This window comes from Massilia sp. IC2-476 (assembly GCF_020707295.1).
In the GTDB taxonomy this organism is placed as follows: domain Bacteria; phylum Pseudomonadota; class Gammaproteobacteria; order Burkholderiales; family Burkholderiaceae_D; genus Telluria.
Genome location: NZ_JAJFER010000002.1, coordinates 509,769 through 737,421 on the forward strand (window position 1 = coordinate 509,769; position 227,653 = coordinate 737,421).

202 protein-coding genes and 2 tRNA genes (2 of these 204 only partly in view) are annotated in these 227,653 nt (G+C 65.6%); 101 read left to right on the plus strand and 103 right to left on the minus strand.

All coding sequences use genetic code 11. The annotated features are described in order from the left end of the window. Positions 1–1,051, plus strand: the final stretch of a protein-coding gene (locus tag LK539_RS07160) for a TonB-dependent receptor domain-containing protein (RefSeq protein WP_227800216.1). It extends 1,853 nt beyond the left edge of the window; only the last 1,051 of its 2,904 coding nucleotides appear in the window; its start codon lies beyond the left edge, outside the window; it ends in the stop codon at positions 1,049–1,051. Positions 1,052–1,137: 86 nt separating this feature from the next. Here LK539_RS07160 and map read toward each other — a convergent pair whose 3' ends face one another. The 4 genes from map to glnE all read right to left on the minus strand — a co-directional run bounded on the left by map (position 1,138) and on the right by glnE (position 11,170). Next, positions 1,138–1,902 carry a type I methionyl aminopeptidase gene (gene map, locus LK539_RS07165; RefSeq protein WP_227800217.1) on the minus strand — a complete coding sequence of 255 codons (765 nt, stop codon included), beginning with the start codon at positions 1,900–1,902 and terminating at the stop codon, positions 1,138–1,140. Between the two features lie 131 nt (positions 1,903–2,033). Then, the gene (locus LK539_RS07170; RefSeq protein WP_227800218.1) at positions 2,034–4,880 is read right to left on the minus strand and encodes a TonB-dependent siderophore receptor; all 2,847 of its coding nucleotides are present in this window, start codon (positions 4,878–4,880) and stop codon (positions 2,034–2,036) included. Between the two features lie 335 nt (positions 4,881–5,215). Further along, a complete protein-coding gene (locus LK539_RS07175; protein ID WP_227800219.1) occupies positions 5,216–8,113 on the minus strand; it encodes a TonB-dependent receptor domain-containing protein in 2,898 nt (965 codons plus the stop codon). 306 nt (positions 8,114–8,419) lie between these two features. Then, positions 8,420–11,170 carry a bifunctional [glutamate--ammonia ligase]-adenylyl-L-tyrosine phosphorylase/[glutamate--ammonia-ligase] adenylyltransferase gene (gene glnE / locus LK539_RS07180; RefSeq protein WP_227800220.1) on the minus strand — a complete coding sequence of 917 codons (2,751 nt, stop codon included), beginning with the start codon at positions 11,168–11,170 and terminating at the stop codon, positions 8,420–8,422. Positions 11,171–11,333: 163 nt separating this feature from the next. Between glnE and LK539_RS07185 the strand changes: the two genes are divergently transcribed. Both LK539_RS07185 and LK539_RS07190 read left to right on the plus strand, forming a co-directional pair. Continuing rightward, the gene (locus tag LK539_RS07185) at positions 11,334–15,521 is read left to right on the plus strand and encodes a YhdP family protein (protein WP_227800221.1); all 4,188 of its coding nucleotides are present in this window, start codon (positions 11,334–11,336) and stop codon (positions 15,519–15,521) included. 1 nt (position 15,522) lies between these two features. Further along, positions 15,523–16,320 (plus strand): carbon-nitrogen hydrolase family protein, encoded by a 798-nt coding sequence (locus tag LK539_RS07190; RefSeq protein WP_227800222.1) that lies wholly within the window; start codon positions 15,523–15,525, stop codon positions 16,318–16,320. 15 nt (positions 16,321–16,335) lie between these two features. Here LK539_RS07190 and LK539_RS07195 read toward each other — a convergent pair whose 3' ends face one another. Next, positions 16,336–16,752 (minus strand): hypothetical protein, encoded by a 417-nt coding sequence (locus LK539_RS07195; protein ID WP_227800223.1) that lies wholly within the window; start codon positions 16,750–16,752, stop codon positions 16,336–16,338. Between the two features lie 225 nt (positions 16,753–16,977). Between LK539_RS07195 and tldD the strand changes: the two genes are divergently transcribed. Further along, positions 16,978–18,438, plus strand: a complete 1,461-nt coding sequence (gene tldD / locus LK539_RS07200; RefSeq protein ID WP_227800224.1) for a metalloprotease TldD — start codon at positions 16,978–16,980, stop codon at positions 18,436–18,438. A gap of 92 nt (positions 18,439–18,530) precedes the next feature. On the opposite strand, the gene LK539_RS07205 is transcribed toward tldD, so the two are convergent. The 4 genes from LK539_RS07205 to LK539_RS07220 all read right to left on the minus strand — a co-directional run bounded on the left by LK539_RS07205 (position 18,531) and on the right by LK539_RS07220 (position 25,596). After that, the gene (locus tag LK539_RS07205) at positions 18,531–19,274 is read right to left on the minus strand and encodes a hypothetical protein (RefSeq protein ID WP_227800225.1); all 744 of its coding nucleotides are present in this window, start codon (positions 19,272–19,274) and stop codon (positions 18,531–18,533) included. 137 nt (positions 19,275–19,411) lie between these two features. Further along, on the minus strand, positions 19,412–22,081 hold the full coding sequence (locus tag LK539_RS07210; protein WP_227800226.1) for a TonB-dependent receptor: 2,670 nt from the start codon (positions 22,079–22,081) through the stop codon (positions 19,412–19,414). A gap of 106 nt (positions 22,082–22,187) precedes the next feature. Next, positions 22,188–25,064, minus strand: a complete 2,877-nt coding sequence (locus tag LK539_RS07215; RefSeq protein WP_227800227.1) for a TonB-dependent receptor — start codon at positions 25,062–25,064, stop codon at positions 22,188–22,190. Positions 25,065–25,410: 346 nt separating this feature from the next. Beyond that, positions 25,411–25,596 carry a hypothetical protein gene (locus tag LK539_RS07220; RefSeq protein ID WP_227800228.1) on the minus strand — a complete coding sequence of 62 codons (186 nt, stop codon included), beginning with the start codon at positions 25,594–25,596 and terminating at the stop codon, positions 25,411–25,413. Here LK539_RS07220 and aroG point away from each other — a divergent pair. Further along, the gene (gene aroG / locus LK539_RS07225) at positions 25,595–26,653 is read left to right on the plus strand and encodes a 3-deoxy-7-phosphoheptulonate synthase AroG (protein WP_227800229.1); all 1,059 of its coding nucleotides are present in this window, start codon (positions 25,595–25,597) and stop codon (positions 26,651–26,653) included. The two genes, LK539_RS07220 and aroG, sit on opposite strands and share 2 nt — an antisense overlap. A gap of 74 nt (positions 26,654–26,727) precedes the next feature. Here the strand turns inward: aroG and LK539_RS07230 are convergent, their stop codons facing one another. Next, positions 26,728–29,595, minus strand: coding sequence for a TonB-dependent receptor domain-containing protein (locus LK539_RS07230; protein WP_227800230.1), 2,868 nt, complete (start codon positions 29,593–29,595; stop codon positions 26,728–26,730). Positions 29,596–29,977: 382 nt separating this feature from the next. Between LK539_RS07230 and LK539_RS07235 the strand changes: the two genes are divergently transcribed. The 14 genes from LK539_RS07235 to LK539_RS07300 all read left to right on the plus strand — a co-directional run bounded on the left by LK539_RS07235 (position 29,978) and on the right by LK539_RS07300 (position 48,713). After that, positions 29,978–30,916 (plus strand): ABC transporter permease, encoded by a 939-nt coding sequence (locus tag LK539_RS07235; RefSeq protein ID WP_227800231.1) that lies wholly within the window; start codon positions 29,978–29,980, stop codon positions 30,914–30,916. After that, entirely contained in the window at positions 30,913–31,932 is a 1,020-nt protein-coding gene (locus tag LK539_RS07240; protein WP_227800232.1) for an ABC transporter permease, read from the plus strand. The genes LK539_RS07235 and LK539_RS07240 overlap by 4 nt, the downstream gene beginning before the upstream one ends. Then, positions 31,932–33,620 (plus strand): ABC transporter ATP-binding protein, encoded by a 1,689-nt coding sequence (locus tag LK539_RS07245; RefSeq protein WP_227800565.1) that lies wholly within the window; start codon positions 31,932–31,934, stop codon positions 33,618–33,620. The genes LK539_RS07240 and LK539_RS07245 overlap by 1 nt, the downstream gene beginning before the upstream one ends. 162 nt (positions 33,621–33,782) lie before the next feature. Next, the gene (locus LK539_RS07250; protein ID WP_227800233.1) at positions 33,783–34,727 is read left to right on the plus strand and encodes a VTT domain-containing protein; all 945 of its coding nucleotides are present in this window, start codon (positions 33,783–33,785) and stop codon (positions 34,725–34,727) included. A 144-nt stretch (positions 34,728–34,871) separates the two neighbouring features. After that, positions 34,872–35,885, plus strand: coding sequence for a glucokinase (locus LK539_RS07255; protein WP_227800234.1), 1,014 nt, complete (start codon positions 34,872–34,874; stop codon positions 35,883–35,885). Positions 35,886–36,234: 349 nt separating this feature from the next. Continuing rightward, positions 36,235–36,993 (plus strand): SMC-Scp complex subunit ScpB, encoded by a 759-nt coding sequence (gene scpB / locus LK539_RS07260; protein WP_227800235.1) that lies wholly within the window; start codon positions 36,235–36,237, stop codon positions 36,991–36,993. Beyond that, positions 36,980–38,848, plus strand: a complete 1,869-nt coding sequence (gene rluB, locus LK539_RS07265; protein WP_227800236.1) for a 23S rRNA pseudouridine(2605) synthase RluB — start codon at positions 36,980–36,982, stop codon at positions 38,846–38,848. Before scpB ends, rluB begins: the two co-directional genes overlap by 14 nt. A gap of 341 nt (positions 38,849–39,189) precedes the next feature. Next, complete coding sequence (rimP, locus tag LK539_RS07270) at positions 39,190–39,678, plus strand: ribosome maturation factor RimP (RefSeq protein ID WP_227800237.1); 489 nt, start codon at positions 39,190–39,192, stop codon at positions 39,676–39,678. After that, positions 39,675–41,240, plus strand: a complete 1,566-nt coding sequence (gene nusA / locus LK539_RS07275) for a transcription termination factor NusA (RefSeq protein ID WP_227800238.1) — start codon at positions 39,675–39,677, stop codon at positions 41,238–41,240. Before rimP ends, nusA begins: the two co-directional genes overlap by 4 nt. Positions 41,241–41,286: 46 nt before the next feature. Next, the gene (infB, locus tag LK539_RS07280; protein WP_227800239.1) at positions 41,287–44,142 is read left to right on the plus strand and encodes a translation initiation factor IF-2; all 2,856 of its coding nucleotides are present in this window, start codon (positions 41,287–41,289) and stop codon (positions 44,140–44,142) included. Positions 44,143–44,463: 321 nt separating this feature from the next. Next, on the plus strand, positions 44,464–44,901 hold the full coding sequence (rbfA, locus tag LK539_RS07285; RefSeq protein WP_227800240.1) for a 30S ribosome-binding factor RbfA: 438 nt from the start codon (positions 44,464–44,466) through the stop codon (positions 44,899–44,901). Beyond that, on the plus strand, positions 44,898–45,818 hold the full coding sequence (gene truB, locus LK539_RS07290) for a tRNA pseudouridine(55) synthase TruB (protein WP_227800241.1): 921 nt from the start codon (positions 44,898–44,900) through the stop codon (positions 45,816–45,818). Before rbfA ends, truB begins: the two co-directional genes overlap by 4 nt. 302 nt (positions 45,819–46,120) lie before the next feature. Beyond that, the gene (gene typA / locus LK539_RS07295) at positions 46,121–47,959 is read left to right on the plus strand and encodes a translational GTPase TypA (RefSeq protein ID WP_227800242.1); all 1,839 of its coding nucleotides are present in this window, start codon (positions 46,121–46,123) and stop codon (positions 47,957–47,959) included. A gap of 226 nt (positions 47,960–48,185) precedes the next feature. Further along, positions 48,186–48,713, plus strand: a complete 528-nt coding sequence (locus tag LK539_RS07300; protein WP_227800243.1) for a porin family protein — start codon at positions 48,186–48,188, stop codon at positions 48,711–48,713. Positions 48,714–48,786: 73 nt separating this feature from the next. Here the strand turns inward: LK539_RS07300 and LK539_RS07305 are convergent, their stop codons facing one another. The 12 genes from LK539_RS07305 to flgB form a co-directional block, all read right to left on the minus strand. Further along, a complete protein-coding gene (locus LK539_RS07305) occupies positions 48,787–49,809 on the minus strand; it encodes a hypothetical protein (RefSeq protein WP_227800244.1) in 1,023 nt (340 codons plus the stop codon). A gap of 17 nt (positions 49,810–49,826) precedes the next feature. After that, a complete protein-coding gene (gene flgL, locus LK539_RS07310; RefSeq protein WP_227800245.1) occupies positions 49,827–50,738 on the minus strand; it encodes a flagellar hook-associated protein FlgL in 912 nt (303 codons plus the stop codon). Between the two features lie 10 nt (positions 50,739–50,748). Beyond that, a complete protein-coding gene (gene flgK, locus LK539_RS07315; protein ID WP_227800246.1) occupies positions 50,749–52,140 on the minus strand; it encodes a flagellar hook-associated protein FlgK in 1,392 nt (463 codons plus the stop codon). 99 nt (positions 52,141–52,239) lie between these two features. Further along, the gene (locus LK539_RS07320; RefSeq protein WP_227800247.1) at positions 52,240–52,596 is read right to left on the minus strand and encodes a rod-binding protein; all 357 of its coding nucleotides are present in this window, start codon (positions 52,594–52,596) and stop codon (positions 52,240–52,242) included. Continuing rightward, positions 52,596–53,720, minus strand: a complete 1,125-nt coding sequence (locus LK539_RS07325; RefSeq protein ID WP_373889519.1) for a flagellar basal body P-ring protein FlgI — start codon at positions 53,718–53,720, stop codon at positions 52,596–52,598. The genes LK539_RS07320 and LK539_RS07325 overlap by 1 nt, the downstream gene beginning before the upstream one ends. A gap of 7 nt (positions 53,721–53,727) precedes the next feature. Next, positions 53,728–54,378: a flagellar basal body L-ring protein FlgH gene (gene flgH, locus LK539_RS07330; RefSeq protein WP_227800248.1), complete on the minus strand. Its 651-nt coding sequence runs from the start codon at positions 54,376–54,378 to the stop codon at positions 53,728–53,730. 4 nt (positions 54,379–54,382) lie between these two features. Further along, on the minus strand, positions 54,383–55,168 hold the full coding sequence (gene flgG, locus LK539_RS07335; protein ID WP_227800249.1) for a flagellar basal-body rod protein FlgG: 786 nt from the start codon (positions 55,166–55,168) through the stop codon (positions 54,383–54,385). 25 nt (positions 55,169–55,193) lie between these two features. Then, on the minus strand, positions 55,194–55,922 hold the full coding sequence (locus tag LK539_RS07340) for a flagellar basal body rod protein FlgF (RefSeq protein ID WP_227800250.1): 729 nt from the start codon (positions 55,920–55,922) through the stop codon (positions 55,194–55,196). Positions 55,923–55,937: 15 nt separating this feature from the next. Next, on the minus strand, positions 55,938–57,128 hold the full coding sequence (locus LK539_RS07345; protein WP_227800251.1) for a flagellar hook-basal body complex protein: 1,191 nt from the start codon (positions 57,126–57,128) through the stop codon (positions 55,938–55,940). Positions 57,129–57,139: 11 nt separating this feature from the next. Next, on the minus strand, positions 57,140–57,823 hold the full coding sequence (locus LK539_RS07350) for a flagellar hook capping FlgD N-terminal domain-containing protein (protein ID WP_227800252.1): 684 nt from the start codon (positions 57,821–57,823) through the stop codon (positions 57,140–57,142). Positions 57,824–57,827: 4 nt separating this feature from the next. Then, positions 57,828–58,232: a flagellar basal body rod protein FlgC gene (gene flgC, locus LK539_RS07355; protein ID WP_227800253.1), complete on the minus strand. Its 405-nt coding sequence runs from the start codon at positions 58,230–58,232 to the stop codon at positions 57,828–57,830. Between the two features lie 14 nt (positions 58,233–58,246). After that, positions 58,247–58,606 carry a flagellar basal body rod protein FlgB gene (gene flgB, locus LK539_RS07360; RefSeq protein WP_227800254.1) on the minus strand — a complete coding sequence of 120 codons (360 nt, stop codon included), beginning with the start codon at positions 58,604–58,606 and terminating at the stop codon, positions 58,247–58,249. A gap of 216 nt (positions 58,607–58,822) precedes the next feature. On the opposite strand from flgB, the gene flgA reads away from it, so the two are divergent. Beyond that, entirely contained in the window at positions 58,823–59,401 is a 579-nt protein-coding gene (flgA, locus tag LK539_RS07365) for a flagellar basal body P-ring formation chaperone FlgA (RefSeq protein WP_227800255.1), read from the plus strand. A 38-nt stretch (positions 59,402–59,439) separates the two neighbouring features. Here the strand turns inward: flgA and LK539_RS07370 are convergent, their stop codons facing one another. Genes LK539_RS07370 through LK539_RS07450 form a run of 17 tightly spaced genes read right to left on the minus strand, consistent with a single transcriptional unit; the run spans position 59,440 to position 72,987 of the window. Then, entirely contained in the window at positions 59,440–60,198 is a 759-nt protein-coding gene (locus tag LK539_RS07370) for a glycoside hydrolase family 73 protein (protein WP_227800256.1), read from the minus strand. Then, positions 60,185–60,625 (minus strand): flagellar export chaperone FlgN, encoded by a 441-nt coding sequence (flgN, locus tag LK539_RS07375; RefSeq protein ID WP_227800257.1) that lies wholly within the window; start codon positions 60,623–60,625, stop codon positions 60,185–60,187. The genes LK539_RS07370 and flgN overlap by 14 nt, the downstream gene beginning before the upstream one ends. Next, entirely contained in the window at positions 60,622–60,894 is a 273-nt protein-coding gene (gene flgM / locus LK539_RS07380) for a flagellar biosynthesis anti-sigma factor FlgM (RefSeq protein WP_227800258.1), read from the minus strand. Before flgM ends, flgN begins: the two co-directional genes overlap by 4 nt. A gap of 43 nt (positions 60,895–60,937) precedes the next feature. Beyond that, the gene (locus LK539_RS07385; protein ID WP_227800259.1) at positions 60,938–61,873 is read right to left on the minus strand and encodes a flagellar motor protein MotB; all 936 of its coding nucleotides are present in this window, start codon (positions 61,871–61,873) and stop codon (positions 60,938–60,940) included. A 2-nt stretch (positions 61,874–61,875) separates the two neighbouring features. Continuing rightward, a complete protein-coding gene (motA, locus tag LK539_RS07390; RefSeq protein ID WP_227800260.1) occupies positions 61,876–62,787 on the minus strand; it encodes a flagellar motor stator protein MotA in 912 nt (303 codons plus the stop codon). 44 nt (positions 62,788–62,831) lie between these two features. Then, positions 62,832–63,572 carry a FliA/WhiG family RNA polymerase sigma factor gene (locus LK539_RS07395; RefSeq protein WP_373889525.1) on the minus strand — a complete coding sequence of 247 codons (741 nt, stop codon included), beginning with the start codon at positions 63,570–63,572 and terminating at the stop codon, positions 62,832–62,834. Positions 63,573–63,593: 21 nt separating this feature from the next. Further along, positions 63,594–64,061 (minus strand): flagellar basal body-associated protein FliL, encoded by a 468-nt coding sequence (gene fliL / locus LK539_RS07400; RefSeq protein ID WP_227800261.1) that lies wholly within the window; start codon positions 64,059–64,061, stop codon positions 63,594–63,596. Between the two features lie 20 nt (positions 64,062–64,081). Then, complete coding sequence (locus tag LK539_RS07405; RefSeq protein ID WP_227800262.1) at positions 64,082–65,278, minus strand: flagellar hook-length control protein FliK; 1,197 nt, start codon at positions 65,276–65,278, stop codon at positions 64,082–64,084. Positions 65,279–65,286: 8 nt separating this feature from the next. After that, the gene (locus tag LK539_RS07410; protein ID WP_227800263.1) at positions 65,287–65,604 is read right to left on the minus strand and encodes a hypothetical protein; all 318 of its coding nucleotides are present in this window, start codon (positions 65,602–65,604) and stop codon (positions 65,287–65,289) included. Then, on the minus strand, positions 65,597–65,986 hold the full coding sequence (fliS, locus tag LK539_RS07415; RefSeq protein ID WP_227800264.1) for a flagellar export chaperone FliS: 390 nt from the start codon (positions 65,984–65,986) through the stop codon (positions 65,597–65,599). Before fliS ends, LK539_RS07410 begins: the two co-directional genes overlap by 8 nt. A gap of 26 nt (positions 65,987–66,012) precedes the next feature. Next, positions 66,013–67,407: a flagellar filament capping protein FliD gene (gene fliD / locus LK539_RS07420; protein ID WP_227800265.1), complete on the minus strand. Its 1,395-nt coding sequence runs from the start codon at positions 67,405–67,407 to the stop codon at positions 66,013–66,015. Positions 67,408–67,426: 19 nt separating this feature from the next. Beyond that, a complete protein-coding gene (locus LK539_RS07425) occupies positions 67,427–67,876 on the minus strand; it encodes a flagellar FliJ family protein (protein WP_307729093.1) in 450 nt (149 codons plus the stop codon). Continuing rightward, on the minus strand, positions 67,873–69,189 hold the full coding sequence (fliI, locus tag LK539_RS07430) for a flagellar protein export ATPase FliI (protein WP_227800266.1): 1,317 nt from the start codon (positions 69,187–69,189) through the stop codon (positions 67,873–67,875). The genes LK539_RS07425 and fliI overlap by 4 nt, the downstream gene beginning before the upstream one ends. After that, positions 69,186–69,869 carry a flagellar assembly protein FliH gene (gene fliH, locus LK539_RS07435; protein ID WP_227800267.1) on the minus strand — a complete coding sequence of 228 codons (684 nt, stop codon included), beginning with the start codon at positions 69,867–69,869 and terminating at the stop codon, positions 69,186–69,188. Before fliH ends, fliI begins: the two co-directional genes overlap by 4 nt. Next, a complete protein-coding gene (locus LK539_RS07440) occupies positions 69,866–70,888 on the minus strand; it encodes a FliG C-terminal domain-containing protein (RefSeq protein ID WP_227800268.1) in 1,023 nt (340 codons plus the stop codon). Before LK539_RS07440 ends, fliH begins: the two co-directional genes overlap by 4 nt. Continuing rightward, positions 70,872–72,602 (minus strand): flagellar basal-body MS-ring/collar protein FliF, encoded by a 1,731-nt coding sequence (gene fliF, locus LK539_RS07445; RefSeq protein WP_373889520.1) that lies wholly within the window; start codon positions 72,600–72,602, stop codon positions 70,872–70,874. Before fliF ends, LK539_RS07440 begins: the two co-directional genes overlap by 17 nt. Positions 72,603–72,639: 37 nt before the next feature. Then, the gene (locus tag LK539_RS07450) at positions 72,640–72,987 is read right to left on the minus strand and encodes a flagellar hook-basal body complex protein FliE (RefSeq protein WP_227800269.1); all 348 of its coding nucleotides are present in this window, start codon (positions 72,985–72,987) and stop codon (positions 72,640–72,642) included. 350 nt (positions 72,988–73,337) lie between these two features. Between LK539_RS07450 and LK539_RS07455 the strand changes: the two genes are divergently transcribed. The 8 genes from LK539_RS07455 to LK539_RS07490 are packed head-to-tail and all read left to right on the plus strand — an operon-like array spanning position 73,338 to position 80,863. Then, the gene (locus tag LK539_RS07455; RefSeq protein ID WP_227800270.1) at positions 73,338–74,249 is read left to right on the plus strand and encodes a FliM/FliN family flagellar motor switch protein; all 912 of its coding nucleotides are present in this window, start codon (positions 73,338–73,340) and stop codon (positions 74,247–74,249) included. Between the two features lie 7 nt (positions 74,250–74,256). Beyond that, positions 74,257–74,619, plus strand: coding sequence for a FliM/FliN family flagellar motor switch protein (locus LK539_RS07460; protein WP_373889521.1), 363 nt, complete (start codon positions 74,257–74,259; stop codon positions 74,617–74,619). After that, a complete protein-coding gene (gene fliP, locus LK539_RS07465; RefSeq protein WP_227800272.1) occupies positions 74,616–75,413 on the plus strand; it encodes a flagellar type III secretion system pore protein FliP in 798 nt (265 codons plus the stop codon). Before LK539_RS07460 ends, fliP begins: the two co-directional genes overlap by 4 nt. Positions 75,414–75,446: 33 nt before the next feature. Continuing rightward, positions 75,447–75,716, plus strand: coding sequence for a flagellar biosynthesis protein FliQ (gene fliQ / locus LK539_RS07470; RefSeq protein ID WP_227800273.1), 270 nt, complete (start codon positions 75,447–75,449; stop codon positions 75,714–75,716). Positions 75,717–75,733: 17 nt separating this feature from the next. Then, positions 75,734–76,513, plus strand: a complete 780-nt coding sequence (gene fliR / locus LK539_RS07475) for a flagellar biosynthetic protein FliR (RefSeq protein ID WP_227800274.1) — start codon at positions 75,734–75,736, stop codon at positions 76,511–76,513. Continuing rightward, positions 76,503–77,642, plus strand: a complete 1,140-nt coding sequence (gene flhB, locus LK539_RS07480; RefSeq protein WP_227800275.1) for a flagellar type III secretion system protein FlhB — start codon at positions 76,503–76,505, stop codon at positions 77,640–77,642. The genes fliR and flhB overlap by 11 nt, the downstream gene beginning before the upstream one ends. Continuing rightward, positions 77,639–79,732 carry a flagellar biosynthesis protein FlhA gene (locus LK539_RS07485; RefSeq protein ID WP_227800276.1) on the plus strand — a complete coding sequence of 698 codons (2,094 nt, stop codon included), beginning with the start codon at positions 77,639–77,641 and terminating at the stop codon, positions 79,730–79,732. Before flhB ends, LK539_RS07485 begins: the two co-directional genes overlap by 4 nt. A 21-nt stretch (positions 79,733–79,753) precedes the next feature. After that, positions 79,754–80,863, plus strand: coding sequence for a DegT/DnrJ/EryC1/StrS aminotransferase family protein (locus tag LK539_RS07490; RefSeq protein ID WP_227800277.1), 1,110 nt, complete (start codon positions 79,754–79,756; stop codon positions 80,861–80,863). Between the two features lie 3 nt (positions 80,864–80,866). Here the strand turns inward: LK539_RS07490 and LK539_RS07495 are convergent, their stop codons facing one another. From LK539_RS07495 to LK539_RS07505, 3 genes are all read right to left on the minus strand, one after another. Then, positions 80,867–81,721: a hypothetical protein gene (locus LK539_RS07495; protein ID WP_227800278.1), complete on the minus strand. Its 855-nt coding sequence runs from the start codon at positions 81,719–81,721 to the stop codon at positions 80,867–80,869. Positions 81,722–81,804: 83 nt separating this feature from the next. Continuing rightward, positions 81,805–82,659: a flagellin gene (locus tag LK539_RS07500; RefSeq protein ID WP_227800279.1), complete on the minus strand. Its 855-nt coding sequence runs from the start codon at positions 82,657–82,659 to the stop codon at positions 81,805–81,807. 161 nt (positions 82,660–82,820) lie between these two features. After that, entirely contained in the window at positions 82,821–84,992 is a 2,172-nt protein-coding gene (locus tag LK539_RS07505) for a glycosyltransferase family 41 protein (protein ID WP_227800280.1), read from the minus strand. 215 nt (positions 84,993–85,207) lie between these two features. Between LK539_RS07505 and LK539_RS07510 the strand changes: the two genes are divergently transcribed. From LK539_RS07510 to LK539_RS07530, 5 genes are all read left to right on the plus strand, one after another. Beyond that, the gene (locus tag LK539_RS07510) at positions 85,208–85,939 is read left to right on the plus strand and encodes a VPLPA-CTERM sorting domain-containing protein (RefSeq protein WP_227800281.1); all 732 of its coding nucleotides are present in this window, start codon (positions 85,208–85,210) and stop codon (positions 85,937–85,939) included. Positions 85,940–86,044: 105 nt separating this feature from the next. Beyond that, positions 86,045–87,001, plus strand: coding sequence for a tRNA dihydrouridine(20/20a) synthase DusA (gene dusA, locus LK539_RS07515; protein WP_229520641.1), 957 nt, complete (start codon positions 86,045–86,047; stop codon positions 86,999–87,001). Between the two features lie 352 nt (positions 87,002–87,353). Further along, positions 87,354–89,144, plus strand: a complete 1,791-nt coding sequence (locus tag LK539_RS07520; protein WP_227800283.1) for a methyl-accepting chemotaxis protein — start codon at positions 87,354–87,356, stop codon at positions 89,142–89,144. Positions 89,145–89,223: 79 nt separating this feature from the next. Then, entirely contained in the window at positions 89,224–89,568 is a 345-nt protein-coding gene (locus LK539_RS07525) for an energy transducer TonB (protein ID WP_159696123.1), read from the plus strand. A gap of 169 nt (positions 89,569–89,737) precedes the next feature. Further along, complete coding sequence (locus LK539_RS07530; protein ID WP_227800284.1) at positions 89,738–90,139, plus strand: YXWGXW repeat-containing protein; 402 nt, start codon at positions 89,738–89,740, stop codon at positions 90,137–90,139. Between the two features lie 31 nt (positions 90,140–90,170). Here LK539_RS07530 and LK539_RS07535 read toward each other — a convergent pair whose 3' ends face one another. Next, entirely contained in the window at positions 90,171–91,766 is a 1,596-nt protein-coding gene (locus tag LK539_RS07535) for a GGDEF domain-containing protein (RefSeq protein WP_227800285.1), read from the minus strand. Positions 91,767–91,951: 185 nt separating this feature from the next. Between LK539_RS07535 and LK539_RS07540 the strand changes: the two genes are divergently transcribed. Beyond that, positions 91,952–92,923: an alginate lyase family protein gene (locus tag LK539_RS07540; RefSeq protein ID WP_227800286.1), complete on the plus strand. Its 972-nt coding sequence runs from the start codon at positions 91,952–91,954 to the stop codon at positions 92,921–92,923. Between the two features lie 84 nt (positions 92,924–93,007). On the opposite strand, the gene LK539_RS07545 is transcribed toward LK539_RS07540, so the two are convergent. Beyond that, positions 93,008–94,837, minus strand: a complete 1,830-nt coding sequence (locus LK539_RS07545) for a hypothetical protein (RefSeq protein ID WP_227800287.1) — start codon at positions 94,835–94,837, stop codon at positions 93,008–93,010. Positions 94,838–94,924: 87 nt separating this feature from the next. Beyond that, positions 94,925–95,920 (minus strand): LacI family DNA-binding transcriptional regulator, encoded by a 996-nt coding sequence (locus LK539_RS07550; protein ID WP_227800288.1) that lies wholly within the window; start codon positions 95,918–95,920, stop codon positions 94,925–94,927. 176 nt (positions 95,921–96,096) lie between these two features. Here LK539_RS07550 and LK539_RS07555 point away from each other — a divergent pair, with 176 nt between their 5' ends. After that, positions 96,097–96,921, plus strand: coding sequence for an NAD(P)-dependent oxidoreductase (locus LK539_RS07555; RefSeq protein WP_227800289.1), 825 nt, complete (start codon positions 96,097–96,099; stop codon positions 96,919–96,921). 229 nt (positions 96,922–97,150) lie between these two features. Here the strand turns inward: LK539_RS07555 and LK539_RS07560 are convergent, their stop codons facing one another. Both LK539_RS07560 and LK539_RS07565 read right to left on the minus strand, forming a co-directional pair. Further along, positions 97,151–99,676 (minus strand): TonB-dependent receptor, encoded by a 2,526-nt coding sequence (locus tag LK539_RS07560; protein ID WP_227800290.1) that lies wholly within the window; start codon positions 99,674–99,676, stop codon positions 97,151–97,153. A gap of 27 nt (positions 99,677–99,703) precedes the next feature. Beyond that, positions 99,704–100,924, minus strand: coding sequence for a glycoside hydrolase family 88 protein (locus LK539_RS07565; RefSeq protein ID WP_227800291.1), 1,221 nt, complete (start codon positions 100,922–100,924; stop codon positions 99,704–99,706). 626 nt (positions 100,925–101,550) lie between these two features. Between LK539_RS07565 and LK539_RS07570 the strand changes: the two genes are divergently transcribed. The 3 genes from LK539_RS07570 (at position 101,551) to LK539_RS07580 (ending at position 102,880) form a co-directional block, all read left to right on the plus strand. After that, on the plus strand, positions 101,551–102,126 hold the full coding sequence (locus LK539_RS07570; protein WP_227800292.1) for a PEP-CTERM sorting domain-containing protein: 576 nt from the start codon (positions 101,551–101,553) through the stop codon (positions 102,124–102,126). A gap of 147 nt (positions 102,127–102,273) precedes the next feature. Beyond that, positions 102,274–102,498, plus strand: a complete 225-nt coding sequence (locus tag LK539_RS07575) for a hypothetical protein (RefSeq protein ID WP_227800293.1) — start codon at positions 102,274–102,276, stop codon at positions 102,496–102,498. A 142-nt stretch (positions 102,499–102,640) separates the two neighbouring features. Further along, a complete protein-coding gene (locus tag LK539_RS07580) occupies positions 102,641–102,880 on the plus strand; it encodes a DNA methyltransferase (RefSeq protein WP_227800294.1) in 240 nt (79 codons plus the stop codon). Positions 102,881–102,978: 98 nt separating this feature from the next. Here the strand turns inward: LK539_RS07580 and LK539_RS07585 are convergent, their stop codons facing one another. The 7 genes from LK539_RS07585 to LK539_RS07615 all read right to left on the minus strand — a co-directional run bounded on the left by LK539_RS07585 (position 102,979) and on the right by LK539_RS07615 (position 108,324). Then, positions 102,979–103,731, minus strand: a complete 753-nt coding sequence (locus LK539_RS07585; RefSeq protein WP_227800295.1) for a hypothetical protein — start codon at positions 103,729–103,731, stop codon at positions 102,979–102,981. A gap of 104 nt (positions 103,732–103,835) precedes the next feature. Beyond that, positions 103,836–104,222, minus strand: coding sequence for a hypothetical protein (locus tag LK539_RS07590; protein ID WP_227800296.1), 387 nt, complete (start codon positions 104,220–104,222; stop codon positions 103,836–103,838). A gap of 41 nt (positions 104,223–104,263) precedes the next feature. Beyond that, positions 104,264–105,031: a hypothetical protein gene (locus tag LK539_RS07595; RefSeq protein WP_227800297.1), complete on the minus strand. Its 768-nt coding sequence runs from the start codon at positions 105,029–105,031 to the stop codon at positions 104,264–104,266. A gap of 66 nt (positions 105,032–105,097) precedes the next feature. Then, a tRNA-His gene (locus LK539_RS07600) sits at positions 105,098–105,173 on the minus strand. A gap of 73 nt (positions 105,174–105,246) precedes the next feature. Beyond that, positions 105,247–106,113 (minus strand): glutamate racemase, encoded by an 867-nt coding sequence (gene murI / locus LK539_RS07605; RefSeq protein ID WP_227800298.1) that lies wholly within the window; start codon positions 106,111–106,113, stop codon positions 105,247–105,249. 51 nt (positions 106,114–106,164) lie between these two features. Then, positions 106,165–107,700 (minus strand): fumarate hydratase, encoded by a 1,536-nt coding sequence (locus tag LK539_RS07610; protein ID WP_227800299.1) that lies wholly within the window; start codon positions 107,698–107,700, stop codon positions 106,165–106,167. Between the two features lie 21 nt (positions 107,701–107,721). Further along, positions 107,722–108,324 carry a TIGR00645 family protein gene (locus tag LK539_RS07615; RefSeq protein ID WP_227800300.1) on the minus strand — a complete coding sequence of 201 codons (603 nt, stop codon included), beginning with the start codon at positions 108,322–108,324 and terminating at the stop codon, positions 107,722–107,724. A 224-nt stretch (positions 108,325–108,548) separates the two neighbouring features. Here LK539_RS07615 and acs point away from each other — a divergent pair, with 224 nt between their 5' ends. Then, positions 108,549–110,543, plus strand: a complete 1,995-nt coding sequence (gene acs / locus LK539_RS07620) for an acetate--CoA ligase (RefSeq protein ID WP_227800301.1) — start codon at positions 108,549–108,551, stop codon at positions 110,541–110,543. A 62-nt stretch (positions 110,544–110,605) separates the two neighbouring features. Here the strand turns inward: acs and LK539_RS07625 are convergent, their stop codons facing one another. The 3 genes from LK539_RS07625 to LK539_RS07635 all read right to left on the minus strand — a co-directional run bounded on the left by LK539_RS07625 (position 110,606) and on the right by LK539_RS07635 (position 114,127). Beyond that, positions 110,606–110,902 (minus strand): KTSC domain-containing protein, encoded by a 297-nt coding sequence (locus LK539_RS07625; RefSeq protein ID WP_227800302.1) that lies wholly within the window; start codon positions 110,900–110,902, stop codon positions 110,606–110,608. A gap of 30 nt (positions 110,903–110,932) precedes the next feature. Then, positions 110,933–113,617, minus strand: coding sequence for a polysaccharide deacetylase family protein (locus LK539_RS07630; RefSeq protein ID WP_227800303.1), 2,685 nt, complete (start codon positions 113,615–113,617; stop codon positions 110,933–110,935). Positions 113,618–113,761: 144 nt separating this feature from the next. Beyond that, complete coding sequence (locus tag LK539_RS07635) at positions 113,762–114,127, minus strand: VOC family protein (protein ID WP_227800304.1); 366 nt, start codon at positions 114,125–114,127, stop codon at positions 113,762–113,764. A 56-nt stretch (positions 114,128–114,183) separates the two neighbouring features. Here LK539_RS07635 and LK539_RS07640 point away from each other — a divergent pair, with 56 nt between their 5' ends. From LK539_RS07640 to LK539_RS07655, 4 genes are all read left to right on the plus strand, one after another. Beyond that, entirely contained in the window at positions 114,184–114,534 is a 351-nt protein-coding gene (locus LK539_RS07640; RefSeq protein ID WP_227800305.1) for a helix-turn-helix domain-containing protein, read from the plus strand. A 77-nt stretch (positions 114,535–114,611) separates the two neighbouring features. Next, a tRNA-Ser gene (locus LK539_RS07645) sits at positions 114,612–114,702 on the plus strand. 574 nt (positions 114,703–115,276) lie between these two features. Continuing rightward, the gene (locus LK539_RS07650) at positions 115,277–115,780 is read left to right on the plus strand and encodes a TM2 domain-containing protein (protein ID WP_227800306.1); all 504 of its coding nucleotides are present in this window, start codon (positions 115,277–115,279) and stop codon (positions 115,778–115,780) included. Between the two features lie 380 nt (positions 115,781–116,160). Continuing rightward, positions 116,161–117,510: a S1 family peptidase gene (locus tag LK539_RS07655; protein ID WP_227800307.1), complete on the plus strand. Its 1,350-nt coding sequence runs from the start codon at positions 116,161–116,163 to the stop codon at positions 117,508–117,510. A 7-nt stretch (positions 117,511–117,517) separates the two neighbouring features. Here the strand turns inward: LK539_RS07655 and LK539_RS07660 are convergent, their stop codons facing one another. Beyond that, the gene (locus LK539_RS07660) at positions 117,518–119,779 is read right to left on the minus strand and encodes a TonB-dependent receptor (RefSeq protein ID WP_227800308.1); all 2,262 of its coding nucleotides are present in this window, start codon (positions 119,777–119,779) and stop codon (positions 117,518–117,520) included. Positions 119,780–119,867: 88 nt separating this feature from the next. Then, positions 119,868–120,251, minus strand: coding sequence for a DUF2946 domain-containing protein (locus LK539_RS07665; protein ID WP_227800309.1), 384 nt, complete (start codon positions 120,249–120,251; stop codon positions 119,868–119,870). Between the two features lie 185 nt (positions 120,252–120,436). Here LK539_RS07665 and LK539_RS07670 point away from each other — a divergent pair, with 185 nt between their 5' ends. The 12 genes from LK539_RS07670 (at position 120,437) to LK539_RS07725 (ending at position 134,349) form a co-directional block, all read left to right on the plus strand. After that, positions 120,437–122,050 (plus strand): ABC-F family ATP-binding cassette domain-containing protein, encoded by a 1,614-nt coding sequence (locus LK539_RS07670; RefSeq protein ID WP_227800310.1) that lies wholly within the window; start codon positions 120,437–120,439, stop codon positions 122,048–122,050. Between the two features lie 31 nt (positions 122,051–122,081). Then, positions 122,082–123,101 (plus strand): lipopolysaccharide heptosyltransferase II, encoded by a 1,020-nt coding sequence (gene waaF, locus LK539_RS07675; protein ID WP_227800311.1) that lies wholly within the window; start codon positions 122,082–122,084, stop codon positions 123,099–123,101. 24 nt (positions 123,102–123,125) lie between these two features. Then, the gene (gene rfaD / locus LK539_RS07680) at positions 123,126–124,133 is read left to right on the plus strand and encodes an ADP-glyceromanno-heptose 6-epimerase (protein ID WP_227800312.1); all 1,008 of its coding nucleotides are present in this window, start codon (positions 123,126–123,128) and stop codon (positions 124,131–124,133) included. Positions 124,134–124,280: 147 nt separating this feature from the next. Next, complete coding sequence (locus tag LK539_RS07685) at positions 124,281–125,006, plus strand: TorF family putative porin (protein ID WP_227800313.1); 726 nt, start codon at positions 124,281–124,283, stop codon at positions 125,004–125,006. 110 nt (positions 125,007–125,116) lie between these two features. Then, positions 125,117–125,209, plus strand: coding sequence for a potassium ABC transporter ATPase (locus LK539_RS07690; protein ID WP_227800314.1), 93 nt, complete (start codon positions 125,117–125,119; stop codon positions 125,207–125,209). Beyond that, positions 125,206–125,295, plus strand: coding sequence for a K(+)-transporting ATPase subunit F (gene kdpF / locus LK539_RS07695; protein WP_227800315.1), 90 nt, complete (start codon positions 125,206–125,208; stop codon positions 125,293–125,295). The genes LK539_RS07690 and kdpF overlap by 4 nt, the downstream gene beginning before the upstream one ends. Before the next feature lie 2 nt (positions 125,296–125,297). Then, a complete protein-coding gene (gene kdpA / locus LK539_RS07700) occupies positions 125,298–126,998 on the plus strand; it encodes a potassium-transporting ATPase subunit KdpA (protein WP_227800570.1) in 1,701 nt (566 codons plus the stop codon). A gap of 2 nt (positions 126,999–127,000) precedes the next feature. Beyond that, entirely contained in the window at positions 127,001–129,109 is a 2,109-nt protein-coding gene (kdpB, locus tag LK539_RS07705; RefSeq protein ID WP_227800316.1) for a potassium-transporting ATPase subunit KdpB, read from the plus strand. A gap of 10 nt (positions 129,110–129,119) precedes the next feature. Then, complete coding sequence (gene kdpC / locus LK539_RS07710) at positions 129,120–129,704, plus strand: potassium-transporting ATPase subunit KdpC (protein WP_227800317.1); 585 nt, start codon at positions 129,120–129,122, stop codon at positions 129,702–129,704. Positions 129,705–129,707: 3 nt separating this feature from the next. Further along, on the plus strand, positions 129,708–132,422 hold the full coding sequence (locus tag LK539_RS07715) for a DUF4118 domain-containing protein (RefSeq protein WP_227800318.1): 2,715 nt from the start codon (positions 129,708–129,710) through the stop codon (positions 132,420–132,422). Continuing rightward, positions 132,415–133,107, plus strand: a complete 693-nt coding sequence (kdpE, locus tag LK539_RS07720) for a two-component system response regulator KdpE (protein ID WP_227800319.1) — start codon at positions 132,415–132,417, stop codon at positions 133,105–133,107. The genes LK539_RS07715 and kdpE overlap by 8 nt, the downstream gene beginning before the upstream one ends. Before the next feature lie 96 nt (positions 133,108–133,203). Continuing rightward, complete coding sequence (locus LK539_RS07725; protein ID WP_227800320.1) at positions 133,204–134,349, plus strand: sensor histidine kinase KdpD; 1,146 nt, start codon at positions 133,204–133,206, stop codon at positions 134,347–134,349. 3 nt (positions 134,350–134,352) lie between these two features. Here LK539_RS07725 and LK539_RS07730 read toward each other — a convergent pair whose 3' ends face one another. Further along, positions 134,353–134,760: a putative quinol monooxygenase gene (locus LK539_RS07730; RefSeq protein WP_227800321.1), complete on the minus strand. Its 408-nt coding sequence runs from the start codon at positions 134,758–134,760 to the stop codon at positions 134,353–134,355. Positions 134,761–134,860: 100 nt separating this feature from the next. Here LK539_RS07730 and LK539_RS07735 point away from each other — a divergent pair, with 100 nt between their 5' ends. Then, the gene (locus LK539_RS07735) at positions 134,861–136,495 is read left to right on the plus strand and encodes a M28 family peptidase (RefSeq protein ID WP_227800322.1); all 1,635 of its coding nucleotides are present in this window, start codon (positions 134,861–134,863) and stop codon (positions 136,493–136,495) included. Here the strand turns inward: LK539_RS07735 and LK539_RS07740 are convergent. Both LK539_RS07740 and LK539_RS07745 read right to left on the minus strand, forming a co-directional pair. After that, positions 136,485–139,052 carry an ATP-binding protein gene (locus LK539_RS07740; protein WP_227800323.1) on the minus strand — a complete coding sequence of 856 codons (2,568 nt, stop codon included), beginning with the start codon at positions 139,050–139,052 and terminating at the stop codon, positions 136,485–136,487. The genes LK539_RS07735 and LK539_RS07740 overlap by 11 nt on opposite strands. Before the next feature lie 85 nt (positions 139,053–139,137). Next, positions 139,138–139,668: a GNAT family N-acetyltransferase gene (locus LK539_RS07745; RefSeq protein ID WP_227800324.1), complete on the minus strand. Its 531-nt coding sequence runs from the start codon at positions 139,666–139,668 to the stop codon at positions 139,138–139,140. A gap of 271 nt (positions 139,669–139,939) precedes the next feature. Between LK539_RS07745 and LK539_RS07750 the strand changes: the two genes are divergently transcribed. After that, entirely contained in the window at positions 139,940–140,416 is a 477-nt protein-coding gene (locus LK539_RS07750; protein WP_227800325.1) for a chemotaxis protein CheW, read from the plus strand. A gap of 50 nt (positions 140,417–140,466) precedes the next feature. Then, positions 140,467–142,089, plus strand: a complete 1,623-nt coding sequence (locus LK539_RS07755; protein ID WP_227800326.1) for a methyl-accepting chemotaxis protein — start codon at positions 140,467–140,469, stop codon at positions 142,087–142,089. A 174-nt stretch (positions 142,090–142,263) separates the two neighbouring features. Here LK539_RS07755 and LK539_RS07760 read toward each other — a convergent pair whose 3' ends face one another. Continuing rightward, entirely contained in the window at positions 142,264–143,286 is a 1,023-nt protein-coding gene (locus LK539_RS07760) for a porin (protein WP_227800327.1), read from the minus strand. A gap of 346 nt (positions 143,287–143,632) precedes the next feature. On the opposite strand from LK539_RS07760, the gene LK539_RS07765 reads away from it, so the two are divergent. Both LK539_RS07765 and LK539_RS07770 read left to right on the plus strand, forming a co-directional pair. Beyond that, on the plus strand, positions 143,633–144,688 hold the full coding sequence (locus LK539_RS07765) for a galactose-1-epimerase (protein ID WP_227800328.1): 1,056 nt from the start codon (positions 143,633–143,635) through the stop codon (positions 144,686–144,688). Between the two features lie 53 nt (positions 144,689–144,741). Next, positions 144,742–145,431: a fumarylacetoacetate hydrolase family protein gene (locus LK539_RS07770; protein WP_227800329.1), complete on the plus strand. Its 690-nt coding sequence runs from the start codon at positions 144,742–144,744 to the stop codon at positions 145,429–145,431. A gap of 100 nt (positions 145,432–145,531) precedes the next feature. On the opposite strand, the gene LK539_RS07775 is transcribed toward LK539_RS07770, so the two are convergent. Further along, positions 145,532–146,353 carry a hypothetical protein gene (locus LK539_RS07775; protein ID WP_227800330.1) on the minus strand — a complete coding sequence of 274 codons (822 nt, stop codon included), beginning with the start codon at positions 146,351–146,353 and terminating at the stop codon, positions 145,532–145,534. 148 nt (positions 146,354–146,501) lie between these two features. Between LK539_RS07775 and LK539_RS07780 the strand changes: the two genes are divergently transcribed. After that, positions 146,502–147,359, plus strand: coding sequence for a hypothetical protein (locus tag LK539_RS07780; protein ID WP_227800331.1), 858 nt, complete (start codon positions 146,502–146,504; stop codon positions 147,357–147,359). Positions 147,360–147,365: 6 nt separating this feature from the next. On the opposite strand, the gene LK539_RS07785 is transcribed toward LK539_RS07780, so the two are convergent. Both LK539_RS07785 and LK539_RS07790 read right to left on the minus strand, forming a co-directional pair. Continuing rightward, positions 147,366–148,418 (minus strand): SDR family oxidoreductase, encoded by a 1,053-nt coding sequence (locus tag LK539_RS07785; RefSeq protein ID WP_227800332.1) that lies wholly within the window; start codon positions 148,416–148,418, stop codon positions 147,366–147,368. A gap of 61 nt (positions 148,419–148,479) precedes the next feature. Continuing rightward, positions 148,480–149,517 carry an asparaginase gene (locus tag LK539_RS07790; RefSeq protein ID WP_227800333.1) on the minus strand — a complete coding sequence of 346 codons (1,038 nt, stop codon included), beginning with the start codon at positions 149,515–149,517 and terminating at the stop codon, positions 148,480–148,482. A gap of 377 nt (positions 149,518–149,894) precedes the next feature. Between LK539_RS07790 and LK539_RS07795 the strand changes: the two genes are divergently transcribed. Continuing rightward, positions 149,895–150,293 carry a hypothetical protein gene (locus LK539_RS07795; RefSeq protein ID WP_227800334.1) on the plus strand — a complete coding sequence of 133 codons (399 nt, stop codon included), beginning with the start codon at positions 149,895–149,897 and terminating at the stop codon, positions 150,291–150,293. Here the strand turns inward: LK539_RS07795 and LK539_RS07800 are convergent. After that, complete coding sequence (locus LK539_RS07800; RefSeq protein WP_227800335.1) at positions 150,279–151,145, minus strand: pirin family protein; 867 nt, start codon at positions 151,143–151,145, stop codon at positions 150,279–150,281. The two genes, LK539_RS07795 and LK539_RS07800, sit on opposite strands and share 15 nt — an antisense overlap. A gap of 122 nt (positions 151,146–151,267) precedes the next feature. Here LK539_RS07800 and LK539_RS07805 point away from each other — a divergent pair, with 122 nt between their 5' ends. The 5 genes from LK539_RS07805 (at position 151,268) to LK539_RS07825 (ending at position 158,324) form a co-directional block, all read left to right on the plus strand. Beyond that, entirely contained in the window at positions 151,268–152,791 is a 1,524-nt protein-coding gene (locus LK539_RS07805; RefSeq protein WP_227800336.1) for a dipeptidase, read from the plus strand. Positions 152,792–153,197: 406 nt separating this feature from the next. Next, entirely contained in the window at positions 153,198–154,313 is a 1,116-nt protein-coding gene (gene galT / locus LK539_RS07810) for a galactose-1-phosphate uridylyltransferase (protein ID WP_227800337.1), read from the plus strand. Next, positions 154,310–155,413 (plus strand): Xaa-Pro peptidase family protein, encoded by a 1,104-nt coding sequence (locus tag LK539_RS07815; RefSeq protein WP_227800338.1) that lies wholly within the window; start codon positions 154,310–154,312, stop codon positions 155,411–155,413. Before galT ends, LK539_RS07815 begins: the two co-directional genes overlap by 4 nt. Next, a complete protein-coding gene (galK, locus tag LK539_RS07820; RefSeq protein WP_227800339.1) occupies positions 155,410–156,501 on the plus strand; it encodes a galactokinase in 1,092 nt (363 codons plus the stop codon). The genes LK539_RS07815 and galK overlap by 4 nt, the downstream gene beginning before the upstream one ends. Continuing rightward, a complete protein-coding gene (locus LK539_RS07825; RefSeq protein ID WP_227800340.1) occupies positions 156,498–158,324 on the plus strand; it encodes a glycoside hydrolase family 2 protein in 1,827 nt (608 codons plus the stop codon). The genes galK and LK539_RS07825 overlap by 4 nt, the downstream gene beginning before the upstream one ends. Positions 158,325–158,405: 81 nt before the next feature. Here LK539_RS07825 and LK539_RS07830 read toward each other — a convergent pair whose 3' ends face one another. The 9 genes from LK539_RS07830 to LK539_RS07870 form a co-directional block, all read right to left on the minus strand. Then, entirely contained in the window at positions 158,406–159,086 is a 681-nt protein-coding gene (locus tag LK539_RS07830; RefSeq protein ID WP_227800341.1) for a hypothetical protein, read from the minus strand. A 175-nt stretch (positions 159,087–159,261) separates the two neighbouring features. Continuing rightward, positions 159,262–159,699: a VanZ family protein gene (locus LK539_RS07835; RefSeq protein WP_227800342.1), complete on the minus strand. Its 438-nt coding sequence runs from the start codon at positions 159,697–159,699 to the stop codon at positions 159,262–159,264. A gap of 51 nt (positions 159,700–159,750) precedes the next feature. After that, complete coding sequence (locus tag LK539_RS07840) at positions 159,751–160,065, minus strand: hypothetical protein (protein ID WP_227800343.1); 315 nt, start codon at positions 160,063–160,065, stop codon at positions 159,751–159,753. A 580-nt stretch (positions 160,066–160,645) separates the two neighbouring features. Then, positions 160,646–161,410 carry an SDR family NAD(P)-dependent oxidoreductase gene (locus tag LK539_RS07845; protein ID WP_227800344.1) on the minus strand — a complete coding sequence of 255 codons (765 nt, stop codon included), beginning with the start codon at positions 161,408–161,410 and terminating at the stop codon, positions 160,646–160,648. A gap of 67 nt (positions 161,411–161,477) precedes the next feature. Then, a complete protein-coding gene (locus LK539_RS07850; RefSeq protein ID WP_227800345.1) occupies positions 161,478–162,770 on the minus strand; it encodes an amidohydrolase family protein in 1,293 nt (430 codons plus the stop codon). Positions 162,771–162,802: 32 nt separating this feature from the next. Then, the gene (locus LK539_RS07855; RefSeq protein WP_227800346.1) at positions 162,803–163,363 is read right to left on the minus strand and encodes a type II CAAX prenyl endopeptidase Rce1 family protein; all 561 of its coding nucleotides are present in this window, start codon (positions 163,361–163,363) and stop codon (positions 162,803–162,805) included. A gap of 95 nt (positions 163,364–163,458) precedes the next feature. Continuing rightward, complete coding sequence (locus LK539_RS07860; RefSeq protein ID WP_227800347.1) at positions 163,459–163,968, minus strand: TPM domain-containing protein; 510 nt, start codon at positions 163,966–163,968, stop codon at positions 163,459–163,461. Next, positions 163,968–164,825, minus strand: coding sequence for a YgcG family protein (locus LK539_RS07865; protein ID WP_227800348.1), 858 nt, complete (start codon positions 164,823–164,825; stop codon positions 163,968–163,970). The genes LK539_RS07860 and LK539_RS07865 overlap by 1 nt, the downstream gene beginning before the upstream one ends. Before the next feature lie 13 nt (positions 164,826–164,838). Further along, positions 164,839–165,450 (minus strand): LemA family protein, encoded by a 612-nt coding sequence (locus tag LK539_RS07870; protein ID WP_227800349.1) that lies wholly within the window; start codon positions 165,448–165,450, stop codon positions 164,839–164,841. Positions 165,451–165,587: 137 nt separating this feature from the next. Between LK539_RS07870 and pyrF the strand changes: the two genes are divergently transcribed. Then, positions 165,588–166,409 carry an orotidine-5'-phosphate decarboxylase gene (gene pyrF / locus LK539_RS07875; RefSeq protein WP_227800350.1) on the plus strand — a complete coding sequence of 274 codons (822 nt, stop codon included), beginning with the start codon at positions 165,588–165,590 and terminating at the stop codon, positions 166,407–166,409. 160 nt (positions 166,410–166,569) lie between these two features. On the opposite strand, the gene sbcB is transcribed toward pyrF, so the two are convergent. Beyond that, entirely contained in the window at positions 166,570–168,018 is a 1,449-nt protein-coding gene (gene sbcB, locus LK539_RS07880; protein ID WP_227800351.1) for an exodeoxyribonuclease I, read from the minus strand. Positions 168,019–168,103: 85 nt separating this feature from the next. After that, entirely contained in the window at positions 168,104–169,069 is a 966-nt protein-coding gene (locus LK539_RS07885) for a GGDEF domain-containing protein (protein ID WP_227800352.1), read from the minus strand. A 104-nt stretch (positions 169,070–169,173) separates the two neighbouring features. Between LK539_RS07885 and LK539_RS07890 the strand changes: the two genes are divergently transcribed. Then, positions 169,174–169,980, plus strand: coding sequence for a helical backbone metal receptor (locus LK539_RS07890; RefSeq protein WP_227800353.1), 807 nt, complete (start codon positions 169,174–169,176; stop codon positions 169,978–169,980). 37 nt (positions 169,981–170,017) lie between these two features. Here LK539_RS07890 and LK539_RS07895 read toward each other — a convergent pair whose 3' ends face one another. From LK539_RS07895 to LK539_RS07920, 6 genes are all read right to left on the minus strand, one after another. After that, entirely contained in the window at positions 170,018–170,392 is a 375-nt protein-coding gene (locus tag LK539_RS07895) for an HPF/RaiA family ribosome-associated protein (protein ID WP_227800354.1), read from the minus strand. Positions 170,393–170,513: 121 nt separating this feature from the next. Beyond that, positions 170,514–171,389 carry a PHB depolymerase family esterase gene (locus tag LK539_RS07900; RefSeq protein WP_227800355.1) on the minus strand — a complete coding sequence of 292 codons (876 nt, stop codon included), beginning with the start codon at positions 171,387–171,389 and terminating at the stop codon, positions 170,514–170,516. A gap of 74 nt (positions 171,390–171,463) precedes the next feature. Next, on the minus strand, positions 171,464–172,678 hold the full coding sequence (locus LK539_RS07905) for a HAMP domain-containing sensor histidine kinase (RefSeq protein WP_227800356.1): 1,215 nt from the start codon (positions 172,676–172,678) through the stop codon (positions 171,464–171,466). Then, positions 172,671–173,372, minus strand: a complete 702-nt coding sequence (locus LK539_RS07910; protein ID WP_227800357.1) for a response regulator transcription factor — start codon at positions 173,370–173,372, stop codon at positions 172,671–172,673. The genes LK539_RS07905 and LK539_RS07910 overlap by 8 nt, the downstream gene beginning before the upstream one ends. Further along, positions 173,369–174,625 carry an MFS transporter gene (locus tag LK539_RS07915; protein WP_227800358.1) on the minus strand — a complete coding sequence of 419 codons (1,257 nt, stop codon included), beginning with the start codon at positions 174,623–174,625 and terminating at the stop codon, positions 173,369–173,371. The genes LK539_RS07910 and LK539_RS07915 overlap by 4 nt, the downstream gene beginning before the upstream one ends. A 190-nt stretch (positions 174,626–174,815) precedes the next feature. Continuing rightward, positions 174,816–175,838, minus strand: coding sequence for a CDP-6-deoxy-delta-3,4-glucoseen reductase (locus LK539_RS07920; protein ID WP_227800359.1), 1,023 nt, complete (start codon positions 175,836–175,838; stop codon positions 174,816–174,818). Positions 175,839–175,967: 129 nt separating this feature from the next. Here LK539_RS07920 and LK539_RS07925 point away from each other — a divergent pair, with 129 nt between their 5' ends. From LK539_RS07925 to LK539_RS07940, 4 genes are all read left to right on the plus strand, one after another. Further along, positions 175,968–176,651, plus strand: coding sequence for a hypothetical protein (locus LK539_RS07925; protein ID WP_227800360.1), 684 nt, complete (start codon positions 175,968–175,970; stop codon positions 176,649–176,651). 4 nt (positions 176,652–176,655) lie between these two features. Beyond that, positions 176,656–177,552: an SDR family oxidoreductase gene (locus tag LK539_RS07930; protein ID WP_227800361.1), complete on the plus strand. Its 897-nt coding sequence runs from the start codon at positions 176,656–176,658 to the stop codon at positions 177,550–177,552. Positions 177,553–177,563: 11 nt separating this feature from the next. Next, positions 177,564–177,782, plus strand: coding sequence for a hypothetical protein (locus LK539_RS07935; RefSeq protein WP_227800362.1), 219 nt, complete (start codon positions 177,564–177,566; stop codon positions 177,780–177,782). A 250-nt stretch (positions 177,783–178,032) separates the two neighbouring features. After that, positions 178,033–178,302 carry a hypothetical protein gene (locus tag LK539_RS07940; RefSeq protein ID WP_227800363.1) on the plus strand — a complete coding sequence of 90 codons (270 nt, stop codon included), beginning with the start codon at positions 178,033–178,035 and terminating at the stop codon, positions 178,300–178,302. Between the two features lie 15 nt (positions 178,303–178,317). Here LK539_RS07940 and LK539_RS07945 read toward each other — a convergent pair whose 3' ends face one another. The 4 genes from LK539_RS07945 to LK539_RS07960 all read right to left on the minus strand — a co-directional run bounded on the left by LK539_RS07945 (position 178,318) and on the right by LK539_RS07960 (position 184,472). Beyond that, positions 178,318–179,280: an IS1595 family transposase gene (locus LK539_RS07945; protein ID WP_307729094.1), complete on the minus strand. Its 963-nt coding sequence runs from the start codon at positions 179,278–179,280 to the stop codon at positions 178,318–178,320. Between the two features lie 135 nt (positions 179,281–179,415). Then, the gene (locus LK539_RS07950; protein ID WP_227800364.1) at positions 179,416–180,300 is read right to left on the minus strand and encodes a glycine-rich domain-containing protein-like; all 885 of its coding nucleotides are present in this window, start codon (positions 180,298–180,300) and stop codon (positions 179,416–179,418) included. A 242-nt stretch (positions 180,301–180,542) separates the two neighbouring features. Continuing rightward, entirely contained in the window at positions 180,543–182,354 is a 1,812-nt protein-coding gene (locus LK539_RS07955; RefSeq protein WP_227800365.1) for a CHASE domain-containing protein, read from the minus strand. A gap of 360 nt (positions 182,355–182,714) precedes the next feature. Beyond that, positions 182,715–184,472 carry a glutamine--tRNA ligase/YqeY domain fusion protein gene (locus tag LK539_RS07960; protein ID WP_227800366.1) on the minus strand — a complete coding sequence of 586 codons (1,758 nt, stop codon included), beginning with the start codon at positions 184,470–184,472 and terminating at the stop codon, positions 182,715–182,717. Between the two features lie 142 nt (positions 184,473–184,614). Here LK539_RS07960 and LK539_RS07965 point away from each other — a divergent pair, with 142 nt between their 5' ends. The 6 genes from LK539_RS07965 (at position 184,615) to LK539_RS07990 (ending at position 188,620) form a co-directional block, all read left to right on the plus strand. Next, positions 184,615–184,758, plus strand: a complete 144-nt coding sequence (locus tag LK539_RS07965; protein ID WP_227800367.1) for a hypothetical protein — start codon at positions 184,615–184,617, stop codon at positions 184,756–184,758. A 95-nt stretch (positions 184,759–184,853) separates the two neighbouring features. Beyond that, positions 184,854–185,144 (plus strand): DnaJ domain-containing protein, encoded by a 291-nt coding sequence (locus LK539_RS07970; protein ID WP_227800368.1) that lies wholly within the window; start codon positions 184,854–184,856, stop codon positions 185,142–185,144. A gap of 43 nt (positions 185,145–185,187) precedes the next feature. Further along, a complete protein-coding gene (locus tag LK539_RS07975; protein WP_227800369.1) occupies positions 185,188–185,703 on the plus strand; it encodes a hypothetical protein in 516 nt (171 codons plus the stop codon). After that, positions 185,700–186,485 carry a hypothetical protein gene (locus tag LK539_RS07980; protein WP_227800370.1) on the plus strand — a complete coding sequence of 262 codons (786 nt, stop codon included), beginning with the start codon at positions 185,700–185,702 and terminating at the stop codon, positions 186,483–186,485. Before LK539_RS07975 ends, LK539_RS07980 begins: the two co-directional genes overlap by 4 nt. 17 nt (positions 186,486–186,502) lie before the next feature. Beyond that, positions 186,503–187,375, plus strand: a complete 873-nt coding sequence (locus LK539_RS07985) for a hypothetical protein (protein ID WP_227800371.1) — start codon at positions 186,503–186,505, stop codon at positions 187,373–187,375. A 6-nt stretch (positions 187,376–187,381) separates the two neighbouring features. Further along, positions 187,382–188,620 (plus strand): MFS transporter, encoded by a 1,239-nt coding sequence (locus tag LK539_RS07990; protein ID WP_227800372.1) that lies wholly within the window; start codon positions 187,382–187,384, stop codon positions 188,618–188,620. A 4-nt stretch (positions 188,621–188,624) separates the two neighbouring features. Here the strand turns inward: LK539_RS07990 and LK539_RS07995 are convergent, their stop codons facing one another. Both LK539_RS07995 and LK539_RS08000 read right to left on the minus strand, forming a co-directional pair. Next, on the minus strand, positions 188,625–189,620 hold the full coding sequence (locus LK539_RS07995; protein WP_227800373.1) for a lysozyme inhibitor LprI family protein: 996 nt from the start codon (positions 189,618–189,620) through the stop codon (positions 188,625–188,627). Between the two features lie 107 nt (positions 189,621–189,727). Continuing rightward, positions 189,728–190,000 carry a hypothetical protein gene (locus LK539_RS08000; protein WP_227800374.1) on the minus strand — a complete coding sequence of 91 codons (273 nt, stop codon included), beginning with the start codon at positions 189,998–190,000 and terminating at the stop codon, positions 189,728–189,730. 365 nt (positions 190,001–190,365) lie between these two features. On the opposite strand from LK539_RS08000, the gene LK539_RS08005 reads away from it, so the two are divergent. Beyond that, entirely contained in the window at positions 190,366–192,552 is a 2,187-nt protein-coding gene (locus LK539_RS08005; RefSeq protein WP_227800375.1) for a TonB-dependent siderophore receptor, read from the plus strand. Here the strand turns inward: LK539_RS08005 and LK539_RS08010 are convergent. After that, complete coding sequence (locus LK539_RS08010) at positions 192,546–194,768, minus strand: ATP-binding protein (protein ID WP_227800376.1); 2,223 nt, start codon at positions 194,766–194,768, stop codon at positions 192,546–192,548. The two genes, LK539_RS08005 and LK539_RS08010, sit on opposite strands and share 7 nt — an antisense overlap. A gap of 131 nt (positions 194,769–194,899) precedes the next feature. Here LK539_RS08010 and LK539_RS08015 point away from each other — a divergent pair, with 131 nt between their 5' ends. Beyond that, the gene (locus LK539_RS08015) at positions 194,900–195,274 is read left to right on the plus strand and encodes a GFA family protein (RefSeq protein ID WP_227800377.1); all 375 of its coding nucleotides are present in this window, start codon (positions 194,900–194,902) and stop codon (positions 195,272–195,274) included. Positions 195,275–195,406: 132 nt separating this feature from the next. Beyond that, positions 195,407–195,730, plus strand: a complete 324-nt coding sequence (locus LK539_RS08020; protein WP_227800378.1) for a hypothetical protein — start codon at positions 195,407–195,409, stop codon at positions 195,728–195,730. 122 nt (positions 195,731–195,852) lie between these two features. On the opposite strand, the gene LK539_RS08025 is transcribed toward LK539_RS08020, so the two are convergent. Genes LK539_RS08025 through LK539_RS08050 form a run of 6 tightly spaced genes read right to left on the minus strand, consistent with a single transcriptional unit; the run spans position 195,853 to position 200,564 of the window. Then, positions 195,853–197,106, minus strand: coding sequence for a CaiB/BaiF CoA-transferase family protein (locus tag LK539_RS08025; protein ID WP_227800379.1), 1,254 nt, complete (start codon positions 197,104–197,106; stop codon positions 195,853–195,855). 38 nt (positions 197,107–197,144) lie between these two features. After that, positions 197,145–197,504 carry an adenosylmethionine decarboxylase gene (gene speD, locus LK539_RS08030; RefSeq protein WP_227800380.1) on the minus strand — a complete coding sequence of 120 codons (360 nt, stop codon included), beginning with the start codon at positions 197,502–197,504 and terminating at the stop codon, positions 197,145–197,147. After that, a complete protein-coding gene (locus LK539_RS08035; protein WP_227800381.1) occupies positions 197,501–197,665 on the minus strand; it encodes a hypothetical protein in 165 nt (54 codons plus the stop codon). The genes speD and LK539_RS08035 overlap by 4 nt, the downstream gene beginning before the upstream one ends. A 10-nt stretch (positions 197,666–197,675) precedes the next feature. Beyond that, complete coding sequence (locus LK539_RS08040; protein ID WP_227800382.1) at positions 197,676–199,118, minus strand: DUF4178 domain-containing protein; 1,443 nt, start codon at positions 199,116–199,118, stop codon at positions 197,676–197,678. Next, positions 199,118–200,143 (minus strand): SPFH domain-containing protein, encoded by a 1,026-nt coding sequence (locus LK539_RS08045; RefSeq protein WP_227800383.1) that lies wholly within the window; start codon positions 200,141–200,143, stop codon positions 199,118–199,120. Before LK539_RS08045 ends, LK539_RS08040 begins: the two co-directional genes overlap by 1 nt. A 34-nt stretch (positions 200,144–200,177) precedes the next feature. Further along, positions 200,178–200,564, minus strand: coding sequence for a DUF350 domain-containing protein (locus LK539_RS08050; protein WP_227800384.1), 387 nt, complete (start codon positions 200,562–200,564; stop codon positions 200,178–200,180). A gap of 60 nt (positions 200,565–200,624) precedes the next feature. On the opposite strand from LK539_RS08050, the gene LK539_RS08055 reads away from it, so the two are divergent. Both LK539_RS08055 and LK539_RS08060 read left to right on the plus strand, forming a co-directional pair. Then, positions 200,625–202,136: a polyamine aminopropyltransferase gene (locus LK539_RS08055; RefSeq protein ID WP_227800385.1), complete on the plus strand. Its 1,512-nt coding sequence runs from the start codon at positions 200,625–200,627 to the stop codon at positions 202,134–202,136. Continuing rightward, a complete protein-coding gene (locus LK539_RS08060; RefSeq protein ID WP_227800386.1) occupies positions 202,136–203,746 on the plus strand; it encodes an FAD/NAD(P)-binding protein in 1,611 nt (536 codons plus the stop codon). The genes LK539_RS08055 and LK539_RS08060 overlap by 1 nt, the downstream gene beginning before the upstream one ends. Positions 203,747–203,779: 33 nt before the next feature. Here the strand turns inward: LK539_RS08060 and LK539_RS08065 are convergent, their stop codons facing one another. Both LK539_RS08065 and LK539_RS08070 read right to left on the minus strand, forming a co-directional pair. Continuing rightward, positions 203,780–205,534, minus strand: a complete 1,755-nt coding sequence (locus tag LK539_RS08065; RefSeq protein WP_227800387.1) for a cation:proton antiporter — start codon at positions 205,532–205,534, stop codon at positions 203,780–203,782. 205 nt (positions 205,535–205,739) lie between these two features. Then, positions 205,740–208,058, minus strand: a complete 2,319-nt coding sequence (locus LK539_RS08070; protein WP_227800388.1) for a family 1 glycosylhydrolase — start codon at positions 208,056–208,058, stop codon at positions 205,740–205,742. Between the two features lie 305 nt (positions 208,059–208,363). On the opposite strand from LK539_RS08070, the gene trpS reads away from it, so the two are divergent. Further along, positions 208,364–209,392: a tryptophan--tRNA ligase gene (gene trpS, locus LK539_RS08075; RefSeq protein WP_227800389.1), complete on the plus strand. Its 1,029-nt coding sequence runs from the start codon at positions 208,364–208,366 to the stop codon at positions 209,390–209,392. A 114-nt stretch (positions 209,393–209,506) separates the two neighbouring features. Then, positions 209,507–210,556 carry a zinc ribbon domain-containing protein gene (locus tag LK539_RS08080; RefSeq protein WP_227800390.1) on the plus strand — a complete coding sequence of 350 codons (1,050 nt, stop codon included), beginning with the start codon at positions 209,507–209,509 and terminating at the stop codon, positions 210,554–210,556. Between the two features lie 6 nt (positions 210,557–210,562). Here LK539_RS08080 and LK539_RS08085 read toward each other — a convergent pair whose 3' ends face one another. Beyond that, positions 210,563–211,006, minus strand: a complete 444-nt coding sequence (locus tag LK539_RS08085; RefSeq protein ID WP_227800391.1) for a DUF3597 domain-containing protein — start codon at positions 211,004–211,006, stop codon at positions 210,563–210,565. A 26-nt stretch (positions 211,007–211,032) separates the two neighbouring features. Beyond that, positions 211,033–211,548 carry a hypothetical protein gene (locus tag LK539_RS08090; RefSeq protein ID WP_227800392.1) on the minus strand — a complete coding sequence of 172 codons (516 nt, stop codon included), beginning with the start codon at positions 211,546–211,548 and terminating at the stop codon, positions 211,033–211,035. A 145-nt stretch (positions 211,549–211,693) separates the two neighbouring features. Between LK539_RS08090 and LK539_RS08095 the strand changes: the two genes are divergently transcribed. The 4 genes from LK539_RS08095 to alaS all read left to right on the plus strand — a co-directional run bounded on the left by LK539_RS08095 (position 211,694) and on the right by alaS (position 217,449). Beyond that, entirely contained in the window at positions 211,694–212,044 is a 351-nt protein-coding gene (locus LK539_RS08095; protein ID WP_227800393.1) for a DUF1294 domain-containing protein, read from the plus strand. Between the two features lie 18 nt (positions 212,045–212,062). Beyond that, positions 212,063–212,815, plus strand: a complete 753-nt coding sequence (gene ugpQ / locus LK539_RS08100) for a glycerophosphodiester phosphodiesterase (RefSeq protein WP_227800394.1) — start codon at positions 212,063–212,065, stop codon at positions 212,813–212,815. A gap of 89 nt (positions 212,816–212,904) precedes the next feature. Continuing rightward, complete coding sequence (locus LK539_RS08105) at positions 212,905–214,560, plus strand: flagellinolysin (protein ID WP_227800395.1); 1,656 nt, start codon at positions 212,905–212,907, stop codon at positions 214,558–214,560. Between the two features lie 279 nt (positions 214,561–214,839). Further along, on the plus strand, positions 214,840–217,449 hold the full coding sequence (gene alaS, locus LK539_RS08110; protein WP_227800396.1) for an alanine--tRNA ligase: 2,610 nt from the start codon (positions 214,840–214,842) through the stop codon (positions 217,447–217,449). A gap of 210 nt (positions 217,450–217,659) precedes the next feature. Here the strand turns inward: alaS and LK539_RS08115 are convergent, their stop codons facing one another. Beyond that, positions 217,660–218,280 (minus strand): PEP-CTERM sorting domain-containing protein, encoded by a 621-nt coding sequence (locus LK539_RS08115; protein WP_227800397.1) that lies wholly within the window; start codon positions 218,278–218,280, stop codon positions 217,660–217,662. Positions 218,281–218,674: 394 nt separating this feature from the next. Between LK539_RS08115 and LK539_RS08120 the strand changes: the two genes are divergently transcribed. The 5 genes from LK539_RS08120 to LK539_RS08140 all read left to right on the plus strand — a co-directional run bounded on the left by LK539_RS08120 (position 218,675) and on the right by LK539_RS08140 (position 223,356). Next, positions 218,675–218,902 carry a sulfurtransferase TusA family protein gene (locus tag LK539_RS08120; RefSeq protein WP_036216507.1) on the plus strand — a complete coding sequence of 76 codons (228 nt, stop codon included), beginning with the start codon at positions 218,675–218,677 and terminating at the stop codon, positions 218,900–218,902. Positions 218,903–219,104: 202 nt separating this feature from the next. Continuing rightward, positions 219,105–219,854 carry an electron transfer flavoprotein subunit beta/FixA family protein gene (locus LK539_RS08125; RefSeq protein ID WP_227800398.1) on the plus strand — a complete coding sequence of 250 codons (750 nt, stop codon included), beginning with the start codon at positions 219,105–219,107 and terminating at the stop codon, positions 219,852–219,854. A gap of 30 nt (positions 219,855–219,884) precedes the next feature. Continuing rightward, positions 219,885–220,814 carry an electron transfer flavoprotein subunit alpha/FixB family protein gene (locus tag LK539_RS08130; RefSeq protein WP_227800399.1) on the plus strand — a complete coding sequence of 310 codons (930 nt, stop codon included), beginning with the start codon at positions 219,885–219,887 and terminating at the stop codon, positions 220,812–220,814. Between the two features lie 81 nt (positions 220,815–220,895). Then, positions 220,896–222,686 carry an acyl-CoA dehydrogenase C-terminal domain-containing protein gene (locus LK539_RS08135; protein WP_227800400.1) on the plus strand — a complete coding sequence of 597 codons (1,791 nt, stop codon included), beginning with the start codon at positions 220,896–220,898 and terminating at the stop codon, positions 222,684–222,686. A gap of 265 nt (positions 222,687–222,951) precedes the next feature. Next, positions 222,952–223,356 (plus strand): hypothetical protein, encoded by a 405-nt coding sequence (locus LK539_RS08140; RefSeq protein ID WP_227800401.1) that lies wholly within the window; start codon positions 222,952–222,954, stop codon positions 223,354–223,356. Between the two features lie 91 nt (positions 223,357–223,447). On the opposite strand, the gene LK539_RS08145 is transcribed toward LK539_RS08140, so the two are convergent. Next, on the minus strand, positions 223,448–223,861 hold the full coding sequence (locus LK539_RS08145) for an NINE protein (RefSeq protein ID WP_227800402.1): 414 nt from the start codon (positions 223,859–223,861) through the stop codon (positions 223,448–223,450). Between the two features lie 98 nt (positions 223,862–223,959). Here LK539_RS08145 and LK539_RS08150 point away from each other — a divergent pair, with 98 nt between their 5' ends. The 6 genes from LK539_RS08150 to LK539_RS08175 all read left to right on the plus strand — a co-directional run. Beyond that, positions 223,960–224,712 carry an AAA family ATPase gene (locus LK539_RS08150; RefSeq protein WP_227800403.1) on the plus strand — a complete coding sequence of 251 codons (753 nt, stop codon included), beginning with the start codon at positions 223,960–223,962 and terminating at the stop codon, positions 224,710–224,712. Positions 224,713–224,879: 167 nt separating this feature from the next. Next, on the plus strand, positions 224,880–225,128 hold the full coding sequence (gene rpsP, locus LK539_RS08155; RefSeq protein ID WP_227800571.1) for a 30S ribosomal protein S16: 249 nt from the start codon (positions 224,880–224,882) through the stop codon (positions 225,126–225,128). Positions 225,129–225,148: 20 nt separating this feature from the next. Further along, a complete protein-coding gene (gene rimM, locus LK539_RS08160; protein WP_227800404.1) occupies positions 225,149–225,709 on the plus strand; it encodes a ribosome maturation factor RimM in 561 nt (186 codons plus the stop codon). Positions 225,710–225,735: 26 nt separating this feature from the next. Further along, complete coding sequence (gene trmD, locus LK539_RS08165) at positions 225,736–226,497, plus strand: tRNA (guanosine(37)-N1)-methyltransferase TrmD (protein ID WP_227800405.1); 762 nt, start codon at positions 225,736–225,738, stop codon at positions 226,495–226,497. A gap of 110 nt (positions 226,498–226,607) precedes the next feature. Continuing rightward, complete coding sequence (gene rplS, locus LK539_RS08170) at positions 226,608–226,994, plus strand: 50S ribosomal protein L19 (protein ID WP_227800406.1); 387 nt, start codon at positions 226,608–226,610, stop codon at positions 226,992–226,994. Between the two features lie 98 nt (positions 226,995–227,092). Further along, positions 227,093–227,653, plus strand: partial view of a CoA pyrophosphatase gene (locus tag LK539_RS08175; RefSeq protein WP_227800572.1) — the 5' portion only. The gene runs 78 nt beyond the window's last position; only the first 561 of its 639 coding nucleotides appear in the window; the start codon lies at positions 227,093–227,095; the stop codon falls past the right edge of the window.

Below are 227,653 nucleotides of genomic sequence, written 5' to 3' on the forward strand. Positions count from 1 at the left end.
GGGCGGCGCCCAGTTCTTCCTGTCGAACCTGTACGATCCGCGTCGTTGCGAAGCCGACGAGCGCACTCCGAAGCCAGGCGCGACCGAAGTCGACTGCCGCAAGTCAGCATCGGGCACCGGTGGCGCCAACCCGGACCTGCGTCCGGAAACCTCGAAGTCCTACTCGTTCGGCATCCTGTTCTCGCCGACCACGAACTGGGACTTCGGCCTGGACTTCTTCAAGATCCGCAAGGAAGACGAAGTGGCCCTGGGCTCGGCCTTCGACGCGCTGCGTAACGAAGACAACAACCCTGGCCTGGTCATCCGCGATACCAATCCGGCCAACCTGCTGCGCGATGCCGCCGGCAACCCGATCCCGGGTACCGGTCCGCTGCTGGCCGTGCGCGAGCCTTGGCTGAACCAGGGTGCGACGGACGTGCGCGGCGTCGATATCGACGTGGCCTTCCGCAAGAACCTGGGTTCGATCGGTAGCTTCAGCGCCAAGCTGACCTCGACCTACATGCACGGTTACTACCTGGCGCAAGAGAAGGGCGATCCGGAGCACAACATCGCCGGCTACAACGCTGGCCTGGTGGACTGGAACCTGTCGAGCGGTATCGACGTTCCGCGCTGGAAGACCAACATCTCGGCCTCGCTGACCCGTGGCGCGCACGCATTCAGCGCCAACCTGAACTACACCGGTCAGGTCTCGCTGCGTCGCAAGTACGACAAGGACGTCACCTACGCGATGCCGTTCTGCCACTACGCCCCGGCTGTCAACAACAACACCGCGGTGAACTTCCCGAGCGCTTCCGGCCTGATCCCGGGCTACCTGGCAGCGTTCCCGGATTGCGCAGTGCGTGAATGGGTCCGTGTCGGCGTGGGCTACACCTACACCGGCATCAAGAACCTGGCGCTGACCCTGAACATCCAGAACCTGTTCGACGAAGCCGCTCCGTTCGATCCGCGTTACGGCACCAACAGCACCGGTGGCAACCTGGCCGGTTACAACGCTGGCCTGCACAACCCGTACGGCCGCTACTTCACCATCTCGGCGAAGTACAACTTCTAAGCGCCCCGCGCCCAGTAAAAAACCCGGCTTTCGAGCCGGGTTTTTTTTCGCCTGCGCGCGGGAGGCTGGAAGGAGAGGGGAGGGCCTCAGGCGTCCGGCCAGGGTGTCAGGATCTCGACGCCATTCTTCGTCACCGCCACCATGTGCTCCCACTGGGCCGACAGCGAGCCGTCGGCCGTCACCACGGTCCAGCCGTCGTCCAGCTGGTCGACGTCGGCGCCGCCCAGGTTGATCATCGGTTCCACCGTGAAGGTCATGCCTTCCTTGAGCAGCAGGCCGGTATCGGGACGCCCGTAGTGCAGCACCTGCGGGTCTTCGTGGTAGACGCGGCCGATGCCGTGGCCGCAGTATTCGCGCACCACCGAGTAGCCGGCGCCTTCGGCCAGTTTCTGGATCGCGTGGCCGACGTCGCCCAGGCGCGCGCCCGGGCGCACCTTGTGGATGCCGGCCATCATGGCCTGGTAGGTGATGTCGACCAGCTTGCGCGCTTCGGGTTTCGGCGCACCGACGAAGTACATGCGGCTGGTGTCGCCGTGCCAGCCGTCCTTGATCACGGTGACGTCGATGTTGACGATGTCGCCTTCCTTGAGCACTTCCTGTTCGCTCGGGATGCCATGGCAGACCACGCCGTTCACCGAGGTGCACAGGGTTTTCGGGAAGCCGTGGTAGCCGACGTTGGCCGGCGTCGCCTTCTGCACCTTGCGGATGTATTCGTTGCAGCGGCGGTCGAGTTCTTCCGTGGAGACGCCCGGCACCACGTGTTCCTTGATCATCGCCAGCACCTCGGCCGCGAGGCGGCCGGAGACGCGCATCTTCGCGATGTCCTTGTCGGTCTTGAGTTTGATTGCCATGTCTGTACTTTGGTGAAGCGGCCGGGCCGCGCAATCCGCCATGATACCTGTGCCCAATGAAAAATGCCCGCCAGGCGAACCTGGCGGGCATCCGGAGTCATCCTTTGCTCAAGCCCCGCAGGGCTTGAAGCTTAGAACGACTGGTTGTAGCGCACGTAGAAGAAGCGGTCGATCGGGTAATCCGCATCCACGCGCGACGACGAGGCGGCGGTGGTGGTGATCAGGCGCGGCGACTTGTCGAACAGGTTGTTGACGCCGACCATGATCTGGCCGTTCCAGTTGGTCTTGTAGCCGACGCTCAGGTCGGTGTACGAGGTGCTGCCCAGCTTGTTGTAGTTCTTGCCCCAGCTGGCTTCGCCGCCGATGTTCGAGCATTCCTCGGCATTCACCTTGTAGCAACGGTCTTTCACGCCGCTGTAGTAGCGGGTGGTCCAGGTGGCGTTCCAGTTACCCAGGCTCCAGTCCAGCGACAGGTTCGACTTGACGCGGTTGTAGAAGTACTGGCCTGCGTAGTCGGTCCACTCGGCGCCGGTGGTTGCCTGGTCGCGCAGCTTGTCGACGTACGAGGTTTCCGAACGGACCGCGAACTGGCCGTACTGGGTGCGCGGCAGGCGGTAGTTGATCGACAGGTCGAGACCTTCGGTCATCAGCGCGCCCTTGTTGGCGTTGCCGCGGTTCAGCGAGATGATCTGGCCGGTGGCCGGATCGCGCTTCAGGGCCGCGCAGTACGGAGCCAGGTTGTCGACGTAGCAGTATTCCGCCACTTCGGTTGCCGTGATCGCCGTGATCTGGTTAGTGATCTTGACGTTGAACCAGTCCAGTGCCACGGTCAGGCCCGGCACGTAGGACGGGCTGTAGACGAAGCCGGCGGTCTTGGTGATCGCGGTCTCCGGCGTCAGGGCGCTGTTGCCGGCGCCTGCCACGAACGGGTAGGGGCTCTGGTCACCCGCGCCGCTGGTGATCGGTCCGGTCTGGGCCAACTGGCGGAAGCCCGCGCCGGCGCCTGCCGCCGCGCAGCGTGCGGCCACGGCCGCGTCGCCGGTCGCGCCGTACAGCGAATCGCAAGGATCGACGTAGGTGTCGAAGGTCTGCTGGCCGCCGCCGAAGGTGTCGCCCACTGCCGGAGCACGGAAGCCCTCGGCCCAGGTGCCGCGCACCAGCAGGTCCTTCATCGGCTTCCACATGAAGCTGGCCTTGCTGTTGTTGGTTACGCCGAAGTTGCTGTAGTCGGAATGGCGAGTGGCCAGGTTAACGCTCAGCAGTTCAGCCATGGTCACGCCCTTCAGCAGCGGGACGTTCAGCTCGAGGTAGGCTTCCTTGACGGTGTAGCGGCCGCGGGTCGGGTTGCCGGCCAGGTCGGTCGAGTAGCCAGACTGCTCGAACTGGCCCGGCAGGTCATACCCCTTCACTTCGCGGTGCTCGACGCCGCCCGCGAGGCCGATCGCGCCCGCCGGCAGGGTATAGATCTCGCCGCCGATGTTGGCGGTGGCGCTGTTGATGGTGCTGCCATAGCTTGCCTGGCCGGTTGCCATCACGTAGCGCATGATGTCCGGGTTCGAGGCCGATGGGCCGCCGATGATGTTCCACGGCAGGCATTCCGCCAGCGCGATCGGAGCCGCTGCGGTGCCGCACTGGACCACGCCCGAGGCGTTCAGGAAGGACGGGCCGAGGGCCTTCTTCAGGTTCAGCAGGTTGACGTTGCCGGTGCCCAGCAGCGAGCCTTTGACAGCGCTGTGGTTGTAGCCGACGTCCCAGTTCCATGGCAGCGAACGGAATTCGAAGTCGCCCGACAGGGTGGCGTCGACGTGCAGGGTGTTGTTGCGGTTCTCGGTCACGCGCGGCACTTCGATGGTGCGGCGGTAGAAGTACAGGTCCTGGGCCGCGGCGGCGCCCACCACCGAGCTGCCGTACGGATTGTAGTAGCTGTTCTTGTCGATGTAGACCGGGAAGGCCGGCTGCGATTCGCTGTTCAGCGGGTAGCCGGCCACTTGGGCGGTCGACTTGCGCTGCGAATACATTGCCGTCGTCTGGAAGCGCATGCCGTACGGCAGTTCGACGGTGCCCTTGGTGAAGATCGTGTCGAGCTTGGTCGGCATCGCGAACATCATCTGCGAGGCGCTGTTGAAGTTGTCCAGCGGGCCGCCGTCCCAATCATGGTAGTTGGCCGGATTGCGCGAATCTTGGCCGACGCCGTCGCCTAGAGGGCCGCCGGTGTGGTTCAGCACCTTGTCGAAGGAGAAGTCGAGCGGGAGGATTTCGCCCCATGGGCCCACGCCCAGGCCTTCGGTCGGGTATTTCGGACCGCGCGGGAAGCCGGTGACCGGACGGGTTTTCGCCCACACCACGCCCTGCTCGGTGTGCGAGAGGCCGAACATCAGCGAGGTCTTTTCGCCGTTCGCACCGAAGCTCAGCGAGAAGTCCTTGCTCTTGCCGTCGGATTTTTCGTTCTGGCCGAGATAGACGCTCAGGTTGCCGCCTTCCAGGCGTTTTTTCAGGATGATGTTGACCACGCCCGCGATCGCGTCCGAGCCGTAGATCGAGGACGCGCCGTCTTTCAGCACTTCGATGCGTTCGATCATCGAGGCCGGCACGGTCGACATGTCGGTGTAGCCGTCCACGGTCTGGGTCCAGCGCTTGCCGTCCACCAGCACCAGCAGGCGGTTCGAGCCCAGGTTGCGCAGGTTGATGTACTGGCCGCCGTTTTCACGGTTCGAGGTCAGCGAACCGCCCTTGCTGAAGTCCGGCGAACCGGCCGAGGACAGCTGGTTCAGGACGTCGCCGACCGTGATCAGGCCGGTCTTCTGGATCTGTTCCGAAGTCATGACCTGGACCGGCTGGGCCGTTTCCAGATCGACCTGGCGGATACGCGAACCGGTCACTTCGACGCGCTGCAGCGGCTGTGCTGCGTCCTGGGCGAATGCCGCGCCCATGCTGAGGGTCATGCCGCCCAGGCAAATCGCGCGGATCGACCGGGACAAGATTGTTTCCATCATGTTGCCAAACTCCTTGGGTGAAAACGCCAGCCATGCTTGTGGCAGGCCATCGGGAAGGGTCGTAATGACCATCTGAAAGTAGTCAATGTCTCAACTCAATTACTTTCAAGTCAGCAATAAGAGCACCCGTTGTATAGGTGTGTCAAACTAAACAAACATAGTAAATACACAATTGTTGCAATTTTGTGTATTTACTGAGCGGATACAATTTAACCATTGACGAATACAGATATCAGAAACAAAAGAAAAAGCCCGCCGGGCTTGCGCCGGGCGGGCTTGCAGCGCAATTAAATTGCGCTGAATTGCTTATCGGTGAGCTATCAGAAGTTCTGGTTGTAGCGCACGTAGATGAAGCGGTCGATCGGCAGGTCGGCATCGACATAGGTCGACGATGCGGCGCCGAGAACGGTGAAGCGTGGCTTCTTGTCGAAGGCGTTGTTCACGCCGGCGCGCACGTTCGCGTTCCATGGCAGCTTGTAGCCGACGCTGATGTCATGGAACACCAGCGAGGACAGACGGTTCGCGCCAGCCGAGGTCGCACCCGGACGGGTCGTGGTCAGGTCGTTGCACTGCCAGCGATTCGGGATGCTCAGGCACTGGTCGGTGACCGAGCTCAGGTAGCGAACGCCCCAGGTAGCGCTGAGGTTGCCCAGCGACCAGTCGGCGGTGAAGTTCGACTTCCAGCGGTGGAAGTCGTAGTCACCCGAGTAGTCGATCCACTGCGCGGTGGCGCCGCTCTTGGTCGAGTACTCGTCCAGGTAGGTGGTCTCGCTGCGCAGGTTGACCTGGCCCCACGAGAAGCGCGGCAGGCGGTAGCGCAGTTCGACGTCCACGCCTTCGGTCTTGATCTGGCCGAAGTTCACGTTGCCGCGGCGGATATCGTTGATGGAACCGGTCGCATCACGGAACACCAGTGCGCAGAAGTTGGTCTGGCCCTTGTTGTAGCACTCGTCCAGGATGGTGTTCGAGCTCACGCTCAGGATGCGGTTGTCAATCTGGATGCTGTACCAGTCGACCGCTGCCGAGAAGCCCGGCACGAAGCTCGGGTTGAACACCGCGCCGAGGGTACGGGTGACCGCGGTCTCCGGCTGCAGGAAGGCATTGCCGGCGCCGACGTTGAACGGCACCGCGCTCTGCACGCTCGAGCTCGAGGTGATGTTGGCGCCGGTCTGGGTCTTCTGGCGGAAGCTTGCCGGGGTGCCGCGGATGCCGCCGAAGCCGGTGTTGCAGCGGCCCAGGACGGTCGTGTTGCGCGCCGCGTCGCCGTAGACGGTGTCGCAAGGGTCGAGGTAGGAGTCGAAGGACTGCTGGCCGCCGCCGAAGGAGTCGCCCACGGTCGGTGCGCGGAAGCCTTCTGCCCAGGTGCCACGGAACAGCAGGTCCTTGGTCGGACGGTAGGTCAGGCTGGCCTTGCTGTTGTTGGTCGAGCCGAAGTTGCTGTAGTCCGAATAACGGGTCGCCAGGTTGGCCGACAGCGATTCGATGAAGGGCAGGCTCTTCAGGATCGGGATGTTCAGCTCGGCATAGGCCTCGCGCACGGTGTAGCGGCCGCTGGTCGGGTTGCCGGCCAGGTCGGTCGAGAAGCCCGAACGCTGGAATTCGCCCGGCAGGTCCCAGCCTTCCACGGTACGGTGCTCGATACCGGCTGCGACGCCGAGGGCGCCGGCCGGCAGCTGGAACAGTTCGCCACTGAGGTCGGCGGTAGCGCTGTCGACCTTGCTGCCGTAGGTGTAGCCACCGATCGACATGATGTAGTTCAGCGCTGCCGGGGTCGAGGCCGACGGGCCGCCCAGGATGTCGAACGGGGTGCATTCAGCCAGCGCGATCGGCGCGGCTGCGGTACCGCACTGGATCACGCCAGCTGCGTTGCGGAAGGATGGGCCCAGTGCCTTCTTCAGGTTCAGCAGGTTGATGTTGCCGGTGGCCATGGTGTTGCCATCAACCTTGCTGTGGTTGTAGCCCACGCTCCAGTTCCACGGCAGCGAGCGCAGTTCGAAGTCGCCCGACAGGGTGGCGTCGATGTGCAGGGTACGGTTGGTGTTCTCGGTCACGCGCGGCACTTCGATGGTGCGGCGGTAGAAGTACAGGTCCTGGCCCAGGCCGGCGCCGGCCACCTGGTTGCCGAACGGATTGTAGTAGCTGTCCTTGTCGATGTAGACCGGGTACTTGCTCTGCGCCTGCGAGTTCAGCGGGTAGCCGGCGGTGGTCGACACGCCCTTGCGCGACGCATACATCGCGGTGGTCACGAAACGCATGTCGTAAGGCAGTTGCAGCTCGCCCTTGGTGAAGATGGTGTCCAGCTTCGACGGCATTGCGAACACCATCTGGCGGGTGGTGTTGAAGTTGTCGGCCGCGATCGGGCCGGCGGCCGGGACGGTGTGGTAGCTGTTCGGGTTGCGCGAATCCTGGCCCTGGCCTTCGCCGAGCTGGTCGCCGGTGTGGTTCAGGATACGGTCGAAGCCGGTCGGACCGCCGTTGGCGGCGACCTGGCGGATACGGCCCCATGGACCGCCACCCAGGCCTTCGAGCGGGAATTCGCTGGTGCGCGAATAGCTGGTGAACTCGCGGTCGCGCGACCAGACGGCGCCCGCTTCGGTGTGCGACAGGCCGAACATCAGCGAGGCTTTTTCATTGCCGGCGCCGTAGGTCAGCGAAAAGTCCTTGTTCTTGCCGTCGGCGACGGATTCGTTCTGGCCGGTGTACAGGCTCAGCTGGCCACCTTCCATCGATTTTTTCAGGATGATGTTGATCACGCCCGCGATAGCGTCGGAACCGTAGATCGACGAGGCGCCATCCTTCAGGATCTCCAGGCGCTCGATCATCGACGACGGAATGGTCGACATGTCGGTCAGGCCGGCCACGGTCTGGGTCCAGCGCTTGCCGTTGACCAGCACCAGCAGGCGCTGGGTACCGAGGTTGCGCAGGTTGGCGTACTGGCCGCCGTTCTCGCGGTTCGAGGTCAGCGAGCCGCCCTTGCTGAATGCCGGCGAACCTGCCGAGGACATGTTCGCAATGATGTCGCCCACCGTGACAAGGCCCGTCTTCTGGATCTGCTCCTGGGTCATCACCTGGACCGGTTGCGCAGTTTCCAGGTCAACTTGGCGAATGCGCGAGCCAGTGACTTCGACGCGTTGCATGGCCTCTTGAGCCTGCGCCACGGAAATCATGGACTGGAGGGCGATGGCGACGGCCAGCGCGATCTTGGTTCGTTGTTGCATGTGTTCTCCATCTTGCGCCCGGGGAGGCGCGGTTCTAAGTTTTCAAAAGTTGCAACTTGTGCGGACCGGCACACCACGGGTAGCGGCGATGCTGTAGTGCATACACGATCTGTATCAAACCATCCTGTGTTGATGCCCGTCAATATATAAGCCGGCCAGAACTGTACGAAAAACAACACTTATGTTGAGGAAATCTCTGACTCGAAAGTCAATAGAAAATCTATGCGCAACACATGTGCGCCGATAGGAGAAAACGCATGGGAAGAGGGCGCATGCACCAGGCCGGTGCATGCGAGTTGGGTCGGTTCAGGCCCCGAAACAGGCCTGCCACAGGCGCCGCACCCGGTCCGGATGCTCGCCCAGCAGCTGCGGATCGACGCGGGCTTTTTCCTGACCCTGCAGGCGCACCTGGTGCTGCAGGCGCCGCATCACGCGGTAGGCGTCGGCAGCGCCGGCGGCCAGGGTGGCATCGACCAGGCCGAGCTCGCCGCACAGGCGCAGCAGCGCGATATTGCCGGCATTTGCCGTCAACTGCGGGTAACTGGCGGCATGGCGCAGCACCAGGTACTGGACGATGAACTCGATGTCGATCATCCCGCCCTCGTCCTGCTTGAGGTCGAACAGGCTGCCGGGGTTGACGTTGGTCTCGCGCATGCGGCGCCGCATCGCGCAGACCTCACTCTTGAGCTGCTGCTCCTGGCCGCTCCTGTCCTTGCGCAGCACCTGTTCGCGGATCGCTTCGAAACGCGCGCCGATGGCGGCGTCGCCGGCGCAGAAGCGGGCCCGGGTCAGGGCTTGGTGTTCCCAGATCCAGGCGCTGGCGTTCTGGTAGCGCTCGAAGGCGGCGACCGTGGACACCAGCATACCGCTGGCGCCGTCCGGGCGCAGTGCGGTGTCGATGTCGAACAGGATGCCGGCCGCCGTGTGCGCCGTGTTCCAGGTGATGAAGCGCTGCGCCAGCCTGGCGTAATTGGAGGGCGCCATCTCGTCTTCGTCGTCGTACAGGAAGATCACGTCGAGGTCGGACACGTAGCCGAGTTCCTTGCCGCCCAGCTTGCCATAGGCGATGACGGCGAAGCGCGGTTCCTCGCGGTGGCGGCTGGCGACCGTGCGCCAGGCATGGCGGATGGTGGCGCCGACGATGGTGTCGGCAAGCAGCGACAGGTGGTCGGCCAGGCGCTCGACCGACAGTTCGCCGGCCAGGTCCAGCGCCAGCAGCCGGAACAGCTGCGCGTGGTGGGCTTCGCGCAGGATGTCGAGCTGGCGCTCGGTGTCGCCGGCCGCTTCGCCCAGTTGGGTGTCCAGCTCGCTTGCCAGCTGGTCGACGTCGGCCGCGCCTTCGTTGCGGTCGTCCAGCAGCTCGTCCAGCAGGATCGGGTGCTGGGTCAGGAAGGTGGCGGCCCAGCCGCTGGCATTGATCATGCGGATCACGCGCTCGAGCGTGTGCGGGTATTCGGTCAGCAGCGACAGGTAAGCCGAGCGGCGCGCGATCGCCTCGAACAAGTCGAGCAGGCGCCCGAGGGTGGCGGCGTGGCTGCCGATGCCGGCTTCCCGCACCACGCTGGCGATCCTGCCGAGGGCGGCGTCGCTCAGCGCCAGCAGGCGGGCGCGGCTGGCCTCTGGCAGGCTGGCCAGGCGCGGTCCCTGCAGGGTGGCGACCAGGCGCGCGGCCGCACTAGGCGGGTCGTCGTAGCCGAGCTCCGCCAGGCGGGTGGCGATCGCTTCGCGGTTCTCCGGGTCGTCGGCCAGGGTGACGCCTTCCGCTTCCGTGCCTTCGCTCTTGTCGGCAAAGATCGCGTCGAACTGGGCGGCGACAAAGCTGCGCTGCTGTTCCAGCCGGTCCAGCAGGGTGGCGACATCCGGCAGTCCCATCATCTGCGCCACGGCCAGGCGGTCTTCCTCGCTGGCGGGCAGGGTGTGGGTCTGGGCGTCGTCCAGGTATTGCAGCCGGTGTTCCAGGTTGCGCAGGAAGGTGTAGGCCTCGAGCAGGCGCGCCACCGTGTCCTGCGTCAGCAGCTCGCGCTCGGCCAGCAGGCGCAGGGTGGCCCGGGTCGAGCGCTCGCGCAGGGCCGGGTCGCGCCCGCCGCGGATCAGCTGGAACACCTGGGCCAGGAATTCGATCTCGCGGATGCCGCCGCGGCCCAGTTTGACATTGTGGCTGCGCTCCGGGTGCAGGCGTTCCTGGCGCTTGACCTCGGCGCGGATCTGGGCGTGCATGTTGCGGATCGCGTCGATCACCCCGAAGTCGAGGTAGCGCCGGAACACGAAGGGCCGCACGATGGCGTCGAGCGCCGCGATGTCTTCAAGCGTGCCGGTGACCGCGCGCGCCTTGACCCAGGCATAACGCTCCCATTCCCGGCCCTGCACAATGAGGTATTCCTCGACCATGGCGAGGCTGGCCGCCAGCGGGCCGGAATTGCCGTTCGGGCGCAGCGCCATGTCCACGCGGAAGGTGAAGCCGTCCTCGATGACTTCCGACAGGGCGGCGTTCAGGCGGCGGCCGAGGCGAACGAAGAATTCATGGTTGGACAGCTGGCGCTGCCCGGGGCCGGCGGCGGTCTCGCCATCCTCGGGGTAGACGAAGATCAGGTCGATGTCGGAAGAGACGTTCAATTCGCCACCGCCGCCCTTGCCCATGGAGAGCACCATGAGCTCTTGCGGACGGCCGGATTCCTCGCCCGTCGGCATGCCGTGGGCCGCCACCAGTTCCTCGGCGAGGGCGGCGGTGTGGGTCTGGATGGCGAAGTCGGCAAAGCGGGTCATGGCGGTGACCACCTCGTCCAGGCCGGCCTGGCCTTCGAGGTCGCGCCGGATGATGGCGCAGACCAGCAGGTTGCGCAGGCGGCGCATGGCGCGCGGCAGGGGCAGCGGCTGGGACTGGCCGGCGTCGCGCTGGCGCGCCAACGCAGCGCCAAGGTCGACGTCGGCCAGCGATAATCCGGACAGCTCGTCGAGCTGGGCCTGGCGCGCGGGATCGGCTCCCAGCCAGCGCTGCAGGAAGCGCGAACGCGCGGCGGGAGAGGCGGGAAGCGGGGAGGACGGCGCAGCAGGGTTCATGGTGTCGTAAGGGCTCGTGTTTTTGCCGTCCGGCAGGCATTCGTGCGGTAGAATTGCCCGCCGTGCCGCCTGGGGTGAGCACGATGGTAAGGTAGACGCCGCAACCCTTGCAAGCGATCTGTTATTAGAGAATCAATTTACGGCGAGCCTTTTGAGCACCTTGATGGACAACCAGGAACCGCAGGCGGCCCATACCCACCTGCCGCTGGCAGCGCGATGGCGCAGGCTCCGTGCCGCCTATCGCTATGCGAACCTGGCCTCGTACCATTTTCTCGGCTTTGCCATCAAGCTGGTGCTGCTCTTGTATTTCGGCCTGGCGCTGCTGTTCCTGCTGCTGCGCTACGCCATCCTGCCCAACATCGATCTATATAAGAGCGACATCGAAGCGGCCGCCGGACGCGCGCTCGGCAACCGCGTCACCATCGGCCAGCTGGCCACGTCCTGGCAGGGCATCCATCCGGTATTGACGCTGGGTGAGGTACGTCTGATCGACCGCGCCGGGCGCCAGGTGCTGGCCCTGCCAAGGGTCGAGGCGGCGCTGTCCTGGTGGAGCCTGGCTGCTTTCGAGCCGCGCCTGCATGCGCTCGAGCTCACCGGGCCGCAGCTGGACGTGCGGCGCGGCGCGGACGGCGTGCTCAGCGTGGCCGGGGTGCGCCTCGACCCCAACAAGAAGGACGATGGACGCGGCGCCGACTGGCTGCTGCGCCAGCGCGAGATCGTGATCCGCGAAGGCCGCGTCGCCTGGACCGACGAGCTGCGCGGCCGCCCGACCCTGGTCCTCACCGACGTCACCATGGCCCTGCTCAACCGCTTCGGCGGCGGCCACCGTTTTGCGCTGCGCGCCACCCCGCCGCGCGCTCTGGGCCAGCCGCTCGACGTGCGCGCGCGCTTTCGCCACCGCTTCGGCGCCAGGCCCTCGGACCTGGCGCGCTGGAAGGGCGAGCTGTACGCCGACCTGCGCGACGCCGACCTGGTGGCCTGGAAGCAGCAGGTCGACCTGCCTTTCCAGATGGCGAGCGGACGCGGATCGGTGCGCGCCTGGCTCAACTTCGACCAGGCGCGGGTGGCCGGCTTCACCGCCGACCTGGCCTTGGCCGACGTCAACGCCCGCCTCGGCGCCACCCTGGCGCCGCTGCAGCTGGCCCGGGTCCGGGGCCGCCTGGCCGCGAGCGAAGAGATGCTGCCTGGGAAGGACGAGGGCAAGCCGACCTTCGGCGCCCACGGCCACACGGTCAGCCTCACCGATTTTTCGGTGACTACGCGTGACGGCCGCGCGCTGCCGCCGGCCACGCTGGAGCAGCGCTGGCTGCCGGAAAGCAATGGCAAACCCGAGCGGGGCGAGCTGAACGCGCGCCAGCTCGATATCGGTGCGCTGGCGGCGCTGGCCGGCTACCTGCCGCTGCCGCCCCAGCAGCGCCAGATGCTGCTCGACTATGCGCCGTGCGGACGCCTGCTCGACGTGGCCGCCGAGTGGGAAGGCCGCTATCCCGCCCTGCGCGGCTTCCGCCTGCGCGGCGACGTCGCCGGCCTGGCCCTCAACGCCCAGCCGGCGCGCCCGGCCCAGCCGGCCCGAGATGGCCAGCCGGCGCTGCCCGCGCGCCCGGCCACGCCGGGCTTCCAGAACCTGAGCGGCAGCATCGACGCCAGCCAGAACGGCGGCAGCGTGACGGTCGACTCGAAAGACCTGGTGCTGCACATGCCGGCCTGGTTCGCCGAGCCGGCCATGGCGCTCGACCGCCTCGACCTCAAGGCGCGCTGGAACATCGATCCGGGCCGGCAACTGCTGGTCGAGGTCGAGAAGCTGCAGCTGGCGCAGGGAAGCCTGAGCGCTTCGCTGTCCGGACGCCATACCTTGCCGCTGCAGCCGGGACACGGCCCCGGCACGGCCGATTTCGAAGGCAGGCTGGACGGCTTCGCGATCGGCAGCATCGGGCGCTACCTGCCGCTGGCCACCCCCGAACACCTGGCCCACTGGCTCACTGGCGCGCTGCAGGGCGGTACCCTGCGTGACGCCAGCCTCCGCCTGCGCGGCGACCTGGCCGAGTTCCCGTTCCGCGCCAACAACATGCTCGAGCGCGTGCGCGGCGAATTCAAGGTCGCCGGCCGCCTCGAAAATGCGCGCCTCGAATACGCCCCTGGCCACCGGCACCCGGACGGCACGCCGCTCTGGCCCCTGGCCGAGAACATCCAGGGCCGCATCGAATTCGACCGGGCCCGCATGGAAATCCGTGGCGATCGCCTGAATACGCTGGGCGTGGCGCTGTCGAACGTGAAGGCGGTGATCCCCGACCTGGGCGCGCACGAGCTCATGATGCTGGAGATCGACGGCAATGCCGCCGGGCCGCTGCAGGAATTCCTGCGCTACGTGGCGGCCAGCCCGGTGCCCGAGTGGATCGGCCACTTTACCGACGAAACCCGGGCCGGCGGCAACGCGCGCCTGGGCCTCAGGCTGCGCATGCCGCTGGCGCACCTGCCCGACACCAAGGTGCAGGGCAGCCTGCAGCTGCTGGGCAACGATGTCAGCCTGTTCCCGGAACTGCCGCAATTGGCAGGCGCGCAAGGCCGCATCGATTTCTGGGAGCGCGGCGTGGCCCTGAACGGACTCGGCGCCAGCTTCCTGGGCGGTCCCCTGGGCCTGTCCGGCGGCACCCAGAAAGACGGCAGCATCGCAATCCGGCTGGGCGGCACCCTGTCGGCCGATGGCATGCGCCGCACCGCGCCAGCGCCGGCGCTGGGCCGCCTGGCCGAGCGCCTGTCGGGCAGCACGCCCTACACGGGCAGCGTGCTGGTGCGCGAGGGGCGGCGCACGGTGACGCTCGACTCGAACCTGGCCGGCCTCGGCCTCGAACTGCCGGCCCCGCTCAACAAGCCGCAGGCCGACGCACTGCCCTTGCGCTTCGTGCTGGCGGGCGAGCCGACCGTGAACGGCGTGGCGCGCGACGAGATCCGGGTGGCGCTGGGCGAGAATCTGGCGGCGCGTTACCTGCGTGAAAAGCAGGGCCGCGGCCCCTGGACCGTGCTGCGCGGCGGGATCGGCGCCAATGTGCCGGCGCCGGAACCGGACGGCGGCATGATGATCAACGTGAACATGCGCGCCCTCAACGCCGACGCCTGGATCGCGGCGGGCAAGGCGATCGCGGGCGAAGAGGGCGAGGGCGCCGGCGCCGGGGCAGGCGTGGGCTTCGCCCAGTACGTGATGCCGACCCTGATCGGCGGCCGCGTGGGCGAACTGACCATCGGCGAGCGCCGCCTGGCCGACGTGGTGCTGGGCGCGACCCACCTGAAAGAGACCTGGCAGGCCAACCTGCATTCGCGCCATGCAAGCGGCTACGTGACCTGGATCGAGTCCGGCAGCGGACAAGGCATGGGCAAGGTCACGGCGCGCCTGGCGTCGCTGGTGATCCCGCAGTCCGACGAGGCCGAGGTCAAGAGCCTGCTCGAATCGAACCGCGGCGCCAGCGCCACCATTCCCTCGCTCGACATCGTGGCCGAGCAGTTCCAGCTGGCCGACAAGCGCCTCGGGCGCCTCGAGCTGCAGGCCAACAACGTGCAGGCGCTGGCGGGACGCGAATGGCGCATCAACCGCTTGACCCTCGACAATCCGGACGGCCAGCTGAAGGCGAACGGGCGTTGGCTGACCAAGGACGGGCGCAGCAACACCAGCCTGAACTTCGTGCTCGACATCGATGACGCCGGCAAGCTGCTGGACCGCCTCGGCTTCCCCGAGACCCTGCGCCGCGGCAAGGGCAAGATGTCGGGCGACATTGCCTGGAGCGGGCTGCCCTATGACCTGGACATCCCGAGCCTGTCGGGCCAGATCGAAATGAATGTCGAGTCCGGCCAGTTCCTGAAGCAGGACCCGGGCGCCGCCAAGCTGCTGGGCGTGCTGAGCCTGCAGGCGCTGCCGCGCCTGTTGAAACTCGACTTTCACGACGTGTTCTCGGAAGGCCTGGCCTTCGACGGCATCAGCGCCAACGCCCTGATCCAGCGCGGCGTGCTGCGCACCGACAACCTCAAGATGCATGGGGTGGCGGCCACCATCCTGATGGACGGCACTGCCGACATCGCCAACGAGACGACCAACCTGCGCGTAGTGGTGATCCCCGAATTCAACCTCGGTACCGGGCCGCTGGTGTATGGCCTGGCGGTGAATCCGATCATCGGCATCGGCAGCTACCTGGCGCAGCTGTTCCTGCGCGCGCCGGTGATGAAGGCGCTGACCTACCAGATGCGGATCTCGGGACCGTGGAAGTCGCCGACCATCGTCAAGATCGACAACCCGCCACCGCCGCCGCCCGAGGCCAGGGCCAAGGCGCCCGCAAGCGCGCGGCCCAACCCGAAAAAGGACTGACATGACAATCGTAGCCGCAGTGCAGATGGTGTCCACCCCGCAGGTGCTTGACAACCTGGCGACCGTGCGCCGCCTGGTGGCGCAGGCCGTGCGCGAAAGCGCGGAACTGGTGGCGCTGCCGGAGTACTGGCCGATCATGGGCATGAGCGATGTTGACAAGGTGGCCCAGGCCGAGCCGGAAGGCAGCGGCCCGATCCAGGACTGCATGGCCGAACTCGCGCGCGAGCACGGCATCTGGCTGGTAGGCGGCACCCTGCCGCTGGTCTCGCCGGTGGACGGCAAGGTGCTCAACACCACTCTCGTATATGACCCGCAGGGCCAGGCGGTGGGCCGCTACGACAAGATCCACCTGTTCGGCTTCAACAAGGGCAGCGAATCCTACGACGAAGCGCGCACCATCGTGCCGGGTGAATCAGTGGGCAGCTTCGAGGCACCGTTCGGGCGCGTCGGCCTGTCGGTGTGCTACGACCTGCGTTTCCCGGAACTGTTCCGCGCGATGGGCGAGTGCGCGCTGATCATCGTGCCGGCCGCGTTTACCCACACCACCGGCCTGGCGCACTGGGAAGTACTGCTGCGCGCCCGCGCCATCGAGAACCAGTGCTACGTGCTGGCCTCGGCCCAGGGCGGCCTGCACGCAAACGGCCGCCGCACCTTCGGGCACAGCATGCTGGTGGATCCGTGGGGCGAAGTGAAGGCAGTGCTGCGCGAAGGCGAGGGGGTCATCACCGGGAAGCTGGACGACGACTTCCTGGCCAGCGTGCGTGAAAGCCTGCCGGCGCTGAAGCACCGCAAGCTGTAAGACCGGGCGTCCGCCTCAGCGCGGGGTGGCGCCGCAGTCCCTGCGATCAAAGAACAGCCCGTCACCACGCGGGCTGTCAAGCCGCACCGAACTCGACAGGAAGTTCATCCCGCTGCGATCGACAGCCTGGGTCACGCTGGCGGCGTCATCTTCCGACGCTCCTCCCTTGTAATGGATTTCGAGGGCAACGCGGCCGTGGCCGGTGTTGCTGTTGAGTGTGTCCACACCGGGCAAGCGCAGCAGCAGTTTCTCGAGTGGCGTCGTCAGCGCTGCCTCGACGCGCTCGGGCGACTGCTCCAACACGCATAGTTCGACCACCACCACCCTTGCCGCCGGCGCCGGGCTTTGCGCCGCTGCGCTGCCAGACTGCAGGAGAGAAAAGGCCAGCACGCTGTGCAGCCCAGCCCTTCCGAGAAGAGATATCAGTTTCATCCCACCATCTTGCCACATCATCAAGCACACGTGGGCGTGGTTGATTATTCGCCAAGAACTCGTAATCACTGACTATGAACCATGCTTCGTTGCATCGAACGGTGACCTACAATCTTGCGCAATCATTTGACCCTGACCCTCATCCTGGTGGGGTGGTGCGTGTCGGGTATGAAGCGGCGGGATATGGCACAATGCATTCTCCCAATGAGAACGACCGAACGCACAATGAAACCATTCGAACCGAACCTTTCCTCCCTGGCTGTCGCACGCGATGTGCTGCTGACGCCATTCGGCCTCGACGAGGGCAAGCTGCTCAATGCGCTGGGCTCGATGTTCACGCACAAGGTCGATTACGCCGACCTGTATTTCCAGTTCACTAAGAGCGAAGGCTGGAGTCTGGAAGAAGGCATCGTCAAGACCGGCAGCTTTTCGATCGACCAGGGTGTCGGCGTACGCGCCGTGTCGGGCGACCGGACGGCTTTTTCGTATTCCGATGACATTTCCGAAGCGGCGCTGCTGGACGCGGCCACCGCGACCCGCACCATTGCCCGCGCAGGCAGTGGCAAGGTGAAGATCGCCACCGCGGCGCGCCCGACCGGCGGCCGCTCGCTCTACCTGCCGCACGATCCGCTCGCGTCGCTCGACGCGACCGCAAAAGTGAAACTGCTCGAGCGCGTCGAGAAGATGGCGCGCGCCAAGGATCCGCGCGTGGTGCAGGTAATGGCCGGTCTCGCCGGCGAGTACGACGTGGTGCTGGTGGTGCGCAGCGACGGCGTGCTGGCGGCCGACATCCGTCCGCTGGTGCGCGTGTCCGTCACCGTCATCGCCGAGCAGAACGGCCGGCGCGAAGTCGGCTCGTCCGGCGGCGGCGGCCGCTACGACTACGGCTACTTCAGCGACGAGCTGCTCGACAAGTATGCGACCGAGGCCGTGAAGTCGGCCTGCGTCAACCTGGAAGCGCGTCCGGCCCCTGCCGGCCCGATGACCATCGTGCTCGGCCCGGGCTGGCCCGGCGTGCTGCTGCACGAGGCGGTGGGCCATGGCCTGGAAGGCGACTTCAACCGCAAGGGTTCTTCGGCCTACGCCGGCCGCATCGGCGAACGCGTGGCCGCCAAGGGCGTGACCGTGGTCGACGACGGCACCCTGCAGGACCGCCGCGGCTCGCTCAACATGGACGACGAGGGCAACCCGACCCAGTGCACCACCCTGATCGAGGACGGCATCCTGAAGGGCTATATTCAGGACACCATGAATGCGCGCCTGATGAAGATGCCGGTGACCGGCAACGCGCGCCGCGAGTCCTTTGCCCACCTGCCGATGCCGCGCATGACCAATACCTACATGTTGGCCGGCGACAAGGATCCGGAAGAAATCCTGGCTTCGGTAAAGAACGGCCTGTACGCGGTGAATTTCGGCGGCGGGCAGGTCGACATCACCAATGGCAAGTTCGTGTTCTCGGCCAGCGAAGCCTACATGATCGAGAACGGCAAGATCAGCTATCCGGTGAAGGGCGCGACCCTGATCGGCAATGGTCCCGAGGTGATGAACAACATCTCGATGATCGGCAACGACATGCGCCTGGATTCGGGCGTCGGCGTGTGCGGCAAGGAGGGCCAGAGCGTGCCGGTGGGCGTTGGACAGCCAACCCTGCGCATCGACGGTGTGACCGTGGGCGGCACTGCCTGAGACGCGAGTGCGTCACAAAAAGAATGCCGTTCAGGGTAGCCTGAGCGGCATTTTTCATTGGTGGGCCAGGAAGATCCGCGCAGACCGCGGTTTCAAGATGCGGGAGTCTGCTTCGTGCAAGAAAAGTCGGCAGCCGCCAGCGGCAGATTCTTCAAGCGCTGCTGCAAGCCTGCGACCGGAATCGCGTAACGCGGGCGCACGCTGTCAGCGCTGACGCGATAGAAGGACGCATGTCGTTCTGCCCAGCGGCTGTCGTATTCCTCGCGCGTGATCGCCAGATCGGCGGCGAAATCTCCATCCTCGATTTCCCGCATCAGTGAAGCGCTCCAACAAGGCAGCCAATGAATCGGGCCGCCTTGAACGATCAGGTGGTACTGCCCGTCGCGGCTCGTGGCAACAGGCCAGGACCTGTAGCGCAGCATTTCCAGGGCACTGCCATTCGAACGAAGCAGCATCAGCCTGGCGGGCTCGGCGGCGCCGACTTTCATCGCGCCGTAATGGCTGCCCGTCACCGCATAAAATTCTCCGCCAATGTCCGCGCCAGCCACGTGCTGCAGCACGTGCGCCTTGAACCAGGTCGGCGGTGGGTCCATGCAGATGACTACCGTGGTGCTGCCGTCGGCTCTGGCCTGTGACTTGGGGCAATCGTAGCCCTTCAGATAATCGGTGGCGACCAGTTCCGCCACGACCAGGCTCAAGCTGCCCGCAGCCTCTTCGAACCTGGGGTAGGTGGTTGGCACTTCACGCGCGAACGGCGACGCTGCCTGCGCCGCTTGCCATGGCCCCGCGGAGAGGATCACGGTCATCAGGATCAGTCGTATGAAGGCGCGATGCATGGAGACTCCTGGCAGGTTGACGGGCAGTTGGATTGCTCGATGCCGATCATAGCTTGCCGCCGTACAAAATGAAATGCCGTCCAGGCTCGACTGGACGGCATGGGGCCTGTTGGCTTTTTTGCCTCTACTATCGATCGTCAGAAGCGGTAGGTCACGCGCGCATACACCGTGAAGCCGAGCGGATCGGTGTAGCGCGGGTCGTAGCCCAGCTGGAAGTTGGTGACCTGGTTGGTAAAGGGCGGCTCCTCGTCGAACAGGTTCTTGATGCCCGCCGTCAGCTCGGCCTTCTTGTTGCCCGTGTAGGTCGCCGCGATCGACCAGGTCGAGTAGTGGCCGACCCGGTTGAAAAACTCGGGCGCGACCGCGGTGTTTTGGTCGGTGTAGTGCGACATGTAGCGGTTGGCCAGGTTGAAGCTCCAGTCGCCGCGGTTCAAGGTGAACAGCAGGTTATGGCGCCAGCGGAACACCGGAGTGGCATCCGCATAGCGCCCCGCGTTCTCGGTGAAGGGCCCGCCCGGCTCGTTCTGGTAGTCGTACTTGTTGACGTAGGTGCCGTCCAGGTTGACGCTGAAGTTGCCGAAGCGGGTGCGCGGCAGGCGGTAGGCCACCGACAGGTCGAGGCCACGCGTCTTCACCTCGCCCAGGTTGTCGGTGATCGCCAGCACGTAGAGCAGGGTGGTGCCGCTGGGATCGTAGACGAAGAGGTTGCGGTACTTTTCGAAGTTGGCGAACAGGGTCTGCTCGGCCAGCGCGCTGATCTGGTCCTTCAGGCGGATGTTCCAGTAATCGAGCGAGATCGTCAGCGGCTGGATCGGTTCGAACACGACGCCGACGCTGTGGGTGCGCGAGCGCTCCGGCGACAGGTCCGGGTTGCCGCCCTGGCGGACATATTGCTGCTGGCCGCAGGCGATGTTCGGGTTGGCGCCGGGGGCCGGCACGCCGTTCGGGCACAGCAGCGGATCGTTGTAGGTGTCCGAGCTGTTGGTGGTGGCCTGCGGGCCATACAGGTCGAACAGGGTCGGCGCCCGGAAGCCCTTGTTGAAGGAGCCGCGCACCAGCAGCTGGCGGGTCGGCTGCCAGCGCAGCGCCACCTTCGGGTTGAAGCTGCCGCCGACATCGCTGTAGTGGTCGTAGCGCGCGGCGACGTTGAGTTCCAGGTCCTTGACGATGGGGACGTTGACTTCGCTGAACAGCGCCCAGATGCTGCGCTGCCCGGCCTGGTCGCTGGCATCGGCGTAGCCGCTGCTGGAAGCCTGGGAGGCCAGTGCGCGGTCGACGAAATACTTGGCGCGGTCGCGCCGGAATTCGGCGCCGATGGCAAAGCCGAGCGGACCGCCGGGCAGGCTCAAAAGCTCGCGGCTAGCGCGCGCGTCGATCGCCGCACTGTGGATGCGCGCATGCAGGTATTCGCCGGACAGGATCGAATTGTTCAGGTAATCCGCCCCTGCCGCGTCCTGCGCGCCGAAGGGATTCAGGATGCCGGCCGCCACGCCCTCGATGATGCGCTGGTCGATCACGTAGCCGCCGTTGAAGATGCTTTTCGCCTTGCCCAGCGAGTAGGAGATCGCGGTGTTGTAGTCCCAGCCGGCCACCGTGCCCTCCAGGCTGGCGAGCAGGCGGTCGGTGATGCTGGAATCGAAGTTGTTGCGCGGGCCGGTTTCCAGCGGACGCCAGGAGACGTCGAGCGGCTCGCCCGTCAGTCCCGGGAAGGCCGGGACGATGCCGTTGCCCGGATAAAAGGGACTGTCGCCGGTCATGATCACGCCGATGCCCGACAGGGGCGGCGGCGCGACCTGGGATTCGTTGGTGCTGCGGCCGTGCACGAATTCGAGGCCGGCCGTGTGCTCGCCGAACTTCTTGTTGAGCCGGGCCATGGCGCTGAACTGGCGCGTCTTCGGGATGTTGTCGACGAAGCGGGTGTAGTCGAAGGCGCACAGGGGCGCGTCCGGCAGAGGCACCGAGTCGGGCTGTTGGCAGGTGGGGTAATAGGGATTGCCGCTGATGCCGTTGTCGGAAAAGAAGTTGGCGGGGAAGGTGGTCCCGCTGACTTCGAACAGGCCGCGTTCGGGCCGGATGCCAGTGCGCGAAAAGCTGCGTTCGGTCGCGCGCAGCGGGCTTTGCTGGTGCCAGTCGATCACCCCCCACATGCTCAGGCCGTCGCGTTCGAGGTCGCCCCAGCCGCCCGACAGGTTGATGCGCTGCTCGTGACCGCCGCCGTTGGCCCAGGGCTCGTAGGCTTCCACGGCCAGCGCCGCGCCTTCCACCGAGCGCTTGGTGATGAAGTTGATCACGCCGCCGATGGCGTCGGTGCCGTAGATCGCCGAGGCGCCATCACGCAGCACCTCGACACGCTCCAGCGCGGCCACAGGGATGATGTTCAGGTCGACCGAATCGGCGAAGTAGGGGTGGTTCGCGAGCCGCCGGCCATTGAGCAGCACCAGGGTCTTGTCGCCGCCGAGGCCGCGCAGGTCGGCGGTGGCGCGCCCGCCCGTGCCGGAACCCACCGCCGCGGTCGAGCCTTCCGAGGACTGGTTCATCGGGATGGCGTTGAGCACCTCCTGCGCCGTGGCCAAACCCTGCTTGGCGAAATCCGAGGCGCGGATCGTCGTGATCGGCAGTGAGGTCTCGGCGGCCAGCCGGCGAATCGAGGAGCCGGTGATCTCGACGCGCTGCATCGGCGCCGTGGTAGGGGTGGGCGGCGGCTGCAGGCCAGGGGGCGACGTCTGGGCCAGCAGCGGCGGCGCGCATAGGACGAGGCCGCCGGCGAACAGCCGGCGCAGGATGCGTGCGATGGAGGTTTCGTACATGATCGGTCCGTTGGTGGGTGGATAGGGCGGTACCGGCGCCGGTACCGCTGCCGTGCGCCATGTCCCGCCCACCGGTGCGGGACCGGGCGGGCGGGGCAGGTGGGCGTCAGAAGGTGTAGCGCGCCCCCAGCGTGTACAGGCGTCCGACGGCGCCGGCATAGTCGAGCGGGTTGTACGACACCGCGCCGTAGGTCAGCGGATCCAGCGGCGCCACCTTGTCGAAGACGTTCTGGATCGAACCGAACACTTCCCACTTGGCCTGAGGCTTCCAGCGGAACACCAGGTCGACGGTGGTGAACGAGGACAGTTCGCAGTCGGTCGGTGCATCGTTGCCGTTGGCGAAGTGGGAGGCGCAGCCCTCCGGATCCTCCTTGAACAGGGTATTGTCGATCTTGCCGCGGTAGTTCAGGTTGGCCGACACGCGGAAATTCTCGCGTTCCCAGGTGGCGCGCAGGTTGGCGCGGTTGTCCGGCGTGCCGACGCAGTTGGTCACGTCGCAGTTGCCGTGGGTGCCGGCGAAGTCCTGCGAGGTGCCGTCGCGTTCGGTGCGTACCCACTTGAACAGGTGGGTCCACTTGGCGTCGAACACGAGGTTGCCGTATCCGCTGGGCAGCGGCATGCTGTGGCGCGCATCGAGGTCGAGGCCGCGCACCTTGGTCTGGGCCGAATTGACGTAGCTGGCCAGCACCGCCGTGATGGCGCCGGGATCGCCCGGAATGCCGGCCTCGGCCGTGGTGGGATCGCGCGCGACGCGCCCGGCGAGGATCGCGGCCGGGATCTGTTCCTGGTTGATCTCGTTCTTGCGCTTGATCTGCCAGTAGTCGAGCGAGATGCTGGTGCGCGGCAGCGGATCCCAGATGATGCCCACGTTGTAGCTCTTCGAGCGCTCGGGATCGAGGTCGGGGTTGGGCGAAGTGATCAGGGCGATGTTGGCCGGGTTGCAGGCCGCCTCCACGCCCAGCGCGCAACGCACCGGGTCGGAAGCGTTGGTGAAGGCCGCCAGCCCGCCGACCCCGTTTTCCGCCGGGCTCGGCGCGCGGAAGCCGCGCGCCCAGGTGGCGCGCAGCGCGAACTGGCGTGCCGGCGTCCACTTCACGCCCACCTTCGGCGTGTACGCATTGCCGACGTCGGTGAAGTGGTCCCAGCGCATGGCGCCGGTCAGCTCGAGCCCTGGCAGGACCGGCGCCAGCACCTCGCCGTACATCGCGAAGACGTTGCGCTGGCCGTCGTAGGCCGAATAGCCAAGGCCGATGATGTTGCCGCGCTCGGTACCGGTGGTGGGCTGCAGCTCGGCCGACTCATGACGGAACTCGGCGCCCACCGCCACTCCGAGCGGGCCGCCGGCCAGCTTGCCGAACTCGCGTGTGGCCTTGAAGTCGACCTGGGCGATCTCGGTATGGGCGTCGTTGGTGATTTCCGGCGACAGGGCGGCGTACACGGCCGGCGAATTCAGCCCCGCGTTCTCGGCGATGCGCCACAGGGTGCCGACCGGCAGCGCGCGGTAGCCGGGATTGTTGAGGATCGCCGTATTGATGCTGGCCGCGGTCGGGTTGAGCAGGGCGAAGGTGGCGTCGCGCTGCAGGAAACCGTTGCGGTCCTGGCTGACCTTGCTGCGCGAGTAGAGCAGCGAGGTATCCCATTCCCAGCCGATGCTGGTGCCCCGCGCGCCGACCAGGGCGCGGATGAAGGTCGATTCGATTTCCGAATTACGCGGCCCGACGTCCGCCGCCAGGTAGCGCAGGCGCGCCTCGCGTCCGAAATACGGGTTGTCGGGATGGGTCGGCCCGAAGGCCGCACCGGCCCCGCTCACCGGCCCGCCGGGGTAACCCTGGTTGGCGCTGATGGTCGACGGCGTGGTGGAGGTGCGGCTCAGGCTGTTGTACAGGTTGAGTTCGGTGTAAGCCTCGATATCCCTGGGCAGCTTGAGGGTGCCGCGTCCGAACAGGGACGTGTATTCCTGGTCGGGCTGGATCTGGTTGTACAGGAAGGCGGCATCGACCAGGCAGCCGCCGCCTGGGTCGCCCTGCGGGTGGTTGGTGAAGTTGCTGCAGGCCGCCGCCGGGAAGAAGCGGGTGAAGCCGGCGCCGGCCGGATTGCCGCGGTTGTAGTAGTCGAGCGTGTCGGGGTTGCGCACGTTGCCGTTGATGGGGCTGCCGGAAGCGTTGTTGCCGGTGATGGCGCCGGTGCCGCCCAGCGCTTCTTGCGCCGAGAAGCCCCAGGGCCGCAGGTCGGCCTTGCCGACCCAGTCGCGGTTGCCGCGCTCGCGGTTCCAGATCTCGTCGGTCTTCTTGTACTCGAAGTTGAGCAGCAGGTTGAAGCCGTCCGCGTCGAGGTCGCCCTTGCCCCAGGTGGCGGCGACGTTGTACTGCTGGCCGTCGCCGGCAGTGGCGGTACCGGCCAGGGCACGCACCGTGCTGCCCTGGAAGTCGCGCCGCAGGATGATGTTGACCACGCCGGCGATCGCGTCGGAACCGTAGATCGCCGAGGCGCCGTCCTTCAGGATCTCGACCCGTTCGACCGCGTCGGTGGGAATGACGTTGAGGTCGGCGAACACTTTCTGGCCGTCGTCGGCCAGGCCGTAGGGCGCCATGCGGCGGCCGTTGAGCAGGACTAGGGTCGAGGCGGTGCCGAGGCCGCGCAGTGAAATGCCGGACGCGCCCGCGGCGAAGCCGCCGCCGAAGTTGGACGGCACCGAACCCGAGTTGTCGACGGCGAGGGTCTGCAGCAGTTCGGCCACCGTGGTCTTGCCGGAGCGCTCGATGTCGGCGCGGTTTACGGTCTGCACCGACGAGGCGGTCTCGGCCTGGGCGCGGCGGATGTTCGAGCCGGTGATTTCCACACGGGCGACGGGCGTCGGGGCAGCTTCCTGGGCCCGCAGCACGGGGGCGGGCAGCAGCAGGGTAAAGCCGACAGACAACAGGCCGACGGCACCGCCGCCGGCGAAGATGCGCCGCAGGGCGCGCGAGAGCAGGGTTTCAGTCATGTCCGGACTCCAGTGGTTGGGTTGTTCCCGCCGCGTCCGCTCCAGCCGATCTTATTGAGGACGATCAAATGCCTGAAAAACTTTTCTTGTGAGAACACAAGATCGGCGCGGGGCGGCGGGGGCTTGAAGCGACTTTTGCATCGCTGGATGAACGGCGACTGATCCCGCTCAAGGTGCGCGAAAAGGCAGGGAACAGCTGTGGGGTTCCCGCAACCGCTTGCCAAATCCTGTCGTGACAGCTGGCGGGACCGTGGGGCGGCGGTGGTCTGGCGCCACGGGAAAAGGCTTGCCAACCGTTACACAATGGCGTTATAGTCAGGCGAACAAGGTCTCCCGACCAGACGGACTATCCATGCGCCAGCACGTTTTCTTTACCTGCTATTTTTACTTTAGCCATTCCAGCCCCTTGGCGGTGGAGTAGCGGCAGGTTCACGCGATTCAAAGAACAGTCCGACGCAAATCCAGACAAACCGCCAGCGATGGCGGTTTTTTCGTTTTCAGCCCCAGCCAAACAGAACACGGAGTACAGCATGCCTCGCACCGACGATTTACGCATCCGCGAAATGAAGGAACTGACGCCGCCCGCGCACCTGATCCGCGAGTTCCCGGTCACCCCGGCGGCGGAGCAGACCGCGGCCAGTGCACGCGTGGCGCTGCACCGCATCCTGCACGGCCAGGACGACCGGCTGATGGTGGTGGTCGGCCCCTGCTCGATCCACGACCCGAAGGCGGCGCTCGAGTACGCGCGCGGCCTGGCCGAGCAGCGCCGCCGCTTCAAGGGCGAGCTCGAGATCGTGATGCGCGTCTACTTCGAAAAGCCGCGCACCACGGTCGGCTGGAAGGGCATGATCAACGACCCCTACATGGACAACAGCTTCCGCATCAACGACGGCCTGCGCATGGCGCGCGAGCTGCTGCGCGACGTCAACGAGCTGGGCCTGCCGGCCGGCACCGAGTTCCTCGACGTGATCAGCCCGCAGTACATCGCCGACCTGATCAGCTGGGGCGCGATCGGCGCGCGCACCACCGAATCGCAGGTGCACCGCGAGCTGGCCTCCGGCCTGTCCTGCCCGGTCGGCTTCAAGAACGGCACCGACGGCAACATCAAGATCGCGGCCGACGCCATCAAGGCGGCCTCGCAGCCGCACCACTTCCTGTCGGTGACCAAGGGCGGGCATTCGGCCATCGTCTCGACCGCCGGCAACGAGGACTGCCACATCATCCTGCGCGGCGGCAAGGCGCCGAACTATGATGCGGCCAGCGTCGACGAGGCCTGCCGCCAGCTGGCGGCCAACGGCCTGGCGAGCCGCCTGATGATCGACGCTTCGCATGCCAACAGCAGCAAGAACCCGCAGAACCAGGTGCCGGTGTGCGCCGATATCGCGGCCCAGATCGCCGCGGGGGACGACCGCATCGTCGGGGTGATGATCGAGTCGCACCTGGTGGGCGGCAGGCAAGACCTGGTGCCGGGCAAGGAACTGACCTACGGCCAGTCGGTCACCGACGGCTGCATCGACTGGGAGACCAGCATTGGCGTTCTGGAAGGACTGGCGGAGGCGGTCAAGCAGAGGCGGGTGCGGCCGGAGTAAGTCCCGCCTCGCGCAGCAGACAATAAAAAACGGCGCACCCGCGAGGGTGCGCCGTTTTCATTTGAGCCGCCGGATCAGAACTTGGCGGTCAGGTTCAGGAAGATATGACGGCCCATGGCGTCATACACCTGCGGGTAGGTATTGCCGTTGCCGAACACCGCGGCCACGACACCGGTCACTGGCGGATCTTTATCCAGCGCGTTGTTCATGCCGGCGCGCAGGGTGAAGTTCTTGTTGATCGCCCACTGGCCGACCAGGTCCAGGTAGTTGCGGGCAGCCAGTTTTTCGTCAGCCGGTTCGAAGTCCGTGGCCAGCAGTTCGTTGTCGCTGGTCGCGTCGAGCTTCACGCCCTTGATGTAACGCCAGGTCACACCCACTTCGAGGCCGCGCCACGGAGTGCCCCAGACCGCGCGGATCTTGTGGCGGTACTTCGGCAGCGGCGTGCCGCAGGTGGTGCCGTGCAGGCCGGCGCAGTCGTACTCGCCCGAACCCGGGAAGTCTTCCGACTTGAATTCCTTCAGGACGGTGCCGATGTAGGACAGGTCGAGGCTGCCGTAGCCGGCCAGCTTCATGCCGTAGTTGGCGCCCAGGTCCAGGCCCTTGGTCGAACGCATGCCCAGGTTCTGGTTGGTGGCCACAATGCGGCCGGCGTTCAGCGCCCACAGCGAGCCCAGGCGGTCACGCTGGATCAGCGAGCAGAACTTCGGATCGCCGGTCTGGAGGCACTGGGTCAGGGTGGTCGAGGCCGGCAGACCGCCGATCACGCCCTCCACCTTCATGTCGAAGGCGTCGATGGTCAGGCTCAGGTTGCGCATCGGGGTCAGCACCAGGCCCAGGGTGTAGGAATCGGATTCCTCAGGCGCCAGGTTGGTATTGCCGCCGGTGATCTGATTGTACTGGCCGGCAGGGCTGTCTTCGATGCGGCCGTACTGGGCCTGGGTGACGCCGGTGCGGGCGCACTGGGCGAAGCTGGCGCTCGGGGTGGCGCCGGCGCAGGGATCGCTGCTCATGCCGAACAGGCTCAGGCCGCTCGGGGTGAACAGTTCCACCACGTTGGCGGCGCGGGCGGCGCGCTGGTAGCTGAAGCGGACCTTGGCGGCCTGGACCGGTGACCATTCGGCGCCGACGCCGTAGGAGTCGGTCTTCTGGCCGGTCGAATAGTCCGAACGACGGAACGATCCGTTCAGGGTCAGCGAATCCGCGAACGGCGCCTTTTCCAGCACCGGGATGCGGGCTTCGGCATAGTAGTCGCGCACGCTGAACTGGCCGGCCACGCCCAGGGTCGGGCCGCCCTGGCCGGCCAGGTCGCCGGTCTGGAAGGCGGTGTCGGTGTCGAGCGACAGCTTCTCGGTGCGGTGTTCCCAGCCCAGCGCCAGGCCGACGCCGCGGCTGGCGGTCGGCAGCTTGATGCCGTATTCGCCCAGGTCGGTCGACAGGTTGATGCCCTGCACCGACTGGTGGGTGCTGCCCTTCTGGAAGCCCGGGGTCTGCAGGTAGTTCAAGGCTTCCGGCGTGATCTGGCCCAGCGACCAGATGTTATACGGGACGCAGTTCGGATCGGTGCCGTCGACCACGCTCTGGCAGACCGGCTGGCCGTTGGCGCCGGTAACGACGTTCAGGGCGCGGCCGATGCGCACGTTGGAGAAGTCGTTGAAGTAGGTTTCCGAGTACAGCACCTTGCCCACTTGCGCGAAGGCGTCGTAGGTCCAGTTGCCGATGTCGCCCTTGATGCCGATCACGCCGCGGTACGAGGTGTGGCGCTGGTCGTCCTGGCGGCCGCCGCCCTCCACGTTGCGGCGGAAGATCAGGGCGTCGGCGGTGCTGCCCGGACCGGTGAGGCCGAGCTGGGTGCGCCATGCCTGGCTCAGGAACGGGTTTTCGTAGCGGATCGCGTTCGGGCCCGAGGCGTCGAAGCCGAACAGGCCGGACGGGGCGATCTGCGCCACAGTATGGTCGTCGTGGAAGCTGGCCTCGGTGTACAGGCGCGCGTTATCGTTGATGTCGTAGTGGGTGAAGCTGCTGAAGGTGTAGCGCTCCGACGGACGGCGGAAGTAGTTCAGCGGGCCGTAGTTGTACTGGTCGGTCGCGGCCACGTAGGGACGTACGCCGCCGGCGTTGTTGGCCACGGTGTAGCTGTTGCCGTTGGCGAGGATGAAGCGGCCCGGGAAGCTGGTGCCTGAACCGCCGCAGTTGAAGGTGTTGCCCGAGCTGAAGCCGTCCAGCGAGCAAGCGGTGAAGTCGCGCTCGGACTGCAGCAGCGGGTCTTCCTTCTTGTAGCCGATGAAGGCGACGGCATTGCCGCGGCCGTCGGCGAAGTTACCGCCCAGCAGCAGGTTGACGTCCTTGACCTTGCCGTCCGCGCTCTTGTCGTCGGGCACCGGGAAGTTGCGGCGTTTAGCGGCCTGCGCCGCCGCGCCATCTTTCTGCTCGTGGTTGTAGAACGCGTAGTTCGACTCGATCTGCACGCCCTGGAAATTGTCGTTCATGATGAAGTTGACGACACCCGCCACCGCATCCGAGCCGTAGATGGCCGATGCGCCGCCGGTCAGCACCTCGACGCGCTTGATCAGCGCTGCCGGGATCTGGTTCAGGTCGGCTGCGGTATTGCGTGGCGAACCTGCAGGCAGGCGGCGGCCGTTGACCAGCACCAGGGTGCGGTCGGCGCCGAAGTTGCGCAGGTTGACGGTGGCGGTACCGGACGAGCCGTTCGAAATCGAGCCGCCCTGGTCGGCGAAGACCTGGGGCAGGTTGTTCAGCAGGTTTTCCACCGAACGCGTACCTTCGAGCTTGATGTCCTTGGCGCCGACCACGGTCACCGGGCTCACGCTTTCCAGGTTGGCGGTCGCGATGCGCGAACCGGTCACTTCCACGCGCTGCAGCTGCTGTCCTTCGGCAGGCGCTTGCTGCGCGTCCTGCGCATATGCGGAGGCGGCGAATGCCATGCCGCCCGCGAACATCAATCGAACTGAACGAGATAATACTGTTTCAACCATCATGTCGAGCTTCCCAGGTAAGCTCCGCGGCTCTTTTTATTGCGTCGGCCACGGAGAAGTTTTCATGACATTGCCGTGCAAGTGCAAAATCGGCATCGTTTCCTGCACGGCAATAAATACAGTGGCATACATACGTTGTCAATTGGAATGTCTGTACAAGTAGAAAAAACAACTGCTGAGCAAATGTCTTTACAAAAAGAATATTTGGAGTTATACGCCGGACATAAAATGGAATAGGAAGGCCCCGGCCCGGGATGCTGTCCGCTCAGCAAAATTTGCGTTATCGTTACGCGCTTGGGCGTGCCGGCGCGCCACCACTTTCAGGAGTTCCATGCTTAGCTTTGTCGTCCGCCGGCTGTGGCAGATGCTGCCCACCATGCTCGGGGTCGTGGTGCTGGTCTTCGTGCTGTTCAACTGGGTGGGCGGCGACCCGGCCTACCTGCTGGCCGGGAAGATGGCCGACAGCGCCGCCATCGAGAACATCCGGCGCCAGCTCGGCACCGACCAGCCCTATACCGTGCAGCTGTGGATCTTCATCCAGCAGATCCTGAGCTTCGACTTCGGCAATGCCTGGAGCACGGGCGAGCCGGTGTCGCACATCATCTCCAGCCGCCTGGGACCCTCGCTCACCGTGCTGGTGCCGCTCACCATCCTGGAGACCGTGCTCGGCATCGCGCTGGCGCTGGCCATCGCGTTCGTGCGCGGCTCCTTGACGGATCGCGCCGTCATGGTGGCCTGCACGGTCGGCATGTCGATCTCGATCCTGGTCTACATCATCGTGTTCCAGTACGTCTTCGCCTACAAGCTGGGCCTGTTCCCGGTGCAGGGCTGGGGCGCCAGCCTGGGCGAGAACCTGCTGCGCTATGCGCTGCTGCCCATCATCATCGGCCTCGCCGTGTCGATCGCGCCGACCCTCCGCCTGTACCGCAGCTTCGTGCTCGATGAAGTGGGGCAGGACTACGTGCGCACCGCGCGCGCCAAGGGCCTGAGCGAGCGGCGCGTGGTCTGGGTGCACGTGCTGCGCAATGCCGCGATTCCGATCATCACCCATGTCATGGCCAACCTGCCGGCGCTCCTGATCGGCGCCTTCCTGCTGGAGCGCTTCTTCGGCATCCCCGGCATCGGGCGCGAAGTCATCCTGGCCGTCGAGCGCAGCGACTTCCCGGTGATTAAGGCGATCACGGTCTATGTCGCCGCCGCGACCATGGTGTTCAACCTGCTGGCCGACTTGCTGTACCAGCTTGTGGATCCGCGGGTGAAGCTGGCATGACGATTGCGATGACGACGACCCGCGCCCCGGGCCTGTGGGCGCTGGCCTGGCGCCGCCTGCGCGCCGACCGCATCGCCATGGCGGCGCTCGGCGTGGTGGCGGCCTTCCTGCTGATGGTGCTGCTGTCCGCGACGGGCCTGGTGGCCGGCGACTGGGAAGAGGAGGTGGCGGTTAACTACGCACCGCCGACCTTTATCGGCGCCGACGCCCAGACGCGCGCGCTGGCGGCGGCCCAGTTGCCGCGCGAGACGCCGCCGAACGCCTTCGATCCGCTGGCGGCGGAGCTCGCCGAGCTGAAGGCGCAGGTCCGCGCCAGCCATCCGGCCACGCCGAAGGCGAGCACCTTGCCTTTCGGCGCCGACAAGTGGGGCCACGACATCGTCAAGAAGACCATCAAGGGCGGCGAGACCTCGATCGTGGTGGGACTGGTGGCGGCGTTTGTCGCGGTCGCGCTGGGCACGCTGTTCGGCGCGCTGTCGGGCTTTTTCGGCGGCCTGGTGGACGACCTGTTCAACTGGTTCTACAGCATCTTCACCTCGATCCCGTCGATCCTGATGATCCTCACCGTGGCCGCCGTGCTGCAGCAGAAGGGCGTGATGACCATTGTCCTGATCCTCGGCCTGACCGGCTGGACCGGGCCCTACCGCCTGATGCGCGCCGAGTACATCAAGCACAAGGCGCGCGAATACGTGATGGCGGCCGACGCCATCGGCGCTTCCCCCTGGCGCAGGATGTTCGGCCACATCCTGCCGAACGTCTCGCATGTGGCCCTGGTGCAGATGTCGATCCTGGTGGTCGGCTTCATCAAGGCCGAAGTAATCCTGTCCTTCCTCGGCTTCGGCGTGCCGGTCGGCGTGGTGTCCTGGGGCAGCATGCTGAACGAGGCGCAGAACGAACTCATCCTCGGCAAATGGTGGCAGCTGGCAGCCGCCGCGAGCGCGATGGCGCTCCTGGTCACCGCCTTTTCGCTGTTCGCGGACGCCCTGCGCGACGCGCTCGACCCGAAGCTCAAATGATGATTGACCCGAACATCCTGCTGCAGGTGCGCGACCTGCGCATCTCCTTCCGCGTCGACCGCAGGAGCACGGTCGAGGCGGTGAAGGGCATTTCCTTCGATGTGCCGCGCAACAGCACAGTGGCGCTGGTGGGCGAATCCGGCAGCGGCAAGTCGGTGAGTTCGCTGGCGGTGATGGGCCTGCTGCCGCCGGAAACCACGGTCGTCCATCCGGGCTCGAGCGCGCATTTCGATGGCCGCGAACTGCTCGCGCTGCCCTTGTCCGAGCGCCGCAAGCTGTGCGGCAAGGACATCGCCATGATTTTCCAGGAGCCAATGTCCTCGCTCAACCCGGTGTTCACGGTGGGCTACCAGATTGGCGAGGTGCTGCGCCGGCACATGGGCATGCATGCGAAAGCGGCGCGCAGCCGCACGCTCGAACTGCTGGCCGAGGTCGGGATTCCCGACCCGGCCGCCAAGATCGATGCCTACCCGAGCCAGATGTCGGGCGGCCAGCAGCAGCGCGTGATGATCGCGATGGCGATCGCCTGCGAGCCCAAGCTCCTGATCGCGGACGAGCCGACCACGGCGCTCGACGTGACCATCCAGAAGCAGATCATGGACCTGATCGCGCGCCTGCAGAAGAAGCACCAGATGGCGGTGCTGTTCATCACCCACGACCTCGGCCTGGTGGCCGAGATCGCCGACCGCGTGATCGTGATGCGCCATGGCGAGGTGCGGGAAGAGGGCCCTGCCGCCCAGGTGTTCGGCGCCCCGCGCGACGCCTACACCCGCGCCCTGCTGCATTGCCGTCCGAAGCTGGATGAGCGGCCGCTGCGCCTGCCCGTGATCGACGACTACCTGGGCGGCCGCTTCACGCCGGAGGAACAGCTGCCGCAGCGCGCGCGCGGCAGCGCGCCTGGCGACGAGCCGGTGCTGGTGGTGAAGAACCTGGCCAAGAGTTTTACCTTGCGCGAGGGCCTGTTCGGCAAGCGCGAGTTCCACGCGGTCAAGGACGTCTCCTTCACACTGGCGCGCGGCAAGACCCTGGGCGTGGTGGGCGAGTCCGGCTCGGGCAAGACCACGGTCGGCCTGACCCTGCTGCGCCTGCACCGCGCGACTGGCGGGAGCGCCATGTTCGAAGGACGCGACCTGTTCGCGATGTCCGAGCGCGACTACCAGGCCTACAAGCGGCGCATCCAGATCATCTTCCAGAACCCCTACGCCTCGCTCAATCCGCGCTTCACGGTGGGCCAGATCCTGCTCGAACCGATGCGCATCCACCGTATCGGCGCGGACGATGCGGAGCGGATCGGGATGGCATACGAGCTGCTCAGGCGGGTGGGGCTGCCGGAGGGGGCCTTCCACCGCTACCCGCACGAATTCTCGGGCGGCCAGCGCCAGCGGATCGCGATCGCGCGCTGCCTGACCATGAAGCCGGAGATCCTGGTGTGCGACGAATCCGTGTCGGCGCTCGACGTCTCGGTGCAGGCCCAGGTCCTCAACCTGCTGCAGGACCTGCAGGACGAGTACGGCATGAGCTACATCTTCATCTCGCACGACCTGTCGGTGGTGAAGTACATTGCCGACCAGGTGATGGTGATGCACCACGGGAGCGTGGTGGAGATGGCGGATTCGGACGAGCTGTATCGCAATCCGCAGCAGGAATACACGCGCGCGTTGCTGGCGGCGATACCGCGGGGTGCGTAGGGTGGGCGGCTTCGCCGCCCACGCGGTGATTGTTGGCGGCTCCGATTTCGTGCCGGATGATCTCGCTGCTACCTATCACCGCGTGGGCGGCACAGCCGTCCACCCTACGGAAAAACAACAGCAACGGCAGCGTCGCCCTTGAAAGTCCGCTACACTAGCGCGATGCCCCAGCTTGTCGACCTGCTCCAGATCTACGGTGTGCTGATCGTGTTCGGCATTGTCCTTGTCGAACAGTTCGGCCTGCCCATTCCTGCCTTCCCGGTGCTGGTCGTGGCAGGCGCGCTCTCGGTCGACGACGCCCTCAGCTGGCAACTGTGCCTGCTGGCCGCAGTGCTGGCCTGCCTGGTCTGCGACCTGTTCTGGTTCCGCGCCGGGCGCTTCTACGGCAAGCGCATCCTGCGCCTGCTCTGCAAGATCTCGCTGTCGCCCGATTCCTGCGTCAACCAGACCGAAGACCGCTTCCGCCGCTTCGGCGCCAAGTCGCTGCTGGTGTCCAAGTTCGTCCCCGGCTTCAATACCATCGCCGCACCGCTGTCGGGTGCGATCGGCACCCAGACCCGCCGCTTCCTCGGCTACTCGGTGGCCGGCTCGACGCTGTGGAGCGGCACCGGCATCCTGCTCGGCATCCTGTTCCACGACGGCGTCCAGGAACTGCTCGGCTGGCTCGAGACGGCCGGCGGCACCGCCCTGTCGGTGCTGGCCACGCTGCTGCTGCTCTTCATCGCCGTCAAGTACGTGGAGCGGCGCCGCCAGCGCGCCCGCAGCGCCATCCCGCGCATCGAGATCGCCGAGCTGAAGGCGCTGATCGAAGGCGGCCACGATCCGCTCATCATCGACGCGCGCAGCCTGACCGCCCAGCAGCTCGAAGCAGCGATCCCTGGCGCACTCGTGTTCCAGTCCTGCCGGGCGGACCAGCTGATGGCCACCCTCGACCGCGAACGCCACATCATCGTCTACTGCAGCTGCCCGAACGACGTCACCGCGGCCGAGGTCGCCAAGCAGTTCCTGGCCAACGGTTTCCACCGGGCCCGCCCGCTGCGCGGCGGCCTGGATGCCTGGAACGCGCATGGGGGTAGCGACCCCGAACTGGCGCCGGCGCCGTGCTGAGGTAGTTCGACTACTTCAGACTTCGCGTCGTCTAAGCGCTGGGTCGCGCCGTGAAAAGCGGGCTTTGTACCTAAACTACAAAATCCGCTTGTAAGACTGCTACAAATTTGTGTAAGCTTGGTCATCGCTTCTTTATTAGCTGCAATGACTGCCTTTCCCTCCAGCCTCGTCCACGCTTCGACCAACTTCGCCGGCGGTGCGCGCCTGCTTGCCGACATCGGCGGCACCAATGCGCGTTTCGCACTGGAGACCGGACCCGGGCGTTTCGAGGCGATCAAGGTGCTGTCCTGCCAGCAGCACGCGAGCCTGGCAGACGCCATCCGCGCCTACCTGGCGCTGCCGCGGGTAGCGCTGCTTGCCGGCGGCGTGCGCCATGCGGCGATCGCGATCGCCAACCCGGTCACCGGCGACCAGGTGCGCATGACCAACCACCACTGGGCCTTCTCGATCGAGGCGCTGCGCCAGGAGTGCGGCTTCGATACGCTGGTGGTGGTCAACGACTTCTCGGCGCTGGCGCGCTCGCTGCCGCACCTGGGCGAGCACAAGCGCCAGGTCGGCGGCGGGGCGCCCGTGCCCGACGCGCCGCTCGGCCTGCTGGGCGCCGGCACCGGCCTCGGTGTGTCCGGCCTGATTCCCTGTGGCGCGAGCTGGACCGCGCTGCGCAGCGAAGGCGGCCACGTCAGCTTCTCGCCGGTGAACGAGGTCGAGGTCGCGATCCTGCAATACGCCTGGCGCGAGTTCGAGCACGTCTCCAGCGAACGCCTGCTGTCGGGCGCCGGCGTGGAACTGATCTACCGCGCGCTGTCCGAGCGCGCCGGCCGTCCGGACAGCCTGAGCGCACCCGAGATCTCGCGCCGCGCACTCGCTGGCGAATGCGCCATCTGCGACGAGGTGCTGGAAGCCTTCTGCGGCATGCTCGGCACCGCCGCCGGCAACCTGGCCATCACCCTGGGCGCCCAGGGCGGCGTGTACATCGGCGGCGGCATCGTGCCGCGCCTGGGCGAACGCTTCGCCGCGTCGTCGTTCCGCCGCCGCTTCGAGCAGAAGGGGCGCTTCAGCGCCTACCTGGCCCAGGTCCCGACCTATGTGATCACGGCGGAGTACCCGGCTTTCCTGGGCGTGGCCGCGATTTTGTCGGAAAAACTGGCTGCTGCTTGACGAAATAGGGGCATTCCTGCACGGGCGACCCCGGTCGTCTTGTCCGTTCCTGTGTTTTATCGGTTACAATGGCCGTCAGTTGTCGGAAACGCCTTCGCCTGCCTGCGCCCTGCGCGGCCCCGGGTTTCCCCTGAAAGACCAACCGTAGATTGCTCGCCTGGCACGCGGGCAGCCCGGGCCGGCGCCAAGCCGGCCACCTGAGTCAGCCCCGCGCATTCCAGCCGGGGCCCACGGATTCCAGCATATTGCGCGCAGCACCTTCGCACCGTGGCCGGTCTCGGCCCCGCGGCTGGCATCCGCCAAACCAGTGTAGTTTTGAGTGTGCATTCGAGCGTGACGATACCGCGATATGAATACTGACGAGGCCAAGCGCGTCCTCGAGGCCGCCTTGCTGTGCGCGCGCGAGCCGATGACGATCCACGGCATGAAGAAACTCTTCGCCGAGGTCGACGCCAATGGCCGCCAGCTGAACGCCGGCGTCGGTAGCGACACGATCAAGATTCTGCTGGAAGAATTGCGCCAGGACTGGCAGGGGCGCGGCATCGAGATCGTCAGCCTGGCATCCGGCTGGCGCTTCCAGAGCCGGCCCGAGATGAAGCCTTACCTCGACCGCCTGTCGCCCGAGAAGCCGCCGAAGTATTCGCGCGCAACGCTGGAGACGCTGGCGATCATCGCCTACCGGCAGCCGGTCACGCGTGGCGATATCGAGGAAATCCGCGGCGTCGCCGTGAATTCGCAGACCATCAAGCTGCTGGAAGACCGCGGCTGGATCGACGTGGTCGGCCACCGCGAAGTGGTGGGGCGCCCGGCGCTGCTGGGCACCACCAAGCAGTTCCTGGACGACCTCGGCCTGGCCTCGCTGTCGCAGTTGCCGCCGCTGCAGGCCGTCAGCGACGGACCGGACAGCCGCAGCCTGGAAGCGCTGGAAGCGGCGCTGAACGACAACTTTGACAGGGCGGCCGCGAGTACGGACGCCGACGAGACAGACAACGAGCTAGAAACCGAGACGGACGCCATGCCCGTCGAAGTCCCCCATTTTGACCGGGAGACGGCAGCAGCCGCCGGGCCGGATCAGCACAATAAAGATACGAACGATGAATCCAACTGAACCGAACGACAAGCCCGTCGAGGCCGAAGCCACCGCCAAACCGAAGCGTACCCGCAAGACCGCCGCCAAGGCGGAAGCCGCCCCCGTGACCGAGGCCGCACCGGCAGCCGAGAAGCCGAAGCGCGCCCGCAAAGCCGCCGCTGCGCCGGCGGAGGCAGCTGTCGAAGCGCCCGCCGCAGCCGAGCCGGCAGCCAAGCCGCGCAAGACCCGCGCCAAGGCTACGCCGACCGAAGCCTCGCCCGCTCCTGCCGTGGAAGCACCAAGCGCCGCGCCGGCAGTCGAAGCCGCCGCAGCCCCGGAAAGCGAAGTGCGCAAGCCGCGTGGCCCGCGCCAGATGCGCGAAAAGCGCCAGGAACGCGAACTGCGCCAGCAGGAGGTCGCTGCTGCCCAGCCGACGGTCGAGGCGGCGGCAAACGAAGGCGATCAGCCGCAGGGCGAGGTCAAGCGCGAAGAGCGCAACCGCAACCAGAAAAAACAGCGCGGCCAGCAGAGTCAGCGCCCACAGCAGGGTGCGCAGCAGGCCGGCAAGCCGCAGCAGGGCAAACAGGGCAAGGCAGGCAAGCAGCAGCAGGGCAAGGGCGGCAAGGGCAGCGACGCCGACGCCGTGTTCTCCTTTGTCACCTCGGACGACTTCGACGCCAACGAAGGTGGCCGCGGCAAGGCGCCAGCCAAGCCGGTGCGCCGCGACCTGACCGCGGACGACGACGCGCCCAAGCTGCACAAGGTGCTGGCCGAAGCCGGCCTGGGTTCGCGCCGCGACATGGAAGAATTGATCGTCGCCGGCCGCGTGTCGGTCAACGGCGAGCCGGCCCACATCGGCCAGCGCATCCTGCCGACCGATGCGGTGCGCATCAATGGCAAGCTGATCCAGCGCCGCGTCAACAACAGCAAGCCGCCGCGCGTGCTGGTGTACCACAAGCCGGCCGGCGAGATCGTCAGCCATGACGATCCGGAAGGCCGTCCGTCCGTGTTCGACCGCCTGCCGACCATGAAGACCGGCAAATGGCTGGCCGTGGGCCGCCTCGACTTCAATACCGAGGGCCTGCTGCTGTTCACCACCTCCGGTGACCTGGCCAACCGCCTGATGCACCCGCGTTACAACATCGACCGCGAATACGCGGTGCGCACCCTGGGCGAGCTGGAAGAGGGCATGCGCCAGAAGCTGCTTGCCGGCGTCGAGCTGGACGACGGCCTGGCCTCGTTCTCGAAGGTCCAGGACGGCGGCGGCGAAGGCATCAACAAGTGGTACCGCGTGGTCATCGGCGAAGGCCGCAACCGCGAGGTGCGCCGCATGTTCGAGGCGGTCGGCCTGACCGTCTCGCGCCTGATCCGCACCCGCTACGGCGCCATGACCCTGCCCACCGGCCTCAAGCGCGGCCGCTGGGAAGAGCTGCAGGACAACGACGTGCGCGCCCTGATGGCGGCCTTCGGCGTCGAGAAGAAGGGCGGCGGCGACAGCAATGCCAAGGGCAAGGGCGGCAAGCCGCAAGGCGGCAACCGCGACGACGCGCGCCGTTCCGACGGCAACCGCATCGACCGCGCCGACGCCAACCGCAACGTCGACCCCTTCGGCCCGCCGGTGGTGCGCGCCGGCGCGCCGCGCCAGCAGGGTCCGGGCGGCTTCGCAGGCGGTCGTCCGCAGGGGCAGGGCGGCAAGGGTGCAGCCGGCGGCAAGGGCCGCGGCGGCAACAACGCCGGCCCCTTCGGCGGCGGCAAAGGCGGCAGCAGCCGTCCGAAGCAGCCGGATCCGCTGCAGACCACCTTCGGCTTCGCCGGCACCGGCGGCGGCCGTCGCGGTGGCCAGGGTCCGCGTGGCTCCGAGCACGGTTTGCCGCGCCGCGGTCGTCGCGGTTAAGGCCGAGAAAGCGCGAGAGGCGGCGAAAAACGGGGAAATATCGTGATTTTCATGATAATTTTCTGCGCCGCCGGGCACGCGATGCTGCAATGCCGTAGAATGCAGCGCATGCCCCGTTATGGTCATCCTGCCAACTGTTGCTTTTTATGCTAGCGCCCGTCCATTTTTGGCCCGGCGATTGCGAGAGAGGCAGGATCTCTGTATAATTTGCAGCCTAATCAAAGTTCTTCCCATATTTTCTTGGTGCAAGTGCTTTCATCTGGTTGGGTTGTGAATACAAAAAGATGGGCAGATGCCCATTTTTTTTTTGTTAAATCGGTTTCGAGTCGTGGAGAAGCGCCGTGCAGCAGTTTGAACTCATCGCAAAAACAGTGGGTGGCCTCGGCTACGAACTCGTGGATGTGGAACGGGGCGAGCGCGGCATCCTGCGCGTGTACATCGATTTCCCCGCCGACGTGGTGGAAGAGAAGGGCCCGATCACGGTCGAGGACTGCGCCACGGTCAGCCACCAGTTGTCGCACCTGCTCACCGTCGAGAATGTGGATTACGAACGGCTGGAAATCTCGTCGCCGGGCCTCGATCGCCCGGTGCGGACCCTGGCCGACTTCGCGCGCTTTGCCGGGCATGAATGCACGGTGAAACTGCGGGTCGCCATGCCCGGCACTGCGAACCGGAAAACCTTCACGGGGATCCTGCGCGGCGTCGAAGGCGACAAGGTTGGTCTGGAATTTGATAATAAAGATGGTGCAGCGTTGTTGGAATTTACGCTGGCCGAATTGGACAAGGCACGCTTGGTGCCGCAGGTGGATTTTAGGAGTCGCAAAGCATGAGTCGCGAAATTTTATTGCTGGTGGATGCGCTCGCGCGCGAAAAGAACGTCGATAAGGAAGTGGTTTTCGGAGCGCTCGAATTCGCGCTCGCGCAGGCCACGAAAAAACGCTATGAAGGCGAGGTCGACATTCGCGTGAGCATCGATCGCGACACCGGCGAATTCGAGACCTTCCGCCGCTGGCACGTCGTTCCCGACGAGGCCGGCCTGCAGCTGCCCGACCAGGAAATCCTGCACTTCGAAGCCAAGGAACAGATCCCTGACATCGAAGTCGACGAATACATCGAAGACCCGATCGAATCGGTCGAGTTCGGCCGCCGCTTCGCCCAGGACACCAAGCAGGTCGTGCTGCAGCGCGTGCGCGATGCCGAGCGCGAGCAGATCCTGCAGGACTTCCTCGAACGCGGCGATTCGCTGGTCACCGGCACCATCAAGCGCATGGAGCGCGGTGATGCCATCGTGGAATCGGGCAAGATCGAAGCGCGCCTGCCGCGCGACCAGATGATCCCGAAAGAGAACCTGCGTATCGGCGACCGCGTCCGCGCCTACATCCTGCGCGTGGACCGCAACATGCGCGGCCCGCAGGTGATCCTGTCGCGCACCGCGCCGGAATTCATCATGAAGCTGTTCGAGCTGGAAGTGCCGGAAATCGAACAGGGCCTGCTGCAGATTAAATCGGCTGCCCGTGACGCCGGCGTGCGCGCCAAGATCGCGGTGTTCACCGCCGACAAGCGCATCGACCCGATCGGCACCTGCGTCGGCATGCGCGGTTCGCGCGTGCAAGCGGTTACCGGCGAGCTGGGCGGCGAGCGCGTGGACATCGTGCTGTGGTCGGACGATCCGGCCCAGTTCGTGATCGGCGCGCTGGCGCCGGCCAACGTCTCCTCGATCATGGTTGACGAAGACAAGCACGCCATGGATGTGGTGGTCGACGAAGAGAACCTGGCGATCGCGATCGGCCGCTCGGGCCAGAACGTGCGCCTGGCCTCGGAACTGACTGGCTGGAAGATCAACATCATGACCGCCGAAGAATCGGCGAACAAGGTGGCCCAGGAAACCGCCGCGATCCGCGTGCTGTTCATGGAGAAGCTGGATGTGGACCAGGAAGTGGCCGACATCCTGGTCGACGAAGGTTTCTCGAGCCTTGAAGAAATCGCTTACGTCCCAATTTCCGAAATGCTGGAAATCGAGTCGTTCGACGAAGACACCGTCAACGAACTGCGCACCCGTGCCCGTGACGCACTGGTGACCGAAGCGATCGCTTCCGAAGAAGGCCTCGAAGGGATGGAAGAAGCCCTCGTGAACCTGGAAGGCATGGACCGCACCACCGCCGGCAAGCTCGGCCTGGCTGGCATCAAGACGGTCGAAGCCTTCGCGGCACTCGCGTATGACGAATTCGGCGCCATCCTGGCGCTGTCGTCGGACCGTGCCCGCGACCTGATCAAGAATGAATTTAATGATGTGACCGACGAAGAGATGAAGCTGGTCGACAGCAAATACGATGACCGCGCCAAGGCGCTGCAGGCGAAAGCCTGGAGCCTGGCAGAAACGGCCAAGGCGTAATTTGCAAATCTTTATCATCTCAGCGACACATAGAAAAGAGGACTGAATGGCGAGTAACAACGTAGCCCAATTTGCCACCGAACTGAAGATGCCCGCAGACCTGCTGCTGACACAGCTGCGCTCGGCCGGCGTCGACAAAAGTTCGACGTCAGATCCCTTGTCGAAAGATGATAAGGACAAGCTGCTGAACCACCTGCGCCGTACCCACGGCGCCTCGGAAACCGGTGAAAAGAAGAAGATCACGGTGACCCGCAAGGAAACCACCGAGATCAAGCAGGCTGACGCGAGCGGCAAGTCGCGCACCATCCAGGTCGAAGTGCGCAAGAAGCGTACCTTCGTGCAGCGTGACGACCTGGTCACCCCGAAAGCCGCCGAGGCTGCCGCTCCCGTCGTCGACGCCGCCGAGCAGGCGCGCCGCGACGAAGACGCGCGCCGCCAGGCCGAGCTGATCGCCCGCCAGGAAGCTGACCTGCGTGAAAAGCAGGAACGCCTGGCCAAGCTGGAAGCGGAAGAGGCTGCACAAGCCAAGGCCGCGGAAGAGCAGGCCAAGCGCGATGCGGAAGAGAAATCGAAGCGCGAAGCCGCCGAAGCCGCTGCCGCGGCCAAGGCCGCTGCGAGCGCCAAGACGGCTGCCGCGCCGGTGTCGGCCGCAGCCGAAGAGGCCGCGCAAGCCGCTGCCGCCGAAGCCAAGAAGCGCTCGGAAGAAGCCGCCAAGGAAGCCGCCGAACGCGCCGCCGCCACCGAGCGCGCACGCAAGGCCGTGGCCGACGAAGTGGCCCAGATCAAGCTCATGATGAGCCAGCCGCGCCGCGTCATCAAGGCGCCGGAACCGGTTGCCAAGCCGGCTGCTCCCGCAGCACCGGCAGGCACCCTGCACAAGCCGGCCGCGTCGGCCGACAAGAAGCCGGGCGAAGCCAAGCCGGGCGACAAGAAGCCGGGCGACAAGAAGTCGATCAAGTCGGCGAATGTCTCCTCGACCTGGTCGGACGACGCCAAGAAGCGTGGCGCACCGGGCGCAGGCAAGGGCCGTGGCGCACCGGCGAGCACGGGCCGTGACGGCTGGCGCGCAGGCGGACGCAGCGGCGGCCGCCGCTCGTCGCACAACGATGACAGCGAATCGAACTTCCAGGCGCCGACCGAGGCGATCGTCAAGGACGTCCACGTGCCGGAAACCATCACCGTGGCCGAACTGGCCCACAAGATGTCGGTGAAGGCCTCGGAAGTCATCAAGCAGCTGATGAAGCTGGGCCAGATGTGCACCATCAACCAGGTGCTGGACCAGGAAACCGCGATGATCCTGGTGGAAGAGATGGGCCACAAGGCCTTCCCGGCCGCCGTGGACGATCCGGAAGCGCTGCTGGCCGACCAGGGCGAGCACGCCGAGTTCGAAGCCAAGCCGCGCGCACCGGTCGTGACCGTCATGGGCCACGTCGACCACGGTAAAACCTCGCTGCTGGACTACATCCGCCGTGCGAAAGTGGCGGCTGGCGAAGCCGGCGGCATTACCCAGCACATCGGTGCATACCACGTGGACACCCCGCGCGGCATGGTCACCTTCCTGGATACCCCGGGTCACGAGGCCTTCACGGCGATGCGTGCCCGCGGTGCGAAAGCGACCGACATCGTCATCCTGGTGGTGGCGGCGGACGACGGCGTGATGCCGCAGACCAAGGAAGCGATCGCCCACGCGAAAGCGGCCGGCGTGCCGCTGGTGGTGGCGATCAACAAGATCGACAAGCCGGGCGCCAATGCCGACCGCGTCACCCAGGAACTGGTGGCCGAAGGCGTGGTGCCGGAAGAATACGGCGGCGATTCGCCGTTCGTTCCGGTGTCGGCCAAGATCGGTACCGGTATCGACGACCTGCTGGAGCAGGTGCTGCTGCAGGCCGAGGTGCTGGAGCTGACCGCTCCGACCGAAGCGCCGGCACGCGGCCTGGTGGTCGAAGCGCGCCTGGACAAGGGCCGTGGTCCGGTTGCCACCATCCTGGTGCAGTCGGGCACCCTGCGCCGCGGCGACGTGGTGCTGGCCGGTTCCTCGTTCGGCCGCGTCCGTGCGATGCTGGACGAGAACGGCAAGTCGGTGACCGAAGCAGGTCCGTCGATCCCGGTCGAGATCCAGGGCCTGACCGAAGTGCCGAGCGCCGGTGAAGAAGCGATGGTGATGGCCGACGAGCGCAAGGCGCGCGAAATCGCCCTGTTCCGTCAAGGCAAGTTCCGCGACGTCAAACTGGCGAAGCAGCAGGCCGCCAAGCTGGAGAACATGTTCGACCAGATGGCCGAAGGCGAAGTCAAGAACCTGCCGCTCATCGTCAAGACCGACGTGCAGGGTTCGCAGGAAGCGCTGGTGGGCTCGCTGCAGAAACTGTCGACCTCGGAAGTGCGCGTCCAGATCGTCCACGCGGCGGTCGGCGGCATCAGCGAGTCGGACGTCAACCTGGCGGTGGCCTCGAAAGCGGTCATCATCGGCTTCAACGCCCGTGCCGATGCATCGGCGCGCAAGGTGGCGGAAGCCAACGGCGTCGACATCCGTTACTACAGCATCATTTACGATGCGATCGACGAGATCAAGACGGCACTGTCGGGCATGCTGGCACCGGAGAAGCGCGAGACCATCACCGGCCAAGTCGAGATTCGCCAGGTCATCCTGGTGTCGAAGGTCGGCGCGATTGCGGGCTGCCTGGTCACCGATGGCGTGGTCAAGCGTACCTCCTCGGTCCGCCTGCTGCGCAACAACATCGTCGTGTGGACCGGCGAGATCGACTCGCTCAAGCGCTTCAAGGACGACGCCAAGGAAGTGCGCGCCGGCCTCGAGTGCGGCCTGTCGCTCAAGAACTACAACGACATCCAGGTTGGCGACACCCTGGAAGTGTTCGAAGTCACCGAAGTGGCGCGTACGCTGTAATTTCGACATTGGGCGTACCATGGGGGCCAGGATGCTTCGCGGCGAATGCCGCGGAGGGCCTGGCCCTTGTTTTTGACGGTTGGGCATGCGGCCTGGCCCTTGACCACTAGCCCGAAGACCGTCGTACCGGCGAAGGCCGGTACCCAATTTCGTTGACCTGCCACTAGCCGGGAACGTAGTCGGTACGCACACAAAATTGGAGCAGACAATGCCAGTGGCATTGTCTGCGCCTACCCCGGGATGACGGTTCTTCGTGTGGTGGTAGAAATCAGGGCCGTCGCAGTTCACATAAATGAGAAGAACAACACAAGCAGCAACATCATGGCAAAACACAGTAAAAGCATCCCCCAGCGCGGCCTGCGCGTCGCCGACCAGATCCAGAAAGACCTGTCGGAACTGATCGCCTTCGAACTGAAGGACCCGCGCGTCGGCATGGTCACCATCAGCGAAGTGAAGCTGACTCCCGACTACGCCCACGCCAAGGTCTACTTCACCCTGCTGAAGGACAGCCCGGAAGAGGTCAAGCAGACCCTCGAGGGCCTGTCGAAAGCCGCCGGCTACCTGCGCAACCTGCTCGGCAAGCGCCTGCACATCCACACGCTTCCCCAGCTGCACTTCGTGCACGACACCTCGACCACGCGTGGTCTGGCGATGTCGGCCCTGATCGACCAGGCCAATGCGGTGCGCGCGGCCGACGCCGACGAAGCGCTCGACACGACGCCGGGCGAGCGCTCGGCTCCGCCGGCGGATTCCGAGTGAACGCACGTCCACCCAGGAAGCCGCGCGACCCGGTCGATGGCGTGCTCCTGCTCGACAAGCCGGTCGGCCTGTCCTCGAACGATGCGCTGATGAAGGCCAAGCGCGTCTTCAATGCGAAGAAGGCCGGCCACACCGGCACCCTCGATCCCTTTGCCACCGGCCTGCTGCCGCTGTGCTTCGGCGAAGCGACCAAGTTCTCGCAGGATTTGCTGGAAGCCGACAAGACCTATGAGGCAACGGTTCACCTCGGCATCATGACCACCACCGGCGACACCGAAGGGGAGGTGATCGAGGAGCGCGAGGTCGACGTCACGCGCGAGCAGATTGAAGCGGCGCTGGCGCGTTTTCGCGGCCCCATCTCCCAGGTCCCGCCCATGTATTCCGCGCTCAAGCGTGACGGCAAGGCGCTGTACGAATACGCGCGCGAAGGCATCACGCTCGAGCGCGAAGCGCGCCCGGTGACCATCCACGGCCTGTCGCTGGTGGACTACCAGGCGCCGCACCTGAAGATCCTGGTGACCTGCAGCAAGGGCACCTATGTGCGCGTGCTGGGCGAAGACATTGGGGCGGCACTCGGCTGCGGCGCCCATCTGAACGCGCTGCGCCGGGTGCAGGTGGGCAGCCTGTCGACCGAGCGCATGATCACGCTGGAAGACCTGCAGGCCCACCCGGACCCGCTGTCGCTGCTGGCGCCGGTCGATGCCTTGCTGTCGAGCTTCCCCTCGGTCGAGCTCACGCTCGAACTGGCCAAGCGTTTCCTGAACGGCCAGCGCCTGGCGCTGGGTAAGGAAGCGGTGACCGTGCCAAGTGAGATGGGCCGGGTGCGCGTCTACCATGAAGGCAAGCTGCTCGGGACGGCCAACCTGCAGGAGTACGCGATCCTGGCGCCTGAGCGCCTGATCGCGGCCGCGCAATAAGCAAGGAAGCATTCGAGACCCGTCGACACGGGTCTTGAATTTTCTTTGTTCGTTCCCATATTGCTCCCTGTATCGGGATCGGCAGCCTCAGGCTGCCCAGCGGCGCCCGGTCCGTCATCCTCCTGCAACACCCTGCCGCTACCATTCGACGGCGGCAAAGCGTCGACATTTCTTCATTTCCTCCTCGCTGCAGCGCAGCAAGGCCGATAACCATGCTATAGTAGCGGGTTACGGAAATCGGTAATGCTCTCGAATCGTCACCGCCTCCATCCATCACGCAACATTCACTGTTGAATACACACATGTCAGACACCAAACGCGCAATTCGTAATATTGCAATCATCGCCCACGTTGACCACGGCAAGACCACCCTGGTCGACCAGCTACTGCGCCAGTCGGGCACCTTCCGTGAAAACCAGGCGGTGGATACCCGCGTGATGGACTCGAACGACCTCGAAAAAGAACGCGGCATCACCATTCTGTCGAAGAACTGCGCGGTCGAATACGAAGGCACCCACATCAACATCGTCGACACCCCGGGCCACGCTGACTTCGGTGGCGAGGTCGAGCGCGTGCTGTCGATGGTGGACTCGGTGCTGCTGCTGGTCGACGCCCAGGAAGGCCCGATGCCGCAGACCCGTTTCGTGACCCGCAAGGCCCTGGCCCTGGGCCTGAAGCCGATCGTCGTCGTCAACAAGATCGACCGTCCGGGCGCGCGCGCCGACTGGGCGATCAACCAGACTTTCGAACTGTTCGACAAGCTGGGCGCCACCGACGAGCAGCTGGACTTCCCGATCGTCTACGCCTCGGGCCTGAACGGCTACGCCGGCATGGACGAGAGCGTGCGCGGCGGCGACATGAAGCCGCTGTTCGACGCCATCCTGAAATACGTGCCGGTGCGTGACGACAACCCGGACGGCCCGCTGCAGATGCAGATCACCTCGCTGGACTACTCGTCCTACGTCGGCAAGATCGGCATCGGCCGCATCAACCGTGGCCGCGTCCGTCCAGGCATGGACGTGCTGGTGGTGAACGGCCAGGACGACAAGAACCCGATCAAGGGCCGCATCAACCAGGTGCTGAACTTCAAGGGCCTGGAGCGCGTGCAGGTGGAAGAAGCCGTCGCCGGCGACATCGTCCTGATCAATGGTATCGAAGACATCGGTATCGGTGTGACCGTGACCGCGGTGGATACCCCGGAAGCGCTGCCGATGCTGACCGTGGACGAGCCGACCCTGACCATGAACTTCATGGTCAACACCTCGCCGCTGGCCGGCCGCGAAGGCAAATTCGTCACCAGCCGCCAGCTGCGCGAGCGCCTCGAGCGCGAACTGAAGGCCAACGTGGCCCTGCGCGTGCTGCCGACCGACGACGACACCATCTTCGAAGTGTCGGGCCGCGGCGAACTGCACCTGACGATTCTGCTGGAAAACATGCGCCGTGAAGGCTTCGAGCTGGCCGTCTCGCGTCCGCGCGTGGTGTTCAAGGAAATCGACGGCGTCAAGTGCGAGCCGTACGAGAACCTGACGGTCGACGTGGAAGAAGTGAACCAGGGCGGCGTGATGGAAGAACTGGGCCGCCGCCGTGGCGACCTGCAGAACATGGAATCGGATGGCAAGGGCCGTGTCCGTCTGGAATACCTGATCCCGGCACGCGGCCTGATCGGCTTCCAGGGCGAATTCATGACCCTGACCCGCGGTACCGGCCTGATGAGCCACGTGTTCCACGAATACGCACCGGTCGACAACACCAAGGGCGACCTGGCCGGCCGCCGCAACGGCGTGCTGATCTCGCAGGACGACGGTGCCGCCGTCGCCTACGCGATCTGGAAGCTGCAGGACCGCGGCCGCATGTTCGTCGAGCACAACACCCCGGTGTACGAAGGCATGATCATCGGCATCCACTCGCGCGACAATGACTTGGTCGTCAACCCGATCAAGGGCAAGCAGCTGACCAACGTGCGTTCGTCGGGTACCGACGAAGCCGTGCGCCTGGTTCCGCCGATCCAGATGTCGCTAGAATACGCCGTCGAGTTCATCGAGGACGACGAGCTGGTCGAGATCACCCCGAAATCGATCCGCCTGCGCAAGCGCTTCCTGAAAGAGCACGAGCGCAAGAAGGCGAGCCGCGAAGGCGCCTAATCGCCCTTGGCTTAACGAAAACCCGCTGCTCGCAGCGGGTTTTTTGCTTTTGACGACAAGTTCCGTTATCGGGCGCACATAAGTGCTGATCTGGTCTTCATTTTTCATCTTGTTACAGTTCTTACCGGCCGTTCGCTTGGGCTAGGCGGTTGCCGGATGCTATTGTTTCAACAACGCGATTCATTGTGAATTGCGAACCAGTTGAAGATATTTGAAGGGAGTACGTATGAAAAAGCTGATGATTGCCTTGATCGCCACTGCCGCCGTTGCCGGCACCGCCCAAGCCCAGAACACGCCGGGCAGCGCCTATGTCGGCGCCAGCGCGGTAACGTCCAAGAACACCACTGTCGATGCCCACAAGGCCGACGGCAAGCTGTTCGGCGGCTATAACTTTACCGAGCAGCTGGGTGTCGAGGCAGGCTGGACCAATCACCACAAGAGCGATTTCGCCAACGGTGGCGTGCGTGGCAGTACTGAAGGCTACGGCACCTATGTCGCTGCCAAGTACACCGTGCCCGTCAACGAGAAAGTGTCGGCCTACGGCAAGGTGGGCGTCTCGCACAACGAGCGCAAGCTGAACACCAACCTGGGTAACATCAAGGACGACGATACCAGCGGCTATGGTGGCCTCGGTGTCGAGTACAAGCTGAACCAGAACGCCTCGCTGGTGGCGGAATATGAGCGCTACGGCAAGACCAAGGACTACGGCGCCCGCGCCAATGTCTGGAGTGCCGGCCTGAAATACGGCTTCTAATCAGGCGCATCCATGAAAAAAGCTCCTGCCGGGGAAACCCGCGCAGGAGCTTTTTTTATTCCAGCAAGACCGGTCAGCGCAGGCCGAGCAGGGCTTGCACCCGGTCGCGGCTGACGCCGACCAGGGCCGAGGTGATCGCCAGCAGCGACTGGTAGTCGTGGCTGGCTGCGGTTGCCGCGAAGTCGCCGGCAATCGCCTGCAGTTCCACTTCCGGAATCGCCTGCTGGGCGGTGTCCGCCATGGCCGCGCTGAGCGCCGAGCTGGCGGCATCCTGGGCCCGGCGCACGCGGGCGAGGGCTTGCAGCACTTCGCGCAGGCTCTGGCGCAGGGCGTCCGGGTTGCCGATGTTCCATTGCTCGGGTGCGAGGGAGGCTGGCTCCTCGACCGTGTCCACACGGCCGCGGCCCGAGATCGCGATCGCATCCTTCATGCCGACCCATTCGGCTTCCGGCGCGCTGAATACCAGCTGCTGGTCCTTGTCGAGCGAGACGCGTACCTTGACCGGCGACAGGGTGCGGTCCAGGCGCGCGGCGATTTCTTCCGGGGTCATGCCCGGCTCGATGGTGGCTGTCAGCTGCGGGCCGCCATTGCTGCCGACCGAGAAGGCATAGGTCTGCTGGCCACCCGACTGCAGGGCCGCCATGTCGAAGCCGCGGATCCGGAAGCGGGTCTGGGCCGGTTGGCCGTCGCTGAAGTCGAGCTGGGCATCGACGCCGCCGCCGGACTGCTTGCGGCGCGCTTCCAGCAGGTTGCCGAGCTGCTGAGAACGGGCTTCGATCTGGCGCGCCGGGTCGGCGCGGCCGGTGATCTTGGCGCTCAGGTCGGCCTTCAGCGCTTCCAGCTGCGAAGCGACGCGTTCGAGATAGTCGAGGGCCTGCTGGGCGCGCGCGACATTGCCCTGGGTGTTGGCGTTCCAACGGATACCGCGCTGGAGCGGGACGGAGGTGGGCGCGGGCGCGTTGGGGGTGACGACGCGGCTGTCGGGGTCGGCCGGCTTGACGGCGGACGTGCGGACCGCTGCCGCGGTCGAGGCCGCGGCGGCGCTGTTGCCGATTGACTGGTTGGCCGGGTTGGCCGGGCGGAGGGCTGCTTCCATTTGAACGTTTTACCGAATTACAACACCGAGAACAGGGACAACTGGCCAATACGGCTGTAGGCCTTGTACGTGGCCTGCAGCGAGGTTTCGTAGCCGACCAGGGCGGTCGCGGCTTCGCCGACATCAAGCGCGCCAATGTCGGTGATCGCCATCTTGTTCGACAGGCTGACGTTTTCGTGATTGGCGTCCAGGGTCTTCATGATGTTCTGCGCGCCGCCAAGGGAAGCCATCTTGCTGGTGACCAGGTTGTGCGCCTCGTCGAAGCCGGCCAGGGCATTGCCTAGTACCAGGCGCACCGCCGGATCGTTGGCCGAGGCGCCAGCCGCCTTCAGCTTGTCGAGGCTCAGGTCGAGGTGGTTCAGCAGCTTTTCGATGCCCTTCAGGTCCTGGTTGGCCGGCTGGGTGATGCCGTTGCCGACCACCACGTCCTGGGTATTCGTGTTACCGACGAACGTGTAGCGCGAACCGAGCGCGGCCCCGGGATTGTACGTGATTGGCGCGGTCTTGGTCAGGGTGCCCGAGAACAGGTAGTTTCCTTCCTGGTCTTTCGCGTTGGCGTTGTAGAACACGCTGTCGCGCAGCGACTCGAGCGGGCTGACCATGGCCTTGAGGTCGTCCGGCACGTTGCCGCCGTCGGAGGCCCAGACCAGCAGGTCGCGGCCCTGCACGATTTCCTTCGCCATGTTGTTCATGTAGCCTTCGATCTTGGTCAGGCCGATCTTGATCGAGGCGATGTTGGCGCGGTACTGCTGCACGGTCGCTTCTTCGCGCGCCAGGCGCGCCAGGCGCACGCTGTCGACCGGGTCGTCCGAAGGCACCAGGATGCGCTTGTTGGCCGCCATCTGCTGGGTCAGCTTGGTGATGCGCTCCTGGTTGACCTGGAGCGACTGGTTCATCGTCGATTGGTACTGGGTGGTGGCGATACGCATGGTTTTTCCTTTAGCCCATCATCGCCAGCGTGGCGTCGAACAGCTGGTTGGCGACAGCGATGACTTTCATGTTCGCCTGGTACATGTTCTGATACTCGACGAGGTTGACGGCTTCCTCGTCCTGGTTGACGCCGCTGGTCGACTGCCAGTCGTCGATCGACTGGGTGCGCACGGTCTGGGTGGTCTTCAGGCCGGCCTTGTTGAGCTGGCTGTCCACGCCGAGCTTGCCGACCAACTGGGCGTCCGCGTCGCTCAGCAGCACGGAACCGATGCTGCCAACCGTGATCGACTGGCTCTTGACGGCGACAAGCTTCTTCAGGTTGCCGGTGTCGCCCGGGTTGCCATCGCCGGAGAAGGCCAGGTCCGAGTACTTGAAGCCGGGGGCGATCTTGAGCATGTCGGCATTGTTGCCCGGGGTGTACACGAACAGGGCTTGGCCCGCGGAGGCGGTGGGAGGCGAACCTGCGGCGCCGTCCGCCTTGTAGCCGAGGACGAGCTGGGCGTTGATCTTGATGCTCATCTGCTCGGCGATATTGCCGATGTCCGTTTGCAGCGGGATCACTTTTTCGGTTTCGTACTTCGTCAGGCCCCCCAGCTGGCCGCCCAGCTTGCCTGCGTCGAGCGCAAAGGTGGAACCGGCGAACGTCAGGCTGAATGCCTGGGGCTTGGTCGTGGTCGCTGCCAGGGTCCCGTGGACGCCGTTCAGCACCAGCGCCTGGCCGGTCTTGAGCGAGACGTTGCGGGTGCCGTCGCCGTTGTCCGAGACTTCCAGCGCCATCTTGCTGGCCAGCTCGTCGATGGCCTGGTCGCGCGCATCGATCATGGCCGATGCGCTCAGGCCGCCGGCCTGGGCTTCGCTGATCTGCGTGTTCAGGCGCGCGATGGTGGCGATCTGAGCGTTGGCCGCGTCGACGATCGCGCTGCGCTGGTTGCGGATCGACTCGAGCTGGGCGTTGAATACGTTGTTCAGGCCGTTGAAGCGTTCCGCCATCAGGTTGGCGGCGGTGAGCACCTGTTCGCGCAGCGGGGTCGAACCCGGCTCGCCGGCGGCCGCATTCAACGCGCCGAAGAACTTGTCGATACCGGCCGACAGGCTGGCGGTGTCGTCGCCCATGACCTGTTCCAGCTGGTTCAGGTAGGGCTGGGCCTGGGAGTAGGAGCCCAGTTCCGCGGCGGCGCGCCACATGGCCTGGCTCTTGTAGTTGTCCGAGAAGCGCAGCAGCGAGCTGGCCTGCACGCCATTGCCCGGCGAGCGAGGATTGGCGTCCGCACCCACGGTAGTGAGCAGGGCGGCCTGGCGGGTATAGCCCTTGGTCTGCAGGTTGGCGATGTTGTGGCTGCTGGTGGTCAGCGCCACCTGGGCGGCCAGGGCGCCCGACAGCGCGTTATTGATGATCGGCATGGTGCGGAATTCTTCCTCGAGCGGGTATACCTGGTAAAGGCGACCGATTATTGCTGTCCATTAAGTTTTTATGCGCAAAGCTTTGCGCACCGGCCGATGTCAGGCCTTGCCGCCGGCCTTAGCGTCGGGAACCAGCTGGCGCAGGATGGCGTCGGCGATGCCGAAGGCGCGCTGACCGGCCATGTTCCCGGCCAGCAGGTCGTCGGCCATATCCTGCATGTCCTGGTTGACCCGGTTGTTGAACACGCTGTCTTCGGCGGCCATGGCGCGGGTCGAGGAGCGCATCTCCTTCAGCATGTGCGAGATGAAGAAGCGCTCGAACTCGACGGCGGCCTTGGTGGCTTTCGCGACGTACGCCCGGTCCGCCGACGCAGGATCGGGCTGGTCGGCGGCGGACGCGACTTTCGTGTCTTCGGCGGCGTTCAGCGGCAGCGGCTGGTTCTGTTCGATTTTCATCAGATCACCACCAGTTCGCCTTCGATCGCGCCGGCCTGGTCCAGCGCCTGCAGGATCGCCATGATGTCATCGGGCGACGCTCCCAGGCTGTTGACCACGTCGATGATGGTCTGCAGCTTGGCGCCGGCCGGCCAGCGGAACATCTGGCCCGAGCCCTGGTCCACCGACAGCTTCGATTCCGGGGTCACCGCGGTCTGGCCGCGCGAGAACGGGCCCGGCTGCGAGACGCGCGAGCTTTCCGAAATGATCACCTTGAGCGAGCCGTGGGTGACGGCGGCCGCCTTCACGCGCAGGCCGTCGGCGATGACGACGGTGCCGGTGCGGGAGTTGAACACGACTTTCGGCGTTTCCACGCCGGCTTCGATCGACAGATTGTTCAGCCTGGCCATGAAGGCCACGCGCTCGGTCGGGTTTTCCGGCGCGATGACTTCGACGCTGGTGCCGTCGGCGGTAGTGGCGATCGGGCCGTACTTGGCATTGATCGCGTTGACCACGTTGGTGGCGGTCTCGAAATGCGGCTGGCGCAGGCGCAGCATCACTTGCGGTCGGGTCGCGAAGTCGCTGGCGATCTCGCGCTCGATCATGGCGCCGTTCGGGATGCGGCCGGTGGTCGGGGTATTCACCGTCACCGAGGAGCCGCTTTTTCCCGTGGCGTTCAGGCCGCCGACCACCAGGTTGCCCTGGGCCAGCGCATAGATTTCATTGTCGGCCGCGCGCAGCTGCGTGAGCAGCAGGGTGCCGCCGCGCAGGCTCTTGGCATCGCCCAGCGAGGACACGGTGACGTCGATCGCCTGGCCGCGGCGGTAGCCCGGCGGGAACACGGCCGAGACCATGACCGCGGCGACGTTCTTGTTCTTGGCGTCTTCGCCTTCCGGCAGGCGCACGCCGAATTGCTTGAGCATGTTGACGACCGACTGGCTGGCGTACTTGACCTGGGTCGAGTCGCCGCTGCCGTTCAGGCCGACCACCAGGCCGTAGCCGACCAGGGGGTTTTCACGCACGCCTTCGACGCTGACCAGGTTGCGCAGGGCCTGCGCGCCGTGCGCGGGCAGGGCGGCGGCGCCAAGCGCGGCCGCGCACAACATGATACGAAAAACGCGGGATGCCTTCGAAAATTGAATCATGTCTTCCTCAGAACGGCATCAACGGGCTGTTGAAGAAGCGCGTCAGCCAGCCCGGCTGGTTGGCATCGGCCAGCGCACCCTTGCCCGAATAGGCGATGCGGGCATTGGCCACGCGCAGCGAGGACACCTGGTTGTCGTTGTCGATGTCCTGGGCGCGGATGAAGCCCTTCAGGCGCACGAATTCCTCGCCCTGGTTCAGCATCAAATTCTTCTCGCCGGCCACGCGCAGCAAGCCATTCGGCAGCACTTCCTGCACGATCACGGTCAGCGCGCCGGACAGGGCGTTCTGCTGGGTGCTGGTGGCGTCGCCTTCGAAATTGCGGTCGGCCGCGATCTCGATGCCGGTCTTCCCAAACGTCTTGCCCAGTGCCCCGATCGGGGCAACCGAGGCCGAAGAGCCTTTCGAGAAGCTGGTGCCGGCGCGCTTGCTGGCCTGGGTGGTTTCCTGGAGGATTACGGTGACCGCGTCGCCCACGCGGTAGGCACGGCTGTCCGAGGTCAGCGACACGGTGTCACCCGTGAACACGCCGCCCGAGACGCCGCGCGACACCATGCGCTGCATCGGCACGTTGTCGTCGTCGTTCGTGACCTGGCGCGGCGGCGCGGAAGCGCAGCCGGCAAGGAGAAGGGCGCCAAGCGCCGCGGTAAGGAATTTCATTGGATTAGCGCGCAGCCTGTGCCAGGTACTGGAGCATGTTGTCGGCGGCCGACAGCACCTTGGTGTTCATCTCGTAGGTGCGCTGGGCGGCGATCATGTCGACCATCTCTTCCACCACCTGCACGTTCGAGCCTTCCAGCGCGCCCTGCTTGAGCTTGCCGAAGCCGCCGTCGCCCGGACGGCCTTCGTTGGCGGTGCCCGACGCAGCGGTTTCCTGGAACAGGTTCTCGCCCAGGGCCAGCAGGCCGGCCGGGTTGACGAAACCCGTCAGGGTCAGCTGGCCCAGCTCAGTTGGAGCGGTGGAACCGGCGACAGTGGCCGAGACCATGCCGTTTTCGCCGATGGTGATCGCGGTGGCGTTCTGCGGCACGGTGATCTGCGGCACCAGCGGCAGGCCCTGGGCATTGGTCAGGGTGCCGTTCGAATCGACCGCCAGCTGGCCGGCGCGGGTGAAGGCCGGTTCGCCGTTCGGGCGGCGCACCTGCAGGAAGCCGGCGCCGTTGATGGCGACGTCCAGCGCCTGGCTGGTGGTCTGCATGTTGCCGTTGGTGAAAATCTTCTGGGTGCCGACGATGCGGGTACCGTTACCGAGCTGGACGCCGTTCGAGATGGTGTTGTCCGCGCTCTGCGCACCCGGCTGGGCGTCGACCTGGTAGAACAGGTCTTCGAACACGACGCGGTCGCGCTTGAAGCCGACGGTGTTGACGTTGGCCAGGTTGTTGGCGATCGCCTGCAGCTTGGCATCCTGTGCCTGCACGCCGGTCTTGCTGATCCACATTGCTGGATTCATGTCTTGCTCCTTGTAGTGTCCGGCGTCAAGCGCCGATCAGGCGGTTGCCCACGTCGTTCATGCTGTCGCTGGCCTTGAACAGCTTCATCTGGATCTCGAAGCTGCGGTTCAGGCTCATCACGGCGACCATCTCTTCCACTGCCGACACGTTGCTGCCCTCGAGGGCGCGGCCGCGCACGCTCACATTCGGGTCCGCCTCGAGCGGATCGCCTTGGCGCGACACGATCAGGCCGGCTTCGTTCTTGGTCAGTTCCGCGCCTTCGGCATTTACCAGACGCAGCTTGTCGACCGGCTGCATCAGGGTGGCGCCTTCGGTCAGCACGGAAATCGTGCCGTCATTGCCGATCTCGACCGCCTGGTGCGGCGGCAGCACGATCGGGCCGCCTTCGCCCAGCAGCGGGTGGCCGTTCACCGACAGCGCGCCGTTGGCGTCGATGGCGATGCTGCCGGCACGGGTATAGGCTTCGCCTTCGCCGTACTGGACCGCCAGGTAGCCGTTGCCGTTGAGGGCGACGTCGAGCGGACGGCCGGTCTCGCGCACCGAACCGGCGCGGGTCGAGATGGTGTCGGCCTGCGTCTTGGCCAGGTGCATGCTGTCATAGCCATAGCCCTGCTGCATGGCCTGGGTGGCAGCCACCTCGAGGTTGGCGCGGAAGCCCGCGGTCTCGATGTTGGCCAGGTTGTTGGCGCGCACCTGCTGGGCCTTCAGGGTGCGCTCGGCGCCGCTGACGGCGGTGAAGATCAGTTTATCCATGCTCTTTGCTCAGGCTTAGAGGGCCTGCATCAGGGCCTGCATCATCTGGTTCTCGGCGGTGATCACCTTCGAGTTGGCCTGGTAGTTGCGCTGCGAGGTCATCAGGCCGACCAGTTCCGAGGTGATGTCGACGTTCGAGCCTTCCAGGGTGCCGGTCGACAGGCCGCCGGCCAGGCCGACGCCCGGTGCGCTGTACAGCGGCGCGCCGGAGGAGTTGTTGGCGACCCAGCTGGTGTCGCTGGTCTGCGACAGGCTGCCTTCGTCCGGGAAGGTGGCGATCGCCAGGGTGCCGACGATCTGCTGCTGTTCGTTGCTGTACTTGGCGATGACCGAGCCGTCGTTGGCCAGCTGTACGCCGACGAAGCTGCCCGAGGCATAGCCGTTGCTACGGTTGGTGGTGTTGGTCGATTCGCCGGCAACGAAGGAGGTGCCGTCGTAGTCGATGGTGAGGTTCACCAGGTCCTTGCCGGCACCCGGGTTGTAGGTCAGCGTCTGGTTGGTGCCCGCTGCCAGCGCGCCCTTGCTGTCGAAGGTCAGGGTCTTGATCGGCGTTGCGAGCGGCGCGCCGCCGTCGAAGGCGTAGTGGACCTCGACGGTGTTGGTGGTTGCGCTCTTGACGAAATACTGCGACATGGTGTGCTGGGTGCCGAGCGAGTCGTAGACCACCGACTGCTTGACCAAGTTGTAGCTCTTGTCGTTGGTGTGGTCGAAGGTGGTAACGGTCGGCACTTTCCAGTCGGAGGACAGGTTGCCGACGTAAGCGATCTTGGTGGTGGCGACGGCCGGGATCTGGCCGGTCGGGATCTTGATGTCGCCCATCACGCCGGCCGTGCCGCCCAGCGCCGCGCCATAGCCCTGCACCCTGCGGCCGGCCGCGTCGACCAGGAAGCCGTCCTTGTTGGCCGAGAAGATGCCGACACGGGTGTACTGCACCACGCCCTGGTCGTCACGGCTGGTGAAGAAGCCGCGGCCCTGGATCATGGCGTCCATGCTGCGGCCGGTGTTGACCAGGCCGCCGTTCTGGGCGATGTTCTGGGTCAGCGACGCGACTTCCACGCCGTTCATCTGGTCGCCGGCCATGACGGAGGCGAAGTTGGCGCGGCTGCTCTTGAAGCCGTAGGTGCCGGCGTTGGCGATGTTGTTCGAAACGGCTTCCAGCTGCTCGTTGATGGCCTGGATGCCGGACAGTGCGATATTGAAGCTCATGTGAATTCCTTTCAGTGTTCCAGGGAGGCCAGGGCGGTTGCCTTGCCGTTGAAGCCCGTGATCATCGACGGGTCGACTTCGCCGATGCCGGCGACCTGCAGCAGGATGCCGCCGCCGGCCGACATGCGTACGCTGTCGAGGCGGCCGGTGATTTCCACCGCCGGTTTGGTGCCGTCCGATGCTTCGGCACTGATGCTGTAGTTGCCCGGGGCCAGGCCAAGCGCCGCCGGATCGATCGTGAAGGCCAGGCTGCCGGCGCCATGGGCGGGCAGGCTGACGCGGTGCTCCTGGCCGCCGACGCTGGTGAGGACCAGGGTGGTGGCGCTGCTGGAACCGCCCAGCTGGATGTTGCCTGACAGTTTGTCGCCGTCCAGGCGCACGCGATTGGTCTCGACCGAGACTTCGCTGCCGACCTGGGCGCCCATCGCCAGCACCTGCAGGCTTTGCAGCACGCTGGCGCTGGCGCTGGTGGTCTGGGCCAGGTTCTGCAGCGCTTCGGTCTGCGACAGCTGCGACAGCTGGTTCACGAACTGGCTCGGGTCCGAAGGCGCGAGCGGGTCCTGGTTGCGGATCTGGGCGACGAGCAGCTTGGTGAACATGTCCTTGTTCTCGCTGGTGGCGACGCCGGTTGCGATCTTGTCGCTGGCCGGGGTGGTCGAGGCCGGGAAGCCGAAAGAGTTAGTGGTGGTGACCATGCGCTCAGCCCTCGCCCATCTTCAGCAGGGAAGCCTGCATGTTCTTGATGCGGCCCATGACTTCGACATTGGTCTCGAAGGCGCGCGACGCAGCCATCATGTCGGCCATCTCGGCCACTTCATTGACGTTGGCGTAGTAGACCATGCCGTCGGCGTCGGCCACCGGATTGTCCGGCTCGTACATCTTGCGCAGCGGCTCGCTCGACTGCACCACGTCCAGCACCTGGACTCTAGCGCCGCCATCCTCGCCCATCACCGAGGCGAACACCGGCTTGCGCGCGCGGTAGCCTTCGGTTTCGGAGCCGGCCACGGCATTGGCGTTGGCCAGGTTGCTGGCGATCGTGTTCAGGCGCACGGTCTGGGCGGCCATGGCAGAACCGGCGATATTCGAAATGTCCTTGAAGCCCATGCTCGGTTTCCTGGTTATTGTCCGTTGATGGCTTTGGCCAGGCCGCGCAGCTTCATGTTGATGAAGGTGAGGCTGGTCTGGAAGTCGGATGCGTTTTGCGAGAACGCGGCCTGCTCGACGCCGATCTCGACGGTGTTACCGTCGGCGCTAGGGTGGAAGGGCACGCGGTACAGCGGGCCGTCGCCCGACAGGGTGGGCTCGCCGGCTTCCGCATCGATCTGCTCCTGCAGGGCAGAGGCGAAGTCGATGTCGCGTGCGGTGTAGCCCGGCGTGCTTTCGTTGGCGATATTGGCGGCAAGCACGCGCGTGCGTTCGGCGCGCAGCTGCAGCGCGTCGGCGTGTACGCCGAGGGCGTCCTTGAAATTAATCGTCATGGCGATCCTCTGTCGGTGTTCGGCAGGTTGTTCGGTAAAATGGGCGCAATTAAATTCGTCGCGACCCTCTATTTAACAATGATTGCTTTCCGTACGGCAACCGTTCTCATTGTATCCTGTCTTTTATCTGCTACAAGTGCTGCTGCGCAATCTATTTCTTTACGGATAGAACAACAAGCCCGTGAACAAATTGACAAACAATTGCTCAGTAGCGGCTTGTCGGACCCGCAAGTCGAGCTCACGGTCGTCAGTACGCGCCCGGCGCCGGCCTGCCGTGCGGAGGTACAGGTCGAGCCGGTCGACACCCGCCAGTTCGCCCGCATGCGCTTCATTGCGCGTTGCCCGGACCCGGGCGGCTGGCGCCACGACTTCGTGGTACGGGCCCGCGTCAGCGCGGTGGTCGCCGTCACTGCTGCCCCGATCAAGGCCGGCGAAGTCCTGGGCAACGAACACCTCACCCTCGAGCGGCGCGACGTGACCATCATGAACGACGCCATCGGCAGCCCCCAGGACGCCCTCGGCCAGACCAGCCGGCGCAGCCTGCGCGCCGGCGAAGTGCTGCGTTCCAGCCAGCTCGCCTCGCCCCAGATGGTGAAGCGGGGCGACCAGGTCCTGATGGTGGCGCGCTACGAAGGCATCGAAGTGAGCATGGCGGGCGAGGCGCTCGACGCCGGCGCGCGTGGCGCCGTGGTCCGGGTGCGCAACAGCGCCAGCGGCCAGGTGGTGCGCATGCGCGTGGCGGGGGCGGGGACGGTGGAGCCGGTCGAGACCCCGCCGGGCATCAGCCGTCCCTGACCCTGGCCGTAGGCCGTAACTCTGGCCACTGGCCAGAGTTACCCCTCAGTGCGCTGTAGTTTGGTAGCCAGCCGTTCCAGCTTGGCCGCATAGGCCGGGTCGGTCGCATAGCCGCCGCGCGCCAGCCCCTGGGCAAAGGCGCGCGCGTCGCTGCCGACGCCGAGGGCGCCCTTGTAGCGCGGATTATCGATCAGCATCTGGGCATAGTCGCGGAAGGCCGCCCCCGCATCCGGATAGGCGCGGAAGCGTTCGCGCGTCTTGATCGCAGCGCCGCCGACATATTCGGTGGTGGCGGAATCGCTCACGGCGCCATCCCAGCTGCCGCCGGCCTTGATGCCGAACAGGTTGTGGCTGGACGCGCCGCCGGCAATCTTCAGCGGACGCTGGCCCCAGCCCGATTCCAGCGCGGCGTGGGCCGACACCAGTTCCGGGGCCACGCCCAGCTGCTGCGCGGCCTGCTGGGCCCAGGGCGCGATACTTTCCAAAAATGCTCGCTGCTCGGGCGTGTTGACGCCGGCGGCCGACAGTTCCTGCGCGGCGTCGACCTCGGCCTCGCCGCTGATGAGACCTGTCGCCCGGGCGCGCCACATGGCGCCTTCCGCAGTCAGTCCGGCGGCGCCGCTGCCCGATTCGCCGGCATCGCCGTTCTGGATGTAGGCGGCGACTTCGCCTTGCACCTCGCCGAACATGCGGCCGAAGCTGCTGCCATCGCCGCCGCCGATGGCGGCGGTGGGGCGGGTGGCCGCGGTCGGCGGGGTCGGCAGCAGGGCAGGGGTGGAGAAATCAGCGTGGCGCATAGGTGTCGTCCTCGCCGTGCAGCACGCGCTGCATCACGGTGTACTGTTCCGCCAGCAGGCTGCCGTTGCGGGTGGTGGCCGCCTTGCAGGCCTGCACGGTGCTTTCCAGGTCGGACCAGGCGGCGGCCAGGGCGCCGCGCGCCGGCTCGGCCAGGCCGGCGATGTAGTCGTCCATGGTGCCGCGCTCACCCAGCAGGGCGCGCACCAGCGAGACGCGCTGCTGGCGCCGCGCTTCCATGGCGTCGAGCAGGGGCGTGAGGCGTTCGGCCAGCCCGGTCAGTTCGCTGCTGCGGTGGCGCAGGGCGGCGTCGAACTGGCGTTCGAGCAGGGCCAGCACCTCGGCGCTGTCGCGCACGTCGGCCTGCACGCCATCGGCGAGCAGCAGATTGGCCTGCTGGCGGGTCAGGCGCGGCTGATTCGCGCTCATCCGCGGCCTCCGTGGAATCGCTGGATCAGGCCGGCCAGGCGGCCGGCGTCGAAGGGCAGTTCGCCCTTGGCGAGCTGGTCGCGCAGTTCGGCCACGCGGGCGGCGTCGAAGTCCGGCATCGCTTTCAGGGCGGCGGCGGCCGGCTGCAGCACTTCCGACTGCAGCGCGGGCGCGGCGGCGCCGGCGGCGGTCGCCTCGGCGGGCGCCTGCACGGTGACGCGCTGGGCGCCGACGCTCACGGTGGAAGTGATCGCGCCAGTGATCTTCATGCGGGGTCCTCGTTTCGATTGAATACTCATTGCATGCCTCGGCTTACTTCGGCAACTGGCTGCGCAGCTTTTCCAGCGCCGCCGCGTCCGGCATTCCGATCGACGCTTCCTTCCCCAGGGGGATGGTGGCGCCCGGCTTGCCGAACATGCTGGCCACCAGGCGCGATTGCCCGCTGGTCAGGATCAACAGTTCGATGCGGCGGTTCATGCCGGCCAGCGGTTCGTCCGCGTCGATCGGCGCACGATCGGCCATGCCGACCACCTGCAGCACGGTCTGGGTGCGCATGCCGCCGCCCAGCAGTTCGGCCCGGGCGGACAGTGCGCGGTCGGTCGACAGCGCCCAGTTCGAATAGCCGCCCTTGTCGGAGCCAGCGAAGCGCGACGAATCCGTATGGCCGACGATCAGCATCTGGTTTTCCATCTGCGCGAACAGCGGGCCCATCTTGCGCAACAGCTTGACGAAGCGGCCGGTGGGCAGGGCGCTGCCGCGCATGAACATGCCCTGGCGGTCGGTATCGTGCAGCATCACGCGCAGGCCGTAGGGCGTCACCACGGTGTCGAGGTTGGCCGCCAGGCCGGCCTCGCGGCTCATCTCGCCCAGCGCCTTCGACAGTGCCGCCAGTTCGCTGGGGGATTCATAGGCCACGCGCGGCTGGCTCGGCGCGCCCGGACCGCTGCTGCCGCCGCTGCCGGCGACCGGCAGCTGGAAGCGTTCGATCAGGCTGCCGCTCGGTTCCGACGCGATATCCGGCTTGTGGCCACCTTCGAGCATACCGCTCTCGGTGACGTCGCGCACGATTTTCTTGAGATTCTGTTGTTCTCGCGAAGCAATCAGCCACAACACTAGAAAGAGTGCCATCAAGGCCAGGCAGAAGTCGGCGAAGGCGACCTTCCAGGCGCCGCCGTGCTCGTCGTGCGCGTGCTTGCCGCCACCGCGCTTGACGATGGTGGCTTCGTGTTTGTCTTTTCCGTTCGACACGATCAGCCTGCCATGCGGTCAGTGTTGCGGCGCCGCTTGTTCTGCGATTCGTCTTCGCCGCCCATGGCGTTGATCCATTGTTCGAGCTGGGCGAAGGAAGGCTTGGTATTCAGCTGGATCAGGCGGCGCCCGGCGTCGATCGCCAGCAGGGCAGGCTTGCCCGCCACGTGGGTGCACAGCACCACCTTCACGGTTTCCATGGTCGAGGCTTCCGAGTTCACCAGCTGCTTCATCATGTTGGCCAGCGGTTCCAGCAGGCCGTAGCAGAAGAAGATGCCGATGAAGGTACCGACCATCGCCGCGCCGATCTTTTCGGCGATCTCGCCGGAGTCGGCGCCGCCCGAGACCGAGAACATCGCCATCACGATGCCCAGCACCGCGGCCAGGATGCCGAAGCCCGGCATCGCTTCGGCGATCTTCTGCAGCGACTTGGCGGGCTGCGTCAGTTCTTCGTGGATGGCTTCCAGTTCCTGCTCCAGCACGCCTTCCAGCTCGTGGGCGTTGATCTTGCCCATGGCCATCAGGCGGAAGTTATCGACGATGAAAGCCAGCAGCTTCGGCTCTTCCAGGATGCGCGGGTAGCGCTGGAACAGCGGGCTTTCACTAGGTGCTTCGACGTGGGCGTCCAGGGCCTTCAGGCCGCCGGCCGCGGTCTGCAGCAGTTCGTACATCAAGAGCAGCAGCTGGCGCTGGAATTCCGAATCGTGCTTCTTGCGCGCCGCCACCTTCTTGAGCTGGTGACCCAGTTCGGCCAGCACGTGCTTCGGGTTGCCGAGCACGAGGGCGCCGAGGGCGGCGCCGCCGATGATCAGGAGCTCGATCGGGTGGAAGATCGCGGAGAAGGTGCCGCCCATCAGGGTGAAGCCCCCGAACACGCACCCGAGCACGATCGCGATACCGAGTAATTGCTGCATGACGTACTGCCTTTCTTGTTGGCTTGCTTGTTTGTTTGTCCTGGTCAGCCGCGCTGCAGCGCCGCCTTCATCTTGGCCAGCGCGCTCTTGTTGAGCTGGCAGACGCGCGCGTCCGACAGGTCGAGCACGGCGGCGATTTCCTTGTAGCTCAGTTCGAACTCGTAGATCATCTGGATCACACGCTGTTCTTTTTCGTTCAGGCTGCCCAGCACCTGCTCCAGGCTGCGGCGCACCAGGTAAGCTTCTTCCGGGCTGGGCGCGCTGTGGGCATGCTCGGTGGCTTCCTGCAGGACTTCGTCGAAGCTGAGCATCTCTTCGGCGCAGTCGTCCAGCACGTGCTGGCGGAATTCTTCCGGCGTGACGCCGAGGGCGGCAGCGGCTTCCTTTTCAAGCGGTTCGCGGCCCAGCTTGCGGGTGAGCTCGCGCAGTGCGTCGCGCACCCGGTGGCTGTCCTGGCGCACCGCGCGCGGACGCCAGTCCTGGCGCCGCAGTTCGTCCAGGATGGCGCCGCGCACGCGCAGCGAGGCGTAGCTGCCGAATCCCTGGTCCGGGACGCCGTAGCGGCGCAGGGCTTCGAGCAGGCCCATCAGGCCGATCTGCTCCATGTCCTCGCGCGACACCGCGCCCGACACCTGCGAGTTCAGCTGGCGCACGATGCGCTTGACCAGCGGCGCATACGCGACCAGGTGGCGCTGCTCCTCGCCCGGCGTCATCCCGGCGTTGGCCGGCGCTTCGCCGTACAGGGCGGCGCCTTGGGTGTCGGCATACTCGGCTTGATAGGCCACGGTGTCCCCGCTGCTCACGCTTTATTCGATGATCAGCTTGCCGATCATGACTTCGGAAAACGGCTTTTCGTGGTTTTCCTTTTCATAACTGGCGTTGAAGGTCTTGTTCAGCTGCTCGGCGTACTGGTCCACGGTCATGGCGTTGGCCTCGCCCAGGGTGTGCGAGGACAGCGAGGAGACGGCGATCGAGCGCAGCAGCGGCAGGTGCTCCTTGGCTTCCTTTTCCTGCTCGGGCGTGGTGGCCAGCACCAGGTCCACCGACAGATAGTGGGCCGCCGTCTCGTTCGGGGCGCGGCGCAGCATCACGATCACCTTGTCGAGGGTGACGTACTTGGTCGGCTTCTTTTCCGCCGCCGGTTTCGGCGCCTCGGCGGACGCGCCCTTGGCGGCATGGGCCGGCGCCAGGTACCACATCGCACCGCCGGCGGCGCCGGCGGCGAGCAGGGCGACGCCCAGGAAGGCGACCATCAGTTTGGCTTTGCTGTTCATGTTCTTGCCTCAGTTCAGACTCACGCGCGCCCGTTCAGGGAGAACGCGGTGGTGGATTGGTTGGCTTCGGCCAGGGCCGCGCCCGGGGCGCGCTCATCCTGGTCCTGGCCCTGCTGGCGCCCGCGGCCCTGGGCATCGGCGCCGAAGCTGCTGCCTGCCTGCGCCGCCTGGGCGCGCGGGGCGGCCTGGCTGACGTTGACCGACACATCAAGGTACTGGCGCTGCGCCAGGTCGCTGCGCAGGTTGTCGCTGACGGTGTTCAGCTGGCGCAGCACTTCGCTGTGGGTCGCGGTGATGTTCACTTCCAGGCTACCGGCGGCGTGGCGGATCGAGATCTCGACCCGGCCCAGCATCGGCGGCTCGAGGCGGATCACGGCTTGTTCCGCATTCTTGCCGAGCTGGAGGTTCAGGCGTTCGCCCAGCGCGTCCTGCAGGCTCTGGCGCCATGCGGTCGGCGGGCCGGACAGGGCCAAGGTGGAGGCCTCGCGCGGCGCGGCGTTCGGGGCGGCGGGGGGCGTGACGCCGAAGCCGGCATGGCTCGCACCACCGCCGTTGTTGCCACCACCGTTGCCGGCGGCCTGGCCGTCGCCCGACTCGCGTGCCGGCGCCGCGGCGGCGGCGACGGCGGGAGCAGCAGCGGCCGGCGCCGGTTGCGGTGCGGCGGTCGGCTGGGCCACGGCTGCACCGGCGCGCGCGCCCAGCGCAGCCGCTTCGCTTACCTGCTGGGTGGCCTGGGGCAGGGCGGCGGCGGCCGGCAGTTCGACGGCGCCGGCGGCAGCGCCGCCGGTGGCCTTTGCTGCGACCGCGTCGAGCGCGCGTTCCTGGCGCTGCCCGGCGCCGAAGTGCATGGCGGCAGGCATGGCGGCCGGCGCAGCGGTCGGCAGCGCCAGCATCATGGCCGGAGTCATCGGCATGCTCATGGCGGCCGTCAAAGGCTCGGCCGCGGTCGCGGCCTCGGTACCGTCTTCCTGCGCCTCGGCGTCGGCCGGCTCGACGACGGCCGGCGCGTCGGCCAGCACCTCGCCCGCCAGTTCCGGCTGCGCCAGCGGCGCGCCCGGGTCCACGGCATCCATCTGCATGAACTGCAGGAAGGCCAGGGGCGTCGCCTGGCCCGGCTGGGCCGCGGCAAGGGCCGGGTCGAGCAGGACGGCGTCGGCGGGGGCCGCGCCATTGACGGTGGCGGCGTCGCCTTGGGCCGGCAGGGTTGGGCTATTCATCGTGATGTTCATGGTTGGGTACTACCAGTGTCGTGTTCGTCCGCGAGGGCATAGGCCATCCAGCCTTCCTTGTTGGCGGTCATCTCGTCCATTTTCGCCTGCAGCTGGCCGCTTGCCGTCGCCACCGCATCGGCCGCGCCCTCGTGGGCGGCGCGCAGGCGCGCCAGGGCGCCGCGCTCCTGCATGCTCCAGGGGCCGCGGGCGCCGAGCGCCTGCAGCTGCGGGCCGAGCTCGCGCACGGCCGCGCCCAGCAGGGCCCAGTCGGCGGCGGCGCCGGCGTCGGTCAGCACCTTGGCCAGGCGATCGATGGCGCGGGTCCTATCCATTCCGTTCCTGGACGCCTTTCCAGCCCTGGCGGATGGTGCTCAGGACGCGGATCACTTCATCCACCATGGTCGGGTCGAGCTTGATGCCGGCGCCTTGCAGGTGGTTGGCGCAGAAGTCATAGATGCGTGCCAGGTTGGCGACGGTCTCGCCGCCCTGCTCGAAGTCGAGGGAGCTGGACAGGCCGTTGATGATCTCGACACACTTGTCGATGCTGGCCGCCTTGGCTTCGTAGCGCTTGGCGGCGATGTGGGCGCGTGCGCGCGCCAGCTCGTCGAGCAGGCCGTCGGTGAGCAGCAAAACCAGCTCCACCGGCGAGGCGCGCGAGGTCTGCGCATCGAGGTTGACGGCGTGGTAGCTGCCGTAGGCTTCCTGGTAGGACATGATGGGTTCCGTTCGTGGGGTGCGGTTCAGTCTTTGTTGTTGCCGAACAGGGCATCGAACATCGACAGGTTGTTGGTCATGGCGCCCTGCAGGCTGGCCAGGGCCGTGAACTGTTTCAGGTAGCGGTTGTAGGCCGCTTCGTGCTGCTTGTCGAGGAAGGCCTGGCGGTCGGCGACCCGGTCCTGTTCCTTGGCGGTGGCTTCCTTGCGCTTCTTGATCTGGCCGTCGGCGCTGTTGCTCCAGCCCTTGACGAACTTGTCGAGCGCGCCGGCGATGCCGGTCGCGGGCGAGGAGGTGGCGCTGCCGATGATGGTGTCGAGACCGGTCGGCTTGAGCGCCAGCTGCTTCTGCAGGCGGTCGCTGCGCAGTTCCAGGCTGCCGTCCTTGGTTGCGATGATGCCGAAGGAGGCCAGGGTATCGCCGCTGGTGGTCGGGCGCAGCAGCGAGACCAGGCGGTCGTTCAGTGCGCGGATGCCGCCGTCGTGGGCGAACACGCCGCCGGCGGCGCCCTTGGACGGGTCGCCGGCGTCGGTCAGCTTGTTCAGGATGCCCTTGAGCTTGTTGTAGGCGTCCACGAAAGCCTGCACGTTGGCGGTGGTGGCACTCGCATCGGGGCCGACCGTGACCGTCAGCGGCGCGGCGCCCGTAGCGTGCGCCTTGGTGAAGGTCATCTTCACGCCGTCGATGTTGGTGAAGGTGTTGGTGGCCTGGATGATCGGGGTGCCGTTCTCGGAACCGATGCGGATCTCGGCGTCCTTGGCAGCCACCAGGGTGTGCACGCGGGCCGGATCGTTGTTGGCCTGCTTGATGCTGGCCGGGCCGCCCACCGCCGAGGTGTCGATGGTGATGGCGGTGTTGGCGCCGGTGTTCTTCGCGGTCAGCACCAGTTCGCTGGTAGTACCGGTGGTGACGATCGACGCGGTGACCAGCGAGGTGTTGCCGGTGGCGCTGTTGATCGCCGCCGCCAGTTCGCGCGGCGACAGCTTGCCGTTGGCGTCGGTGTCGGCCGCGTTCAGGTTGACGTTGAAGGCGAGGGCGCCGCCCATCTTGATGCCCAGGGTACCGTTGCTGTTGGTCTCGGTCAGGCCGGTGTAGGACACCTGGCTGGCCGTGGCCAGCTGCTTGACGAAGAAGGAATAGCTACCGGCCGCCGCGGTGGCGCTGGCGGTGGCGCTGCCGAAGCTGGTGTCGCCGTAGGTGGCGGCCTGGGCATACATGCTCTTGTTGAAGCCGGTCAGGCTCGCCAGGCTGGTCTGGAAGGCCGTCATCGCCGAATTCAGTTCGGTCAAGCCCTTCTCCGTCGCATTCGCCTCCTTGAGCTGGGCGTCGAGGATCTGCTGGCGCGCCAGGACGTACTTGTCCGCCAGCATATTCGCGGTGTTGACCGGATCGTAGGTAGGTGCGGTGATTGCCGTTGCCATGTGCTTCTCCTTGCTCTTGTTATGCCGCCGGGCGGCCTGCCATCCACGACTGCGTGGCGATGTCGTCTTCGCGCTTGCGCTGCGCGCGTTCCTGGTCGCGCGCATGCGCGACCTGCTGCTGCTCGAGCACCTTGCCAAGGAGCTCGCGTTTGGTCCAGGCGTCGGTCAGCTTGCGCTGGGCCACCGCCATATTGGCTTCGTGCAGGGCGAGGTCGGTACGATGCAGGTCCGCCATCGCCATCACGTTCTGCTTGTAGGCGCCGCAATTGAGCGCCAGCGCCGGCGGCAGACTGCCGGTCGCGCCGCTGCCGCTGGCCAGCGCATCCAGGCGCGCCAGGTTGTTCTGGTAGCGCGTGCGGGTCGCTTCCTGGCTGGCCAGGTCGGCCTGCAGGCGGTCGACGTCGAGCGTGCGCAGTTCGACCAGGGTGCCGAGGCTGGCGATGGTGTTTTCGCGTTTCATGCCGCTCATGCCATCATCGCCTTCAGTTGTTCGACGCAGCCGGCCATCGGCGCTTCTTCACGCGTGCCCTGGCACAGGAAGGCTTCGATGTGCGGATGCAGGCGCACCGCCTTGTCGGTTTCCGGATCCGCGCCAGGCACGTAGGCGCCGAGCGGGATCAGGTCGCGCACGCGGGCGTGTTTCGCCAGCGCCGCCTTCAGCTTGCGCGCGGCGAGGGCATGCTCCTGCGGCACCACCTGCGCCATGCAGCGCGAGATCGACTGGGCGACGTCGATCGCCGGATAGTGGCCGCGTTCGGCCAGTTCACGCGTGAGCACGATGTGGCCGTCCAGGATCGCGCGCGCCGAATCGACCACCGGATCCTGCTGGTCGTCGCCTTCGGCCAGCACGGTGTAGATCGCGCTCATGCTTCCCTTTGCGTTCTCGCCGTTGCCGGCCGATTCCACCAGCTGCGGCAGGTTCGAGAACACCGACGGCGGGTAGCCGCGGGTGGCCGGCGGCTCGCCCAGCGACAGCGCCACTTCGCGCAGCGCCATCGCATAGCGGGTCAGCGAATCGCACAGCAGCAGCACGTTCTGGCCGCGGTCGCGGAAGTGGGCAGCGATCGAGTGGCACAGTTCGGTGGCCATGACGCGCATCAGGGGCGATTCGTCGGCCGGCGCCACCACCAGCACCGCGCGCTTCAGGCCTTCGGGCCCGAGCGACTTCTCGACGAATTCGCGCACCTCGCGGTTACGCTCGCCGATCAGGCCGACCACGATCACGTCGGCCACGGTCTGGCGCGTGATCAGGCCGAGCAGCACCGATTTACCGACGCCGGAACCGGCCATCAGGCCGACGCGCTGTCCCTTGCCAATGGTGAGCATCGAATTGATGGCGCGCACGCCGACGTCCAGCGGCTCTTCCACCGGCGCCTTGCGCAAGGGGTTGACCTTGGGCGGCGTGGTCGACAGCGGCTGGTCGCCGCCGAGTTTGCCGAGGCCATCGATCGCCTCGCCCATGCCGTTGACCATGCGGCCCATCCATGACGGGCCGATCAGGAGTTCCGATTTTTCCTGCACCGGCAGCACGCGGGCGCCGGTGGCCAGGCCCGAAGCCTTCTTGAAAGGCATCAGGTAGCTGATCTTTTCCTTGAAGCCGACTACCTGCGCATCCATCCAGCCGCCGTCGACGGTCTCGATGCGGCAGCGCTGGCCGGTATGCAGCGGGCAGCCCACCGATTCCAGCAGCAGGCCCTGGGCGCCCACCAGGCGACCGGTCGGGGTGGCGACCGGCACCGCCCCGAGTTCGACCGCGCGCAGTTTGGCGGCGATGGCCGTCATTCGCCATCCTCCTCGTCCAGCAGCTGTTCGCGCACCTGGTCCATGACCGCCGTCAGGCGGCCCTGGCAGCCGGCGTCGACTTCATTGTCGCCCGAGCGCACGCGGCATTCGCCCGGCTCCAGGGCAGGATCGGGCAGCAGGGTCCATTTCTTGGCGCGCTTCGGATCGAGTTCGAGCACGCGGCGCAGTTCTTCCGGATTCAGGAACACTTCGACGGTGTCGCGCGACGGCGGCATCACGCTGAGCGCTTCTTCCACCAGGGCGAGCAGCTGCACCGGCTGCAGGGCCAGTTCGGCGCGGATCACCTGGCGCGCGATCTTGCCGACCAGTTCCACGACTTCCTTGCGCTGGGCTGCGCGCATGTCGGTCTTGAGCTTTTTCAGGCTTTTCAACATGGCGTCGATCGGCTTGGCCAGCTGTTCCAGCCCTTCCGCGGCCAGGGTGCGGCCTTCCTCAATGCCGCGCTGCAGGCCCTCGGCCTGGCCGACCGGGAAACCGTCGGCGCGGCCCTGGTCCAGGCCCGCCTCGTAGCCTTCGCGCTGGCCCTGGCGATAGCCGTCGGACAGCGCCGCCTGCCATTCCTCGGCCGAGCCGACGCCATCGCCCGCAGTCGCCCCCTTGGGCAGGGCGCTGGTGAGCTGGTACAGGGGAGGGAAGTGATAGGGCCGGAATTGCTTCATTCGGCAGTCGCCTCGGCAAACAGCTGGATGTCGATTTCGCCGGAGTCGGCCAGGTCCTTGACGGTGGCCATGATCTCGCGGCGGGTCTGTTCGATACGCGACATCGGCACCGGGCCGGAACGGCGCATCAGGTCTTCGAAGCTTTGCGCCTGGCGCTTCGGCATCGCACTGAGGATCGCGTCGCGCAGGGCCGGCTCGGCGCCCTTGAGCGCGATCGCCCACTGCTCCAGCGGTACTTCGTCGAGCAGGCGGGTGATGACCTGTTCGGTCTGGCGCGACAGGATGAAGAAGTCGTACATCGACATCTCGATCTGGGTCACGACTTCTGGATCGTGGGCGCGCAGCAGCTCCACCATACCGGCGCGGTTGTCCTGCAGGCGGTTGAGGATCTCTGCGACCTGGCGCACGCCTTCCACGCTGGCGCTCTGGGTATCCAGGGCCGACAGGCAGCGGTTGACCAGTTCTTCGAGTTCGTGCAGCACGTCGCGCTCGATTTCATCCAGGTGCGCCATGTTCAGCAGCACCAGCTCGCGGCCGTCGGCCGGGAGCGACTCCAGGATCTGCGAGGCCAGCGCCGGCGGCAGGAAGGCCAGGAACACAGCCTGCATCTGCACGTGCTCGCTCGAGATGAACTCGGCCAGCCACTTGGGCGAGGCGTACTGCAGGCGCGCCATCATCGGGCGGATCTCGTCGCCGTAGATGGTGTTCAGGACGCTGTTGGCGATGTCGCTCCCCAAAGCCAGGTCGAGCGAGCGCTTCAGGTAGCTGCGCGAGGCGCCGTGCAGGCCACTCTGCTGGCGATAATCGTCGAAGAAATTCTGGACCGCGGACTTCACGGCATCGACCTTGATGCCGCTCATGCGCGACATGACCTGGGTCAGTTCCAGCAGTTCTTCGCGCTCGAGGCAGCGCAGCACCGCGGCGGCGCCTTCCTCGCCGATCGACAGCAGCACGATGGCGGCCTGCTCGACCGGGGTCAGGACGGCTTCGCCGTCGTCAAGGTTATTCAGTTCGGCCATGTTTTTTCTGTACCCATTGTTTGACGACTTCGGCAACGCGCTCAGGCTCTTTGCCGGCGAGGACTTTCAGGTGGTCGACCATCACGTCGACGGCCGAGCCGGCCGGCGGGAGGTCGTAGTTTTCGAGCAGCGGCACCACCGGCATCTTGCCTTCGGTGGTCTCGGCGGCGCCTGGCGCGGCCAGTGCGGCCGGGCTGCCTGCCGGCAGGGCAGCGATGCTGCCGTCGGCGCTAGCGGCGGCGCCACCCGGTGCGCCCGGCAGTGCCGGTGCGGCGGGGACGAGGGGGGGCTGCGGCGCCAGGCGCGTGGTCACCGCGCGCAGCAGCGGGCGGGCCAGCAGCAGGTAGCCGAGCAGGGCCGCGAGAGCATACATACCGTAGCTCGTCATGTCGACCACGTTGTCGCGTTCCTGCCACCATTCCTGGGCCGGAGCGGCTGCCGGGAAAGTCAGGCTGGAGACGGTCAGGACGTCGCCGCGGCTGGCGTCGATGCCCAGGCCGCCCTTCAGGATCTTTTCGATGTTGGCCAGTTCGGCCGGGGTGTAGCCGACCTTCGGGTTGGCGGCGCTGGCATTGTTCAGCACCACCGCCACCGACAGCTTCTTCAGGCGGCCGCGCGAACGCTTGATCTGGGTGATCGCACGGTCATAGGCGTACTGGCGGGTGGTGGCGTTCTTGCGCGCGCTGCCGTCGTCCGGCTTGCCGGCCGCATCCGGGTTCTGCGCATCGGCCTGGGCCGCGGCCGGATCGACCTGCGGCGGACGGTTCGACAGGGTGCCCGGCACGCCCAGCGCCATGCGGCTGCGTTCCATCTCTTCGCGCATCGCTTCGCTGGTGACCTTCGGGGCTTCGCCGTATTTTTCCTGGGTCTCTTCGACCTTGTCGTTGTCGACTTCGGCGGTCACGGACAGCTTGAAGTTGTTCGCGCCCAGCACCGGGGCCAGCAGTTCGTTGACGTTGGTGCGCACTTCGTCGGTATAGCGCTTGGAGGCGCCGTCGCCCTGGACCTGGCCATCGAAGCCGTCGGACAGGTCGACGCGCGAGGACAGGTAGTTGCCGGCCTGGTCGACCAGCGACACCCGGGAAGGGTTCAGGTTGGCGACGCTGCTCGACACCATGTTCACGATGGCGGCGATCTGTTCGTTCGACAGCGAGCGGCCCGGTTTCACCGCGACCACCACCGAAGCCGAGGACTGGTCGCTGGCGCCGGCGACGAAGGAGCTGGTCTTGGCGATCGCCAGGTGCACGCGCGCCGACGCGATCGCGTCCATGGTCAGGATGCTTTGCGCCAGTTCACCTTCCAGGCCGCGGCGGAAGCGCACGTCCTGCACGAAGGAAGACACGCCGAGCGGGTCGCTCTTGTCCATCAGTTCGAGGCCGGCCGGCAGCTGGGCGGTCACGCCCTTGGCGGCCAGCAGCATGCGCACCTTGCCCAGCTCGCCGGCCGGCACCATCACCTGGCCGCTTTCCGGATGGACGCGGTAGGGGATCTGCTCGGCTTCGAGCACGCCCATCATGTCGCTGGCGGCGACCTTTTCGCGGGCGCCGAATACCGGCTTGTAGTTCGACTGGTCCTGCCACAGGAACATCATGACGGCGGCGGTGATGGCCACGGCCAGTCCCAGCAGCAGGGACAGGTTGTTGCGTAGCGCGGGCGGCAGGGCGGGCAGGGCCGGCTTCTTGCCGCCCATGGCGGCTTTAAGGGAGGAAATCACGGATTATTCTCTTCGCTTCTCTGCAATATGGGAGAGGTCAGACCGGCAGCTTGATCAGCTCGTCCACGGCGCCCATCACTTTGTTACGTACCTGCATCAGCATCGAGAAGGACAGGCTGGCCTGCTGGCTGGCCAGCATGGCGCCCACCAGGTCGTCGCTCTTGCCGGCATCCACGGCCGCCATGCGTTCGCCTGCGGCGCGGTCTTCCTGGTCGACGCTGGCGATGGCGTCCTTCATGGTCTGGGTAAAGGAAAACGCGCCCTGCGGATTGTTAAATGCGCTGCCGGCCGTCAGGTTGGCGGCCGGGGCAATCGCGAGGCGGTTGGCTTCGTTTGTCAGTGCTGCAAGGTCAGCTTTGATCAGACCGGCAAGTTCGGTTCCCATTCGTCGTTCCAGTGCTAAAAAGTTGTACTGCAGGAGTGCTGCGTTGTTGTGCCAAGGCGACAGAGTGCGGCGTGATTTGTCGGGAAAAAGCCTCGTCCGTCACTGCAATTGTTAAATCGATGTCTACGAACGGCCGTTTTATTCTTGAGCCTGTTACTGGGCTTTCCTCTGGTACGTGCTGGGGAAATGGCCTGTTGCCGCAATGCGATAGGAGAGATATTACCGTAGGGCAAGTGGGAAATCAAAGGCGAATGTCAAAGTATTTGGCGCAAATCTCCATGTATAATAGTTTCCTTGAGGAATGAAAAAAAGTCATTCGCCGTTTCCCAGTGACCAATAAACCAATGCCGATGAATCCACTCGACCGCTCGCGCAAGGACGGGGCCGACCGTTCCGGGAAATACCAGGGCAGCTACCAGGTGCTCGATCCCAGCCTGCTGGGACGCCCGGTGCACCTGCTGCCGAAGTTCGCGCGCCGCTTCGCCGATGCCCTGGGCACGGCGATGAGCGGACCCGGCGGGCGCCGCTACTGGGGCGCTTACCGCCTGGCGAACCTGGCCTTCGAGCGCGCTCCCGACGACGAAAGCCTGCGCTGGCTGGCGCTGGCGGGGCCCCTCGGCACCGCCGCCGTGGCCTTCGAGCGCAGCCTGCTGCTGGGACTGCTGGAAGGCCGTTACGGCCGCAAGAACAAGGGGCCCGGCGCACCGCGCGATCCGGCACTCGAGCGCGTCACCGCGACCGAGGAACGCCTGGCCGCGACCCTGACCGTGCAGCTGGCCGAATGCCTGCATGCGCGCGTGGCCGAAGGCCTGGCCGCGGTCGGTGTGGAAGTGCCGGGCGCCGACGCCGCGGTGGTGGAAGCTCCAGGCCCGGCCAGCGCCCCCGGCAAGGCCGGCTGGGTGATCCGCATTACCCTGTCCGCGCTGGGCGCGGAAGGCGAGCAGCAGAGCCAGTGCTGGATCGGCCTGGACCAGGAACTGATGGCCCACGTGCTGCAGGGCTTGAAGGAAGAACGCAACAGCGTGCGCACCGCGCGCGCCGGCAACGACAGCCTGTCCTCGGGCCTGTTCGTCAAGCTCGAGGGACGCCTGGTCAGCAAGGAAGTGACCCTGGGTGCGCTGTTCGAGATGAAAGTGGGGGATGTGATCCCCGTGTCGGTCGGCCGCGCCGACGTGCTGCTGGACGAATCGCGCCTGTTCACGGCCGCCGTGGGCGAGCACAAAGGAAAACTCTGTCTAACCTCTTTTGAAGATGCCGAGTAAATCTGATATGAACCTGAACGATCAACTGAATGGCCAACTGAATGGCGACGTGATCATCGACGACCTCGACGGCGTCGATGCCGCCACCGCCGTCGCCGGCAAGAACGCGGCGCGCCAGCTGCCGCAGATGATGCGCCGCATCCCGGTGACCCTGACGCTGGAAGTGGGCTCGGCCCGCATCTCGCTGCAGGAACTGATGGCGATCGGCCCGTCCTCGGTGGTGCCGCTGGACGCCCTGGCCGGCGAACCGCTGGTCATCAAGGTCAACGGCACGCCGATCGGTCGCGCCGAAGTCGTCGTCGCCGGCGAGCAGTATGGCCTGAAGGTCATCGATCTCGACGGCCTGAACCTGGATGCCCTGACGTCATGATGTTGGCTCTCCGCGGCGCACGGGTCGCTGCACCCTTGCGCCGTGCCGCGCCGCTCTTCGGCGGCGCGTTGCTGCTCCTGCTCGTCCTGTTCGCGCTGCCGGCTTCGGCCCAGCAGGCGCAGCCGAGCATCCTGCCCGGCGTGATCCCCGGCTCGACCCAGGGCATGACGGTCAAGTCGCAGATCCTGGTCCTGATGACCCTGCTCGGGCTGCTGCCCGTCATGGTCATGATGATGACCAGCTTCACCCGTTTCGTGATCGTGCTGTCGCTGCTGCGCCAGGCACTCGGCCTGCAGCAGGGCCTGCCGAACCGGATCATCACCGGCATCGCCCTGATCCTGACCATCCTGGTGATGCGTCCGGTCGGCGAAGCCGTGTGGCGCGACGCCTTCCTGCCCTATGACCGCGACAAGATCGGCCTGGAGCAGGCCTTGAAGATCGCCGAAGTGCCGGTGTCGCGCTTCATGCTGGCCCAGACCAGCAAGACTTCGCTGGCCCAGGTTGCGCACCTGGCGGGCGAGCCGGCCAACCTGGCGCCCGAGCAGCGCGGCTTTACCGTCAAGCTGGCCGCCTTCGTGCTGTCCGAGCTGAAGACCGCCTTCCAGATCGGGGCGATGCTGTTCATCCCCTTCCTGATCATCGACCTGGTGGTGTCCTCGGTGCTGATGGCGATGGGCATGATGATGCTGTCGCCGCTGGTGATTTCGCTGCCCTTCAAGCTGCTGCTGTTCGTGCTGGTGGACGGCTGGACCCTGACCGTGAACACGCTGGTCGGCAGTATCCACGGCTTCTAGCGACAAGTGATTAAACAGAAATGAGTCCCGCGAATGAGTCCTGATATCGCCGTCGACCTGGTGGTCGAAGCCCTGCAGGTCGTGATGCTGCTGGTACTGGTGCTGGTGGTGCCGGGCCTGGTCATGGGATTGATCGTGGCCCTGTTCCAGGCCGCCACCCAGATCAACGAGCAGACCCTCAGCTTCCTGCCGCGCCTCTTGGTGACGCTGGCGGCGCTGATCCTGGCCGGCCACTGGATGACCTCGACGCTGATGGATTACTGCGTCTCGGTGTTCCAGCGCGCGGCGACGCTCGCAAGCTGACCGGGTAGCCTGCGACGATGGAGCTGGTCGGCTTCCTGCTGCCTCTGATGAATGCCTTGTGGTGGCCCTTCTGCCGCATCATGGCGATGCTCTCGACCGCCCCGGTGCTGGGCGAGGGCGCGGTCTCGATGCCGGTGCGCGCGCTGCTGTCCGTGGCCCTGAGCTTCATGATGCTGCCGGTGACCAGAGTGGCCGTGATGCCCGACCCGTTTTCGCTGGCGGGTGTGGTGACCATGATGGAGCAGGCCGTGATCGGCGGCGTGATCGGCCTGGCGCTGCAGTTCGCGATGGCCGTGGTCACCATGCTCGGTTTCCTGGCCTCGAGCCAGATCGGTTTTTCGATGGCGCAGATGAACGACCCGGTCAATGGCCAGGCCTCGGACGTGGTGTCCGGCCTGATGTCGCTGGTGGCGATCCTGGTGTTCTTCGGGATCGACGGCCATCTGGTGTTGATGGGCGTGATCGGCCAGAGCTTCAAGGCCTGGCCGGTGGGCGCCGGCTACGGGCCGCTGCTGCTGGAGGCGGTGGCCCTGAACGTGGCCTGGATATTTTCGGCGGCGGTGCTGCTGGCGCTGCCGATCGTGTTTTCGACCATGGTGGTGCAGGTCGGGTTCGGTTTCCTGAACCGGGTCGCGCCGAGTCTGAACCTGTTTTCGCTGGGCTTTTCGCTGGTGACGATCTTTGGCCTCCTGATGCTGGTGCAGGTGGTGCGCTTCATCCCCGAGCATTACATCGCGATGACCAACCAGATCCTGGAGATGCTGCAGGAGCAGATGAGGAGCGCGCATGTCCGATAGCGGCACCGGTGGCGACAAGACCGAAAAGCCCTCAGCGCAGAAGCTCAAGAAGGCGCGCGACGAGGGCCAGGTCGTCCGTTCGCGCGACCTGTCGACGGCGGTGGGCATCCTGGTGAGCCTGAAGCTCTTTTCGATGCTGCTGCCGGGCTACCTCGAATCCTTCCGCTCGCTGTTCCGGCTCATCTACGTGCCGCTGGGCGAGGCGGGCGCGATCGAGAATGCGATGTCGGTGGTGTTTTCCAGCGCCCTGATGCTGCTGGTGCAGATGGTGCTGCCGCTGCTGGTGGTGCCCATGGTGATCGTCGTCGCGGGCCTGTTCCCGGGTGGCTGGGTCGCCTCGAGCAAGAACATGGCGCCCAAGTTCAGCCGCCTGAGCCCGCTCACCAACCTGGGCAACCTGTTCTCGCAAAAGCACTGGATCGGCTTTGCCACTTCGGCGGCCAAGGCGATCGTGCTGGGCCTGGTGCTGTGGCACGTGACCGAGTCGAGCATCAAGGCCTATGTCGAGCTGCAGCGCCTGCCGCTGGGCGACGCGCTGGCCGGCGGCACCGCGCTGATGCTGGACGGCCTGATGGCGCTGGTGGCGGTGTTCGTGGTGTTCGCGCTGATCGACGTGCCGGTGCAGGCCTTCCTGTTCACCAAAAACCAGCGCATGAGCAAGCAGGAGATGAAGGAAGAACACAAGAGCAACGAAGGCCGGCCCGAGGTGAAGCAGCGCATCCGCCAGCTGCAGCAGCAGCTGGCCCAGCGCAGCGTGCGCAAGACCGTGCCGACTGCCGACGTGGTGATCGTCAACCCCGAGCACTACGCGGTGGCGCTGAAGTACGACACCAACCGCGCCGAGGCGCCCTTCGTGGTGGCCAAGGGTGTGGACGAGATGGCGCTGTACATCCGCCGCGTCGCGCGCGAGCACAGGATCGAAACCCTGTCGCTGCCGCCGCTGGCGCGCGCGATCTACAACACCAGCCAGGTCCAGCAGCAGATCCCTGCGCAGCTGTACCAGGCGGTGTCGCAGGTACTGAATTACGTCCTACAACTGAACGCGTTCCGTGCAGGCCGGCGCCAGGCGCCCCCACGGTTCCCTAACGAGGTGGTCGTGCCATCTCATCTGAGCGAGGTTACTGCATGAATTCCATTAACGCCTTCATTTCGGAGCTGAAGCGCCAGAAGTTCGCCGCGCCGGTGTTCCTGATCGCGCTGCTGGCGATGATCATGTTGCCGCTGCCGCCGGTGCTGCTGGACGTGCTGTTCACGTTCAATATCGTGCTGGCGCTGATCGTGATCCTGGTGTCGGTGACGGCCAAGCGCCCGCTGGACTTCTCGGTATTCCCGACCGTGATCCTGGGCACCACCCTGATGCGCCTGGCCCTGAACGTGGCCTCGACCCGCGTGGTGCTGCTCAACGGCCACCAGGGACCGGATGCCGCGGGCCATGTGATCGAATCCTTCGCCAACGTCGTCATCGGCGGTAACTTCGTGGTCGGCCTGGTGGTGTTCGTGATCCTCATGATCATCAACTTCATCGTGGTGACCAAGGGCGCGGAACGTATTTCGGAAGTGTCGGCGCGCTTCACGCTGGATGCGCTGCCGGGCAAGCAGATGGCGATCGACGCCGACCTGAACGCAGGCCTGATCAACCAGGAAAAGGCGACCCAGCGCCGCCTCGACGTGGCGGCCGAAGCGGACTTCTACGGCGCCATGGACGGCGCCTCGAAGTTCGTGCGCGGCGACGCCATCGCCTCGATCCTGATCCTGATCATCAACCTGGTCGGCGGTATCGCCATCGGCGCCCTGATGCACGGCCTGCCGATGGGCGAGGCCTTCCGCGTCTACGCACTGCTCACCATCGGTGACGGCCTGGTGGCCCAGATCCCGGCGCTGCTGCTGTCGGCGGCGGCCGCGATCCTGGTGACCCGCATCGGCGAATCGGGCGACCTCGAAAAGCAGGTGGGCGGCCAGCTGCTGGCCCAGCCCGCGGTGCTGTTCTCGGCCGCCGGCGTGATGGTCATCCTCGGCCTGGTGCCGGGCATGCCGACCATTACCTTCTTCATCTTCGCGGCGGTGGTGGGCTACGTCGGCTGGCGCCTGACCAAGATCGTCAAGGCTCCCGACAACGAGGGCGTGGCGGCGATCGAAGCCGCCCTGCGCGACGAGCGTGCGCCCGACCTCGACTGGCAGGCGCTGCCCGTGGTGCAGCCGGTCACGGTGGCCGTCGGCTACAAGCTGGTGAACCTGATCGACGCCGCCCAGGGCGAGCCGCTCAACAAGCGCATCAAGGGCGTGCGCCAGAGCCTGTCCGAGCAGATGGGCATGCTGCTGCCGAACATCGGCGTGCGCGACGACCTGGCGCTGCGCCCGACCCAGTATGCGATCAGCCTGTCGGGCACCGTGGTGGCCGAAGCGGAAGTAATGCCGGACCACCTGATGGCGATCCCGTCGCCCAACGTCTACGGCGAACTGGATGGCATCCCGGGCATCGAGCCGGCCTACGGCATGGCGATCACCTGGATCCTGCCGGAACAGAAGGCCGACGCGCTGGGCCTGGGCTACCAGGTGGTCGAGGTGGCGAGCGCGATCGCGACCCACACCTCGAAGGTGGTGCGCGAATACCTGCACGAGCTGTTCCGCCATGAGGACGTGCCGGCGATCATCGAGCGCCTGCAGGCGCTGTCGCCCAAGCTGGCGGGCGCGCTGGAAAAATCGCTGAGCCACACCCAGCTGCTGCGCGTGTTCCGCGTGCTGCTGCAGGAAGGCGTGTCGCTGAAGGACATCGTGGTGGTGGCCACCACGCTGCTGGACAGCTCGGAAACCACCAAGGACCCGATCCTGCTGGCGGCCGAGGTGCGCTGCGCGCTGCGGCGCCAGATCGTGTCCGGCATGTTCGGCAAGAAGAAGGACATGCCGGCCTTTAACCTGTCGGCCGAGCTGGAGAACATGCTGCTCGGTTCCCTGAACCAGGCGCGCCAGAACAATGGCGGCAAGGTCGCGCTGGACAACTATCCGATCGATCCGCAGCTGCTGTCCCAGCTGCAGATCAACATGCCGGTGGCGCGTGAACAGATGAAGCAGCAGCACACCCCGCCGCTGCTGCTGGTGCTGCCGCAGGTGCGTCCGCTGCTGGCGCGCTATGCGCGCCTGTTCGCCCCCGGCCTGCACGTCCTGTCCTACAACGAAATCCCGGAAAACCGCGACGTCTCGATCGTCGGCACCGTGGGCTAAGTCCAAGCGAAGGAAGCCATCATGAACCGCAAACCGATCTACGTGACCCAACCCCAGCTTCCTGCGCTGGAGGACTTCTATCCCTACCTCGAGCAGATCTGGGAAAACAAGATCCTGACCAACGGCGGGCCTTTCCACAAACAGCTGGAAGCGGCGCTGTGCGAACACCTCGGCGTGGAGCACCTGGCCCTGTTTTCCAACGGAACCCTGGCGCTGGTAACGGCCCTGCAGGCCCTGCGCGTGACCGGCGAGGTGATCACCACGCCATACTCCTTCGTCGCAACCGCGCACTCGCTGCTGTGGAACGGCATCAAACCGGTGTTCGTGGACGTCGATCCCGACACGCTCAATCTCGACCCTGCGAAGATCGAGGCGGCCATCACGCCCCAGACCACAGCCATCATGCCGGTGCACTGCTATGGCCGCCCCTGCGACGTCGAGGCAATCCAGCGCATCGCCGACAATTACAACCTGAAGGTGATTTATGACGCCGCCCATGCCTTCGGCGTGCGCGACGGCGGCGGCAGCGTTCTGCGCCACGGGGACTTGTCGGTGCTGAGCTTCCACGCGACCAAAGTATTTAATACCTTCGAGGGCGGGGCCATCATCTGCCCGGACGCCAAGACCAAGCAGCGCATCGATCACCTGAAGAATTTCGGTTTCGTCGACGAAGTGACGGTCGTGGCTCCCGGCATCAACGGCAAGATGAGCGAGATCAACGCGGCCTTCGGGATGCTGCAGCTGCGCGGCGTGAACGAGGCGATCGCGCGCCGTGGCCTGATCGACCGCACCTACCGCGAGCTGCTGGCCGGTGTGCCGGGGATCGGGCTCATGGGGCATGCCGACGATGAGGCCATCAACCACTCCTACTTTCCGATCCTGGTCGGCGACGATTTCCCCCTGACCCGCGACGCCCTGTACGCGCACCTGAAGGAAGCCGGCGTCCATGCACGCCGCTACTTCTTCCCGCTGATCAGCGATTTCCCGATGTACCGCGGACTGCCGTCAGCGCGGCGCGACAACCTGCCCGTGGCCGCCAATGCGGCAGCACGCGTATTGTGCCTGCCGATCTACCCGAACCTGGCGCTCGAAGATGTCGAGCGCATCGCGCGCCTGATCCGCGAAGCCTGAGTCTCAGGTTTCGCGCGCCGTTCCCTCGGCCGGCAGGCGCAAGGCGAGCTCGGTCACTGCGCGGAACACGTCCAGCGTCAGCGACTCGGCCGCGGCCTGCGCGTTTGCCACCGTGGCGTGGCTGCTGCCCAGCGGCAGCCGGTCGCGCAGCTGCCAGCGCAGCACCGTGACGCCGGCGCGCGCCATTGCGGCTTCGAGTTCCGGCTGCCAGCGCCGCAGCTGTTCCATTCCCTGCGCCGTCGCGGCGCACAATTCGATCGCCACGCCCTGCGGCAGCGGCTCGACCTGGGCCACGACGGTGCTGCCGTCGGCCAGTTCGAGTTCCAGTCGGAGCGCGGCACGCCCGCGCTTGCGGCGGCCGGGCGGCTGGTCGGCGTCGCGTGCCAGCACCGCCAGGTGCGCGTCGCGCGCGGCGCCGGCATGGACGGCAAAACGCCAGGCATCCGGATGCGGCAGCTGCTGCTCGGCGGCGCGCACCGCCTGGCCCTGCTGGGCAGTGGCGAGCTGGGCGGGCGAGAGCTGCCCGCCGCTGGCTGCCAGCGCCAGACCGCTCAGCTGGCTGCCGACGCCGCGCACCTGGGCGCGCCAGTGGCGCGCCAGGGTGGCGCCGTCCTGCGGGGCATAGGCCAGCTGGCGCGCCAGCAAGGCCTGGTCGGGGCGCATTGCCGCGCCCTCGGCGCCCGCTTCGGCCGCTTGCGCGGGCGGGGGCAGGGCGGCGTCGGCCGCCGCGTTTGAAAACGGCAGGGCTGGCGCGCCGGCGCCCTGGGCAAGCAGGGCGACAGGCGCCGCCGCCAGCACCGGGCTGGGCAGCAGCGGGCCTACGGTGGCAGGAGGGAGGGCAGGCAGGGTGACGGTCATGATGGACCCCGATCAAAATAAAAAAGGCCAACCGCAGGGCTGGCCTTTGAAACATCACCCGGGCAGGCCCGGGTTGGCGGCCATTACTGCAGCAGCGACATGACCATCGAGGACATGCTGTTCGACTGCTTCAGCATCGCGGTGCCGGCTTGCAGCAGCATCTGGTTCGAGGTCATGTTCGCGCTTTCGGTCGCGAAGTCCACGTCCATGATCAGGCCGGTAGCAGCCTTGCTGTTGGTGCTGATGTTGGCCAGGTTGTTGTACACGTGCTCGAGGCGGTTGGCGGCAGCGCCCAGGCCCGAACGGACCTTGTTCACCGAGTTCAGTGCGGTTTCCAGCTTGCCGATGGTGCCGTTGGCGTTCGAACCGGTCAGTTCGGTGCCGGTGGTCGCCGACGAGTAGTTGGCGGTGGCGGTGCCGACGTCCGAGGCCATCTGGCTCACGTCGGTGCCCAGGTCCACGGCCATGGTTTCGCTCGACGAAGCGCCGATCTGGAAGGTCATCGACGAAGCGACGGTGCCGCCCACCAGCAGCTTGGTGCCGCCGAAGGTGGTGTTCTCCAGGACGTTCTTCAGTTCCAGGCCCAGTGCGTCGAATTCCGACTGCATGGCCTTCTTGTCGTCGTCGGTCGACGAAGCGTCAGCGGCCTGGGTTGCCAGGTCCTTCATACGGACCAGCATGTTGCCGACTTCGTCCAGCGCGCCTTCGGCGGTCTGCAGCATCGAGGTCGAGTTCTGGGTGTTGCGCATGGCGACGGCCATACCCGAGGTTTGCGCTTTCAGGCGCGAAGCGATCTGCAGGCCGGCAGCGTCGTCCATTGCCGAGTTGATGCGATAACCGGTCGACAGACGGGTCATCGAGGTCGACAGCGAGTTCTGGGTACGGTTGATCGAGGTCTGCGCGGACAGGGCGGCGTTGTTGGTGTGAAGGCTCAGCATGTAAAACTCCTTGTGGGTTCGGTTTCGAGTGCGTCACTTGCTCTCAACTGGACAAGGCGACCGTCTTCGTGGCTTCATTAAGTTCCACACGGAAATTTTTTTAAATTTCGTTTTCACCGGTTGACGATGGCCCGACCTTCGCAAGGACGGGCCATCCGCGTTCAGGCGGCAAACGTGAGGTCGGACAGTCGCACCCTGAGCGCCGCCGCCGATTCTCCGGCGCACCAGCGTTCCCACATCATGCGCCAGGCATGGTCGACGCTGGCCGCCACGATGCCGGGGTAGCCCAGCAATGACTTGCCGAAGCGGTCGCGCATGGTGGCGCGCATGGCAGCAAGGGCGCTGAAATTCTGCGACAGGAACACGCCCAAGGCGATATAGGCCTCTTCGTTGCTGGCAATGAAATCACCCAGGCCGAGGTGTGCCAGCAGGGACACGGATGCATGGCTGGCGCTGGTCTCCCCGACGGTGGCCAGGGTCGGCACGCCCATGTAGAGCGCATGGCCGATGGTGGTCGAACCACTATAGGGGAAGGGGCAGAGGCAGATGTCGACCTCGTGGTGCTGTTCCAGGAAGCCGTAGACGTGGGTGCGAGGGCGCAGTATCAGACGTTCGCGCGGAATGCCCTGTTCTGCAAACCACGCTGTCACGACCTCGTCGGTGCCGTTTTGCATGCCGCCTAACAGCATTTTGGCGTTTGGTACCGCGTGCAGCAGCCGCGACCATAGTCTCACCACGTCCCGGTTCAACTTGTTCAGGCGGTGGAAGCTGCCGAAGGTGATGTAGCCATTGCTCAGGGCTGGCAGCGGGTTGACCGGCGGCGCATGGGTGGCGGAAGTGAAAGGCGCACCCAGCGGCAGGCACACGATCTTTTCACTGAACTGGCTCTCGAAGCGGTCTATGGGAGTCGCGAACTGGTCGCACAGCACATAGTCCATCGCTTCCAGGCCCGTGGTCCCGGCATAGCCGATCCAGGTGCACTGGATCGGCGCCGGCTTGCGCGCGAACAGGGTCAGGCGGTTGAGCGCCGAGTGACCGGCCAGGTCGACCAGGATGTCGATCTCGTCTTCGCGGATCAGGCGTTCTGCCGCTTCGTCGTCCATTCGCGCGATCTGGCGCCAGCCGGCCGCGCATTCGCGCAGCTGGGCCGACATCACATCCTCGATCGTATTGTTATAGTAGGCGTACAGGGCCACGCTCTCGCTGTCCTTGAACGCTTCGAACACGGGGGCGATGAAATTGGTCACCGCGTGGTCATACAGGTCGCCCGAGACGATACCGACGCGCAGGCGCCGCCGCGGGTCGCGGCCGTTCGGGTGCGGCTGGCGCAGCGCGCGCAGCGGCGCCTCCCAGCGCTCTGCAAAAGCCAGGTGTTCGCGGGTCAGCTCCTCGGCGTCCATGCAGCAGTGGCTCAGGATGAACAGCATCACGCTGTGGGCCGCCGCCGACGGGGCCCGCTCGAGGGCCTGGCGCGCCAGCTGCAGCGCGAGCTCCCATTCGCCCATGCTGAAGCAGGCGCCCAGCAGGCCGTACATGGCCTGGGTATCGTCGGGCGTCAGTTCCAGCGCACGCCGCATCTGGCTTGCTGCGCCGGCCAGGTCGCCGGACTGGCGCATCGCGCCGCCCAGTTCGACGAGGATCTCGGTGTTGTCCGGAGACAGTTCCAGCAGGCGCGTCAGGCAGGCAACGGCCTCCTTGTGCAGCTTCTGCGTGCGGCAGCTGCGCCCCAGCTGGAGCAGGGCGCCGGCGTGTGTCGGCTGCATCTCGAGCACGGTACGGAAGCAGGCTGAAGCGTCGGCGTGGCGCCCCAGGATGACCAGCAGGAGCCCGAGGTCGTAGCGCGCGTCCACCAGCGTAGGGTCGAGCTGGACGATCCGGGCGAACACCGTGGCCGCTTCTTCGGTATGTTCCAGTTTGTGCAGGGTATTGCCCAGGCTGAGCAGTACGGACACATTATCGGGAGCCAGTCCGGCGGCGCGCCGCGCTGGCGCTTCCGCCTCGGGCGCGCGGCCCAGGCGCAGCAGCGCATCGGCCAAGCCCTGCTGCAGGTCGATGCCGTTCTCGAAACGCAGGGCGGCGCGGTAGGCGGCCACCGCTTCTTCGAAACGTCCGAGTTCGAACAGGGCGGCTGCCAGCACGCCCTGCAGCCCGCGCACTTTCTGGTTCAGTTCGAGGGCGCGGCGCAGGCTGACGACACCCTGTTCGAGCTGGCGCGCCCTGAGCAGCCCCAGGCCGAGCAAGGCGTGGGCATTGGCGTCGCGCGGGTTGCGGCGCACGGCGCGGCGGTGCTGGTCGAGCGGATCCGGGGTGGCCGGTTGGACGTGGAGATTCATGACAGTCGAGATTTCTGTGCGGAAAGTACCCGCGATTGTAAATCGCCCCGCTGTGCAATGGTTTGGGATTGTTGCGTCCAACCCGAAAAAATTTTGTCGGGAAACTTTACAAGCCTCCTGTACGGTGCCAGGAAACTCCTCAAGTATCAAACACTTGCATTATTGGCATAAAAATTGCTTTTGATCATTTATTTGAATCGAATAACGGGAATGCCATGAAACTGTTCGCTCGTAGTGCTGCCGCCCTGTGTGTCCTGTTTTGCGCAAGCCAGGCCCAGGCCTTGCCGAGCGCAGGCTGGCGCACCACCGACAATCACGTGTACGGCAACACGGTCAGCTTCGACAATGTGGGCCAGCTGGCCGTCGATACCCTCGTCACCGAGCAGTTCGCGGGGCAGGGCCTGCACTTTTCCGGGTCGATCCGCGCCAACGGTTGCGGCTACGACAGCTGGAACCACTACAGTATGCGCGGCAATAGCCTGGGTACGTTCGGACCTGCTTGCCAGACCAACAGCGTCGACGACGCGTTCCGCCTGCGCTTCGACCGCACAATCTCCACCCTGGCCTTCGACGCTTTCCTGGCCGATAACCTGCGCATCGCCACCCTCGACCTGTACCTGAAGGGCAGCCTGGTGACCAGCTTCTCGATGCCGACGCTGTCCTACGATGGGCTGGTGATGGGTGGCCTGGCCACGATCGACGGCCGCCAGTTCGGCAACACCCTGGTCAGCCGCGCCGGCATCCTGCGCATCGAGGGCGCGCTGTTCGACGAGATCCGCTTCGCGGAACACGCGGGTGACGACCAGTTCGGCCACTTGATCCTCGACAACCTGCGCTTCGACACCGCGGCCGAGGTGCCGGAACCGGCCAGCCTCGGCCTGCTCGCGCTGGGCCTGGCCGGCCTGGGCGCACTGCGCCGCAGGAGCAAGGGCGACGCCCGGCCCTGAGCCATCGCCTGCGCATGATCTTTGCTATCATGCGCCTTTCGCATTCCCTCCGATAAGCTAGTGAAACCTGATGCACACAAGGGGCGCCGCCTGTCGGTCGCCCCGATGATGGACTGGACCGACCGCCACTGCCGCGTGTTCCACCGCCAGATCACCCGCCACACCTGGCTGTACACCGAAATGGTCACCACCGGCGCCCTGGTCTACGGCGATGTCGAGCGCCACCTGCGCTACGACGCGGTCGAGCACCCGGTGGCGCTGCAGCTGGGCGGCAGCGACCCGGCCGACCTGGCGAAAAGCGCGAAGCTGGGCGAACAGTATGGCTACGACGAGATCAACCTGAACTGCGGCTGCCCGTCAGAGCGGGTGCAGAAGGGCGCTTTCGGCGCCTGCCTGATGGGCGAGCCGCAGCTGGTGGCCGACTGCGTCAAGGCGATGCGCGACGCGGTCTCGATCGACGTCACCGTCAAGCACCGCATCGGCATCGACTACAACGAGGAATACGGTTTCGTGCGCGACTTCATCGGCACCATTGCCGATGCCGGCTGCCGCACCTTCATCGTGCACGCCCGCAATGCGGTGCTGAAGGGCCTGTCGCCCAAGGAAAACCGCGAGATCCCGCCGCTGCGCTACGAGGTGGCCTACCAGCTCAAGCGCGAGTTCCCGGAGCTGGAGATCATCATCAACGGCGGCATCAAGACCGATGAGGAAATCGCGCTCCACCTGCAGCACGTGGATGGCGTGATGCTGGGCCGCGAGGCCTACCACAACCCCTGGGTCATGGCGACCTGGGACCGGCGCTTCTATGGCGATACCGAGGCGCCGTTGCAATCGCGCCAGCAGGTGCTGGAAGCCATGATCCCGTATGTCGCCGAGCAACTGCGCCTGTATGGCCAGCACGGGCTCAAGCTCAACAGCATCACGCGCCACATGCTCGGCATCATGACCGGCCTGCCGGGAGCACGCGTCTTCCGCCAGGTGCTGTCCGATTCGAAACGACTCGCCGGCGGCGATCCTGGCCTGCTGCTGGAAGCGGCCGCGCGCATGCCGGTCGCGGCCTGAGGGCCGATCTCTCTCCCAAAAGGACCACGTCCAGCGCACTTCGGTGCGCTTTTTTCATTGCCTGTCGGCAAATAGCGACATTTTCTTGTCTGAAATGTGTAGGCAAGTCGTGTAAAGCTTGCCGGACGGCAAGAGTACACGCATAATTTCCTTCGCTCCCCACACGTTGATTGTCATTAACACTGTTGTTGAGCTGAAACAGTTCGAATCTTGCAGTCGATTTCTGACTTTCCGGTAGGAACTTTTGATTTATCCTGTTGGAAATACCAGTGCGTCATTGATGACCACTGCATGCGTCGCACGGCGCGGGAATCCGGGCGAATTCGATCAATAAACACAGGGATGAACAGGAATGTCTTTTTTGAATAACTTGAAGGTCGGTACCCGCCTCGCACTCGGTTTCGCACTGGTGCTGGTGCTGCTGATCGTTGTGACCGCAGTCGGCATCATGCGCATGGCGCAGATCCAGGACCGTCTTGACCAGGTGGTGAGCGTCAACAACGTGTCGACCGGTCTCGTGATCGACATGCGCAACAACGTGGGCGACCGCGTCGCTTCGCTGCGCGTCCTGACCCTGATGACCGATCCGGCCGACATGGAACCGGAAATGGTCAAGTTCAAGGAACAGACCAAGAAGTACGAAGAAGCCCAGAAGAAGCTGTCGGGCCTGTTCGCGGCCCACGCCAGCGACAAGGAAAAGGCGCTGCTGGCCCAGATCAAGGAATTCGAAGGCCAGGCCATGCCGGCCATCCAGAAGGCCTCGGAACTCTACCTGGCCAACAACGCCATGGACGCCACCCGCGTGATGATCCGCGAAGTGCGCCCGGTGCAGAAGAAGTGGACCGAGGCCCTGGAGCAGCTGGCCGCCCTGGAAGTCAAGCAGAGCGCCCAGAGCAAGGTCGACGCCGAAGCGGAATACGTCAACGCCCGTAACTTCATGATCGTCATGCTGCTGGCCGCCGTTGCCATGGGCGTGGCGGCAGCCTGGGTGATCTCGCGCAGCCTGCGCCAGCAGCTGGGTGGCGAGCCGGCCTACACCGCCAAGATCGCCGGCAGCATCGCCCACGGCGACCTGTCGATCGCCATCGAGACCGAAGCGTCGGACCGCGGCAGCCTGCTGGTGGAAATGAAAGAAATGCGCAACAGCCTGGTCGGCATCGTCGAACAGGTGCGCCGCGGCACCGAGACCATCGGCACCGCCTCGCGTGAAATTGCCGCCGGTAACATCGACCTGTCCTCGCGTACCGAACTGCAGGCTAGCTCGCTGGAAAAGACCGCGTCGGCCATGGAAGAACTGACCTCGACCGTCAAGCAGAACGCCGACAACGCCCGCCAGGCCAATGCGCTCGCCGCAACCGCCTCGGACGTGGCCCGCAAGGGTGGCGAAGTGGTGTCGCAAGTGGTTGGCACGATGGGCGAGATCAACAGCTCCGCAAGCAAGATCTCGGACATCATCGGCGTCATCGACGGCATCGCGTTCCAGACCAACATCCTGGCGCTGAACGCCGCGGTGGAAGCGGCACGTGCCGGTGAACAGGGCCGCGGCTTCGCGGTGGTGGCATCGGAAGTGCGCAACCTGGCCCAGCGTTCGGCTGCGGCTGCAAAAGAAATCAAGACCCTGATCGGCGACTCCGTCGAGAAGGTCGAGCGCGGCAGCAAGCTGGTCGGCCAGGCCGGCGTGACGATGGACGAAGTGGTGACGAGCGTGAAACGCGTGACCGACATCATGAGCGAGATCGCCAACGCCAGCGCCGAGCAGAGCGCCGGTATCGAACAGGTCAACATGTCGATCATCGAGATGGACAGCATGACCCAGCAGAACGCCGCCCTGGTTGAAGAGGCCGCTGCCGCCGCGCAGAGCCTGCAGGACCAGGCAAGTGAACTGGCCCGCGTCGTCAGCATCTTCAAGCTGAGCGAGGGCGAGCAGTACCAGGCCGAAGCGCAGGCAGCAACTGCGGCTCCGGTCACCAGCACCGCCGTGGTGGTGCGTCCGGCCGCTGCCAAGCGTCCGGCGCCGGCCCTGAAAAAGCCGGTGAAGAAGGCTGCAGCTTCGGCTGCGGCGCAGGAAGAAGCACCGGCTGCACCTGCAGCCAAGCCGAAGAAGGCAGCCACCGTCGCCAGCGACGAGTGGGAAGAATTCTAAGAGAGAAGTAGTGCCGGTCTTCGGGCCGGCTCGCAGTGAGACTGCCAACAACTTTAAACAAACCTTATTGGGGAAAAACATGAAAAACCTGACCGTGAAACTGATCGCTGCAATGACCCTGACCGCCGCCGCTGGCGCTACCTTCGCTGCCGAAGTGCCGGCATCGTTCGACCCGAAGAAGTGCGCGGTCGAATACCCGAAGGCCTCGCTGATGAACGAAGAGCAGGGCACCACTTCGGCATCGTTCCTGGTCAGCGCCGACGGCACCGTGACCGAATCGAAGCTGGAAAAGTCGAGCGGTTTCAAGAACCTGGACAAGGCAGCCCTGAAAGGCCTGTCGTCGTGCAAGTTCAAGCCGGGCACCAAGGACGGCGCACCGGCAGCGACCTGGACCAAGGTCGACTACGCCTGGAAGCTGGACTAATCCGGTTTTTCCTCCAAGCAAAGCAGCCGGCGCATGCCGGCTGTTTTCTTTTATGCATCAGTTACATTTTCATGGCAGCATGTTTCGAATGTAAGAACTTTTTTCATTCCTCCCGTGCGCGGTTGGGCTTGGCTATAGTGGTTCCAACACAACCGAAAGGAGAAGTACCATGAAAAGCATTCTTGCCGCTACCGCAGCTGTCCTGATCTCTGCCGCAGCCTTCGCGCCGGTCCAGGCGCAGGCCCAGGGCCGCACTGAAGTGATCGTGGTGCGCCAGGCGCCGCCCCCGATGCGCCACGAGGCGATTCCCGCCGCCCGCCGCGGCTACGAGTGGGTGCCGGGCTACTGGAGCTATGACGGCCGCCGCTACGTGTGGGAACGTGGCCACTACGAGCGGGTGCGTGCCGGCTATGTCTACCAGCAACCGGTGTGGCGCCAGGACCGTAACGGCTGGTACCTCGAGCGCGGCGGCTGGACCCGCGACCGTGGCCACCTGGCTCGCCGCGACCGTGACGGCGACGGCGTCCCGAACCGCCATGACGCCCGTCCGAACAATCCGAACCGCTACTAAGCAAGTCGAACCGCCCCCCGGGGCGGTTTTTTTATATGGCGAGCGGCGGCGCCGGCACGATGCCGACGGCGTCGAGGTCGGTGCAGACCCGGTTGCGCCCCTGCGCCTTGGCGCGGTAGAGCAGGGCGTCGGCCCGCATCACGAAGGCCTCGGGATCGTCGTTCTCGCCCGGCGTGCCATGGAAGGTGCAGGCGCCGGCGCTGATGGTCGCGATGCCGAGCGGATTGTCGGCGTGCGGGATGCCCAGGTCCATGACGGCCAGGCGCAGGCGCTCGGCCACGTAGCGGGCGCCGACCTGGCCGGTGGCCGGCAGGATCATCGCGAACTCCTCGCCGCCATAGCGCGCCGCCAGGTCGGTCGGGCGCGCCAGCACCCCGCCCAGCGCGCCCGCCACCTGGCGCAGGCATTCGTCGCCGGCCACGTGGCCGTAGCGGTCGTTGTACTTCTTGAAGAAGTCCACGTCCAGCAGCACCAGCGACAGCGGCGCGCCGGTGCGGCGCGCGCGCTTGAGCTCGAGGCGCAGGGTCTCCTCGAAGTGGCGGCGGTTGGCGATGCCGGTCAGACCGTCGTTGGTCGCCAGCACCGTCAGTTCCTGGTTGCGCTGCTGCAGTCCCTGTTTCGCGGTGCGGAGTTCGGCCTCGAGCTGGTCGCGGATCATGATCTGGCGCACCAGGCGCACGCCCACGCCCGCCAGCAGCAGCACCGCCAGCAGTGTGACGGCGGACAGCAGCACGGTCGACTGGTGCCACTCGGATAGGATCTCGCCCTTGGACTTGGCTACTGCAACGATCAGCGGCAGCGTGCCGAGGTGGCGGTAGCTGTACAGGCGCGTCACGCCGTCGATGTTCGAGCGCAGCATGGCGGTGCCGACCGGGCCGCTGGAGCGATACATGCTGAAGATCGGGCCGTTCGCCACGCTGGTGGCCACCAGCTTCTCGTTGAATGGGCGCCGGTAGACCAGAGTGCCGTCGTCGCGCGCGAGCACGACCGCGCCTTGGTGTCCGACGTCGAAGCTTTCGTACAGCTCGGCGAAGAAGGAGATTTCGATGGTCCCCAGCGCCACGCCACCGAAGCTGCCGTCCGGTTTGTCGATGCGGCGCGATACCGGCAGCACCCACACCCCGCTCGAGCGGCTGCGGATCGGCTTGCCGACATGGACGGCGCGGCTGCGGTTATGCTCGTGGTACTGGAAGTACTCGCGGTCGGCGTTGTTGGCGGCGATCGGGCGCTCGAGCGACGTCACCAGCCAGCTGCCGTCCGGGCCGTACACGAACAGGCCGTGCACTTCCTTTACCTGGGACACCATGTTGCGCATATGGGCGTGCAAGCGGTCATTTGCGGCCGGGCTGCTGCCGTCATGTTCGACGCGCTCGACCACGCCTGCCAGCACTGTGTCGACGATCCTCACCGTACTTTCGGCCTGGGCCGCGAGCGCGCCGGCCATGTTCGAGGTCGCGGACGCGTGCTCGGCGAGGCGGCTCTGGCGCGCAGTCCAGGCGCTCCAGCCCTGCGCCGCGACCAGCAGTACGCAGAACGAGACCAGTACCCGGATTGCATAGCGGACCGCGGGGCGCTTCTTGGCCGTCAGCTTGCTGATGGGCGTAGGGGCGGTATGGTGTTCGGTCATCGGGAAGGTCACGTACGTGACAGGTTGCCATGGACTGAGCATATCCATGCCGCATGTAAAAGTCGAGCACGCGCACGCTTGGCGGGCGGCCGCCGGTTTACATGGGAAGACAAGCCCTCTAGAATAAGTTAAACGTTTTCCAAAAAGGAGGCAAGATGCAGCACGGAGCGACTGTTTTACACCCTGTGACAAGGCGCCGTGCGGCGCGCCTGCGGCCCGTGGCGGCGGCCATGCTGCTGCTGGCGCTCGGGCCGGCAAGCGCTCTGGCCTGCGACTCGCCGCCGGCGCCCGTGTTCGACATCGACGCCAACCGCTACTACACGGATGCGCGCAGCTCGGTCATCGACCCGGTGCTCAAGGCGCGCAACGAGGCCGCAGTCAAGCCGGTCAACGACTACCTGGAAGCGGTCGCGCGCAGCGCCGACGACTGGCAGCGCAAGCGCGATCCGCAGGACGCGCGCTGCGCGCTGGGCTGGCTGGAAGCCTGGGCGAAGCAGGGCGCGCTGCTGGGCAAGATGAGCACCAACCAGTCCTGGTACACCCGCAAGTGGACCCTGGGCGGCCTGGCGCTGAGTTACGCGCGCGTGCAGGCGGCCGCCTCGCCTGAACAGCGCAAGGCCATCGAAGCCTGGTTGCGCGCCCTGGCCGAGCCGACCATCGCGCACGCCGACGCCCACAAGGGCGTGCGCAACAACCACTATTACTGGGAAGGCCTGGCCATCACCGCGGTCGGCGCCGTGACCGGCGAGGCGCGCTACCTGGCCTGGGGCCGCAAGGTGTTCGACCATGCGATGGGGCAGGTGCAGCCGGACGGCTCGCTGCCGCACGAGATGGCGCGCGCTGCCAAGGCCCTGCATTACCACCTGTACGCCGCCGCGCCCCTGGTGCTGATGGCCTCGATCCTGGACATCCAGCACCCGCACCTCGACCGCCTGGTGCGCTTTGGCGCGGAGAACGTCGCCAACCCGGCCGCCATCGAACGCATGGCAGGCGTCGCGCAGGAGCGGCCTTCGCGCATGCCCGGCTGGGTCGCGATCTACGACCGCCACGCCACGCAGCCCGTGTCGACCGTGCCGCCCCCTGCCAACAACTGGGACGCGCGCATGGGGGGCGATCGCAGCCTGCCCAATCCGCTCGAGCATCCGCGCCGCGGCTAGTTCTCGCCAAAAAAAACCGGACCGGCGGCGAGGCCGCGGTCCGGAGCAAACGCGAGGAGACGCGTGGAGAGCTGAGGTGAAAGCCTACTGGTAGCGGATGGTCCAGCGCACCACCAGCGGCTCGCGCATGCTGAAGGCGCCGCTGCTGCAGCGAACGATCGTGTTCATCGCACCGTAAGGCGCGCGATACAGCTCGCTGCCGCCGGTTGGTTGGGCCGTGCAGGAGGACAGGCCGCTCACCTCGAAGGCCTGTACCGCGCCTTCCTTGAAGCGCACGGTATTGCCCTCGACCGTGGCGCCGCTCGAGAACGAGGGGAAGTCCAGGCTCAGCGTCGACACGCTCAGGGGCGCCGTCGGGACGTAGCGGTCGGTGCGGGTGATGGCGCCCGGCTGCAGGGAGTACTCGGTCTCGACGCGGATGCGCGCATCCTTGATGGGCAGGTTCTTGCCCAGCTTCGACAGCGCGTCCTGGCGATACGTGAGCACCTGGCCGGCGCCGCGTGGCGTGACCTGGATATCCTTCATCCACGCGGTCGCAATCAGCTCGCTGCCGTCGGCCAGCGTAAACTTGGGCAGCAGCTGCGTGTTCTGCGGGCCGCTATCGGCCACGCCGGAGATCACGTTGTGGGCGAAGGGCAGCGGGAAGTAGGGGCTGTTGTCGTGCTGGCTCTGGCCGCCGTTGATGATCGACAGGCTGAACACGTGGCCCTTGTCGCGCCAGATCGCCAGCGCGCGGTCGTATTCGCCGCGTGCGAAGCGGGTCAGGCTGAACTTCGGACGGGTGCGCTCCAGCCATGCGGCCAGGTCCTTGCGCGGCACGACGTCCTTCATGCCGGCCTTGTTCCACATCTCGTTGGTGGCGATCAGCTGGTGCAGCAGCGAGAAGTTCTCCCCCAGGATGCGGTGCTTGCCGCGGTAGGTGTCGGTGCGGCGCCCGCCATTCCACATGTCGACCGAATGGATCTCCGGGTTGTACCAGAACTTCATGTAGCGCTCGGCGATGCGGCTCGAGTAGGCGTACGCGTATTCCTTTTCTTCGGGAGTCAGGACGCCCAGGTAGGCGGCGGTCGACAGGATCTCCAGCATCGCGGTCTCGCCATAGGGGCCGAGGCTGCGGCCCATGGTAAAGCCGCTGCCATCGGCAGTGGCGCTGTTCAGGGCGACGTCGGCCGATTTGCGCAGCAGGGCCTTGAGTTCGGGCGTGACTTCGAGACCGGTCTCGATGAAGCGCTCGCAGATCTCGGCGGCGAGCAGGATGCTGTAGCGGTCGAAACGGCCCTGGCCGTCGGTCTCGTCGCTGAAGCCGAATTCGCCCGAGTAGGCGGCGTAATGCTTCATCATCTTGTCGAGCAGGACTTCGCTGCCGGCCGTGTCTTCCCAACCCATCAGCATGCGCAGGCGCGCGATGCTGAACGCGACCCCGTAGTAGTTGGTCGGCAGGCTGATGAGCTCATAGCTCGGCGTGCGCACGAAACTGCGCCAGTCGAGCTTCTTGCGCAGCGCTTCCAGGGTCTGCGGACGCACCGCGCGTTCGAGCAGGCCGGCCTGCTTGAGGCGATGCAGGGCGCCGATGTAGTAATAGATGCCCCAGGACTCGTTGTCCATGCCGATGGTGAGGTCGGCGATGTCGGCATACTCGCGCAGCATGCCGGGCAGGCGCGGATCGTCCTTCGGCAGGTGCAGCAGCACGTCGGCCAGGCCGGTGGCGACTTTCCCGGGCAGGAACTTGTCCTTGGCCTTGAAGGACTCGCGTCCTTCCATCGTCATGCCCGCCTTTTCCTTGCTGAGCTTCTGGAACAGGTATTCGAGCTGCGGGTAGGCCTGCTCGACGCTGCGCTGCAGCGGCGGCGTGACCTGGGCGAAGGCAGGCAGGGCCAGCAGCGATGCTGCAAGCAGGGGAAGAGCGTGACGCATGAAGGATGTCTCCGGTGTTGTTAAACGTTTTCCTAAATATAGGCGAACGCTTCCGGAATGTAAAGTATTGCAGGGCCGGATTTTGTATCAGGCCTGACGCGCCTGGGTCGATGCGCGCAGCACCAGCTGGGGGGCGACCTTGGTCAGTTTCTCGACCTGCTCGCCGCGAATCACTTGCAGCAGCTTGCTCATGGCGGTGGCGCCCATGCGTTCGCTCTGCAGGTCGACCGTGGTGAGCGCCGGCGTCACGTACTTCCCGTAGGGGATGTTGTCAAAGCCGACCACCGACAGGTCGCGCGGCATCGACAGTCCGAGATTGGCCGCTTCCTTCATGAAGCCGAGCGCCATCAGGTCGTTATAGCAGATCACCGCGTCGGGACGCTTCGCTTGCAGGACGATGGCCGAGCACATGCGCTCACCCTCGGCCATCGACGGGGTCTCGCCGTCGAACACGGTGAGTTCGATCCCGCTCCCGTCCAGGCATTCGCGGATGCCGCCGAGGCGCTCCTCGTCGCGGCGCGACTTCGAAAAGCCGAGGTAGGCGATGCGCTGATGCCCGAGCATGCGCAGGTGCTGTGCCAGCAGGAAGGCGCCGCCATGGTCGTCGCTCGCCACGGTCGGAATCGACAGTTCATTGAGCGACCCGAAGAACACGAGCGGTTTGTCGATCTCGGCCATCCAGGCCATCTCGTGCTCGCGCAGGCGCGAGAACACGATCATGCCGTCCACGCGCCGGCTCAGGTCTTCCAGGGTGCGGCGCTCGCGGCTGGGCGTTTCTTCGGTATCGACCAGCACCACCGAGTACTCGTGGTCGTGCGCGACCCGGTTGGCGCCTTTCAGGATGCTGCTGAAGTGGGGGTTGGTCACGTCCAGCACCGACAGCCCGATGGTATTGGTGCGCCCGGTGATCATCGACTTGGCCAGCGGATTGGACCGGTAGCCCAGGCTGGCGATCGCCGCATCCAGCGCCGCCTCGACCTTGGGCGAGAAGCGCTGTGCACCGTTGATGTACTTGGACACGGTGGCGGTGGACACCTGGGCGGCTGCGGCGACGTCGCGGATGGTTGGCGCGGAACTTTTCATGATCGGGTAATCGTTATTTGACAGAGCATCTTAACATGCAGCGCCGGGCAGGAAACCAGCCGGCGCCGGGGGAAGATCGAATATCCCGGCAAAAGCGGCGGGTTCGGCATTGACGCATGCGCGGATTCGGCTATACTTAAGTTAAACGTTTAACTTAACACACTGGAGCACCATCCATGAATGAAGCGACACCGCGCAAGCCCTTCCACCGTCTGCTGCTCACCGGCGCCGGAGGCGGCCTTGGTACCATGCTGCGCGAGCGCATCAAGCCCTGGGCCGACGTCGTCCGCCTTAGCGACGTCAAGGTCATCCCCCCGGCCGACGAGGGCGAAGAAGTGGTGCGCTGCGACCTCGCCGACCGTAACGCCGTGCTCGCGCTGCTCGAAGGCGTTGACGCGGTGCTGCACTTCGGCGGCGTCTCGGTCGAACAGCCGATCGACGACATCGTGCAGGCCAACATCGTCGGCCTGCACCACCTGTACGAAGCCGTCCACAAGCAGGGCGTCAAGCGCGTCATCTACGCCAGCTCCAGCCACGTGGTCGGCTACTACCCGACCACCCAGGTGATCGACGCCAGCGCGCCGCTGCGTCCGGACTGCATCTACGGCGTGTCCAAGTGCTTCGGCGAAGCCCTGTCGCGCTACTACTACGACCGCTTCGGCATCGAAACCGTCTGCCTGCGCATCGGCTCCTCCTTCGAGGAACCGCGCAACGCGCGCATGATGACCACCTTCCTCGCCCACGACGACCTGGTCGAGCTGGTGCGCTGCGCGCTGTTCACGCCGCGCGTCGGCCACACCATCACCTTCGGCGTCTCGGACAACCCGACCCGCTGGTGGGACAACCGCCTGGCCGGCCACCTCGGCTACGAAGCCAAGCGCAGCTCGCGCGAATTCGCCGACCGCTTCCCGCCGAGCGGGGCGCGTCCGCCGGCGGACGACGCCACCGCGACCTTCCAGGGCGGCCCGTTCGTGCTGGCCGGTCCGATCTACAAGGACTGAACCACCACCCGCGTCGTGCACCGCACGGCGCTGCTTTCCACAAGGTTGCGGCGCCTTTCACTTCCATGAAAGGCGCCGCAATTTTTTACTACTCCTTTTGGATCTGAGAGACCTGTAGGGTGGGCGGGTTTCCCGCCCACGCGGTTAACTTTCGAATGCTCTGCCACGGCACATCGTTTGGTTGAACGCGTGGGCGGCAAAGCCGCCCACCCTACGAAAACCCGTCAACTCAGAATTTGACATCCAGCTTCACGCTGTAGAAGCGGAACACATCACGCGGCGGCACCCAGCTGTCGACGTTGATGCCCGGCGAGGTCGAGGTCGGGCCGGCGCGGAAGCTCGGGCCGCTCGCGTTCGCGTTCGGGATGTAGAACTTGTCGAACAGGTTGTTGATGCGGAAGCTCAGGCGCCAGCGGTCCTTGTTCTCGCGCAGGCCGAAGCCCAGGTCGGCGATGGTGTAGCCGTCGTTGACCGAACGCGGATCGTTGTTGATGTTGGTCTGGTAGTCGCTCTGGTAGCGCACATTGCCGTTGATGAAGGCGCGGAAGGGCATCGAGGTGAAGCGCAGGTCGTAGTTGCTGCCGATGTTGACCTTGATCTTCGGCGTACCCGGGAAGATCCCGCCCGACAGGTCCTGGATACCGGTGGTGGAGCCGGCGCGGATCGGGAAGCAGGCGCGGTTCCAGCCGCCCAGCGAACCGCCTTCACCGAGGCCGGTGGTGCCGATTGCCGGGTTGGTGTTGTCCTGGTAGCAGGGGCCGTTCTTCCAGTCCTTGATGCTCGGGCGGGTATAGGCCATCGAGGCGTTCACCGACCAGCCGGTGGTGAGCAGCATGTTAGCGTCCAGCTCGAAGCCCTTGGTGCCGATCTCCGGGATCGAGTTCAGCTGGGTGTAGATGGTCGGGTCGTTCGGCAGCACGAACGAGGTGTTCTGCTGGTAGTTCTTGAAGTCGGTCTTGTAGATCACCGCGGCCACCGACAGGCGGTTGTCGAACAGGTTGGCCTTGGTGCCGATCTCATAGGTGCGGCTGGTTTCGGGATCGACCGGGAAGGCAGCCGAGGCGCGCAGGCCACTGGTCACGTCGTAGGCCTTGCCCTTGTGGCCGGTGGCGGTCATGGCGTACACCATCACGTCCGGGGTCAGCTGCTTCTGGATGCTCAGCTTGCCCGTGGTGGCCCAGTCCTCGTTGCCGCTACTCGAGAACACGTCCACGCCGACCGGACCCGGCACGAAGGTGGAGCGATCCAGCTGGTCGGTGTAGAAGTTACGCTCGTAATTGAAACCCGATTCCTCGAGGTTGCGGCGCAGGCCGGCGACCAGGGTCCAGGTGGGCGCGAAGTCCCAGGTGGCCTGGCCGAACACAGCCTTGTTCACATTGTAGATGTCGGTGTAGTAGTTGGTCGGGCTCGATGGCGAGTTGGAAGCGCAGCGGGTCGGCGCGACGCAGAAGCCGCGGATGAAGTGGCGCTCGATCTCGTTGCGCGCCCACCAGAGGCCGGCCACGTAGCGCAGGCTGCTGTTGTCCGGCGAAACCAGGCGGAATTCCTGGGTCTTGGAGTTGATGTCGTAGGTGCCGAACTGGTTGTTGCCGACGGTGAGCCTGGTCTCGCCTGGGCGGGCGATGGTCGGGACGTCGGTGAAGTCCTGGTCGCGCGAGTCATTGGCCTTGTAGCGCTGGTAGGACGAGATCGACATCAGGGTCGCATCGTTCGGCAGCGTGTACGAGAACTTCAGGCCGGCGCCGTGGGTGCGCGATGCGATCCCGGTCGGAAAGTCGCGCCGCACCAGGCGGTTGCGCGGATTGGTCGGATCGATGCCCGCCAGGACGACGGAGGCCGGCAGCAGCGGGTTGCCGTTCATGTAGGCGGTGTTGATGTCGACCGGGATGCGCTGCAGGTTGCCGGCGGCGGCCGAACCGGTGGTGCGGTAGAAGCCGTTCACCGCGGTCACGCCGCGGGTGTTTTCCTGCTCGTTATATTGCGGCATGAAGTCGATGTCGAGGTTCCGGATCGGCGTCCAGCTGAACTTCGCCATCATGGTCTTGCCCGAGGAACCGTTGACCTTCTGGCCGTTCGTCAGGTTGGTGAAGTTGCCCGGCATGTCGCTCTTGTTGGCCGCGATGCGCATGCCGAAGGTCTCGGTCAGGCGCCCGCCCATCGAGGCCGCCAGGCGGTACTCGTGGTCGTTGGTGTAGTAGGCGCTGCCGCGGTAGGTCATCGGGCCGCTGATCGGCTTGGTGACGATGTTGATCGCGCCGGCCACCGCCGACTTGCCGAACAGGGTGCTCTGCGGGCCTTTCAGCACTTCGACGCGGGCCACGTCGGCCAGGTCGCGGAAGGCCTGGAACTGCACCGCGATCGGGATGTCGTCCAGGATCACCGAGACGTCCGATTCGACGCCGATGCCGACCGAGACGGTGCCGATGCCGCGCATGAACAGCGCGTTGTTGGCGGCGGTGGTGCCGGAAGCCTGGGTGAGCGAGGGGGTGAGGGCGATGACGTCCTCGATCTCGCGCACATTGTTACGCTGCAGTTCCTCTTCCGAGAGGACCGAGATCGCCATCGGCACGCTCTCGAGCTTTTCGACGCGCTTGTTGGCGGTGACCACGACCTGCTGCAGCCTGTTCGGATCCGGCTGCGCTTCCGGCGCTTCCTGGGCATAGGCGGGCAGGGCCCATTGTGCGACGGCCACCGCAACCACGGCTGCCAGCGGTTTCACCGCGACGTGAAAACCTTCGATTCTGTTCTTGTTCAACGCTGTCTCCTCGGTTTTTTTAAATGACTAGTTCTTGCTGGCCTTCAGGCGCAGCAGTGCTTCGAGAAAGTAGTAGTCCGCATAGTTGAGCGGGACATCGATTTCCTTCCCGGCCGGCTTGTGGCCGGTGGCGTGCTTGAGCAGGAAGCCGCCGTTCTCGCCCGGCGCCGCCAGGTACTCGGGCGAAGCGAGGCTGCGCAGCTGGGCTTCGGCGAAGCTGCGGTAGCGCTGCGCCAGCTGTTTATCCGAGAACTGGGCCAGCTCCAGCAGGGCCGAGCTGACGATGGCCGCGGCCGACGAATCGCGCGGCGCATTCGGGATCGCGGTGTCGTCGAAGTCCCAGTAGGGCACTTTGTCGGCTGGCAGGCGCGGGTGGTTCATGAAGAAGGCGGCGATGTTGTGCGCCTGCTGCAGGTACTCTGGCTTCTTCGTCTCGCGGTACATCATGGTGTAGCCGTACAGGCCCCAGGCCTGGCCGCGCGCCCACGAGGATGCATCGGCATTGCCCTGCACCGTCTGCTTGCCGCGCACGGCGCCGGTTTGCGGGTCGTAGTCGACCAGGTGGTAGCTCGAGTGATCGGGACGGAAGTGGTTCTTGAGCGTGGTGTCGGCGTGGATGACTGCGATCTCGCGGTAGCGCGGCTCTTTGGATGCCTGGGTGGCCCAGCTCAGGAGCTCCAGGTTCATCATGTTGTCGATGATGACGGGGAAGGCCCAGGTGGTGTTCTTCCACAGTTCCCACGACTGGATGCTGCCAACCTTCGGGTTGAAGCGCGTGACCAGGGTGGTCGCGCCGGCCAGCATGGCGTCGCGGTAGGCGAGGTTCTTGGTCAGGCGGTAGCCGTTGCCGTAGCTGGCGCCCAGCATGAAGCCGAGATCGTGGTGGGTCTTGTCGAACTTGGCCGGCGCCATGCGTGCGGTGTAGTCCTCGGCGGCGGCGCGCCATTTCTTGTCGCCGGTGGCTTCGAACAGGTACCACAGCGAACCCGGTAAGAAGCCGGCCGTCCAGTCCTTCACGTCGACGATTTTCACCTGGCCGTTTTCCACGGTGCGCGGGAAGCCGGGTTTGGATTGGACGCTTGCCAGCATGCCGCTGTACTGCTTGGCGGCGCTGTCGAGGCTTCGGCTGATCAGCTTGGCGTTCGATTCCTCGGCCGGCGCGGCGCTCGCAGCCGTAGCGAGCAGGAGTGCGCCGACCAGCACGCTGGAACGACGAACGGTAAAAAGGCCGGGTTGGATGTGCCGCATGTTGACTGTCTCCAGATTATTTTCTTGTACTTGAGTAAATCCTAGTGACAGATTGGAGCAAAGTCAACAGATTTAGGAAAACGCTTAACTACACCGTTGCTAAAGCTGCATCATAGGGATTTAGCCGCTAAGAGAAGCAAATCGTTTGATGGATTGCAACATTTTTTACAGCTGGTGAGAAAACGTTTTGCCAATCCACTAGCCCTTTTTCGGTGCCGATCCCAATAAGTCGAAAAGTTCGGCTCAAGGCATGCGATTGAGAAGGTGTGAACCTTGCCAGGTCCTTTTGGTAGAGTTTCTATACGATGAAAGCAGAACGCCACAAGCTACCTTGTGGCCTCACGATCTCTCGTGTGGCACGTTTGCCCGGCCGGTTCCTAGCGTCGCCCCAGCCCCAGCGCCGTTTCGGTATCGGTAGCGATGGTCGGCATCTTGTTGGGCTACCAAGACAATTCGTCTGACAACAAGTGAAGACGTCCTTGCCGTGTTTGTCGGAAACTCTTACAGCTTCAGAGCACTTTTTCATTGCGCCGTGCGAGAAGACTTTGTAAACAAGCACTTGCAGATAAGAAAGAGGTAGGCGCGAAAATTGCATGTGAGATAAGACTAATAACGAGGGAGGTCTTATGAAACGAATCTTCGCCGTCGTGGCTCTGCTCGGCGCACTTATCCCATCCGTCTGCTCAGCCAATATCGTGTATCAGTGGCAGGTGCAGAACGATCTTCCGCCCCAATCGATTTTCTTACGCCTGGACTTTGCGCAGGAAGTCTATGACCTAGGGGCTTTCAGCTTTCATCACAAGCCTCATGACCCGATCCGTCCGTATTCGGGTTTAATCTCGCTGTCGTATGGCTTTACAAACATCATGGTGCCGATGGAGTATTACCCTCGACGCGAGCCATTTCGCTTGGGTCTAGGGGCGCTGGACATGGAAGTGAAGTTCGAAGCCAATGGATTGCTCAGCGGCTGGATTCGCGCCAATGACCAACACAGCAATTTTGAAATGCGGTCTAGTGGAGATCTGTGGGAAGTGATCACAGCAGAATCGGACCAGTCAATGCCCAACTGTGGATGGACGACCAATGTCAAGTGCCAGGGAGCGCTGGGTAAAATGGTGCTGACCGATATCCCCGAGCCCGGCTCGCTCGCGCTGCTTGCGGCCGGACTTGCCGCCTTCGGCATTCGTAGGCGTATGAAGTAGCCTCACTTGACCATACGGCTGGCCACTGCTGTGCAGATGCTATCCGAGTGGTCGGGCTATTCCCAGCTGTTGAAGCTCCTGTAAGGCAGGTGGTTACAAGAGGTGCGTGGCTATCCGCGTTGAGCACGGGCGCGGCGCGCCAATCCGGTGTGTTTCGAGTGGACTACGCATGGCTGGCACCTGCTGGACCAGATCAACCAGGTGCTGCAGCGCTACGGCTACCCAGTGGCCGAGACCACGCACGACTGCGGCGAGCTGGGCGGCCTGGCCCAATCGCGCAAGCGCTTCCTGCTGTGGCACGCTACGCCGAGAAGGTGCCGCCGTCCACCGGCCAAGGCGCGTTCGCCGTTGCGGACCCGGGCACCAGCATGAACGGAAACCGGGGGAAGGGCGACGCCTATCGGACGGGCGGCCACTACGGCGTGGTGCCGTGGGATTCGCCGAGCGGCGCTGTAAGCGCAGTGGCGCGCCAGGACGACGGGCGTTGGTTGGTCGCTGACCACGCACGCTGCCAGTGTTGGATCAGAAGACGGTCGCGATCATACGCTCGCTCGACGGCACCTGGGACCAACCGTTCACCACGTTCGACCTGGCTGCCCTGCAGAGCCTGATCGAGCCCGAAGAGTTCCTGCTGCTGGACGGCGCCAGTGACAGCGTGTGGTGCGAGCACATCGGCAACTTGGTGCCGCCGGATGCGGCGACTGCGGTCGCCGAGGTCATGGGCACGACGCTGCTGCTGGCCTGGGGTGGTTAGACTTTCGTGCTAAGCGCAACGCCATTCTGGGTGCGCAACGTGGCGCTCGCGCTAACGATGCCAAAGGGCTAATGCATGAAAAATGGCTGCCTCGGAACTCAGGTGCCTGATTTTCGATTGCTATTCCTCTCCAGACGACCGTTCACTCTGCGGATTAGGGCCAGTCGCCGCCTATCCTTATATTCGCTCGCGAGTTGGCGCGCGAGTTTAGCAAACTTTTCTGCCTCAGCTTCGGGGATTGGGTCAGTTGAATGCGCTGCCAGGTTACGCAATTTAATTAGCTCCGTCAGTGCACTCACCTGTTGTAACGGTATCGCTCCCGAGCTATACAAATTGGCTACTAAAACGCTTGGACTCAGGCTCGACTCAACAGGGCCAAGTACCTCTGCAGCGAAAAAGCGAAGAGTTTGCTCGAGCGACTTCCAAGCTTCCATAACGGTTCCTGTCGGATTTGCACGTAGTGCTACAGGGTCTGAGGCAGCAGCGCCTTCCACCGAATACCGGATTTCGAAATCGCTAGCAACGGTTGTGGTGGGCGGGGTGACTTGGCTAGTTTCATCCGCTGGAACATTAGAAGGACTCGAAGGAACATCTGTACTGCCGTTGTCGGGAAGCTGCTGTACAGCTGCCTCAACCTTGTCCAAGCCTTGGTTGAACTCCGCTTCTACGCCTAGTGCACTGACCTTCGACAGTTTTGCGAGCAGCTTGACGACCTCAGCTTTAAATAGCCGGAGAGTGAAGAAAATAACGACCGGCCACGCTAGTGCAGATATGGAATCTGAAATGAATTTCAAGGCACCTGACGCTTTCAAGTCCCAAAAGGTATTGATTGCAGTAACTTGATCAACCATCTTCGCCTCACTTTTTATGACCGAATATTAACACCCTCCATTTCCCGCGTTCAATAAAGGTAGCCTATGAATCTAGCCCACCCGAACTGCTCGCCCCGTAGCCCCTACTGATCGAGCACGCCCGCACCCTGCTGCGCGGCGCCGGCACCGACGGCGTAGCCTTCGAAATCCCCGGCATGGCCGTGCCGTGCGTGATCGTGCACGGCGCCGAAGAGAGCGTCGGCAAGCTGCTGCACACACCTGTGGTCGACTGAGCTGCGTGCCGTCATCAATGAGGCGCTGACCCTACAGGGCACCACCAGCTTGTATGTTTTCGGCAACATGGATTGGCAGCCGTACACGGTCAGCGGCTGGAACGCGAACCTGCCCCGGCTGATGGCGCACGCCGAGAAGAAGGCCGAGGAGGACGGCGTCCAGTTTAAGCGCTTCACGCTGAAAGATATGCGGGCGGCGGTCACGGACCGAGTAGAAGAGGGGGACGAGACCATCATGAACGCTACCGGACACAGCAGCTATCGCATGGTGAGAAGGTCTACGACCGGCGGAAAATAAAGGTGGCAAGGGCTACCGAATAGTACTGATCGGATACAGCATTCCTCACCAGCCAGGACACGCTGCGCTGCACGTAGGGGCCGTTAGCAATGTGTTCCCAAATAAGGGCTTGCGGCAGTGGGTAGCTGAACTCTCTAACTAGATTTGGATCCTGAAGCAGGTCGCCAGCGATCATCCACCTTTCCTGCGTGTAGTCGCGTGCTCCATAAAACCAGAGTTGACCCACGCCACGAGGTAGCCGGAGTTCTGCGGGGCGCAAATCTGTTATATCGCGATTTATGTGGATCGCGACAACTAAATCACTTGACGTTGGATACTTACGCGAAACACTGTCTAGCAGCTTCTGCAGATCGGCTTTCTCGTTCAATTTGACGGGAACGAGTTCCTTCAGTTGGACGGGCACGTAAATTTCAGAATTGTCTATGTGATACCTTGCAACAAAATCGTAGTCGTCCTTTTCGCATAGCGCGAATGTGACTTCAACGCCAAGGGCGCGACCCACGCCATAGCAGAACAGCGCAGCCTGCCGCCCCTCAAGGAATTGGCGCAAGTCCCGACGACGTAAGGTCTGTACGTCTTCAGGTAAACCGGAAAGCATCCCACTTGTGGCGATTCGACGAAGGCGGTCAAGAACAACCTCCGGCCGAAGGTATGCCAAAGACTTCCACTCTGCTGGTACTTTTCGGTTCAATGTGCCCCCGTGCGCCATATGGTCAACGACAGCGATCTTCCAAAATTTGGAATCCAACTTCCAAAAAGACAAAAGGGCTACAAGCGCGAAGCGTGTAACCCTTTATTTTTACTGCTGAATTCTTGGGGTGGCTGATGGGACTCGAACCCACGACAACAGGAATCACAATCCTGGACTCTACCAACTGAGCTACAGCCACCATTGTCTTGCTTGTGTCTCGCTGTTTCCGAGACAGAACAAGATTATACAAAGCGCTTCCCGAACTGGCAAGTTTAAATGTGCGAGCCCGTCGGGTTCGACAGCGTGGCGCCGAGCGCGACCTCGTGCACGGGCGGGTTTTGCCCCAGCAGGCTGGCGAAAGCAGCCGATAGGGCGGTGCCGCTGGCGCTGGTGAATCCGGTCAGGTGCGCCGCTTCCGTGCCGGCACGCAGCAGCCCTGCCGCCTCCAGCAGCCGCGCCAGCTGACGCGCCACGGCGTCGCCCGTGTCGATCAGCGCCACCTCGGCGTCCGTATGCCGGCGAATGACCTGCTCGATCGAAGCCTGCACCAGCGGATAGTGGGTGCAGCCTAGCACCAGCGTATCGGCGCCCTGCGCCAGCAGTGGGGCGATATAACGTTCCAGCATGGCGCTAAGTGCCGGGGCGCCGGGTTCGCCGAATTCGATCTGGTCCGCCAGGCCCACGCAGGGCTGCAGCAGGAAACGCGCGTCCGTCGTCTCGACGATCTGGTCACGCAACAGCAGGAATTTTTCGCCAGCGAGGGTGCGCTCGGTGGCCAACACGCCGACCGTGCCGTTGCGGGTGCTCGCCGCGCCCGGTTTCAGGCCCGGCTCCACGCCGACGATCGGCATGTCGGGATAGCGCTCGCGCAGGATGCGTACGGCGGCGACAGTGGCGGTATTGCAGGCGACGACCAGCGCCTTGACGCCGCGCCCCACCAGGAAGGCGGCAATAGCGAGAACGCGGTCGATGACGACGTCTTCTGGTTTATCGCCATACGGGGCAAAGCCGGAGTCGGCGAAATACAGGAGATGTTCGTTCGGCAGCTGCGCCTGGATATGGCGCAGCACCGAGAGGCCGCCGACGCCCGAGTCGAAAATGCCGACGGGAGCGTCATGTTGGTTGGTAGGAGATACCATAGCGGCGCAAAGATAGTTGGACGCGCGGTCGGCAGAGCCGACCACCCTACGTTAGAGCGCGTTGACCGGGATGCCTTTCAGCGACTCGATCTTGGCCGACCATTCCTTCGGACCGGTGTTGTGCACCGAGGTACCGGTCGAATCCACGGCCACGGTAACCGGCATGTCGGTCACTTCGAACTCGTAGATCGCTTCCATGCCCAGGTCTTCGAAGCCGACCACCTTGGCCGACTTGATCGCCTTCGACACCAGGTAGGCCGAGCCGCCGACCGCCATCAGGTAGGCCGATTTGTGCTTCTGGATCGCTTCGATCGCGGTCGGGCCGCGCTCGGCCTTGCCGATCATCGAGATCAGGCCGGTCTTATCGAGCATCATCTCGGTGAACTTGTCCATGCGGGTCGCGGTGGTCGGGCCTGCCGGACCGACAACTTCGCTGCCCACCGGGTCAACCGGGCCGACGTAGTAGATCACGCGGTTGGTGAAGTCCACCGGCAGCTGCTCGCCCTTGGCCAGCATGTCCTGGATGCGCTTGTGCGCGGCGTCGCGGCCGGTCAGCATCTTGCCGTTCAGGAGCAGGGTCTGGCCCGGCTTCCACGATGCGACTTCTTCCTTGGTCAGGGTGTTCAGGTCGACGCGCTTCGACTTCTCGGTGTCCGGCATCCACTGCACGTCCGGCCAGGTCGACAGCGCCGGCGGTTCGATGTAGGCCGGGCCCGAGCCGTCCAGCACGAAGTGGGCGTGGCGGGTGGCGGCGCAGTTCGGGATCATCGCCACTGGCTTGGAGGCCGCGTGGGTCGGATACATGTTGATCTTCACGTCCAGCACGGTGGTGAGGCCGCCCAGGCCCTGGGCGCCGATGCCCAGCGCATTGATCTTGTCGCACAGTTCGATACGCAGCTCTTCCAGCTTGTTCTGCGGGCCGCGCTGCTTCAGCTCGTACATGTCGATGTCTTCCATCAGCGACTCTTTCGCCATCAGCATCGCCTTCTCGGCGGTGCCGCCGATGCCGATGCCCAGCATGCCCGGCGGGCACCAGCCGGCGCCCATCAGCGGCACGGTCTTGATGACCCAGTCGACCAGGGAGTCGGACGGGTTCAGCATGACGAACTTGGTCTTGTTTTCCGAGCCGCCGCCCTTGGCCGCCAGCTTGACGTCGACGGTGTCGCCCTCGACCAGTTCCATGTGGACCACGGCCGGGGTGTTGTCCTTGGTGTTCTTGCGCTCGAAGTGCGGGTCGGCCACGATCGAGGCGCGCAGCTTGTTGTCCTCGAACGCGTAGGCACGGCGCACGCCTTCGTTGACAGCGTCGGTCACGGTGCCGGTGAAGCCTTCGAAGCGCACGCCCATGCCGACCTTCAGGAACACGTTGACGATGCCGGTGTCCTGGCAGATCGGACGCTTGCCCTCGGCGCACATGCGCGAGTTGGTCAGGATCTGGGCGATGGCGTCCTTCGCGGCCGGGCTTTGCTCGGTCTCATACGCGCGCGCCAGGTGCTGGATATAGTCGGCCGGGTGGTAGTAGCTGATGTACTGGAGGGCTGCCGCGACCGATTCGATGAGGTCGCTTTGGGTGATGACGGTTGCCATAATTTTCTCGTTCGGGAGGAATTAATGTTTCGTATGCGTGGTCATGACAATGCGGTCGGTGTAGGCGATGGCCATGGCCGACAGCAGGAAAGCACAGTGGATGATGGTCTGGAACAGCAGGGTCTTCTCGTTGTACGCCGCCGCGTTGATGAAGGTCTTGAGCAGGTGGATCGACGAGATGCCGATGATTGCCATCGCCAGCTTGGTTTTGAGTACCGAGGCGTTCACGTGGGACAGCCATTCGGGCTGGTCCGGGTGGCCTTCGAGGTGCATGCGCGACACGAAGGTCTCATAGCCGCCGACGATCACCATGATCAGCAGATTCGAGATCATCACCACGTCGATCAGGCCGAGCACCACCAGCATGATGGTGGTCTCGGTCAGCTTGACCGGGCGTGCCGCGCCGGGCACGGTGACGGCGTCCAGGATGTGGGCGAGCGAAGCGGCGTTGCCCATTGCGGCGCCGATCAGGTCCTTGAGCTCGACCCAGAAATGGAAGACGTAGACGCACTGCGCCAGGATCAGGCCGAGGTAGAGCGGCAGCTGCAGCCAGCGGCTGGCAAAGATCAGGCTATTGACTGGGGTGAGCTTCTTTGCTTCGTTCGGGGGAATTAACTGCGCCATCGAGATGCTGACTCCTGGAAAGCTGGACAAATACAGCCGAGCATTCTACACCCGCCGGCGCGTCCTTGCGGCGTACTTCTCCGGTTTGCATGCAAGGTTGGTAGCAAGGTTGGTAGAATGGCACTCCAGCCGCGGGCGGGCCAAGAAACCCCATGTAAGGGCTCAGTAAGCGAGCGCCCCTAAGGTGTCCGGTAAAACTTATTACTACGACTATGGAGACTAGTATGGCCGAGAACGAGAGCAATCAAGAATTCACGCTGCAGGAGAACCGCGTGTTCCCGCCGCCGGCCGAGTTCGCCGGCACGGCTGCGATTTCCGGCATGGAAGCCTACGAGAAGCTGTGCGCCGAGGCGGCCAGCGACTATGAGGGCTTCTGGGCCCGTCTGGCCCGTGAAAACATCGACTGGCACAAGCCGTTTACCTCCACCCTCGACGAATCCAACGCGCCGTTCTACAAATGGTTCGCCGACGGCCAGCTGAACGCGTCGTACAACAGCCTCGACCGCAACCTCACGAACGGCAACGCGGACAAGACTGCGATCATCTTCGAAGCGGACGACGGCAGCGTCACCCGCGTCACCTACCGCGAACTCCACGAGCGCGTCTGCAAATTCGCCAACGGCCTCAAGTCGCGCGGCATCAAGAAGGGCGACCGCGTCATCATCTACATGTCGATGTCGGTCGAAGGCATCGCCGCGATGCAGGCCTGCGCCCGCATCGGCGCCACCCATTCGGTGGTGTTCGGCGGCTTCTCGGCCAAGTCGCTGCAGGAACGCATCATCGACGCCGGCGCCGTGGCCGTCATCACCGCCGACGAACAGCGCCGCGGCGGCAAGTCGCTGCCCCTGAAAGCCATCGTCGACGAGGCGCTGGCGATGGGCGGCTGCGACAGCATCCGCGACGTCATCATCTACAAGCGCACCGGTGGCGACATCGCTTACCAGCAGGGCCGCGACATCTGGCTGCACGAGCTGGTCGACAGCCAGCCGGCCGAGTGCGAGCCGGAATGGGTCGATGCCGAGCACCCGCTGTTCATCCTCTACACCTCGGGCTCGACCGGCACGCCGAAGGGCGTCCAGCACTCGACCGGCGGCTACCTGCTGTGGGCCGCGCTGACGATGAAGTGGACCTTCGACATCAAGCCGACCGACGTGTTCTGGTGCACGGCCGACATCGGCTGGGTCACCGGCCACACCTATATTACCTACGGTCCGACCGCCGTCGGCGCCACGCAGATCGTGTTCGAAGGCGTGCCGACCTATCCGCACGCCGGGCGCTTCTGGGAAACCATCGCCAAGCACAAGGTCTCGATCTTCTACACGGCGCCGACCGCAATCCGCTCGCTCATCAAGGCCTCCGACGTGGACGAAAAGGTACACCCGAAGAACTTCGACCTGTCGAGCCTGCGCCTGCTGGGTTCGGTCGGCGAGCCGATCAATCCGGAAGCCTGGATGTGGTACTACAAGAACGTCGGCCAGGAGCGCTGCCCGATCGTCGACACCTTCTGGCAGACCGAGACCGGCGGCCACATGATCACCCCGCTGCCGGGCGCGACCCCGCTGGTGCCAGGCTCGTGCACGCTGCCGCTGCCGGGCATCATGACGGCGATCGTGGACGAATCCGGCGCCGACGTGCCGAACGGGCAGGGCGGCATCCTGGTCGTGAAGCGTCCGTGGCCGTCGATGATCCGCACGATCTGGAACAATCCGGACCGCTTCCGCACCAGCTACTTCCCGGAGGAACTGGGCGGCAAGTACTACCTGGCCGGCGACGGCGCGATCCGCAACAAGGACACGGGGTACTTCACCATCACGGGCCGCATCGACGACGTGCTGAACGTGTCGGGTCACCGCATGGGCACGATGGAAATCGAGTCGGCGCTGGTGGCGCACCCGATGGTGGCGGAAGCGGCGGTGGTGGGCAAGCCGGACGACACCACCGGCGAAGCGATCTGCGCCTTTGTGGTGCTCAAGCAGGCCCGCCCGAGCGGTGAAGACGCCAAGAAACTGGCGACCGAGCTGCGCAACTGGGTAGGCAAGGAGATCGGCCCGATCGCCAAGCCGAAGGAGATCCGCTTCGGCGACAACCTGCCGAAGACCCGCTCCGGCAAGATCATGCGCCGCCTGCTGCGCGTGCTGGCCAAGGGCGAAAACATCACCCAGGACGTCTCGACCCTGGAAAACCCGGCCATCTTGGAGCAGTTGAAAGAAACGGCCTGAGCCGGCGGGCGCTTGACGCCCGATACTGACAACGCCGCCCCGTGACAACAGGGCGGCGTTTTTTATGCGCCGTCCGGTTCCGAGCCGCCGCCGAAGGCCTTCATCAGGGCTTCGCGGTCGAGGGCTTTTTTCTCCGCATCGATCCCGGCACGGCCGCGGCGGCCGCTGAACTCTTCCTCGATATTGTCGCGGTAATAGCTCCAGGGAGAACCCGAGCTCGACAGCTTGCGCCAGACCTCGGTACCGACGGCGTCATAGTCGATGGCGTTGCCGTCGTCGAACTCCACCCGTAGCCTGCGCTCGCGGGCGTCATAGCCGATCGCGCGCAGCTTGCCGGCGTTGATCTTCTTCATTTCCATCTTGCTCTCCTTCGGGTGCCTGAAGACAGTCTACAGCTTCTCGAGCTGCTGCTTCGCGTAGGACGCCTGCGAGCCCGTCGGCGCCAGTTCCAGGTAGGTCTTGTACGCCCCCTTGGCCTTGTCCTTCTCGCCGCCGCGCGCATACGCGTCGGCCAGGTTCATGTAGGCGATCGCACGCGACGGGTCCATCTTGATCGCATTCTCGAACCAGCGCGCCGCTTCCAGGAACTTGTCCTGCTTGTAGAACACGAAGCCCAGGTTGTTGGCCGCCAGCGCGAAGTTCGGCCGCAGCTTGAGCGCCTCGGTGAACTGCGCCTCCGCCTGCGCATACTGCTTCTCTTTATAGAGCAGCAGCCCCTGGTCGTTGGCCCGCTGCGCTTTCTGGCGGCTTGACACCGGCACCGCCGCCGGCGCCACGATCTTCGTTTCGCCGCCCTGCAGGTCCTTCACCACCACCGCAGCCGCCGGCGCCGAGGCCTGCGCATCGAGCTTGGTGTTCAGCGCAATCGCATCGTTCGACAGCTGGGCAGTCGAGGTATTCAGGAACTCGCTTTCCTCGGGCAGTTCGAACACGAATTCGCCGCCTTCCGAGCCCGGCAGGCTGCCGAAGGCTGGCGTTTGCTGCGACACGCTGGACACCGCTGGCGCCACATAGGCCGCCAGCTCGGTGCCGGTGATCAGGCTGTCGCCGTTCAGGTCGGCCTTGCCGCCCAGCCCCTGCAGCAGGGTCCAGGTGAACACCGAGTGCCCGTTCGGCCCGCCATCCGACACCAGCTGGTCGGTGCCGCCGGCCGTCAGCATCTGGCGGCCCAGGCGTTTGGCGTTATCGCGCAGGAAGGAAGCGTTCGCCGCGCCGCGCGTCAGGCCCAGGCCGCTGTAGCAGGCGTCCATCACGAACAGCGCATGCTTGGCCGGCAGGCTTTCCGCGATATTCTGGATCTCGGTCATCGGGATAGCATCCGTGGCGAGATTGTTCGGGTCGGCATCGACCGGCACGATGTAGCCGAGGTCGCGCCCGGAGCTGAGCTTGCGTGTGGCGCCATGGCCGGCGAAGAACACGAAGATGCGGTCGTTCGGCTGCAGGTTGCCGTGCGCGAGCTTGTCGTGGAAGGCGGCCAGGATGTTGTTGCGGGTCGCCTGTTCGTTCTTGAGCGTGATCACGCGCTCTGGTGCGAAGCCGAACTTCTGTACCAATACCTGTCCAACCCCTTCGGCATCACGCACCGCATATTGCAGCTGCGGCCATTTCTGGTACTTGTCGATGCCGACCACGATCGCCCAGGAATTGGCGTAGCCGGTCGCGGCCGTGCGCTGCACCGGCGCGGGCGCAGCGCCGCCGTCCACCTTGAAGCGCTCGCCATCCCAGCCGGCGAACTGGTAGCCCTCGGCGACCAGACGGTCCAGGATCGCGGGCAGCGCCTTGACGGTGCGCTCGTGGATGTCGTGGAACAGGATGATGCCGCGGCCTTCTTTGTCGACGGTGCGCAGCACGCGGTCGGCAATGGAGGAGGGCACTGGGTCCGCCCAGTCGAGCGAATCGATGTTCCACATCACCGACTTCAGGTGCGCATTCTCGAGCGCCTGCAGGCCTTCGCGGTTGCGCGCGCCGTAGGGGAAGCGGAACAGGCTCGATCGCTGTGGATCCACTGCCTTGAGCAGCGCGTCGGTGTTGAGGATCTCGGCCTTCAGGCCGTCGCCCGTTTGTTTCGAGAGCTGGGCGTGCGAAAAGCTGTGGTTGGCCAGCACGTAGCCGGACTGCTTCAGGCGCCGCATCACGTCCGCGCCGCCGTTCAGCTTGGCTTTACCCTGGGCGTCGAGCGAACCGATGTTGCGGCCCACGCTGAAGAAGATCGCGGGCGCGTTGTACTGCTTCAGGATGGCCGCGATTTCTTCGCTGTAGCGGCGGTGCGGGCCGTCATCGAAAGTCAGCACCACGGTCTTCTTCGGCAGCGTCTTGCCGAAGATCTCGCCTTCGTCCACACCGGCCTGCGCTGGCTGTGAAGCTTGCGCCGGCGGCTCGGCCTTGGCCGGGTAGGGCGTGATGACGCCGTATTCCTTGAGGATGCGCTCGCGCTGGTAGAGGGTCTTCAGGTAGGCGACGTAGCTGCTCCACTTCTCGCGCTTGAGCTCGATCGAGCGCGACTCGAAGCGGCCGAACACGGCACGGATTTCCTTCTCATAGTTGCGCTCGATCTCGGCCAGCGCGTCCAGGTCTTCCGAGATGCGCTTGTGCAGCTTGATCGCAGGCAGCGAGGAATCCTTGGCCACCTGGGCCAGCAGGGACTGCATCAGCTCGCGGAAGGCCAAACGGTCGGCGTCGTACAGGCCTTCGCCCGACTCCACATAGTCGAGCAGGGAGCCGAGCGCTTCGAAACGCGCCGGATTGTTCGAGGCAAGCAGCTGGGCGAGGGCGGTTTCGACTTTGCCGACCCGTTCCTGGTTCTCGTGGAAGAGCTGCTGGCCAACCCGGTTGGCCTGGGCCCGTTCGTCGGCGGACAGGCCGGCTTCGTCCTGGGTCAGCACGATGATCTTGCGGTAGGACGCCAGCATGGTCTGCATGTCGGCCGAGATGGCGCTGACATCCATCCTCGGGCTAGCGGCGGGCGCGCTGGCGGCCGGTTGAGACGGCGACTTGAGGCTGACGATCCAGCTGCCGGCGGCGGCGCCCGCGGCTGCGACGGTAAAGACGACGTAATACAGGACTTTGCGTTTCACGGCGGGCGGGTAGTAAAAAGTTATTATCCGGCAACAATACCACCGGACCGCAGGCGCCGGTTGAGGAAAGCCACTAGCCCATCCCCAGGAAACGTCAATGCCGCCATTTGGCGGCATTTTTATGCGCAGTGCTTAGTGGCTGTATCAGGAAGACGACAGCACGAAGGTATTGCCGTCCGGGTCGCGGAACTTCGCGAACGAGCCCCAGGGCTGCACGGTCGGCGGCTCGACGAACTCGACGCCGCGCTGGCTCAGCTGGCGGTAGGTGGCTTCCACGTTATCGCAGGCAAACGCGCCATTGAAGAACGTGCCGATGCGGTCTTCCTGGCCGTCCATCGTGAACAGGACGACGCGGGTGCCGGACGAGGCAATGCGCAGCTCGATCCAGCGCTTGCCCGGGCCCATCGGCTGGTCGGTCGAAATTTCAAAGCCGAGCTTGTCGGTGTAGAAGGCGAGGGCGCGGTCCTGGTCGGAAACGGGGATGCTGACGAATTTCAGTTGGGTGATCATGGTGAGTGGCAGTGGTTGTCGCGGCGAGCATTATCGTGGCAGACTCGCGGCTTGATATGGCTTTTAACACTATAGTATTCATGACTACCCGCCAGTACCCACTCGACGCCTACGTGTTCGAAGTCCTGATGCCGGACCTCGTCGGCCACGACCGCCGTCCCGCCGCCTTCGTCGTCTATCTCTACCTGCTCACCAGCGCCCAGGCGCTCGGCCGCGACCAGGTGCCGGCGAGCCTGCAGATGATCGCGGTCAAGACGGGGCTGTCGAAGTCGGCGGTGCAGGTGGCGCTGCGCCACCTGAAGCGGCGAGGTCTGGTCGGGGCAGAGGACGTCGGCACGCAGGTGAACCCGGTGCGCCAGGTGCTGCGGCCGTGGCGTCGGCGCTGGCCGGCGGAGGCGAAGGCATGACGCGAGTCAGAACGGTCTTGTACAGAAGAGAATACTTGCTATAATAGGCGGCTTCGTGGACACACGAGACCCCATCAGGAGAGATGGATGAGTGGTTTAAGTCGCACGCCTGGAAAGCGTGTATAGGTTCATAGCCTATCGGGGGTTCGAATCCCCCTCTCTCCGCCAGGAATACAATAAAAAAGGGCAACCCTCGGGTTGCCCTTTTTTATTGTTTCATGGCGGAGAGAAGCAAGGGTTGCAGGGCGCGGGGCGCCCTGCAACGCGCGCCTTGCGTGGTCGCCAAGGCGGCAGGTTCGAAGCCTTGCGCGTACTCGCGCAAGGGCGGCCCGCGGAACGTGGGCGAATCCCTGTTTGCTCTGCCAATAACAGTACCGGAGTCAGATAGCCACCCCTCGGGTGGCCATTTTTTATTTGTTTCATAGCGGAGAGAAGCAAGGGTTGCAGGGCGCGGGGCGCCCTGCAACGCGCGCCTTGTGTGATCGCCAAGGCGGCAGGTTCGAAGCCTTGCGCCTACTCGCGCAAGGGCGGCCCGCGGAACGTGGGCGAATCCCTGCTTGATCTGCCAAAAACAGTATCGAAGTCAGATAGCAACCACAAATCCATGCGCATCGGATAATCGTAACGCCACTTCCTCAAAAACAACATACAAGTGTTGTTATATCCTCTGGGCAACAATATAGTGATTGCGCTGGAGTTGTGCATATCCGGCTTACACAAATAAAATCAGCTCGGAGTAAATATGGGAATGGTGTTCTGTAGAGGGTGTGGTAAAGAAATACATGAGTCAGCTGTTTCGTGTCCGCATTGCGGGTGTCAGCAGTTAACGGCCACGGCCGCCAACCTGAAGAATCAGAACGTTGCCACAGTCCTCGCTGCATTTACAGGTGGGTTCGGTATCCATCGTTTCTATCTGAGCCGGCCAATCTCCGGCGTGCTCTACCTGCTGTTTTTCTGGACCGCTATTCCTGGATTAATCGCGTTTGTCGAAACACTCATCTACGCTTTTACAAGTCCGCAGTCTTGGGCACAGAAATACAACAATGGACAGATCGGCGCCCCGGTGCATATAGCCCTCAAGATATTGGTGGTTATATTCCCCGCGATTTTCACGATCGGTATTCTTGCAGCAATCGCGATCCCGGCATACCAAGATTATGTGACAAGGGCGCGCGAAGCAAATCTCAGTACCATGCACTACGAAGTGGATACCCATAAGCCAAACGTCATTGAACTGAAGATTTGATTTCCCGAAGTTCGCGTTGAATACAAGAAGCCCGCATCAGGGCTTTTTGTATTTAGGCCACTTCAACCAGCGAGGACCTGCCGGGTCCGATACCGAAGCGCCGCATACTCTAGCAAGCCGCTGCCACAGCACCGCATTGCCCCCAGGATCAGGCCGGAGCCTTGCCGATTCGAAGAACGTCAGTTTGAACGCAGCAGTGCAATCATGTTTCGCATTCTGCTGTCTGCGGGCAAGAAGTCTTCCCAACTGTCGGAACTACACCACCCTCTATGCCCTGTGCGTAAATATCCGGTGACTCATCCATAAGTTAGTGCTAAATTGATACTTTCGTATCAAAATAATAATTTACTGCGACGTTACTTTCGAGGGGGAGAGGAACGATGGACGATCCAAAATTCGAGCAGATGAAACAGGCGAAGGAGTACTTTCACGCCACCGCCATGACGATTCCCGGCGTGCACGGCACCAGCATCGGTGTGAAGCGCGTCGACGGCAAGCCGACCGACCAGCTTGCGATCTGTGTCCACCTAACGCGCAAACGACCGCTGGCCACGATCCCGCCTGACGAACAGATCCCGCTCGAAGTCGACGGCTTCATGACCGACGTGATCGAACACGCGCCCATCATCCGCTGCGACGCCCAGTCCGAACGACGCGCCATGTACGAGGACAACAGCAAATACCGCCCGCTCGTCGGCGGCACCAAGCTCAGTGCCGGCTATTCCTTCGGCACTCTCGGCTGCATCGTCCGGAAGCCCGACGGCAGCTGCCACGCGCTGTCCGCCGCCCACGTGCTGGGCGAAGCCGGCACCACCGTGTACCAGCCGGCCAAAGTGAAGTGCGACGAGATCGGCAGCACGACCGAGGTGCAGGACTGCTCGCAGATGGATGCCGCGATCGCGAGCCTGGACTATTACTACGACGCCGGCCTGGCCTACATCCGCGAGATCGGCGCCATCAGCGGCACCCATGACATCGGCCGCCAGGACCTGCCGTACCCGATCGCCAAGCGCGGCGCCTCCACCGGCCTGACCCACGGCAGCGTGGTCGCGATCCACTACAGCGGCGTGGCCGCCAACCTCGAGCAGTTCCAGGACATGCTGTTCATCGATGGCCGCAGCGACGAATTCGTCGACCATGGCGATTCGGGTTCGGCCATCGTGCACCGCATCGACGAGGACCACAACCTGGTCACCGGCCTGTTGTGGGGCAAGGCGCCGGATGCGAACCGGATCGGCGTGGCCACGCCCATCGACCGCATCCTGGAAACCTTCGGCGTGAGCGTGCTCACCGCGAGCGACCCGGTACGCGCCTCAAGCGAGACCTTGCTGGGCCGCTTCGAAGCTTTTCTGAGCAGCACCCAACGCGGCAAGGCCTACTGGGACGCGTACGCCCACAATCGCATCTACTTCCGTCACATCTTCCACCACGTGCCGCGCCTGGCGGCCATGTGGCGCAAGATGCCGGTGCCGGAGATGATCGAAGCGCTGCGCGAAGCGATGCTGGATCCGGACACCGTGATCCCGATGAAGCTGGGCGCCCACGACACCGAAGAGGTGATGTGGGACCTGTACGAGGCGCTGGGGAAGTTCTTGCAGGCGAACCACCAGCGCCAGCTGCAGCAGCAGGCGGCATCCTTCTGCCGCCTGGTGTGCGGGAACATCGGCAACAGCTGGCGCAATGCGCTGCACGGGATCCCGCTGCCGGAGCTCGACGCCAGCGAGGCGTGACGCCTGCCTACAGGTCGTAGCGCGCCTCCAGCACCCAGGTGCGCTGCGAGTAGGGGTGGAAGTTCCAGTACTGGTAGTTGTTCAGGTTATCCACCCCGAGCGCCACGCTCCACTGTTTCGCCAGCTTCCAGTGCACGCGCGCGTCCACCGTGAAATAGCGACTCGCACCCTGGTAGGCGAAGCCGTTCGGGTCCGAGTTGTCGAGCGTCGAGAACTGCCGCCCCGAATAGCGCGCCGCCAGCGTAGCGGCCAGGCGATCGCTCGCGCGCCAGGTGGCCACGCTGGTTGCGCGCCAGCGCGGGATGCGCGGCTGCCACTTGCCGACGCTGGCCGGGAACTTGTCGTTGCGCGTGATTTCCGACTCGGTCCAGGTGACGCTCGACTGCAGGTCGAGGCCATTCACCGCAACATCGCTTGCGTTGTAGGCCAGCTCCAGCCCCTTGGTCTCGATCCGGCCCACGTTCTGCACGTTCGTCACGTTTGGCGTCACCAGCACGTTGGTCTGCGAGTACAGCGCATCACTCGTGCGCTCGCCGAAGGCCGTCAGGCGCAACAAGCCTCTTGCTAGGCTGCGCTCGGCGCTCAGCTCTCCCGTCCACGAACGCTCCGGCTCCAGACCCGGATCGTTATTGATCAGGGTGCCGCTGCCGCTGATGCCGCCCTGGTACAGCTCGGACACGGTAGGCATGCGCACCGCGCGCCCGGCCGAAGCCTTCAGCACCCAGTCCGGGGTAGCCTGCCAGGCCAGCGCCGCTTTCGGCGAAATCCAGGTGCCGTGCCTTTCTCCGTGCGCCACCGAGGTAGCGGCGTTCGACGTGCGTCCATCGTGCGCGCGCCAGTGCTCGACGCGCAGGCCCAGTACGGTCTTCCAGCCCGGGGCGAACTTCCAGGTGTCCTGGGCCCACAGCGCCTGGATCTCGGTGCGGCCCGAAAAGGCCTGGTTGCGCGCGCCGGGCGCGCCATCGATCCAACTGCCGGTCGCGTGCTCGATGCTGGCCAGCTTGTAGGCTTCGCGCTGATAGCCGAATTCCGCCACGTGCGCGCCTTGCGGACGCCAGATGCCCTTGGCGGCGAAGGTCGTCCAGCCAGTGCCCGCCATGTCGACGATCCTTCCCGGCCCGCCGTTCAGGGCAGCGGGCAGCGCGCTGGTCGGGGCGCGCAGCCGGTCTTCGTCGTAGTCAACCAGGCTCGCGGCCAGTTCCCAGTCGAAGACGCCTTTGCTGTGGCTCTTCAGGGACAGGCCGTGCATCAGGTGGCGCAGGTCTTCATTCGAGGCATTGAAATCGGTGGCGCCCAGGGTATAGCCTTTGCCGCCGATGTCGATGCGGCCGCTGTACACGGGCTGGCCGCCGCGGTCGCGCAGGTAGGACGTGGGGCGGCCTTCGGAATCGTTCTGCCACAGGCCGAGCGTGTAGCTGGCGCGCACGGTGGGCGTGAGCTCGTAGGCGATCTTGGCTTTCAGGTGGTCCTGCACGGTACGGTACTGGGTGCCGGCGCCGAGCAGGTACCAGGCGCGGTTCGTGCGGTCGCGGCCGACCACGGCACCAATCACCGGCACGCCTCCCGGCGCGGCGCCGGCGTCGAGATAGCGGGTGGGGAAGGTCAGCGGCTGGCCTTCGTTGTCGGCGCGGTTGACGTCGATGAACCAGGACCAGCGGCCGCTGCGGTCACCGAGCGAGACGCTGGCCTGCTTGCCCTGGTAGCGCTCGTGGGTGCCGTACAGCTCAAAAGGCTGGTGGGTAAAACCAAACTTGGCGTGCGCCTCGAATGTCGTCGGCATGCGCGTGACGTAGTCGACCACGGCGCCCACCGAGTTGCCTCCGTAGGCTGCCGAGAAGGGGCCGTACAGCACGTCCACGCGCTCGATCTCCTCCGGCGTGACCATGCCCCAACGCGGGGCAAACGTGGCGCCGTTGCCCAGGTAGTTCGACAGCAAAATGCCATCCGCGTACACCATCGAGCGCGCGCTGTTGCCGGTGCCGGAGGCGCGCGTGGACAGCACGGCGTGGTTGTAGTCGCCGATGTAGCGCTTGCGCACCAGGAGGCTCGGCAGGTACTTCAGCGCGTCTTCCGAGTCAAGGGCGTTGATCGTGCGTTCGATCTGCACCCCCGTGATGCCTTCAATGGTGGTCGGGATCTGGACCGGCAGCGAGGTGGGGCGGCTGCCGGTAATGGTGACGGTGCCCAGCTGCTTGATGGGACCATCCTGTGCCTGCGCGGACGCAGCCTGCGTGGCGGCGGCCAGCAGGGTAAGTGCGAGCTTCTTCATTGCGTTTCCTTGGCGCGTGACGAAACACGTGTGGCATCACGCGCGATAGCGATCGTTCCGGCGCCAGGCGCCGGTGCCAATTGAGCGGTTAGAAGAAGCTGGGGGGTGGCGCGCGTGACTGCGCCGGCGTCCACGCGAACTGGGGGGAAGGGGACTGGTAGAAGAGAGGCGGATAGGTGTCGCGCGCGCCGGCAAGCGTCAGGGGCAGCAGGGGCGGCGCGGGCAGCACGACTGGCGCATGGTGCGAGCAGCACAGGTCGCAATGCGTCATGCCTTTCGCGCTGCCGGCATGCTGGTCCGCGCTATCTGCCATCGGCATCATCATCATGCCGGCCGCGGTACAGACTTCGCTCATCGGCATCGACTGCTGCGGCGCGAAGGCATGCGACAGGCTCGGGGCGAACAGGCTGAACACGAAGGCCACAAGGGCGATCCATGTACGCAGGGCCTGTCTTGTCGATGAGCGGAACATGCCACCATTATAACGAGCGGCCGCGCAGGCCGCGCTCGCCTGCCTGTTGGATATTTGATATCATCCAAGCACATTCCAATTTGCGAGGTAACGCCCGATGCGCCATTGATGCCGCCGTCTGCTTGACGGCCAGTACTCCCACCTTCCCGCGAGAGCAGGGAGCAACCGGCATCCATGGAGGTCTCATGACGCATCCTTACCTTGCGCTCGACAGCGCATCCTTTACGCTTCCCGACGGCAGGACCCTGCTGTCCGATCTCAGCGAACAGTTCGACACGCGCCACACCGGCCTGGTGGGCCGCAACGGCGTCGGCAAAAGCGTGCTGGCGCGCCTGCTGGCGGGTGAGCTTGCGCCGTCTTCCGGCCGCTGCATCCGCTCCGGCACCGTGTTCTACCTGTCGCAGCAGCTTGACCAGATAGACGCAACAACCGTGGCCGCACTGGCCGGCCTGCAGGAGGTACTCGACGCCCTGGTGCGCATCGAAGCCGGCAGCTTTGACGCGGCCGATTTCGAACTGGTTGGCGAGCGCTGGGACTTGCCGGCGCGCCTGCGCCATGCCCTCGACCAGGCCGGCCTGGCGCACCTCGATGCCGCCACGCCGGCGCAGCAGTTGAGCGGCGGCGAAGCGATGCGCGTGGCGCTGCTGGGCGCGATGCTCTCCGGCGCCGCCTTCCTGATCCTGGACGAGCCCACCAATCACCTCGACGCCCCGAGCCGCGCGGCGCTGGCCGAGCAGCTGCGCGACTGGCGCGGCGGGCTGATCGTGATCAGCCACGACCGCGCCCTGCTGGGGCAGATGGAACGCATCGTCGAGCTGTCGCCGCAGGGCCTGCGCAGCTATGGCGGCAACTACGGGTTCTACGAAGAGGCGCGCGCCGCCGAGCAGGCCGGGGCCCTGCGCGAGCTCGAACACGCACGTCAGGCCATGCAGCGCGACGAGCGTGCCATGCGCGAGCAGCACGAGCGTCAGCAGCGTCGCCAGGCGAGAGGAGCCAGCGAAGGCAAAGCGGCGAACCAGGCGAAGATCCTGCTGGGACGGCAAAAAGAACGGAGCGAGAACAGCACCGGACGCCTGCGCCAGCAGCACGACGAGGCGCGCCGCCAGCACCAGGAGCGCGTGCGCGAGGCGGCCCAGGCGCTGCGCGAGGACAGCGCCGTGCGGGTGCACGCCAATGGGGTCAGCGCCGCCGCACAGCGCCGCGTACTCGAACTGGATGAGGTGGAGCTGCCTTTCGTGGCGCCGGCCCTGCGGCGCATCAGCCTGGTCGTCGGCGGCCAGCAGCGCATCGGCATCATTGGTCCCAACGGCAGCGGCAAGTCGACGCTGCTGAAGGTGATCGCCGGCGCGCTGGCGCCCCTTGAAGGGCAGGTGCGGCGCGACCCGGCCTGCGCCTGGCTCGACCAGCGCCTGTCCCTGCTCGACCCGGCGCGCAGCACGATCGAACAGCTGCTCGAGCGCAACCGCAGCACGCCCCAGGACCGCCTGCGTACTTACCTGGCCCAGCTCGGACTGGACGCGCAGCGGGTGGCCCAGGCCACCGGAGAGCTGAGCGGTGGCGAGTGCCTGAAGGCGGCGCTGGCCTGCGCGCTGTATGCCGATCCGCCCGCGCGCCTGCTCCTGCTGGACGAGCCGGGGAACCACCTCGACCTGGCCGCGCTCGAAGCATTGGAGGAGATGCTGAACGGGTACGCCGGCGCGCTGGTGGTCGTGTCGCACGACGCGGTCTTCCTGGAGCGCGTCAAGCTGACCCATTTGCTGGAAGCCGGCCCGGGCGGCTGGCGGCAGCGGTTGCTATAATCGCGGATCCCATTGCAGGAACACGAAGAACATGTCGCGCACGCTTGTCATTTCCCCCAACTGGATCGGTGACGCCGTCATGGCGCAGCCCCTGCTGCGCCGCCTGAAGCAGAAATATCCGGGGCGCCCGATCGACGTGGTGGCCCCTGGCTGGGTCGCGCCCGTGTGGCGCGCCATGCGCGAGGTCGACACCGTCATCGAGTCGCCCTTCAAGCATGGCTCGCTCCAGTGGAAGGAGCGCAAGGCCTTTGCGAAAATGCTCACAGGGCGCTATGCCGAATCCTATGTGCTGCCCAACACGCTCAAATTCGCGCTGATCCCCTGGCTGGCGGGTATCCCGCGCCGGGTCGGCTACAAGGGCGAGATGCGCTACGGCCTGGTCAACGTGATGCACCACGACGACAAGGCGGCGCCGCGCCCGATGGCGCAGTTCTACGCCGCGCTGGCGGACGAGCCGGTGCGCGACCTGCCGCGTCCCGACAAGTTGCCCGAGCCGGAGATGGTGGTGGCATCGGAAGAAGCCGATGCGGCGGTTGCGCGCTTGAAGCTGCCGGTAGGGACCTACGTCGCCTTTGCGCCCGGCGCCGAGTTCGGCCCGGCCAAGCGCTGGCCGGCCGCCTACTTTGCCGAGCTGGCGCAGACCATCCTCGCTAACCGGCCGGATGCGCAGATCCTGCTGCTCGGCTCCCCGAAGGACCGCGCCGTGTGCGACGAGATCACGGCCATCGTGCCGCAGGCGCACAACCTGGCCGGCTCCACCTCGCTGAGCGAAGCGATCGCGCTGATCGCGCGCGCGGCGGTGGTGGTGACCAACGATTCTGGCCTGATGCATATTGGCGCCGCGCTGCGCCGCCCGGTGGTGGCGATCTACGGCCCGACCGACCCGCGCCACACGCCGCCCCTGTCCGAACTGGCCAAGGTGCTGTGGCTGCACATCGAGTGCTCGCCCTGCCAGCAGCGCGAGTGCCCGCTGGGCCACCAGAACTGCATGAAACAGATCCTGCCTAACGATGTATGGCAACCGCTGCAGCCGGTGTTGGCCGCAGCCTGAACGAACAAGATACGAGGTTAGAAAATGATACTGGTTACTGGCGCAGCAGGCTTCATCGGAGCCAACCTGGTGCACGCACTGTCAAGCCGCAAGCCCTTTAGCGTGTTCGCGGTCGATAACATGTCGCGTCCTGAAAAATTCCTCAACATCGTCGATGCCGAGGTGGCCGACTACGCGGACAAGGAAGACTTCCTGGTGCGCCTGAAGGACGGCGAATTCGACGGCAAGTTCAGCGCCGTGCTGCACCAGGGCGCCTGCTCCAACACCATGGAGACGGACGGCCGCTACATGATGGCGAATAACTACGAGTACACGATCGCCCTGTTCGAGTACTGCCAGCGCGAGCGCATTCCCTTCATCTACGCGTCCTCGGCCGCGGTGTACGGCGGCGGCAGCGTGTTCAAGGAAGAGCGCCAGTACGAGCGCCCGCTCAACGTCTACGGGTATTCGAAATTCCTGTTCGACCAGTACATGCGCCGCTACTGGCAGCAGCATGGGATGGGGAAGGGCAGCCAGGTCGTGGGCCTGCGCTACTTCAACGTCTATGGCCCGCTGGAAGGGCACAAGGGCACGATGGCCTCGGTACCCTTCCACCAGTTCCACCAGTTCCAGAAAGAGGGCAAGGTCAAGCTGTTCGGCGCCAACGAAGGCTACGAGGCCGGTACCCAGATGCGCGACTTCATCTACGTCGAAGACGTGGTGAAGGTGAACCTGTTCTTCCTCGATAACCCGGACCAGCGCGGCATTTTCAACCTCGGCACCGGCCGCGCCCAGCCCTTCAACGACCTGGCCGTCGCCACCGTCAACGCCCTGGCCAACGAAGGCAAGCCGGCGCTCACCCTCGAGCAGATCGTCGAACAGGGCCTGCTCGAATACCTGCCTTTCCCGGATAAACTGAAGGGCAAGTACCAGAGCTTCACCCAAGCCGACATTGGCGCCCTGCGCGCCGCCGGTTACACCGAGCCGTTCACGGACGTGGCTACCGGCGTCGCCAAATACATGCAATACCTGAAGAGCACTGCCAAAGCATGATCCGTCGCCTCGGCGCAGGCCGGGGCCCACTCCCCCCCCCCGCAGCACCTATACATCTCGTTTACATACTTCACGAACGCTTTTAGCCCGTTTTTACACCCAACACCATACGCTTTCACCTGCTCCAACAACAACACGCAGGACACCATGAAAGCACTGATCCACGCCGCCATCCTGGCCGGCGCCTCTCTCGCCGCAAGCGCCCACGCGCAAACCACCTTCAACGCAGCCGTCACCAGCGATTACCGCTACCGCGGCATCTCGCAGACCCGCCTGCAGCCGGCCCTGCAGGGCGGCGCCGACTACGCGCATTCGTCCGGCTGGTATGCCGGCGCCTGGGCCTCGACCATCAAATGGATCGAGGACGCCGGCGGCGACGGCAAGCTCGAACTAGACCTCTACGGCGGCAAGCGTGGCGAGTTCGCTCCCGGCTTCAGCTACGACACCGGGGTCCTGCGCTACCTCTATGCCGGCAATGAGCTCGGCAAGGTGAGCGGCTTTGCCAATGCCCACACCACCGAAGTCTACGGCCAGATCGGCTACGGCCCGGCCTACGTCAAGTACTCGCACGCGACCACCAACCTGTTTGGCTTTGTCGACAGCAAGGGCAGCGGCTACCTCGACATGGGCGCCAGCATTGACGCCGGCAACGGCTTTACCGTGCAGCTGCACGCCGGCCGCCAGCGTGTCGAGAACAACGGCGCGGCCAGCTATACCGACTGGAAGATCGGCGCCGCCCGCGCCTACGGCCCCGCGACGGTGACCCTGGCCGTGATCGGCACCAACGCCGGCAAGACCGCTTACGCCTCGCCTGCCAACGGCAAGTTCCTCGGCAAGACCGCGCTGCAGCTGACCGTCGGCGCCATCTTCTAGGTACATCGCGTTTACAACGCGTTTACACGGCGCCACGCCCTTTTTACGCCCCGTTTCGCGCGGCGCCACTACGCTCCATCCCATAACAACAACGTCGAAAGCGAGTACCCATGGACTTCCTTTTCATCGGCGCCTTCCTCCTCTTCTTTGTGCTGACCTGGCTGCTGCTGGCCGGCTGCGAGCAGCTGGGGGGCAAGCAATGAACGGTTTTTACATCGTCGGCGGCCTGGTCGCCGCCGGGCTGCTGGTTTACCTGCTGGTGGCCCTGTTCAAGGCGGAGGACCTGTGAACATGTTCTCCGACTTCCTTCCGCTGCTGGCGGTCTTCCTGCTGGTCCTGCTCCTGCTGGGCTATCCCCTGGGCCTGTTCATGGCCCGTGTTGCCGACAGCGCCGCCGTTCCCGGCATGCGCTGGATGGGCAAGATCGAAGCGCTGTTCTACCGCGCGGCCGGAGAGGGCTGTACCGCAGCGCAGACCTGGAAAGCGTACGCGCTGGCGCTGATCGCCTTCAACGCCGTGGGCGCCATTGCCGTCTATGGCGTGCAGCGCATGCAGGCCTGGCTGCCGCTCAATCCCGAAGGCATGGCCAACGTCGGCCCCGATTCTTCGTTCAACACCGCCGTCAGTTTTGTTGCCAACACCAACTGGCAGGGCTACAGCGGCGAGCAGACCATGAGCGTCTTGACCCAGATGCTCGCGCTCGCGGGCCAGAACTTCTTCTCGGCCGCCACCGGCATCGCCGTTGCCTTTGCGCTGATCCGCGGCTTTGCCGCCCGCTCGAGCAGCGCTATCGGCAATTTCTGGGTCGACCTGACCCGCGCCACCCTGTACGTGCTGCTGCCGCTGTCGATCGTGTTCGCCGTGTTCTTCGCCAGCCAGGGCGTGGTGCAGAATTTTTCAGGCCATGTCGATGCGCATACGCTGGAGGCCGCGACCCAGAGCATCCCGATGGGACCAGTGGCTTCGCAGGAAGCCATCAAGCTGCTGGGCACCAACGGCGGCGGCTACTTCAACGCCAATTCGGCTCACCCCTTCGAAAACCCGAACGCACTGTCGAACTTCGTGCAGATGGTCGCCATCTTCCTGATTCCCGCAGGCCTGTGCTTCAGCTTCGGGCGCATGGTGGGGGACATGCGCCAGGGCTGGGCGGTGCTCGCCACCATGACCGTGCTGTTCGTCGGCGCCGCCATGCTGACCTATGCGGCGGAAAGCGCGACCAATCCTCTGCTCACGTCACTCGGCGTCGATGCCGCCGCCGGCAACATGGAAGGCAAGGAGACCCGCTTCGGCATCGCTGGCTCGAGCCTGTTCGCGGCCGTCACCACCGCCGCTTCCTGCGGCGCGGTGAATGCCATGCACGACTCCTTCATGCCCCTGGGCGGCATGGTGCCGATGGTGCTGATGCAGTTGGGCGAAGTGGTCTTCGGCGGCGTCGGGTCGGGCCTTTACGGCATGCTGGTATTCGCCATCCTGGCGGTCTTCATCGCCGGCTTGATGATCGGCCGCACCCCGGAATACCTGGGCAAGAAGATCGGCGCCTTCGAAATGAAGATGGCCTCGCTGGTCATCCTGATCACGCCCTGCCTGGTGCTGGTCGGCACCGCGATCGCGGTGGTGGCGGGCGCCGGCAAGGCCGGCATCGCCAACCCGGGGGCGCACGGTTTCTCCGAAGTCCTGTATGCGCTGAGTTCCGCCGCCAACAACAACGGCAGCGCCTTTGCCGGCCTCTCCGCCAATACGCCGTTCTACAACACCCTGCTGGCGGTGGCGATGTGGTTCGGCCGCTTCGGCGTGATCGTCCCGGTGCTGGCAATCGCCGGTTCGCTTGCCGCGCGCCAGCGCCTCGCCGCCAATGCCGGCACCATGCCGACCCACGGTCCGCTGTTCGTCGGCCTGCTGGCGGGTACCGTCGTGCTGGTCGGTATCCTCAACTATGTGCCGGCGCTCGCCCTGGGCCCGGTGGTCGAGCATCTTCAACTGTTCGCCAAATGATCATGAAACCACCTGTCATCGACACCACCGTTCCCCAGGCGATCCCAGGGCGCCGCAGCTTGAGCCTCTTCGACTCGACGCTGCTCGGCCCGGCCATCGCCGACTCCTTCCGCAAGCTGCACCCGCGCACCCAGCTGCGCAGCCCCGTCATGTTCGTGGTCTACGCGGGCAGCATCCTGACCACCCTGCTGGCGATCGATGCCTTTGCCGGCCAGGGTGAGGCGCCCGCCGGCTTCATCGCGGCGACCGCGGCCTGGCTCTGGTTCACGGTGCTGTTCGCGAACTTCGCCGAAGCCCTGGCCGAAGGCCGCAGCAAGGCGCAGGCGGCGTCGCTGCGCAGCCTGAAACAGACCGTGATGGCCAAGAAGCTGCCGTCGCCGCACCACGGCGCTACCTGGTACCCGGTGAAATCGGAAGAGCTGCGCAAGGGCATGCACTTCCTGGTCGAGGCTGGCGATGTGATTCCCGTGGACGGCGAGGTGCTGGAGGGCGTCGCCTCGGTCGACGAAAGCGCCATCACCGGCGAATCCGCCCCCGTGATCCGCGAGTCCGGCGGCGACTTCAGCGCCGTCACCGGCGGCACCCGCGTGCTGTCGGACTGGCTGGTGGTGCGCGTCACGGCCGACCCCGGCGAGACCTTCCTCGACCGCATGATCGGCATGGTCGAAGGCGCCTCACGCAAGAAGACGCCAAACGAGATTGCGCTCACCATCCTGCTGGTGGCGCTGACCATCGTATTCCTGGTGGTGACCGTGACCCTGCTGCCGTTCTCGCTGTTCTCGGTGGAAGCCGCGGGGGCAGGGCAGCCGGTGACGATCACGGTGCTGGTCGCGCTGCTGGTCTGCCTCATTCCCACCACCATCGGCGGCCTGCTGTCGGCCATCGGCGTGGCCGGCATGAGCCGCATGATGGGCGCCAACGTCATCGCCACCTCGGGCCGCGCGGTCGAGGCGGCGGGCGACGTCGACGTGCTGTTGATGGACAAGACCGGCACCATCACCTTCGGCAACCGCCGGGCCAGCGCCTTCCTGCCGGCGCCGGGCGTGACGGAACAGGAACTGGCCGACGTCGCGCAACTGGCCTCGCTGGCCGACGAGACCCCGGAAGGGCGCAGCATCGCGGTGCTCGCCAAGAGCCGCTTCAACATCCGCGAGCGCGACATGTCTGCCCTGGGCGCCAGCTTCGTTCCGTTCACCGCACAGACCCGCATGAGCGGCGCGGACATCGGCGCCCGCCGCCTGCGCAAGGGCGCGGCCAGCGCCATCCGCGCCTACGTGGAAGCGCTCGGCGCGACCTGGCCCGCCGAAGTGGAAGCGATCACGGACGCTGCCGCGCGCCGCGGCAGCACGCCGCTGGTGGTGGCCGACGGCGCCCGCGTGATGGGCGTGGTGGAGCTCAAGGACGTGGTCAAGGGCGGCATCCGCGAACGCTTCGCCGAGCTGCGCCGCATGGGTGTGAAGACCGTCATGATCACCGGCGACAACCGCCTGACCGCCGCCGCCATCGCGGCCGAGGCGGGCGTGGACGATTTCGTCGCCGAGGCCACGCCGGAGCAGAAGCTGGCGCTGATCCGCCGCTACCAAGGCGAAGGCAAGCTGGTGGCCATGACCGGCGACGGCACCAACGACGCGCCGGCGCTGGCCCAGGCCGATGTCGCGGTGGCGATGGCCTCCGGTACCCAGGCGGCCAAGGAGGCCGGCAACATGGTCGACCTCGACTCGAACCCGACCAAGCTGCTGGAGATCGTCGAGATCGGCAAGCAGATGCTGATGACACGCGGCGCGCTGACCACCTTCTCGATCGCCAACGACATCGCCAAGTACTTCGCCATCGTGCCGGCCGCCTTCGTCGGCACCTATCCGGCGCTGCAAGCGCTTAACGTCATGCAGCTGACCAGTCCCGCATCGAGCATCATGTCGGCAGTGATCTTCAATGCCCTGATCATCGTGTTCCTGATTCCATTGGCTTTGAAGGGCGTGCGCTACCGGGCAATCGGGGCCGCCAGCCTGCTGCGCCGGAACATGCTGGTGTACGGCCTTGGCGGCATCCTGCTGCCCTTCGCCGGCATCAAGCTGATCGACATGGTCTTGACCGCCCTGAACCTTGTTTGAGGAATCGCGTATGCAATCCATTCTCCGTCCCGCGCTTGTCCTGTTCGGCGCACTCACCGTGGTCTGCGGCCTCGCCTACCCGGCGGTGGTCACCGGCATCGCCCAGGCCGCCTTTCCCGACCAGGCCAACGGCAGCCTGGTGAAGCAGGGCGGCCGGGTAGTCGGCTCGCGCCTGATCGGCCAGCATTTCGAAGCGCCGCAGTATTTCTGGGGCCGTCCCTCGGCAACCGCACCGGCGCCCTACAACGGCGGCGGCTCTTCCGGCTCGAACCAGGGACCGCTGAATCCGGCCCTGCAGGAGGCGGTCAAGGGGCGCGCCGAGGCGCTTCGCGCCGCCGATCCGGACAACGGCGCCCCGATCCCGCAAGATCTGGTCACCGCCTCGGCCAGCGGGCTCGATCCCGAGATCAGCCTGGCGGGTGCGCGCTGGCAGGCGGCCCGGGTGGCCAGGGCGCGCGGCCTGGCCCTGGCCGACGTCCAGCAGCTGATCGATGCGCACGCGGAACAGGCGGTACTGGGCCTGTTCGGCGAGGCCCGCGTCAACGTGCTGGCCCTGAATCTGGCGCTCGACGCCCAAGTGCGCGATACTCGCTGAACCATGCCGCTGAACGTCCCCCAACGCCCCGACCCCGATGCCCTGCTGGCGCAGATGCATGCCCAGGAGCGCAGCGCGGCGCGCGGCAGGCTGCGCATCTATTTCGGCGCTTCGGCCGGCGTGGGCAAGACCTACGCCATGCTGCAGGAAGCGCGCCGCCTGCAGGCCGAGGGCAGGGAGGTGCTGGTCGGCGTGGTGGAGACCCACGGACGTCAGGAAACGGCGCAGCTGCTGGAGGGCCTGGTGCAGCTGCCGCGCCGCCAGGTCGAGCACCGCGGCGTACGCATCGGCGAATTCGACCTCGATGCGGCGCTGGCGCGGCGTCCGGCCGTGGTCCTGGTCGACGAACTGGCGCATTCGAACGCGCCGGGCTCGCGCCACCCCAAGCGCTGGCAGGACGTCGAAGAACTGCTGGAGGCCGGCATCGACGTCCTGAGCACGGTGAACGTCCAACACCTGGAAAGCCTGAACGACGTGGTGGGGGGCATCGCCGGCATCCGCGTCGCCGAAACGGTCCCCGACAGCGTGTTCGACGAGGCGGCCGAAATCGTGATGGTCGACCTGCCGGCGGATGCGCTATTGAAGCGTCTGAAGCAGGGCAAGGTCTACCAGCCGGCCCAGGCCGAGCGGGCCGCCGACAACTTCTTCAGGAAGGGCAACCTGATCGCGCTGCGCGAACTGGCGCTACGCCGCACCGCCGACCGCGTCGAAGGCGAGGTGCGCGCCTGGCGCATCGAGCAGTCGATCGAGGACATCTGGAAGACCGGGGCCGGCCTGCTGCTGTGCATCGGGCCAGACTCCGCCGGCGAGCACCTGGTACGCAGTTGCGCGCGCATGGCTTCGCAGCTGGGCACCGGCTGGCACGCGCTGTACGTGGAAACCCCGCGCCTGGCGCGCCTGCCGGCGGCGGCGCGCGCGCGCATGCTGGCCGCGCTCGCGCTGGCCGAGGACCTCGGCGCCACCACTGCCACGGTGGCGGACGGGGAGGTGGCCCAGGCCGCGGTCGACTATGCGCGCAGCCACAACCTGTCGAAGATCGCCCTGGGCCGCTCGCAAGTGCGCTGGCCCTGGCAGCGCCAGGTGGCACGCCGCCTGGCGCGGCTGGCGCCCGGGCTCGACCTGATCGAGGTCGGCGCGCCCGCCGTCGGGCCGTCCACCACCCCGCGCCCTCCGGCGGCACAGGCGCCCGCTGGCAGGATACGCCCGCTGCCGCACCTGGTGGCGGCCGGCGCCAGCCTGCTCACGGCGGCTGCCGTCACGCCGCTCCTGCCCTGGCTCGACCTGGCCAATATCGCCATGCTGTTCCTGCTGGTGGTGGTGCTGGTGGCGGTGCGATTCGGGCGCGCTCCCTCTGTGACCGCCACCTGCGTCGGCGTGGCCTGCTTCGACTTCTTCTTCGTGCCGCCGCGCTTCACCCTGGCGGTGTCCGATTTCCAGTATGTGATCACCTTCGGGGTCATGCTGGCCGTCGGCCTGATCACCGGCCACCTGACGGCCGGCCTGCGCTTCCAGGCGCGGGTGGCGGCGCGGCGCGAGCAGCGCGTGCGCGCCCTGTACGAATTCGCGCGCGAGCTGTCCGGTGTGCTGGTCGCGGAACAGGTGGTCGAGGCGACCCAGGCCCTGGTCCAGGAAGCCTTCGGCGCCCGCGCGACCCTGCTCGCGCCGGACGCCGACGGCAAGCTGGTGCTGCCCGATGCTCCGCCGCCCGGCTTCGATGCCGGGATTGCGCAATGGGCCTTCGACCATGCCCAGATTGCGGGCCTGGGCACCGACACGCTGCCTGCCAGTTCCGTGTTCTACCTGCCGCTGGTGGCGCCGATGCGTACCCGCGGCGTGCTGGCGATCGAGCCGCAGGGCGGGCCGGAACGCGGGCGCTGGACCCTCGGCCCGGAGCAGCGCCGCCAGCTCGACGCCCTGGCGGCGCTGGCCGCGATCGCGCTCGAGCGCGTGCATTACGTGGAGGTGGCGCAGTCGGCGCTGGTGGGCATGGAATCCGAGCGCCTGCGCAACTCGCTGCTGGCGGCGCTGTCGCACGACCTGCGCACGCCCCTCACATCGCTGGTGGGCCTGTCCGAGTCGCTGCTGCGTGCCGAGCCGCCGCTGGCGCAGGCGCCGCGCGAGCTGGCCCAGGCCCTGCACGACGAGTCGCTGCGCCTCGTCACCATGGTGGCGAACCTGCTCGACATGGCGCGCATCGAAAGCGGCCAGGTGCGCTTCAACCTCGACTGGCAGGCGCTGGAAGAGGTGGTCGGGGCGGCCCTGCGCGCCAGCAGCACCGCGCTGCGCCGGCACCACGTGACCGTGCGCCTGCCGCACGACATGCCGCTGCTGCGCTTCGACGCCGTGCTGGTCGAGCGGGTGCTGTGCAACCTGCTCGAGAATGCCGCAAAATACACGCCGCCGGGTTCGCGCATCGAAATCGGTGCGGCCGTGCGCGACGCGCTGGTCGAGGTCATGGTCTTCGACAGCGGTCCCGGATTGAAGCCCGGCAGCGAGGAAGCGGTGTTCGAGAAGTTCACCCGCGGCGAGCGCGAATCGGCGCTGCCGGGCGTGGGCCTGGGGCTGGCGATCTGCCGCGCCATCGTGGAGGCCCATGGGGGGCGCATCCGCGCCTGCGCTTCGCCGCTGCGCGGAGCCGGCTTCGTGTTTTCGCTGCCCGCCGGCCAGCCGCCCGAGACCCCCGAACCCGAATTGCCTACGGATAGCCCACATGAGTGACAAGCCGACTGCGCTGCTGGTCGAAGACGAGCCCCAGATCCGCCGCTTCGTGCGCGCCGCGCTGGAGCAGGAAGGCTGGCAGGTGCACGAAGCCGCCAGCATGGCGCGCGGCCTGATCGACGCCGGCACGCGCCGCCCCGACCTGGTGGTGCTCGACCTCGGCCTGCCGGACGGCGACGGCATCGACTTCATCGCCGACCTGCGTAAGTGGTCGGCGGCGCCGGTCATCGTGCTGTCGGCACGCAGCCTGGAAAGCGAAAAGATCCGCGCGCTCGACGCCGGCGCCGACGACTACCTCACCAAGCCATTCGGCACCGGCGAGCTGCTGGCGCGGGTGCGCGCGACCCTGCGGCGCCAGCGCCAGCCCGCCACCCGCGAGGACGGCAGCGTGCGCTTCGGCAGCGTGGCCGTCTATCCCCAGGAACGCAGCGTCACGCGCGACGGCAAGCATGTGCACCTGACCCCGACCGAATACCGGCTGCTGTCGGTCCTGGTCGGCAATGCCGGGCGTGTCCTGACCGCTCCCCAGTTGCTGCGCGCGGTGTGGGGGCCGGGCCATGCCGAGAGCGGCCACTACCTGCGCATCTACATGGGCCACCTGCGCCACAAGCTTGAGGACGACCCGGCCCAGCCGCGCCACCTGCTCACCGAGACCGGGGTCGGCTACCGCCTGTGGCTGGGCTGACCCGGCGGCGCAACACGTCATGGGCATTCACGCGCCGTCCAGGATAGCCGTCGTGTAGACTGGGTTGACGTTCTACTTTGACAACACGGCTGTGGCATGAGTGCAAACCTGACCGGACACCTGTCGCCGGACGATCCCGAGCTTTCCCCCATCACACGCGCCATGGTCGCCCTGCGCGGGCAGGTGCTGCAGGCCTGGATGGACGAGGTGCGCAGTGCCGTTCCGCAGGCCGAGGATCTGTCCCTGCCGGTCCTCGAGAACACGCTGCCGGCCTATTTCGACACCCTGGCTGCGCTGCTCACGCCAAACTATTCGGCGCGCGTGGTCACCGACCTCGGCGCGCTGGCCAGCGAACATGGCGGCGAGCGCGCGCGCCTGACGCTGTACGATGCCACGGCCCTCATCCACGAGCTGCAGATCTTCCGCGACGTGCTGGTTCGCCAGCTGGAACGCCATGGCGTGAGGGTCGACGAGGGCCAGCGCGCGATCCTGTTCGCCCACATCGACGCCACCATCCGCGAGAGCGCGAACGCCTTCACGGTGGTGCAGGCGGCCCTGCGCGAGCAGTTCGTTGCCTCGATGGCGCACGACCTGCGAACGCCGCTGTCCACCGCCCAGCTGGCAGCCGAGATGATCAACCATACTTCCAGCGACGAGAACGTGCGCCGCTTCGCCGAGAAGATCGTGGCCAGCACCCAGCGCATCGACGGCATGACGCGTGAGCTGCTCGACCGCATCGCCTTCTGCAAGACCGGGCCGGTACGGCTGCGCCTCGAGCGCTTCGACATGGCGGCGCTGGTGCGCGACGTAGTGCAGTCGGCCGAGCCTTTCCACGCCATCGAGCTGGCCTTGGGTGACGATCCGGTCGAAGGCTGGTGGTGCGGAGAGGCGATTCGCCGCGCTATCGAGAACCTGGTCAATAATGCGATCAAGTACGGATCGCGCGAGGTCCCGATCACGGTGACCCTGTCGACCACGGTCGAGCGTGTGCAGGTGATGGTGCATAACCAGGGACCGCCGATCGCGCCGGAAGACAGCGAAAGCATTTTCCAGCTCTACCGCCGCGCCGGCAGCCAGGGACCGGGCCAGGGCTGGGGCGTGGGCCTGCCCTATGTACGGCGCGTCGCCGAAGCGCACGGCGGCAGCGTCATCATGTCCAGCTCGGTGGAAGACGGCACCGCTTTCGTGATCGACCTGCCGGCCGACGCGCGGCCGTTCGCCGGCGCACCGACCGCCGCTTAGAACCTAGGCGCTGCGCTTGCTCATGGTGCCGTGGCCGCCGACCGGTTCGGTCTCGAAGCGTTCGCCGAATCCGGCGATCAGGGGGCGACCCCTGGCGATCGCGGCCTGCACCGCGGGCAGCGAGAGCGAAGCCTTGTGGCTGGCCTGGCTATCCCAGGTCTCGGTGATCCAGATCGCATCAGGGTCCGCCTTGTCCTTGGCGATGCCGTAGCTCAGGCAACCCGGCATCGCGCCCGTCCCTTCGAGCAGGATGGCGATGAGGGCGTCGCGCTGGCCCGGCTGGGCGCGCATTTTTCCGATCAATCCGTACATGGGTGTCGCTTCCTTCTGTTCTGGCGCGGCCTGGGTGGCCAAGGGCAGGGCGGCGAGTGCCGCCAGGGTCTTCGCGGCCGTGCGTCGGTTCATCGTCATGGCAGCTCCCGATTGAATAAACAGCAAGTATAAACAAGTCCCGGTGGGCTGCGCTAAGATGGAGGTTTGCCAAGCTGGCCTCTCCCGAACGGAATACCCGATGCGACTTTCCCGTCTTGCCCTTGCAGCTTCCCTGGTCCTGTCCTCCACCGCCCACGCCCAGCAGGCTCCGCGCATTGCCGAACCGGTGCTGCGCGGCCACCTGGCCTTCCTCGCCGACGACCTGTTCGAAGGCCGCGGCACCGGCCAGCGCGGCGGCGACATGGCGGTGCGCTACCTCGAGACCCAGGCCGCGATCATCGGCCTGAAGGAGATCCCCGGCGGCGGCTACCGCCAGAAGGTCGAGATCGAAGGCACCAGGCTGCTCCCCGGCAGCGCGGTGAGCTTCCAGGCCGGCGGCAAGCGCATAACCCCGGAGATCGGCAAGGACATCGTGTTCGGCACCGCCAGCGGGCGCACCGAGCTCGCCTTCGACGCGCCGCTGCTGTTTGTCGGCTACGGCGTCTCGGCCCCGGAAGAACAGTGGGACGACTACAAGGGCGTGGATGTGAAGGGCAAGATCCTGGTCATGTTGGTCAACGACCCCCAGCCTACCGCGGAAGAACCGAAGCGCTTCGACGGCAAGGCCTACACCTGGTACGGACGCTGGCTGTACAAGTTCGAGGAAGCGGTGCGCAAGGGTGCGGCCGGCGTGCTGCTGATCCACACGCTGCCGTCGTCTTCGTATCCATGGAGCGTGCCGGCCAACGGTTTCGGCCACGAGCGCTTCCACCTGGCCGGACCGGGCAACCCGATCGAGGGCTGGCTGCACGAAGACACGGCGCGCGAGCTTTTCGCGGCAGGTGGCTTCGAGCTCGATACCCTGCGCGCCCAGGCCGAGCGGCGCGACTTCCGTCCGGTGGACCTGAAGGTGGCGGCCAAGGTCGAACTCAAGTCTGCGATCCGCAGCGTCGAGCAGTACAACGTGGTCGGCATCGTGCCGGGCACGGACCCGAAGCTCAAGGAGCAGGCGGTGGTGTATTCCTCGCACTGGGACCACATGGGCATCGACGAAGGCACGCAGAAGGGCACCGGGGCGCCGGACCGAGACCGGATCTACAACGGCGCCATCGACAACGCCTCCGGCACCGCCGCGCTGCTGGCGATGGCCCAGGAGGCCGTCAAAAAGCCGGCGCGCCGCACCCAGGTCTTCCTGTGGCCGGCGGCCGAGGAGCAGGGCCTGCTGGGCAGCGCCGCCTACGTCAAGAACCCGGTGGTGCCGCTGGCAAAAACGGCGGCCGACCTGAACCTCGACAGCCTGAACTTCGTCGGCCCTACCCGCGATATCGGGGTGCCGGGCGCAGAGCGCAGCAGCCTGTACGAGACCGCGGCAACGGTGGCCAAAGGCATGGGCCTGAAGCTCGCGCCCACCATCCCCGACCTGTCAGGTTCCTACTTCCGCGCCGACCACTTCAACTTCGCCAAGGCCGGCGTGCCGGCGTTTAACGTGGGCTCGGCCGTGTTCTCGGGCGACGGGCACTTCGAGTTCGCGCACGACCACACCGCGTCGAGCGAGAAGATGGTGGGCTTCAAGAAGGACTACCACCAGGTCAGCGACGAATACCGCGCCGACTGGGACCTGTCGGGCATGGTGCAGCAGGCGCAGTTCACCCTGAACCTCGGCTACGCGGTGGCGAACGCGCCCGCCATGCCGACGTGGAAGAAGGGCGACCCCTTCGGAAGCGTCAAGCGTTAGTCGACTCGGCGGCCACGATCCGGTCGAGCGCCTCCATGTCCACCGGCTTGACCAGGTGGTGGTCGAAGCCCGCCGCCGCGCTGTTGCGGCGGTCCTGGTCCTGGCCGTAGCCGGTCACCGCGACCAGGGTCGCGTGGGCCGTGGCCGGCAGCTCGCGCAGGCGGCGCGCCAGTTCGTAGCCGTCCATCTCGGGCAGGCCGATGTCGAGCAGGCACAAATCGGGCGCGAAGTTCGAGGCCTGCGCCAGCGCCGCGTGCGAGCCGTGTTCGACCCGCACCTCGTGGCCCATGCTGCCGACCACCATCGACAGCACCTGGGCGGCATCGACGTTGTCGTCCACCACCAGCACTTTCAGGCGCCCACCCTCGGCTGCCACGCCTTCGCCGCTTTCCGCGTCCAACGCGCCGCGTTCCGTGCAGCGCGGCAGGCGCACCGTGAAGGTGGTGCCCATGCCCTGGCCGCTGCTCGCCACCGCTACGCTGCCGCCGTGCAGCTCGACCAGGCTGCGCACCAGCGCCAGGCCGATGCCCAGGCCGCCGAGCGAGCGGTCGGGCGTGCGTTCGCCCTGCACGAACATGTCGAAGGCGCGCTCCAGTTCCGCCGGCAGCATGCCGATGCCGTTGTCGCGCACTTCCAGCAGCAGCGCATCGCTGCCGGCGTTCAGCACCACCGTGATCTCTCCGCCGCGGTCTGTGAACTTGGCGGCGTTGTGCAGCAGGTTGCCCACCACCTGCACCAGGCGCTTGCGGTCGCCCAGCACGAAGCAGGGCTGGGGCAGCAGGCGCAGGTCGAGCCGGTGGCCCTTGTCGCGCACCAGCGCCTGCACCTGTTCGGCGGCGTCGAGCACGACCGCGTTGATGTCGATCCGGTCCTTGGCGAGCACCACCAGGCCGCGAGTGACGCGCGAGACGTCCAGCAGGTCGTCCACCAGCCCGGCCATGTGGCGCGCCTGGCGCGCGATGATGGCGCTGATCTGCCGGGTGCGCGCCGGGTCCAGCCCGTCCTGGCCGAGCAGCTGGGCGCCGGACGAGATCGGCGCCAGCGGGTTGCGCAGCTCGTGCGCGAGCATCGCCAGGAATTCGTTCTTGCGCTGGTCGGCCTGGCGCAAGGCTTCCTCGGCGCGCACGCGCTCGGTGATGTCCTGCATCGTGCCGCGCAGCGCCACCACGCGGCCGTCCGGCCCGTGCACGCTTTCGCAACGGTAGTCGAGCCAGATGCGGTGGCCGTCGGCGTGCAGCGCGTGCAGCTGCAGCTTGCCGCTGCCGCCCACGCGTAGTAGATCGCCGGTCAGGCGCTGCACCTGCAGCCAGGATTCTTCCAGCAGCACGGCGCCGCGCTGCTCGGCGAAGGGCGGCATCGCACGGCCGAAGATGTGCGGCACCGACGCCGAGACCTCGATCTCCTCGCTGTCGAGGTTCCACTGCCAGGTGCCGAAGCGCGCCAGCATGTGCGTTTCGCGCAGCGCCGACTCCTTGGCCGCCAGCTGGCGCGAACGTTCGGCCAGCAGCGTGCTGGCGTCGCCGATCGCGGCCGCCACGTCAGCGGCCTCGCGCACGTGCACCTCGGGTAGCGGCGGCGGTGTCTCCCCGCGTCCCAGCGCCAGCGCCTGCCCCGACAGGGCCTGCACCGAACGCGCCAGGCGCCCGCCGATCAGCCAGGCCAGGCACAGGCCGATCGCGAACAGGGCCAGGGCGACCAGGGCCATGAGGGCCAGCTGGTCCGTCAGCTCGGCGCGCACCGACTCGCGCGGGATGCCGATGACCACGCCCCAGCCGCTGTAGGGCGAGTGCGCAAAGGTGCTGGTCAAGGGCCTGCCTTCGCGCGAAATGGACGCGATGATGCCTTCATCGCTGCGCTGGGCGGCGGCGCGCAGCAGCGGGTTGATCGGCTGGCCGATCGACTTGTTCCGGTTGAGATTGCGGTTGAAGATGGTCCCATTGCGGTCGAACAGCGACGCAACTGCGCCATCGGGGACGGATTTCGGGGTGAGGAGGTCATCGAATTCTTCCGGCCCGAGTCCGATGCTCAGCACAAAACGTACCTGGCCACCCACCGAAACCGGCACGTCGACGCTGGCAAGCACACTTTTGCGCAACACGCCCTGGAAGACATCCGACACTACCGGCCGGCCAGTCGCGAAGACGCGCTCGATACTGGGCGTGGGATGGCGCGGCAGCGGCGTGCCGTAAGCGACGGTGGTGTTGAACAGCTGCTGACCGCTGCGGTCGCGCAGTACCGCATTCATGCCTTTGCCGGTGAAGCTCAGCGCAGCGCGTGCCTCCTGGTGCGCCCCAGCCAGATCACCTTCTTTGAAAGCGTCGGTCGTGGACAGCGTCTGGGCGATCGATTGCGCCTGCAGGAACTTGTTGTCGGTGCTGTGCACGAGCGCGCGCACCGTCAGCAGCGTCTTTTGCTCGATCTGGGCGCGCGCCTTCTGGTACTGGTGGACGAACAGCAGTGTGGCGCCGACAACCCCCGGCAGCAGGGTGGCGAGTACCAGCCACAGCAGGTAGGCTCGCAGCGGCCTGCGGACGATCGGGGGAGAAGTGCCGGTCACGTTGTCTCTTGGACTCAGGGTAATGCCTGATTCTACGTGACATTTCGCTCATGCACACCTTTGGCGTGCACATACTGCCATCGGTTCAGCGCCGTGCGCGCGAGAACAGGGTCTTGTAGTAGATCGCGGTGGCGCGCCAGTGGCCGTTCGGGCTGCAGCAATAGTCGGGCAGTTCGCCCACCCGGGTATAGCCGGCCTTCTGGTACAACTGCTCGGCGCCGGAACCGGCCTCGGTGTCGAGGAACAGCAGGCCGCGGCGCAATGCCAGCGCCTCGACCTCGGCCGCCTCGAGCAGGGCATAGCCGACCCCGCGCCGGCGCATCGTGCAATGCACCAGCATGTTCTGCACTTCGGCGCGGTTGCTGCCGTTCGGTTTCTGGCACAGGTCGAGCTGGACCGTGCCCACCAGCAGCCCGTTGCGTTCGGCCGCCAGCAGCACCCGGCTGCCGCGCGCCACGTCGGCTGCCACGCCGCTCCAGTAGGCGTCGAGCTGCTGGTCGTCGAGCCCGGCGAGGAAACCGAGCGAAAAGCCGTCCGCCACCGCATCGAGCAGCAAGGTGGCCAGTTGGGTGCGCACTTCCCCGATGGCGCGTGCATCGAGTCTGCGGATGATCATCGTCGTCTCCTGTTCTGCATGTACAACACCATGCAGGAGTCGTGCCAACGTGGAAATAGAACGAACGGGCGTTCCTTAAGTTTTCATCGCGATAAGAGAAGTAGCCAACTCATCTATACGAGCGTTGTACCCACGCAATACGCATGCACCGGTTTGGAAAAAAACTGCCCGCTTTTGCCTTTTCACCATCGAGTCTGCACCCTTTTGGACGTAATGTATTTTGCGCTACGGCAATTGTGCGCTGTGCGAAAGTCAACGAAAGCAGAAAAAGATGGATACCAAGAGCAACCAAGACAACGAAGTGCTGTCGTTCCGCCTGGCGAAGGAAGAATACGCCATCAGCATCCTGAAGGTGCAGGAAATCCGCGGCTACGAAGAACCGACCATGCTGCCGAGTGCGCCGGCCTGCATCAAGGGCATCACCAACCTGCGCGGCTCGATCGTGCCGATCGTCGACATGCGCATCCTGTTCAAGCTGGGTGAGCCGGTCTATGACCAGTTCACCGTCGTCATCGTCCTCAACATCAAGAACCACGTGATCGGCATGGTGGTGGACAGCGTCTCGGACGTGGTCACCCTGAGCGACGAGCAGATGCGTCCGGCGCCCGAGATGGGCACGACCGCGGGCGGCGATTACATCACCGGCCTGGGCACCGTCGGCGAGCGCATGCTGATCGTGCTCGACATCGACAAGCTGATGAGCTCGGAACAGCTCGGCCTGATTACCAACGTACAAAAAGCGGCATAAAGCCGACACATGCCGGGCAGGACGCCCGCACGCACTTACGGAGAATTACCATGAACCTCGCAAACCTCAACATCGGCAAGCGCCTTGGCCTCGGCTTCGGCGTCATCTGCATCATGCTCGTCGGCATGATCTCGACCAGCAACATGATGCTCGGCAGGGTCAATGCCGGCACCGACGAAATCGTCAACAACCGCATGCCCCGGATCGAGGCGACCACGCGCCTGATCGGCGAAATCAATGACATCGCGATTGCGCTACGCAACATGATGCTTACCGAAGAACAGGCGGATCGCCAGAAGCAGGTCGAGGAAGTCCTTGCGTCGCGCAAGGAAATCGACCGCGTACTCGACGAGCTCGAGAAGACCCTGGCGCATCCTAAAGCCCGCGAGCTGCTGGCGCAGATGAACCAGCACGCCGACCGCTATACGGCGGGCCAGGAGCAGCTGATCAAGCACGTCAATGCCGGCTCGCACGAAGAAGCGCGCCAGCACCTGGCGGAAGAACTGCGTCCGCTGCTGGTGCAGCTGAAGAAGGCGGTGAACGACCAGGCCGCACTGCAGAAGGCCATCGCCAGCGAGAAGGCCGCGGAAGCGCAGCGTACCTACGACAGCACGGTGCGCCTGATGTGGGCGCTGGGCGCCGTGGCCCTGGGCCTGGCCGCCTTCGTGGCCTGGTCGATCACGCGCTCGATCACCCGTCCGGTGCAGCGCGCGCTGGAAGTGGCGAATACGGTCGCTGCCGGCGACCTGACCAGCCGCATCGAAGTGACGACCCGCGACGAAGCCGGCCAGCTGCTGCAGGCCCTGAAGACCATGAACGAAAACCTGGCGCACACCGTCGGCACCGTGCGCAGCGGCACCGCGACCATCACCGTGGCGGCGTCGGAAGTCGCGGCCGGCAGCCAGGATCTCTCAAGCCGTACCGAGCAGCAGGCCAGTTCGCTGGAAGAAACCGCATCGTCGATGGAAGAACTGACCTCCACCGTCAAGCAGAACGCCGACAACGCGCGCCAGGCCAACGTGCTGGCCGAAGCGGCCTCCCAGGTGGCCCAGCGTGGCGGCGCCGTGATCGGCCAGGTGGTCGGCACCATGACCGAAATCGACGCCTCGGCCGGCAAGATCAACGACATCATCGGCGTGATCGACGGCATCGCCTTCCAGACCAACATCCTGGCGCTGAACGCCGCCGTGGAAGCGGCGCGTGCGGGCGAACAGGGACGCGGCTTTGCCGTGGTGGCGACCGAGGTGCGTAACCTGGCCCAGCGCTCGGCCGCTGCCGCCAAGGAGATCAAGGCCCTGATCAACGATTCGACCGACAAGGTCGCGAGCGGCAGCCAGCTGGTGGCCGAAGCCGGCGCCACCATGCAGGAAATCGTGGACAGCGTGCGCCGCGTGACCGACATCATGGGCGAGATCAGCTCGGCCAGCCAGGAGCAGACCGCCGGCATCGAGCAGATCAACCAGGCCGTGGTCGAGATGGACCACGTGACCCAGCAGAATGCGGCGCTGGTGGAACAAGCGGCGGCGGCATCCGAGGCCATGCAGGAACAGGCGGCCAAGCTGAACGAAGCGATGGCGGTGTTCCGCATCGCCGGCGGTGAAGCGGCACAGGCGCCGGCACCGGCAGCAGCGGTGCGCGCGCCGCAACGTGCACTGAAGGCACTGGCGGCGTAATAGGTAGGGTGCACCGGGCCACGAAAGGCGGCTTTGCCGTGCGCGCGTTCAAAGCAGATTCGAACAGCCAAAACGACTGTTCATGCGTTGGCTGAACGCGCGGTCGGCACAGCCGACCACCCTACAAAAAAGGGCAGGCCGCGAGGCCTGCCCTTTTTGTTGGCGTTTGCCTGATCAGAACGAGTGGCGCACGCCCACGTTGAACACCGACGGATCGGCGCCCAGTGCGGTGGTCGGCGGTGCGAAGGTGCCGCCGGCGGAGGACAGGCCGAACACGCCGCGCGCATTGTTGCGCACGCGGCCGTAGCTGGTGTACAGGTTGGTGCGCTTGGACAGGGTATAGCTGTAGGCCAGCGAGAAGCCGTTGCCCTTGGCGCCGGTTTCCAGCTTCTGCTGGTGCACCGAAGCGTAGAACTTGTTCGGGCCCGCGGTGTACACGCCACCCACGGTGGTGTACTTGAACTCGTTGTTCACGCCTTCCGGATCGGCTTCCATGTAGGCCGCGCGGAAATCGAATGCGCCCGCGGTGAAGCCCGCGCCGAAGGTCCATTCCTTGTCGTCGCCGGTGGCCAGGCGTTCGGTCTGCTGGTAGCCGGCGCCCAGGTACAGCGGGCCGTTCTTGTACTCGACCGCGGCGCCCACCAGGCTGCCCGACGGGTCGCTGGTCTGGCGCTCGCCGGCGCTGTAGGCGGCCAGCACGGTGAAGCCGCTCAGGGCTTCGCTCTTGTAGTTGACCGAGTTGGACAGGCGGCGGGTGAGGCGACCGGTGCCGAAGCCGGTCAGGGTCGAACCGTAGAAGCCGTGGCCGAGCGGGTCGGCCGACTGCGCCACCGCGGCGATCGGGCCGTACTCGCGGCCGATGGTGATGGTGCCGAAGGAGCCTTGCAGGCCGACCACGGCGCGGCGCTGGAAGGTGCCGGCGGCGTCCGAGGCGCCGTTGTCGAGGGCGACGCCGGCTTCGATGTTGAAGAGCGCTTTCAGGCCGTTGCCCAGGTCTTCGGTGCCACGGAAGCCGATGCGGCTGGTGGACTGCGTACCCGAGCTGATCACGGTGCGGCTGTCTTCGCCCGGTGCGTCGGTGTCTTCGATGCCGATCGATGCATCGGCGATGCCGTAGATCTGGACGCTGGTCTGCGCATGGGCAGCCGCCAGGGGCAGGAGGGATAATACCGCGATGGCGAGGCTCTTCTTTTTCATTGACATCTCCAGTGGTTGAATGGGGTTTCCGAACGCCGTTCTCGTTGTCGACCAGTACCGGGGCAGGACAAATCGCGACAATACGCGCGCTTGCAAAAAGCTTACCTTACCAGTGCCATCGAAATGATGCCACGAAACATTAACTCTTTGCTTATTCGGTTTCTGTGAAGGATGTGTGCGTAGCCAAAAAGCCGCACGAGCCAGCGCAAACTACGTGTTTTTACTGAGGCGGTTGTTGTAAATGCGTAACGAAAACGCTCGTTTGCCCCCGGCCGGACCGCGTGCGCGGGCTGTCCGTGGCCCATGTTAGGATCGGCCTATTCACTAGACCAAGGACGATCACAACGTGCGTACCGGTATCACGCAAGCGCCTTTCGGCCGCACCCGCGATGGCGAGACCATCACCCGGTTCACCCTCGCCAACGCGAATGGCATGGTGGCCAGAATCATCGACTTCGGCGGCGTCATCACCGAGCTCCTGGTGCCGGACCGCGAGGGCAGGCTGGCCGACGTCGTGCTGGGCTTCGACACGCTCGCCCCCTACGAGTCCGACAGTCCGTATTTCGGCGCCCTGATCGGGCGCTATGGCAACCGCATCGCGCGCGGCCGCTTCACGCTCGACGGCCGAGAATTCAGCCTGCCGACCAACAACGGCAACAACCACCTGCACGGCGGCGCGCCCGGTTTCGACAAGCTCAAATGGCAGGCCACCATCGAGGGCGACAGCCTGTGCCTGCGCTACACCAGCCGCGACGGCGAGCAGGGCTATCCGGGAAGGCTGGACGTCAGCGTGGTTTACGAACTCACCGACGACAACGAACTGGTGGTGCGTTTCCACGCCGTGAGCGACCAGGCCACCCCGGTCAACCTGACCCAGCACAGCTACTTCAACCTGGCGGGCGGCGGGAGCATCCTGGAGCACCTGCTCACCATTGATGCCGATACCTTCGTTGCGATCGACGGCGAGTCGATTCCCACCGGGGCGCTGGCGCCGGTAGAAGCGACGCCCTTCGACTTCCGCAAGGCGCGCCCGATCGGCGCGGCCATCAATGAAGCGGACACGCAGCTGGCCAACGGCCAGGGCTACGACCACTGCTTCGCCCTCAACAAGCCGCAGGGCAAGGCGATGACCCGGGCCGCACACGTGCTGGAGCCGCAGTCGGGCAGGGTGCTGGAACTGTTCACCGAAGAGCCGGGCGTGCAGTTCTACAGCGGGAACTTCCTCGATGGGTCGCTCCAGGGCAAGGGCCAGGTCTACGCCCACCGCAGCGGCTTCTGCCTCGAGCCACAGCACTTCCCCGATTCGCCCAACCAGCCGCAGTTCCCGAACGTGATCCTGCGTCCGGGCGAGGTATACCAGACCGAGTCGCGCTTCAGGTTCTCGGTCGACCGCCAGGCCTGACGCCACCGGGTGCAGCCGGTTATCATGGGCGTCCAGTCCATGAAAGGATCAGCATGTCCAGCTACGTCATTACTGCTCCGGCCCAGCCTTCGCTGGCCGTGGCGGGATCTTCAGAGCGTTTCCCGATCCGCCGCGTGTTCTGCGTCGGCCGCAACTACGGCGCCCATGCGCGCGAGATGGGGAGCGATCCGAACCGCGAGCCGCCCTTCTTCTTCACCAAGCCGGCCGACGCCGTGGTGCCGGCCAGCGGCGCCGTGCCTTACCCGCCCGCCACCCAAGACCTGCACCACGAGGTTGAACTGGTGGTGGCGCTCGGCGCCGGCGGCGCCAATGTCGACCCGGCGGATGCGCTGGCCCTGGTCTGGGGCTATGGCGTGGGCCTGGACCTGACGCGGCGCGACCTGCAGGCCGTGGCCAAAGACGCGGGCCGGCCCTGGGACATGGCCAAGGGTTTCGACGCCTCGGCGCCGTGCAGCCCCCTGATTCCCGCCGCCACCCTCGGCCACCCGCAGGATGCGCGCATCTGGCTGGAAGTGAACGGCGCACTGCGCCAGGAGGGAAACCTGAACGAGATGATCTGGTCGATTCCCGAGGTGATCAGCTACCTGTCCGGCCTGGTCACGCTGGCGCCGGGAGACCTGATCTATACCGGCACGCCGGCCGGCGTCGCCGCGCTCAGGCCGGGCGATCAGCTGCGTGGCGGCGTGGATGGGGTCACGGAGTTTGCATTGTCTATTGCGTAGGGTGGTCGGCTCCACCCGATCGTCTGCACGACCGATTGCTCGGCTGCCGCCCACGCGGTGATCGCGACGGGCTCCGTGATCGTGACGGATGATCTTGCCGCTAGCGATCACCGCGTGGGCGGGAAAACCCGCCCACCCTACGGACGAGCAGCTCATCCATCTGCGCCAGCAGGGCCGCGCGCGCCGCGTCGATCTGGGCGCCGTTGGTCTTGCCCGAGAGCGCGGCGCGCTCCTTGCGGCCCAGGAAGTAGGCCACGCGCTCCGCATTCGCGCCCGACGGATGGGGCAGGCCATGCAGCACGCGCCCGCGAGGAATCACGCCCTCCGTCACCAGCCAGTCGAGTGTTTCGCTGACGCTGGCCCCCATCGGGATGTACAGCGCGTCCGGCAGCATCCGCGCTTCCTCGGCGAACCAGCGCAGTACCTGATCGCGCAGGAAGGACTGGCGCAGCGGCGAGGGCGAGCCGCTGTAGTTCTTGCCGTCGACGAAAATCGGGTGGCGCAGGATGGCGCCTACCTGCACCAGGCCGGCATCTGCACCGAACAGGCTGGCGCAGCTGGCAATGCCGAGCCAGCGCTGCACGCCGATGGCGTCGAGCAGGGCCACGAAGTTGGGCCGGATGGCGCCGCTGAAGGCGCCCGCCAGGCGCGCCGCGCGCAGTACCTCGTCGTCGCCCCTGCCGGCGGCCAGCTGGTGCTGCGCCTCGCGCATGGCGTTCTTCCATTGGGCGAAGCCGGGCGTGATCCCGGCCACTACCACGCGCGCCTGCGCATGCACCGATTCGAAGGGAATGTAGTGGGCGCTGTAGCGCCCCTCACGGCCGAGCAGGAAGGCGTCGGGAATCTGCGCGGGGGCGTTCACCTGCGCCAGGTCGAGGCCGCGAATGAGCTCGCGGTAGCGGCTGAAGAGGACTTCCGGCATGGGCGTGGTCGAGGCTGAAAACCCCATGGTAGCGCAGGCGCGCACGGCAGCGCGGGACGGGTGCATGGGCAGGAAAAGTGGTAGGCTGTCCCCATCAATATCGAGGCGCGCAGGACAGCAGACGCGCCCGCAGGTAGGGGAGGATGCCATGGCTGAAGTGGCGCTGCTCACGGTGCACGGAATGGGGGAAACCCCGCCCACCTATGCCGACGGGCTGATGGACAGCCTGCGCGGGCGGCTCGGGGCGCTGGCGGGGCAGGTGGTGATGCGCTCCGTGTACTACCAGAAGATCCTGCAGGACAACCAGAACAGCATCTGGGAGCAGACCCGCGCGCATGCCACGGTGCGCTATGCAGACCTGCGCAAGTTCGTGCTGTTCGGCTTCGGCGACGCCGCCGGGCTGGAAAACCGCAAGGAGATCCCCGGTTCGGTCTACGAACTGGCCCAGGGCGAGATCGCGAAAACCCTGCTGTCGGCGCACGCCGTGCGTCCCGACATGCCGGTGGTGTTCGCGGCCCAGTCGCTCGGCTGCCAGGTCTTGTCGAGCTATATCTACGACGCCCAGAAAGCGGCCAGGGGCCACCCGGTGGGCGCCGGCATCTGGCGCAACATCGATGCCTGGGCTTCGAGCACGCTGGGCCGCGCGCTCACCGCCAGCGAGAAGAGCTTCCTGGGCGCGGGCACCTGCGCCGCGCTGGTCACCACCGGCTGCAACATCCCGGTCTTCATCGCCGCCCACAAGGTGATGCACATCATCCCGATCGAGCGCCCGACTTCGCTGTTCAAGTGGATCAACTTCTACGACCCGGACGACATCCTCGGCTGGCCGCTGCAGCCGCTGCCGGGCGGTTACCGCGAACTGGTGGAAGACCGCGTCGTCAACGCCAGCGGCGGCGTCGCCAGCCTGCTGCTGCGCAGCTGGAACCCGCTGGCCCACAACAGCTACTGGGAAGATGCGAGCGTGATCGACGCCATCGCGGCCATGCTGCGCCGCCTCGCAGCTTAGATACGCTCAGGGCGTCGTGCCCGTTTTCCTCGCTTCGTCTTCCTGGCGCATGCGGGCGCGCACGCCGCCGTCGATGCCGGTGGCGGCCGGGTTGGGCTGGTGCACGCCGCCGCTAGTGGTCGGCGTCGGCGGCGCCTTCTCGAACTGTTCGGCATGCGCGATGTTGGCCGAGATGCGCTCGGTCAGGTCGGGCGCGATCTTGTGCGACCACACGGCGCCGCGCGCCTTCCAGCCGGCCGGCACTTCCTCGCTCGGGGTGAGCGAAGCGCGCACGATTACTTCGACAACTTTCGAAGGGTCGTCCATCGCCAGCATGCGCGGGCGGTGGCCGGAATAATTGGCCGCGTTGGCGAAGAAGGGCGTGTCGGCGGCCCAGGGCATTACGGTCGCTACCTTGATGCGCTCGCCCACCCCGGCCAGCCGCAGCTCTTCGTTCAGGGCCCGGCCCAGGCCCAGCACGGCGGCCTTGGTCGATGCATACGAGGCGTGGTAGGCCAGCGGCACCTCGCTCTCGACCGAGCCGATGTTGACCAGGGTGCCGCCTCCCTGCGCCTTGAACTGGCGCAGCGCGACGTGGCTGCCGTAGATCACGCCCTTGAGATTGACGTCGACGATGCGCGCATGGTCTTCCAGCGGGATGGCGTCAAAAACGCCGATGGCGCCCACGGCGGCGTTGTTGATCCAGACATCGACCCGGCCGTAGCGCGCCACCGTGGCCGCCAGCAGGCGCTGCACCTCCTCGGCCCGCGCGACATCCGTCTGCACCACCAGCGCGCTGCCGCCGGCGGCATTGACGCGCGCCGCGACCTCGTTCAGCAGCTCGACGCGGCGCGCCGCCAGCACCACGTTGGCGCGCAGCGCGCCCAGGCGTTCGGCCACACCACGTCCGAAGCCGCTGGAGGCGCCGGTGACGACATAAGTCTTGCCGGCCACCTGCGCCCCCTCGCTGGATGAGAGCGTGGTGGCGCAGCCGCCCAGCAGGACGGCGAGCAGCAGCAGGATGCAGGCCAGGCAGGCGCGCGGCAGCAGGCCGCGCACATCGAGTCGGAACAGGTTCATCGCAGCCCCATGAGTCGTTTCCGGAACATCCTACGATGGCGCCCGGCCTGGCATGCGTACGTTACGGTCCGGAATCTGGCGCCGGCGCGAGGGTGAACAGGGTGCGGATGTCGCCCGCCAGCGTGCCGCGCGCATTGCGGATCGGTGGCTGGCGGTAGGGTTCGAGCAGGGCGCGTCGCTCCTCGTTCAAGAGGCCAAGCTGCTCGAGCACGCCGTACACGGCCGGGTGCAGGGCGCGCGGGTTGCCGTCGGCGATCTTGATCGCGATGCCGAGGCCCGCTGAGCGGATGCCGATTGCCTGCACGGCGTCGGCGCCGATCTTGGCCACCCAGTCGCCGCCGCCGGCCGTCATCCAGGCCAGGTCGGTGCGCGCCGTGCCCGAGACCAGGTCCGGGCGCGCCGTCATCGCATCGCACAGCTGGCCCATGGCGCCGCCCAGCTGCGGGTCGCGCGCTCCTTGCGCCAGGCGCGCATACAGGTGCGCCAGCTTCGACAGGGGCATGGCGTAGTTCGGCGCCGAGCAGCCGTCGATCCCGGTCGGCATCTGCTCGGCCGGCATCCCGACCGCCTCGGCCAGCGTGCTGCGGATCGCGCCCTGCAGCGGATGGCTGGGCTCGACGTAGCCGCGGGTAGCCGCGCCATGCAGGCGGCACCAGGCCAGGAAGCCGCTGTGCTTGCCCGAGCAGTTGTGGTGCAGCGGGGTCCAGCTGCGGTCTTGCGGCGGCTTCTCTCCGGTGAACTCGTAGAACAGGGGCGTGGCGCAGCCGCATTCCAGGTGGCCGGGGTCGAGGCCGATCTTGTTCAGGATGGACTGCACGCCTTCCAGGTGCTTGTCCTCGCCGGAGTGGCTGGCGCACAGCAGCGCCAGTTCGTCGCGGCTCAAGCCGAAGCGCGCCGGCCCGTCGGACAGGATGAAGGGCAGGGCCTGGAAGGGCTTGAGCGCCGAACGCGTGAAGGTGGGGTAATGCGGGTCGCCGCCGGCGTACAGCAGGCGGCCGCGGACATCGACCACCGCGATCGAGCCTGCGTGCACGTTCTCGATGACCTTGCCGGTGTCGGGGTAGCCACGCGTGGTGGCGACGAGGGGAATAGGGTGCATGGACGGTCTTGGTTAGAAGGTAAACAGCCCTACTGTAAGGCATTGCGCGACATGCAGACGCACGTTCGGCAGCTTCCTTCGAACTCGGCGTTTCGCCCGCCAATCCAGGCGATTCGAGACATCTGCACGGCGTGCAGATGTCTGCGCGAGGCACAAATATGTACCTCCCGTCTGGTCCGCGTTTTCGACGTTTCGTCACGCGTTTCCGACGTTTCGGCGCGAGCCGCTTGAGCCTGTGCGGCATCCCGCTAGACTTCCCTCATCGCCAGACAAACCGAGAAAAACGCTGGCGAAACTGATTATGTGGACCGCGCGGCGCGAACAAACAGCCGCACAGGTCCGGACCATTCACTTCGACCTGAAAGGAAGTACCCATCATGCGCACCAAACTGCTGCTGGCCGCCGCCGCCACCTTCTTCACCCTCACCGCCACCGCCGCTCCGCAGGGTGCAGGCACCGAACGCGTCGACGTCGTCGGCGCCCAGCCGCGCCAGGTGCAGATGGCGCCCTTCATGTTCGACAACGTGCAGGGCCTCTTCGAGCTGGAAGATGGCCGCATGCTGACCGTGACCGGCAAGGTGGACGGCAAGACCCGTACCCTGTACGCCGACCTCGGCGACGGCCCGACCGAGATCGTCCACGTCGGCAAGAGCCGCTTCGTGGCCGTCGGCAAGGACCTGCGCTTCTCCTTCGAGCGCCCGAACAGCCGCCGCCTGCCGGACACCGTGCGCATCACCAACCTGGCCGGCCGCTACGTCGCGCTAGCCCAGCGCTGATCCGAAGCGCCCCGCCTGGTAGTCGCTGATGGCCTGCGCGATCTCCTCGCGGGTCGTCATCACGAAGGGGCCATGCGATACCACCGGTTCCCGGATCGGGTCGGCATGGCCGAACACCAGTACCGCGTCCTGGCTCGCGTTGATCTCGACCGTATCGCCGGTTTCGTCCAGTTCCACCAGGTGCATCGGGCTCACCAGGTCGGCATGGCTGCCGACCTGCACCACCCCGCGCGCGACGTAGAGGAACACGTTGCGCCCATCCAGTCCGCCGAAGCGGATGCTGGCGCCCGCCCGCATCTCGACCGTGCTCATGAACACTCCGGTGAGCGAACGGATCGGTCCGGCCTGGCCTTCATAGTCCCCCGCGATCAGGTGCAGGCTCACCCGGCCTTCATCGAGCGACAGGACAGGGATGTCCGCGCGCTGCAGGCCGACATAGGCCGGCTCGCTCATCTTCAGGCGCGAGGGCAGGTTGACCCACAGCTGCAGGATCTCGACCGGGCCGCCGCGTTCGAGGAATTCGCGCGGCGAGACTTCCGCATGCACGATGCCGCGCCCGGCCGTCATCCACTGCACCCCGCCCGCGTGGATCACGCTTTCGTGGCCGGCATTGTCGCGGTGCGCCAGGCTGCCCTCGAGGATGAAAGTGACGGTCTCGAAGCCGCGGTGCGGATGCGGGCCGAAGGGCAGGCCGCGATTGTGCGGCGGATAGGTCTGCGGACCGTGGTGGTTGAGGAAGAGGAAGGGATCGATCTGGTCGACCAGGCGGCCGGGCAGGGGACGCTGCGTGATGAGGTCGCCGATATCGTCGCGCATCGCGGGATGCAGGCGGTGGACGTTGCGGGCGGTCATGGAACACTCCGGTGGATGCACATGCCCTCACGATAACCGAAGGCCGCCTGCCGGGCGCACACGCCTGTGCTAGACTCTTTTCGCTTTGCAACACGCACTGTGCATTTCGGAGACGGCAACCCATGCTTAAAAAAACGATGCTTGCCAGCCTGCTGCTGGCGTCCCTTTCCCTGCCGGCGGCAGCGGCCACGAAGTCGAACAGCGCTCCAAGCGACAGCGCCGTCAAGACCGCCAAGTACGCGGCGACCACCTACCGCAAGGACGTCGTCGACACCCTCGCCAAGCTGGTGAGCTACAACACGGTGGCCGACAAGGCCGTCCCGTCCGACAAGAATCCCGTCCACATCGCGTTCAAGGAAGCGCTCAAGCTCGAGGCCCAGCGCCTGGGCCTGGACTACACCGACCACGGCTGGACCGTGGTCATCGGCCTGGGCAATGGCAGCGAGCGGGTCGGCGTGATCACCCACGGCGACGTGCAGCCGGTCGACCCCAGCAAGTGGAAGAAGTCGCCCTTTGTGCTGGACCGGACCAGCGAGCCGGGCAAGCTGCTGGCGCGCGGCGCCGAGGACGACAAGGGTCCGATCGCCACCGCGCTGTACGCAATGAAGGCGATCAAGGACAAGGGGCTGCCGCTGTCCAAGCGCATCGAGCTCTACGTGTACATGGGCGAGGAATCGGACTGGGCCCCGCTGGTCGAATTCCTCAAGACCCACCAGCCGCCGCAGGTCAACATCACGCTCGACGCCGAATACCCGGCGGTGACGGCGGAGAAGGGCTATGGCACGGTGGCCGTGACGGTGCCGAAGGCGGCCGCCGTGGCCGCGCCGGCGGGCGAGCCGTATGTGGCGGAATTCGGCGGCGGCTTCTTCGGCAGCCAGATTCCGGAAGATGCGAACGCCGTCATCGCCAATGCCACGCCGGAGATTGAGAAGGCGGTGCGTGCCCGCGGCGCGAAACAGGAGGGCATGCAGTACAGCTTCAGCTGGCAGGACAGCACCCTGAGCATCAAGGCCAAGGGCGTGTCGGCCCACTCTTCGAAACCGGAAGACGGCGTGAACGCGGTCAGCATGCTGGCCGACGCGCTGGCCGTGCGCCCCTGGGCCAATACGGTCGCCGGCGGCGTGGTGAACTTCCTCAACGAGATGGTCGGCACCGGCATCTACGGCGAGAAGTTCGGCAGCATCGCCTACCGCGACAGCTTCATGGGCCCGATGAGCTTCGCGCCGACCGTCATCAAGCAGCGCGAGGACGGCATCGAAGTCTCGATCAACATGCGCCGCCCGCAGGGCAAGAGCAACGAACAGCTCACCAAAGAGGTGAACGAGGCGCTGGCGCAATGGCAGGTGCGCCGCCTGCCGCTGGCCAACGTCACGGTGCGCATCAGCGACCCCTGGGTGCAGAAGAGCGCCCCGCAGCTGCCGATCCTGATGAATGTGTTTTCGTACTTCACCGGCATGAAGAACCCGCAACCGGTGTCGGTCGGCGGCGGCACCAATTCGCGCCTGTTCCCCGGCGCGGTCAGCTTTGGTCCCGCAATGCCCGGCAAGGTCTATACCGGCCACTCCGAGCATGAGTTCATCACCGAGAAGCAGCTGCTGCTGAACCTGCAGATGTACACGGCAGTGCTGGTCGAGCTGGCGAAGTAAGCGCTCTCCATTCATCCCACGGGCCCCGGCAGCGCCGGGGCTTTTTTTTGCCTGTCCACCGGCAGTGCTCAACATCGTGATCATGTTGAGTTCGTAGGCATTAACCGCGCTGAAATGTGTAAAATTTTCTCATCGTGCTGTAGGAATGTACTTACAAAAGTGAGCTGCCTCGACTGTGGTTTTTCGCCTTTCCCTAGGAGCGGCGGGGCAGGCTTCGAGAGCGGCTTTTCCCCTCTGGCGCCACGTCATTGACGACCGGAAAATCCCTCGGTTCTAGAGGGAAAATGTGGCGAAAGCAGCATGATAGGATCATTGTTACAGACCGCGAGCAGACCGGGATCCCCGGTGCCCGCTTGCGCGCATTTGCTTCACTAACAAGCCAATTGCCCGACATTTTTTGGATGCCATGCACAGCAAAGATCTCAAGAAGCCGGACGGACGCAACATCACCCTGTACAGCAACCAGCCCATTCCGGAAGGCCTGACTGCGCCCAGTCCTTTCCCCGATCCCCAGCATGCCAATCCGCACCTGCGCTGGCATCCGCTACGCGGCGAGTGGGTGACCTACGCTGCCTTCCGCCAGAACCGCACCTATCAGCCGCCGCCCCAGTACAACCCGCTGGCGCCGATCAGCGACCCTCAGCACCCGACCGAGATGCCGGCCGGCGACTACGAGATCGCGGTGTTCGACAACCGCTTCCCCTCGCTGGCGCTGGAATCGCATGATCCGCCCACCGTGACGGTGCCGACCGCGCCGGCCAACGGCCACTGCGAAGTGGTGGTGTTCACCCAGGACCCGAATTCCTCGCTGGCCTCGCTGCCGCTGTCGCGCATCGAGCTGCTGCTCTACACGTGGGGCGACCGCACCCAGCGTATCGGCAGCCGCCCGAACATCCACTACGTGCTGCCGTTCGAGAACCGCGGCGCCGAGGTGGGCGTGACCCTGCACCATCCGCACGGCCAGATCTACTCCTATCCCTTCGTGCCGGCGGTGCCGGCGCGCCAGTTGGCCCAGGAGCGCGAATACTTCCTGCAGCACGGCACCAGCCTGCTGTGCGACATGGCGCGCGATGAGGCGGCGGACGGCAAGCGTGTGCTGTACCAGGACGAGCATGCGATCGCCTTCGTGCCGGCCTGCGCTCGCTACCCCTACGAGGTGTGGGTGATGCCGACCGCGCCCTGCAAGGACTTCGCGGCGCTCACGCCGCCGCAGCGCGCTGGCCTGGCGCGTGCGCTCAAGACCGTGCTGCTCAAGTTCGAGGCCTTGTGGAACCGGCCTTTCCCTTACCTGATGGCCTGGTACCAGGCGCCGACCGACGGCGCCGAGCATCCGGAAACCCAGCTGCACGCGCAGTTCTATCCGCCATACCGCACCAAGGACCGCCTGAAGTACCTGGCCGGCACCGAGCTGGCGGCCGGCATGTTCGCGATGGACGTGCTGCCCGAGACCACCGCCTACGAACTGCAGCAGGTGGAGGTCAGCCTGGATGGCGACAGCGGGCCCGGGGAGGGGCGCGCATGACCGGACTCCAGCCACGCGCCCTCGAGGTCGCGGACAAGCTGGCGGTCCTGCGTGCGCACCTGGCCGCGGCGAACGCGGGGGCGATCCGTTTGCGCGGCGTCGACTGGTTCGCCTGGGTGACGGCGGGCGGATCGAGCGCCGTGCTGCATACCACCGACGGCGGCGTGGCCGAGGTGCTGGTCACGCCTGAAGAGGCCTGCATCCTGACCGACGCCATCGAGGCCGAGCGCCTGCGCGCCGAAGAGCTGCCCGAGGGTTTCACCTACCACGTCGAGCCCTGGGCCGAGCCCGAGCTGCGCGAACGCTACGTGCAGAACGCGGCGGCCGGGCGCACGATCATGTCGGACCGCCCGCAGGGCGGCGAGCAGCCGCTGCCTTACGCGCTGCGCCAGCGGCGCCTGGTGCTGGGACAGAGCGAGCGCGAACGCTACCGCGTGCTGGGACGCGAGGCGGCCGAGGCGATGGGCGAGGTGCTGCGCCGCGCGCGGCCCGACTGGACCGAACAGGGGCTCGCCGGGGCCGGCGCCGAAGCGCTGTGGCGGCGCGGTATCCATCCGGCGCTGGTGCTGGCCGCCGGCGAGCGCCGCCTGCCGGCCTGGCGCCATCCGACGCCCTCTCATGAACCGCTGGGAAAGCGCGCCATGCTGGTGTTCTGTGCGCGCCGCCATGGGCTGTATGCCAACCTGACCCGCTTCGTGTCCTTCGCGGGGGCGGCGCCGGTGGACGAGCAGCGCGCGCTGATGGAGGTCGAGGCCACGGGCCTGGCGGCCGTCGAGCCGGGCAAGTCGCTGTCGGCGGTGTACCACGCGCTGGCCGCGGCCTACCACCACGCCGACCGCGAGAACGCGATCCGCGAACACCACCAGGGCGGCATCACCGGCTACAAGGCGCGCGAGATCGTGGCCGGACCGAGCACCGCGACCCAGCTGGAAGAGGGCATGGCGTTCGCATTTAACCCGAGCTTTGCTGGCGTGAAAATCGAAGACACTTTCCTGCTCGGCCCCGATGGGCTCGAGAATCTCACGTTCGACCCCGGCTGGCCGGCGGCGGACGTACATGGCCGCAAGCGGCCCCTTTGGCTGGAGGCGCAAGCAACATGATGAACACCGACACCTTCTTCGGCGGCGCGCCGGAAGTGAACGCGTCGGCGCCCGGACGCGTCAACCTGCTGGGCGAGCACACCGACTACAACGACGGCTTCATGCTGCCGGTGGCCACGCCACAGGGCACCATGGTGGCGATGAGCCGCAGCGGCGACGAGCACTTCCACTTCTATTCGCCGACCTTCGACAACACCGTCACCTTTGCCCAGGACGGCAGCGCGCCGCAGGGCTACGGCAGCTACATCGAGGGCTGCATCCGCCTGGTGCAGGCCGAGGGCGTCCAGGTGCCGCCGCTGCGCGTGTACATCACCACCAACCTGCCGGTCGGCTCGGGACTGTCGTCCTCGGCCGCGCTCGAGGTGGCGACCCTGCGCGCCCTGCGCGCACTGCTCGGCTTCGAGCTCGACGACGTGAAGCTGGCGCGCATCGCCCAGCGCGCCGAGATCGAATACGCTCACGTGAACTGCGGGATCATGGACCAGATGGCGTCCAGCCTGGCCGACGAGACCAGCATGCTGTTCATCGACGCCCGCACGCTGGAACACCGCCTGGTCAAGATGCCCGCGGATACCGAGCTGATCGTGATCGACTCGGGCGTGGCGCGCAAGCTGGCCGCCAGCAAGTACAACGAACGGCGCGCCGAGTGCGAGGAAGCCTCGCGCAAGCTGGGCGTGCAGGCGCTGCGCGACGTGACGGATCCTGCCTCGGTGGAGACGCTGCCCTCGCCGATGCGCGAGCGCGCCCGCCACGTGGTGATGGAAAACCTGCGCGTTCTGGAAGCGGCCGAAGGCGTCAGCGCCGAGCGTTTCGGCGAACTGATGAACGCCTCGCACTTCAGCCTGCGCGACGACTACGAAGTGTCGATCCCCGAGCTGGACGAGCTGTGCGAGCACCTGCGCGCCGCGCCCGGCGTACTCGGGGCGCGCCTGACCGGCGCCGGCTTCGGCGGCGCCTGCGTGGCGCTGTGCCGGGCAGGGCAGGCACAGGAAGCGGCCGCCGCCGCGCTGGCGGCCTATAACAGCAAGCAAGGACGACAGGGCCGGATCCTGGTTCCGGTACCGACTGAACAGAAAGGACAACAATGAATCAGTTTGAATACCCCCGTCCCCAGCTGGTGCGCGACAACTGGATCAATCTGAACGGGAAGTGGCGCTTCTGCTTTGACGACGAGATGAAATACCGGCTGCCGGACGGCGCGCCGGAATGGACCCATGAAATCAACGTGCCGTTCGCGGTCGAGACGGAGCTGAGCGGCATCCAGGACACGGGCTTCCACCGCGCCGTCTGGTACGAGCGCGAGTTCCAGCTGGCGCCCAACAACAAGCGCACCATCCTGCACTTCGGCGCCGTCGACTACGCGGCCCGGGTCTGGGTCAATGGCCGCCTGGTGGCCGAGCACGAGGGCGGCCACACGCCGTTCTCGGCCGACATCACCGGCGTCATGAACGAGGACGGCAGGCAGGTGGTCACGGTGTTCGTCGAAGACGACCCGGCCGACCTGGCCAAGCCGCGCGGCAAGCAGGACTGGCTGCTGGAGCCGCACTCGATCTGGTATCCGCGCACCACCGGCATCTGGCAGACCGTGTGGGTCGAGCAGGTCGAGGATACCTATATCGCTTCGCTGCGCTGGACCCCGATCTTCGAGACCTACGAGATCGGCTGCGAGGTATTCGCCGCCGGTCATACCCAGCAGGAGCTGTTCGTCGAGGTCAAGATCTGGCACGGCGAACAGCTGCTGGCGGACGACTACTACAAGTTGCTGGCGGGCGAAGCGAACCGCAAGATCGCGCTGTCCGACCCCGGCATCGACGACTCGCGCAACGAGATCCTGTGGAGCCCGGAGCGGCCGACCCTGCTCGACGCCGAAGTGACCCTGCGCTGCGGCGACAAGGTGCTCGACCGCATCCGCTCGTACACGGCGCTGCGCTCGGTATCGATCAACCGCGACCGCTTCATGCTCAATGGCCGTCCCTACCAGCTGCGCCTGGTGCTGGACCAGGGCTACTGGCCGGAATCCTTCATGACCGCGCCGTCCGACGAGCACCTGAAACGCGACGTCGAGCTGGTCAAGCTGATGGGCTTCAACGGCGTGCGCAAGCACCAGAAGATCGAGGACCCGCGCTTCCTGTACTGGGCCGACAAGCTGGGCCTGCTGGTATGGGAAGAAATGCCCTCGGCCTACCGCTTCAGCTCGCGTGCGATCACGCGCATGGTGCGCGAATGGACCGAGGCGATCCAGCGCGACTACAGCCACCCCTGCATCATCGTGTGGGTCGCCTTTAATGAATCCTGGGGCGTGCCGAACCTCACGCTCACCCAGGCGCACCGCAACGCGGTGGAGGCGCTGTACCACCTGACGCGCACGCTCGACTCGACCCGTCCGGTGATCGGCAACGACGGCTGGGAAGCTTCGGCCACCGACATTCTCGGCATCCACGATTACGACTGCGATCCGGAAAAGCTGCAGGCGCGCTACGCCGTCACCGACCCGGTGCGCACCTTGTTCGATCAACGGCGTCCGGGCGGCCGCATCCTGACACTGGACGGTTTCCCGCACCGCGGCCAGCCGATCGTGCTGACCGAGTTCGGCGGCATCGCCTACGATCCGAAGCAGGATCCGGATGCGGACAAGACCACCTGGGGCTATTCGCGCGCCCATTCGGCGGAAAGCTACCTGTCGCTGTACCGCGACCTGTTGCGGGTGGTGAACGAGACCTTCATGTTCAGCGGTTTCTGCTATACCCAGTTCACCGACACCTTCCAGGAGGCGAACGGCCTGCTGAATGCCGACCGCACGCCGAAGCTGCCGCTGGAAGTCATCAGCGCCGCCACGCGCAACGTGGCGCTGCAGCGCAAGGACATCGAGACCGAAGGGGACGGCATCCCTGGCGGCACCGGCATGCCGTAACTCCTGTCTAGCAGAAAGAAAGAGCAGCGCACCGTTTTCGGTGCGCTGTTTTTTTGTGCCCTGGCCCTGGAGCGGCGCGTCTCAGCGCTGGATGGCGCCGCTGGTGACGTTGACCCGGTCGCCGCTGCGGAAGTCCGGCGTGGTGTCCTGGGTGACGACCTGGGTGCTGCCGTCGTCCATGCGCACCGTGACGCGGTAGCTGTTCGACCCGGTGGCGCCGCTCGACCCTGTGCTGCCGGAGGCGCCGGAGCTGCCCATGCTGCCGCTGGCGCGCGGGATGACCTCGATCGCCAGCACCGTGCTGTTGGGGGAGGCGCTGCCGGCCGTCGAGGTGCCGGTCGCCGCCGAGCCGGACGAGCCGGTGCTGCCCATCGCACCAGAGCTGCCGGACTGGTCGTAGCTGGACGCGCTGCTGCCCGAGCTGCCGGAACTACCGGAGCTACCTGAGCTGCCGGAGCTACCCGAGCTGCCCGAGCCGGAGGTGCCGGTGCCCATGGTGCCCGTGCTGCTCGAGCTGCCGCTGCTGCCGGTCGGGTTGCCGGAAGCATCGGTGGCGCTGCCCGAGCCATAGCTGCTGGAGCCGCCGGTGCCGGTGGCGCCGGTGGTGCCACTGGAACCGCCCGAGGTGCTGCCGCTCGTGCCGCTGCTGCCGCTCGCGCCACTCGATGTGTCGCCGCCGCCGCGCATGCTGGAGCACCCGGCGAGGCTCAGCGATACAGCCAGCAAGCCCGCCAGGATGGTGCTCTGGTGTTTTTGCTTCATGATTTACTCCTTATGGTGGATGTTCGATCGTGGATGTTCAATCGGATGCGTGACGATGCCACGTGCCACTGGAGTGAGAGGCGGGAAGTGCGTCAGCGTTCCAGCTGACTCGGGTTGAAGCTGAGCTGCGTCAAGGAGGCCACCGGGACGGTGGATTTTTCGGGGGGAGAGGAGGTCAGTTCCGGTCGGCCGCGGCCTGTCGGGGAACGAGGGCGGCCAGCAAGGTGCTGGTCAGCAGCGCCGCGGCCACGTCGACCATCCAGTCGCGCACGTCGCCGTTGCGGTAGGGCAGGAAGCTCTGCACCAGTTCGTCACCGGCGCCCATCAGGGCGATCGCCAGCACGGCCTTGGCGGCGCGCACCTGGCCGCTTCCCGTGCTGCCGAGGAACCACAGCAGCGTCAGGAAGGCGTAGGTCAGGCCGTGCAGCACGACGCCGGGCGCGAATTCGCCGACCTCGGCACGCGCTCCCGGAACCGAGCCGGCCACGACCACGCCCGCGTACAGCAGCAGGGCTGCCTTGATGCGGGCGGAACGCAGGCGGGGATCGAGCAGCAGGAGCGACAGGAAAGCGGGCATGGCGGTGCGGCGTTGGGCAAATGCCAACGATACCATGCCGATCTTGTTACTGGCCACACCGACCGGCCGCCTCGGGCAGCCGCAGGCTCAGATCGTCAGCGCGGGTGCGCCGTTCGCGTAGTGGGCGTCGAAACAGCTTTCGCAGTCGGCGCAGAACAGGTGTGCCATGCGAACGCTGTTCTGCCGCAGCACGAGTTTGAGGTGGGTTTGCCGGCACTTGGGACAGATCTCGCGCACGCTGCCGAAAGTCAGCAGGTTCAGCGGCACGCTGTCGTCGTCGAGCCGGTCGATGACGGTCAGGGGATTGAGTTCACTGAGCACCAGCCTGCCGTCGGCATGCTGGCGGCGTCCGGCGGCGGATTCCTGCGGATGTGCGTAGCTCTCGGATACACGTAGATTCATAGGACAGGCTCCCATTATCTTGTTGTGTTGTCTCCGCAACCCTGCAGATGAGGAAAATCGCAGGGCGGGAGATTCATGATAGCCAAATACGGCGCGGCTTCAAGCCTTGCCGGAAGTTTTTGTTGGTGCCTTGCCACTGAAGAAAAAAATGCCCACCAGGAACTGGTGGGCACAACCCAAGATCGGGCCAAGAGACGTAATCGGTTGGTGTGTTGCACGCTGGTGCAGCACACCTGCTGCCATCAGGCATATCGGTTGCGTGTACGGCAGGTGATTCAAAGTATATGGCTTGATTGTGACCACGCTGTGACAGGGATCAAATGCGAGCCGCTGTGCCCGAACTGTACGGCCCGGCCATGATCTCAACAATATCGCGCAGGACGCGCGGTCGCGAAGGGCAAAAAAAAGCCCGCTCTAGGCGGGCTTAAAACTATTTTCTTGGAGGAGAATAGTGGAGACAGGTGCCATTATGTTGGCCGGCCCGATATATGTCCAATTTAGAATACGGATACCAGACATGGTTTTTTCATATATCTGTTCCGATAAGCCGTTCCTGCCGCCCCGGAGCGTGTAGGCGCTCCTAGTCGCGCACCGGCACGGTGTAGTTCAGCGCCATGCGGCCACCGTCGGCGTACAGGGTCTGGCCCGTCATGTAAGAGGCGTCATCGCTCGCCAGGAAGGCGCAGATGGCGGCCACTTCCTCGGGTTCGCCGCATCGTCCGAGCGGCGTGCGCGACAGGATCGTGTGGCGCGCTTCCGGACTGCCGAGCACGGCTTTCCTGGCGAGCTCGGTCAGGATGGTTCCAGGGCCGATGGCGTTGACGCGGATGCCATGTTCGGCCAGGCTGATCGCGGCCACGCGCGTCAGCTGGTTGACGCCGCCTTTCGACACGACATACGGCACCTGGTTCGGGATGGTGAGCTCGGCGTTCACGCTGGACATGTTGATGATGCAGCCGGTCTGGCGCTTCACCATCTCGCGTGCGGCCGCCTGGCTGCACAGGAACATCGACTTCAGGTTGATGCGCAGGACGCGGTCGAAGTCGTCTTCTTCCAGGTCGAGGAAGCTGGCCGCATGGGTGACGCCGGCATTGTTGACGAGGATATCGATCTGGCCAAAGGCTGCCAGGGTGGCGGCGACCATTGCGTCGACCTCGGCCTTGATGCTGACGTCCGCCTGGTAGAAACGCGCCGCCTCGCCGAGCGCCGCGGCAGCATCCGCGCCCTCCGGACGGATGTCCACCAGCATGACGCGCGCGCCTTCCTGCACCAGGCGGGTGGCGCAGGCGAGGCCGATGCCCTGGCTGGCGCCGGTCACGATGGCGATTTTGTTGGCTAGTTTCATGGCGGGCATACTTTCATGGAAAACAGGAAAGCCGTCATTGTAGCGATCTTGCGCAGCAGGGCGCTGGCTAGCGGGGCAGGGCCTTCGCCACTACGCCGGCCTTCATGACGAAAACGACCCGTTCGATCGCCGCCAGCTCGTCGAGGGGATTGCCGTGCACGGCGATGATGTCCGCGTGCGCGCCCTCGGCCAGCACGCCCAGCCCCTCCTGGTCGAGCAGGCGCGCATTGTTGATGGTGGCCGCCTGCAGGATCTCGCGCGTGCCCAGTCCCGCTTCGGCGTAGGCGAACAGCACCCGCTTGGCCGCTTCTCCGCGCGATGGCCCCAGTCCCATGTACATGTCCGAACCGGCGGCGATGGTGACGCCGGTGTCGCGGGCGCGCCGCAGGCGTTCATGATAGGGCTTGGCCAGGCCGACCACCTGTTCGCGCGTCAGCGGCATGTTCAGCTTGCGCACCTGCTTTTCGGCCAGCGACACATCCATGTCGGTCGGCACCAGGAACACGCCTTTACGTTGCATCTGCCTGAGCGTGGTGTCGCTGAGCTTGTAGCCATGCTCGATGGCGTCGACGCCGGCTTCGAGCGCGCGTTCGATCGCTTCGTCGGTGGTGGCGTGCGCGGTGACCTTCAGCTTGTACAGGTGCGCTTCTTCGACAATGGCCTTCATCTCCGCCAGCGAGAGCAGGGTGCGGTTGGGCGAGCTGTTCGAATAGATCTTGATCAGGTCGGCTCCATGATAGACGTTCTCGCGCACGGCGATGCGCGCATCCTCGGCGCCGCGCACGATGCGATAGTCGCCGTCGATGAGGCCGGCGTGGCCCGGCGCCAGGTTCGGGACCTGGCCCCCTTCGGGCGCGAGCCCGGGACCGGAGACGAACAGCCGCGGGCCGGGCACCGAGCCCTCGTCAATGGCGCGCTTGAGCGCCACGTCGGCGAAGCGCCCGGCGTTGCCGAGGTCACGGACGGTGGTATAGCCGGCCTCGAGATAACTGCGGGCACGCGCGGCGCCGCGCAGGGCGCGTAGCGGATCGCCTTCCATGGCCACCGCCTTGGTGACCGTCAGCGTATTGTGCTCGTCGCCGGGATGCTCCTGCAGCAGGTGGGCATGGGCTTCGATCAGGCCCGGCATTACCGTGTAGCCGCTCAGGTCGATGACGGTCGCGCCGTCGGGGATCGCAAGCCCGGGACCCATCGCGCTGATCCGGCCTTTTTCCACGAGGATGACCTGGGCGCTGCCCACGCGTCCGGCGCGGCTGTCGAACACGCGGCCGGCCTTCAAAGCGAGTACCGGCTCGGCGGCGGGGGAGGGCGGGCACACCAGTGCCATCAGGATCGCGAGCAAAGGGATACAGCGTTTCATTCCGCCTCCACGGGCTGGTTGGCTGGCGACTGCTAGGCGCTTCCTGGGAACAGGGGTGCGATGAGATACAGGATTGTGCCGTTCTGTACGGCGTGCGCGCTGCCTGCCGCCAGGAAGGCGGGTCCGATGCCGAGCCAGCGCATCGCCAGATAGGCGCAGGCAAAGACCATACCGCTGAAAAACGTCGTCAGCGCGTGGACCAGGCCGCCGTTCACCAGGTGGCCGCATCCGAATATCAGGCCGCTCAGCAGCACGCAGGCAAGGGGTGGCGCGCCGAGGCGCCGCGCCAGCTCCACCGGCAGCAGCTGCCCGAGCAGGGTTTCGATCACCGGCGCATACAGGATCGCCAGCACGAAGATCCTGTCCTGGCCGAGCCCGGCAAGGCTGGCTGCGGCGGAATCGCCCCATAGTTCGGGCGGCAGGAGCTGCAGGGCCAGGCCGAGCACGAGCAGCGCGCATAGCGTGCCCAGCAAGCCCATGCAGGCGCCCAGGCAGGTAGCGGCAAGCAGGGGCCGGCGTGCGATGCGGGGATGCCAGCGCGCCAGGCGAGGCGGGGTGGTCGTGGTACGGTTGGCCAAGGCGGTCTGCATCATCCAGGAATGCTCCGATCGTAGTGAGCTGCGGCGGCCGAATGCAGACCTGCCTCAATCGAACAGGCAGCCGAAGCGCCGCCGCTCCGGCCGCCGGCTCACAGCATCAGCGGCTTGTCCGGCAATTCGTTGCTGCGGTTGCCGTTCGCCGGGAAGTGCTGGCGCAGCAGTTCGTTCACCTGGCCGATGGCGGCCAGGGTCGCGTCGTGGAAGCGGCCGGCCTTGAAGCCCTCGGTCATGGTGCGGCACACCGCCTGCCAGGTGGCGCTGTCGATCCGGCGGTCGATGCCGCGGTCGGCCACGATATCGACCTTGTGCTCGGCCAGGTTGATGTAGATGAGCACGCCGCAATTGTCTTCCGTGTCCCACACGCCGTAGTCGGCGAACAGGGCCAGCGCGCGCTGGCGGTTGGTGACGCCGTCCCAGGCGTCGTCGAAAGGCAGGGCCTTCTCGACGATCAGGCGCACTTCGCCGCGGTGGGTCTGTTCGCCGGCCGTGATGGCCTCGGTGATTGCGCCGAGGGTCGCCTCGGGGAAGGCCCGTTTGGCGTCCGCGCTGCTGCTGCCCAGGTGGCGCCAGGCGCGCTTGAATCGTTGTGTGAAACCCATTACCAGTCTCCCGAGGCGCCGCCGCCGTCGAAGCTGCCTCCACCGCCGGAAAAGCCGCCGCCACCGAATCCGCCACCGCCGCCACCGAAGCCGCCGCCACGGCCCATGCCGCCCAGGACGTTACCCAGGATGATGCCGGTGGCGACGTCGCCCAGCCCGCTGCTGCGGCGATGGCCCCAGTGGTTGGGCGACAGCCGGCTGCGGCGCGGTTTGAAGAGCGAACGCAGTACGAAGAAGCCGATCAGGAGCGGGATGATGCCGAACAGCGAAAAACCGCCGCTATCCTGCTGGACCTGGCGCTGCGGCAGCTGCTGCTGGGCCGGGGCCGGGAAGCTTTCCTTGTTCAGCAAGGTCGCGATGGCGCCCACGCCGGCCACCAAGCCTTCGTAATAATGGTTCTGGCGAAAGTGCGGAGCGATCACGTCCTGCAGGATGCGTTTCGACTGGGCGTCGGTGAGCACGCCCTGCACGCCACGTCCGGCCTCGATGCGCAGGCGCCGCAGCGAACTCGGGTTGTCGCGCGCCACCATCAGCAGCACGCCGTCGTCGATGCCCTTGCGTCCGAGTTTCCAGGCGTCGGTGACGCGGATGCTGAACTGTTCGATGGCTTCCGGTTCGGTCGACTTGACCAGCAGGACCGCGATCTGGCTGCCGGTGCGCGCCTCGTAGTCGGCCAGCACGGCCGTGAGGCGCTCGCGCTGGCTGGCGTCGAGCATGCCGGCTTCGTCCACCACTCGCCCCGTGAGCGTCGGCACGGGCTTCAGCTGCGCAACAGCCGGGCCGGCCAGCAGGCCCGCCAGCAGCAGGAGCCACAGGGAACGCAGGAAACGCAGAAGTTGGCCGCTAGCTAGCTGCATCGTATACGTCCGCTTACTTGCCGAAGTCGACCGTTGGCGCCGTCGAGATCGCCTTCTCGTTCTCGACCGTGAACGAGGGCTTGGCTTCGTAGCCGAACATCATGGCCGTCAGGTTGGTCGGGAACTTGCGGACCGTGACGTTATAGTCCTGCACCGAAGCGATGTAGCGCTGGCGCGCGACCGTGATGCGGTTTTCCGTGCCTTCCAGTTGCGACTGCAGGTCGCGGAAGCTGGTGTCGGCCTTCAGGTCCGGATACTTTTCGGAGACGGCCATCAGGCGCGACAGCGCGCCGGACAGCTCGCCCTGTACCTGCTGGAATTTCTGGAAGGCGGCCGGGTCGTTCAGCACTTCCGGCGTGATCTGGAAGCTGGTCGCGGCGGCGCGTGCGCGGGTGACCGATTCCAGGGTTTCGCGCTCGTGCGAGGCATAGCCCTTCACGGTGTTCACCAGGTTCGGAATCAGGTCGGCGCGGCGCTGGTACTGGTTCACCACCTCGCCCCAGGCTGCCTTGGTGGCCTCGTCCTTGGTCTGGAACTCGTTATAGCCGCAGCCCGACAGCAGGGTGCCGGTCAGGAGGGCCACGGCCAGGGTACGGGTCCAACGGGAGAAGAGGGTAGATGTCATGATCGTTTTGTCCATGGCAAGTTGTCGAATGGTCAAAATATACATGATGTAAAGATCTTCTGGCGCATCATCGTGGAGCGCCATGGCTCACGGGTACAATATTGGGTTTGCAATATTTGACTATCAAGGGGCCCGACGTGACTTTCATCGACAAACTATCCGCTGCATGGACCCGCAACAATTCCCTGCTGTGCGTCGGGCTCGACCCTGACCTGTCGCGCTTCCCCGCCCACCTGCAGGGACAGCCGGACGGCATCGTCCAGTTCTGCAAGGCGATCATCGACGCCACCGCCGACCTGGCCTGCGCCTTCAAGCCCCAGATCGCCTATTTCGCTGCGCTCGGTGCGGAAGCACAGCTGGAAGAAATCTGCCGCTACCTGCGTGAACGCTATCCGCACATCCCGCTGGTGCTCGACGCCAAGCGCGGCGACATCGGCGCCACCGCCCACCAGTACGCGCGCGAAGCCTTCGATCGCTATGGCGCGGATGCGGTGACGGTCAGCCCCTACATGGGTTTCGATTCGGTCGAGCCCTACCTGGAGTGGGCCGACCGCGGCGTGATCGTACTGTGCCGCACCTCGAACGCGGGCGGCTCCGACCTGCAGTTCCTGGACGTGGGCGGACGCCCGCTGTACCAGCACGTGGCCGAGCTGGTGGCCACGAAGTGGAACCGCAACGGCCAGCTGGCGCTGGTGGTGGGGGCGACCTTCCCGGAAGAGATCGCGCAGGTGCGTAAGCTGGTGGGCGATATGCCGCTGTTGATCCCGGGTGTCGGGGCGCAGGGTGGGGATGTGGAGGCGACCGTCAAGGCGGGGCGTACGGCGAATGGGGCCGGGATGATGATCAATTCGTCGCGGGCGATTCTGTATGCGGCGCCTCAGGCGGGTGAGGATTTCGCGGCGGCGGCGCGGCGGGTGGCGATGGAGACGCGGGATGCGATTAATGGGGCGCGGGGGTAAGGAGGCGCTGTTGGTTTGCTAGGAAAATTGGATCCCGGCCTATGCCGGGATGACGGCTCATCAGCTAACTGAAGAACAGCGTTACCTTACCTTTAAGCGATACCCTGGCACGTCGTCCCGGCGAAGGCCGGGACCCAAGTTCCTACCGCAGCCTTCAACATCAATACCTGCTCGGCGCAATCCCCTCCGCATAGTCATACAGCGCCCCCAGGATCTCCTCCGCCCGCTCGTCCGCATTCTCGGACAGCGCATCGATCTCTGCAAACAGCTGGTCGACCGTCCGCGCCCCGTTCGCGCCATCGAACAGGCGCGCCGCGCGGTGCGCCTCCCACTGCTGCATTTCCGCTTCCGACAGGGTCTGCGGGAAGTTGCGGGCGCGGTAGCGGAAGAACAGCTCGCCCAGGCGCTCGTCTTCGAACGAGGGCCGCATGCCGGCCAGGGCCTGCGGTTTTTCGACACGCAGCGACTCCAGCTTGCGCCGGTCGCCGTTGCCGACAAAACCGCCGTACAGGTCTTCGTCCACATCCACCTCGTCACTCGACGCCGGCTTCTTGAACACCTCGGCCCAGATCGCCGCCATGTTGCGCCCCGCCGCTGCCAGGGCCGCGTGGGCGCGCCCGCGTTCCAGGTCGATGTCCCAGCGCGCCGCCATGCTCGGGTGCAGGGTCTTGAGGTTCCCCACCAGCATCGGCGACTTGTTCAGGTGCACGCTCTTGATCGGCAGGCGCGTCATCCCTTCCGGCATGTCGGCGCTGCGGGTGAACATGCGGGTGCGGATGGTGTCGATGTCCAGGTCGAACAGTTCCGATGGATCATGGCGGCAGTCCCATACCAGGACCTCGTTCTTGTTGGTCGGATGCTGGGCCAGTGGCCACACCAGGCCCAGGCAGCCGTACTCGACCGGGAACATGCCGGACACGTGCAGGAAGGGCTGGCGCTGGGCCGGCTCGAGGTGCAGGCCCATCTCGGCGGCGACACGGTCCTTGCGGCGCAGTTCCAGGCAGAAGTCGAACAGCTTCGGCTGCTTTTGCCGGATCAGGCGCGCCAGCGCAATGGTGGCGCGCACGTCCGACAGCGCGTCGTGGGCCGCGTCGTGCACCAGGCCGTTGGCCCTGCTCAGGTCTTCCAGCCGGAAGCTGGGCTTGCCGTCTTCCTTCATCGGCCACTCGATGCCGTCGGGACGCAGCGCATAGGTCATGCGCACCACGTCCAGCAGGTCCCAGCGGCCGCAGCCGTTCTGCCATTCGCGCGCGTAGGGGTCGATCAGGTTGCGCCAGAACAGGTGGCGCGTCACTTCGTCGTCGAAGCGGATCGTGTTGTAGCCGACCCCGACCGTGCCCGGCTCGCTGAAGGCGGCCTCGATGTGGCGGGCGAATTCGTGCTCCGGCACGCCGTGTTCCAGGCAGTGCTGCGGCGTGATGCCGGTGATCAGGCAGGACTGCGGATCGGGCAGGAAGTCCGGCGCCGGCTGGCAGTACAGCATGATCGGTTCGCCGATCTCGTTCAGTTCGGCGTCGGTGCGGATAGCCGCGAACTGGGCCGGGCGGTCGCGGCGCGGGACTGCGCCGAAGGTTTCATAGTCGTGCCAGAGGAAGGTATGCGTGCTCATGAATTGTTGTGCTGTAGCGGGCAGGCGCCATGGTGGCACAGAATGGGCGCGGCGTCAGCCGTCGCGATCAGCGCTCGAGACCGAACTAAATGCTGACGCGGTCGCGACCGGCCTGCTTGGCGCGGTACAGGGCGGCGTCGGCCGCCGCCACCAGCTCGTGCTCGGTGCCGCCGAGCGGCAGGCTGGCCACGCCGAAGGAGCCGGTAATGTGGGGCAGGGGCAGGCGCATGTCGGGGAACACGATGGCCGTGCGCAGGCGTTCGGCCAGGCGCTGTGCCACCATCTCGGCCAGGCCGGTCTGGGTGTCGGGCAGCACCGCCATCAGTTCTTCGCCGCCGTAGCGTACGGCAAAGTCGGAGGGACGGAGCGACTCGCGGATGATGTTCGCGGCGGCGGACAGGGCGGCGTCGCCGGCGATGTGGCCGTGGGTATCGTTGAAGCGCTTGAAGTGGTCGAGGTCGATCATGATGACCGACAGCGGGCTGCCGTCCTGGCCCGCCCGTGCAGCCAGCTTGGGCAGCATTTCGTTGAGCCAGGCGCGGTTGTACAGGCCCGTCAGGCCGTCGTTGAGCGAGAGCTGGCGGTAGAACTCGCCCAGCTTCTGGCGCCGCCTGAGCTGGGCGTTGGCGGCGCGCACGCGGAAGGACAGCAGGCGCAGCAGGTTACGCGCCAGCACGTTGGAGCGGTCGATCAGCTGCCACACCAGTTCCGGCTCGATCACCAGCAGTTCGCAGTCTTCCAGCGCCGTCATCGCCGCCAGGTTGACCGCATCGTCCAGCACCGCCTGCTCGCCCACGCTTTCGCCGGGCAGCACGTGGGTGACGCCGGTATCCTCATTGCCGCTGTGGGCATCTGGCGCCACTTCCAGCGTGCCGGACAGCACGATGTAGAGACGCGCGCGCAGGCCGTCCTCGACCCGCTGGCCGGCCGCCACGCGCAGCACCGTGCAAGGGGCGAGCGCGGCCGTGACGGCCGGGTCGTCGGCGTCGCGGAACAGCTGCAGGTCGCGTACAGCGTAGGGGGATGCACCGAAGGTGCCGATCGGGTCCAAGGGGATTCTCTAATGAAAGCGTCATTACGACATGGAATGATAACCCATTGCAACTCATGCGGATGGGATGGCGTTCCAGAAACAACAGTGGTCAAATGGCGGCCATGACGAATTCCTCCCACCTGGTCGATGCGCTCGGCCATTCCCACACCGCGGCGCACGATGCCCGCATCGTCTCGCTGGTGCCCTCGATCACCGAACTGCTGTGCGAGCTCGGCCTGGCGCAGCAACTGGTCGGCCGCACCGGCTTCTGCATCCATCCGAAGGACATCGTCGAGCGTATCCCGAAAGTGGGTGGCACCAAGGACGTCAACATCGAAAAGATCCGCAAGCTGGCGCCGACCCACCTGGTGGTGAACATCGACGAGAACGAAAAGCCGACCGTCGAGCGGCTGGCGGAGTTCGTGCCGAACATCGTCGTCACCCACCCGCTGGTGCCGACGGACAACCTGGCGCTGGCGCGCCTGATGGGAGGAATCTTCGGCGTGGAAGGGGCGGCCGAACGCTGGTGCACCGCCTTCGAACTGGAATACGCGACCCTGCAGGCCCTGCCACGGGCGCCGCAACGCACCGTCCTGTACTGTATCTGGCAAGACCCGTGGATGAGCGTATCGAAAGACACCTACATCGCCGCCATGCTGGCCGAACTGGGCTGGCGCGTGCCGGACCTGGGCGAGGCGCGCTATCCGCGCTTCGAGTGGTCGGAAGGGCTGGTTGGCCAGCTCGATGCGGTGCTGCTGTCGACCGAACCCTACCGCTTCACGGAAGCGCATGCGGACGCGCTCGAGAAGCAGCTCGGCATCCCGGTGTTCCTGGTCGACGGGGAGATGATGTCGTGGTACGGCAGCCGCGCACTGGCCGGCCTGCGCTATCTGCGCGAGCTGCGGGCGATGGTGGAAGGCGCTGCCTGATGCGCGCACGCCCAGGAGCAGGGCGTGCGCGAGTGGATCACGAGTCGGTCAGGTGCTTGTCCGACAGCGGATCGTCGATGGCCGGGGAGGTATGCTTGTTCTTGTCCTGCAGGCGGCCGAGGGCGCTGTCGAGGGCGCGTGCCAGCTTGCCGCCGGCGTTCTTGATCGACTGGCGCAGGTCGTCGGAGTGCTCATGGACGACGATCGGCTGGTAGCCGCTGACGCGTGCTTCCATCATGCAATAGTTGCCGCCGTCGGCGCCTTTTTCCCTGTTCTCATTGCTCAGATGTACGTCCACACGGGTAATGTGCTCGCCGAAGCGATCGATCGAGCTGCGGACAACCGTTTCCACGTGTTCGTCCAGGCCCTGGTGGTTGGTGATGGTGCGGTCGGTATTGACGTTGATCTGCATGTGATTGCTCCTGTTGTCATAACGCTTACATCTTACCTGCGGCGCGATTTTGGCCGCGTCCCGTTATGACAGGTGGGGCCGACCCCGCAAGTTGCAAGGCCGACCATATTCAGGAGTTGCCTCAGCGGCGGTGCCGCTGGAAGAACTGCCACATGAGCTCGTTGGCATCGACGTCGCGCGTGGTCTTGCCGATAGGCAGGCCCACATTGAAGGCATCGGCGCCCGGCCAGGTGTGGCCACCCTCCTTGACCGTCACCAGCGCCACCCGCGTGTCGGCATCGCCCTGTTCCAGGTAATGCACCTCCGTGCCGTCGGTCTTGTCGGTATCGAGCACGCGCGACTGTTCGGCGGCGGCAAGCAGCCCGTTGTGCTTGAGCCAGTAGCGGTGGCTGTCGACGGCTGACAGGTATCCGGTGGCCTTGCCGTCGTAGGCGACCACTTGATCGGCGGTACCGTGGACCAGCATCACGCCCACCTTGCCCGGCTTGCCGTGGTGCTGGACCACCGGCTCCGGCGTGGGTCCGCCCACCGAGGCCACGGCGGCGAAGGTCTGCGGCAGCTCGGCCGCCAGGCGCAGCGCGAAGAAGCCGCCGCGCGACAGGCCGGACGCGTACACGCGGCTGGCATCGATGCGGTAGTCCTTCCTGAGTTTGGCGAGCAGCGCCTCGGTGAAGCCGACGTCGTCGCTGCCGCCCAGGTAGGACTGGCCGAAGCCGACGTTCCAGTCTTCCTTGATGCCTTTCGGGTAGACCACGATGAAGCGGTGCCGGTCCGCGGCCCGGTTCATGCCGGTGTACAGCATTTGCTCGGCCATGCTCATGCCGCTGCCGTGGAAGTTGAAGACGACCGGGTAGGGCCGGGTGTCGCTCGCGTACGAAGGCGGGGTATAGACGATGTAGCGGCGCTTTTCTTCCTTGTGGACCAGGCTGCTCACCTGGGCGAGCGCGCTGCCGCACCCGGCGGCGAGGACGAGGAAGGCGATCAGGATGCGTTTCATGGCGACTCCGTAGTGATGGAGCCGTCAGCGTACGGATCCTCAGGTGAAATCGCGGTGAAAATCCGCCTGCTTTTTCAGGCCGCTAGGTGCGGCGTGATCTCGACCCGGTAGTCCTTGACGCCCGGATGAAAGGCGATGTCCCAGCCCATGGCCTGCGCCGCGCGCCGCAGCAGCAGCTGTCCGTGCGCGAAGCCCTGGACCTGACCGTGCCGCTCTCCATCCACGCTGTTGATGATGCACAGCGCCCCGTTTTCCCACGCGATCGAGAGCACTACCTGCGGCCCGCCATGAAACAGGGCGTTGCCGATGCAGTTGTTGAGCAGGATGCCGGCCAGCTGGCGGTTGCCCAACACCGGCAGCCGCTCCGGCAAGGACAGGCTGAAGCGCTCCTCGTCCCAATCCTCTGCGCCGGGCAGGCGCAGCAGGCAGGTCTCGATGAGGGCGCGCAGGTCGACGTTTTCCTGGCCGAGCTGCTGGCTGCGCGCCAGCGCGAACAGGACGTCGATGGTGGCGCCGATGTCGTGCAGGCCGCTGCGCAGCTGCGCCAGTTCCTCGGGGCCGAGCGCACGGCCTTCGCTCAGGACCAGCGTGTTGCGCATGACCGTCAGGGGCGTGCGCAGTTCATGGCCGACGTCGCGCGTGAAATCGTGCTCGCGGCGCAGCGCAGCCTGCAGCGCGCCGAAGCTGGTGTCGAGGCGCTCGGCCAGCACGCCGATCTCGTCAAGCCGCCCGCGCGCGCTGAAGGCGGGCGTGGCGCCGGGCGCCAATGCCTGCGCTTCGCGCGCCAGCACCTGCAGCGGCAGCACCAGGCGCCGCGCCAGCAGCCAGGCCAGCAGGAGGGCCAGCGCAATCAGCAGCAGCGCGAAGAAGATCAGCACCCCACCCACGTCCTGCACCACTTTCGACACCACCAGCACCGGCGCCACGTCGGCCAGCAGGTAGACACGACCATGGCCCGGCAGCTCGCGTGCCAGGAGGTGGTAATGCTGGCCGGTGTCGGTAAACACTTCGGCGCGTTCCTGCAGGGGAGTGGTGGCGGCGCGTACCGCCGCGGGGAGGCTCGCGTGGCTGGCGTGGATGGCGACCAGGTCGCTGGACGGGCGCGGCAGCGCGCCGTGGCGGGCGGCGTGCTGCTCGATGGCCCGGGCCTCGCGTTCTAGCAGGCGCCCGACCAGCATGTCTTCGGTGACGTAGGCGATCACCACCGCCAGGCCCGTATAGCCCAAGCAGATCAGGACCGTGAGGCCGGCCAGCGCGGCGAACAGGCTGCGGCGGATCGATCTAAGCATCGCTGGGCGGCTCCAGGTCGAGGCGGTAGCCGAGCTGCAGGATGGTGGCCAGGATTTTGCGGCCAGATGCCGCTTCCAGCGTCTTGCGCAGCGTGTAGATGTGCGACTTCAGCGCATCGCTGGCGGGCGGGGTCGCACCCCACAAGTGCTGGACCAGCGCCGAGCGCGGCACCGGATGCGGGTGCTCGCGGCACAGCATGAGCAGGATGGCGAAGCCGGTCTGGGTCAGCGCCAGCGGTGCGTCGCCGTAGAGTGCGCGCCGTTCGCGCGGCATCAGCGTGAACGGCCCGACCCGCAGCTCCTGCGGCTGGTAGAGGGCGCCGCGCCGGGCCAAGGCCTCGCAGCGCAGGGCGACTTCGCGCAGGTCGAAAGGCTTGGGCACATAGTCGTCGGCGCCTTCGCGAAAGCCCTGCGCCTTGTCTTCGAACGCGTCGCGCGCCGTCAGCATCAGCACCGGCACGTTGCGCGGCGCCCCGGCCTTGATTGCGCGGCATACCTGCAGGCCGTCGAGGTCGGGCAGGTTCAGGTCGAGCAGGACCACGTCGTAGGGCTGCGTGGTGGCGAGCCGGATGGCCAGCTCTCCGGTACCGGCATGGTCCGGCTGCCAGCCAAGCCCCTCGAGGAAGCCGACCAGCTGGCGGGCGATGGTCGGGTGGTCCTCCACCACCAGCACGCTCAGCACGGGGCGCTTCATGCCCTGGCCCGCTCCTGTTCTTTCTCGTGGTGCGGAAAGCGGTCCATGCGCGACAGCACCGGGAACAACAGCGCCCACAGGCCGGTCACGGCGAGCGTGGCGGCGCCGCCGAGCAGGATGGCGCGCACCAGGCCGAGCCAGCCGGCGGTGACGCCGGATTCGAATTCGCCCAGCTCGTTGGAGGCGCCGATGAACACCGAATTGACCGCGCTGACGCGGCCGCGGATGTCGTCCGGCGTTTCGTACTGCACCAGCAGGTGGCGGATGTAGACGCTCACCATGTCGCCCGCGCCGAGCAGGAACAGGGCGCCGAGGGCCACCGGGAAGCTGTCGGTCATGCCCATGACGAGGGTGCACAGGCCGAACACGGCGACGCCGCCGAACATCCACAGGCCGACCCGGCGCGTGATCGGGAAGAAGGCCAGCAGAATCGAACACAGGGCCGCACCCAGGCCCGGTGCGGTGCGCAGCAGGCCGAGCGCTTCCGGGCCGGCGTGCAGCACGTCGTGGGCGTAGGCCGGCAGCAGGGCGGTGGCGCCGCCGAACAGCACCGCGAACAGGTCGAGCGAGATCGCACCGAGCACGATCGGGCGCGACCACACGAAGCGCAGGCCTTCCAGCAGCGACGCCAGGCTCACCGGCCCCTGGCTGCGCGCCTGCGGCGCGGCGCGGGTGCCGGCCATGCACAGCACCGCGACCGTGAGCAGGCTGGCGGCCACCATGTGCACCGTCATTGGGCCGAAGGCGTACAGCAGGCCGCCAATGATCGGGCCGGCGATGACGGCCACGTGGAAGGTCGAGGAACTCAGGGCCACGGCCTGGCTGAAGTCGCGGTCCGGCACCAGGTTCTTGAGCACCGCCTGCGAGGCCGGCATCATGAAGGCGCGTGCGGAGCCGAACAGCACCAGGATCGCGAACACCGGCCACACCACGCTGCTGCCGCTGGCGGTGAAGCCCACCAGCAGCAGGCTGCACAGCAGTTGCGTGGCCATGCACAGCAGGACGATGTTGCGGCGGTTGTAGCGGTCGGCCACGTGGCCGGCCCACAGGATCAGCACCAGGAAGGGCGCGAACTGGGCCAGGCCGATCAGGCCGAGGTCGAACAGGCTGCCCGTGATCTGGTAGACCTGCCAGCCGATGGCCACGCTCTGCATCTGCACCGCCAGGGTGCCGAGAAAGCGCGCCGAAAGGTAGAACGAGAGGTTGCGGTTACGCAGGACGGCCAGGCCGCTGGACGAGGACAGCAGGGACATGAAGGGCTTTCGGGACAATGCTAGGGATCGCTATGCATTGTGCCCGAAATTTGGACTTTCGTAGGGTGGGCGGCTCGTGCATCGTGCCACCGGCACGATGCACCCCACGCGGTGATCGGTCCCAGCTCCTGTTTCGCGCCGGATGATCTCGCCGCTAACTATCACCGCGTGGGCGGGAGACCCGCCCACCCTACGCCAGATCAGCCTCACTGGTGAACGCATCCGCAAAGAACTCGTCTTCCGGCAGTCCGCACTGCGCCACGTAGTCACGCCGCGCCGATTCCACCATGATGGGCGCGCCGCAGGCGTACACCTGGTGGCGCGAGAGGTCCGGGATGTCCTGCATCACGGCCGCGTGCACGTAGCCGCTGCGGCCCTGCCAGGCGTCTTCAGGCAGCGCGTCCGAGATCACCGGCACGTACTGGAAGTCCGGCAGCGTGGTTTCCCAGGCGCGGCACAGCTCGTCCATGTACAGGTCCTGGGGACGGCGGCCGCCCCAGTACAGGCGCACGAGGCGGGTCGATTTCAGGTGCATCAGGTGCTCGACCAGGGCCTTGACCGGGGCGAAGCCGGTGCCCGATGCCAGCAGCACGATCGGCTTGTCGGACTCTTCGCGCAGGAAGAAGGTGCCGAGCGGGCCTTCGAAGCGCAGGATGTCGCGCTCCTTCATGGCGCCGAACACGTGGTCGGTGAACAGGCCGCCCGCCAGGTGGCGGATGTGCAGTTCGAGCGGGCCGCTGAACGAGGGCGCGCAAGCGATGCTGTAGGCGCGGCGCTTGCCGTCCTTGAGCAGGAATTCGATGTACTGGCCGGCGCGGTAGGCCAGCGCCTCGTTGGCCGGCAGCTGCAGCGTGACGATGGCCACGTCCGGCGCGGCCTTGCGAATGCCGGCGACCCGGGTCGGCATCTTGCGCACCGGGTAGTCCGAGCTGCCGCCCACTTCGCGCGCCTCGATCACCAGGTCCTGTTGCGGCACCGCGCAGCAGAACAGCGACATGCCCTGGGTCTTCTCGATGTCGCTCAGGGCGCGCTGCTGGTGCGGCTTGTGGGTCAGTTCGCCCTCGAGGACCTTGCCCTTGCAGGAACCGCAGGCGCCGTTCTTGCAGCCGTAAGGCAGGCCGATGCCGGCGCGGATCGCGGCGGAAAGGACGGTTTCGTCGGCTTCGCAGCTGAACTGGTGGCCGCTGGGCTGGACGGTGATCTGGAACGTCATAAATGAATGCTCTGATGTTGCTATTGGAATGTCTTGGCTATTTTACACGGAGCAGGGCGGGGGCCGCAGACGCTACCCGGGCTGGGATACAATCCTGCGGCACCGAACCGACCCTTTGAAGGAAGCACCATGCAAGCCAGCGATACCCCGACCCTGACGATCCACCAGGCGCCCCACGGCCGGGGACTGGCCTGGCTGGCTGCCGGCTGGTCCATGTTCCAGCGCCGCTGGCAGCCCTTGGCGGTGCTCAGCGCCGGCCTGCTGATCCTCCTGTGGCTGTTCATCCCGCGGGCCAGCATCCTGGTGCCCGTCCTCGCCACCGTCTACCTCGGCATTGTCGCGGCCTGGTGCCGCATGGCGCGCGGAGGCGAAGTCTTCCTGGCCGGCAGCGGCGCCTGGAAGAATCCGGCGCTGTGGGCGCTCGCCATCGTGGTCGGTCTTGCCTCGCTGGCGCAGCTCATGCTCGTCGGCGCGATCGGCGCGGGCGCCGCGATGCAGGGAATGTATAGCGCCGCGCACATCGGCAAGGGCCTGTTCTATGCATTCGCCGCCGCCCAGCTGCTGGTGTGGCTGGCCTTGTCGACGCTGTGGCTGGCGCCGGCGCTGGTGGTGGAACGGAAAATCGGCGTGGTGCGCGCGCTGGGCCTGAGCGTGGCCGCTTCGCTGCGCAATCCGCTGCCCTTCCTGACGGTGGCGGTGCTGGGCGCACTGATGCTGCTGCTGTCGATGCTGCTGCTGGGACTGGGCCTGATCGTGGCCATGCCGGTGCTGGCCTGCGCCGCGGCCAGCGCCGCCGACGAGCTGCTGGCCTGAGCCCATGAAGACCCGCTCCACACTTTTCAAGCGCCCGCGCCTGCTCGTCGTCGGCTGCGGCGACGTGGGCATGCGCCTGCTGCCCCTGCTCGCCGGGCGCTTCCGCGTGTTCGCCCTGACCAGCCAGCGCGAGCGCTGCGCCGAGCTGCGCGCCGCCGGCGCGGTGCCGGTGGTGGCCGACCTCGACCAGCCTGCGAGCCTGCAGCGCCTGCGTGGGCTGGCCGACTGGGTGCTGCACCTGGCGCCGCCGCAGCCCGAGGGTAGCCTGGACCGTCGCACGCGGCACCTGGTCGCCGTCCTCGGCCAGGCCCGGCGCCTGGTCTACGTGAGCACCAGCGGCGTGTATGGCGACTGCGGCGGCGAACTGGTACGCGAGACGCGCCCGGTGGCGCCGCGCAATGCGCGCGCGCAGCGCCGCGTCGACGCCGAACAGGTGCTGCGCGCCTGGGCCGTGGCGAATGGCGCGCGCCTGGCGATCCTGCGCGTGCCGGGTATCTACGCCGCCGACCGCCTGCCGCTCAAGCGCCTGGAACAGGGCACGCCGGCGCTGCGGCCGGAAGACGACGTCTACACCAACCACATCCACGCCGACGACCTGGCGCGCATCGTCGCGCTGGCGCTGCTGCGCGGCCTGCCGGGCCGCGTGGTGCATGCGGTGGACGACACCCGCATGAAGATGGGCGAGTATTTCGACGCCGTGGCCGATGCGTACGGCCTGGCGCGGCCGCCGCGCCTGCCGCGCAGCGAACTACAGGCGGTGGTCACGCCGATGCTGCTGTCCTTCATGTCGGAGTCGCGGCGCCTCGACAATACGCGCCTGAAGCGCGAGCTGCGCGCGCGCCTGCGCTATCCCGACGTGGCCGCGGCGCTGGCGCGCGGAGTACAATCGGGCTCCCAATGAAAGAGGCCAGCATGACCTACGAAGAATACCTCGACGAAGTGACCACCCTGATCGTCGAAAAATACGGCATCCCGGACGCCGCCGCGATCAAGATCGTCGTCGATGCGCAGGACAAGGAATACTTCGTGGCGCACGACGACAAGCCCGAGATGCGCACCCTCGACCGCGCCCATACGGACGCGCGCAACCTGTACCAGGCCAGCCTCGCCAAGTCCGGCAAGAAGAAGTAAGCCTTTGCCGTCCCCGGTCGGGACGACCTCTCTCCAATCTTCCATCCATCCGGCTTGCCTCGGAGGCCTGCGCACGTCTAGAGCATGCCTTCAAAAACAGCAGCATCTTGTGCAAATAACATGCTGAATGTGTATCATTTCGCCCTTGACGAGAAAAGCCATACAAATGATGCCAATGCGGCCTTGTATGAAAATAAATCGCGATAGATCACGGAAAGTGACAAATATTTAACAATCCTGAAAGAGTCCCATGCCCATCAGACGCCTTCCGCCCGGCGCGGAATACGACCCCAACCGTCTCCTCGACGCCATCATCGCCAGGCTGCGCCTGAAGAACGACGCCGCCCTGTCGCGCGTGCTCGAAGTGGCGCCGCCGGTGATCAGCAAGATCCGCCACAACATCCTGCCGATCGGCGCCACGCTGCTGCTGCGCATGCATGAGGAGAGCGAGTTCAGCATCCGTGAACTGCGTGCGCTGATGGTCAAGCCGACGGACGCGCTGCAGCCGCTCGCGGCCTGAAAAAAGAAGGCGCTGTCAGCGTTGGATGTGGAAAATGCCGATTGCTGCTCGCAGCAGCTGCTCAGGCTCGGCAATACGCCCTTCGTCCAGCGCCCAGCGCCAGCCAAGGTAGTTCGGCAAGTAGCGTGAGGCCACGCCATGGAAGCGCGAAAGCCAGCTGCGCAGGCGCTGGTGATAGGAATTGACGTTCTGCACATGAACGGCGCCGCGCATGCGCTCACCGGCCCGCAGGTTCACAAAGGCATGCGCTATACCAGCCTCGCGCGTGAAAGTGCGGTACGCAACATGCCCGTCGGTCACCAACAGGACGTCAGGGTCGAGCACGGGCAGCAGGTGCCGGTGCAGCTGGCTGGGGGTGACCGCAGCCCGCCCGGTGATACAGGAGCGGGTCTGACCACTGCGGTCACGGGCCACCAGGATGCAGTCGTGCTCGTGGCTGATGCCCCGGCTGTGTGCGCTGCCACCGCGCTTGCGGGCAGGCCGGTCCAGGCAGCGCGAACCCTTTTGCGATTCGAGGATGAACATCTCGTCCGCCTCAGCAATGCCCGCGAGGCGCTCGGGCTGGTCCAGCCGCGCCCCGTCAAGGAATCGATGACGCCAGCGAAAGCTGGTGTTGCGATGCACTCCGATACGCTTGGCTGCCGCGCGCACGCTGCGCGAGTCGAGCATGTCCCTGAGGTAGTCGATCCATTTCGCGCGGTGGCGCAGCCTGGCGAGAGGCGTGCCGGTCAAGGCGCTGAAGGTGCGGCCGCAAGCGCGGCAGCGGTAGCGCTGCAGGCCTCGAACGATGCCGTGACGATAATGCCGGAAGCCGCCGCAGCCGGGACAACAGAGGGGAGCAGGCCGGGCCCCATCGATGGCTTCGCACACCTGATCCAGGCCAAGCGCCGGGCGCAGGAATTCGATCAGCAGTGATCGTTGCTGGCGGCTGAGCAAGCCTGCCTGCTGCAGCAAACGACGAAAGCCGGCGGCATTCATGGTCCCTCCTGATCATCGACCCAGGTTGGACATCCATTCAGCTCAGCAGTTCAGTTTCTACACGTAGCGGTGACAGCGCCAAAAAGAACGGCCGGGGGGACGCAAACGTCGCCACCCGGCCGTGAGGGGAAGGGTTCAGGCGGCGTGTGCCAGTTCCTTGCCTGCTGCGACGTCACGCTGTACCTGCGTGGGCTTGCCCGGCGAGGCGCAGTAGGCATACGCAGCGTTGGCGGCTTCGCGCGGGGTACCCGGCGACGCGCAGTACGCGTAGGTCGCCCTGGCAGCCTGGCGCGGCTGGCCCGGCGCGGCGCAGTATGCGTAGGCAGCGTTGGCGGCTTCGCGCGGCTGGCCTGGCGAGGCGCAGTATGCATAGGCAGTGTTGGCGGCTTCACGCGGCTGGCCCGGCGAGGCGCAGTAGGCGTAGGCGGCGGCGTTGGCGGCTTCGCGCGGCTTGCCCGGCGCGGCGCAATATGCGTGGGCAGCGTTGGCAGCTTCGCGCGGCGTGCCTGGCGAGGCGCAGTATGCGAACGCGGCGTCGCTAGCCTGGCGCAGTTTGCCCGGTCCGGCGCAGTATGCGTAGGCGGCGATGGCAGCTTCGCGCGGCATGCCCGGCCCGGCGCAGTATGCGTGCGCGCTGTTGGCCGCAGCCGCGGTGCCGAATTCCGCTTCGTAGATGCTGCGCATGCGCTCTCCGCCGGCGGCGTGGTCGTCATCGTTCGCACTGGCGCCCATGCCGACATAGGGATAGTGGTGCAGGAAGTAGCCGAACACGGCTTCGCAGTCGCGGGCGTACTTCAGCGTGTCGAGGATGTGGTAGTGCCAGAAGATATCCACGTCAACCGTTGGCGATGCCTCTGCATTGGGGTACTTCTTCATCAGGAAGAGGAAGCGGCGGTATTCCGTCTCCACGGCATCGGCGCGCAGCGCGGTCCAGCCTTCGCCGGAGTGCACATGCATCAGTTTCATTTTGATCGGATCGAGATCCAGCGTTTCGAAAGCTGCGAATTCATTGGTCAACATAGTTATCACCTTTTGTTGTAGATCTGTTGGTTGAGGCACTCTTTTTTATCCCTAGTTGAAGCGGTACTGCAGAGGGTCCTCCTGGATGAGGGTGGGCGTTAATCGGAAGCCAGGCACCCTGTGTTGAGCGGTGCCAGTGAGAAAAATTGTCCTGCGTACCGTCAGTTCCAATGTTGACCTCTGTCAACCAAGAAACTGCTGTGTAGAAACACGACAACACAGGAAAAAAAAGCGCCAGGGACCTAGGCAATCAGCGGAAACGTGACCTCATTGTCCTGCGAGGAGAGGGAGGGCGAGTCGGATGCATGTGCCGCCAAGGGAATGCTGACGACGATGGTGGTGCCCGTGTCGGGACCACTGCTGATCGAGAAGCTGCCGCCAAGGATGTTGACGCGTTCTTCGATGCCTACCAGGCCGAAGGACCCGCTGCGGTTGCGGCTGCCAGGCTGCATGCCGATGCCGTTGTCGCGGATGGTCATGGTCAGCATGTCGGCGTGCTGGTGCAGGTCGATGCGTACGCGGCTCGCGCGCGCGTGCCGCGCCACGTTGTTGAGCGACTCCTGCAGGATGCGGAACAGCGCGGTGGCGCACTGGTCGTCGAGATGGTGTTCGGTCTCGTCTTCGACCAGTTCGCATTCGATGCCGGTGCGGCGCGCGAAGTCGGCGACCTGCCAGTCGACTGCGGCGGCCAGGCCGAGGTCGAGGACGTTCGGGCGAAGGTCGTTGATGATCTGGCGCACGCTGCGGATGGTGAGGTCGATCTGGCGCACCGTCGCGCTGGCGCGCTCGTGCAGGCGGCCATGGCGGCCGCGCGTGCGGTTGGCCAGGATCTCGGCCTCGATCTTCAGCGCCAGCAGGTTCTGCGCGAGTTCGTCGTGGATCTCGCGCGCGATGCGCTTGCGTTCGCCTTCCTTGATCTGTTCGGCATGCGCGGCCAGCTGGCGCAGTTTCTCGTTGGTGGCCTGCAGCTTGGATTGGCTGGCGCGCAGCTCGCGCGTCATGTCCTCGGCCATGCGCAGGGCGCTGCGGCGCGACGAGGCCATGGTCTGGAACAGCGCGTAGAGCAAGGCGGTGCTGAGCGTGCCGGCAAGGGCGGCCAGCCAGGGGTAATAGAAGTCGAAACGCGTGTACATCGCGTAACGGGGGATGCTGAAATCGGCGCGCCACTGGCGCTTCTTGAATTCGATCCGGAGGCTGGCCCGCAGCAGGTCGGCTTCGCGCGGCACTGGCGCAATGCGCGCGGTCCAGTCGCTGTCGTAGAGGACCGCGCTGGGCTGCGCCTCGCCAGGCTCCAAAGGGACATCGTCGAGGTCGGTGAGCACCAGGCGCACGCCATCGACCGGGAAGCCCTCGAGTGCGCCGTTGACCATCGTGCTGAGCCCGAAACCGATGCCGACGGTGCCAATGTAGGCGGCGCGGCGCTGCAGGACGGTATCGATCGGCACGCCGCTGCGGTACACGGGCAGGCGCATCGCGAGGATGTTCTGGCGCGGACCGGAGTCGGGCATCACATTGACGCGCAGGCCCGAGGAGGTAAAGGAATTGTTATCGCGCGCCGACTCCACCGTACTGCGGATGTAGCTGCGCGCTTCCAGGTCGAGGCCGAGCTTGTCGAGCGTTTCCGGGTTGGCCGGTTCCATGTAGACGATGATCGTATAGCTGTCGCGTCCCGGCACGGGATGTAGCTTCCTGGCAGGCTCGGGCATGCCGTACTGGCGCAGGCGGCGGCGCACGTCCGCGTCCACGGCCGCCAGTTCAGACGGGCCGACGGCGCGCGCGTAGTTCATGGCATGGATGCCGGGGAAATTGCGCGGCGTGTCGAGCTGCTCGACATAGTGGCGGAAATCGTCGGCGCTGGCCTTGGGATTGGCGTGGAACAGGCCGGCCATGCCGCGCAGGACGTCGGTATAGCTCTTGATGCGGGCGTCGATCGCGAACTGGGCGGTGCGCGCCATCCCGCGAAAGCGCGTTTCGGCATCGCTTTCGATGGCATGGGCTGTGGCCAGATAGAGCGCGGTGCCGACCGTCACGGACAGCAAGGCCCCGGTCAGCATCACAGTCGGTATGGCGACAAGATGGTTGTGGGGACGGCGGGAAGACATGATCCGTAAACTCGCTTGCTAGGTGAACTCGTCGCGTTAATGCGACAAACATTCATACGCTAAGCTTGTTTAGGAAACGAAGAACCTATCAGGTTTGATAGGTTTAGCGGCAATGCAACGAAGTAGACAAAATGGAAACGTTTCGCAATGAAAAGGGCCGCGCATGCGCGGCCCTTTTCATTCGACTGCGGCTTTGAGCGTCTAACAAAACCCCCAGGGCAAGGCGGATCGCCGCAGTGGCGGACCACGAAGACAGTACGCTAGTACGGCGAGACGATCCAACGCTGCCATGGGGGGAATTGTTAGGCGCTCTTATTTGCCCCAGCTGTCTTTCAGTGTGGTGACGCGATTGAACACCGGCTTGCCGGGTTGGGAATCGACGCGGTCGGCCACGAAGTAGCCGTGGCGCTCGAACTGGAAGCGCTGCTCGCGCACCGCATCCTTCATGCCCGGCTCCAGGTAGGCGGTCACGGTTTCCAGCGCGTTCGGGTTGAGCGCGGCCTTGAAATCCTTGCCGCCGGCGTCCGGCTGGGGTTCCGTGAACAGGCGGTCGTACAGGCGCACCTCGGCCTCGAGCGCGGTGGCGGCGCTGACCCAGGTGATGTTGCCTTTAACCTTGTAGTTGTCGGCGCCCGGCGTGCCGGACTTCGAATCCTCGAAGTACTTCACGTGCACGGCCGTGACCTTGCCGTTCTCGTCCTTGTCGAAGCCGGTGCACTCGACCACGAAGCCGTACTTCAGGCGCACGCGCGAACCCGGCTGGTCGCCAACGGGCGGGGTGAAGCGGTGGTAGCCCTTGGTCGGGGTTTCCATGAAGTCTTCCTGCTCGATCCACAGCTCGCGCGTGAACGGGAAGCTGCGCACGCCCATTTCCGGGTGGTGCGGGTGGACCGGCGAGGAGCACTCGACCGATTCGCCTTCCGGGAAGTTGTCGACGATGAGCTTCAGGGGACGCAGCACGGCGATCGCGCGCGGCGCCTTCGGATCGAGGTCGTCGCGCAGCGCGCCTTCCAGCGTGCTCATGTCGATCCAGCCGTCGGCCTTGGAGACGCCGATGCGCTCGCAGAACAGCTGGATCGATTCCGGCGTATAGCCGCGGCGGCGCAGGCCGACGATGGTCGGCATGCGCGGATCGTCCCAGCCGGTCACCACACCCTCGTCCACCAGTTGACGGAGCTTACGCTTGGAGGTGACGACGTAGGTCAGGTTCAGGCGCGCCATCTCGTACTGGCGCGGCACCGGGCGCGGGAAGAAGCCGCCGTCGGCCAGGGTGTCGACCAGCCAGTCGTACATCGGGCGGTGGTCCTGGAATTCCAGCGTGCAGATCGAATGGGTGATCGACTCCAGCGCATCCGAGATCGGGTGCGTGTAGTCGTACATCGGGTAGATGCACCAGTCGTCGCCGGTACGGTGGTGGTGCGCATGGCGGATGCGGTACAGCGCCGGATCGCGGTTGGTCATGTTCGGCGAGGACATCGCGTCTTCCGACATCTTGGCGCGCAGGATGTGCTCGCCATCCTTGTACTTGCCGGCCTTCATGTCGCGGAACAGCTGCAGCGACTCTTCCACCGGACGGTTGCGGAAAGGCGAGTTGGTGCCGGGCGTGCTGAAGTTGCCGCGGTTCTTGGCCATCTCTTCCGGGGACTGGCTGTCCACGTAGGCCTTGCCTTCGCGGATCAGGTATTCCGCCATCTCGTACAGCTTGTCGAAATAGTCGCTGGCGTAGTGCAGGTATTCACCGTCGCCCTGTTCCCAGGTAAAGCCGAGCCACTTCACGGAATCCATGATGGTGTCGACGTATTCCTGGTCTTCCTTCTCCGGATTGGTGTCGTCGAAACGCAGGTGGCAGCGGCCGTTATAGTCGCGTGCCAGGCCGAAGTTCAGGCAGATCGATTTTGCGTGGCCCACGTGCAGGTAGCCGTTCGGCTCCGGCGGGAAGCGGGTGATGACGGGCGGCATGCCTTCGCGCGCATGGGTGCCCGCTGCCAGGTCGTGCTCGATAATGGCACGCAGAAAATTCGACGACGGGGGATTGCCCGCAGCCGCCGGGGTGTTCTTTTCGTTGCTCATGAAAAAAAGTTTTGGATAGGTAAGTTACGGACATTTTACCGTAACGCAGGAGGCAGCCGCCCCAGTATGTGGTGGAGCGCACGGTGAGCCCGATTATATGAATACATACTGAGGGCAACTAGGTCTATTCGCAAGGCTCAACATGAAAACCCTCGCCACCCATCCGGAACTGGTGCGTGCTTGGCTGCTGGCCCAGGCGGGCATGCCGCTGCCGCCCCTGCCGACGCCCCGTTCGCCAGCCCCTGCCCAGAAGCCGCCATCCCCACAAGCGCCGGTTCGCCATTGAGCGCCCGCCTTCTGGGCAAGTTGCCGTTTTCTATAGGATAATCTCGTTTTTGCCGTTTTGCGGCGCTGCCTGACGGCTTTGCCGGGAGAGTTTCTTTGGAAAATTTATATGCGATCCTCGGCGTCGCGCCGAATGCCAGCGACGACGAGATCAAGAAGGTCTATCGCTCGCTGGCGATGCGCTACCACCCCGACCGCAACCAGGCCCCGGGCGCCGAAGCACGCTTCAAGGCCGTCACCAAGGCCTACGAGGTGCTGTCCGACCCGGCCAGGCGAGCCGAATACAACCAGAGCGTCAACCACCGCATCGTGCTGGACGCCGAGGCCGAAGCCTTCGAGCTGTGGCGCTCGCTGTTCGCGCTGAACGGCGTGAACCTGCAGGCCTGACCGCCCGGCGCAGCAGCGCCCCACGAATCAACAGGACACAACAATGAAGAACGTACATCCCGAATTCTCGTTCCAGTCGCGCGAACTGGAAGGGCAGATCGAGGGCACGCTGGGCGACCCGCCCAACCGCAAGAACTACGACATGATGGTCAGCGCGCTGGTCTCGGAATATGCCGGCGGCTCGGGCCTGGACGACGTCAACCTGATGGCCTTCGCGCTCGTTGATTGCATCAAGTTCAAGGATCCGAAAGGCCTCATGCGCGAGGCTGCCGACTACGAAGGCACCGACCCGGCACGCGTGTTCGCGATGGCCGAGTGCGACGGCGAACAGGGCCGCGCCATGTACGAAGCCATGACGGCGAATTACCCGGAACTGGCGCGCCAGGCGATCATCACCGCCTTCCTGTACAAGAACCAGGCTAGGTGGGAAGACGAAGACCGCGATCTCGCCCGCCTCGGCGAAGGCGACGAGGGCGATGAGGACGACGACATGGATGGTACGGCCGCCAGCGACGACTTCACCCAGCTGTTCGATCCGGAAGGAGGAGAACGCGAATGAGCGACGAGTCCAACAAAGCGAACCTGCCGGCATTGACGAAGCAGGTCAGCGAACTGGTGCTGGCCGGCTCGCTCGAGCACGCCGAAGAGGCCTTCTCGCAGGCCGCCGACGAGCATGGCGACTACGCGGTCGTCGAAGTGCTGTCGACCCTGCCGCCGCAAGTGACTGCACTGCACCTGTCCGGCTTCGACGGCGCCAAGACCTCGGTCGCGACCCTGCTGGTGCCGCCCAAGGCCTGGGCCGAGAGCCTGGCCTATATCGCGGCCACCTGGCCGGACAACCTGATCGAGGACGATCCGGAACGCATCGCCGAGAACCTGTTCAACCACGTGCACGGCATCGTCTACGCCAACGACGACGAAGACCGCCGCCACGAGCTGCTGCAGGAAGCCTCCGCCACCGACCATGGCGCCACCGTGTTCGCCATCCTGTGGTCGCTGGCCCCGAAGGAGATCCTCGAAGTGGCCGGGGAGATCCTGTCCAAGGGCCGCTACGTCACCGCCCAGACCAGCGGCGACAGCGATATCGCGCCGCTGGCGGTCGACCTGGCCAAGGCCAGCGAAGACGGCTGGGAGCGCTCGCTGCTCGAGCTGTTCCCGGAATTCCGCCACAGCGCCGAGATGGCCGACGTCGAGCTGCCGGACGACCCGGACGAGGAATCGCCCTTCATGCAGCGCACGACGCGCGAACTGCTGTATCGCCTGCGCAAGCAGGTGCCGTCGGTGCGTAGCATGCCGCGCCGCGGTACCCGCCGCAGCATGGGCACGGACATCTTCTCGTGAGCGGAGCGCCAGGATCCATGCTGCCTGCAATCGTCATCGAGAAGCCGCCGCGCCTGGTGCGGGTGATCAAGCTGCTGCCCGGCGAAGCAACCCCGGACGAAGCCGTGGTGCTGGCCGACGAGCTGGCCGGCATCACGGCGATGGTGGCCGAGAAGTTCACCAATGACCGCACCGCCGAAGGCATCCAGCGCGCCCAGCTGCTGACCGTGGGCGGGGTCTCGCTCGGCCTCGAGCACTTGTGCGACAGTGATGACGACCTCGACGCGCTCGATATCCTGATCGAGGAGGGCGCCGAGCTCGTGTTCCAGCAGGGCTTCCGCCTGGTGAAGGAACTGTCCGCACTGCCCGAAGACACGCTGGTGGGCGAGTACGACGTCGATCCGGTCTATGCGCAGCGCCGCCTGAAGGAACTGTTCGTCGACCTGTGCACGGCCGACCCGGGCGAAAGCTGGAGCGGCTACGAGCGCTACCTCGGCCAGCTCAAGCAGCGCCAGGGGGTGCAGGCGATCGTGCGCGCGGCCCAGTGGATCCGCCGCCACCATTACGAAGGGCCGATCAATGACCCGGACCTGAACGCCGAAGGCGTGATCGCGCTGGCGATCATCTTCGCGGTCGAGGGTGGCGGGCGCGTCACGGCGCGCACCGGGCAGAAGGAGTTCGAACGCCTCGTGAAATCGGTGCGCAAGAACAAGCCGGACTTTGAAAGCGGCTGGGCCGAGCTGATGGCGCAGGTCCCAGCGGCGCACCAGCCGATCATCGCCGAGCGCATCGCGACCTACCGCGAGCATTGCACCGTGCTGCAGCATATCGGTACCAAAGCCACCATGAAGCAGCTCTTCACCGAGCTGGAAAACTACGCCGGTTCCGAGCTCGACCCGGACCTGCCGTAAGGCCCCATGAACGGCGCGGCGCAGGGGCGGATCGCGGCGGGAAGCCCTGAATTCCGCCGCATCAACCGGGCCATGGCCTTTGGCGGCTTTTCCGTCTTTGCGCTCCTGTACTGCGTCCAGCCGCTGATGCCGCTGCTGGCGCGCGACTTTTCCCTCACGCCCGCTCAATCGAGCCTCGCGCTGTCGGTCTCCACCGCCACGCTGGCCGTAGCGCTGCTGGCCTCCGGCAGCGTGGCCGACCGCATTGGCCGCAAGCAGCTGATGGTGGCCTCGATGGTTGGCGGCGCGCTGCTGACTTTGTTGTCGAGCTTCGCTGTCGACTACACCCAGCTGGTCGGCGTGCGGGTCCTGCTCGGCTTTGTGCTGGGCGGCCTGCCGGCAGTGGCGATGGCCTACCTCAGCGACGAGATCGAAGGCGGCTCGCTCGGCCTGTCGATGGGCATGTACATCAGCGGCAGCGCCTTCGGGGGCATGAGCGGGCGCGTGCTGTCCTCGGTGATCAGCGATTTCGTTTCCTGGCGCGTCGCCGTCGGCATGCTCGGGGCGGCCGGGCTGTACGCGGCCTGGGAATTCTCGCGCAGCCTGCCGCCCTCGCGCCATGGCGCAACGAAGCGGGTGCACGGGCCGGGCTTCCTCGACGGCCTGCGCATCCATCTGCGTGATCAAGGACTGCCCTGGCTGTTCGTGCTGCCCTTCCTGCTGATGGGCTGTTTCGTCAGCCTGTACAACTACATCAGCTACCGGATGCTGGCGCCGCCGTTCAACCTGAGCCAGAGCGCGGTGGGCGCGGTGTCGCTGCTCTACCTGCTCGGCATGTTCAGTTCGATGTGGGCGGGCAAGCTGGCGGACCGGCTGGGGCGGCGCAATGTGCTGTGGCTGTTCATGGCGGTGATGATCGCCGGCCTGCTGGTGACGCTGCACGAATCGGTGTTTGCCATTGTGCTCGGCGTCGGGCTCGCGACCTTCGGCTTCTTTGCTGCGCATTCGGTGGCCAGCAGCTGGGTAGGCCGGCGCGCGCGGCCGCCACAGGCGCTGGCCTCGGGCATCTATCTGTTCTGCTATTACGTCGGCTCGAGCGTGGTCGGGTGGTTCACGGGCTACGTGTGGGAGCACTGGGGATGGAGCGGCGTGGTGGCCGTGCTCGGCGCGCTGCTGGGCGTGGCCCTGGCGATCGCGCTGCGGCTGCGGTCCTTGGCGCCAGCGTCGAGCGTCGTGGATAGCCGTGATCCTGGACATCTTCGATAGCACATCACCGGCGATATTCCATGATCCGCTTGAGCTCCGCAAGGCGCTGCCTGGTCAGCGCAAGCTGGATCGCCTCCGGCGCCGGTCCGGACGGCAGCCTCGCGCGGAAGGCGACAAAGCTGTCGCGGTAGGCGATCCATGCACGCTCCGCCTGGCGCACGTCGGCACGGGTGATGGTCGAGTCACCGACCCGGTCCGGCCGTTCGCGCTCGGCCGGCGTCGGCGCCATTAGCGTGCGGTAAACGGTGTTGAGTTCCTTGTCGGCCCGTGCCAGATCCTGCGGCGAAGCGGCGGGCAGGCGCTTGCCGAGGACATCAAACAGTAATTCGTCGAATTGCGCCAGCAGTTTGCCTTCGCGCTCGATCGCCAGGCCGGGGGCGGCGGTTCCCTGCATGTTGGTCTCGGCAGTGCCGGCATAGCGCTCGGCCGCCTGGCGCAGCTTCCCGAGCGCGTCGCGGGCAGGACCCGGCAGCGCCGCCACCGTGCGCTCGAGGCGCGCCTTGCGCACACGGTCCGCCTGGCCTTTGCGAATGCCCGCGCATACGCCACCCATGTAGCCGCTGGTGATGTGGTCGCACTGGTCGAACACGGCGCCGGCGCCCTGCGGTCCCGCCAGATGGGCGATACGTGCTTCCATCTCCGCCTTGGCGATGAACTCCAGCTTGCAGGCATGGTGGATCGCGATATCGGGATCGCGCGCGACGCCGAAGCCGTTCGCGTACAGCATCATGAGGACCGCATCGTCCTCCTGCGCCAGCGCGCATTCGCGCACCTGCCGCCACTCCGCAGGCGAGGTAAGGGCCTGGCTGCGCTTGACGTAATACAGGTCGCCCGCATTGCAGCGCGGCGCCGGCTCCTTTACCCTGCCGAGATCCGGCGCGCTGCGCTGCGCCACGCGCATGCACTGGCGGTACCAGGATTCATCTTCGGAAAACGGGACGCCGAAGTTGCTGGTATTGGGGTAGGGCGCGGCGGACGACAGGCCGCAGGCGGAGAACATAAGGCTCGTCAGTAGCGCGTTCAGATATGGTCGGAACATGGACACCGCAACTCCAGGTAATTGCCGCTTGCGTGAACAGGCTGGCAGGATAACTGACAACCTCGACATCATGCGTAGCCGTGGTAGGTGAAATAGCTGAGACGCTTTTCCACCGGATCGTATTCGGCGTCAAAAAAGCACTGCCCGCCATCGTCCACATGCATGAACTGCGCCGACAGTTCCCATGCGGGGGTGTCGAAGACCTGGCAGGCGCCCGCAAGCCGTACCACACGACGATCTTCCCGTGTTTCGCCGCGAAACTGGATGGCGTACTTTGCGATGCGTGCCTTGTCGCCAAACAGCTTGTTCGAGACGAGCCGGGCATCGATCAGGGACACCATGTGCGCGACGGTCTCCAGGGGTACTTGCCAGGTACCGAGGCGGACTTCGTACCAGTTGGGAACCGGACTGATAGGGGGATCGTGGAGCGCCGATCGCGCGCTCTTCGCGCTGGTCCAATCCGGAAACGGGGTATGGAACTGGGCTTGCGCCGGCAGGCACAGCAGCGTTGATACGGCGGTAAGCGGGACGACGCATCGAAGGCGCATGGCAGGCTGGGCTTGGTCATCATGGACACCGTATAGCTTACCCAAGCGGCGCCACGGTAGAGCACTTATGCCAAATAAATTGTTTTAGCAAAAGTAACAGTAGAGCAAGCGGAGTAGGGCACAATGCCCGTCCCCACATGTCTTTTGGCTGTACTCCCATGCTTCGCCCCTCGCTCATTGCCCTCTGCATTTCCGCGCTCCCAGCTTACGCCCAGACTAGTGCCACTTCCGTTACAAGCGAGCCTGCCACGACGAAGAAAGCCGAGACGCCGGACAAGATCCAGCAGGTCGAAATCAAGGGCAATTCCAACACCTACGACCCGCGCCGCGACGACACGGCCAGCAAGATCGTGGTGACGAGCGAAGAGATCAAGCGCTACGGCGACACCTCGGTACTCGACGTGTTCAAGCGCCTGCCGGGCATCACCGTCAGCGGCGCTTCCGGGCGCGGCGGCGAGATCCGCATGCGTGGTCTGGGCAGCGGCTATACGCAGATCCTGATCAACGGCGAGCGGGCGCCGGCCGGCTTTTCGATCGACCAGCTCTCGCCCGACGTCATCGAACGCATCGAGATCCTGCGCGCGGCCAGCGCCGAGTTCTCAACCCAGTCGATCGCCGGTACGATCAACATCGTGCTCAAGAAATCGGTGCAGAAGGCGCAGCGCGAGCTGCGTGCCGGCATCGGCAGGAGCCGCGATGCGAGCAACCCGAGCGCGAGCCTGCAGATGTCTGACCGGGTCGAGGGCATGTCGTATTCGGTGAGCGCCAACGCCATGATGTACGACTACGACCGCCAGTCCCCGGTCGAGGAATCCGCGCTCACCCCGGTCGGCCGGCTGGCCATGCTGCGCCGCACCCGCGCCCACGACCAGGGCACGCCGTACAGCATCAGCCTGGCACCCCGTATCAACTGGACCGGCAAGAAGGGCGGCACACTCACCTGGCAATCGCTGGTTGCCGCCAACCGCAACGACTATCACGGCTACGCCGTCACCGACACCCTGCTCGGCCAGGCGCCCCTGTATGACGTGCGCGACACCGACAGCAAGGGTACCAACGCGATCCTGCGCTCGGACCTGAACTGGGTGCGCGAGCTGGGCGAGGGCGCGAAAATCGACCTCAAACTCGGTGTGAACGGCATCCGCAACCGCGGCACCTGGCGCGAGCACGACGACAGCATGGGCCTGCGCGGCCGCGACGCCCTGGTGCTCAGCCGCACCTCGGAACGCGGGCTCACCTCGACCGGCAAGTATTCGACGTTCTGGAAGAAGGACCATGCGCTGTCGATGGGCTGGGACGGCGGCTACACCCTGCGCGACGACGCCCGCATCGAGGACGAGGCCTTCCCGCAGAGCGGCCGCAGCGCATACACGGACGAGCGCTACGAGGCGAAGCTCGGCCGCCTCGCCCTGTTCGTGCAGGACGAGTGGAACCTCACGCCGCGCTGGTCAATGTACCTCGGGCTGCGCTGGGAAGGCCTGGAGACGACCAGCGAGGGCAATACCTTCGCCACCACGACCAACCGCAGCAGCGTCTGGAGCCCGCTGGCCCAGACCCTGTACAAGCTTCCGAACAGCCGTGACCAGCTGCGCCTGGCCCTGACGCGCACCTACAAGGCGCCCGCCGCCAGCAGCCTGATCCCGCGCCGCTTCACCACGCCGAACAACAGCCAGACCGATCCCGACTACCGCGGCAACCCGAACCTCAAGCCGGAACTGGCGACCGGCATCGACGCCTCCTACGAGCATTACTGGGCCGAGAAGGCCCTGCTGAGCGCCAGCGTGTCGGTGCGGCGCATCCAGGACTTCACGCGCCAGGGACTGATTCTCGAGAATGGCCGCTGGATCCAGACGCCGGTCAATGACGGCGACGCGGTGACGCGCAGCCTCGAACTGGAAGCCAAGTTCCCGCTGTCGGCAGTGCGCAAGGGCGGGCTGGACGTCGACCTGCGCGCCAGCGTCTCGCGCAACTGGTCGCGTGTGGAAGAGGTGCCGGGGCCGAATAACCGGCTCGACCAGCAGACGCCCCTGTCCGCCACGCTGGGCGCCGACTGGCGCGCACCGGGCGGCAGGCTGTCGGCCGGTTCCAGCTTCGCCTTCAAGAGCGGCGGGCCGGTACGCATCAACGTCAACCAGTCCGGTTACCAGAGCGTGCGGCGCGACCTCGACATGTACGCGCTGTACAAATTCAATCCCAAGTACCAGCTGCGCTTCGCCGTGTCGAACATCCTGCGCCAGGACTTCCTGGACGATTCGATCTACACCGACGCCAACGGCACGCAACGCCGGACCAGGGTGTTCCCGGGCTATGCGATGGCGCGCCTGACGCTCGAAGCGCGCTACTGAGGCAGTCTGTCGGCGTGCACCAGGCGCGCAATCGCTTCGACGAGCACGTCGGCCGGCACCGGCTTGGCCAGGTGTCCGTCGAAGCCGGCGGCGAGCGCCTTGTCGCGGTCTGCGGCCTGGCCGTAGCCGGTTACCGCGAGCAGCGGGATCGCTGCCGTTGCCGCGTCTTTGCGCAGTGCGCCGGCGACCGCGTAGCCTGACATGTCGGGCAGGTCGATGTCGACCAGGGCGATATCCGGTCGGAAGCTGCGGGCTGCCTCGATTCCGCCGGCGCCGTCCGGCGCCACGCATACTTCGAAACCCTGCTCGGCCAGCAGCATGCGCATCATTTCCCGGACATCGCCATTGTCCTCGATGACCAGGACGCGTGCGTGGCTGTGCGCCGGAGCCGCGGGCAGGGATGGCTGCGGAGTCGTGGCCATGTGCACCAGAGGGAAGCGCAGGGTAAAGGTACTACCCTGGCCGGGGCCTGGGCTATCCGCCGCCAGCGTCGCGCCGTGCAGCTTCGCCAGCGCATCGACGACAGCCAGGCCGATGCCCAGGCCACCCTTGGCGCGGTTGACGACCTCGCCTTGTACGAACACCTCGAAGGCTTGCGCCATCAGTTCCGGCGTCATGCCGATGCCGGTGTCGCTGATCGCCAGCACCGCCTCGCCGTTCCCGGTGTGCAGCGCGATACCGATGCGTCCACCCTCCGGTGTGTATTTCAAGGCGTTGTCGAGCAGGTTCGCAATCATCTGTTCGAGGCGGGTGGGATCGGCCTCGATGGTGGCCGGTGCAAGCTGCAACGCGAGCTCGTGGGTCCGGGTGGCGCCACGGGCCTCGAACGCGGCGAGGCAGGATTGCACGGCTGCCTGCAGGTCGACCTGCGTCGGCGCCAGCGCGATCTTGCCGTTGAGGATGCGGTGGGCGTCCAGCAGTTCGTCCACCAGGTGGGTCAGGTGGCGGGTCTGGTGCTGCAGGATATCCCTGATCTTCGTGGTGCGCTCGGCGTCCGTTCCCCCCATCGACAGCATTGCGACCCCGGACGAGATCGCGGCGAGCGGATTGCGCAATTCGTGCCCGAGCATGGCGAGGAACTCGTCCTTGGCCCGGTTCTGCCGTTCCGCCACCTTCTGCGCCTGTTCAGCGTGGATGCGCGCCGTGCGCGCTTCTTCCACCACCTGGCGCCGGCTGGCTTCCCCCGCCACCAGCAACCGGCCGGCCCGGTGCAGGGCCATCTGCAGGCGGTTCATCTCTTCCACGCGCAGGTCGGCGACAGGCGGGACCCGGTAGGACGGCAGGTCTTCGGCCGCAGCCGCGGCGGCATCGATCGCGGAGACGAGGCGCCGGCTGAACAGGATGGCGGCGCCGATCGCGCACAAGAGAGCAATCAGGAAACCGGCCGCGCTCAGGGCCACGGAATGCACGGCGGTGCGCTCGATCTCCGCCACCGGCACGCCGACCCCGACCATCCAGCCGGTAATCGTCGAGCGCTGCCAGGCGCCGTACATCTCGACGCCGTCGCGGGTCATGGCGCGCGAGATTCCTTCGTAGCCTGCCAGGATGGTCTTGAGCCGTTCGCCGCGTGGCGGCGAGCCCACGAACTTCTCGGGATGGATGTTGCGGGCGATCGTTATGCCGCGTTTGTCGAACACCGCAATCAGCCAAGAGCTCGGAATGTTCTTGGCCGGCAGGATGCTGTTGAGGCGATCGGAGAACATCCATTCGTTGACGACGAAGCGGCGGCCGTCGCCGATCGTGACCGGCGCTTCGACGCTGACAACGTATTTGCCTGTTGCGCTACCCTTGATCAAGTCGCTGTATACCGGCTTGCCTCCCGCCAGTACGGCCCTGACCCGTTCTCTTGCCGCGGCATTTGGAGCAGGGATGCTGGTGCCGTAAGGACGCACCGTATTGAAAACCTGCTGCCCGCGTTCGTCGAGCAGGGCGGTGTGGGTATCGCGTCCCGTGTTTGCGTCCACAGCCTGGCCATAGAAGCCCTCGAACTTGCCTTCCTTGAGGTTACGTGAAGTCTGCAATGTCCTGGCAGTGGCCATCGCAAAGGTCATTTCGCGGTCCATGGCATTGACGGACGCGCGCGCCAGCTCCTGCATGCTGCGCAGTGCCGCCTCGCGTTCGGCGGTCAGGAGCACGTTCAGGACGACGATGGAAAAGACGACCGTCGGCACCAGGATGGCGGCCGCCAGCAGTGCGATATGGGACCGGACTTTCATTGTTGCGGGAGGCAGGAAGCGGTTGTCGGTAAAGACAGCTATTATTGCATGGTTGGCAAGGTGGGCGGGCAGCTTCAGTGCGCAGCTTCCGCCCTCTGCAATTCGCGCACATCGTTTCGTGAAGGTTCGTTATGCTAAGAGGAAGCTGCCTGTGCGGCGCCGTCAGATACAGCGCCGCCGGCCCGGTCGAAAGCGCCAGCCACTGCTATTGCACGATGTGCCAGAAGCAGCACGGCGCCGGCGCCGGGACCTATGCCAACGTCGCCCGCGCTGGTTTGAAGATCGAACAGGGCGATGCCTTCATCACGGAATACGCGTCATCGAGCCACGGCCGGCGCGCCTTCTGCCGCCAATGCGGCTCGACGCTGTTCTGGCGCAGCGAAGAGTCGCCCGAGCGCATCGCCGTCACTCTCGGCACGCTGGATGAGCCCTATACCGGTCCGGTCGAGCGGGAGCTGTACCTTGATACCAAGCCGTCCTGGCTGCCAGTCAAGAATCCAGACTGAAGCGGTAACAAGGCTGAGGCCTGCCCCAGGCTTGACGCGCACACGCCTGCAATGCGGGCTTGATATCCCCGGCAGGAAGACTAAAGTGATTGATTCCAGCGGATTCGCCGCACTACTTTCAGGAGGTCAATCATGTTGCAACCTGCCGAAATTCAACAGCGTTTCAGCCAGATCCAGCAAACCGTCAACCAGGCCGAAGAGGTCACGAGGAACGACCAGGGTGCACCCAGCGAGATCCGCGACTGCATCCAGAAGATCGCCCACGAAATGCCGCAAGCCCAGCGCGTGATGCAGTCGAACGACCAGTCCGACATCATCGAATGCATCGACCGGCTGGAAGAGATGGGCGACGAAGCGAAACGGATGTGCCGTAGCGCCCAGCCGTCGCCCCAGGTGGCCTCGGTGGTGACGCGGGTGCATGACGTCCTGTCGGACCTCAAGCACCAGCTGCATTGAATCGTAGGGTGGGCGGGTCTTCCCGCCCACGTGGTCATTGTTATCGGCTCCGCTTTCGCGCCCCGATGATCTTGCGACAAGCGATCACCGCGTGGGCGGACAAGCCGCCCACCCTACGATAATCAGAGGACCCCTTTGCCGCGCAAGGCGGCAATCTCCGCCTCGCCGAGGCCCAGCACCTCGTGCAGTACTTCGTCGGTGTGCTGGCCCAGCAGGGGCGGGGCCTTGTCGCTGGTTGCGGGCGTGGCCGACATCCGGATCGGGTTCCTCACCAGCTTGACGGTGCCCGCCGCCGGATGCGGCAGTTCGATCGCGACGCCGCGCGCCTGTACCTGCTCGTTGGCGAAGACCTCGCCGATGTCGTTGATCGGACCGCAAGGCACGCCCACCGACTCAAGCAGGGCGATCCACTCGTCGCGCTTCTTCTGCTTGACCATCCCGGCCAGGATCGGCACCAGCACATCGCGGTTCTGCACGCGCAGCGGATTGGTCGCGAAGCGCGGATCCAGGCCCAGCTCCGGCCGGCCGCCGGCCTCCACGAACTTCTGGTACTGCCCGTCGTTGCCGGTGGCGACGATGATGTGGCCATCCGCACAGGCGAAGGTCTGGTAGGGCACGATGTTGGCGTGCGCATTGCCCCAGCGCTTGGGCGGCTTGCCGCTGTTGAGGTAATTGCTGCCCATGTTGGCCAGCATCGCCACCTGGGTGTCGAGCAGGGCCATGTCGATGTGCTGGCCTTCGCCGCTGCGGTCGCGGTGGGTCAGCGCCGCCAGCACGGCCACGGTCGCGTACATGCCGGTCATCAGGTCGGTCAGCGCCACGCCTGCTTTCTGCGGGCCGCCGCCCGGCAGGTCGTCGCGCTCGCCGGTGACCGACATCAGGCCACCCATGCCCTGGATCAGGAAGTCATAGCCGGCGCGGTGCGCATACGGGCCGTCCTGGCCGAAGCCGGTGATCGAGCAGTACACCAGGTCGGGCTTGATGGCTTTCAGGCTGTCGTAATCGAGGCCGTAGCGCTTCAGGTGGCCCACCTTGAAGTTTTCCAGCACGACGTCGCAATGCTTGACCAGTTCGCGCAACAGGGCTTGCCCTTCGCTGCTGGCGATGTCCACCGTGACCGAGCGCTTGCCGCGGTTGGCCGACAGGTAATACGCCGCTTCGCTGGTGTCGCGTCCCTGCGCATCCCTGGCGTAGGGCGGGCCCCAGGCGCGGGTGTCGTCGCCGTTGCCGGGGCGTTCGATCTTGATCACGTCGGCGCCGAGGTCGGCCAGGTTCTGCGAACACCACGGGCCGGCGAGCACGCGCGACAGGTCGAGCACGCGGATATGGCCGAGCGCCTTCGGCAGCGCGCTGGAAGGAGTACCGGATTGCGTCATCTTGTTCCTGCTGGGTTGTATAGGCGAGCGAAGCCGGATTATAGCTGTCCGCGCGGGATCGTCCGCACCGAACGGTGGGCGGGCCTGAGCGCCGCATCGATGACGGCCAGTGCGCGTTCCGGCTGCGCGGCGCCGCACATGAAGATGTCGGCCGCGGCGAAGCCGTGCTCGGGCCAGGTGTGGATCGAGATGTGCGATTCGGCCAGCAGCAGCACGCCGGTCACGCCCTGTTCCGGGCCGAAGGCGTGGAAGTGGCTGTGCAGGATGTGGGCGCCGGCCGCCAGCGCTGCGTCGCGCAGCAGGGTGTCGATGGCGGCAGGGTCGACCAGCAGGCCGCCGTCGATGCCGGCCAGGTCGGCCAGCAGATGGATGCCCGCAGGGCGATGTTCAATCGTCACTTGTGACCGCCGCCCGAGTAGCCGCCGCTGCCGCTGCCGTAGCTGTGGCTGCGCCAGCTATTGCCGCCGCCGCTGCGGGTGGAAGACGCCATGCTGACCCAGCAGATGATGGTGGTGATGACGGTTACCACGATGGCGTAGAGGATGAATTTAGTTCTCATGCAGGCACATTCATTTTTTTTCGGGCGTCAGCAGCAGCGGCAGGAACAGGGCGATCATCCCGACCAGCATCCAGGCCAGCGTGGTGCCGAAGTTGGCGACCAGCGGGATGAAGTTCAGGCCGAACATCCACAGCAGCGCCTTCCACGCGATGTCGCTGCCACCCAAGGCCGCCTTTGCCTCTTTCGCCGCGACCGGAAGCTTGAACCAGGCGCGCACCTGGTCTTCCGCCACCGGCGTCGAACGCGACCAGGTCAGTTCTTCGTTGGTGTGCTCGGCCGCGAGGCCATTCTGGCCGTGCTCGTACTCGGCCACGTAGACCATGTCGCCGGCCGCGACCCGCCAATTGAAGGCGCCCGCCGCGTACAGCACGCGCGCCTGGTAGACCCAGGTGCGCTTGTATTCGATGTGATCGACCTGCACCGTGTTCATGGCGGGCAGGGGAGGCGTGGGCCAGTCGTCCATCACGTCCGAACGCGACCAGCCTTCGTTCGTTTCGACCAGCCAGAAGAAGGGGCCCTGGGTCGAGTACAGCAGGTATTCGTTCCAGGCCTCGCCCTCATTGTCTTCGCGCCGCATCACGCCCAGCACGCGGTAGTCGTAGCCGCCGATCTTCGCGATCGCGCCCAGGGTCAGGGTAAACGGCACGCGTTCATTCTGCTCGCCCTTGAGCAGCACCTCGACCTTGGGCGTCGAGGCATCGAGCCGCGCCGTGCAGGAGGGGCAGACGCAGTTCGCCGCCAGGCCGGGGACGTAGCGGATCGAGGAACCGCAGGACGGGCACTGCAGTATGTCGACCTTGCCGCGGTACTTGCCGGCGCTGGCCTTGATCTGCTCGTCGTCGCGCAGCAGCTGGCATTTCATGTTCTCCAGCGTGACGGCAGTGCCGGCGTAGAGGAGAGGGGGTGTCCCATCCGAGTAGTCGAGCGTGGCGAAGCTCGGGCCGCGGCGGAAGTCGGCCACGCGCGCTTCCCAGCCTTCGCCGACGCGGAAGGGCAGTTCGCCCTGGCCGCCGGTGCACTTGGCCACGCGCTTGTCCGAGGCGACGTAAGGGCCGAAGCCGATGTCGTACTGGCGGGTGACCTGGATAGCGTCAAAAGCCGGCCAGCCGGGCGCCAGCTCGCGCCTGGTGGTCATCACGTACTGGCCCGAGCTGTCGCCCAGCCAGCCATCAAGGCCGTCGTCGAACAGCACATACCACTCGTTCCACATCCCGGCGGCGTAACGCAGCTGGATGCGGCCCACCACCGTAAAGCTGCGTCCCGCCAGGATGCCCGACGTGCCGATCTGGATGCGCGAATAGTCTTCCAGCACCTCGGACATCTTGCCGAGGTCGCGTACCGCACCCGCTTCCTTCAATACGGTCGCGCGGCAGTACTCGCACACCGCCAGGACGGAGGCATGCGAGCGGAATTCAACCGGTGCGCCGCAGGAAGGACAGGAAACGGTCTGCATCAGCCGATCAGTTTCTTGAGCAGCTCGGCCTTGGTGCTGTCATAGTCGCCCTGTGAGATCAGGCCCTTGTCCAGCAGGCCCTTCAGCTTGGCAAGGCGGTCTTCGATCGATTCCGAACCGGCCGGCACGCTGGCCGGCTGCGGCTGCGCGAAGGCTCCCTGCATGCCCTGGGCCATGGCCTGGCCGATGGCGATGCCCGCGCCGGCGCCGGCGCCGATGCCGGCAATGCCGCCTTCGTTCTGGGCCGCCAGCGGGATGCTGCTCGCCACCTGGAACTGGGTGAAGCCGCCCATCTTGTCGGCGCCAAGGCTGGCCTTCATGCCGGCCGAGATGCGTTCGTCCAGGGCCGCCTGCAGCTCTTCCGGCAGGCTGACGCTGGCGACGTTGAATTCGTCCAGGCCAATGCCGTAGCGGCCAAAGGCGGTGGCCAGGTCGCCGCGGATCTGCTGCGCCATCAGGGTCTGGTTGGCGGCCATGTCGAGGAAAGCGATCTTCGATGCGCCCAGCGAGTTGGCCATGGTGGCCAGCATCAGGCCGCGCAGCTGGTCCTCGACTTCCTCGCGGGTGTAGACGGCGCGGGTGCCGCTGATCTCGGTGAAGAACAGGCGCGGATCGGCGACGCGATACGAGTACATGCCGAAGGCGCGCACGCGGATCATGTCGAAGTCCTTGTCGCGGATCGTTACCGGCTGCGGCGTGCCCCACTTGCGGCCGGTCTGCACGCGTGTCGAGAAGAAGTACACGTCCGACTTGAAGGGCGAGGCGAACAGCTTGTCCCAGTTCTTCAGGTTGGTCAGCACCGGCAGGGTGGACGTGGTCAGGCGGTGCGTGCCCGGGCCGAACACGTCGGCCACGCGGCCTTCGTCCACGAACACGGCGACCTGCGACTCGCGCACGACGAGGGTGGCGCCGTTCTGGATTTCGAAGTCTTCCATCGGGTAGCGCCAGGCGAGAACCCCTTCGCCTTCCTCGTTCCATTGCAGGACGTCGAGAAACTGCTTCTTGATGAATGAGCCGAGAGACATGATGGTTCCTCTTCCTTATGCGCGTGGGATGAAATCAGGAGATGCTGCCGGCGTTGATCAGGCCGATCGACAGCGAGATGGACCCGAGCAGGGTGCCGAAGCCCAGGTTGTTGTGCTCGATCTGGTCCTTCGACATGCGCAGCAGGCGCGTAGCGATCACGAATACCAATACCTGGATGAGCATGGCCAGCGCGGCCCAGCCGCAGAATTCATAGTAGTCGTCGGTGTGCATCAGCGCCGAGGCGATCGTCACCGAAAAGCCGAGCAGGGTGCCGCCCAGCGAGACCGCGGCGGCGCAGTTGCCCTGGCGGATGAGCAGCACTTCGTCGTAAGGCGTGACCCGCGTGTACACCACAAAAAATGCCAGAACCAGCGCGATTGCCGTCGCAAGATGCAGCACATAGTTTAGGATGGCGGGCACAACATTCTCCAAAGAAAATAATCGGGATTGCAGCAGCGATCTTAGAACAAAAGTTGTTCAATGACCAAAAAAATTCTGATCCTGTCGGTATTCGTTGTCGCTTCCTGCGGACTGGCCTACGAACTTATTGCTGGTGCATTGTCCAGCTACCTGCTGGGCGACTCCGTACTCCAGTTTTCCACCATCATCGGCTGCTATCTGTTCGCCATGGGCGTCGGTGCGCACTTCTCGAAATACGTGCGCGACGAAGACGTGCTGTCGCGCTTCATCGACATCGAGCTGGCGGTCGGCCTGATCGGCGGCGTGTCCGCGGCCATGCTGTTCATGACCTTCACCTGGATGGGCGCACCCTTCCGCACGGTGCTGTACCTGACCGTCTTCATGATCGGCGCGATGGTCGGCATGGAGGTGCCGCTGGTGATGCGCGCGCTGAACGAGCGCCGCACCGGGTTCGCCGAGATCGTCAGCCGCGTGCTGACCTTCGACTACCTGGGCGCACTGGCCGTGTCGCTGCTGTTTCCGCTGGTGCTGGCACCTACCCTGGGCCTGGTGCGCACCGGCTTCCTGTTCGGGATGCTCAACGTCGGCGTGGCGATGTGGACCCTGTACGTGTTCCGCGCCGAGCTGACCCACTTGCGCGGCAAGGCGATCCGCGCCTGCGTGGTGCTGTTCACGCTGGTGCTGGGTTTTGGCTTTTCGGACCGCATGGTGGAGTGGGGCGAGCATGGCCTGTTCGGCGACGACGTCGTGTACTCGACCACCACGCCCTACCAGCGCCTGGTGATCACCCGCTGGAAGGACGACCTGCGCCTCTACATCAACGGCAACCTGCAATTCTCGTCGCGCGACGAATACCGCTACCACGAAGCGCTGGTGCATCCGGCGATGCAGGCGCTGCCCTGGGCCAAGCGGGTGCTGGTGATGGGCGGCGGCGACGGCCTGGCGCTGCGCGAGATCCTGCGCTATCCGCAGGTGGAGGAGGTCACCCTGGTCGACCTCGATCCCGCCATGACCGGTGCATTCGCCACCCGTCCCGAACTGGTAAAACTGAATAAGGGTGCGCTCAAGGACAAGCGGGTCAAGATCATCAATGCCGACGCCGGCATCTGGCTGCAGAAGGAAGCCGGCATGTACGACGTGGCCATCGTCGACTTCCCGGACCCATCCAGCTTCGCCCTCGGCAAGCTGTATTCGGTGCCCTTCTACGGCATGTTGCGCAAGCACGTGGCGGTCAATGGCCTGATCGCGGTGCAGTCAACGTCCCCGTTCTTTGCGCCGAACGCTTACTGGACCATCGAAGCGACCCTGCGCGAAGTCGGCCTGCAGACCTGGCCTTATCACCTGTATGTTCCGTCCTTCGGCGAGTGGGGCTTCATCATGGCCTCTCCCCAGGGCCGATTCGTGCCGCCCACCAGCTACCGTCTGCCGATGCGCTACCTCAATGGCGACACCACGCGCGCGATGTTCGACTGGCCGCTCGACATGCCGCGTCGCCCAATGGTGCCGAACCGCCTCGACACCCAGTCGCTGGTGCGCGAGTTCGAGGAAGACTGGCGCCAGGTGATCCGCTGATGGACCGCCGTTCCTTCCTGATGACGGCTGCGGGGGCCGGGGCGGCGGGCCTCGCCACCGCGGCCGGATTCTACCGCTGGCAGGAGGTGGCGCCCTCGGTGCATCATCCCGGCCGGGCGGAAGGACACTACCTGCGCGACCGCGGTCAGCTGCCGCCGCCATCGCAAATGATCGAGACCGATGTGGTCATCCTCGGTTCCGGCATCGCCGGGCTGAGTGCGGCGTGGAAGCTGGGGAAGCTGGGCCATGAGAACTTCCTCCTGCTCGACGGCCCAGAAGCCTTCGGCAATGCCGCCGGCAGCCGCTACGGCGACCTGGCCTGCCCGACCGGTGCGCACTACCTGCCGCTGCCGGGACCGGAATCGACCCACGTGCGCGAGATGCTGGCAGACCTCGGCATCCTGCTGCGCGACGCCGACAAGGACAAGCCCTATTACGACGAACGCTTCATCCTGCACGGTCCGGAAGAGCGCCTGCTGCGCGACGGCGTCTGGCACGAGGGCCTGGTGCCGACGGATTCTTCCGATGCGGCCGAACACAAGCAGTTCTTTGACGAGATGGCCCGCTACCGCCATGCGCGCGGTAGCGATGGCCGGCGCGCCTTCGTGTTCCCGCTGGCGCTGTCCTCCAGCGATCCGCAATTCGGGGCGCTGGATCGCGTCAGCTTTGCCCAGTGGCTGGGCGACAAGGGCTACCGCTCCGCGACCCTGCGCTGGTACCTGGATTACTGCTGCCGTGACGACTACGGCGCCGGCATCGATCGCGTCTCGGCCTGGGCCGGCATCCATTATTTTGCCGGCCGCTGGGGCCAGGCCGCCAACGCCGACGAGAATGCGCTCCTCACATGGCCCGGCGGGCTGGCGCCGCTGGCCGAGGCCTTGGCCGCAAGAGCGGGGCCGCGCCGCCGCGCGGGGACTACGGCTTCGGTACGCGAAGTGAATGGCAGGGTCGAGGCGCTGTGCTTCGTGCTGGAGAAGGGCAAGCCGCGCAGCTTCCTCATCAAGGCGCGGCGCGCGATTTGCGCCATGCCCCTGTTCGTCGCCGGCCGCGTGGTCGAGGGCATTGAACGCTACGGCTTCGATCCAAGGGAGCACCTGCCCGACTACGCGCCATGGATGGTGTCGAACTTCCTGATGCGCGATTTTCCGCGCGAGCTGCCCGATGCCCAGCTGGCCTGGGACAACGTCGTGTACCAGGGCAGGGGGCTTGGCTACGTCGTTTCAACCCACCAGGACATTCGTTCGCGTCCACCGGAGAAGACTGTGTTCACCGCTTACACGGCGCTGTCGAGCCGGACGCCGCTGGAAGCGCGGCGCTGGCTGCAGTCTGCCAGTCCGGGCGAACTGCTTGAGCTGGCCGGCAGTGACCTGAGGGAAGCCTATGACTGGGCGTTTGCGCCGTGCGTGGAACGGGTGGACATCACCTTGCGTGCGCATGCGATGGCGGTGCCGCGGCCGGGCTTTCGCTCCAATGCTGGGCTTGAAGCCCTGCGTGACGCGCGCGGACCTATCCAGTTCGCGCATGCAGATCTGTCCGGCCTTTCCGTGTTTGAAGAGGCGGCATGGTGGGGCGCACGCGCAGCGGAGCGGTCGCTGCATGAGAAGGCGTAAGCACCTACGCCAGGCCATGCGGGCCAAGCGAGGTCAGGCCGTGCGCTCGGGCTCCAGCAGCTTGGCCGTGACCAGATCGCGCTCATGGTCGACGATACCGTCCACGGTGCGCTCATCGAGCCCCATCGCCTCCAGCACGAAGGCCGACAGCTGCAGGCTCGCTTCCAGCGTCTCAGGCACCACCACGCTGGCCCCAGCCTGGCGCAGGGCGCGCGCGTGCTTTTCGTCGCGCGAGCGCACGAACAGCCGCGCGTGCGGGAATTCGCGGCGGATGCCGCGCACCGCCTGCATCGCGGACGCGGGATGGTCCATGGTCAGCACGATGGCGGGCGATTCGTCGGCATGCACGCGGCGCAGCAGTTCCGGGCGCGAGGCATTGCCGAAGTAGACCGGCTTGCCTTCGGCGTGCAGTTTCGAGACCAGCTTGGCGTCGCACTCGAAGGCGACGAAGGGGATGTTCTGTTCGCCCAGCAGCTTGGCCAGCTGCTGGCCCACGCGGCCGAAGCCGGCGATGATGATGCGGCCACGTGCCGAAGCCAGTTCCCCGTCGTCAGCCGCCGCGTCCTGTTCGTGCCGCGCGTGTTCGTGGCGGTCGCCGATGCCGCGGCCGATACGGGCCAGCAGCGGCGTAATGAACAGCGTGAGGCCCACCACCAGCATCACCTGCGCGCCCAGGCCTGGCTCGAGCACCTTGGAGGTGATGGCGTAGCCGACCGCCACGAAGGCGAATTCGCCGCCCTGGCCCAGCAGCAGGCCGCCTTCCACGGCGCGGCCCCAGGGCAGGCCGCCGATGCGGGCCAAGAGCGCTACCACCAGCGCCTTGAGCAACACCAGGCCGGCCACCGCGCCGGCCAGCAGCAGCGGCGCGTCCAGGATCTGGCGGGTGTCGATGCTCATCCCGACCGTCATGAAGAACAGGCCCATGAGCAGGCCCTTGAATGGTTCGACCATCAGCTCGACTTCGTGCTTGAATTCAGTCTCGGCCAGCAGCAGGCCGGCGATCATCGCTCCCAGCGCCATCGACAGGCCGGCAGCGGCGGACAATCCCGCGATGCCGAAGGTGCTGAGCAGGATGAGGGCCATGAAGACGTCCGGCTGGCGGTGCTCGGCGAATGCGCGGAACAGCTTGTGGACGACACGCCCGCCGACCAGGTAGATCAGGGCAATTGCGATCGCCGCCTTGGCCAGCGTGGTCAGGGCCAGCATGGCGACGCCGTCGCCGGCACCGCGCCCGAGCGCGCCGATCAGGAGCAGGATCGGCACCACGGCCAGGTCTTGCAGCATCAGGATGGCGAAAGCGGCCTGGCCCAGGCGGCTGCCGGTGGTCTGCTGCTGGGCCAGCAGCTGCATCACCACGGCGGTGGAGGAGAGCGACAGCACCAGGCCGAGGATGATCGATGCCTGCGCATCCAGGCCGTAGAGCACCAGCGCGCCGCCGATCAGCGCGGCGCTGGCCAGCACCTGCGCGGTGCCGGCGCCGAACACCCAGCGCCGCATGGCCCACAGGCGCGCGGCCGAGAGCTCGAGGCCGATCATGAACATCAGGAACAGCACGCCGATTTCGGCCAGCATCGAGATGCCTTCGTCGCGCGGGAAGGTGAGGAAGGCGAGCCAGGGGAGGTCGCCGGCCAGCAGGCCCAGGCCGAAGGGGCCGACCAGGGTGCCGACGGCGAGGAAGCCGATCACCTGATTGATGCGCAGGCGCTGCAGGATGGGGATCAGGATGCCGGAGAGGATCAGGAAAAGCAGGATCTCCCGCAGGAAGGGGAAGGCGTGTTGCTCTTGCACGGTGGGGGCGGCCAGTGGTTGTTGTTGGCCGGATTGTAACTTGGGAGCGGGGCCGGAAGGCTACGGGCGGCTCGACGAAATTGGGTTCCGGCCTTCGCCGGAACGACGGATCTCAGGGCGCGGGCCGCAACGCTTGAGTTGACACGCGACTGTAAGACCGTCGTCCCGGCGCAGGCCGGGACCCAAGTTGACTTTAACTACGCTATCAGCAATTCCCCGCCTGCACCGCCTCCGGCGGCGTTTCTTCCTGCTGCCGGTGCCCGCTGGCTACCGGCTGGCGGCTTTCGGCGGTGTGCTGGAGTTCCTCGATTTCCGGATCCTCCACATTGCGCAGTTCGAGGTAGCGGTCCAGTGCCTGGTCCAGGCGCGGCAGCAGGATGCCGCGCTCGCTCGTCAAGGCGCAGTAGGCTGGACGCGCCGCCGGGTAGGCGATCGACCGCGCCTCCAGCCGGCTCGCATCCACACCGGCACGTTCGGCCGCTTTCAGTGCCAGCTCGGCCCAGGTCAGCTCTCCGCCGTTGGACAGGTGCCAGATGCCGGACTCGCGGTCGATCGCCAGGTCCAGGCAGGCGTGCACCAGGTCCGGGACGTAGGTTGCCGTGATCGTCAAATCGTTCGAGGCAGTGAAGGGCTCGCCGCGCTCCAGGGCATTCAGCGCCAGCGTGACGAAGTTGTACTGGTCCCACGGCCCGAAGAAGGCGCTGGTGCGCACCACCAGGGCGTTCGGGTTCTCGTCCAGCACGGCGACTTCGGCTTCGGCCTTGCTGCGGCCATAGGCGTTGAGCGGCGCCACCGGATCGGATTCCACATACGGGCGGTCCTTGCTGCCGTCGAACACCAGGTCGCTGGAGAAGGTAGTCAGGTGCACGCCATGGCGCGCGCAGGCTGCAGCCAGGATCGCCGGGCCGGCGGTGTTCTCGCGGAAGCAGCGCTCGGCGTCGTTCTCGGCATCGTCCACGCGCACGTAGCCGCAGGTGTTGATCACGGCCCAGGGCTGGTACTGCGCCAGGGCCCGTTCGACCGAGGCGGCGTCGGCGATGTCCATGTCCTTGCGCGACAGCAGGCGGTAGGACAGGTTGCGCTTGCGGCAGACGCGGGCGAAGGCACGGCCCAGGGTGCCGGTCGCGCCCAGGATCAGGATCGGCGCGGCGCTGGTGCCTACCAGGCGGTGGCCGTCGGCCGAGATCGAGGTGAGGGCCGCGGGCGTGGCCACCGGTGGGTGGCACAGGAAGCGGCCCTGGCGGCGCCACCAGCCCTGGCCGCGTAGCACCGGGTGCGACAGCGGGGCGCCGGAGGACAGTTCCTTCATCATCTTTGCCAGCGCGGTCGGGCGCGGCTTAGGGGAGCGGACGTCGAATGGACCCGGCTCGTAGTAGCCCTTGTTTTGCGTGACCAGGCTGTTCCAGTCGAAGGAGCCGAGCAGCGACCACACGGTGACGGCGCGCACGTCGACGCCGTTCTGCTGCGACTGCTGGGCCGCTTCCCAGATCTCGAGCAGCCAGCGCAGCTGGTCTTCGCGGTTGGCGTCGATGTGGGCTTCGGTGATGGCCAGCGGGATGCCGTAGCGGTCCCAGGTCTCGCTGAGCAGCGGGGCGATGCCCGGGGTCGGCGTGGCCAGCACGCGCGAGGCTTCGATGTCGGCGCAGGGGATGCCGTCGGCCACGCCACGGTGGTGTTCCGGAAAGCGTTCCGGACGGTGATCCAGCCAGCGCTCGGAAGTGACGTAGTAGTTGACACCGATGATGTCGGGCGGGCAGGGGTTATCGCGGAACCACAGGAATTCTGCGGCCGGGATGCCGGTCTTGGTCAGGTACTTCCACAGCTTGTGCTGTTCGTCGACCATGCCGCACAGCAGGTCCCAGGCCAGCCAGCGGCGCTCGTTATAGAACTCGGCGACATGGGCCAGCTCGGGCGTGCCGTAGGTCTTGCCGAGGTCGTCGGTCTGGACCAGCTTGGCGTTCGGGTTGACGGCGCGGATCGCGCGCATCGACAGCACCACGGCGCGGCACTGCACTAAAAGGGCTTCGATGAAGGTGCGGTCGTCGCGGCCGTGCGGGTACCAGACGCCGTACAGGCCGGCGAAGCGGGCGGTGGTGCAGGGTTCGTTGACCGGGGTGTAGTACTCGATCCACGGATAGCGCGCCGCCACGGCGCCGGCGTATTCCGCCAGCTGCTCGGGGAAGGCCGGGTCGACCAGGCTGGTGTGGCGCGGACCGCTGCCGTGGTGGATCAGGCCGGCGATCGGCGTCACGCCGGCGTCGCGCAGCGCGCCCAGGCGTTCGTCGGCCCAGCTCCAGTCGGCCTTGTCGATGCCGTCGGGCGCGGTGCGTTCCCATAGCACGGGATAGCGGATTGCGCGGATGCCGGTGGACGCGAAGCGCTGGATGTCGCAGGCGCGGCCGTGGTGGCCATTGCGCTCCAGCTGGCTGAAGTACTCGTCGCGGACACGGTTGACCGTGCATTCGAGGCCGCCCCACAGTTCCAGTGGGGGGATTTGGCTGTTCGTGCTCTTTTGTGGATTCATCAGTTTCACCAAATATTAGTTTTCTAACAACAAATTCCCTACAGTTCGGCGTCCCAGGAAATAAAGTGTCGAAAGGGGAGCCGGCCCGCAGGCCATGGGACCCGAAGCGGTTGACATCCTCGCGCCAACCTGCAACCATGCGGTCCATGAATTTTCCGAAAGCACATCATCTTTTGTTGACCTGGTGGCGCCGCTCCTAACGCGCGGCCACAGGAATGATCTGCATTTCGACTAACGCCGCCTCGATCCGGGTGGCGTTTTCACATCTAGCGCGGCAGGGATCGGGGCACTAACAAGGAAACCCGATGAGCTCCACGACCCCAAACAACACCGCACCCATCATCCTCACCGGCGACCGTCCGACCGGTCCCCTGCACCTCGGCCACTTCGTGGGCAGCCTGCGCAACCGCGTCGCTTACCAGGACAGCTACCGCCAGTTCGTCATGCTGGCAGACGCCCAGGCGCTGACCGACAACATGGATGACATCGGTAAGGTACACCGGAACGTGGTGGAAGTGGCGCTCGATTACCTCGCGGTCGGGATCGATCCGGCCCGTACGACCATCCTGATCCAGTCGCAGATCCCGGAACTGACCGAGCTGACCTTTTATTACCTGAACCTGGTCACCGTCGCGCGCCTGGAGCGCAACCCGACCGTGAAGCAGGAGATCATCCAGCGTGGTTTCGAGCGCGATATCCCGGCCGGCTTCCTGACCTACCCGGCCAGCCAGGCCGCCGACATCACCGCCTTCAAGGCCAGCGTGGTGCCGGTGGGCGAGGACCAGATCCCGATGATCGAGCAGTGCAACGAGATCGTGCGCAGGTTCAACCGGACCTACAGCCCGGACAAGGACATCCTGGTCGAGTGCAAGGCGATCGTGCCGGAAGTCGGCCGCCTGCCGGGCATCGACGGCCGCGCCAAGATGAGCAAGTCGCTCGGCAACACCATCAACCTGGGCGCCAGCGCCGACGAGATCCGCGCCGCGGTCAAGCAGGTCTACACCGACCCGCTGCACCTGAAGGTGTCGGACCCGGGCCACCTGGAAGGCAACGTCGCCTTCATCTACCTCGACGCCTTCGATACCGACAAGGCGGGCCTGGAAGAGATGAAGGCCCACTACACCCGCGGCGGCCTGGGCGACAGCGTGGTCAAGAAGCGTCTGGAAGGCATCCTGCAGGACATGCTGGCGCCGATCCGCGCCCGCCGCGAAGAGTTCGCCAAGGACCGTGGCCAGGTGCTGCAGATCCTGAAGGACGGCACCATGAAGGCGCGCGAAGTGGCGGCGCAGACCACCGATGAGGTGAAAAAAGCGCTGGGCCTGTCGTACTTCTAAGCGGTATCGCTTCCTGATACCAAACGTCGTACCGCGTGCCGCTCTTGCCTTTGATGCTGGAGCGCACGTTCTTTCGGTGGCAAGCTAGGACCTCATCGTCATCGGAGGAATCCCATGAGCAAAGGCCTGCGCCTCACCGAGAAGTGGATGCAGCGCGCCCTGTGGCTGGTCGCGTTCGCATTCGCCGCCTTCTTGATCGGCCTCGGCGGCAAGATTGTCGGCAACCTGTGGGACGTCGAACAGCCCCTGACACTGGAGCAGTTCATGGACCCGGCCCGGGTGGCGGAACTGCGCGCCGGGCAAGCGTCAGCGCGGGCGCGGCGCGAGGCGGCCCAGCTCGACCTGGAGCAGGCAACCCAGCAGCACGAGGTAGCGCGTGCCAACACCCGTTCGGCGCGCGAGACCTTCGACAACTGGCTGGCCACGCGCCGCGCCACCGCCCGTCCCGACCAGGATCCCGAGCTGATCGAACGGACCCGTGGGCTTGATAAACTCGAAGCCGACGAGCGCAGCGCGCTGTCGCTTGTGCAGGCCCAGCAGCAGCGCATGCTCGATGCCGAGCAGGCCCTGCAGCGTGCGCAAGCCAGCTGGGAACGCATGGAAACACCGGCGCGTGCCGCCTATGCGAAAGCGGAAACGGCCAAGGAACTGCGGGTGTTCCTGTATCGCCTGGCAGTGACCTTGCCGCTGCTGGTGCTGGCCGGCTGGCTGTTCGCGCGCAAGCGCCAGAGCCAGTACTGGCCCTTCGTGTGGGGATTCATCTTCTTCGCACTGTTCGCCTTCTTCTTCGAACTCGTGCCTTACCTGCCGAGCTACGGCGGCTACGTGCGCTACCTGGTCGGCATTGCGGTAACGGTGCTGGTGGGTCGCTACGCGATTCAAGCGCTGCAGCATTACCTGGCGCGCCAGAGGGAAGCGGAAGCGCTGCCGGACGTGCAACGCCGCCAGACGCTGCGCTACGACAACGCCCTGGCCCGACTGGGCAAGAGCGTGTGTCCGGGCTGCGAGCGGCCGGTCGACCTGAAGGACACGAGCGTCGACTTCTGCCCGCACTGCGGCATCGGCTTGTTCGACCGCTGCGGCCGCTGCAGCAGCCGCAAGAACGCATTCGCCCGCTTTTGCTTTTCGTGCGGGACGCCGGCCAATACGTCCTTGGCCGACTAGCCCGGTTTAGTCACGCAAATCAGCGGGAACCTTGCCGCCGTTCGCCGCCAGCTTGTTCATGACCTGGCGGTGCAGCCAGATGTTCATCGAGGCCGAGTCGCTGGTGTCGCCGGTGTAGTGCAGCTCGGCGGCCAGCTCCTTGCGCGCCTGCAGGCTGCTGTCCAGGCCGAGCAGTTTCATCAGGTCGACGATCGAGGTGCGCCAGTTCAGCTGTTGTCCCGAGGACTTCTGCATCGTGGTCAGGATTTCCTCGACGTCCACCTGATCTATCATGGCCGGCGCGGCCTGCGGCTGGGCTTGTGGGGCAGCCTGTGGAGCCGCCTGTGGCGCTGCCTGGGGCGCGGCCTGCGGTGCAGCCGGCGCCTGGGCCTGCGGCTGTGCTGCCGGGCCCTTGTTCGCGGCGTGCGATTTCGGGAAGATCTTGCTGAAGATATTGCTCAGGATGCCCATACAGTCCTCTCGTGTTGGTGGATGAATTATTGACGGCGCATGTTCTGCGCCATGTGGCCGAGCGCGATGGCGAGCGCGGCGCCGCCGATGGCCTTGACCAGGGTCGGGTTCTGGGCATAGAAGTCGCCCATCCGGTCGACGATGCTCGGGTTCTGCTGTTCGGCCTTTTCGGCCAGTTCGCGCACCTGTTCGGGCGAAACCTGCGAAGCCTGTTCCGGCGTCACCTGGGTTGGCGTACGGCCGCCGAACAGGTTGCCGAGGCCGCCATTGCCCAGCTGGGCCAGCACGGCTGGGCCGAGCGTAGCGAGCAGCTGGTTCAGCATGCCGGCGCGCTGGTTCGGGTTACTCTGGCCGAACATCTGGCTCACCATCTGCGGGAAGGGCGGGGTCTGGTCGGAGCGCAGCGCGCCCGACAGGCCGCGCGCCAACGCGTCCTGGGGCGCGTTTTGCGCCACCCGGTCGAAGTCGTCGTGGGCCTGCTGCTGGTTGGCGTTGGCGCCACCCAGGTACTGATTCAGTAAATTGCCGAGATCAAATGCCATGTCGTACTCCTTGCTTGACTGGTTCGAAGGTCGAGCGTAGGGTTTTGACCTCGCATTCTCTGTTCGGTATCGAACGCCCGCCGAGGGAAAGAAGTATTTTGTTTCCATGTGGACATCAACCTGGAAAGCGGGTTAAGCTCGTCGCATGCCTTACCTGCCACTCCTGCTGTTCGCCGTCCTCTACGCTGCCGCAACCGCCGCGTGGGACCTGCCGCTGGCGGTCGGCGGCGCCTACCTGGCGATCAGCCTGGGTTGCTTCGTGGCCTATGCGATCGACAAGTCGGCGGCCCGGCGCGGAGAATGGCGCACGCCGGAATCGACCCTGCTGCTGCTCGGCCTGTGCGGCGGCTGGCCGGGCGGCCTGCTGGCCCAGCAGTGGTTGCGGCACAAGACGTCGAAAACGTCGTTCCAGTGGAAGTTCTACCTGACGGTGGTGCTGAACGTGGTGCTGTTCCTGGTCATGGGGCGGCAGATCGGCAGCTACCCGCTTACCTGACCTGGCGGAGGTGTGAGCATGTGGCGATATCCCCGGATCCTGGCCCATCGCGGCGGCGGCACGCTGGCTCCCGAAAACACCTTTGCGGGCCTGAAGCGCGGCATGGAGTTCGGCTTTCGCGCGGTGGAATTCGACGTCATGCTGGCGCGCGACGGCGTGCCGGTGGTCATGCACGATCCCTATCTCGGACGCACCGTGAGCGGCGCCGGCCACGTGTTCGACTACGACGCCCTGGAGCTGGCGCGGATGGATGCCGGCAGCTGGTTCGGCGCCGACTATCGGGGCGAGCCGGTGCCGCTGTTCGTCGAATTCGCCCAGTACTGCAAGGCCAACGGCATCTGGATGAACATCGAGCTCAAGCCGGCGCGCGGCTTCGACCGCGAGACCGGCGAGACGGTGGCGCGCATCGTGCGCGCCATGTTCGCCGACCAGATCGCGGCCGGTGAGCTGGACCGGGTGCCGCTGCTGTCCTCGTTCAGCCTGGCCTCGCTCGAGGCCGCGGTCGATGCCGCCCCCGAGCTGCCGCGCGCCTTCCTGATGAGCGAACTGCCGCCCGGCTGGGAACCGCTGGCGCGCTCCATCGACGCAGTCGCAATCCACACCAACCACCGCCACCTGACCTTGGCCCTGGCCCGGGCCGTGCGCGACGCCGGCTTCGGGCTGTTCTGCTACACGGTCAACGAGCCGGTACGGGCGCGCGAGCTGCTGGACTGGGGCGTCGAAGCCGTCTGCACCGACCGCATCGATTTGATCGGGCCCAACATGGCCTGAAGTGGCCATATAAATATTTCAAGAGCCCCCTTCAGAAAATTGACCGGTTGTCGATAAGTTGTGACAACTGCCAAAACGGGATGACTGTCATGTCATTGTCAATTAATAACAACTCGCTGTCGCTCAGCGCCCAGCGCAGCCTGGGCAAGCACGTCGCCGCCCAGGAATCGCTGATCAACCGCCTGACGGCGGGCACGCGCATCAACAAGGCCTCGGACGACGCGGCAGGGCAGGCCATTGCCGCGCGCATGGACGCCGGCTTGCGCGGCAACACCCAGGCGATGCGCGCCATCAGCGACGGCAGTTCGATGCTGCAGGTGGCGGACGGCGCGCTGGCCAACATCGGCGACAGCCTGCAGCGCCTGCGCGAGCTGGCGGTCGCGTCCGGCAACGGCAGTTACGGCGACAAGGACCGCACCACGCTGCAGAACGAGGCGAACGAGATCCTGAACCACATCAACCAGGTGGCGGCGCAGACCCAGTTCAACGGCGAGGCGATCTTTTCGCAGGACCGGCTCAGCATCGGCGGGCAGGACGAAAAGAAGCGGGCAGTGATCGACGGACTCAAGACCGGCTGGCTGAGCTCATCGGAAAAGATGCTGAAGGACTTGTTCGGCCTGGAGGCGGACGGCGTCAAACTCACCGTCAACCTCGAAGACAGCGACGGCGCCTCCAACACACTCGCTTCGGTATCGGGCACGATCTCCGGCGGCAAGTTCACCAATGTCCACCTGAACATCGACATGGCCGACTTCGGCACCGGCACCACCGCCGACGGCGGCGGCGCGCCCTTCTACAGCGACCGCATCATCGCGCATGAGATGGCGCACGCCATCATGTCGCGCTCGATGAACTTCAATGCGCTGCCGCAGTGGTTCATCGAAGGCACGGCGGAACTCATCCATGGCGCCGACGAGCGGGTGAATCCTGCCGCCGCGGCCGGTATCGTCAGCACCATCGCAGGGGGCGGCTTCAGTTACGAGGGTGGATACGTCGCCTCGCGCTACCTGCACGACAAGCTCAAGGGCCTGGGCGTGGAGGGTGGCATCAAGGGCGTCATGCAGTACCTGACCCAGAACCAGAGCGCCGACCTGAGCACCGCGCTGAACGCCGTGACAGGTGGCCGGATCGCCAGCACGGGGGCCTTCCTTACCGACTTCGGCAACAACGGAGTCGCCTACATTGGTTCCCGCATCAATGTGACCAATGCCGACACGGGCGCCATCGGCGGCTTCGACGCCGACGGCAAGGCCGTCAAGACCGCGCGCAGCGTGGTTGCCGATACCGGCGACAACAACGCCAGCGATGGCCTGAGCGGCTTCGACGTGGTGTATCCGGAGCTGGGCGGGGTGACCGGCACGCGCCGGGTGCAGGTACAGGTGGGCGACAACGCGGGCGACCTGATCGACCTGCAGTTCGGCGCCATCAACGCTTCCGCGCTCGGCCTGGCGAACCTGGACATGAAACGCGGCGCGGTGGCGCTGCTGCACGTGGACCAGGCACTGGAATACGTCAACCAGCAGCGCGTGGTGGCGGGGGCGTCCGGCAACCGGCTGGACATGGCGGCGGACTCGCTGCAGGCCGGCTCCACCAATATGGCGGCGGCCAAGGAGCGGATCGAGGGCATCGACTACGCCGGCTCTGCGGCGGGGCTGACCCGGGCGCAGATCCTGCAGCAGGCGGCGTCGGCGATGCTGGCGCAGGCGAATAGTCAGCCGAGGGCGGTGTTATCGCTCTTGCGGTAATCTACGAAAGTCAACTTAGGTTCCGGCCTTCGCCGGAAGTCGTGGGCGCCAGTGGCGCGCATGACGGTCTTCGGGCTAACGGAAGAATATCGTTGCCACTATTTTAGCTCGCAGCCATAGCACGTCGTCCCGGCGAAGGCCGGGACCCAATTCCGTCGCACCCCCGCAGCGCCACCTTTCCCTGCAGCCCGTAAATATCACCCGGACTAATATTCCGGCAAGCAGCTACGCTATAATCGTTTTTTTATAGCGCACGCTCCCTCATTCCGCCCCTACGACATGAAATCCTCCGAAATCCGCGAAAAGTTCCTCAAGTTCTTCGAGTCCAAAGGCCACACCATCGTCCGTTCCAGCCCGCTGGTGCCGGGCAACGACCCGACCATGCTGCTGACCAACAGCGGAATGGTGCAGTTCAAGGATGTGTTCCTGGGCCTGGATACGCGCCCGTACTCGCGCGCCACCACCGTGCAGCGCTGCGTGCGCGCCGGCGGCAAGCACAATGACCTGGAAAACGTCGGCTACACCGCGCGTCACCACACTTTCTTCGAAATGCTGGGTAACTTCAGCTTCGGCGATTACTTCAAGCGCGACGCGATCAACTACTGCTGGGAGCTGCTGACCAAGGTGTACATGCTGCCTGCCGAGAAGCTGACCGTCACCGTCTACTTCGAGGACGACGAGGCCTACGACATCTGGGCCAACGAGATCGGCGTGCCGAAAGAGCGCATCATCCGCATCGGCGACAACAAGGGCGCGCGCTACGCATCGGACAACTTCTGGCAGATGGCCGACACCGGTCCGTGCGGCCCGTGCACCGAAGTGTTCTACGACCACGGCGCCGACATCTGGGGCGGTCCTCCGGGCTCGCCGGAAGAAGACGGCGACCGTTTCATTGAGATCTGGAACCTGGTGTTCATGCAGTTCAACCGCGACGAGTCGGGCACCCTGACCCCGCTGCCGAAGCCGTCGATCGACACCGGCATGGGCATGGAGCGCCTGGCCGCCGTGCTGCAGCACGTGCATAGCAACTACGAGATCGACCTGTTCCAGGCACTGATCAAGGCCGCCGCCCGCGAAACCGGCGCCACTGACCTGAACAACAATTCGCTGAAGGTCATCGCCGACCACATCCGCGCGGCGTCCTTCCTGATCGTCGACGGCATCATCCCGAGCAGCGAAGGCCATGGCTACGTCCTGCGCCGCATCATCCGCCGGGCGCTGCGCCACGGTCACAAGCTGGGCCAGACCAAACCGTTCTTCCACAAGCTGGTGGCCGACCTCGACATCGAGATGGGCACCGCCTACCCGGAACTGCACGAAGCGGCAGCGCGCGTGGCCCAGGTCCTGAAGGCCGAGGAAGAGCGTTTCGGCGAGACCCTGGAAAACGGCATGAAGATCCTGGAAGCGCAGCTGGCGAAAGATGCGAAGAACCTGGACGGCGCCACCGCCTTCACCCTGTACGACACCTACGGCTTCCCGCTGGACCTCACCGCCGACATCTGCCGCGAGCGCGGCGTGACGCTGGACGAAGAGGGCTTCACGGCCGCCATGGAGCAGCAGAAGAAGACCGCGCGTGCCGCCGGCAAGTTCAAGATGGCCGCCAAGGTCGAGTACGCGGGCGAAAAGACCAAGTTCGTCGGCTACGAATCGCTGGCCCACAACACCCACGTGCTGGCCCTGTACGCTGAAGGCGTGTCGGTGCAGGAACTGAAGGCCGGCCAGGAAGGCATCGTGGTGCTCGACACCACCCCGTTCTACGCGGAGTCGGGCGGCCAGGTGGGCGACCAGGGCGAGATCCGCTCGGGCGGCAACGTATTCGAAGTCGAAGACACCCTGAAGATCCAGGCGGAAGTCTTCGGCCACCATGGTGTGCTGCGCGAAGGTTCGCTGAAGGTCGGCGACACCGTCGACGCGCAGGTCGACACCGGCAAGCGCGCCCGCACCATCCGCAACCACTCGGCGACCCACCTGATGCACAAGGCCCTGCGCGAAGTGCTGGGGCCGCACGTGCAGCAGAAAGGCTCGCTGGTCGATCCGGACAAGACCCGCTTCGACTTCAGCCATGGCGCCCCCTTGACCGCGGACGAGATTGCCAAGGTCGAGATGATCGTCAACCGCGAGATCCTCGAGAACCACGCGACCCAGGCGCAGCACATGACGTTTGACGACGCCGTGAAGCACGGCGCGATGGCGCTGTTCGGCGAGAAGTACGGCGACACCGTGCGCGTGCTGGACATCGGCTCCTCGAAAGAGCTGTGCGGCGGCGTGCACGTGACCCGCACCGGCGACATCGGCCTGTTCAAGATCGTGTCGGAAGGCGGCGTCGCTGCCGGCATCCGCCGCGTCGAAGCCGTCACCGGCGAAGGCGCGCTGGCGCTGGTGCAGTCGATCAACCGCAAGCTGCAGGAAGCCGCCGGCGCCCTGAAGACCAGCCCGGACGAACTGCCGTCGCGCATCGCCCAGGTGCAGGACCAGGTCAAGTCGCTCGAGAAGGAAGTGGCGACCCTGAAGTCGAAGCTGGCCGCAGGGCAGGGCGACGAGCTGCTGACGAAGGCGGTGGACGTGAACGGCATCAAGGTGCTGGCCGCGACCATGGAAGGCGCCGACGTCACCGCGCTGCGCGAAACCATGGACAAGCTGAAGGACAAGCTGAAGACCGCCGCCATCGTGCTGGCCAGCGTCGCCGACGGCAAGGTCAGCCTGATCGCGGGCGTGACCAAGGACGCGACCGGCAAAGTGAAAGCCGGCGAGCTGGTGAACTTCGTCGCCCAGCAGGTGGGCGGCAAGGGCGGCGGCCGTCCGGACATGGCGCAGGCTGGCGGTACCGATCCGGCGGGTCTGCCGCAGGCGCTGGCTGGCGTGGCCGGCTGGGTGGGTGAGCGCGCTTAAGCGGCTCTCCATGCCAAGTGAAACGCCGCCCTCGGGCGGCGTTTTGTATTTGTAGGGTGGGCGGCTCGTGATCTGGTCCGCTGGACCAGATCACCCCACGCGTTCAAATTAAGCAAGATCAGCCTGCTCGGCACATCGAGCATCAACTATCACCGCGTGGGCGTTCGTATTTCAGGCCACTGGCCTGAAATACCCCGCCCACCCTACGGATCAGCGGCGCGAGCGTCGGCGGACCAGCACTGCCGCACCGACGACAAACAAGGCGATCGAAGCCGGCTCCGGCACCGCCGCTGCATCCGTGGCATCGAGCCGGAACGCCGCCACCACGAAGTTCTGCACCTCCGGCCCCATTGCCCCATCCAGGCCGATGAACGCGCCCTGGTTCCACTGTACATTCTCGTTGTTGTAGTAGAAGTTGCTGTTGGCCTCCCCGGCAAACGCGAACTCCAGCAGGTACAGCCGGCCCGTCTCGAGCACGACGCCGCCCAGCGCGTAGTCGATCCAGTCGCGCCCATTGGTGCTGACGGTGGAGCCGCCGCTGGCGAGCGTATTCAGCTTGTTCAGCGTGATGCCATTGGTCGAGATCTCGTACAGACCGTATGTCACATCCATGTTGCTCAGGTCGTGCCGGAAGCCGATGCTGGTGAGCGACTGGCGCGTGTCGACGCCGAAGGTGATGCCGCGGCCCATCCACCAGCTGTCGTTGGCGCCAGGGTAGTCGGTGCCGGCCGTGTCATTCGGCGGGACGAATTCGATCGGCGCGGCGACGCTGGCGCCGCCCAGGAAGAACGCAGTGCACAGCAGGGTAGTGCGAAGCAGGTTTGCGAACATGGTGGTCTCCTTATTGTGGAGTTACCAGAAGTGCAAAACCTGTGCCACCCAAGCGGTTCCTTGCCGAATCAAGGACTTAGCGAAACCAGATTGGTAACGTTTCCATTTTGTGTAATCTTTTCCGACATGGAAGTTCGACGCCGTGCTCGCTTGCAATTGCGGCGCTGGACCACATTTACCGTGTGTCGCACCATGCCAGTGCCGTCGATGAATGCTTGTGTCGCGTCATGGTGCGCAAGCATAGATAATTTTACAATCGGTTGCAGTCATGCAACAATATGTGACTATTTTGGTGCGCTGCGTCATACTGCCGGAAAAGGAGTAGTATTCGACTTCCGAGCACCTCCTACTGAGCAGGCAAGCGATGAGCGACATCACTATCGACATTGATACCATGGAATTCCAGAGAGACCTGGATGCGCGCGGGCTGAACTGCCCGCTGCCGATCCTCAAAGCCAAGAAGGCACTTGCCGAGATGGAGAGCGGGCAGGTGTTGCGTATCGTGGCAACCGATACCGGTTCCGTGCGCGACTTCCAGGCGTTTGCCAAGCAGACCGGCAACGCCCTGCTGGCCCACACCGTCGAGAACGGTGAGTTCACCTTCCTGATGCGCCGCAAATAAGCCTCCACAGCGCATCGCAACGGCGGGGCAGGCCTGCGCCAGCCCCGTTTTCAGTTCCCCGATTCCGGCATGATGACGATTTAGTCGGAATCCTCTAACTAAAAATCGCACGATCGTGCTTTAATTTCGACCTGAAGCCGAATTTCTCTTATAATCTAGGCCATTTTCGTCTGTCACCCATTCCATTTTCTAAAGGCACCCTATGAAAGTCCTGGTACCCGTCAAACGCGTGGTCGACTACAACGTCAAGGTCCGCGTCAAATCCGACGGCAGCGGCGTGGATATCGCCAACGTCAAAATGTCGATGAACCCGTTCGACGAGATCGCGCTGGAAGAAGCCACGCGCCTGAAGGAAGCCGGCAAGGTCACCGAAGTGGTCGCCGTGTCGGTGGGCGTGGCCCAGTGCCAGGAAACCCTGCGTACCGGTATGGCGATCGGCGCCGACCGCGGCATCCTGGTCGAGACCAGTGTCGAGACCGAGCCGCTGGCCGTGGCCAAGATCATGAAGGCGCTGGCCGATAAGGAACAGCCGCAGCTGATCATCCTGGGCAAGCAGGCAATCGACGACGATTCGAACCAGACCGGCCAGATGCTGGCGTCGCTGCTGGGCTGGCCGCAGGCCACCTTCGCATCGAAAGTGGTGCTGGAAGACGGTAAAGTGACCGTGACCCGCGAAGTCGACGGCGGCCTGGAAACCGTCGCCCTGTCGCTGCCGGCCATCGTCACCACCGACCTGCGCCTGAACGAGCCGCGCTACGTGACGCTGCCGAACATCATGAAGGCCAAGAAGAAGCCGCTGGAAACCATCAAGCCGGAAGACCTGGGCGTCGACGTGACCCCGCGCCTGAAGACCCTGAAAGTCACCGAGCCGGCCAAGCGCTCGGCCGGCGTCAAGGTGCCGGACGTGGCGACCCTGGTGCAGAAGCTGCGCACCGAAGCCAAAGTCATCTGATCGCAGCGTCCCTCATACATAGGAAAGAACATGGTCGCACTCGTCATTGCTGAACACGACAACGGCTCCCTCAAGGGCGCTACCCACCACACCGTGACCGCGGCCGCCCAGTGCGGCGGCGAAGTCCACATCCTGGTCGCCGGCTCCGGCTGCGGCGCGGCTGCCGAAGCCGCCGCGCAGATCGCGGGCGTCGCGAAAGTGCTGGTCGCCGATGCGCCGCACTTCGCCGATGGCCTGGCCGAGAATGTCGCCGAGCAGATCCTGGCGATCGCCGGCAGCTACTCGCACATCCTGGCTCCTGCCACCGCCTACGGCAAGAACATCCTGCCGCGCGTGGCCGCCAAGCTGGACGTGGCCCAGATCTCGGAAATCACCAAGGTCGATTCCCCGGACACCTTCGAGCGCCCGATCTACGCCGGTAACGCCATCGCCACCGTGCAGTCGAGCGACAGCGTGAAGGTCATCACCGTGCGCGGTACGGCGTTCGACGCCGCCGCAAGCGGTGGCTCGGCCGCCGTCGAGCAGGTGGCAGCCGTCGGCGACGTCGGCAAGTCTTCCTTCGTCGGCCGCGAGCTGGCCAAGTCGGACCGTCCGGAACTGACCGCCGCCAAGATCATCGTGTCGGGCGGCCGCGGCATCGGCTCGGCCGAGAACTTCAAGCTGCTCGAGCCGCTTGCCGACAAGCTGGGCGCCGCCATGGGCGCCTCGCGCGCTGCGGTGGACGCGGGCTTCGTGCCGAACGACTGGCAGGTCGGCCAGACCGGCAAGATCGTCGCCCCGACCCTGTACATCGCGGTCGGCATCTCGGGCGCGATCCAGCACCTGGCCGGCATGAAGGACTCGAAGACCATCGTCGCCATCAACAAGGATCCGGAAGCGCCGATCTTCTCGGTGGCTGACTACGGCCTGGTGGGCGACCTGTTCGAAGTCGTGCCGCAGCTGGTCAAAGAACTGGGTTAATAGCCCTTATATGCTGTTCCTCGTCGTTCCCGCGCGCCTATCTGGCGGGCCGGAACGACGTTTTCACATCAGGAGACAAAGGTGAGCTATCAAGCCCCGCTGAAAGACATGCAGTTCGTGCTGAACGAACTGGCGAACCTGGCCGAGATCAACCAACTGCCCGGCTGCGAAGACGCGACCCCGGACACCGTGAACGCCGTGCTGGAAGAAAGCGCGAAGTTCTGCGGCGAAGTCATCGCCCCGCTGAACCACGCCGGCGATAAAGAACCGAGCTTCTGGAAGGACGGCAGCGTCACCACCTCGAAGGGCTTCCGTGACGCCTTCCGCGCCTTTGCGGACGGCGGCTGGCAGGGCATCCAGCACCCAAGCGAATTCGGCGGCCAAGGCTTGCCGAAGCTGGTCGCCACGCCGTGCATGGAAATGCTGCACGCCGCGAACCTGTCCTTCGCGCTAGCACCGCTGCTGACCGACGGCGCCATCGAGGCGCTGCTCACCGCAGGTTCGGATGAACAGAAAAAGCTGTTCCTCGAGCCGCTCATCAGCGGCAAGTGGACCGGCACCATGAACCTGACCGAGCCGCAGGCCGGTTCCGACCTGGCCGCTGTGCGCACCCGCGCCGAGCCGCAGGGCGACGGCACCTTCAAGATCTTCGGCACCAAGATCTTCATCACCTACGGCGAGCACGACATGGCGGAGAACATCATCCACCTCGTGCTGGCGCGCACCCCGGACGCACCGGCGGGCGTGAAGGGCATCTCGCTGTTCATCGTGCCGAAGTTCCTGGTGAACGCCGACGGCTCGCTGGGCGCGCGCAACGATGCGCACTGCGTCTCGATCGAACACAAGCTGGGCATCAAGGCCTCGCCCACCGCCGTGCTGCAGTTCGGCGACCACGGCGGCGCCATCGGCACCCTGGTGGGCGAAGAGAACCGCGGCCTCGAATACATGTTCATCATGATGAACGCGGCCCGCTTCGGCGTCGGCATGCAGGGCGTCGGCCTGGCCGAACGCGCCTACCAGCAGGCGGTCGCGTTCGCAAAAGACCGCATCCAGTCGCGCGAAGTGGCCGGCTCGCCTGGTCCGGTCGCCATCATCAATCACCCGGACGTGCGCCGCATGCTGATGTCGATGCGTTCGCAGACCGAGGCGGCGCGCGCGCTGGCCTACGTCGGCGCCGCCTTGTCCGACCTCGCGCACAACGGTGCCGACGAGGCGACCCGCAAGTCGAATCTCGCGGTCTACGAATACCTGGTCCCGATCATCAAGGGCTGGTCGACCGAGATGAGCGAGAACGTGGCGCGCGACGGCGTGCAGGTCCATGGCGGCATGGGCTTCATCGAAGAGACCGGCGCGGCTCAGCACTACCGCGACGCCAAGATCCTGACCATCTACGAAGGCACCACCGCGATCCAGGCCAATGACCTGGTCGGCCGCAAGACCGTGCGCGACGGCGGCGCCGTGGCCAAGTCGCTGATCGAACAGGTGCGCGCAACCGAGGCGCAGCTGGGCGAACTGCAGGGCGACGAGTTCGCGGCCATCCGCCGCCAGCTGGCGCTCGGTTCCGCCGCGCTGGAGCAGGTAGTGGACTTCGTCGTGGCCAACGCCAAATCGGACGTGCGCGCCGTGTTCGCGGGCAGCGTGCTGTACCTGAAGCTGGCCGGCATCGTGCTGGGCGGCTGGCAGATGGCGCGCGCGGCCGTGGTCGCCCAGAAGAAGCTGGCGGCGGGTGAGGGCGACGCGTCCTTCCTGCGCGCCAAGATCGCGACCGCGCGCTTCTTCGCCGACCACGTGCTGTCCTCGGCCCCTGGCCTGCGCACCGCGATCGTCGAAGGCGCGCCGGGCGTGCTGGCGCTGGAGGTGGAGCAGTTCTAAGAGCGTCCTGCGCTCTTCCGGAAGCGGCCTGCGGGCCGCTTTTTTATTGTCCGTCGCTTTGCGTTGAGGCTGTTTCCAAACAGCTAGGTGTCTGCAAATAATCTTTGCAGTAAATCCATTATGTGCAAAGGAAATTTGCATATAAACATGTATCACAATACTTAGTTTGGCTCAAGGCGGGCTCATCCTTACGGAACTACCTTGTCATCAAGCCGCGCATGAGCCGTGCGGCCCTCCATCACACGGGCTCGACGAGGAGATCATCATGGGTATCGAGAAATACGGCGACAACCACGATCACGACGACGACAAAGATTGCGGCCACGACCGCGACCGGGACAGGGATGACGGCAAGGACGACGACAAGGAGCGCGACTACTGCAAGTGCAAGAAGGAGCGGGCCGAGTTCAAGAAGGAGCGCGACGAATACCGCAAGGAGCGCGACGAGTACAAGAAGGAGCGCGAGGAGTGGAAGAAGAAGGCCTGGAAGTACAAGAAGGAACTGTACGAACACAAGGCCTTCATCAAGAGCGCGCTGGAACGCCTCGGCATCTTCGCGCGCAAGCTCGACCACCTGCAGCACGACCTGGTCGACGAAGCCGGCAAGCTGGGCAAGCATCATGATCACGACAAGGATCATGACAAGGACGACGACAAGGAGCACGACTAGTCGAGTGTTGGCGGCCTGTTTAACAGCTAGTGGTCCGCTTATAAGCTTGAGTTCCCGCGCAGGCGGGAACTCAAGTTCTGCATGAACGTCGTCAGCCGTACGACCCACCCGTATAAAGCAGATCGAACACCCGCGCGATCGTCCCGATCAGCACGATTGCTCCCACTCCCAGGATCAGCACCAGCAGCAGCGCCAGCATCCAGTTCGAGCGCGACGTCTTGCCGCTGCCCTTGTTGTACTGCGCATCCCATGCCTCGTCCGGCGTCAGGCCGATGATCAGGCCTTCCACGAAGCCCGCGATATACGACACCAGCAATGGCAGCACCACATAGAACGGATGCGGCTTCACCGCGCCGTACAGGATGCCCACGAGCGGCAGGCTGCACAGGTGCAGCAACCCGAGCCGGTCGGTGCCTCCCTTCAGGTAGAAGCGGTGGGCACCGAAGCCGCCCAGCAGCAGGGCGAGCAGGGTGGCGAAGGTCTTGTTCTTGTGCGCGACAGCCATGAGCATTGCCAAAAGTTCAGGAAGACAGCAGTATCGTGCAAAATGACAAGGAAGGCACGCATTGCGTGAACCCGCCAAAGCTCATCGGTCCTAATACCATGCTCAAGACACGCTCTTACCTGGCGGAAGTCCAGCTCAAGCCGACCGCCCCGGTCGACCCGCCGCTGTTCCCGTTCACGCTGCCGGCCATCCGCTCGCTCGATCGCCTGGCGCTGCATCCGAACGTGACTTTCCTGGTCGGCGAAAACGGCTCGGGCAAGTCGACGCTGCTGGAAGCGATCGCAGTCGGGATGGGCTTCAACGCCGAGGGTGGCAGCCGCAACTTCAACTTCGCCACCCGTGCCTCGCATTCCGACCTGCACGAGTATCTGCGCTTCGTACGCGGCTTCGAGCGCCCGCGTGACGGCTTCTTCCTGCGCGCCGAAAGCTTCTACAACGTCAGCAGCGAGATCGAGCGCCTCGACCAGGGGCCCGGTGGTCCGCCGATCATCGACTCCTTTGGCGGCAAGTCCCTGCACGCGCAGTCGCATGGCGAATCCTTCCTCACCCTGTTCATGGAGCGCTTCGGCGGCCAGAGCTTCTACATGCTGGACGAGCCCGAGGCGGCCCTGTCGCCCCAGCGCCAGCTTGCCCTGCTGAGCCGCATGCACGACCTGGTGGGGCAACGCTGCCAGTTCGTAATCGCCACCCATTCGCCCATCCTGATGGCCTACCCGAACGCCACCATCTACGCCTTCAGCGAAGAGGGCATCCGCGAAGTTGCCTACGAAGATACGGAACACTACCGCGTCACCCGCGACTTCCTTGCCAATCCGGCACGGATGTTGCGCGTGCTGATGGGCGAGGAGTAGGGCGGAGCGCCCGGCGGTGGTCATGTGGCGAAAAATGAGCGATAATGCTCAATTCGCCGAACCTCACGCTGCGTGTCCGCCGTGTTGCTATAAACGCTTGCCCCTATCTAGGCTTACGCGCTATAATCGTCGGCTTTCTCCGTCCAATACAACTTTTTGGAAATATTATGGTCGTTATCCGTTTGGCTCGTGGCGGCGCAAAAAAGCGCCCGTTCTACAACATCGTTGCAACCGATTCGCGTAACCGTCGCGATGGCCGTTTCATCGAGCGCATCGGTTTCTACAACCCGATGGCTTCGGGCGCTGAAGTTGGTCTGCGTATCGCTGCTGACCGTCTGGCTCACTGGCAAGGCGTTGGCGCACAACTGTCGCCGACCGTCGCTCGCCTGGTTGCCAACCAGACCCCGGCTGCTTAATTAAGCATCAGGTTCAAGGTTTGACCGATTCAGCAGCAAGCGGGGCAGTGCCCGACGACCTGGTCCAGGTCGGCTATGTGTCCGGCGCATTCGGGATCGTGGGTGGCCTGCGCGTCACTCCGTTCTCGGTGGACGCCGACGCGCTGCTGAAGGTCAAAACCTGGTGGCTCGACAAGCCGGCCCTGCGTTCCGTCTCGGTGCGTACGGCAAAGATGCATGGCGGCGACGTGGTCGCCACCCTGGTCGGCATGCGCGACCGCAACGACGCCGAAGCGCTCAAGGGCGCAGCGGTGCATGTGTCGCGTAGCGAGTTCCCGAAACTCGAAGAAGACGAATACTACTGGTCCGATCTCATCGGGCTGGATGCGGTCAACCTGGAGGGCGAAGCCCTCGGCAAGGTGACCGACATGATGCACAACGGCGCGCAGTCGATCCTCCGGATCACGCCCGTGGCATCAGAAGATGCTGGTGCTCCGGATGTGAAAGTGTCGGAGCGCCTCGTGCCGTTTGTCGACGCCTTCGTCAAGAAGGTCGATCTCGGCGCAAAGCTGATTACCCTGGACTGGGGTCTGGATTATTGACCTGTCTAATGTGAAGCGAGGTCCCGATGCAGTTTGACGTCGTGAGCTTGTTTCCAGAGATGTTTGCTGCCTTGACGCAGTCGGGCGTGACCCGGCGCGGCATCGAGCAGGGGCGCTGGGGCTTGACGATCTGGAATCCGCGCGATTTCACGCAGGACCGCCACCGTACCGTGGATGACCGCCCCTACGGCGGCGGCCCCGGGATGGTGATGCTGGCCAAGCCGCTCGAAGCCGCGATCGCTGCCGCCAAGGCGCGCCAGGTCGAGATGGGGCTGCCGGCGCCGCGCGTGGTGTTCATGTCGCCCCAGGGCAAACCGCTGACGCACGAACGTGTCGTGGCGCTGAAGGACGAGCCCGGACTGGTCGTGCTGTGCGGCCGCTACGAAGGCGTGGACCAGCGTTTGCTGGACCGCTGCGTTGACGAGGAAATCTCGCTGGGCGACTTCGTGCTGTCGGGCGGAGAATTGCCGGCGATGGCGCTGATGGATGCGGTAGTCAGGCTGCTGCCTGGCGTGCTGGGCGACGAAGCCTCGGCGGTCGAAGACAGCTTCGTCAACGGCCTGCTCGATTCGCCGCACTACACGCGCCCGGAAGTGTACGAAGGCGAGCCGGTGCCGCCCGTGCTGATGGGCGGCAACCACGCCGAGATCATGAAATGGCGCCGCCAGCGTATGCTGGAGGCGACGTTGAAGAAACGGCCGGATCAGCTGGAGCGTGCGCGTGCCGCCGGCCAGCTGACGAAGCTGGACGAAAAGTTTCTGGCAGAGCTGAACAAGCCTGCCGAGTAAGAATATGCCGCAAGGCGTATGCGACGGCGGGCATGTTGCCCGCATGTTCAACCCCATCCTCTACTGGGCATCCACACAGCGCCAGCAAGATGGTTTTTGGAGTGATAAAAATGGATCTGATCCAACAACTCGAGCAAGAAGAAATTGCGCGCCTCGGCCGCAGCATCCCTGACTTCGCACCGGGCGACACCGTGGTCGTCAGCGTCAACGTCGTCGAAGGCAACCGCAAGCGCGCCCAGGCATACGAAGGCGTCGTCATCTCGCGTCGTAACCGTGGCCTGAACTCGAACTTCATCGTTCGCAAGATCTCGTCCGGCGAAGGCGTCGAGCGTACCTTCCAGCTGTACTCGCCGCTGATCGCTTCGATCGAAGTGAAGCGTCGTGGTGACGTGCGTCGTGCGAAGCTGTACTACCTGCGCGAACGTTCGGGCAAATCGGCACGTATCAAGGAAAAGCTGCCGCAGCGTAAAGCAGCTACCGTTGCTGCTGCTGAGTAATAGCGTCTGTGTTCTGAAAAAGGCATCCGCAAGGATGCCTTTTTCTTTATGTGCTAGAGGAATGTGTTTTGGTTAAGTCCGTGTTCGATCCCACCGAGATGCCGGTCGAAGGCCTTGCCGGCGAAGCCGCGCTGGCGCCTGCCCAGCTGAGCGTGGAAGCCGTACGCGCCCGCTTTGCGCGCACGCTGCCCTGGGATCCGGAAGCCTCGGATGAGGCCCTCGCCGCACCCGCCCTGCGCCTGCGCCGCGCCGCCGTCCTGGTGCCGCTGGTCGAACGACCCGAGGGCCTGCACGTGCTGCTGACGAAACGCACCGATCACTTATCGAGCCATGCCGGCCAGATCAGCTTCCCGGGCGGCCGCGCCGAAGAGCTGGATTCCTCGCCGATCGAAACCGCCCTGCGCGAGGCCGAAGAAGAGATCGGCCTGCACCGCCGCCACGTCGAGATCATCGGCGTGCTGCCGGAACACGTCACCATCAGCGCCTACCGCGTCACGCCGGTGGTGGCCATCGTCACCCCGCCCTTCGCGCTGAGCGCCGACCCGGGCGAGGTGGCCGAGATTTTCGAAGTCCCCCTGAGTTTCCTGACGTCCGGCGCCAACCACGAGCGCCGCTCGGTAACGCTGCCGGAGGGGCAGGGCAGGCGCACGTTTTATGCG

What these genes read in the sequence shown, in the direction of transcription:
- map (WP_227800217.1), bottom strand. Translation starts at nt 1,902, where the DNA reads ATGGCAATCAAACTCAAGACCGACAAGGACATCGCGAAGATGCGCGTC.
- LK539_RS07175 (WP_227800219.1), bottom strand. Translation starts at nt 8,113, where the DNA reads ATGCAACAACGAACCAAGATCGCGCTGGCCGTCGCCATCGCCCTCCAG.
- glnE (WP_227800220.1), bottom strand. Translation starts at nt 11,170, where the DNA reads ATGAACCCTGCTGCGCCGTCCTCCCCGCTTCCCGCCTCTCCCGCCGCG.
- LK539_RS07185 (WP_227800221.1), top strand. Translation starts at nt 11,334, where the DNA reads ATGGACAACCAGGAACCGCAGGCGGCCCATACCCACCTGCCGCTGGCA.
- LK539_RS07190 (WP_227800222.1), top strand. Translation starts at nt 15,523, where the DNA reads ATGACAATCGTAGCCGCAGTGCAGATGGTGTCCACCCCGCAGGTGCTT.
- LK539_RS07195 (WP_227800223.1), bottom strand. Translation starts at nt 16,752, where the DNA reads ATGAAACTGATATCTCTTCTCGGAAGGGCTGGGCTGCACAGCGTGCTG.
- tldD (WP_227800224.1), top strand. Translation starts at nt 16,978, where the DNA reads ATGAAACCATTCGAACCGAACCTTTCCTCCCTGGCTGTCGCACGCGAT.
- LK539_RS07205 (WP_227800225.1), bottom strand. Translation starts at nt 19,274, where the DNA reads ATGCATCGCGCCTTCATACGACTGATCCTGATGACCGTGATCCTCTCC.
- LK539_RS07210 (WP_227800226.1), bottom strand. Translation starts at nt 22,081, where the DNA reads ATGTACGAAACCTCCATCGCACGCATCCTGCGCCGGCTGTTCGCCGGC.
- LK539_RS07215 (WP_227800227.1), bottom strand. Translation starts at nt 25,064, where the DNA reads ATGACTGAAACCCTGCTCTCGCGCGCCCTGCGGCGCATCTTCGCCGGC.
- aroG (WP_227800229.1), top strand. Translation starts at nt 25,595, where the DNA reads ATGCCTCGCACCGACGATTTACGCATCCGCGAAATGAAGGAACTGACG.
- LK539_RS07220 (WP_227800228.1), bottom strand. Translation starts at nt 25,596, where the DNA reads ATGCTGTACTCCGTGTTCTGTTTGGCTGGGGCTGAAAACGAAAAAACC.
- LK539_RS07230 (WP_227800230.1), bottom strand. Translation starts at nt 29,595, where the DNA reads ATGGCATTCGCCGCCTCCGCATATGCGCAGGACGCGCAGCAAGCGCCT.
- LK539_RS07235 (WP_227800231.1), top strand. Translation starts at nt 29,978, where the DNA reads ATGCTTAGCTTTGTCGTCCGCCGGCTGTGGCAGATGCTGCCCACCATG.
- LK539_RS07240 (WP_227800232.1), top strand. Translation starts at nt 30,913, where the DNA reads ATGACGATTGCGATGACGACGACCCGCGCCCCGGGCCTGTGGGCGCTG.
- LK539_RS07245 (WP_227800565.1), top strand. Translation starts at nt 31,932, where the DNA reads ATGATTGACCCGAACATCCTGCTGCAGGTGCGCGACCTGCGCATCTCC.
- LK539_RS07250 (WP_227800233.1), top strand. Translation starts at nt 33,783, where the DNA reads ATGCCCCAGCTTGTCGACCTGCTCCAGATCTACGGTGTGCTGATCGTG.
- LK539_RS07255 (WP_227800234.1), top strand. Translation starts at nt 34,872, where the DNA reads ATGACTGCCTTTCCCTCCAGCCTCGTCCACGCTTCGACCAACTTCGCC.
- scpB (WP_227800235.1), top strand. Translation starts at nt 36,235, where the DNA reads ATGAATACTGACGAGGCCAAGCGCGTCCTCGAGGCCGCCTTGCTGTGC.
- rluB (WP_227800236.1), top strand. Translation starts at nt 36,980, where the DNA reads ATGAATCCAACTGAACCGAACGACAAGCCCGTCGAGGCCGAAGCCACC.
- nusA (WP_227800238.1), top strand. Translation starts at nt 39,675, where the DNA reads ATGAGTCGCGAAATTTTATTGCTGGTGGATGCGCTCGCGCGCGAAAAG.
- infB (WP_227800239.1), top strand. Translation starts at nt 41,287, where the DNA reads ATGGCGAGTAACAACGTAGCCCAATTTGCCACCGAACTGAAGATGCCC.
- rbfA (WP_227800240.1), top strand. Translation starts at nt 44,464, where the DNA reads ATGGCAAAACACAGTAAAAGCATCCCCCAGCGCGGCCTGCGCGTCGCC.
- typA (WP_227800242.1), top strand. Translation starts at nt 46,121, where the DNA reads ATGTCAGACACCAAACGCGCAATTCGTAATATTGCAATCATCGCCCAC.
- LK539_RS07300 (WP_227800243.1), top strand. Translation starts at nt 48,186, where the DNA reads ATGAAAAAGCTGATGATTGCCTTGATCGCCACTGCCGCCGTTGCCGGC.
- LK539_RS07305 (WP_227800244.1), bottom strand. Translation starts at nt 49,809, where the DNA reads ATGGAAGCAGCCCTCCGCCCGGCCAACCCGGCCAACCAGTCAATCGGC.
- flgL (WP_227800245.1), bottom strand. Translation starts at nt 50,738, where the DNA reads ATGCGTATCGCCACCACCCAGTACCAATCGACGATGAACCAGTCGCTC.
- flgK (WP_227800246.1), bottom strand. Translation starts at nt 52,140, where the DNA reads ATGCCGATCATCAATAACGCGCTGTCGGGCGCCCTGGCCGCCCAGGTG.
- LK539_RS07320 (WP_227800247.1), bottom strand. Translation starts at nt 52,596, where the DNA reads ATGAAAATCGAACAGAACCAGCCGCTGCCGCTGAACGCCGCCGAAGAC.
- LK539_RS07325 (WP_373889519.1), bottom strand. Translation starts at nt 53,720, where the DNA reads ATGATTCAATTTTCGAAGGCATCCCGCGTTTTTCGTATCATGTTGTGC.
- flgH (WP_227800248.1), bottom strand. Translation starts at nt 54,378, where the DNA reads ATGAAATTCCTTACCGCGGCGCTTGGCGCCCTTCTCCTTGCCGGCTGC.
- flgG (WP_227800249.1), bottom strand. Translation starts at nt 55,168, where the DNA reads ATGAATCCAGCAATGTGGATCAGCAAGACCGGCGTGCAGGCACAGGAT.
- LK539_RS07340 (WP_227800250.1), bottom strand. Translation starts at nt 55,922, where the DNA reads ATGGATAAACTGATCTTCACCGCCGTCAGCGGCGCCGAGCGCACCCTG.
- LK539_RS07345 (WP_227800251.1), bottom strand. Translation starts at nt 57,128, where the DNA reads ATGAGCTTCAATATCGCACTGTCCGGCATCCAGGCCATCAACGAGCAG.
- LK539_RS07350 (WP_227800252.1), bottom strand. Translation starts at nt 57,823, where the DNA reads ATGGTCACCACCACTAACTCTTTCGGCTTCCCGGCCTCGACCACCCCG.
- flgC (WP_227800253.1), bottom strand. Translation starts at nt 58,232, where the DNA reads ATGGGCTTCAAGGACATTTCGAATATCGCCGGTTCTGCCATGGCCGCC.
- flgB (WP_227800254.1), bottom strand. Translation starts at nt 58,606, where the DNA reads ATGACGATTAATTTCAAGGACGCCCTCGGCGTACACGCCGACGCGCTG.
- LK539_RS07370 (WP_227800256.1), bottom strand. Translation starts at nt 60,198, where the DNA reads ATGCGCCACGCTGATTTCTCCACCCCTGCCCTGCTGCCGACCCCGCCG.
- flgN (WP_227800257.1), bottom strand. Translation starts at nt 60,625, where the DNA reads ATGAGCGCGAATCAGCCGCGCCTGACCCGCCAGCAGGCCAATCTGCTG.
- flgM (WP_227800258.1), bottom strand. Translation starts at nt 60,894, where the DNA reads ATGAAGATCACTGGCGCGATCACTTCCACCGTGAGCGTCGGCGCCCAG.
- motA (WP_227800260.1), bottom strand. Translation starts at nt 62,787, where the DNA reads ATGCAGCAATTACTCGGTATCGCGATCGTGCTCGGGTGCGTGTTCGGG.
- fliL (WP_227800261.1), bottom strand. Translation starts at nt 64,061, where the DNA reads ATGAACAGCAAAGCCAAACTGATGGTCGCCTTCCTGGGCGTCGCCCTG.
- LK539_RS07405 (WP_227800262.1), bottom strand. Translation starts at nt 65,278, where the DNA reads ATGAATAGCCCAACCCTGCCGGCCCAAGGCGACGCCGCCACCGTCAAT.
- LK539_RS07410 (WP_227800263.1), bottom strand. Translation starts at nt 65,604, where the DNA reads ATGGATAGGACCCGCGCCATCGATCGCCTGGCCAAGGTGCTGACCGAC.
- fliS (WP_227800264.1), bottom strand. Translation starts at nt 65,986, where the DNA reads ATGTCCTACCAGGAAGCCTACGGCAGCTACCACGCCGTCAACCTCGAT.
- fliD (WP_227800265.1), bottom strand. Translation starts at nt 67,407, where the DNA reads ATGGCAACGGCAATCACCGCACCTACCTACGATCCGGTCAACACCGCG.
- LK539_RS07425 (WP_307729093.1), bottom strand. Translation starts at nt 67,876, where the DNA reads ATGAGCGGCATGAAACGCGAAAACACCATCGCCAGCCTCGGCACCCTG.
- fliI (WP_227800266.1), bottom strand. Translation starts at nt 69,189, where the DNA reads ATGACGGCCATCGCCGCCAAACTGCGCGCGGTCGAACTCGGGGCGGTG.
- fliH (WP_227800267.1), bottom strand. Translation starts at nt 69,869, where the DNA reads ATGAAGCAATTCCGGCCCTATCACTTCCCTCCCCTGTACCAGCTCACC.
- LK539_RS07440 (WP_227800268.1), bottom strand. Translation starts at nt 70,888, where the DNA reads ATGGCCGAACTGAATAACCTTGACGACGGCGAAGCCGTCCTGACCCCG.
- LK539_RS07450 (WP_227800269.1), bottom strand. Translation starts at nt 72,987, where the DNA reads ATGGGAACCGAACTTGCCGGTCTGATCAAAGCTGACCTTGCAGCACTG.
- LK539_RS07455 (WP_227800270.1), top strand. Translation starts at nt 73,338, where the DNA reads ATGAATCCACTCGACCGCTCGCGCAAGGACGGGGCCGACCGTTCCGGG.
- LK539_RS07460 (WP_373889521.1), top strand. Translation starts at nt 74,257, where the DNA reads ATGAACCTGAACGATCAACTGAATGGCCAACTGAATGGCGACGTGATC.
- fliP (WP_227800272.1), top strand. Translation starts at nt 74,616, where the DNA reads ATGATGTTGGCTCTCCGCGGCGCACGGGTCGCTGCACCCTTGCGCCGT.
- fliQ (WP_227800273.1), top strand. Translation starts at nt 75,447, where the DNA reads ATGAGTCCTGATATCGCCGTCGACCTGGTGGTCGAAGCCCTGCAGGTC.
- fliR (WP_227800274.1), top strand. Translation starts at nt 75,734, where the DNA reads ATGGAGCTGGTCGGCTTCCTGCTGCCTCTGATGAATGCCTTGTGGTGG.
- flhB (WP_227800275.1), top strand. Translation starts at nt 76,503, where the DNA reads ATGTCCGATAGCGGCACCGGTGGCGACAAGACCGAAAAGCCCTCAGCG.
- LK539_RS07485 (WP_227800276.1), top strand. Translation starts at nt 77,639, where the DNA reads ATGAATTCCATTAACGCCTTCATTTCGGAGCTGAAGCGCCAGAAGTTC.
- LK539_RS07490 (WP_227800277.1), top strand. Translation starts at nt 79,754, where the DNA reads ATGAACCGCAAACCGATCTACGTGACCCAACCCCAGCTTCCTGCGCTG.
- LK539_RS07495 (WP_227800278.1), bottom strand. Translation starts at nt 81,721, where the DNA reads ATGACCGTCACCCTGCCTGCCCTCCCTCCTGCCACCGTAGGCCCGCTG.
- LK539_RS07500 (WP_227800279.1), bottom strand. Translation starts at nt 82,659, where the DNA reads ATGCTGAGCCTTCACACCAACAACGCCGCCCTGTCCGCGCAGACCTCG.
- LK539_RS07505 (WP_227800280.1), bottom strand. Translation starts at nt 84,992, where the DNA reads ATGAATCTCCACGTCCAACCGGCCACCCCGGATCCGCTCGACCAGCAC.
- LK539_RS07510 (WP_227800281.1), top strand. Translation starts at nt 85,208, where the DNA reads ATGAAACTGTTCGCTCGTAGTGCTGCCGCCCTGTGTGTCCTGTTTTGC.
- dusA (WP_229520641.1), top strand. Translation starts at nt 86,045, where the DNA reads ATGATGGACTGGACCGACCGCCACTGCCGCGTGTTCCACCGCCAGATC.
- LK539_RS07520 (WP_227800283.1), top strand. Translation starts at nt 87,354, where the DNA reads ATGTCTTTTTTGAATAACTTGAAGGTCGGTACCCGCCTCGCACTCGGT.
- LK539_RS07525 (WP_159696123.1), top strand. Translation starts at nt 89,224, where the DNA reads ATGAAAAACCTGACCGTGAAACTGATCGCTGCAATGACCCTGACCGCC.
- LK539_RS07530 (WP_227800284.1), top strand. Translation starts at nt 89,738, where the DNA reads ATGAAAAGCATTCTTGCCGCTACCGCAGCTGTCCTGATCTCTGCCGCA.
- LK539_RS07535 (WP_227800285.1), bottom strand. Translation starts at nt 91,766, where the DNA reads ATGACCGAACACCATACCGCCCCTACGCCCATCAGCAAGCTGACGGCC.
- LK539_RS07545 (WP_227800287.1), bottom strand. Translation starts at nt 94,837, where the DNA reads ATGCGTCACGCTCTTCCCCTGCTTGCAGCATCGCTGCTGGCCCTGCCT.
- LK539_RS07550 (WP_227800288.1), bottom strand. Translation starts at nt 95,920, where the DNA reads ATGAAAAGTTCCGCGCCAACCATCCGCGACGTCGCCGCAGCCGCCCAG.
- LK539_RS07555 (WP_227800289.1), top strand. Translation starts at nt 96,097, where the DNA reads ATGAATGAAGCGACACCGCGCAAGCCCTTCCACCGTCTGCTGCTCACC.
- LK539_RS07565 (WP_227800291.1), bottom strand. Translation starts at nt 100,924, where the DNA reads ATGCGGCACATCCAACCCGGCCTTTTTACCGTTCGTCGTTCCAGCGTG.
- LK539_RS07570 (WP_227800292.1), top strand. Translation starts at nt 101,551, where the DNA reads ATGAAACGAATCTTCGCCGTCGTGGCTCTGCTCGGCGCACTTATCCCA.
- LK539_RS07585 (WP_227800295.1), bottom strand. Translation starts at nt 103,731, where the DNA reads ATGGTTGATCAAGTTACTGCAATCAATACCTTTTGGGACTTGAAAGCG.
- LK539_RS07590 (WP_227800296.1), bottom strand. Translation starts at nt 104,222, where the DNA reads ATGATGGTCTCGTCCCCCTCTTCTACTCGGTCCGTGACCGCCGCCCGC.
- murI (WP_227800298.1), bottom strand. Translation starts at nt 106,113, where the DNA reads ATGGTATCTCCTACCAACCAACATGACGCTCCCGTCGGCATTTTCGAC.
- LK539_RS07610 (WP_227800299.1), bottom strand. Translation starts at nt 107,700, where the DNA reads ATGGCAACCGTCATCACCCAAAGCGACCTCATCGAATCGGTCGCGGCA.
- LK539_RS07615 (WP_227800300.1), bottom strand. Translation starts at nt 108,324, where the DNA reads ATGGCGCAGTTAATTCCCCCGAACGAAGCAAAGAAGCTCACCCCAGTC.
- acs (WP_227800301.1), top strand. Translation starts at nt 108,549, where the DNA reads ATGGCCGAGAACGAGAGCAATCAAGAATTCACGCTGCAGGAGAACCGC.
- LK539_RS07625 (WP_227800302.1), bottom strand. Translation starts at nt 110,902, where the DNA reads ATGGAAATGAAGAAGATCAACGCCGGCAAGCTGCGCGCGATCGGCTAT.
- LK539_RS07635 (WP_227800304.1), bottom strand. Translation starts at nt 114,127, where the DNA reads ATGATCACCCAACTGAAATTCGTCAGCATCCCCGTTTCCGACCAGGAC.
- LK539_RS07640 (WP_227800305.1), top strand. Translation starts at nt 114,184, where the DNA reads ATGGCTTTTAACACTATAGTATTCATGACTACCCGCCAGTACCCACTC.
- LK539_RS07650 (WP_227800306.1), top strand. Translation starts at nt 115,277, where the DNA reads ATGGGAATGGTGTTCTGTAGAGGGTGTGGTAAAGAAATACATGAGTCA.
- LK539_RS07655 (WP_227800307.1), top strand. Translation starts at nt 116,161, where the DNA reads ATGGACGATCCAAAATTCGAGCAGATGAAACAGGCGAAGGAGTACTTT.
- LK539_RS07660 (WP_227800308.1), bottom strand. Translation starts at nt 119,779, where the DNA reads ATGAAGAAGCTCGCACTTACCCTGCTGGCCGCCGCCACGCAGGCTGCG.
- LK539_RS07665 (WP_227800309.1), bottom strand. Translation starts at nt 120,251, where the DNA reads ATGTTCCGCTCATCGACAAGACAGGCCCTGCGTACATGGATCGCCCTT.
- LK539_RS07670 (WP_227800310.1), top strand. Translation starts at nt 120,437, where the DNA reads ATGACGCATCCTTACCTTGCGCTCGACAGCGCATCCTTTACGCTTCCC.
- waaF (WP_227800311.1), top strand. Translation starts at nt 122,082, where the DNA reads ATGTCGCGCACGCTTGTCATTTCCCCCAACTGGATCGGTGACGCCGTC.
- rfaD (WP_227800312.1), top strand. Translation starts at nt 123,126, where the DNA reads ATGATACTGGTTACTGGCGCAGCAGGCTTCATCGGAGCCAACCTGGTG.
- LK539_RS07685 (WP_227800313.1), top strand. Translation starts at nt 124,281, where the DNA reads ATGAAAGCACTGATCCACGCCGCCATCCTGGCCGGCGCCTCTCTCGCC.
- LK539_RS07690 (WP_227800314.1), top strand. Translation starts at nt 125,117, where the DNA reads ATGGACTTCCTTTTCATCGGCGCCTTCCTCCTCTTCTTTGTGCTGACC.
- kdpF (WP_227800315.1), top strand. Translation starts at nt 125,206, where the DNA reads ATGAACGGTTTTTACATCGTCGGCGGCCTGGTCGCCGCCGGGCTGCTG.
- kdpA (WP_227800570.1), top strand. Translation starts at nt 125,298, where the DNA reads ATGTTCTCCGACTTCCTTCCGCTGCTGGCGGTCTTCCTGCTGGTCCTG.
- kdpB (WP_227800316.1), top strand. Translation starts at nt 127,001, where the DNA reads ATGAAACCACCTGTCATCGACACCACCGTTCCCCAGGCGATCCCAGGG.
- kdpC (WP_227800317.1), top strand. Translation starts at nt 129,120, where the DNA reads ATGCAATCCATTCTCCGTCCCGCGCTTGTCCTGTTCGGCGCACTCACC.
- LK539_RS07715 (WP_227800318.1), top strand. Translation starts at nt 129,708, where the DNA reads ATGCCGCTGAACGTCCCCCAACGCCCCGACCCCGATGCCCTGCTGGCG.
- kdpE (WP_227800319.1), top strand. Translation starts at nt 132,415, where the DNA reads ATGAGTGACAAGCCGACTGCGCTGCTGGTCGAAGACGAGCCCCAGATC.
- LK539_RS07725 (WP_227800320.1), top strand. Translation starts at nt 133,204, where the DNA reads ATGAGTGCAAACCTGACCGGACACCTGTCGCCGGACGATCCCGAGCTT.
- LK539_RS07730 (WP_227800321.1), bottom strand. Translation starts at nt 134,760, where the DNA reads ATGACGATGAACCGACGCACGGCCGCGAAGACCCTGGCGGCACTCGCC.
- LK539_RS07735 (WP_227800322.1), top strand. Translation starts at nt 134,861, where the DNA reads ATGCGACTTTCCCGTCTTGCCCTTGCAGCTTCCCTGGTCCTGTCCTCC.
- LK539_RS07745 (WP_227800324.1), bottom strand. Translation starts at nt 139,668, where the DNA reads ATGATCATCCGCAGACTCGATGCACGCGCCATCGGGGAAGTGCGCACC.
- LK539_RS07750 (WP_227800325.1), top strand. Translation starts at nt 139,940, where the DNA reads ATGGATACCAAGAGCAACCAAGACAACGAAGTGCTGTCGTTCCGCCTG.
- LK539_RS07755 (WP_227800326.1), top strand. Translation starts at nt 140,467, where the DNA reads ATGAACCTCGCAAACCTCAACATCGGCAAGCGCCTTGGCCTCGGCTTC.
- LK539_RS07760 (WP_227800327.1), bottom strand. Translation starts at nt 143,286, where the DNA reads ATGAAAAAGAAGAGCCTCGCCATCGCGGTATTATCCCTCCTGCCCCTG.
- LK539_RS07770 (WP_227800329.1), top strand. Translation starts at nt 144,742, where the DNA reads ATGTCCAGCTACGTCATTACTGCTCCGGCCCAGCCTTCGCTGGCCGTG.
- LK539_RS07775 (WP_227800330.1), bottom strand. Translation starts at nt 146,353, where the DNA reads ATGCCGGAAGTCCTCTTCAGCCGCTACCGCGAGCTCATTCGCGGCCTC.
- LK539_RS07780 (WP_227800331.1), top strand. Translation starts at nt 146,502, where the DNA reads ATGGCTGAAGTGGCGCTGCTCACGGTGCACGGAATGGGGGAAACCCCG.
- LK539_RS07785 (WP_227800332.1), bottom strand. Translation starts at nt 148,418, where the DNA reads ATGAACCTGTTCCGACTCGATGTGCGCGGCCTGCTGCCGCGCGCCTGC.
- LK539_RS07790 (WP_227800333.1), bottom strand. Translation starts at nt 149,517, where the DNA reads ATGCACCCTATTCCCCTCGTCGCCACCACGCGTGGCTACCCCGACACC.
- LK539_RS07795 (WP_227800334.1), top strand. Translation starts at nt 149,895, where the DNA reads ATGCGCACCAAACTGCTGCTGGCCGCCGCCGCCACCTTCTTCACCCTC.
- LK539_RS07800 (WP_227800335.1), bottom strand. Translation starts at nt 151,145, where the DNA reads ATGACCGCCCGCAACGTCCACCGCCTGCATCCCGCGATGCGCGACGAT.
- LK539_RS07805 (WP_227800336.1), top strand. Translation starts at nt 151,268, where the DNA reads ATGCTTAAAAAAACGATGCTTGCCAGCCTGCTGCTGGCGTCCCTTTCC.
- galT (WP_227800337.1), top strand. Translation starts at nt 153,198, where the DNA reads ATGCACAGCAAAGATCTCAAGAAGCCGGACGGACGCAACATCACCCTG.
- LK539_RS07815 (WP_227800338.1), top strand. Translation starts at nt 154,310, where the DNA reads ATGACCGGACTCCAGCCACGCGCCCTCGAGGTCGCGGACAAGCTGGCG.
- galK (WP_227800339.1), top strand. Translation starts at nt 155,410, where the DNA reads ATGATGAACACCGACACCTTCTTCGGCGGCGCGCCGGAAGTGAACGCG.
- LK539_RS07825 (WP_227800340.1), top strand. Translation starts at nt 156,498, where the DNA reads ATGAATCAGTTTGAATACCCCCGTCCCCAGCTGGTGCGCGACAACTGG.
- LK539_RS07830 (WP_227800341.1), bottom strand. Translation starts at nt 159,086, where the DNA reads ATGAAGCAAAAACACCAGAGCACCATCCTGGCGGGCTTGCTGGCTGTA.
- LK539_RS07835 (WP_227800342.1), bottom strand. Translation starts at nt 159,699, where the DNA reads ATGGTATCGTTGGCATTTGCCCAACGCCGCACCGCCATGCCCGCTTTC.
- LK539_RS07840 (WP_227800343.1), bottom strand. Translation starts at nt 160,065, where the DNA reads ATGAATCTACGTGTATCCGAGAGCTACGCACATCCGCAGGAATCCGCC.
- LK539_RS07845 (WP_227800344.1), bottom strand. Translation starts at nt 161,410, where the DNA reads ATGAAACTAGCCAACAAAATCGCCATCGTGACCGGCGCCAGCCAGGGC.
- LK539_RS07850 (WP_227800345.1), bottom strand. Translation starts at nt 162,770, where the DNA reads ATGAAACGCTGTATCCCTTTGCTCGCGATCCTGATGGCACTGGTGTGC.
- LK539_RS07855 (WP_227800346.1), bottom strand. Translation starts at nt 163,363, where the DNA reads ATGATGCAGACCGCCTTGGCCAACCGTACCACGACCACCCCGCCTCGC.
- LK539_RS07860 (WP_227800347.1), bottom strand. Translation starts at nt 163,968, where the DNA reads ATGGGTTTCACACAACGATTCAAGCGCGCCTGGCGCCACCTGGGCAGC.
- LK539_RS07865 (WP_227800348.1), bottom strand. Translation starts at nt 164,825, where the DNA reads ATGCAGCTAGCTAGCGGCCAACTTCTGCGTTTCCTGCGTTCCCTGTGG.
- LK539_RS07870 (WP_227800349.1), bottom strand. Translation starts at nt 165,450, where the DNA reads ATGACATCTACCCTCTTCTCCCGTTGGACCCGTACCCTGGCCGTGGCC.
- sbcB (WP_227800351.1), bottom strand. Translation starts at nt 168,018, where the DNA reads ATGAGCACGCATACCTTCCTCTGGCACGACTATGAAACCTTCGGCGCA.
- LK539_RS07890 (WP_227800353.1), top strand. Translation starts at nt 169,174, where the DNA reads ATGACGAATTCCTCCCACCTGGTCGATGCGCTCGGCCATTCCCACACC.
- LK539_RS07895 (WP_227800354.1), bottom strand. Translation starts at nt 170,392, where the DNA reads ATGCAGATCAACGTCAATACCGACCGCACCATCACCAACCACCAGGGC.
- LK539_RS07900 (WP_227800355.1), bottom strand. Translation starts at nt 171,389, where the DNA reads ATGAAACGCATCCTGATCGCCTTCCTCGTCCTCGCCGCCGGGTGCGGC.
- LK539_RS07905 (WP_227800356.1), bottom strand. Translation starts at nt 172,678, where the DNA reads ATGCTTAGATCGATCCGCCGCAGCCTGTTCGCCGCGCTGGCCGGCCTC.
- LK539_RS07910 (WP_227800357.1), bottom strand. Translation starts at nt 173,372, where the DNA reads ATGAAGCGCCCCGTGCTGAGCGTGCTGGTGGTGGAGGACCACCCGACC.
- LK539_RS07915 (WP_227800358.1), bottom strand. Translation starts at nt 174,625, where the DNA reads ATGTCCCTGCTGTCCTCGTCCAGCGGCCTGGCCGTCCTGCGTAACCGC.
- LK539_RS07920 (WP_227800359.1), bottom strand. Translation starts at nt 175,838, where the DNA reads ATGACGTTCCAGATCACCGTCCAGCCCAGCGGCCACCAGTTCAGCTGC.
- LK539_RS07925 (WP_227800360.1), top strand. Translation starts at nt 175,968, where the DNA reads ATGCAAGCCAGCGATACCCCGACCCTGACGATCCACCAGGCGCCCCAC.
- LK539_RS07930 (WP_227800361.1), top strand. Translation starts at nt 176,656, where the DNA reads ATGAAGACCCGCTCCACACTTTTCAAGCGCCCGCGCCTGCTCGTCGTC.
- LK539_RS07935 (WP_227800362.1), top strand. Translation starts at nt 177,564, where the DNA reads ATGACCTACGAAGAATACCTCGACGAAGTGACCACCCTGATCGTCGAA.
- LK539_RS07940 (WP_227800363.1), top strand. Translation starts at nt 178,033, where the DNA reads ATGCCCATCAGACGCCTTCCGCCCGGCGCGGAATACGACCCCAACCGT.
- LK539_RS07945 (WP_307729094.1), bottom strand. Translation starts at nt 179,280, where the DNA reads ATGAATGCCGCCGGCTTTCGTCGTTTGCTGCAGCAGGCAGGCTTGCTC.
- LK539_RS07950 (WP_227800364.1), bottom strand. Translation starts at nt 180,300, where the DNA reads ATGTTGACCAATGAATTCGCAGCTTTCGAAACGCTGGATCTCGATCCG.
- LK539_RS07955 (WP_227800365.1), bottom strand. Translation starts at nt 182,354, where the DNA reads ATGCTGACCGGGGCCTTGCTGTCCGTGACGGTCGGCACCGCGCTCTAT.
- LK539_RS07960 (WP_227800366.1), bottom strand. Translation starts at nt 184,472, where the DNA reads ATGAGCAACGAAAAGAACACCCCGGCGGCTGCGGGCAATCCCCCGTCG.
- LK539_RS07965 (WP_227800367.1), top strand. Translation starts at nt 184,615, where the DNA reads ATGAAAACCCTCGCCACCCATCCGGAACTGGTGCGTGCTTGGCTGCTG.
- LK539_RS07975 (WP_227800369.1), top strand. Translation starts at nt 185,188, where the DNA reads ATGAAGAACGTACATCCCGAATTCTCGTTCCAGTCGCGCGAACTGGAA.
- LK539_RS07980 (WP_227800370.1), top strand. Translation starts at nt 185,700, where the DNA reads ATGAGCGACGAGTCCAACAAAGCGAACCTGCCGGCATTGACGAAGCAG.
- LK539_RS07985 (WP_227800371.1), top strand. Translation starts at nt 186,503, where the DNA reads ATGCTGCCTGCAATCGTCATCGAGAAGCCGCCGCGCCTGGTGCGGGTG.
- LK539_RS07990 (WP_227800372.1), top strand. Translation starts at nt 187,382, where the DNA reads ATGAACGGCGCGGCGCAGGGGCGGATCGCGGCGGGAAGCCCTGAATTC.
- LK539_RS07995 (WP_227800373.1), bottom strand. Translation starts at nt 189,620, where the DNA reads ATGTTCTCCGCCTGCGGCCTGTCGTCCGCCGCGCCCTACCCCAATACC.
- LK539_RS08000 (WP_227800374.1), bottom strand. Translation starts at nt 190,000, where the DNA reads ATGGTGTCCCTGATCGATGCCCGGCTCGTCTCGAACAAGCTGTTTGGC.
- LK539_RS08005 (WP_227800375.1), top strand. Translation starts at nt 190,366, where the DNA reads ATGCTTCGCCCCTCGCTCATTGCCCTCTGCATTTCCGCGCTCCCAGCT.
- LK539_RS08010 (WP_227800376.1), bottom strand. Translation starts at nt 194,768, where the DNA reads ATGAAAGTCCGGTCCCATATCGCACTGCTGGCGGCCGCCATCCTGGTG.
- LK539_RS08015 (WP_227800377.1), top strand. Translation starts at nt 194,900, where the DNA reads ATGCTAAGAGGAAGCTGCCTGTGCGGCGCCGTCAGATACAGCGCCGCC.
- LK539_RS08020 (WP_227800378.1), top strand. Translation starts at nt 195,407, where the DNA reads ATGTTGCAACCTGCCGAAATTCAACAGCGTTTCAGCCAGATCCAGCAA.
- LK539_RS08025 (WP_227800379.1), bottom strand. Translation starts at nt 197,106, where the DNA reads ATGACGCAATCCGGTACTCCTTCCAGCGCGCTGCCGAAGGCGCTCGGC.
- LK539_RS08035 (WP_227800381.1), bottom strand. Translation starts at nt 197,665, where the DNA reads ATGAGAACTAAATTCATCCTCTACGCCATCGTGGTAACCGTCATCACC.
- LK539_RS08040 (WP_227800382.1), bottom strand. Translation starts at nt 199,118, where the DNA reads ATGCAGACCGTTTCCTGTCCTTCCTGCGGCGCACCGGTTGAATTCCGC.
- LK539_RS08045 (WP_227800383.1), bottom strand. Translation starts at nt 200,143, where the DNA reads ATGTCTCTCGGCTCATTCATCAAGAAGCAGTTTCTCGACGTCCTGCAA.
- LK539_RS08055 (WP_227800385.1), top strand. Translation starts at nt 200,625, where the DNA reads ATGACCAAAAAAATTCTGATCCTGTCGGTATTCGTTGTCGCTTCCTGC.
- LK539_RS08060 (WP_227800386.1), top strand. Translation starts at nt 202,136, where the DNA reads ATGGACCGCCGTTCCTTCCTGATGACGGCTGCGGGGGCCGGGGCGGCG.
- LK539_RS08070 (WP_227800388.1), bottom strand. Translation starts at nt 208,058, where the DNA reads ATGAATCCACAAAAGAGCACGAACAGCCAAATCCCCCCACTGGAACTG.
- trpS (WP_227800389.1), top strand. Translation starts at nt 208,364, where the DNA reads ATGAGCTCCACGACCCCAAACAACACCGCACCCATCATCCTCACCGGC.
- LK539_RS08080 (WP_227800390.1), top strand. Translation starts at nt 209,507, where the DNA reads ATGAGCAAAGGCCTGCGCCTCACCGAGAAGTGGATGCAGCGCGCCCTG.
- LK539_RS08085 (WP_227800391.1), bottom strand. Translation starts at nt 211,006, where the DNA reads ATGGGCATCCTGAGCAATATCTTCAGCAAGATCTTCCCGAAATCGCAC.
- LK539_RS08090 (WP_227800392.1), bottom strand. Translation starts at nt 211,548, where the DNA reads ATGGCATTTGATCTCGGCAATTTACTGAATCAGTACCTGGGTGGCGCC.
- LK539_RS08095 (WP_227800393.1), top strand. Translation starts at nt 211,694, where the DNA reads ATGCCTTACCTGCCACTCCTGCTGTTCGCCGTCCTCTACGCTGCCGCA.
- ugpQ (WP_227800394.1), top strand. Translation starts at nt 212,063, where the DNA reads ATGTGGCGATATCCCCGGATCCTGGCCCATCGCGGCGGCGGCACGCTG.
- LK539_RS08105 (WP_227800395.1), top strand. Translation starts at nt 212,905, where the DNA reads ATGTCATTGTCAATTAATAACAACTCGCTGTCGCTCAGCGCCCAGCGC.
- alaS (WP_227800396.1), top strand. Translation starts at nt 214,840, where the DNA reads ATGAAATCCTCCGAAATCCGCGAAAAGTTCCTCAAGTTCTTCGAGTCC.
- LK539_RS08115 (WP_227800397.1), bottom strand. Translation starts at nt 218,280, where the DNA reads ATGTTCGCAAACCTGCTTCGCACTACCCTGCTGTGCACTGCGTTCTTC.
- LK539_RS08120 (WP_036216507.1), top strand. Translation starts at nt 218,675, where the DNA reads ATGGAATTCCAGAGAGACCTGGATGCGCGCGGGCTGAACTGCCCGCTG.
- LK539_RS08125 (WP_227800398.1), top strand. Translation starts at nt 219,105, where the DNA reads ATGAAAGTCCTGGTACCCGTCAAACGCGTGGTCGACTACAACGTCAAG.
- LK539_RS08130 (WP_227800399.1), top strand. Translation starts at nt 219,885, where the DNA reads ATGGTCGCACTCGTCATTGCTGAACACGACAACGGCTCCCTCAAGGGC.
- LK539_RS08140 (WP_227800401.1), top strand. Translation starts at nt 222,952, where the DNA reads ATGGGTATCGAGAAATACGGCGACAACCACGATCACGACGACGACAAA.
- LK539_RS08145 (WP_227800402.1), bottom strand. Translation starts at nt 223,861, where the DNA reads ATGGCTGTCGCGCACAAGAACAAGACCTTCGCCACCCTGCTCGCCCTG.
- LK539_RS08150 (WP_227800403.1), top strand. Translation starts at nt 223,960, where the DNA reads ATGCTCAAGACACGCTCTTACCTGGCGGAAGTCCAGCTCAAGCCGACC.
- rpsP (WP_227800571.1), top strand. Translation starts at nt 224,880, where the DNA reads ATGGTCGTTATCCGTTTGGCTCGTGGCGGCGCAAAAAAGCGCCCGTTC.
- trmD (WP_227800405.1), top strand. Translation starts at nt 225,736, where the DNA reads ATGCAGTTTGACGTCGTGAGCTTGTTTCCAGAGATGTTTGCTGCCTTG.
- rplS (WP_227800406.1), top strand. Translation starts at nt 226,608, where the DNA reads ATGGATCTGATCCAACAACTCGAGCAAGAAGAAATTGCGCGCCTCGGC.